This window comes from Bacteroidota bacterium (genome assembly GCA_005882315.1).
Taxonomy (GTDB): domain Bacteria; phylum Bacteroidota; class Bacteroidia; order Chitinophagales; family Chitinophagaceae; genus VBAR01.
In genome coordinates this window covers 1,903,158-2,133,843 of sequence record VBAR01000001.1, presented here as the reverse complement: position 1 = coordinate 2,133,843, position 230,686 = coordinate 1,903,158, and the positions used below count along the sequence as shown (strand labels likewise).

177 protein-coding genes and 2 tRNA genes (2 of these 179 only partly in view) are annotated in these 230,686 nt (G+C 38.4%); 93 read left to right on the top strand and 86 right to left on the bottom strand.

The window, feature by feature from the left end:
* From E6H07_08800 to E6H07_08720, 17 genes are all read right to left on the bottom strand, one after another.
* Positions 1-183 carry the beginning of an NADH-quinone oxidoreductase subunit J gene (locus tag E6H07_08800; protein ID TMI65986.1) on the bottom strand. It extends 321 nt beyond the left edge of the window, so 183 of the gene's 504 nt are visible here — the first part of the coding sequence; the start codon lies at positions 181-183; the stop codon falls past the left edge of the window.
* Positions 184-196: 13 nt separating this feature from the next.
* Positions 197-697: an NADH-quinone oxidoreductase subunit NuoI gene (nuoI, locus tag E6H07_08795; GenBank protein ID TMI66507.1), complete on the bottom strand. Its 501-nt coding sequence runs from the start codon at positions 695-697 to the stop codon at positions 197-199.
* A 205-nt stretch (positions 698-902) separates the two neighbouring features.
* Positions 903-1,952, bottom strand: a complete 1,050-nt coding sequence (gene nuoH / locus E6H07_08790) for an NADH-quinone oxidoreductase subunit NuoH (protein TMI65985.1) — start codon at positions 1,950-1,952, stop codon at positions 903-905.
* Positions 1,953-2,013: 61 nt separating this feature from the next.
* Positions 2,014-2,790, bottom strand: coding sequence for a hypothetical protein (locus E6H07_08785; GenBank protein ID TMI65984.1), 777 nt, complete (start codon positions 2,788-2,790; stop codon positions 2,014-2,016).
* 114 nt (positions 2,791-2,904) lie between these two features.
* Positions 2,905-4,011: a 2Fe-2S iron-sulfur cluster binding domain-containing protein gene (locus tag E6H07_08780; protein ID TMI65983.1), complete on the bottom strand. Its 1,107-nt coding sequence runs from the start codon at positions 4,009-4,011 to the stop codon at positions 2,905-2,907.
* A gap of 1 nt (position 4,012) precedes the next feature.
* Positions 4,013-4,864 carry a hypothetical protein gene (locus tag E6H07_08775; protein ID TMI65982.1) on the bottom strand — a complete coding sequence of 284 codons (852 nt, stop codon included), beginning with the start codon at positions 4,862-4,864 and terminating at the stop codon, positions 4,013-4,015.
* Positions 4,865-4,878: 14 nt separating this feature from the next.
* Positions 4,879-6,228, bottom strand: coding sequence for an NADH-quinone oxidoreductase subunit NuoF (nuoF, locus tag E6H07_08770; protein TMI65981.1), 1,350 nt, complete (start codon positions 6,226-6,228; stop codon positions 4,879-4,881).
* 233 nt (positions 6,229-6,461) lie between these two features.
* A complete protein-coding gene (locus E6H07_08765) occupies positions 6,462-6,887 on the bottom strand; it encodes a nuclear transport factor 2 family protein (GenBank protein TMI65980.1) in 426 nt (141 codons plus the stop codon).
* A gap of 1 nt (position 6,888) precedes the next feature.
* On the bottom strand, positions 6,889-7,386 hold the full coding sequence (locus tag E6H07_08760; GenBank protein ID TMI65979.1) for an NAD(P)H-dependent oxidoreductase subunit E: 498 nt from the start codon (positions 7,384-7,386) through the stop codon (positions 6,889-6,891).
* A gap of 32 nt (positions 7,387-7,418) precedes the next feature.
* Complete coding sequence (locus E6H07_08755; GenBank protein TMI65978.1) at positions 7,419-8,645, bottom strand: NADH-quinone oxidoreductase subunit D; 1,227 nt, start codon at positions 8,643-8,645, stop codon at positions 7,419-7,421.
* 106 nt (positions 8,646-8,751) lie between these two features.
* Positions 8,752-9,258, bottom strand: coding sequence for an NADH-quinone oxidoreductase subunit C (locus E6H07_08750; protein TMI65977.1), 507 nt, complete (start codon positions 9,256-9,258; stop codon positions 8,752-8,754).
* An 11-nt stretch (positions 9,259-9,269) separates the two neighbouring features.
* Positions 9,270-9,854, bottom strand: a complete 585-nt coding sequence (locus E6H07_08745; protein ID TMI65976.1) for an NADH-quinone oxidoreductase subunit B — start codon at positions 9,852-9,854, stop codon at positions 9,270-9,272.
* A gap of 94 nt (positions 9,855-9,948) precedes the next feature.
* Entirely contained in the window at positions 9,949-10,356 is a 408-nt protein-coding gene (locus E6H07_08740) for an NADH-quinone oxidoreductase subunit A (GenBank protein ID TMI65975.1), read from the bottom strand.
* A gap of 152 nt (positions 10,357-10,508) precedes the next feature.
* On the bottom strand, positions 10,509-12,284 hold the full coding sequence (locus tag E6H07_08735) for a tetratricopeptide repeat protein (protein ID TMI65974.1): 1,776 nt from the start codon (positions 12,282-12,284) through the stop codon (positions 10,509-10,511).
* A gap of 148 nt (positions 12,285-12,432) precedes the next feature.
* The gene (locus tag E6H07_08730; protein ID TMI65973.1) at positions 12,433-13,371 is read right to left on the bottom strand and encodes a phosphate ABC transporter substrate-binding protein, PhoT family; all 939 of its coding nucleotides are present in this window, start codon (positions 13,369-13,371) and stop codon (positions 12,433-12,435) included.
* A gap of 7 nt (positions 13,372-13,378) precedes the next feature.
* Positions 13,379-13,621: a hypothetical protein gene (locus tag E6H07_08725; GenBank protein ID TMI65972.1), complete on the bottom strand. Its 243-nt coding sequence runs from the start codon at positions 13,619-13,621 to the stop codon at positions 13,379-13,381.
* 42 nt (positions 13,622-13,663) lie between these two features.
* A complete protein-coding gene (locus E6H07_08720; GenBank protein ID TMI65971.1) occupies positions 13,664-14,476 on the bottom strand; it encodes a hypothetical protein in 813 nt (270 codons plus the stop codon).
* Between the two features lie 168 nt (positions 14,477-14,644).
* Here E6H07_08720 and E6H07_08715 point away from each other — a divergent pair, with 168 nt between their 5' ends.
* The 5 genes from E6H07_08715 (at position 14,645) to E6H07_08695 (ending at position 20,339) form a co-directional block, all read left to right on the top strand.
* Positions 14,645-15,154, top strand: coding sequence for a low molecular weight phosphotyrosine protein phosphatase (locus tag E6H07_08715; protein TMI66506.1), 510 nt, complete (start codon positions 14,645-14,647; stop codon positions 15,152-15,154).
* On the top strand, positions 15,151-16,725 hold the full coding sequence (gene hisS, locus E6H07_08710; protein TMI65970.1) for a histidine--tRNA ligase: 1,575 nt from the start codon (positions 15,151-15,153) through the stop codon (positions 16,723-16,725). Before E6H07_08715 ends, hisS begins: the two co-directional genes overlap by 4 nt.
* Before the next feature lie 10 nt (positions 16,726-16,735).
* Positions 16,736-18,421: a DUF4836 family protein gene (locus E6H07_08705; GenBank protein TMI65969.1), complete on the top strand. Its 1,686-nt coding sequence runs from the start codon at positions 16,736-16,738 to the stop codon at positions 18,419-18,421.
* 67 nt (positions 18,422-18,488) lie between these two features.
* The gene (locus E6H07_08700) at positions 18,489-19,130 is read left to right on the top strand and encodes an ATP-binding cassette domain-containing protein (protein TMI65968.1); all 642 of its coding nucleotides are present in this window, start codon (positions 18,489-18,491) and stop codon (positions 19,128-19,130) included.
* A complete protein-coding gene (locus tag E6H07_08695) occupies positions 19,131-20,339 on the top strand; it encodes an FtsX-like permease family protein (GenBank protein ID TMI65967.1) in 1,209 nt (402 codons plus the stop codon).
* A 56-nt stretch (positions 20,340-20,395) separates the two neighbouring features.
* Here the strand turns inward: E6H07_08695 and E6H07_08690 are convergent, their stop codons facing one another.
* The 5 genes from E6H07_08690 to E6H07_08670 all read right to left on the bottom strand — a co-directional run bounded on the left by E6H07_08690 (position 20,396) and on the right by E6H07_08670 (position 27,568).
* Positions 20,396-20,770 carry a DUF3471 domain-containing protein gene (locus tag E6H07_08690; GenBank protein TMI65966.1) on the bottom strand — a complete coding sequence of 125 codons (375 nt, stop codon included), beginning with the start codon at positions 20,768-20,770 and terminating at the stop codon, positions 20,396-20,398.
* 119 nt (positions 20,771-20,889) lie between these two features.
* Positions 20,890-21,480, bottom strand: a complete 591-nt coding sequence (locus E6H07_08685; GenBank protein ID TMI65965.1) for a hypothetical protein — start codon at positions 21,478-21,480, stop codon at positions 20,890-20,892.
* 25 nt (positions 21,481-21,505) lie between these two features.
* Entirely contained in the window at positions 21,506-23,116 is a 1,611-nt protein-coding gene (locus tag E6H07_08680; GenBank protein TMI65964.1) for a RagB/SusD family nutrient uptake outer membrane protein, read from the bottom strand.
* Between the two features lie 24 nt (positions 23,117-23,140).
* Positions 23,141-26,152, bottom strand: a complete 3,012-nt coding sequence (locus E6H07_08675; protein TMI65963.1) for a TonB-dependent receptor — start codon at positions 26,150-26,152, stop codon at positions 23,141-23,143.
* 222 nt (positions 26,153-26,374) lie between these two features.
* Positions 26,375-27,568 carry an acetyl-CoA C-acyltransferase gene (locus tag E6H07_08670; protein TMI65962.1) on the bottom strand — a complete coding sequence of 398 codons (1,194 nt, stop codon included), beginning with the start codon at positions 27,566-27,568 and terminating at the stop codon, positions 26,375-26,377.
* A gap of 153 nt (positions 27,569-27,721) precedes the next feature.
* Between E6H07_08670 and rlmN the strand changes: the two genes are divergently transcribed.
* Positions 27,722-28,768, top strand: coding sequence for a 23S rRNA (adenine(2503)-C(2))-methyltransferase RlmN (gene rlmN, locus E6H07_08665; GenBank protein TMI65961.1), 1,047 nt, complete (start codon positions 27,722-27,724; stop codon positions 28,766-28,768).
* 114 nt (positions 28,769-28,882) lie between these two features.
* Positions 28,883-29,521, top strand: coding sequence for a hypothetical protein (locus E6H07_08660; protein TMI65960.1), 639 nt, complete (start codon positions 28,883-28,885; stop codon positions 29,519-29,521).
* Positions 29,522-29,594: 73 nt separating this feature from the next.
* Here E6H07_08660 and E6H07_08655 read toward each other — a convergent pair whose 3' ends face one another.
* The 4 genes from E6H07_08655 to E6H07_08640 form a co-directional block, all read right to left on the bottom strand.
* Positions 29,595-37,484, bottom strand: a complete 7,890-nt coding sequence (locus tag E6H07_08655) for a DUF1565 domain-containing protein (GenBank protein ID TMI65959.1) — start codon at positions 37,482-37,484, stop codon at positions 29,595-29,597.
* A gap of 195 nt (positions 37,485-37,679) precedes the next feature.
* Positions 37,680-37,877 (bottom strand): helix-turn-helix transcriptional regulator, encoded by a 198-nt coding sequence (locus E6H07_08650; protein TMI65958.1) that lies wholly within the window; start codon positions 37,875-37,877, stop codon positions 37,680-37,682.
* Between the two features lie 87 nt (positions 37,878-37,964).
* Positions 37,965-38,588: a response regulator transcription factor gene (locus E6H07_08645; GenBank protein TMI65957.1), complete on the bottom strand. Its 624-nt coding sequence runs from the start codon at positions 38,586-38,588 to the stop codon at positions 37,965-37,967.
* 5 nt (positions 38,589-38,593) lie between these two features.
* Positions 38,594-42,055, bottom strand: a complete 3,462-nt coding sequence (locus E6H07_08640; protein TMI65956.1) for a hypothetical protein — start codon at positions 42,053-42,055, stop codon at positions 38,594-38,596.
* Between the two features lie 165 nt (positions 42,056-42,220).
* Here E6H07_08640 and E6H07_08635 point away from each other — a divergent pair, with 165 nt between their 5' ends.
* Complete coding sequence (locus E6H07_08635; protein ID TMI65955.1) at positions 42,221-43,168, top strand: rRNA pseudouridine synthase; 948 nt, start codon at positions 42,221-42,223, stop codon at positions 43,166-43,168.
* Positions 43,169-43,172: 4 nt separating this feature from the next.
* Positions 43,173-43,892, top strand: coding sequence for an RNA pseudouridine synthase (locus tag E6H07_08630; GenBank protein TMI65954.1), 720 nt, complete (start codon positions 43,173-43,175; stop codon positions 43,890-43,892).
* Here E6H07_08630 and E6H07_08625 read toward each other — a convergent pair.
* Complete coding sequence (locus E6H07_08625; protein TMI65953.1) at positions 43,889-45,058, bottom strand: aminotransferase class I/II-fold pyridoxal phosphate-dependent enzyme; 1,170 nt, start codon at positions 45,056-45,058, stop codon at positions 43,889-43,891. The genes E6H07_08630 and E6H07_08625 overlap by 4 nt on opposite strands.
* Before the next feature lie 78 nt (positions 45,059-45,136).
* Here E6H07_08625 and metX point away from each other — a divergent pair, with 78 nt between their 5' ends.
* Positions 45,137-46,147, top strand: a complete 1,011-nt coding sequence (gene metX, locus E6H07_08620; GenBank protein TMI66505.1) for a homoserine O-acetyltransferase — start codon at positions 45,137-45,139, stop codon at positions 46,145-46,147.
* 25 nt (positions 46,148-46,172) lie between these two features.
* Here the strand turns inward: metX and E6H07_08615 are convergent, their stop codons facing one another.
* The 9 genes from E6H07_08615 to hemA form a co-directional block, all read right to left on the bottom strand.
* Positions 46,173-47,063, bottom strand: a complete 891-nt coding sequence (locus tag E6H07_08615) for an aldo/keto reductase (GenBank protein TMI65952.1) — start codon at positions 47,061-47,063, stop codon at positions 46,173-46,175.
* A 23-nt stretch (positions 47,064-47,086) separates the two neighbouring features.
* Entirely contained in the window at positions 47,087-47,512 is a 426-nt protein-coding gene (locus E6H07_08610) for a hypothetical protein (protein TMI65951.1), read from the bottom strand.
* Between the two features lie 5 nt (positions 47,513-47,517).
* On the bottom strand, positions 47,518-48,276 hold the full coding sequence (locus tag E6H07_08605; protein TMI65950.1) for a DUF2490 domain-containing protein: 759 nt from the start codon (positions 48,274-48,276) through the stop codon (positions 47,518-47,520).
* Between the two features lie 13 nt (positions 48,277-48,289).
* Positions 48,290-48,363: transfer RNA gene (locus tag E6H07_08600), tRNA-Cys, on the bottom strand.
* 143 nt (positions 48,364-48,506) lie between these two features.
* Positions 48,507-51,074, bottom strand: coding sequence for a TonB-dependent receptor (locus E6H07_08595; GenBank protein TMI65949.1), 2,568 nt, complete (start codon positions 51,072-51,074; stop codon positions 48,507-48,509).
* A gap of 242 nt (positions 51,075-51,316) precedes the next feature.
* Positions 51,317-52,822 carry an ABC transporter permease gene (locus E6H07_08590; protein ID TMI65948.1) on the bottom strand — a complete coding sequence of 502 codons (1,506 nt, stop codon included), beginning with the start codon at positions 52,820-52,822 and terminating at the stop codon, positions 51,317-51,319.
* Between the two features lies 1 nt (position 52,823).
* Positions 52,824-53,819, bottom strand: coding sequence for a porphobilinogen synthase (hemB, locus tag E6H07_08585; protein ID TMI65947.1), 996 nt, complete (start codon positions 53,817-53,819; stop codon positions 52,824-52,826).
* Positions 53,780-55,363: a hydroxymethylbilane synthase gene (gene hemC, locus E6H07_08580; protein TMI65946.1), complete on the bottom strand. Its 1,584-nt coding sequence runs from the start codon at positions 55,361-55,363 to the stop codon at positions 53,780-53,782. Before hemC ends, hemB begins: the two co-directional genes overlap by 40 nt.
* Positions 55,326-56,549 carry a 5-aminolevulinate synthase gene (gene hemA, locus E6H07_08575; protein ID TMI65945.1) on the bottom strand — a complete coding sequence of 408 codons (1,224 nt, stop codon included), beginning with the start codon at positions 56,547-56,549 and terminating at the stop codon, positions 55,326-55,328. The genes hemC and hemA overlap by 38 nt, the downstream gene beginning before the upstream one ends.
* A gap of 341 nt (positions 56,550-56,890) precedes the next feature.
* Between hemA and E6H07_08570 the strand changes: the two genes are divergently transcribed.
* From E6H07_08570 to E6H07_08560, 3 genes are all read left to right on the top strand, one after another.
* Positions 56,891-59,116, top strand: coding sequence for a HEPN domain-containing protein (locus tag E6H07_08570; protein TMI65944.1), 2,226 nt, complete (start codon positions 56,891-56,893; stop codon positions 59,114-59,116).
* 661 nt (positions 59,117-59,777) lie between these two features.
* Positions 59,778-61,544: a hypothetical protein gene (locus E6H07_08565; GenBank protein TMI65943.1), complete on the top strand. Its 1,767-nt coding sequence runs from the start codon at positions 59,778-59,780 to the stop codon at positions 61,542-61,544.
* 97 nt (positions 61,545-61,641) lie between these two features.
* Entirely contained in the window at positions 61,642-66,615 is a 4,974-nt protein-coding gene (locus tag E6H07_08560) for a helicase (protein TMI65942.1), read from the top strand.
* Positions 66,616-66,873: 258 nt separating this feature from the next.
* Here E6H07_08560 and E6H07_08555 read toward each other — a convergent pair whose 3' ends face one another.
* Both E6H07_08555 and E6H07_08550 read right to left on the bottom strand, forming a co-directional pair.
* Positions 66,874-67,263: a response regulator gene (locus E6H07_08555; protein ID TMI65941.1), complete on the bottom strand. Its 390-nt coding sequence runs from the start codon at positions 67,261-67,263 to the stop codon at positions 66,874-66,876.
* A gap of 184 nt (positions 67,264-67,447) precedes the next feature.
* The gene (locus E6H07_08550) at positions 67,448-68,038 is read right to left on the bottom strand and encodes a hypothetical protein (GenBank protein TMI65940.1); all 591 of its coding nucleotides are present in this window, start codon (positions 68,036-68,038) and stop codon (positions 67,448-67,450) included.
* Between the two features lie 337 nt (positions 68,039-68,375).
* On the opposite strand from E6H07_08550, the gene E6H07_08545 reads away from it, so the two are divergent.
* Together E6H07_08545 and E6H07_08540 are read left to right on the top strand one after the other, a co-directional pair.
* Positions 68,376-68,570, top strand: a complete 195-nt coding sequence (locus E6H07_08545) for a hypothetical protein (protein ID TMI65939.1) — start codon at positions 68,376-68,378, stop codon at positions 68,568-68,570.
* A 55-nt stretch (positions 68,571-68,625) separates the two neighbouring features.
* Positions 68,626-69,309 (top strand): PRC-barrel domain containing protein, encoded by a 684-nt coding sequence (locus E6H07_08540; protein ID TMI65938.1) that lies wholly within the window; start codon positions 68,626-68,628, stop codon positions 69,307-69,309.
* 127 nt (positions 69,310-69,436) lie between these two features.
* Here the strand turns inward: E6H07_08540 and E6H07_08535 are convergent, their stop codons facing one another.
* Positions 69,437-71,245, bottom strand: a complete 1,809-nt coding sequence (locus E6H07_08535; protein TMI65937.1) for a right-handed parallel beta-helix repeat-containing protein — start codon at positions 71,243-71,245, stop codon at positions 69,437-69,439.
* Positions 71,246-71,549: 304 nt separating this feature from the next.
* Positions 71,550-72,110 (bottom strand): GAF domain-containing protein, encoded by a 561-nt coding sequence (locus E6H07_08530; protein ID TMI65936.1) that lies wholly within the window; start codon positions 72,108-72,110, stop codon positions 71,550-71,552.
* Between the two features lie 276 nt (positions 72,111-72,386).
* Here E6H07_08530 and E6H07_08525 point away from each other — a divergent pair, with 276 nt between their 5' ends.
* From E6H07_08525 to E6H07_08510, 4 genes are all read left to right on the top strand, one after another.
* The gene (locus E6H07_08525; protein TMI65935.1) at positions 72,387-72,773 is read left to right on the top strand and encodes a hypothetical protein; all 387 of its coding nucleotides are present in this window, start codon (positions 72,387-72,389) and stop codon (positions 72,771-72,773) included.
* A complete protein-coding gene (locus E6H07_08520; GenBank protein ID TMI65934.1) occupies positions 72,773-73,003 on the top strand; it encodes a type II toxin-antitoxin system HicA family toxin in 231 nt (76 codons plus the stop codon). Before E6H07_08525 ends, E6H07_08520 begins: the two co-directional genes overlap by 1 nt.
* A gap of 342 nt (positions 73,004-73,345) precedes the next feature.
* Positions 73,346-74,122 carry an exodeoxyribonuclease III gene (gene xth / locus E6H07_08515; GenBank protein TMI65933.1) on the top strand — a complete coding sequence of 259 codons (777 nt, stop codon included), beginning with the start codon at positions 73,346-73,348 and terminating at the stop codon, positions 74,120-74,122.
* 91 nt (positions 74,123-74,213) lie between these two features.
* The gene (locus E6H07_08510) at positions 74,214-74,408 is read left to right on the top strand and encodes a hypothetical protein (protein TMI65932.1); all 195 of its coding nucleotides are present in this window, start codon (positions 74,214-74,216) and stop codon (positions 74,406-74,408) included.
* Between the two features lie 52 nt (positions 74,409-74,460).
* Here the strand turns inward: E6H07_08510 and E6H07_08505 are convergent, their stop codons facing one another.
* The 3 genes from E6H07_08505 to E6H07_08495 form a co-directional block, all read right to left on the bottom strand.
* Positions 74,461-74,748: a hypothetical protein gene (locus tag E6H07_08505; protein ID TMI65931.1), complete on the bottom strand. Its 288-nt coding sequence runs from the start codon at positions 74,746-74,748 to the stop codon at positions 74,461-74,463.
* Positions 74,749-75,085: 337 nt separating this feature from the next.
* Positions 75,086-76,051 (bottom strand): YihY/virulence factor BrkB family protein, encoded by a 966-nt coding sequence (locus tag E6H07_08500; protein TMI65930.1) that lies wholly within the window; start codon positions 76,049-76,051, stop codon positions 75,086-75,088.
* A 95-nt stretch (positions 76,052-76,146) separates the two neighbouring features.
* Positions 76,147-76,659, bottom strand: coding sequence for an SRPBCC domain-containing protein (locus tag E6H07_08495; GenBank protein ID TMI65929.1), 513 nt, complete (start codon positions 76,657-76,659; stop codon positions 76,147-76,149).
* 210 nt (positions 76,660-76,869) lie between these two features.
* Here E6H07_08495 and E6H07_08490 point away from each other — a divergent pair, with 210 nt between their 5' ends.
* Positions 76,870-77,058, top strand: coding sequence for a CsbD family protein (locus tag E6H07_08490; GenBank protein TMI65928.1), 189 nt, complete (start codon positions 76,870-76,872; stop codon positions 77,056-77,058).
* Between the two features lie 108 nt (positions 77,059-77,166).
* On the opposite strand, the gene E6H07_08485 is transcribed toward E6H07_08490, so the two are convergent.
* Positions 77,167-77,829 (bottom strand): T9SS type A sorting domain-containing protein, encoded by a 663-nt coding sequence (locus E6H07_08485; GenBank protein TMI65927.1) that lies wholly within the window; start codon positions 77,827-77,829, stop codon positions 77,167-77,169.
* A gap of 252 nt (positions 77,830-78,081) precedes the next feature.
* Here E6H07_08485 and E6H07_08480 point away from each other — a divergent pair, with 252 nt between their 5' ends.
* The 3 genes from E6H07_08480 to E6H07_08470 all read left to right on the top strand — a co-directional run bounded on the left by E6H07_08480 (position 78,082) and on the right by E6H07_08470 (position 81,357).
* Complete coding sequence (locus tag E6H07_08480) at positions 78,082-78,609, top strand: hypothetical protein (GenBank protein TMI65926.1); 528 nt, start codon at positions 78,082-78,084, stop codon at positions 78,607-78,609.
* 149 nt (positions 78,610-78,758) lie between these two features.
* Positions 78,759-80,252, top strand: a complete 1,494-nt coding sequence (locus E6H07_08475) for a DUF3943 domain-containing protein (GenBank protein TMI65925.1) — start codon at positions 78,759-78,761, stop codon at positions 80,250-80,252.
* A gap of 22 nt (positions 80,253-80,274) precedes the next feature.
* Positions 80,275-81,357, top strand: coding sequence for a DNA topoisomerase IB (locus E6H07_08470; GenBank protein TMI65924.1), 1,083 nt, complete (start codon positions 80,275-80,277; stop codon positions 81,355-81,357).
* A gap of 5 nt (positions 81,358-81,362) precedes the next feature.
* Here the strand turns inward: E6H07_08470 and E6H07_08465 are convergent, their stop codons facing one another.
* From E6H07_08465 to E6H07_08455, 3 genes are all read right to left on the bottom strand, one after another.
* Entirely contained in the window at positions 81,363-81,959 is a 597-nt protein-coding gene (locus tag E6H07_08465) for an NAD(P)H-dependent oxidoreductase (GenBank protein ID TMI65923.1), read from the bottom strand.
* A gap of 90 nt (positions 81,960-82,049) precedes the next feature.
* On the bottom strand, positions 82,050-82,454 hold the full coding sequence (locus E6H07_08460) for a hypothetical protein (GenBank protein ID TMI65922.1): 405 nt from the start codon (positions 82,452-82,454) through the stop codon (positions 82,050-82,052).
* A 128-nt stretch (positions 82,455-82,582) separates the two neighbouring features.
* The gene (locus E6H07_08455) at positions 82,583-83,221 is read right to left on the bottom strand and encodes a DUF3455 domain-containing protein (protein TMI65921.1); all 639 of its coding nucleotides are present in this window, start codon (positions 83,219-83,221) and stop codon (positions 82,583-82,585) included.
* 243 nt (positions 83,222-83,464) lie between these two features.
* Here E6H07_08455 and E6H07_08450 point away from each other — a divergent pair, with 243 nt between their 5' ends.
* The 3 genes from E6H07_08450 (at position 83,465) to E6H07_08440 (ending at position 87,809) form a co-directional block, all read left to right on the top strand.
* Entirely contained in the window at positions 83,465-84,478 is a 1,014-nt protein-coding gene (locus E6H07_08450; protein TMI65920.1) for a DUF3500 domain-containing protein, read from the top strand.
* Between the two features lie 97 nt (positions 84,479-84,575).
* Positions 84,576-86,177: a M1 family metallopeptidase gene (locus tag E6H07_08445; GenBank protein TMI65919.1), complete on the top strand. Its 1,602-nt coding sequence runs from the start codon at positions 84,576-84,578 to the stop codon at positions 86,175-86,177.
* Positions 86,178-86,261: 84 nt separating this feature from the next.
* Entirely contained in the window at positions 86,262-87,809 is a 1,548-nt protein-coding gene (locus E6H07_08440) for an ATP-binding protein (GenBank protein TMI65918.1), read from the top strand.
* On the opposite strand, the gene E6H07_08435 is transcribed toward E6H07_08440, so the two are convergent.
* From E6H07_08435 to E6H07_08425, 3 genes are read right to left on the bottom strand one after another with little or no spacing between them, the layout of a single operon-like run.
* Complete coding sequence (locus tag E6H07_08435; protein ID TMI65917.1) at positions 87,810-88,775, bottom strand: class I SAM-dependent methyltransferase; 966 nt, start codon at positions 88,773-88,775, stop codon at positions 87,810-87,812. It lies immediately after the preceding gene.
* Positions 88,765-89,742, bottom strand: coding sequence for a glycosyltransferase (locus E6H07_08430; GenBank protein TMI65916.1), 978 nt, complete (start codon positions 89,740-89,742; stop codon positions 88,765-88,767). Before E6H07_08430 ends, E6H07_08435 begins: the two co-directional genes overlap by 11 nt.
* Positions 89,743-89,758: 16 nt before the next feature.
* Positions 89,759-90,808: a glycosyltransferase family 4 protein gene (locus tag E6H07_08425; GenBank protein ID TMI65915.1), complete on the bottom strand. Its 1,050-nt coding sequence runs from the start codon at positions 90,806-90,808 to the stop codon at positions 89,759-89,761.
* Positions 90,809-90,915: 107 nt separating this feature from the next.
* Between E6H07_08425 and E6H07_08420 the strand changes: the two genes are divergently transcribed.
* Positions 90,916-92,694 carry an ABC transporter ATP-binding protein gene (locus E6H07_08420; GenBank protein TMI65914.1) on the top strand — a complete coding sequence of 593 codons (1,779 nt, stop codon included), beginning with the start codon at positions 90,916-90,918 and terminating at the stop codon, positions 92,692-92,694.
* Between the two features lie 2 nt (positions 92,695-92,696).
* Here the strand turns inward: E6H07_08420 and E6H07_08415 are convergent, their stop codons facing one another.
* From E6H07_08415 to E6H07_08390, 6 genes are all read right to left on the bottom strand, one after another.
* Complete coding sequence (locus E6H07_08415) at positions 92,697-93,137, bottom strand: hypothetical protein (protein ID TMI65913.1); 441 nt, start codon at positions 93,135-93,137, stop codon at positions 92,697-92,699.
* Entirely contained in the window at positions 93,130-93,579 is a 450-nt protein-coding gene (locus E6H07_08410) for a DUF2721 domain-containing protein (protein ID TMI65912.1), read from the bottom strand. Before E6H07_08410 ends, E6H07_08415 begins: the two co-directional genes overlap by 8 nt.
* Before the next feature lie 8 nt (positions 93,580-93,587).
* The gene (locus tag E6H07_08405) at positions 93,588-94,418 is read right to left on the bottom strand and encodes a metal ABC transporter permease (GenBank protein ID TMI65911.1); all 831 of its coding nucleotides are present in this window, start codon (positions 94,416-94,418) and stop codon (positions 93,588-93,590) included.
* 26 nt (positions 94,419-94,444) lie between these two features.
* Entirely contained in the window at positions 94,445-95,347 is a 903-nt protein-coding gene (locus tag E6H07_08400; protein TMI65910.1) for a zinc ABC transporter substrate-binding protein, read from the bottom strand.
* Positions 95,348-95,368: 21 nt separating this feature from the next.
* Positions 95,369-96,514: a hypothetical protein gene (locus E6H07_08395; protein TMI65909.1), complete on the bottom strand. Its 1,146-nt coding sequence runs from the start codon at positions 96,512-96,514 to the stop codon at positions 95,369-95,371.
* Between the two features lie 91 nt (positions 96,515-96,605).
* Positions 96,606-96,950, bottom strand: coding sequence for a hypothetical protein (locus tag E6H07_08390; protein TMI65908.1), 345 nt, complete (start codon positions 96,948-96,950; stop codon positions 96,606-96,608).
* A 170-nt stretch (positions 96,951-97,120) separates the two neighbouring features.
* On the opposite strand from E6H07_08390, the gene E6H07_08385 reads away from it, so the two are divergent.
* Positions 97,121-97,678, top strand: coding sequence for a hypothetical protein (locus tag E6H07_08385; protein TMI65907.1), 558 nt, complete (start codon positions 97,121-97,123; stop codon positions 97,676-97,678).
* A 149-nt stretch (positions 97,679-97,827) separates the two neighbouring features.
* Here the strand turns inward: E6H07_08385 and E6H07_08380 are convergent, their stop codons facing one another.
* A complete protein-coding gene (locus E6H07_08380; GenBank protein ID TMI65906.1) occupies positions 97,828-99,441 on the bottom strand; it encodes a DUF1501 domain-containing protein in 1,614 nt (537 codons plus the stop codon).
* 27 nt (positions 99,442-99,468) lie between these two features.
* Complete coding sequence (locus tag E6H07_08375; GenBank protein TMI65905.1) at positions 99,469-101,151, bottom strand: DUF1800 domain-containing protein; 1,683 nt, start codon at positions 101,149-101,151, stop codon at positions 99,469-99,471.
* Between the two features lie 406 nt (positions 101,152-101,557).
* On the opposite strand from E6H07_08375, the gene E6H07_08370 reads away from it, so the two are divergent.
* The 26 genes from E6H07_08370 to E6H07_08245 all read left to right on the top strand — a co-directional run bounded on the left by E6H07_08370 (position 101,558) and on the right by E6H07_08245 (position 155,800).
* Positions 101,558-102,082, top strand: coding sequence for an ester cyclase (locus E6H07_08370; protein TMI65904.1), 525 nt, complete (start codon positions 101,558-101,560; stop codon positions 102,080-102,082).
* Positions 102,083-102,130: 48 nt separating this feature from the next.
* The gene (locus E6H07_08365) at positions 102,131-103,273 is read left to right on the top strand and encodes a hypothetical protein (GenBank protein TMI65903.1); all 1,143 of its coding nucleotides are present in this window, start codon (positions 102,131-102,133) and stop codon (positions 103,271-103,273) included.
* Positions 103,274-103,305: 32 nt separating this feature from the next.
* Positions 103,306-103,611, top strand: coding sequence for an EthD family reductase (locus E6H07_08360; GenBank protein TMI65902.1), 306 nt, complete (start codon positions 103,306-103,308; stop codon positions 103,609-103,611).
* 21 nt (positions 103,612-103,632) lie between these two features.
* The gene (locus E6H07_08355) at positions 103,633-104,772 is read left to right on the top strand and encodes a hypothetical protein (protein TMI65901.1); all 1,140 of its coding nucleotides are present in this window, start codon (positions 103,633-103,635) and stop codon (positions 104,770-104,772) included.
* Between the two features lies 1 nt (position 104,773).
* The gene (locus E6H07_08350) at positions 104,774-105,835 is read left to right on the top strand and encodes a two-component sensor histidine kinase (GenBank protein ID TMI65900.1); all 1,062 of its coding nucleotides are present in this window, start codon (positions 104,774-104,776) and stop codon (positions 105,833-105,835) included.
* Positions 105,835-107,850 (top strand): two-component sensor histidine kinase, encoded by a 2,016-nt coding sequence (locus E6H07_08345; protein TMI65899.1) that lies wholly within the window; start codon positions 105,835-105,837, stop codon positions 107,848-107,850. The genes E6H07_08350 and E6H07_08345 overlap by 1 nt, the downstream gene beginning before the upstream one ends.
* A gap of 707 nt (positions 107,851-108,557) precedes the next feature.
* Positions 108,558-110,186: a GHKL domain-containing protein gene (locus E6H07_08340; protein TMI66504.1), complete on the top strand. Its 1,629-nt coding sequence runs from the start codon at positions 108,558-108,560 to the stop codon at positions 110,184-110,186.
* Positions 110,187-111,508: 1,322 nt separating this feature from the next.
* Positions 111,509-112,525, top strand: a complete 1,017-nt coding sequence (locus tag E6H07_08335) for a GHKL domain-containing protein (protein TMI66503.1) — start codon at positions 111,509-111,511, stop codon at positions 112,523-112,525.
* Positions 112,526-112,537: 12 nt separating this feature from the next.
* Entirely contained in the window at positions 112,538-114,574 is a 2,037-nt protein-coding gene (locus E6H07_08330) for a tetratricopeptide repeat protein (protein ID TMI65898.1), read from the top strand.
* A 7-nt stretch (positions 114,575-114,581) separates the two neighbouring features.
* On the top strand, positions 114,582-116,630 hold the full coding sequence (locus E6H07_08325; GenBank protein TMI65897.1) for a tetratricopeptide repeat protein: 2,049 nt from the start codon (positions 114,582-114,584) through the stop codon (positions 116,628-116,630).
* A 1,124-nt stretch (positions 116,631-117,754) separates the two neighbouring features.
* Positions 117,755-118,753, top strand: coding sequence for a two-component sensor histidine kinase (locus tag E6H07_08320; protein TMI66502.1), 999 nt, complete (start codon positions 117,755-117,757; stop codon positions 118,751-118,753).
* 2 nt (positions 118,754-118,755) lie between these two features.
* Positions 118,756-120,999, top strand: coding sequence for a tetratricopeptide repeat protein (locus E6H07_08315; GenBank protein TMI65896.1), 2,244 nt, complete (start codon positions 118,756-118,758; stop codon positions 120,997-120,999).
* On the top strand, positions 120,941-123,094 hold the full coding sequence (locus E6H07_08310) for a hypothetical protein (protein ID TMI65895.1): 2,154 nt from the start codon (positions 120,941-120,943) through the stop codon (positions 123,092-123,094). Before E6H07_08315 ends, E6H07_08310 begins: the two co-directional genes overlap by 59 nt.
* A 4-nt stretch (positions 123,095-123,098) precedes the next feature.
* Positions 123,099-128,984, top strand: a complete 5,886-nt coding sequence (locus E6H07_08305; protein TMI65894.1) for a hypothetical protein — start codon at positions 123,099-123,101, stop codon at positions 128,982-128,984.
* Between the two features lie 3 nt (positions 128,985-128,987).
* Positions 128,988-138,752 carry a DUF4440 domain-containing protein gene (locus E6H07_08300; GenBank protein ID TMI65893.1) on the top strand — a complete coding sequence of 3,255 codons (9,765 nt, stop codon included), beginning with the start codon at positions 128,988-128,990 and terminating at the stop codon, positions 138,750-138,752.
* A 787-nt stretch (positions 138,753-139,539) separates the two neighbouring features.
* Complete coding sequence (locus E6H07_08295) at positions 139,540-140,787, top strand: hypothetical protein (GenBank protein ID TMI66501.1); 1,248 nt, start codon at positions 139,540-139,542, stop codon at positions 140,785-140,787.
* 880 nt (positions 140,788-141,667) lie between these two features.
* On the top strand, positions 141,668-143,620 hold the full coding sequence (locus E6H07_08290; GenBank protein ID TMI66500.1) for a GAF domain-containing protein: 1,953 nt from the start codon (positions 141,668-141,670) through the stop codon (positions 143,618-143,620).
* A gap of 782 nt (positions 143,621-144,402) precedes the next feature.
* The gene (locus E6H07_08285) at positions 144,403-145,587 is read left to right on the top strand and encodes a two-component sensor histidine kinase (protein ID TMI66499.1); all 1,185 of its coding nucleotides are present in this window, start codon (positions 144,403-144,405) and stop codon (positions 145,585-145,587) included.
* A 945-nt stretch (positions 145,588-146,532) separates the two neighbouring features.
* On the top strand, positions 146,533-147,567 hold the full coding sequence (locus tag E6H07_08280; GenBank protein TMI66498.1) for a GHKL domain-containing protein: 1,035 nt from the start codon (positions 146,533-146,535) through the stop codon (positions 147,565-147,567).
* A gap of 104 nt (positions 147,568-147,671) precedes the next feature.
* Positions 147,672-147,944 (top strand): DUF4242 domain-containing protein, encoded by a 273-nt coding sequence (locus E6H07_08275; protein ID TMI65892.1) that lies wholly within the window; start codon positions 147,672-147,674, stop codon positions 147,942-147,944.
* Positions 147,945-148,765: 821 nt separating this feature from the next.
* A complete protein-coding gene (locus E6H07_08270; GenBank protein ID TMI66497.1) occupies positions 148,766-150,103 on the top strand; it encodes a histidine kinase in 1,338 nt (445 codons plus the stop codon).
* A 21-nt stretch (positions 150,104-150,124) separates the two neighbouring features.
* Positions 150,125-151,213: a hypothetical protein gene (locus E6H07_08265; GenBank protein TMI65891.1), complete on the top strand. Its 1,089-nt coding sequence runs from the start codon at positions 150,125-150,127 to the stop codon at positions 151,211-151,213.
* Positions 151,214-151,372: 159 nt separating this feature from the next.
* Complete coding sequence (locus tag E6H07_08260; GenBank protein TMI65890.1) at positions 151,373-153,415, top strand: tetratricopeptide repeat protein; 2,043 nt, start codon at positions 151,373-151,375, stop codon at positions 153,413-153,415.
* 53 nt (positions 153,416-153,468) lie between these two features.
* Complete coding sequence (locus tag E6H07_08255; GenBank protein ID TMI65889.1) at positions 153,469-153,843, top strand: response regulator; 375 nt, start codon at positions 153,469-153,471, stop codon at positions 153,841-153,843.
* A complete protein-coding gene (locus tag E6H07_08250; protein TMI65888.1) occupies positions 153,843-154,889 on the top strand; it encodes a response regulator in 1,047 nt (348 codons plus the stop codon). The genes E6H07_08255 and E6H07_08250 overlap by 1 nt, the downstream gene beginning before the upstream one ends.
* 20 nt (positions 154,890-154,909) lie before the next feature.
* A complete protein-coding gene (locus E6H07_08245) occupies positions 154,910-155,800 on the top strand; it encodes a YitT family protein (GenBank protein TMI65887.1) in 891 nt (296 codons plus the stop codon).
* Here E6H07_08245 and E6H07_08240 read toward each other — a convergent pair.
* The 6 genes from E6H07_08240 to ade all read right to left on the bottom strand — a co-directional run bounded on the left by E6H07_08240 (position 155,797) and on the right by ade (position 161,057).
* Positions 155,797-156,534: a response regulator gene (locus tag E6H07_08240; GenBank protein TMI65886.1), complete on the bottom strand. Its 738-nt coding sequence runs from the start codon at positions 156,532-156,534 to the stop codon at positions 155,797-155,799. The genes E6H07_08245 and E6H07_08240 overlap by 4 nt on opposite strands.
* On the bottom strand, positions 156,527-157,567 hold the full coding sequence (locus tag E6H07_08235; GenBank protein ID TMI65885.1) for a GHKL domain-containing protein: 1,041 nt from the start codon (positions 157,565-157,567) through the stop codon (positions 156,527-156,529). The genes E6H07_08240 and E6H07_08235 overlap by 8 nt, the downstream gene beginning before the upstream one ends.
* A gap of 5 nt (positions 157,568-157,572) precedes the next feature.
* Positions 157,573-157,932, bottom strand: coding sequence for a DUF4288 domain-containing protein (locus tag E6H07_08230; GenBank protein ID TMI65884.1), 360 nt, complete (start codon positions 157,930-157,932; stop codon positions 157,573-157,575).
* Positions 157,933-157,963: 31 nt separating this feature from the next.
* Positions 157,964-158,788: a hypothetical protein gene (locus E6H07_08225; protein TMI65883.1), complete on the bottom strand. Its 825-nt coding sequence runs from the start codon at positions 158,786-158,788 to the stop codon at positions 157,964-157,966.
* A gap of 154 nt (positions 158,789-158,942) precedes the next feature.
* Positions 158,943-159,233: a hypothetical protein gene (locus E6H07_08220; protein TMI65882.1), complete on the bottom strand. Its 291-nt coding sequence runs from the start codon at positions 159,231-159,233 to the stop codon at positions 158,943-158,945.
* Between the two features lie 165 nt (positions 159,234-159,398).
* On the bottom strand, positions 159,399-161,057 hold the full coding sequence (ade, locus tag E6H07_08215) for an adenine deaminase (GenBank protein ID TMI65881.1): 1,659 nt from the start codon (positions 161,055-161,057) through the stop codon (positions 159,399-159,401).
* Positions 161,058-161,112: 55 nt separating this feature from the next.
* On the opposite strand from ade, the gene E6H07_08210 reads away from it, so the two are divergent.
* Positions 161,113-164,262 carry a glycosyl hydrolase gene (locus tag E6H07_08210; protein ID TMI65880.1) on the top strand — a complete coding sequence of 1,050 codons (3,150 nt, stop codon included), beginning with the start codon at positions 161,113-161,115 and terminating at the stop codon, positions 164,260-164,262.
* Positions 164,263-164,287: 25 nt separating this feature from the next.
* Here E6H07_08210 and E6H07_08205 read toward each other — a convergent pair whose 3' ends face one another.
* Positions 164,288-165,367, bottom strand: a complete 1,080-nt coding sequence (locus E6H07_08205; GenBank protein TMI65879.1) for a fatty acid desaturase — start codon at positions 165,365-165,367, stop codon at positions 164,288-164,290.
* A gap of 385 nt (positions 165,368-165,752) precedes the next feature.
* Here E6H07_08205 and E6H07_08200 point away from each other — a divergent pair, with 385 nt between their 5' ends.
* Together E6H07_08200 and E6H07_08195 are read left to right on the top strand one after the other, a co-directional pair.
* Positions 165,753-167,840, top strand: coding sequence for a DUF4331 domain-containing protein (locus E6H07_08200; protein TMI65878.1), 2,088 nt, complete (start codon positions 165,753-165,755; stop codon positions 167,838-167,840).
* A 75-nt stretch (positions 167,841-167,915) separates the two neighbouring features.
* On the top strand, positions 167,916-169,139 hold the full coding sequence (locus E6H07_08195; GenBank protein TMI65877.1) for a hypothetical protein: 1,224 nt from the start codon (positions 167,916-167,918) through the stop codon (positions 169,137-169,139).
* A 59-nt stretch (positions 169,140-169,198) separates the two neighbouring features.
* Here the strand turns inward: E6H07_08195 and E6H07_08190 are convergent, their stop codons facing one another.
* The 4 genes from E6H07_08190 to porU all read right to left on the bottom strand — a co-directional run bounded on the left by E6H07_08190 (position 169,199) and on the right by porU (position 175,902).
* Complete coding sequence (locus E6H07_08190; protein TMI65876.1) at positions 169,199-170,647, bottom strand: acetylgalactosaminidase; 1,449 nt, start codon at positions 170,645-170,647, stop codon at positions 169,199-169,201.
* Positions 170,648-170,654: 7 nt separating this feature from the next.
* Positions 170,655-171,134 carry a 2-C-methyl-D-erythritol 2,4-cyclodiphosphate synthase gene (locus tag E6H07_08185; GenBank protein TMI65875.1) on the bottom strand — a complete coding sequence of 160 codons (480 nt, stop codon included), beginning with the start codon at positions 171,132-171,134 and terminating at the stop codon, positions 170,655-170,657.
* Positions 171,135-171,249: 115 nt separating this feature from the next.
* The gene (porV, locus tag E6H07_08180; GenBank protein TMI65874.1) at positions 171,250-172,407 is read right to left on the bottom strand and encodes a type IX secretion system outer membrane channel protein PorV; all 1,158 of its coding nucleotides are present in this window, start codon (positions 172,405-172,407) and stop codon (positions 171,250-171,252) included.
* Between the two features lie 72 nt (positions 172,408-172,479).
* Positions 172,480-175,902, bottom strand: coding sequence for a type IX secretion system sortase PorU (porU, locus tag E6H07_08175; protein ID TMI65873.1), 3,423 nt, complete (start codon positions 175,900-175,902; stop codon positions 172,480-172,482).
* 169 nt (positions 175,903-176,071) lie between these two features.
* On the opposite strand from porU, the gene E6H07_08170 reads away from it, so the two are divergent.
* The 8 genes from E6H07_08170 (at position 176,072) to E6H07_08135 (ending at position 184,291) form a co-directional block, all read left to right on the top strand.
* Complete coding sequence (locus E6H07_08170) at positions 176,072-177,667, top strand: gliding motility lipoprotein GldJ (protein ID TMI65872.1); 1,596 nt, start codon at positions 176,072-176,074, stop codon at positions 177,665-177,667.
* 104 nt (positions 177,668-177,771) lie between these two features.
* Entirely contained in the window at positions 177,772-179,055 is a 1,284-nt protein-coding gene (locus tag E6H07_08165) for a UDP-N-acetylmuramoyl-tripeptide--D-alanyl-D-alanine ligase (GenBank protein TMI65871.1), read from the top strand.
* Between the two features lie 14 nt (positions 179,056-179,069).
* Positions 179,070-179,879: a sulfite exporter TauE/SafE family protein gene (locus E6H07_08160; protein ID TMI65870.1), complete on the top strand. Its 810-nt coding sequence runs from the start codon at positions 179,070-179,072 to the stop codon at positions 179,877-179,879.
* Between the two features lie 49 nt (positions 179,880-179,928).
* The gene (locus E6H07_08155) at positions 179,929-180,498 is read left to right on the top strand and encodes a YeeE/YedE family protein (protein ID TMI65869.1); all 570 of its coding nucleotides are present in this window, start codon (positions 179,929-179,931) and stop codon (positions 180,496-180,498) included.
* Between the two features lie 15 nt (positions 180,499-180,513).
* Complete coding sequence (locus tag E6H07_08150; GenBank protein ID TMI65868.1) at positions 180,514-181,047, top strand: transporter; 534 nt, start codon at positions 180,514-180,516, stop codon at positions 181,045-181,047.
* 10 nt (positions 181,048-181,057) lie between these two features.
* Complete coding sequence (locus E6H07_08145) at positions 181,058-182,050, top strand: c-type cytochrome (protein ID TMI65867.1); 993 nt, start codon at positions 181,058-181,060, stop codon at positions 182,048-182,050.
* 17 nt (positions 182,051-182,067) lie between these two features.
* Positions 182,068-183,867, top strand: coding sequence for a bifunctional metallophosphatase/5'-nucleotidase (locus E6H07_08140; protein TMI65866.1), 1,800 nt, complete (start codon positions 182,068-182,070; stop codon positions 183,865-183,867).
* A gap of 10 nt (positions 183,868-183,877) precedes the next feature.
* Positions 183,878-184,291 carry a hypothetical protein gene (locus E6H07_08135; GenBank protein ID TMI65865.1) on the top strand — a complete coding sequence of 138 codons (414 nt, stop codon included), beginning with the start codon at positions 183,878-183,880 and terminating at the stop codon, positions 184,289-184,291.
* Positions 184,292-184,318: 27 nt separating this feature from the next.
* Here the strand turns inward: E6H07_08135 and E6H07_08130 are convergent, their stop codons facing one another.
* Positions 184,319-185,023, bottom strand: coding sequence for a twin-arginine translocation signal domain-containing protein (locus tag E6H07_08130; GenBank protein TMI65864.1), 705 nt, complete (start codon positions 185,021-185,023; stop codon positions 184,319-184,321).
* Positions 185,024-185,139: 116 nt separating this feature from the next.
* Here E6H07_08130 and E6H07_08125 point away from each other — a divergent pair, with 116 nt between their 5' ends.
* From E6H07_08125 to E6H07_08115, 3 genes are all read left to right on the top strand, one after another.
* Positions 185,140-185,553 carry a hypothetical protein gene (locus E6H07_08125; GenBank protein ID TMI65863.1) on the top strand — a complete coding sequence of 138 codons (414 nt, stop codon included), beginning with the start codon at positions 185,140-185,142 and terminating at the stop codon, positions 185,551-185,553.
* Between the two features lie 79 nt (positions 185,554-185,632).
* Positions 185,633-185,860 carry a hypothetical protein gene (locus E6H07_08120; protein TMI65862.1) on the top strand — a complete coding sequence of 76 codons (228 nt, stop codon included), beginning with the start codon at positions 185,633-185,635 and terminating at the stop codon, positions 185,858-185,860.
* Positions 185,853-186,314: a DUF983 domain-containing protein gene (locus E6H07_08115; protein ID TMI65861.1), complete on the top strand. Its 462-nt coding sequence runs from the start codon at positions 185,853-185,855 to the stop codon at positions 186,312-186,314. Before E6H07_08120 ends, E6H07_08115 begins: the two co-directional genes overlap by 8 nt.
* A 63-nt stretch (positions 186,315-186,377) precedes the next feature.
* On the opposite strand, the gene E6H07_08110 is transcribed toward E6H07_08115, so the two are convergent.
* Complete coding sequence (locus tag E6H07_08110) at positions 186,378-187,649, bottom strand: response regulator (protein TMI65860.1); 1,272 nt, start codon at positions 187,647-187,649, stop codon at positions 186,378-186,380.
* A 12-nt stretch (positions 187,650-187,661) separates the two neighbouring features.
* Positions 187,662-193,739: a response regulator gene (locus E6H07_08105; protein ID TMI66496.1), complete on the bottom strand. Its 6,078-nt coding sequence runs from the start codon at positions 193,737-193,739 to the stop codon at positions 187,662-187,664.
* Positions 193,740-193,935: 196 nt separating this feature from the next.
* Between E6H07_08105 and E6H07_08100 the strand changes: the two genes are divergently transcribed.
* The gene (locus tag E6H07_08100) at positions 193,936-194,364 is read left to right on the top strand and encodes a response regulator (GenBank protein ID TMI65859.1); all 429 of its coding nucleotides are present in this window, start codon (positions 193,936-193,938) and stop codon (positions 194,362-194,364) included.
* A 10-nt stretch (positions 194,365-194,374) separates the two neighbouring features.
* Here the strand turns inward: E6H07_08100 and E6H07_08095 are convergent, their stop codons facing one another.
* Positions 194,375-194,716, bottom strand: coding sequence for a response regulator (locus tag E6H07_08095; GenBank protein ID TMI65858.1), 342 nt, complete (start codon positions 194,714-194,716; stop codon positions 194,375-194,377).
* Between the two features lie 164 nt (positions 194,717-194,880).
* Between E6H07_08095 and E6H07_08090 the strand changes: the two genes are divergently transcribed.
* From E6H07_08090 to E6H07_08080, 3 genes are all read left to right on the top strand, one after another.
* Positions 194,881-196,347: a PAS domain S-box protein gene (locus E6H07_08090; GenBank protein ID TMI65857.1), complete on the top strand. Its 1,467-nt coding sequence runs from the start codon at positions 194,881-194,883 to the stop codon at positions 196,345-196,347.
* 147 nt (positions 196,348-196,494) lie between these two features.
* Positions 196,495-196,585, top strand: a tRNA-Ser gene (locus tag E6H07_08085).
* On the top strand, positions 196,586-196,855 hold the full coding sequence (locus E6H07_08080) for a GIY-YIG nuclease family protein (GenBank protein ID TMI65856.1): 270 nt from the start codon (positions 196,586-196,588) through the stop codon (positions 196,853-196,855). It begins immediately after the preceding tRNA gene.
* 124 nt (positions 196,856-196,979) lie between these two features.
* Here the strand turns inward: E6H07_08080 and E6H07_08075 are convergent, their stop codons facing one another.
* The 3 genes from E6H07_08075 to E6H07_08065 form a co-directional block, all read right to left on the bottom strand.
* The gene (locus E6H07_08075; protein ID TMI65855.1) at positions 196,980-198,020 is read right to left on the bottom strand and encodes a hypothetical protein; all 1,041 of its coding nucleotides are present in this window, start codon (positions 198,018-198,020) and stop codon (positions 196,980-196,982) included.
* A gap of 12 nt (positions 198,021-198,032) precedes the next feature.
* Complete coding sequence (locus E6H07_08070; protein ID TMI65854.1) at positions 198,033-199,388, bottom strand: Gfo/Idh/MocA family oxidoreductase; 1,356 nt, start codon at positions 199,386-199,388, stop codon at positions 198,033-198,035.
* Positions 199,389-199,541: 153 nt separating this feature from the next.
* Complete coding sequence (locus tag E6H07_08065) at positions 199,542-201,083, bottom strand: hypothetical protein (GenBank protein ID TMI65853.1); 1,542 nt, start codon at positions 201,081-201,083, stop codon at positions 199,542-199,544.
* 211 nt (positions 201,084-201,294) lie between these two features.
* Between E6H07_08065 and E6H07_08060 the strand changes: the two genes are divergently transcribed.
* From E6H07_08060 to E6H07_07995, 14 genes are all read left to right on the top strand, one after another.
* Complete coding sequence (locus E6H07_08060; protein ID TMI65852.1) at positions 201,295-202,464, top strand: 2-isopropylmalate synthase; 1,170 nt, start codon at positions 201,295-201,297, stop codon at positions 202,462-202,464.
* A 77-nt stretch (positions 202,465-202,541) separates the two neighbouring features.
* Positions 202,542-203,966: a 3-isopropylmalate dehydratase large subunit gene (gene leuC / locus E6H07_08055; protein ID TMI65851.1), complete on the top strand. Its 1,425-nt coding sequence runs from the start codon at positions 202,542-202,544 to the stop codon at positions 203,964-203,966.
* Positions 203,967-203,969: 3 nt separating this feature from the next.
* Positions 203,970-204,560: a 3-isopropylmalate dehydratase small subunit gene (gene leuD / locus E6H07_08050; protein TMI65850.1), complete on the top strand. Its 591-nt coding sequence runs from the start codon at positions 203,970-203,972 to the stop codon at positions 204,558-204,560.
* Positions 204,561-204,566: 6 nt separating this feature from the next.
* Positions 204,567-205,682 carry a 3-isopropylmalate dehydrogenase gene (gene leuB / locus E6H07_08045; protein ID TMI65849.1) on the top strand — a complete coding sequence of 372 codons (1,116 nt, stop codon included), beginning with the start codon at positions 204,567-204,569 and terminating at the stop codon, positions 205,680-205,682.
* Positions 205,683-205,962: 280 nt separating this feature from the next.
* The gene (gene ilvE, locus E6H07_08040) at positions 205,963-206,892 is read left to right on the top strand and encodes a branched-chain-amino-acid transaminase (GenBank protein ID TMI65848.1); all 930 of its coding nucleotides are present in this window, start codon (positions 205,963-205,965) and stop codon (positions 206,890-206,892) included.
* 119 nt (positions 206,893-207,011) lie between these two features.
* The gene (gene ilvD, locus E6H07_08035) at positions 207,012-208,694 is read left to right on the top strand and encodes a dihydroxy-acid dehydratase (protein ID TMI65847.1); all 1,683 of its coding nucleotides are present in this window, start codon (positions 207,012-207,014) and stop codon (positions 208,692-208,694) included.
* An 8-nt stretch (positions 208,695-208,702) separates the two neighbouring features.
* Positions 208,703-209,194: a damage-inducible protein DinB gene (locus tag E6H07_08030; protein ID TMI65846.1), complete on the top strand. Its 492-nt coding sequence runs from the start codon at positions 208,703-208,705 to the stop codon at positions 209,192-209,194.
* Positions 209,195-209,204: 10 nt separating this feature from the next.
* On the top strand, positions 209,205-210,953 hold the full coding sequence (gene ilvB / locus E6H07_08025; protein TMI65845.1) for a biosynthetic-type acetolactate synthase large subunit: 1,749 nt from the start codon (positions 209,205-209,207) through the stop codon (positions 210,951-210,953).
* A gap of 10 nt (positions 210,954-210,963) precedes the next feature.
* Positions 210,964-211,554, top strand: coding sequence for an acetolactate synthase small subunit (gene ilvN / locus E6H07_08020; protein TMI65844.1), 591 nt, complete (start codon positions 210,964-210,966; stop codon positions 211,552-211,554).
* A gap of 128 nt (positions 211,555-211,682) precedes the next feature.
* A complete protein-coding gene (gene ilvC / locus E6H07_08015; protein TMI65843.1) occupies positions 211,683-213,212 on the top strand; it encodes a ketol-acid reductoisomerase in 1,530 nt (509 codons plus the stop codon).
* A 7-nt stretch (positions 213,213-213,219) separates the two neighbouring features.
* Positions 213,220-214,473, top strand: coding sequence for a threonine ammonia-lyase (ilvA, locus tag E6H07_08010; GenBank protein ID TMI65842.1), 1,254 nt, complete (start codon positions 213,220-213,222; stop codon positions 214,471-214,473).
* Between the two features lie 75 nt (positions 214,474-214,548).
* Complete coding sequence (locus E6H07_08005) at positions 214,549-215,424, top strand: carbon-nitrogen hydrolase (protein ID TMI65841.1); 876 nt, start codon at positions 214,549-214,551, stop codon at positions 215,422-215,424.
* Positions 215,424-216,470, top strand: coding sequence for an agmatine deiminase family protein (locus E6H07_08000; protein TMI65840.1), 1,047 nt, complete (start codon positions 215,424-215,426; stop codon positions 216,468-216,470). Before E6H07_08005 ends, E6H07_08000 begins: the two co-directional genes overlap by 1 nt.
* Before the next feature lie 60 nt (positions 216,471-216,530).
* Entirely contained in the window at positions 216,531-216,998 is a 468-nt protein-coding gene (locus E6H07_07995; protein ID TMI65839.1) for a hypothetical protein, read from the top strand.
* Between the two features lie 19 nt (positions 216,999-217,017).
* Here the strand turns inward: E6H07_07995 and E6H07_07990 are convergent, their stop codons facing one another.
* The 4 genes from E6H07_07990 to E6H07_07975 form a co-directional block, all read right to left on the bottom strand.
* Positions 217,018-217,284, bottom strand: a complete 267-nt coding sequence (locus E6H07_07990; protein ID TMI65838.1) for a DUF3303 domain-containing protein — start codon at positions 217,282-217,284, stop codon at positions 217,018-217,020.
* Between the two features lie 10 nt (positions 217,285-217,294).
* On the bottom strand, positions 217,295-217,558 hold the full coding sequence (locus E6H07_07985; GenBank protein TMI65837.1) for a DUF4342 domain-containing protein: 264 nt from the start codon (positions 217,556-217,558) through the stop codon (positions 217,295-217,297).
* Between the two features lie 181 nt (positions 217,559-217,739).
* Positions 217,740-218,123, bottom strand: coding sequence for a VOC family protein (locus E6H07_07980; protein TMI65836.1), 384 nt, complete (start codon positions 218,121-218,123; stop codon positions 217,740-217,742).
* A 37-nt stretch (positions 218,124-218,160) separates the two neighbouring features.
* A complete protein-coding gene (locus E6H07_07975) occupies positions 218,161-219,411 on the bottom strand; it encodes an MFS transporter (GenBank protein TMI65835.1) in 1,251 nt (416 codons plus the stop codon).
* A 204-nt stretch (positions 219,412-219,615) separates the two neighbouring features.
* Between E6H07_07975 and E6H07_07970 the strand changes: the two genes are divergently transcribed.
* Together E6H07_07970 and E6H07_07965 are read left to right on the top strand one after the other, a co-directional pair.
* Positions 219,616-220,038, top strand: coding sequence for a hypothetical protein (locus E6H07_07970; protein ID TMI65834.1), 423 nt, complete (start codon positions 219,616-219,618; stop codon positions 220,036-220,038).
* Position 220,039: 1 nt separating this feature from the next.
* Entirely contained in the window at positions 220,040-221,164 is a 1,125-nt protein-coding gene (locus tag E6H07_07965) for a hypothetical protein (protein TMI65833.1), read from the top strand.
* Between the two features lie 18 nt (positions 221,165-221,182).
* Here E6H07_07965 and E6H07_07960 read toward each other — a convergent pair whose 3' ends face one another.
* From E6H07_07960 to E6H07_07945, 4 genes are all read right to left on the bottom strand, one after another.
* Positions 221,183-222,043, bottom strand: a complete 861-nt coding sequence (locus E6H07_07960) for an NmrA/HSCARG family protein (protein TMI65832.1) — start codon at positions 222,041-222,043, stop codon at positions 221,183-221,185.
* Between the two features lie 185 nt (positions 222,044-222,228).
* Positions 222,229-223,146, bottom strand: a complete 918-nt coding sequence (locus E6H07_07955) for a pirin family protein (protein TMI65831.1) — start codon at positions 223,144-223,146, stop codon at positions 222,229-222,231.
* A gap of 92 nt (positions 223,147-223,238) precedes the next feature.
* Positions 223,239-223,526, bottom strand: a complete 288-nt coding sequence (locus E6H07_07950) for a GlsB/YeaQ/YmgE family stress response membrane protein (protein TMI65830.1) — start codon at positions 223,524-223,526, stop codon at positions 223,239-223,241.
* A gap of 59 nt (positions 223,527-223,585) precedes the next feature.
* Entirely contained in the window at positions 223,586-224,170 is a 585-nt protein-coding gene (locus tag E6H07_07945) for a CDP-alcohol phosphatidyltransferase family protein (protein ID TMI65829.1), read from the bottom strand.
* 125 nt (positions 224,171-224,295) lie between these two features.
* Between E6H07_07945 and E6H07_07940 the strand changes: the two genes are divergently transcribed.
* Together E6H07_07940 and E6H07_07935 are read left to right on the top strand one after the other, a co-directional pair.
* The gene (locus E6H07_07940) at positions 224,296-224,583 is read left to right on the top strand and encodes a hypothetical protein (protein TMI65828.1); all 288 of its coding nucleotides are present in this window, start codon (positions 224,296-224,298) and stop codon (positions 224,581-224,583) included.
* 177 nt (positions 224,584-224,760) lie between these two features.
* On the top strand, positions 224,761-225,312 hold the full coding sequence (locus E6H07_07935) for a hypothetical protein (protein TMI65827.1): 552 nt from the start codon (positions 224,761-224,763) through the stop codon (positions 225,310-225,312).
* A gap of 266 nt (positions 225,313-225,578) precedes the next feature.
* On the opposite strand, the gene E6H07_07930 is transcribed toward E6H07_07935, so the two are convergent.
* Complete coding sequence (locus tag E6H07_07930; protein TMI65826.1) at positions 225,579-225,779, bottom strand: hypothetical protein; 201 nt, start codon at positions 225,777-225,779, stop codon at positions 225,579-225,581.
* A 237-nt stretch (positions 225,780-226,016) separates the two neighbouring features.
* Between E6H07_07930 and E6H07_07925 the strand changes: the two genes are divergently transcribed.
* The 3 genes from E6H07_07925 (at position 226,017) to E6H07_07915 (ending at position 230,324) form a co-directional block, all read left to right on the top strand.
* Complete coding sequence (locus tag E6H07_07925) at positions 226,017-227,084, top strand: DUF4421 domain-containing protein (protein ID TMI65825.1); 1,068 nt, start codon at positions 226,017-226,019, stop codon at positions 227,082-227,084.
* 146 nt (positions 227,085-227,230) lie between these two features.
* On the top strand, positions 227,231-229,675 hold the full coding sequence (locus E6H07_07920) for a mechanosensitive ion channel (GenBank protein ID TMI65824.1): 2,445 nt from the start codon (positions 227,231-227,233) through the stop codon (positions 229,673-229,675).
* 121 nt (positions 229,676-229,796) lie between these two features.
* Positions 229,797-230,324, top strand: a complete 528-nt coding sequence (locus E6H07_07915) for a GAF domain-containing protein (protein ID TMI65823.1) — start codon at positions 229,797-229,799, stop codon at positions 230,322-230,324.
* On the opposite strand, the gene E6H07_07910 is transcribed toward E6H07_07915, so the two are convergent.
* Positions 230,273-230,686, bottom strand: the end of a protein-coding gene (locus E6H07_07910) for a low temperature requirement protein A (GenBank protein ID TMI65822.1). It continues 798 nt past the right edge of the window; only the last 414 of its 1,212 coding nucleotides appear in the window; the start codon falls outside the window, past its right edge; it ends in the stop codon at positions 230,273-230,275. The two genes, E6H07_07915 and E6H07_07910, sit on opposite strands and share 52 nt — an antisense overlap.

Here is a 230,686-nt window from a genome sequence, read left to right as displayed (position 1 = left end):
AACAATAATATTTACGATCGCCAGGAACTGCGCATTCAATAAAATATAATGACCTGAAATAGCAAAGAATACGAGGATAAGCCAAAGCACACTATATACAGGATTCTTACTGATGACAACCATGATTGCACTGAACAGTGCCATCACCGTAAGAAATCCGAATAATATTTGAATAATTCCCATTTTGTAAAAGCAATTAGTTCTTCTGAACCCTTTCTCCCAACGCCTTTTTAAATTCTTCGGGTTGTTCGATCGGATGCGGAATCAGCAAATCTTCTTTCTTATATATAAATCCTTCGCGGCCGTAGTTTGCCGGCGCAAAAGTCTGTGATAAATAAATCGCATCTTTCGGGCAAGCCTCTTCACACAATCCGCAGAATATACAGCGCAACATATTGATCTCATATTTCGCTGCATATTTTTCTTCACGGTATAAATGCTCCTCACCCGGTAAACGTTCTGCTGCTTCCATCGTAATTGCTTCAGCCGGACAAGCTACAGCACATAAGCCACATGCTGTACAATTCTCACGACCTTCTTCATCCCTGTTCAGCACCTGCAAACCACGAAACACCTGGCTGAAACTGCGTTTCTGCTCAGGATAACTGATCGTAGCTTTTCTCATAAACAGGTGACGCAATGTGACCATCATGCCTTTCAGAATATTCCAGAGATAAATACTCTCCAGCCATGTCATCGGCTTGCGGTCAACCAGTTTAGCTCTTTGTGTTAATTGCATAAAGCTTTTAAAAAGTTCGCAAATATATATTTATGTTACCAACTCTATTACTACTATCATCGCCTGTTGTGTCACTCCCTTGTACATCCCTTAATTCTACTCAACAACTATCAAACATCTTGTTGTATTCATCCGCACATTTGCACATCCGCAAATCAGCTAATCATTTATTCAACCACAACATCACAGCTGCAGTCGCAATCATATTCAACAGCGCCAATGGTATTAATTTCTTCCATCCAAGATTCATTAATTGGTCATACCGGAAACGTGGGATGGTCCAACGGATCCAGATAAACACAAACAGGAAGAAAATGATCTTTGTCATGATGACACTAAAACTGATAAATGTCAGCAGCCAGTTTGGTATATCCCATGCTGCTTCATTCACAAATGGAATATCATATCCCCCGAAATACAAAGTTGATATTACTGCTGCGCTTACAAACATATTGATGTATTCAGCAAACAGGTAAAATCCCAATTTCATTGATGAATATTCCTGGTGATATCCAAAGTTCAATTCGTTCTCTGCTTCCGGCAGATCAAACGGTGTACGGTTACATTCGGCCAATGCACAAACAAAAAATATGATAAAGCCAAGCGGCTGATAAATAATATGCCAGCCATTTGCAATTTGATTATGCACTATCTCACTCATTTTTAATGAGCCCGTCATAAATAAAACAGCGATCAATGCAAGACCCATCGGCAGTTCATAAGAGATCATTTGTGAAGCTCCGCGTATAGCCGCGAGTAGTGAGAATTTATTGTTAGATGCCCATCCACCGATCATAATTCCATATACACCCATGCTTACTACACCAAACACAAACAAAATTCCCATATCAATATCAGTGATCTGCATACTGATATCTCTTCCAAAGAAATTCAATGTACCTCCCCATGGAATTACTGTGCTTGTCACCAATGCAGTTACCATTGCTAATCCCGGGCCGAGTATGAATAAAAATTTATTGGAAGCAAGCGGAATGATCTCTTCCTTGAAAAATAATTTACCACCATCAGCCAATGGCTGAAACAAACCTAATGGACCTGCACGGTTGGGACCAATACGATCCTGCATCCATGCTGCCACTTTTCTTTCAGCCCATGTGGTGTACATAGCAATAAAGAAAGACAAGCCGACTATAACCAGTACAAAGGCTGCTTTCTCTAAAATCAATAACCAATCTAATCCTAACAAAACCATTTTATAGTTTTCTATTTATCTTTTTCAAAAATTTTACTTATCAACACTTAATACTATAACTCTATCTCCACACTTTGACTTTCACTCTACAAACTAAATTTCCGCAATTACTATAATTAGACCTTTCTATTATCCATTTTCTCCAGCTATTAACTTTTGTCATTGTCAAATCCTTACTACCCTTTTCTCTTGCCAGGCTAAAAGCATAAATTTTATTTTCATCTTTTTTGCCATCATTTACTTTCCTGGTATAATAATATTCTTCACTAGTAGCAAACAGTTCAATTCCAAACGCCAATCCCTCCTTTGGAAAAACTAGTTCTTTATTTTCAAGATCTATATCTAACCACCCCTTGCCTTTGGTATTAACTATAATGTTGTCAGTCAAATAATCACCAGTTGGCAACGAATCATTCCCAATTAAAAAAACTCTCAATCTGACCGGAACATCAATTCCTTTACCTGTTTCATCATAAAAAGAAACAGAAATTATTTCTGCCCTTTTGTACTCTCCTTCAGGATAAACAATTCTTGCGGTTGAATTTAATATTTGCCTGAATCCTTGCTTGCAAAAATATCCGCCAATAATTCCAGGATCCTTTTTTGTACCCCACTCTTCCGTTTGACTTTCGCCATTCACAATTATTACCTCTGGCAACTGAATAATTCTTTTTTCAAGTTTAATTACCATTAAACCTGAATATGCTAATACAAGTTCTTTATATCCAATAGCGCTAAGGTAAAGGGTGTCTCCTGTTTTTATTTCCTTAATTCCCTGCACACAAATATTTCCGGCACTATCAGCAACCAGAACTTTATTATTCTTTTTTATAAACACACTTGAATAAGGAATAGGCTTATCATCATCTCCTTTTACTTGCAAACAATTTGACTGACTCAAAGAACTAAAATAGCTTAGCAGAAATAAACTCAGAAATCTGAATTTCATTTTCTATTTTTCTTTTTCAAAAGTTTTACTCGTTGCCGGGCCGGGTATTGCTGATAAATCTAAACCCGGATCATTTACACCACTTATATCATGAATATCCATCAACAGTTTCGGCGCCCTGCCATGCATCACTTTCGCAATTGTTTCTTCTGGTGTTTTTAAACCTACATAATGTCCTTGCGAAATAACTGAATGCCGGTTGATATTGCTTGGCCCTTCAATTACCCATTCGCTTGCTTTTTTCCTGTCGAACCTGCAAGTATTGCATATCCATCCGGGTTTGCCATCATAGCATTGTACTTCACCCCACTCATCTTTTCTTACTGTTACACGAAGCACTTCATCACCACGCATCCATAATTGTACCTTACCCGAGCATTTATCACAATTGCAATGTGCATCTACCGGTTTTGTAAACCATACCCGGTTTTTGAACCGGAATGTTTTATCCGTTAATGCACCAACAGGGCATACATCAATTACATTTCCTATAAAGTCATTATCCAAACTCTTTTCAATATAAGTTGCGATCTCTGCATGATCTCCCCTGTCCAATACGCCGTGTACTCGTTTATCCGTTAACTGATCAGCAACATAAGTACAACGATAGCAAAGAATGCAACGTGTCATATGCAGTTGAATGTATGGGCCCAGGTCATGTTTCTTAAATGTGCGGCGGTTAAATTCAAACCTTGTTCCTTCTGCCCCATGTTCATATCCCAGGTCCTGCAAATGACATTCACCGGCCTGGTCGCATATCGGGCAATCAAGTGGGTGATTGATCAATAAAAATTCGACTACCCCTGCTCTTGCATCCAATACTCTCGGGCTGGTAATATTTTTTACCACCATGCCATCCATTACATTGGTACGGCAACTTGCTACCAGTTTAGGCATCGGCCGCGGATCGGCAGTACTGCCTGCTGCTACTTCCACCAAACAGGTACGGCATTTACCACCACTTCCTTTCAGGCTGGAATAATAACACATCGCCGGGGGAGTAACGTCACCCCCAATTTTGCGTGCAGCCTGGAGTATAGAAGTTCCCGGCTCCACTTCGATGGTGATATTATCAATAGTTACTTTAAATAATTTCGGTGCTTCGGGCATTTTATTTTTTTGTACTGTTCGAATCATTTTTTTTCCGGCTCAGTGAAAATGTTGCGCCAATCGTACCGTATAATTCTGCAAATATAAACGACTGTTTAGCTCTTCCTTCTATTCCTTCTTTATGCAGAACAATATTGGGCATATTTATATAACCGTATTTATTCTCAAATTTTATAATGATATGTTTAAAAAAAGTCGTTTGCATACCGACTTTTGCTGATAAACCAAAACCTGAAACATGAAACTGATCATTGCGTTCATAATCCATCAGGCGAGCATTTGTTTTAGGAAATAAAACTCCGGCGCCGCCACCAATCAACCCCGAAACGATCAGGTGGTTTGATTTAGAATGATACCATTCAAAATATTTTTCTAGCTCTATGTTGAGATAGTTCAATCCATCTGTATGTTCAAAAGTCAGAAAGTCCTCGGTAAGAACTTTATCGCCATTATAATTACCTTCAAAATTCCCACTGCGGGTGATCGTTCCTTCCATATGGACAGTTTGCCCGTTATCCATTACATACTTCATGTGATCATCCCCAAATGAAATAGCAAGATTGTTTTTTATAAAATAGCTGATGCGAAGATTCGTTTGAGGCAGCGTGAGGTTTTGAACCTTCAAATAAGTATCGTATGTAAAAGGAGATTGCTTATCGTGTGCCACTACATCATAAAGCTTGAAATCATAATCGGCGCCTTTGAAGCTGATATTACTTTTGGTATAAGCTGCCCTGTTCCATCCCCATGAAACAGACAGTTGTCCTTTTTTTTTGTCGCTGTAAAAACGATCCTGGGCAAATGAAGTAGTTGCGTAAAACAAAAGAAAAAATATTTTACAGATTTTAATCATTAATTATTTTCTAATCATCCCACAGCCAGTTCCTTTGCATAATTCGCCAAACCATAATTTCTTTTCAGGCATTCTGCAGGATTTTCAACATGCCATTCAAACTCATCCCTGAAATGACGGATAGCTGCTGCTACCGGCCATGCTGCTGCATCACCCAAGGGGCAAATTGTATTCCCTTCTATCTTTCTTTGAATATCCCAAAGCAGATCAATATCACTCATCTTTCCTTTTCCATTATCTATATTCAACAGAATTTTTTCCATCCAACCCGTTCCTTCGCGGCAAGGAGAACATTGCCCGCAACTTTCATGACGATAGAATCTTGCAAGCGTATAAGTATGTTTAACTACACATTGGTTATCATCTAACACAACGAAGCCACCAGATCCCATCATACTGCCTGTTGCGAAACCGCCGTCAGCCAAACTTTCATAGTTCATCATCCTTGCTTCACCTTTTGCTGTTTTCAATAAAAGATTAGCAGGTAAAATAGGAACGGATGAGCCTCCGGGAATACAGGCTTTCAATTTTCTGCCGTTTGCAATACCACCACAGTATTCATCACTGTAAATAAATTCTTCAACAGAGATCGTCATGTCAATTTCATATACACCCTGCTTTTTAATATTACCACAAGCACTTATGAGTTTCGTTCCTGTTGATTTTCCAATACCAATCTTTGCATATTCTTCACCTCCATCATTTATAATTGGAACAACCGCCGCAATTGTTTCTACATTATTCACTACTGTAGGGCAATCCCATAAACCTTTAACCGCAGGGAACGGCGGTTTAATTCTCGGGTTACCTCTTTTGCCTTCCAGCGATTCGAGCAAAGCCGTTTCTTCACCACAGATATAAGCACCGGCGCCACGTTGAACATAGATATCACAATCAAAGCCGCTACCTAAAATATTTTTACCGAGCCATCCATTATTCTTTGCTTCAGCAATTGCTTGTTCGAGTATATCAACGATCCATGAATATTCGCCACGTATATAGATATAAGAACGATTTGAACCGAGTGCATAAGAAGATGTGATCATTCCTTCGATCAACAGATGAGGAATGAATTCCATCAAATACCTATCCTTGAATGTTCCGGGTTCCGATTCATCAGCATTCACAACGAGATAACGTGGCACTCCTTCTGGTTTTGCAAGAAACCCCCATTTCATTCCCGTAGGAAAACCTGCACCACCACGACCACGCAAACCGCTTTTCTTTACCTGGTCAGTTACCTGGTCAGGTGTCATTGACTTTAATGCCTTCTCCACGCTGCGGTAGCCACCTTCACGGCGGTACACATCATAGAGCCTGATGTTCTCAACATGTGCTTTGTCTAATAATAATTTTCTTGCCATATATCTGATCCACCAGCAGGTGGAGAATTATTTGTTCTTACCTTTTTCTTTTCTATACTCAGCCGACCCTATTACTGTTAAAATGCCACCGCCCAGAAACATAACCCACGGAATCATTTCATTCCTGATCGGTTTTGGTTTTTTACTTTCATTATATTGCGCCCAAAATGCGCCAAGTATTAAAAGAACTGCAAGCAAAAAAGATAGTTTATAACCTCTCATTCAGAATTTCTTTATCCTTGTTTTGCACTCTGCCTTGCATATAATTGCCAACCTTTTTTTGTTTTCATCCAAACCTGCATGACTTGCAGAACTAATTTAAACGCATTTCCATTCACTACTCCTTCAGCATTTGTATTCGTTGCCACTGTCGCCCATTTATCACTGATGTTAACTATTCTTACACTATTGTTCTCAATCTTATTATAAACCAGTTTGCCCGACTTAAAGTCATTGAGAATATCATCCTTGCTTTGTATCCATCCATTAGAATGAGCATAGCTGACATTCTTGTGCAAGACTTGTTTTAAAACAGCTTCATCCTTTCCCAACAATGCTTTATCCAGTTGCTGCATTGTTATTTTCAAACCGGCACTGTCAATTTGCGCCGTTGCGATCAAACTTGTAAAGAACAATGCTATTGTAAACAACAATCTCATCTTAATTATTAACGGCCGCCTTCTCCCTGCATTCTTTTATTATCGCATCCACTTTATCTTTAGTCAGGTGTTCCCGATAGTTTTTGCCTAACTGCATCATCGGCGCATAGCCGCAGGCGCCTAAACATTCCACCGTTTTCAAAGTAAACATGCCATCAGCCGATGTTTCACCCGGTTTAATGCCGAGTTTATCATAAATATAATTAATGATCTCATCGCTGCCATTGATCATGCAGGGGCCTGTTTGACAAACTTCAAACATATACTTGCCAACAGGTTTCAGATTATACATGCTATAAAATGTAGCCACTTCATATACTTCTATCGGCTCCATACTTAATATTGAAGCAACATAATCCATCGTTTCAGAACTCAGCCAGCCACCAAATTCCTGCTGCGCTAAATGCAAAACAGGGATCACAGCAGATTTCTGCTTGCCTTCAGGATAAAAATTAATTATCCTCTGTACCTCTTTTAATTTATCGTCAGAAAATTTCATAATATAAATGAAAAACTCAAAATGTAAAATTTTTAAGCGTCTAACTCGCCAGCTATTAAGTTTAATGAACTCATTGTCATAATCGCATCACTCAGCATTTGACCTTTTGTCAATTCTGCGTAGGCTTGATAATAAATAAAACAAGGCCTGCGGAAATGCAAACGATAAGGAGTACGTCCGCCATCACTGATCAAATAAAATCCCAACTCACCATTTCCCGCTTCGATACCATGATAAACTTCACCGGAAGGAATTTCTGTTTCTCCCATTACAATTTTAAAATGATAGATAAGAGCTTCCATCTTTGTGTACACATCTTCTTTCTCCGGCAAATAATACTCAGGAACATCAGCATGATATATTTCTGCTTCTGCACCTTTAAACTCCTGTACTTTCCTGTAAGCTTGTTCAATAATACTTAAGCTCTGCCACATTTCCTGACTGCGTACGAGCCAGCGATCATAATTATCGCCTGTGTTGCCAACCGGAATTACAAAATCAAAATCCTGGTAACTGCAATACGGAGTGTGCACCCGTACATCATAATCAACACCTGCTGCACGCAAGTTCGGGCCGGTGAAACCATAATTCAATGCACGTTCGGCGCTGATAGCACCTGTACCTTGCGTACGTTCCATAAATATCCGGTTGCGCATAAATAAGCTTTCAAACTCACGAAGCACAGCCGGGTATTCAGTTAAAAATTTATCTAATTTTTGAAAAGCGATATCATTGAAGTTTCTTTCGAAACCACCAATGCGTCCGATATTAGTTGTTAATCTTGCACCACATACTTCTTCATAGATCTCATAGATCAGTTCACGATATTGCATCACATAGAGGAACCCCGTGTAAGCACCTGCATCCACACCCACAATAGAGTTACATATCAGATGGTCTGAAATTCTTGAAAGCTCCATGATGATAATGCGGAGATAATCGACCCGCTTAGGAGTTTCAACACCCAAAAGTTTTTCGCAGGTCATATGCCAACCCATGTTATTAATGGGTGATGAGCAATAGTTGAGACGATCTGTAAGAGTTGTTATTTGTGCAAGCGGTCTGCGTTCAGCCAGCTTTTCAAATGCACGATGAATGTAACCTACAGTTTGTTCTGAAGAAACGATCCGTTCTCCATCGAGTTCAAGAATATTTTGAAACACACCATGTGTGGCCGGGTGAGTTGGTCCGAGGTTCAGAGTCGTTGTTGTTTTTTCAATCGAACCTTCCGGTAATCTTATGTGTTCATGTTCTTTCATAAACCCCAAACCCCTAAAGGGGCTTTAGAAATTTCGTTATTAATTAAGTTTTCTCTTCTTTGAATCAATTAAAATCCGCACATCCGCACATTTTCAAATCTGTTAATTATCCTCTTCCAAACATCTCATCATCTTTATCAATTCTTGTTTGGTCTTCCAACGGATATTCCTTTCTTAACGGGAAATAATCCATCTCATCTACATTCAATATTCTTTTCAAATTTGGGTGGCCAACAAAATTCACCCCAAAGAAATCATAGGTCTCTCTCTCCATCCAGTTAGCTGCAGAAAATAAACCTGACGCTGTATAAACATCTGGTGTATTGATATCCGAAAATACTTTAAAACGGATGCGGACATTGTCAACAAGGTTATGTAAATGATAAACTACAGCTAGTTCTTTCCCTGCATTATCAGGATAATGAACGGCACATAAATCAGTCATAAACCGGAATTTCAGTTGCTCATCATCAAACAAAAAATTAAGCACCTTTAGATTTAATTCTTTTGGCGCTTCAAATGTGAGCATACCGTAAGGTTCTTCGAAACCTTTTACCTGTTCACCGAATTTTTCAACAAGTCGTTGCTTGATTATATCGTTTGTCAAAGCCATTTCAGGTTATCTTATTGTATTCCGTAACTTTCTAATAAAGCTTTATACTTCTCTCCATTTCTTCTTCTCAAACTCTCTTTACCTACCAGATCCTGTATTCTCATTACGCCGTCAATAATTGCTTCGGGTCTTGGCGGGCAACCCGGTACATATACATCTACCGGTACTACCTGGTCAATGCCCTGTAATACACTGTATGTATCGAAAATACCACCGCTACTTGCACAAGCACCAACAGCCATTACCCAACGCGGCTCAGCCATTTGCAGGTAAACTTGTTTTACGACGGGTCCCATTTTTTTCGCAATAGTACCCATTACCATCAACAGATCACATTGGCGCGGTGAGAAACCAACTCTCTCACTTCCAAATCTTGCCAAATCATAATGTGAACCCATTGTTGCCATGAATTCGATACCGCAACAGGATGTTGCAAATGGCAGTGGCCAGATAGAATTTTTTCTCGCTAATCCAATCACTTTATCCAGTCTTGTAGCCTGGAAGCCTTCACCCATAAAACCTTCCGGCATATCTGCCATACTGATATCTGCTACCAGCGGTTTGGGATTGATATTATATGATACAGGACGAGACATGGTAATTTAAAATTTTGAATGAAAAATGTAAAATCTAAACCTCATAACACTACCCATTTTACATTTATAATTCGATATTTGATATTCTACATTTCTAATCTTCCCACTTCAATGCGCCTTTCTTTAGGATATAATAGAAGCCGCATAAAAAGAATCCTACAAACATTACAACTGCCCAAAAACCCGGCCATCCTAATCCTTTAAAATTTACCGCATACGGATAAAAGAAGATCACTTCCACATCAAATAACACAAAAAGAATGGCTGTAAGAAAATATTTGATCGCCATTGGCTGACGGGCATCGCCATGTGTCTCTATGCCACTTGCAAAGTTCTCTAATTTATCAGAAGTTTTACGTTTCGGACCGAGTAAATGTGTAACAACCGTGAGGAAAGCAACCAGCCCTACAGCAATCAAAATTTGTATGCCTGCCGGAAGATAGCTTGCGGCATTATCAATCGCAGACGTTTGCGGAATTCCTCCTTGAAGTAGTTTAAACATAGTCCGTTTTAGACAGTAAGCAAAAGTAAGGTTGCAAAGGGAAATTACCTTGAAAATAATCAGTTATGACAGAGATAACACAAGCACATGAAAAAGAAAAATCCCCCGCCAGTAAAAGCGAAGGACTTTCTTAAAAACGAAGAAAACCGAATTTATCTTTTAGAACCGGTGCTGGCACCAGTACTTGTTGATTTAGATGTTGTAGCCGCAGGCTTAGTAGCGGAAGGTTTGTTACCATTAGGAACAGGTCCATTACTACTATTTCCCTGCTTTGGCTGAGTTTGTTTTGCTGGAGTTTTTCTCTCTAAAATACCTTTGATATTCTTCAATTGTGCATTTGCAGTATCAAGCTCCAATCCTTTGCCTAGAACAGCTAGGGCAGCTTCTTTATCCGCTTTTATATTATAGTAATATCCTATCAATGACAAAGCTGAAGTAACCCCAAGATTTTTATGACGCAACTTATCAGTACCAGCAATATCCAATGCTTTTGTAAATCCATTTACCATATTTGTTACATAAGGTTCTACTTTATAGGTTGTATCCAATGTTGCATTCACTTTACCTATCCAGTAATAACCGAGTATGCTATCCGGTGAAAGCTGTGTATAAACCCTAAATACACTATCCGCTTTTGGAAACTGATCAACCTGTGTATATAAGATGCCGATATTGATAAGACTAAGGGGATTGGGATTTTTTCTAAGATTGAAAACAACTAAACGCATATCTGCATCCTGTTTTTTACAACCTCTTTTTTCAAAGTCTTTTGCAGCATCTGTCAAATAATCAATTTTTGACTGTAATACAGTATCGGCTGCAGCTCCCTGCAAATAGATACCAAACAACTCTTCGCAAGGAACACCTGAACCCGCGGCAATTTCTGCTTTGCGTTTATAGTCAGCAGGATTAAAGCCGTCTTTTTCTTTTGCAAAGAATTCGTCATCTGCCGCTTTAGCTTTTGCAAAATCTTTTTTATCCAGGTAGGCATAAGCAAGTATTCTCAATACCCTGGGTTTCACTTTTGCGCCTTGTAATGTACGTACTGATTCAGCTTTACTAACTGCGCAATCATAATCTTTTTTAATATAACAAAGTTGTGCATTCAGATAATCATGCTCCCATTTTTCTTCATTAGGGCGGCTATTCACATATTTATTAAAATAAGTTTCTGCGTTAGGGATATCGCTGCGTACAAAATAGTAGAAAAATAATTCATAATATGCCACGCTGAAATTTGGATCAACGGAAGCAGCTTTATTCAAATTTTCCAATACCAGGTCCCAGTTACGTTGTGTTTCGAACAGCTTTGCTATTCTTACATAAGCGTAAGCAAAATTGGGACTAATCTCCAATGCTTTTCTATATGCTTCAAACGCATCATGTCCGGCTTCACCGGGTCTTGCTTTACGAATAGCATTACCGAGATTTAGAAATATATCTGCGTTTTTAGGGCTGAGTTCCGATGCTGTTCTTAAAATTTGCTCTGCATATTTAAAGTCGCCCTCTTTTACATCAATATGTGCACGACCAATCGCATTCAGAATATCAGGATTATCTTTTCCTTTTTTATCCTTACTCATTGAAAGAGCCAATTCAAATTGCTGACGAGCTTCATTCGGTTTTTTGTCAGTTAACAACGAATGCCCTTTACCAACAAGCAAAAGAGGTGCATTATTACTTGCAGCCAGTCCTTTATCATATACTTCTCTTGCTTTATCATTCTCATCCATGTCAAAATAAGTTTGACCTAACCAGTAACTCGCCTCAATATTATTGGGGTTTTGTGCCAGTAATTTCTGAAATACTCCGACAGCACTCTGCCATCTATCAGCATACAGGTGGCCGAGACCTTCCTGTACTGTTTGTGCTTTTGATACCGACACCAGTGATACTGATGCGAGTATGGCAAACATGGTTTTCTTCATTTTATTTCTCGTTTTTAGGGGTTGTAAATATAAACTTTCTCAGTTTCAATAACCCTGTATTTTCAAAACTGATACCAAATATATTTCTACTCGTTTTGTTTAACAGTTATTATTTAATTTCTCCACTGAACTGTTGAAAAAGAACTCTTTACTCTTCTGTAATTTTTACATTTCTTATCTTAAAATAATCTATCCATGCTGGCACCAGGTAAGCCCGGTGAAAAATCAATTGCCCGATCTGCTGGTCCATAAAATTGGCAAAGCTGTGACCCAATCCGGGATGTCTTTCTTTTACTGTGTAAACAAGTTCCCTTATCATCGGGTAGCGGCGCAGGTAAATATTGCCTTGTGTCGGGTAAATACATCTACCTTTTACATCCGTTCTTTCTAACTGTACCGCTTTTACCTTTTTCAATGCCATCAGGCTTGCAGTATCTTCAGGATTGCCGATCCAGCTTACGCCGATAAAACCAATCGCATCTTTTGTTTGTGCCACATAATCTATTACTCCTTTACTGCTTCGCCCTGCTACTGCTGTCTTTGTCAAAGAATCTCCATTCAATATACTATCGATGATAAAACGTACCGTACTGGTTGCTTTTATACCATCAAAAACAGGGATTAAATTTTTCCTAAATTTCCCTGTGAGTATTTCCCTGATATTATCCATTGAAAGTAATGAATCCGGGTTATCTGGGTGTACAATTACTGATATCGCATCATACGCTGTTACCTTAGTTACCGCATCGATTTTAAACGAGTCGGCGATATAATCTTTTTCATATTCATTGGCACGACGGGTAGCAATGATCATTCTTACGCTGTCCATCAGCAAATCATCCAAACACTCGGCTTCGGGTTTATACGTTACAATGATCTTTGTTTTTCTATGATCGGATTCATACACTTTAACAAGTTCTTCCACAATCGGCTTAAAACTTTCATCACAGCTTACATGAATCGTTCCGCTATCGCCATAATCCGGCATTGATTTCAGCCGTTTTTCATAGTTTGTACAACTGCAGAATAAAAATAGCGGCAACAGAAGCACAACAATAAATAAATTCTTTATACCCGGAATTGCCATAGCCTTATTAATGAAAATAATTTTTCTTAACGCCCCTGTATATCCGCCATGCACCATACAGCAGGCAGATCACCCCAAAAATTTTATCCAGGTCATCCGGTTTAAACCGGCGGTTAATATCCCAATCAAACTGATCCCTGAATAACAAAAATGCGCCGAACAGGACTATGAGAGTACCCATTGCATAATCCATAATACTGCGCATTGATGAAATCTGTTTCCGCTTCCTCTTTTCGTATTCTTCTATCATGTACTAACCAGTTTTTTCAAGGGTGGCAATTTAAGGCATTTTTTATTCTTCCACCCCCATAAATGTGATGGGTAATACATAGCCTACTGCCACATTAATATCATTCTGAATAGCCGGCTCCCATTTCGGCATTTTCTTTATTACACGCCTTACTTCTTTGTCATAATCTTTACCCGGGCTTTCCAGTACAACTATATCGGCGATCGATCCATCTTTACCAACGATGAATTTAATTCTTACAATTTTTTTGTCGCCGATCTCCAATTCTTCCGGTGTCACAAGATTCCTCCGCATGAAAACTGCGAGTGCTTCATAGCCTCCGGGAAACTGTGGGTCTCTTTGATAAATTTTCACTGGTGGAGTATTGTCTTCCTGTGGCGCTGGCTCTTCTTTTCCTTTATCATCCTTTCCCGGATCAGTTATATTTTCACCATTTTCCGGGGTACCGCTGCTTGTTGTATTTGAAACCGCTGCATTATCAACATCACTATTCTCAACTAATGCTTTGTCAACTTTGTTATCGGGACCTATATTAATAACCTGGTAATCGACCTGTGCTACTTTAGATTTTTCAACTGGCTTCAGCTTTTCCGGCTCAGGTAATTTCTCTGGTTCTACTACATATGGTTTCAGCACAAAGCCTTCTTTATCATTTTGATCATTATTACTGGCAGCATTTGAAAATTTTGTATAATTCAAGACAATCAACAGCAGTATAAAGCCAAGTCCTATGCCCATTGCTTTTACTAATCTTTTGTCGTACTCATTTCGCAATGCATAAGCTCCGTATTCTTTATTACGGTTTTCAAAAATGATATCGAGCAGGCTGGCTTTTAAAATCTCATTGTTTGTCATGGCTGGTGTTTTAGTAGTTATAAGATGCTGCCTGTTTCAAATTCCACAATCAAGTCGACAGTCAGCAATACACAGTCAACAGAGTGTTTTCGATTTGAAAGATACTGACTGCCGACTGCAGGCTGCCGACTGCAAACTGCGTACTATATTTGCGCCATGAAAATTCTAATGGTGTGTTTGGGGAATATTTGCCGTAGCCCGTTGGCCGAAGGCATATTGCAGGAAAAGGCTTTTAAAGCAGGTTTGCATTGGAGTGTGGAAAGTGCCGGCACTAATGGCTATCACAATGGTGAAGCACCACATCACCTGTCGCAGAAAGTAGCGTTAAAAAACGGAATTGATATCAGTCGCCAGCGATCAAGAGCTTTCAGTATAAAAGATTTTGAAGTGTATGATAAGATCTATGCAATGGCCGGTGATGTAGTAGAAGAAATGAAACGGATCGCAGGGAGAAAATTCATCGCTTCAAAAGTAGAACTGTTGATGAATGAACTGCATCCCGGAAATGACATGGATGTTCCTGATCCCTGGTATGGACCAGAACCAGGATACCATGAAGTATATAAAATGATCGATGAAGCATGTAGTCGCATTGTAGAAAAATACCTGCTTGCCGGTCAGGCAGGTTCTAAAAGCAATGTTCACTATTCAATGACTAACAGTAACCAGCAACGATGAGTAAACCATCATTACCACAAGGCACAAGAGATTTCGGACCGGATGTTGTTCGTAAGCGGAATTTTATTTTCTCTACTATAAAAAATGTTTTTGAACTCTACGGGTTTCAACCATTAGAAACACCAGCGATGGAAAATATTGAAACATTGATGGGAAAGTATGGTGAAGAAGGTGATAAACTAATTTTTAGAGTCTTGGAATCTGGAAACCCTTTTTCAAAAGATTTTATAGAAGAATATACCGAAGCTTTTAAAAATTTAGCTGACTATTTTAAAAGTAATTCTGAATTTATAATCCATGTAAAAAAGAGCTATCCTGAGTTTGAGAACATAGAGAATCCATTTGAAAATAATCTATGGGATCTAAATCCTAGTTTATTAGCTGATATTTTTAATGCTGCCCTAAAGGATAAAAAAATTGGCAATCAATATTTATCTAAACTAAAAAATGAAATTTCCTTTAAGGCCTTAAAATATGATCTCACTATTCCATTTGCCCGTTATGTCGCCATGAATCACACTAAATTGACTTTTCCTTTCAAACGCTACCAGGTACAACCCGTATGGCGGGCTGATCGACCACAGAAAGGAAGATACCGTGAATTTTACCAGTGTGATGCCGATGTCGTTGGCAGCACTTCATTGATGAATGAAGTTGAACTGGCCTGTATCTATAATGAAGTGTTTACACGATTGGGAATTAAAGGATTTGAATTAAAAATTAATCATAGAAAAATATTAACTGCATTGGCAGAAATTTGTGGTGGCGCTGATAAGATGATGGACATCACCATTGCAATTGATAAATTAGATAAAATAGGGCTTGAAAAAGTAAAAGAAGAATTACAGTCAAAAGGCTTGAACAATGACCAGGTAAGTATTGTTGAAAAATATCTTTCCATCACAGGAAGCAATGAAGATATTATTTCAGGTCTGCAAACATTGATTGGCAATTCAGATCCAGGTAAAAAAGGAATTGATGATATATCTTCTGTTCTTGATAACACTAAAGATCTTGTATCAAACCTGCCTGACCGGCAGGCAGGTATCAAACTTGACCCAACACTTGCAAGAGGCCTTAACTATTACACAGGTATTATCTTCGAAGCAAAGGCTCCGGCAGAAGTAAAGATCGGCAGCATCGGTGGTGGTGGCCGCTATGATGATCTGACCGGTTTGTTCGGGGTTCCCAATATTCCTGGCGTTGGTATTTCATTTGGCGTGGACAGGATCTATGATGTAATGGAAGAACTCGATCTTTTCCCGGCTACTATTTATATAGGAACACAGGTTTTATTTTTCAACCTTGGAAATGAAGAAAGTAAAGCAGCTTTTGCACTCATGCAACAGCTACGCAGCAAAGGTGTGAGTTGCGAGCTTTTTCATGAACAAGTAAAATTTGACAAACAATTTAAATACGCTGAAAAAAAGAATATACCTTTTGTTGTGATACTCGGCAGTAAAGAGCTGGAGGCAAAAAGCTGCTCAGTGAAAAATTTAAGTACCGGTGAGCAATTAAACATTAGCTGGGAAGAATTAACTTCGGATTTCTCTTTTAATAATCATTTATAATAAAACAGTCATGAAACCAACAATTAAAAATCTTTTGATCATCAGCCTAGTTTCTTTTTTTATTGCCAGTTGCGGCAGTAAAAGTGCAGACATTCTGGTACCAGAAGATGCCGCAATGGTATTGCATGTCAATGCAGCATCTCTCAGCTCTAAAATAAGCTGGAATGACATTAAATCATCCGACTGGTTCAAGATGATGAATTCCGGCGAAGCTTCAAGCGATATTCATAGAAAACTGCTGGAAGATCCGGCAGCATCCGGCATTGACCTGAACAGTGATTTTTACATGTTCATAAAACCCTCCGGCAATCATATGTACGTCTGTTTCCAGGGTAAACTGAAAGATGCCAAAGCATTTGAAGAAATGTTGAAGAAATTGGACAAGAATGTAGAAATAAAAAAAGACGGCGACATGAATTATGCTGGTGAGGATGATGATTCGTATATGACATGGAAGTCTGACCGTTTTATTATAGTAGGAAATGCTTCAGGTATGAACCCGGGCATGAACCGGCATTCAGATGAATCAAAAGTTACTCCGGACAGCATATTGAAATATGCGAAAGAAACATATAACCTGAAAAGCAGTAATAGTATTTCTGGTAACTCAAAATTCAAATCGATGATGGCTGAGACCGGGGATATGCATATGTATGTTACAAGTAACTTGACTGGCGGCTCAATGGCAAAGCAACTCAGCATATTCAAAGCCGGAGCGATAATGGAAGGAAATATTTCTACAGTAACCATCAATTTTGATAATGGAAAAATTACTGGCACCTCAAAATCATATTTCAATAAAGAACTACAAGATTTTTACACTAAATACAAAGCCGGTAACCTGAATACGGAAATGCTGAAAAAAATTCCGGGTGATAATGTAACGGCTGCATTGGCGCTGAATTATCCGCCTGAAGGAATAAAAGGATTTCTCAAGTTATTAGGTTTAGATGGAATGGTAGACGGATATCTTAATGATCTCGGTTTTACTATTGACGATTTTGTAGCCGCGAATAAAGGTGATCTGTTGCTCGCTGTTACTGACTTTGGTATGGTAGAAAAAGAAAAGTCAGTTGATTTGGGAGGTGGACAGGTTTACAAACAGAAGTCAAATACACCGGATGCAAAAATTTTATTCGCCACTTCTATTGGCAATAAAGGTTCGTTTGACAAACTGATCGCAGCTGGCACTAAAGCTATGGGTGAACTGGGTAAAATGGGTAACGGTTCCGATGCGCTGAATACCGTTAAATACGAAATCAAAGACAACTGGTTTGTTGCAGGCAATTCACAGGAACAGATCTCAGCATTTGGCACCGGAGCTGGTTCAGATAAAGAATTTATTAATAAAATAAGCGGCCATCCTTTTGGATTTTATATTGATCTGAAAAAAATTATCGGTGGAATGCAAACCTCAAATGATAGAGGAATGATGAATATGTTTGGCGGCGATGGAAAAATATGGGATAATATTATTGCTTACGGTGGTGAAATGAAAGATGGTGTAGGAGAAAGTCATGTTGAAATAAATATGGTTGACAAAAATACCAATAGCCTGAAGCAGCTGAGTAATTTTGCAAGTGGTATTGCAAAACAATTTTCAGGAGCAATGCATATGAGTGAGGACGATTACCCGAAAATGGATTCAGCTGGAGTTGCACCCCCGCCCCCTGTTGAATTGAAACCGAAAAAATAATTTCATATTTAATCAGCAAAGCCACAAGTAATATATAAATACTTGTGGCTTTCTTTATATTTGATACATGCAGTTGCAGATAAATAATTTACTCCCCACTTATTTTGATGAATCGCGGAAGGCAAGCTCCGAAGTTTGGGGAAAAAATTTATCTTTTACAAAAGACGATCTCGTAAAGATCGTTGCACCATCTGGCAGCGGTAAAACATCACTGATCCATTTTTTATACGGGCTTCGTCATGAATACAATGGCAACATCAGCTATGATTCAAATGATCTGAAGAAATTTTCCATAGAAGAAATGGCCCGTTTTAGAAAAGATCATCTCAGCATTGTGTTCCAGGACCTTCGCTTGTTTCCAAAACAAACTGTTTTGGAAAACCTGGAAATAAAAAGACAACTGAACCCTTATCACAAATCCGAAAAAATAAAAGAGATGGCAGAACGGCTGGGTATTGCTGATAAACTGCAATCACCGGGCGGCCAATGCAGCTATGGTGAACAGCAACGTATTGCTATTATCCGTGCATTACTACAGCCATTTGATTTTTTATTGCTGGATGAACCATTTAGTCACCTGGACAATGCCAATTCAGAAAAAGCCATGCAACTGATACTGGAAGAAACAAAGCAACGAAATGCATGTATACTATTTGCAGATCTTGAACGAATCGAGTTTTTCCCTTATACAAAATTGCTGCATCTGTAAATGACACCTTCTTTTAAACATATAAAACCTCTCTTCCTCACCGGAACAAATACAACCAGCCGCTGGTTTTCCTATTTTGGTTTAGGCATTGGTGTATTATTACTGCTTTGTTCTATCCAGATGTATATAAACCTGCAGCAACTACTAAAACAAACCTCTGCAAGAAAAAGCGGTTATGATTTTATCTCTATCCGCAAAGCTGTGAGCAATGAAACGATGGGTAAACCGGAAATGAATATGTTTTCCGTTGAAGAAGCAGAAGAATTAAAGAAACAAAATTTCATTGATGGAGTAGCACCGTTGATAGCAAATGATTTCCGTTTACAACTCAGCGCCGGTAAGTTGCTCAATTTTCAAACTGATTTTTTCATTGAAGCAATCGATAATGATTTTATTGATACTGTACCCGCAAGTTTTAGCTGGCAACAGGGACAGGAAACCGTACCGTTGATCGTTTCTTCTGACTTCCTTGAAATTTATAATGTATTTGCACCGGGTTATGGCTTACCACAGGTATCTGAAGCAACCGTTTCATCTATCACACTTATTATTACCTGTTATGACAGGCAGCAAAACCCTATTGAATTTTACGGGACCATTGTTGCACTGAGCGACCGTATCAATTCCATTCTTGTTCCAAAAACTTTTTTGGAATGGGGTAATACCAACTTTGCCAGCAAGCCTGTTACAAAAGCTTCACGGTTATATCTTAAAACAAAAGATGCCAATAGCCCGGAACTGCTCAATTATCTTGAACAGAAAAATTACCGCCTGAATAAAGACAAAACAAAATTCGGAAGGGTGAAACAGATATTGCAGGGAGTATTTACAGGTCTTGGTTTTTTTGGATTGATGGTAGTAGTACTTGCTTTGATGTTATTTTCATTTTACCTGCAGCTGCTTATTGCAAGAAGTAAAGACAATCTGCAATTGCTGCTAACATTAGGTTACTCACCGGGATGGGTGAGTAAAAATGTAGCCAGACAATTTATACCGGTTTATATAATTGTTGTGCTGGTTGCATTACTTATCACACAACTGCTGCAATGGGGTTTTCATCATTTTGTAATGTATGACAGGCCGGAACTTTCTTCTTTTATTCACTGGGCTTTGCCTGCCACTGCTGCTGTACTTATTCTATTATCTGTTATCACAAATTTTAGAATGGTAAAATCTATTCTGTATAAATTTTACAAACAACCGCAATAAAAAACCGCAGCAACGAAACGTCACTGCGGTCATAATTAATTTATCTATAAGAAGAATTATTTTTTATACCGCCAGAAAATATCTGACAATGATCCTTCTGCCGCCTTTTCGCCTTCCATATCCAGATCATTTACCTGTATCTGTAGCTTTGTTACTTTCTTATCATCATTTCTTTTAAATATAGCTGTGCCGCTATAAGCCACCACATCAAACACATCTCCATCACGACGCTTCAACTCTGAACTTCCTGCGGCCGATGAAGCCGTTAACACTCCATTTTCAAGGGTAATGTTTACTTCGCTAAAAGGAGATCCATCCGGAAATTTATACTTGCCAGTGTATTCTTTTAATGAATCGGCAGGTGAGGGAGTTTGTGCATTTACAAATCCAAATGCACACACTGTAACGACAAGCAGCAGAAATTTTTTCATGGTTTTAAAGTTTTTGAGATATTAAACTTATGAAACGTTTTACTAATGACAAAAGTTACTTCATAAAAAAGCAGGCTATCCAAAAAAGAATAGCCTGCTATGGGTTTTTTAGGGAAATATTATCGCTGGTCTATTACCAATCCCAGTTTATTATAATTAGGGTTAGGCTTTAAACTACCGGTTGAATCCAGTTGAATGCCTAAAAATCTTGCCTGTCCTGCAGTAGCACCTGGATCAAGTATAGCTACATCAATATAACCAAATGAACTATTTGCAGGAATAGTACATAATCCGCTAAGCGCTGTAAAGTGAGTGCCTGCAACCCCGTTTGAAACTGCTAAGGTGGCAGCGACCCTGCTTGGTGTCTGCCCTGTTGCTGTTGCCGGAAATGCTATAGTTGCAATTGGGGTAGAAAAAAGTTTATACCCGATTGTCTGATCAGCGCCTGTTTGATGACCAACTAAGTTCAAACGAATTCTTACTGTTCCGTTTAAACGGCGCAATGTTGAATCAGCTGTTGCAACCGGAATACCATGACGTGCTATTCTTGTAAGGATCGGGTAGGTCTGGCCAGTGGCAACAGAGTTGAGTGGCGTAGCATCTACTTCTACAACTGTCGCACCTTGAAATGTTTTATCGATTTGCTTTATACAGGAAGAAAACACAAGGGCTGCTATTCCTGCAAGTAAGTATATTGAATGTTTCTTCATAATTTGTTTTTTTCTACTTTAAAAATTAATAACCGAAGTTTTGTGACAGGTTTGGATTACCATCTACTTCAGTAGTTGGTATCCTTGGCAATAATTTAAAATCTGTTGCGGGCAAATTTGTAACCGGGTTTGTTTTCACAATTGCGATACCATTTCTTTTTAGATCATAGAAACGATGGCCTTCAAAAGCAAACTCAAGCATGCGTTGTTTCCAGATTTCATCCAGCAGTGCCTGGCCTGTTAATGGAACACCTGGAACAACAAAACCTGTATAACGTGCAGTGCGGATAACATTCAAATCAGCCCATGCACCTGGCTCATCATTACGGCGATATCTTGCTTCAGCACGGTTCAGGTAGAGTTCTGCCCAACGTAATACAACAGTATTATCCCAGTTAGGTCCGCCACTTTTACCTAACCATTTAGTGCATTCAATATAATGCCCGCTTGTATTCGTTCCCCATTCAAATAATCTGTTTCTAATGTCATTACTATATGTTATTACAGGCAATAGCGGTGTGCCAGGCGTACAAGTTGTATTTGCAGAGGTTGATAAACTTGAGTTGAAATTAAAAGGAGTTGGTGTGCAAGCTGGAGCTGCTGTGAGGAATGTTGCTGTAATACCTAATTGACCAATCAAAAAAGCATTCGGCACCAAGTCACCTTGTCCTTGCCTGGTAAGAAAAGCTGCACCCGGCGCAGAAAGAGTGGTATGTGTAGCAGCCAATGATGTATTAACTCCAAGGTTTTCGCCCAATGTTTCATACAATACCTGGAAAATAGCTTCCGGATGATTAGCAGCTCTCCAACCAGCAACATAATTACCTGTAGTTGTCATTGCACCTAATCCACCCGTTAAAGCAATTGCTGCAGTTGCAAAAGAATCAGCCTTTGCCCAATTACCTTCATATAACATTACTCTTGAGCCCAATGCCAATGCAGCATGTTTGCTGGCATAACTTATAGCTTTTGTACTTCCTGTACTACCTCTTCCATTATTAGCTAAAAGGCTAATAGCCTTATATAAATCAGACATTATTTGTGCATAACATTCTGCGTTAGTTGAACGTGCAGGAAAATAAGCTGCAGCATCAGCCGGACTACTAAATCCTTTGAGATTAATAACCACACCACCTTTATCCTGTGCAGGAACAGTAAAGGTTGGGATATAACTATAGTTTTTAACGAGATCAAAAAGATACAATGCTCTTAAAAATTTAAGCTCCCCTTCCCATCTTGTTAGATCGGCTGGTGTAGCTCCTTTTGCTGCTGGTGCGGCATCGAGGATAAGATTAATTTCATTGATGGCGCCATAAGAACCTGTCCATAATGCGGTAGTGATATTTGCACCGCTGGTATTACGGTTTTCATTTACCAATCTTGATGAACGGCCATTGGCGAAAGCCACATCTGCCATTGCCTCAGGAATGGAAAACAGATCGCGGCCATAATGTGATTCTCTTTTTAGAATTGAATAAACAGAATTAATTGCACCCTCGATACCATTCTTATCACCTAATGCAATGGATGCGTCAATTGAATTCCGGGAAGGTATATCTAATTGCTTTTTGCATGCAGGCATTGCTACAGCAGCAATTATTCCCAATATTAATATTCTAGCACTTATTTGTTTCATAATATTTTTTTTCTGTATTAGAGTTTATAATCTAACCTGTAATCCCACTGTTATGTTTTTTGATTGTGGGATAATACCAACATTCGCACCGGTAAACTCCGGATCATATCCAGGCCATTCGGTTTGTGTCCAAAGGTTTAAGCCCTGCACATAAAATTTTACACCATCCAGCTTAAATCTTTTTAATAAATTAGGAGGCAGATCATACCCGATCGTTATTTGTTTCAAGCGTATATAGTCGGTTTTATATAAATAACGGGTACCTGTTGACCAGGCTGCAGAATTATAATCTGTCATATTATTTGCCGGACGTGGAGTTGCAACTACATCGCCGGGTTTTTGCCAGCGGGTTAGATAACCATACAATATGAAGTTACCGGTAGTACCACCGTTACGCATCATTTGCTGAAATTGCTGATCCTGTCTTATCCGTCCATATTCATATTGGAAAAATGCTTCCAACGTAAATCCTTTATAAGAAAAACTATTGTTCCATCCACCAAAATGCGATGGATAAATATCTCCGACAATTTTTCTATCTGCATCACCAGGATTATAAGTAAGGTTCCCGTTTTTATCATACCACATACCTCTACCTGTGGCAGGGTTAACCCCGGCCCATTCTGATGTAAAGAAGGAGCCAATAGGATAACCTACACGAATACTTGCATCCCCGGGCAATGCTTGTAACCCATCATATAATTCCAACAATTTATTAGACTGGAATGCGATATTAAAAGATGTGGTCCATTTAAACTTTCCATCTAAAGGAGTACCTGTCAATAAGATCTCAAGTCCTTTATTTTCTAACGAACCCAAATTTTGCTGAATGGTTGTAAAACCTGTTGTAGCATATAAAGAACGGGCCAAAAGCAGGTCTTTATTCACTTTTTTATAAGCATCAACAGTTAATGAAATACGGTTTTTGAAAAAACCCAGGTCCAATCCAATATTGTTTTCTTCTCTTGTTTCCCATGTCAGGTCAGGATTTCCAAGTTGGCTTGGGAAAAGACCAGAACCACCACCATATAAACGGGTAGCACCATATAATTGGGCATATAAAGTATTACCTATTTGATCATTACCTGCCTGGCCAAATGAGTAGCGTAATTTAAATGTTGAGAAAGCTCTGATTTTTCTAATGAAATCCTCCTGGTCAACATTCCAGGCAACCTGGGCAGATTGAAAAAGACCATACTTGTTATTTTCACCAAAACGGCTTGAACCATCTCTGCGTATGGTATAATTAAATACATACTTGTTTCTGAAAGTATAACCAGCTTTTGCAAATTGAGAAAACGTAGCACTGGCTGTCCACTGTCCGGAAACACCAACAGCCGTTGAGGCTGAACTTAAATATTCAAGCAGGTAAGTAGGAAAGCCCTGCGCATCAGCCTGGAACCATTGGTTTTGATCACGACGGTACTCAATACCAACTAAAGCATTTATATTATGATCTTCTTTGATTCTTTTAGTATAGTTAGCTGTAGTTGTAGTTATAAAATTTGAATTCCAATCAACCTGCTCAGAAAGACGGCCACCCACTGCAAAACCATCACTAACTCTTGGATCCTGGTATCTGTGATCCTGTGTAAGGCGATAGTCAATACCAATAAAAGATCTTATTGTTAAATCAGGAATAGGTTTATAGTTCACAGCAGCGCTTCCGATAAATTGGTTTGTTCTTGTAAAATATTTTACCAGGTCTGCTACTGCTACTATATTATGTGAAAGTGCTCCTGCAATTGATTGTCCGGAGCCGGGCATTCCATAATAACTTCCATCAGGGTTATAAATAGGATTTATAGTTAATATCTGGCCAGCTGAATAAGCAGGGTTTCCAAAACCGGTATTACCTACACTATAAGGAGCCATCTGTGAAAAAGTGCTTATACTTAAAGTATTTTCTATACTAACCTTATCGTTTACTTTAAAATTGAGATTTGACATAATTGCCCCACGCTCAAAATCAACAGGCTTAATGATCGCAGTTTGTCCTGAATAAGAAGCTGAAACACGATAAGTAACATTCTGACCACCTCCACTGACAGAAGCTTCAGCATTAAATATAGTTCCTTGTCCAAATGCCGCATCCTGCCATTCATAAGTTGGTAGACTATCAACTTTTCCTTGTGTTGAGCCAGCAGGCAATCCTAAAACTGCAAGTGTAGCATCTGTTGCTGCTTGTGGTGTACTACCCGAATTGATAAGTGCTTCCCGACGAATAGTATACCATTGCTGTGTATTTAAAACAGGATCAATTTTCAATGGTGAAGCCTTTCCCCAATAAGTATTCAATGTAATTTTCGGTTTCCCTGTTTTACCTCTTTTGGTTGTTACTAAAATAACACCATTAGCTGCTCTTGCACCATAAATTGATGCAGCTGCCGCATCTTTCAATATTTCTATTGATTCAATATCATCAGGGTTTAAAAAATTGAGGGGGTTGTTTTGTGTATTAATAGAACCGGCACCAGTATTTATCTGTATCCCATCCACAACATACAAAGGAGTTGTTCCCGCATTAATTGAACCCACGCCACGGATAATAACACTTATGTTACCTCCAGGTATACCCGTGGCTGCTGATACTGCAACACCTGCTGCTCTTCCCTGCATCGCTTGAGCAAGGTTAGGTATTGGCAGGTTATCTATCTCTGCTGCGCTAATTTTTGAAATAGCAGAAGCAACGTCTTTTTTTCTTACAGTTTGGTAACCAGTTACCACTACTTCCTGAAGTGCTTTTGTCACTGTGATCATCGAAGTGTTGATCGAGGTTTGATTACCTACCACCACTTCTACTGGCTCCATATCCACGAAAGTGAATACAAGAACTTTACCTGTAGCAGGCACAAGCAATGAATAGGTACCATCCGGTTTCGAAGTTGTACCAGTGTTGGTTCCTTTTACTTGAATGGAAACATTGGCGAGCGGATCGCCTTTTTCGTCTGTTACTTTTCCCGTAACAGTCTTTTGAGCAAATAGTGGCTGGGAAAATAGCACTATGCCCACAAGGAGAAGATAAATTTTTCTCATGCAGCTTGGTTTAGTTATTAATAAAAAAAGTAATAAGCCTTGTTCAACCTAATTCGTCCAATAGATAAAGAGGGTTAATCAAAAAGAAGACAAATTTAAATGCTGTTTTGATGCACTAACTTATTTTTAAGAAGAATTTTTCATAGAAAATTTCTGAATTCCTGATAAACAGCAATAAAAAATGATTTTTGTTTTAAAGATGGGGACAAGAAAAGAAAAAAATTAAACAGATTCATACACAACAGCAGCACCTTGTCCAACACCAACACACATAGTGGCGAGGCCATATTTTACATTTTGCTTTTTCATTTCATATAATAATGTAGTTGAAATTCTTACGCCGCTGCAACCTAATGGATGCCCGAGTGCAATGGCTCCGCCATTTACATTCACTTTTTTTTCATCTAAACCCAGTTCTTTAATACAGGCAATGCTTTGCGAAGCAAATGCTTCGTTAAGTTCGATCAATCCAATGTCATGGACTTGTAAACCAGCACGATGCAAAGCCTTTTGTGTTGCTGGCACAGGACCTATACCCATGATAGCAGGCTCCACTCCCGCTGCAGCCATTGATACTATTCTAGCCATCGGCGTCAAGGAATATTTTTTTACAGCATCCTCACTGGCAAGCAACAAAGCTGCCGAACCATCATTGATGCCTGACGAATTACCCGCTGTAACGGTGCCGTCTTTAATAAATGCAGGTTTCAATTTTGCTAATTTTTCCAAAGATGTTTTTCTCGGATGTTCATCAACAGTTACCCAGCTTATCAGATCTTTATTATTTATTTCAACCGCCGCCAGTTCTGCATCAAACTTGTTTGCTTCCTTAGCTGCAAAATATTTTTCCTGTGAGTTAAATGCAAATGCATCCTGCTCTTCTCTTGATATCTCCCATTGTGCTGCCACATTCTCCGCAGTTTCACCCATTGTATATGGATAATACATAGAAGCAAGCCTGTCATTTATAAAACGCCAGCCCATTGTTGTATCAAAAACTTCTGCTTTACGGCTCCAGGCTTCATTTGTTTTCTGCATTACGAACGGTGCCCTTGTCATACTTTCCACACCACCGGCAATATAGATTTCACCATCTCCGCACATAATTGCTCTTGATGCATCCATTATACTTTGCAAACCGGATGCACATAAACGGTTTACCGTAACTCCTGCAACAGAAACTGGCAAGCCTGCAAGCAATGCAGCCATTCTCGCTACATTACGATTGTCTTCACCGCTTTGATTAGCTGCACCTGCAATCACTTCTTCTATTTCATTTATATCTATCGAATTGTTTCTTTCAATCAATACACGAATTACCAATGCCAGCAGATCATCCGGTCTTATGGCCGATAATACGCCTCCATATTTACCTATTGGCGTTCGTGCTGCGTCTATTATAAAAACATTTTTCATTTTGTACTTAGCTTTTGTCCCGATAACTATCGGGATATTATTCAGGTGAGATGAAGTTATTCAGCTTTAATATGTGCAAATAACGGATTTTTCGCTTCTTTATCAGCTAATTTGCTAACCGGCTAATCAGCCTCTCGGCCGTATCTTTGCGCCATGCAAAAAACGAGCATAAAAAATATCAGGCACCTGAGTTTACAAGAAGTGGAGGAGTATTTTGAATCAATTGGTGAAAAAAAATTCAGGGTGAAGCAGGTTTGGGAATGGCTCTGGCAAAAACATGCCCTCAGTTTTGCAGATATGAGCAACCTGAGCAAAGAACTTCGCCAGAAGTTGGCTGAAGAATTTACACTCCCTGCACTAACTATTAAAACAACCCAGGTTTCAGAAGATGGAACTGTAAAGTCAAGTTTTAGAACACATGAAGGTCATTTAATAGAAGGTGTATTAATTCCGACGGAAAAAAGGGCTACTGCCTGTTTGTCATCACAAATCGGATGCTCATTGAGTTGCAAGTTTTGCGCAACCGGGTTTATCGATAAAAAACGCAATCTCACTTTCGATGAAATTTATGACCAGGTGGCAATGATAAATCAGCAAAGTGAAAAAATAATCGGGCACAAACTCACGAATATCGTTTTTATGGGAATGGGTGAGCCGTTGCTGAATTATAGAAATGTGTTGAAGTCAATTGAACGCATTACTGCACCCGACGGGCTGGCTATGAGTCCAAAAAGAATTACGGTATCTACGGCAGGAGTAGCTAAACAAATACGGCAACTGGGAGATGATAATGTAAAATTTAAACTAGCACTGTCGTTGCATGCACCGAATGATAAGAAGCGACATGAGATAATGCCGATCAACGACACCAATAATATCAAATCCCTCATTGATGCATTGAATTATTTTTACAAGAAAACGGAGAACGAAATAACTTTTGAATATATCCTTTTCAAAAATTTCAATGACTCGCTGAAAGATGCAGAAGAGTTGATGAAAATTTACAGGCAGGTACCCGCTGACTTAATTAATATTATTGAATACAACCCGATCGATTTTGCTCGTTACACAAAACCGGATGAAGCAACAACCGAAGCATTTATGAATTTCCTCGAAAAGAACAGGGTGAATGTAAGGTTAAGAAAGAGCCGCGGAAAAGATATCGATGCAGCATGCGGACAGCTTGCCAATAAGAATTAAAATAAGCCTCCAGGTGGGACTTCAGTGTAATTCCCTACTCCTGTTTAATATTATTTAACAACTTCTGCCAGAGGGTTTTCATTCGGGCGGCATCTAATAAAGAAATATTTAGCTATGAAAAAAATAATTGTATCCGTATTTGCTATTGCTTTTGGCGTTGCCGCTGTCCAGGCACAGGAAATCCCTGAACGCAAACACGATGACATGCATCATCACAGTGACTATAAAAAGCATGATGGCAAAGAAATGGCTGATTTGAACCTGACTGAAGATCAAAAAGCAAAGTTCAAAACTCTTAATGAAGAACAGCATAAAAAAATGGCTGATCTCAAAAAACAAGATAACATCACTGTAAAAGAATCAAGAGAAAAGATGGAGACGCTTCGCAAAGATCATCATACAAAAATGCAAGCTATTCTCACTCCTGACCAAAGGAACCTGATTGAAAAGAAAAAAGAAGAACGGAAAGTCAAAATGGCTGAAATGAATAAAGCACGGGGTGAGAGAATGAAAAAAGAATTGAACCTGACAGATGCACAATCAGCGAAGCTTGATGCAAGCAGGAAAAAAATGGGAGAGAAAATGAAGTCTATCCGGGATGACAAATCCTTGACAGAAGAACAAAAGAAAGAAAAGAATAAGGAATTGAAAATGCAGCAAAAAGAAAGTCTGAAATCAATCCTTACTGAAGAACAGTTGAAGAAATTGGAAGAGAACAAGAAACATCGGGGTGGGAAAAAGACAAGTGTTTAATTAAAATATATTTTTAATAAAGTAATGCCCCGGACTTTCCGGGGCATTTTCAGTCTACCTTTTATGCATCAGGTTAATGGGGCCCTATTATTTTTCCTGTACTTATTTCATCACCTATCCTTACACGATAGAAAAGAATATTGTGGTTCATATTGGTGAAGTTTACAATACTTACTCCTCCTTTATTTACCGTCGTTCTTTTTTCTGCCACTAATTGACCAGCTGCATTTAATATCTCAAGTACCGCTGCACCATCTTGTGCCGATTCTATTCTTATTCCGAATGCACCATGATGTGGATTGGGAAATACGGATGTGCTGAGTTTATCGACAAAGGTTTTGTTTTCCTTTACTATTAATTCTGAACTCATTCTTGTCAGCAATGTGTTGTTGATAGAAAGCTGGTAACAAGTCGGAGATGGTCCACCTGTAACCTGGATGTAGTATGTCTTATTAGCAAGGAGATAATATAATTTATTCAATGCTATAGACCCTGATTGTGTATTTATCGAGTTTGTACTATCCAGTGTATATAGATTAATTGTGAAACTGGCAGAAGGATGTGACAAACTCAAAGTGTAGCTGCCAGCAATATTAGCAGTAAACTTATACCAATCAGCAGGGTCAGCAGTTGTCGGAATTCTTGCTGATATAGAACCAAGCGGAATCGCAAAAGCTTTGGTTTTTGAATTGTTCTTATTACCGCCTGTTCCTTCATAAGCATCACTTCCGTTATCACCCACGATAGCAATTGTAGATTTCTCACAACCGAGATTGTCTTTTACCCAAACTGTATAACTACCTGCATTTAATGCATTAAATGTTCCTGATGGCTGATAACTGCCATTATTCAACTTAAATTGGTAACTACTTCCACCTCCAGTTGCAGAAGCAGATATAGATCCAAGATTGGCAATGTCACAACCGCTTACATCAGTAATTGTTGGATTGTTCAGTTTAAGTAAGGAGGACGGTTGAGTAATTGTATAAGTTTTAATAATAATACAACCGCTACCTGAATTTGTAATTGTATCCCTATATGTGCCTGCAGGAAGATTAAATATACCTGCAGTTGTGGCACCCGTGCTCCATTTATGATTTAAGCTTCCATCTCCTCCTGATGCACTAATCACAATTGATCCACTTGCATCGCTTTTGCAAGCAACATTTGTAACAACTGCTGATACAATAACCTCATTATAAGAAGGCACTATAGCCTGCAGAACTTTTGGACAACCTTTGCTATCAGTTACTGTAAGCGTATACTGACCAGATGCAAGATTACTGATATTAAGCTGGGTCGATGTATAACCACCCGGGCCGTTCCACAAGTAACTATAAGATGGCGAGCCGCCGGATACTGATACATTCACTGAACCAGTGTTTGTACCGAAGCAGGTGCTTTGAACATTATTCAATGTAATGTTTAACTGAGTTGGCTGTGTAATTGTTTTTTCAACAAACCCTGTACAGCCATTTGCATCTCTTACAGTAATTGTATAGGCACCTACAGCCAGATTATTGAAAGTATATGGCAAAGCCTGTGGTGCTGAGAAGTTTACGCCATCGATACTGAAGCGGAATGGTGCTGTTGCATTTACATTCGTTACGGTAATGGAACCTGTTGCTGTATTATAGCAAGATGCATTTACAACCGAAGCTGATGGATTAAATGCTTCAGTTGCTGTAACGGTACAACTTGCTGTGACAATACATCCTTTATTATCCGTTACAGTTACTGTATATGTACCGGCAGGCAAGCTGCTGATAGCTTGTGTAGTTGCACCATTACTCCACAAATAAGTATATGGAGCAGTACCGCCATTTGGAACCACAGTTGCAGAGTTTGCACAGGTAGTTGATGTACCTGTAGCAACTGCTGTCAGCAATGTTGGTTGTGTTACTTGATATGATGACTGTGCTGTACATCCTTTCGCATCAGTTACAATAATATTATAAGTTCCTATTCCCAGGCCAGGGATTGATTGCGTAGTACCTCCATTACTCCATGCATAAGTAAATGGTGATGTACCACCGCCTACGGTAACAGTTGCAGTACCATTAGAACCTCCAAAGCAACTTACATTGGTTCCGCTTCCTGTTGCTGTTAATAACGCAGGTTGTGTTACTTGATATGATGACTGTGCAGTACATCCTTTCGCATCTGTCACAATAACACTATAAGTTCCTATTGGCAGCCCAGAGATTGATTGCGTAATACCTCCATTACTCCACGCATAAGCAAATGGTGATGTACCACCGCCTACTGTAACAGTTGCAGTACCATTAGAACCTCCAAAGCAACTTACATTGGTTCCGCTTCCTGTTGCTGTTAATAATGCAGGCTGTGTTACTTCATAGCTTGCTAGTTTGGTGCAACCGTTGCCATCAGTCACTGTAACATTATAAATTCCTGCAGCGAGGTTTGAAATTGAACTGGTCGTTGCCCCATTGCTCCATGAATAAGTATAACCAGGTGTACCACCTCCTGCTGTTACCGATGCTGTACCATTTGTACCATTAAAACAATTTACATTGGTACCGCTTGCTGTTGCTGTTAATACTGGTGGTTCGGTAATAGTAACATTGATAGTTGTTATATCTGTATTCGCATCTAAAATTATATTTGTACCTAATGCATCAGTGATTAATAAATGATAGGTACCCGGACCAAAATTGGCTGGGTCTTCGACATTTGAACTGAATAATGGATCGCCATCTTTTGTCCAGGCAAATACAAACGGCGCCACTCCATTAAATACTGTAACACTTGCCGTACCATTGTTTAGACCATTGCAGGTAACATTTGTAAATCCATCCAAACGTGCCTGTATTGGTTGACCATTACATGAACCTGCTACAGGCTGAAATCCTGTCGCTATATCATTATCCGTTCCATTCGTGAGGTATGGTAAGTAAACATTATCAAGCTCTGTTGAGAATTTACCAACAAGATTTTGAAGAGCTGATGAACCATACCAGTTGCATGAAGCATCTATCGGGTAACCAACTGATCCATTATTAATGCTCATTGAATCACCAGTAAAACTATTTTCATGCACATTCACCGCAATATTAGGCCCGAGATTTCCAAAACCAGTGAAAGCATCACCGGTGCCCGCAGCATTTATGGGATCAAATACTACAAAAGAATACTTAAAGCCGTCTATTTTATTATTCAAAATATTTATGACTGAACCAGTTGGTATAACTGAGCCTGATCCATTGTCTGAATAAAGGGAAATAGCCGGACAAACAGGCAATACATTAGCAGGGTTTCTTGCCTGAAGGTTAGTTCCGCTAAGTGTCAGTTCATTATTTTCTACAGTTGCATTTGTCAGCTTACCTCTTATAACAATTGGACGGATAAATTGTCCTTCCACAGTACTTAAATTACCTGAATAGGTTATTTTATTACCACGTATGATCATGGAAGGATTCAATACAGTATTTGTGAAAGTAGCATTGAAGGTTCCAAGCAAAGTTGTTGTTCCGGGAACTGCTACTGCGGTGACTATATTATTTTCTGCTTTAAATAAACTGGATGCTCCTGCGTTGCCCCCGCCACTACGGGTATAAAAAGAAAATGGCGAAACACCTGCGCTGCCATCCAGCAAATTATTGGAAAACTCAATGATTGAAGACTCAGGTATTGTATTCGAAATATTGAAACCATTAGTCGTATTATATATTTTATTTCCATTTAGCACAGCATTGCCTATCCGGCTTCCGGTAATTACATTCAATGCCCTGTCAATTGTATTTGAAGAAAATGTAATCGCATCAATCACTCCAACATTCCCCATTGCAATTGCGGTGTAGTTTCGTAAAGTTGACCCACCTACTACAAATGCGTTGTTGGTCACGGTAACATTTTTGAGTCGACTGATATTAATTGCTAAACTCTGACCGGCATCATACTTTTCAAACCGGTTATCATTAATTGTAAATCCTGAATTAACCAGTGCAGACACGGCAACTGTATTGGTTCCCTGTCCTTCAAATCTGACTGCAGGGCTTAAAGAATTCATTTTAAGACGATTTTTTGCAAGACTTATATTGCTGTAGTTGGTGCCACTACCCAAGAATACTGCTATTGCCCCTGTTCCCGGATCAAGAACCATTCCTTGTATTGAAATATCATTACTGCCAATTATCAATGTAGCATTACTTACGATTGATTCAGCATTTCTTACGGCATTCAAAACTCTTTTGTCGTTAACATCGTTAGGTGAAAGAAGATAGTTAGTCCCAAGTATTGTAACCGCTTTGCCAATTGTAAGATCAGCGGATAAAACATAAGTTCCTGCATCCATAAAAATGCTATCACCGGCGGATGCTTTTGTAAGTGCTGCAGCTATTGTAAGCAATGGGGCAGATGGGATTCCTGTGTTTGCATCATTACCTACAGCTGTTGTAAATACATCGCCTGTTTGTGATACATCGTTTACATAAAATTTATTTTGTCTTCCGTTACAAACATTTGATAAGGGCTGAAATCCTGTAGCAACACTATTATCTGTACCATTACTCAACCATGGGCTGTAAGTTGCTATACCACTTATTTTAGGAACAACTAATGCTGCATCACCTGAAACATACCAGTTACAGGTGGCAAGCACCGGCTGACCCACTGTGCCATTGTTGATGGATATAGAATCACCCGTAAAACTATTATTGTTGATGTTTACAGTAACTCCTGCAGGTATATTGCCATAGCCAATGAAAACATCATTACCTGCGCCGGGATCAAATGCTGCAAAAGAATGCTTGAATCCGTTTACTTTATTATTAAGAATATTAATAACACTGCCCGGTTGTAAAAATGCGCCTGACCCATTCTCTGTGTATAAAGTAATAGCAGGACAAACCGGTAAATTCACTGTTGGGTTTCTTGGTTGCAGGTTATTGCCGCTTAAAGAGATTTCATTTTTTTCGACCACTGCGTTTTTCAAATTGCCTCTCATCATAATAGGTCGTATAAATTGACCTTCTACAGTACTAAAGTCTCCGTTGTAGGTAATCTTATTATTACGAACGGTTAATGACTGATTTAAAACACTGTTTGCAAAAATTAAATGCATACTGCTAAGCAGGGTTGTAGTACCTGCAATGGCTGTACCCGTAATTATATTTTCTTCTGCTGTGAAAGATGATGAAGATCCTGAAGCATCGCCTGCTTGCCGGGTATATTCTATAAATGGCACAACCCCGCCACTTCCATCCAACGTATTATACCTGAATGCAACTTCAGATGATTCGGCTAATAGGTTACCTGCTGAAAACGCATTGCTGCTATTAATAATTTTATTATAATTCATATTCACAACGGCTAACCGGCTGCCAGCTCCACTTATGGCGGTTGCAGCCTGGTCAAAAGTGTTTTGACCTATATAGACATAGTTAACTACGCCATTCCCACCGATATTAAGTACCGATTGTGTACGTGGAGTTGGCCCTGTAACTACAAAAGAATTATTGGTAATATTTACACTCCCAAACCGGCTGATGTCAAGCGTTTGACCTGCTGATCCGTCTTGTTTTTCAAACCTGTTATCTGTCAGGCCAAATCCCCAGTTGACAATAGCGGAAGGTGCCATGGTAGCCGGACCCGATCCTGCAATAAATATTTGAGTAGCGTTCGAACTGATTCTAAACCGGTTTCTATAAAAGTTATGATTAGCAAAAATATCATTCATCATAGTAATGGCCTGTTTACTTGTTGAATTAAATGTCAATCCTTCAAAACGTAAATCAGAAGCCCCAAGAATCCAGTTGGTATTATCAATTATAGATTCGGAATTTCGTGTGCTGTTAAGCAGTAAAGGATCAGATGTGCTGTTCGGTGATACATGATAGTTTGTACCTATTACCGAAACAGATTTATTGATGGTAAGATCTTGTGCAGTATATGTTCCTGCATCCATATAAATGGTAGCGCCGGGTGATGCTTTTGTAAGTGCTGCACCAAACGTTGCCAGTGGTGATGTTGGTGATGTTCCTGCATTGGCATCATTACCAGTTGTAGTTGTAAATATATCGCCGGTAGTACTGTTATCATTTACATAATAAATATTAGTACTTCCGCCGCATGATTCTGTCCAATGCTGAAACCCTGTAGCAGGACTTAAATCAGTTCCATCAATATACCATGGAGAATAATTTACTCCAGCATTAATCTTAGGAACAATTGAAGAAGCATTAGCAGCACCATACCAATTACAATTGGCTGTAATACTAGCCCCACCTAACCTGTTAATTGCAGAAGACCCTGCACCTGTAAAAGCATTTTGTGTAATGCTTGCATTGAATGCATTAACCCAAATACCAGAAGTAAGGTATGAGCTGAATAAGTTATTCGTTGCAGTTATGCGACCAATAGCTCCAAAATCCAAACCAGCAAAAATCCCAACTGAGAAGCCTGCATTATATGCCGAAATTGTATTATTGGAAAGAATTGCATGTAATGCTGTGCCTTCCACATTTACTGCTATATACTCAGCCTGAATAATATTGCCTTCAATATAAAATGTTTTTGCACCGGGGTTTGTTGCAGCATCAATTCTGACAAACAATCCCTGGTTACCACTTTGCAGTTGACAATTACGTAGACTGCCACTGCTCTGTATGATGATAGGTGTTACACCCACATTATAATCGCCGGTTACAGATAAATCTTTGATGTTAACCTCGCCTATATTTTGTGCTGTTTGTATTACGCCAGACTCACTAAACGCACTGGGACCGGCCGGCGGAGCTACTACAACCGCAGGTTTAAGAATTGAAGTTGCATTTTGACCTGCACCGAATATTGATATTCCTTTTGTAATAGTTACCTGCTCGGTATAAGTACCTGCGTCCACATAAATAATATCATTCGCTGATGCTGTATTCACCGCATATTGTAATGTAGCAAATGGCGCTGCTGCTGTTCCTGCATTGGCATTATTACCAACTGCAGTTGTAAATATATCGCCTGCAGTACTTGCATCGTTTACATAATAGGCATTACCACAGGTGCCTGCGGGTTGAAAACCAGGATTACTGCTATTATCTGTTCCGTTGGTAAGAAAGGGCGAATAAACAACAAACCCGTTGATTTTTGATGCAACAGTTCCTGCATTTGAAGTGCCGAACCAGTTGCAAGTTGCAAGAGGTGTATTACCTCCGCTTCGGTTTATAGCAAACGTACTGGTGCCTGTAATACTATTTGATGTATAGCTGCCATTAAAACTATTTACTAGTAAGCCTTCGCCTGTATAATTATTGACGATATTATTCTGAATAGTAAGTTGTGGCAACGGTCCAAAATCAAGCCCTGCAAAAATGCCAGCATAATAACCCGTTGCCTTGCTGATAATGTTGCTGCGAATAGTAACAGTTAATCCACCACCCTGGCAGTTAATACCTATACCATCGGGCTGAATAGTATTATTTTCAATCAATGCATTTTTTACAGCAGATTCCACCCTGAAAAAAACTCCCTGTCCGCCATTGAGCAATATACAATTCTTAACACTGCCACCGCTTTGAATAATGATATTCTGAGAACCGCTGTTGCTGTTGATGGTTAAATTACTGATGTTCACATCACCGATATTCTGTGTTGTTACAAACAAACCAATCTCGGTAAAAGGACCCGGAGCAGGAACCAGTGTTGAAGCCGGCGGAGTAAAAAATGTCAGATTTTGTCCGGCACCAATAATGGTGATCCCTTTGTTAATAATTACCTGCTCAGCATAGCTGCCCGCATCTACATAAATAATATCATCTGCAGCAGCCAGGTTAACGGCATATTGCAATGATGCAAATGGTGACGCAGCGGTTCCTGCATTTGCATTATTTCCAACTGCAGTAGTGAGCACATCACCAGATGTGCTGTTGTCATTTACATAATAACTGGTTTGAGAAAATGCTGTTTTAATAATAAACAGTAAGACAAGGGTGGTGTAAATCGGTTTCATAACAAAACTTTGTTTTAAAGAATGGTGGCTTGTATCCTTTACAAATAATAAATAAGATGCAACTAATGAGCTTTGATGATGGCTTTAGACAGGTATAAGACGGGAAATAAAAAGGTGAAAACACGGGGTCAGAATATCACGATGTAAATATGAAATGAAATAGTAATGAAAACAATTCCCCGTTCGGGGAATAGATCATAGTAATTTTACTTTTTGTAATGCTTCGATCTTGTTCTGCACTTTCAGTTTCCGATAAACATTTTTCAAATGCATCTTCACTGTTTCGTGACTTACATCGATACGATTGGCGATCTGCTCATAGGTTAATCCCAATGATAATAGATGAATAACTTCTTTTTCACGCCGGGTTAGTAAATACATAACATCCTTCATTGATAAAAACTATCACTGTATCTGATTTTGTAAATATGAAGGAGGCTGCGCTAAAAAACAATTCCCCTTTAGGGGAATAGGGGGTTTCTAAAGCAGTCTGAATTTATTCAGCGCTTCAATTTTATTTTGTACATGGAGCTTCTGGTAAATATTTTTAAGATGTTTTTTAACCGTCTCATGTGTAATGCCAAGCCGTTCTGCAATTTCTTTATATAGCAACCCTTTTGAAAGTAATTCCAGCACTTCTTTTTCCCGGATGCTTAAAGTGGAGCTTTCATCATTCACTACTGGTTTTTGAAAACTGCCGATAACTTTCCTTGCTATAAAAGGGCTCATGGGTGAGCCACCGTTATATAGATCATGTATCGCTTTTACTATTTCATCAGTAGTTACAGGGTCTTTGAGAATATACCCTGATGCACCACATTTCAATGCTTCGAAGATGGTGTCATTATCATCATGAATACTACATACCATAAACTGTGTACGGGGCATTTTATCTTTTAACCGAACGATCAGTTCTGTGCCACGCATACCCGGCAAACTGATATCGCAGATAACAATATCTGGCGGTTTATTCATTAGTTCACTCATTGCTTTTTCAGCACTGATATATGAGCCGATCAAGGCCAACTCATTTTGCCCTTTAATAATTGCTTCCAGCGCATCGCGGAACTGGTCATTATCTTCTACTACTGATACTGTAATCATAAATTTTATTTCAGGGGTATTTCAAATGTAAGTGTAAGGCCATTCTTATTTGCAATAAAAAACATTCCATCCAGTTGTTGTGTCCGTTTACGCATATTCTTCATCCCATTCCCGGTTCCGTTACTATCCTCTATATTCATTCCCTTGCCGTTATCGGCCACAACAATACGCAACTTATCATCACAGCTTATTGTAATATCAATTCTGTCAGCACCGGAATGTTTAATAACATTATGCAAGGCCTCTTTCACCAACAGGTGAATATGCCGCCTGGCATCTCCACTTATTTTTATATCCGGAATTTTTTCAGGTAATGACATATTGAATTCACCGGGATAGTTTTCCATCATCTGCCGGGCTTGTTTTTGTAAATAGGAAATCAAACTACTAAGACTGTCATTCTCCGTATTGAGGCTCCATATTACTTCTTTCATTTTTGCCGACAACTCACCAACCGATTGGTAAATTTTATCTACTTCAGTACCAGCATCGCCATCCTTCATTTTATTCTTTGTCATTTCGGTAAGTAACCGAACCCCTGATAATCCTGCACCAATATCATCATGCATTTCAGAAGAAATTCTTTGTCTCTCCATTTGCACAGCCAATTCTTTTTCAAGTAATGCTTTTTGTTTACGGAACTGATAACGATAGATAAACCGGGCAATTAAAAATATAGCTGCAAGCAGAACTAAACCAGCCAGTGATTTAAACCACCACGTAAGCCACCATGGTGGCAATATGGTGAAATGATAGCTGAAAGGCTCTGTCCAAATTTGCGACCGGCCAATTGCTTTTACCTGTAATTCATAATTCCCGTGCTGCAGGTTTCTATAATCAGTATAACTGATCTGGGAAGGGCTGCTCCAGTTTGCATCTGATCCGATCAGCCGGTAACTATATTGTATTTTATCAGGTGCTGACCAATCAATTGCTGAGAAATGAAATGTGAGGTGGTTCTGATCATATGCAAGTGTAAGATCAACGGGATAGTTTTGAAAAGGGACAATGCTACTGAAAGACATTTTTCTATCGGCACTATCGGGAAGGTTTCTGAAATCATAAAACCGTTCATTGATTTCAATATAGCTTAGTATGCATGAATGAACACTATCCGGATGAAACCCTTTATTCAGATCAAATGAAGGAAGATTTTTACCTGTGCCCCACATAATGCGATTATTGTTATCAACACAAACGCTGTGCAGGTTAAAATCAATTGCTTTCAGTCCATCTTGCGCACCAAAGTTGTAAAAAACATAATCGTTTTTTTTATTTACCAAACTATCCTTACGAAGAGGGCAGAGTGAAAGCCCTTTATTAGTACCAATCCAAAGCTGGTTAGCAGGATCACAAAAAACCGACCACACATTATTATCGGATAATCCCTGTTGCCTGGTATAATAGGTAAAATTTGTTCCATCAAACTTACATACCCCTGAACCCAATGTGCCTAACCAAATGTTTCCCCTATCATCTTCAGCAATCGACATAACATTTTTACTGAATAAACCTTCCTTCTCTGTGTAATTAATAAGAGCAGTTCCGTCAAATTTATATACTCCGGCGCCTTCAGTGCAAAACCAGATATTTCCTTTTTTATCTTCCAGCATAGAATATAGAATGCTGCCCGGCAAGCCTTCTTTGGTAGTATAAAAAGCAAAATCTTTTCCATCATACATAACGATCTTTGCATCTCTTGTACAAAACCAGATATTTCCTTTTTTATCTTCCAGCAGATCATAGATCGACTGCCTTTCGTGACTTGTGCCTAAAGAATAATTTGTGAAATTTTTTCCATCATACTTAATAATACCTGACCCTGTAGTGCCGATCCAGATATTACCCTTTCTGTCCTGTAATAATGATCGCTGTCCTTTTGCAAATAATTTATCCTGTTCTTTATAATAGGTAAATAATCGTCCCCCGGTTGGTGTTGGTTTAGCATCTAGCTTTCCCACATGGCCATCATCAGTACCTAACCAAAGATTTCCATTTTTGTCTTTCAGTATCGGCCTTATCCTGTTATTATCCCAAACCTCTCCGGGAATTTTATAATCAAAACTGGTTGCGTTAAGCCTGTTGACTCCCCCCCCATCAGTACCGAACCAGATATTACCATTTTTATCCTCAGTGATCTTTCTTAATTTATTATTCGACAGACCTTGTTCCAGATCGTACTGTGTAAAATATTTCCCGTCAAATTTATTGAGCCCCCCACCGATGGTACCAAGCCAGATATTACCGCTTTTATCGCTGATCATGGATATGGTGAGATTACTTGAAAGTCCGTCATTTTTTGTAAAATGAGTAAACCTTTTGCCGTCAAATTTATTGATACCATTTAAGGTCCCGAACCAGAGATCACCCTCCTTATCTTCCAATAAGTTGGTGACTAGTTCGGCGGCCAGGCCGTCCTCCTGTGTATAATATGTAAAAAAAGTTCCATCAAACTTAGCAACGCCGTGATAGGTAGGGAACCAGAGATTACCATTCCTGTCCTCCATACATTTAAATACAGTATCGCATGGCAATCCTTCTTTTCTTGTATAATGGGTAAAATTTTTTCCATCGTATTTTGTAGCGCCGCCAATCGTGCAAAACCAAAGATTGCCTTTTTTGTCTTCCGATATTGATAGAACCGAGTTGTTTGGCAATCCTTCTTTCTCTGTGTATTGTATAAAATTTTTCCCATCAAAGCATGTTATTCCACCCTGGGTGCCCAACCAGAGATTGTTATTCCTGTCTTCAAATAGACAGCGAACATCGTTGTTACTTAATCCTTCCTTCACAGTATAATTTGTAATATTGATACCATCATATTTATTTACACCGGAGGCATCCATCCCAAACCAGAGATTGCCCTTTTTATCTTCACATACGTCTAATACATAAGAATAACTCAGGCCCTGGTCAACATCCAGGTATTGAATGCTAGAAGTGGCATTATCCTTAAACCGCATTGGGGCTGCTTTCACAGGATGCGGCTCACTAAAAGGCATTTTTTTGCCGGTAACCGGTATGGGAACTCCTGTTCGTATTATGCCATATGTATTTCGTAAAACAAGAGATTGATCTCCTTCTCCGAGTTTTACTTTCTTTAGTCTTGTTGTATCAACAATCTTAACTTGAAGCTTATCCGGTATCGGGTGCACATTGTCGGGAATAATCGTTTTAATTTCCGGAACTCCTTTAAGGATTGTTGTTTTTAAAATTTTTTCACTAATAATTTCTTTAGCGATCAACGGAAAAGGAATGCCGGTTTTAATCGTATCGCCAAAAGAATTGATCAAGGGTCTTATTGAATCGGTTGTAAGAAGATTGATTTTGTAACCGCTATTTAGATCTAATGCAACAGTAAGGGGTTTCGGGTATAAAGGCGGATTGATCTCTGCTTTTTCATCAGATTTGCCTTTGCACCCCGCAAGCAATAAGAGTATAATAACATGAGACAGGTGGGTCCTCATCAATAACTGTTATTTACCGATCGGTTAAAGGATAAACTTAATGAATATTTCAGAGCATAAGCATATAAATACATTAAATCAACCAGCATTTCTTAATCCTGCTTACTAAACCTGCTTTCAGTATCTTTGCCACTCACCCCTGTTGTAAAACAGTAAATCACTTACATGAAAAAGAAATCATCCCCACATAAACCGGGACAAGCCGGCAAGTTCAACAAGTTTACAAAGAAAAAAAGCAATGCTGCCATTAAAGAAGGCTTTAAGCAGGAAAAAAGAAAATGGAAGAAGGATAGAGAAGAGTTTTTTGATAAAAAAAGGAATGAGTCAAGAGTCGGCAGTCAGCAACCGGCAGCCAAGACTCCAAACTCCGAACTACGAACTCCAAACTCGGATCTCATGCCTCTTAATAAATTCATTGCTCATTGTGGAGTTTGTGCAAGAAGAGATGCTGCTGAAATGGTAAAGTTGGGAAAAGTAAAAGTGAATGGTAAATTAATTACTGAGCCCGGTTTTAAGGTTACACAGAAAGACGAAGTTATTGTAAATGGCAAAAAAGTATTTGTTTCAAAAAACCTGATTTACATCCTTCTCAACAAACCTAAAGATTATATCACTACTACTAATGACCCGCATGAAAGAAAAACGGTGATGGATCTTGTAAGCCGGGCAACAAATGAAAGAGTTTATCCTGTAGGAAGGCTGGATAGGAATACATCCGGTGTTTTGTTATTTACCAATGATGGCGAGTTGGCACAAAAACTTACACATCCCAGTAATGAAATAAAAAAGATCTATGCCGTTACGCTGAATAAACCTTTAGAGAGAAATCATTTTGATGATATACTCAAAGGTGTGATACTGGAAGATGGACTCGCTTCTGTTGATGTATTAGCCTATGCAGATCTAAAAGACAAAACACAGATCGGTGTAGAAATTCATAGCGGCCGCAACCGGATCGTTCGTCGAATATTTGAACATTTGGGTTATGATGTAAGAGGTTTGGATCGTGTAATGTTTGCAGGCTTAACAAAGAAAAATGTAGAACGTGGCAAGTGGAGACATTTGAATGAAAAAGAGATCCGCGATTTGAAATATTTTGGAAAAGGTAAATAGTATAATGAGGATTAGTGACTTCGTAATAGCAGAAACGGAAAACTGGATTGCACTTAACAAACCTTCCGGATTATTATCCATTCCCGACAGGGAAGGAAAAGAAGTCTCATTAAAAAAATTATTGATTGAGAAGTACGGAAGCATTTTTACCGTTCATCGTTTGGATAAAGACACAAGCGGCCTGATCGTTTTTGCAAAAAATGAAACTGCGCACAAGCATTTATCACTGCAATTTGAAAACAGATCGACCACAAAAATTTACCAGGGTATTGTAATCGGTTCACCACAGAATAAAAAAGAAACGATCAATGCTTCAATTATGGAGCACCCGGTAAAAAAAGGAACGATGGTGATAAACCGAAAAGGAAAAGAAGCTATCACTGATTATGAAGTGCTGGAAGATTTTGGCATTTATTCATTATTACAATTTCAAATTCATACCGGTCGCACACACCAGATACGCATCCATATGAAAGATCTTGGCCACCCAATTGCATGTGATGAAGTATATGGTGATGGAAAAACAATTTTACTTTCTTCCTTCAAAAAGAAATTTAATCTCGCCAAAAATGTGGAAGAAGAAAAGCCAATCCTCGGCCGCCTTGGTTTGCATTCGCAAAAACTTTCTTTTACTGATATTGACGGAAAAAAACATGAGTTAGAAGCTGAATTGCCAAAAGACTTCCGGGCATTGTTACAGCAGTTACGCAAATGGAAGCGTTAGCATTTTTCTAATGCCTGCAAAATATCGCTGAGTATATCATCTGCATGTTCCAGTCCAACTGAAATACGAATAAGCCCCGGTGTAATATTTACTTCCTGTCTTTCCGCTTCAGAAAGTTTAGCATGTGTAGTACTTGCCGGATGTGATGCAATACTTCTTGTATCGCCAAGGTTTGCCGTCATTGAAAGCATTTGTAAACTGTTCAGAAATTTTTTTCCACTTTCCAAACCACCTTTTAATTCAAAACAAACCAAACCACCACCATTCTTCATTTGCTTTTTTGCAATAGCATGTTGCGGATGACTTGGAAGAAAAGGGTATTTTAATGATGAAATCTTAGCATGTCCTTCCAGTGTTTTTGCAATATGCAGTGCATTAGATGCATGACGTTCCATTCTTACATCCAGTGTTTCTAAACTTTTACTTAAGAGCCATGCATTAAAAGGAGAAAGTGCAGGACCACTGCTGCGACAGAATAAATAAATATCCTGGATGAGTTCTTTCTTACCAACAATGACACCACCCAATACTCTTCCCTGTCCATCGAGCCATTTAGTTGCTGAATGAACAACAAGGTCTGCACCAAAATCAATTGGAGTTTGACAAACAGGTGTGGCAAAACAGTTATCTACATTCAGTATCAGTTTATGTTTTTTTGCCAGCTTACCCACAAACTCAAGATCAATAATGTCAAGCCCCGGGTTCGTCGGTGTTTCCAGGTAAATCATTTTTGTATTGGGCTTGATCGCTTTTTCCCAATCCTCGGGTTTGGTAGCATTTACATAACTGTACTCAATTCCCCATTTATGTAAATACTTTGTAATAATAGTATGTGTGCTTCCAAAAATTGAACTGCATGATAAAAGATGATCGCCGCTTTTCAGATTGGTCATAAAAGAAGCAAAAACTGCACTCATACCGGATGAGGTTGCATAACCTGCCTCAGCTCCTTCCAATGCCACCATTTTATCTGTAAACTCTTTCACGTTCGGGTTGCTGAAACGGCTGTAAATATTATCATCTGTTTCGTCCGCAAAGGCAGCTCGCATATCTTCAGCGTTGTCAAACTGGAAACTGCTGGTAAGAAACAACGGTGTAGAATGCTCCATTTCATTTGTTGTATCAGTCTGAATGCGGATCGCTTTTGTTATCGGCTTTTGTTCCATATTATTTGTTATTTCTTACCGGAATTTTACAAAACTAACAGATGCAAATCTTATTTTGCATACTGTTTCTTAATAATGATGCAAACCTACAAATACGAAGGAACATTCGTTCTTGAATGTGGTAAAACTTTACCGGAAATCAGCATTGCTTATAATACGTATGGCAAAATGAATGCTGATAAAACTAATGTGGTTTGGGTTTGTCATGCACTTACAGCAAATTCAGATGCAGCAGGCTGGTGGCCGGGTGTAGTTGGTGAAAAAGGTTTTATCAATCCTGATAAGTATTTTATTGTCTGTGCCAATATTATCGGAAGCTGTTATGGAAGCACGGGGCCCACATCAATCAATCCACAAACACAAAAGCCTTATTTCAGTGATTTTCCTTTGATCACTATCCGTGATATGGTGAATGCACATATTCTATTACGTAAAGAACTGGGCATTGAAAAAATTCATCTCGTAATGGGGGGCAGTATGGGTGGTTACCAGGCAATGGAATGGTGTGTGATGGAGCCTAACCATATCGAAAATCTTTTTCTTATTGGAACATCACCTACAGAAAGTGCCTGGGGTATTGCTGTACATACTGCACAACGTCTCGCAATAGAAGCTGATACCACCTGGAAGGATATGAATGCTGAAGCCGGGCAAAAAGGATTGAAAGCTGCAAGGGCAATCGGCATGCTTACCTATCGTAATTATGGAATACTGGTGCAAAAACAAACTGATCCCGATTCAGAGAAGATTGACAATTTCCGGGCATCATCATACATCAATTATCAAGGCGACAAACTGGTGAATCGTTTTAATGCCTATAGTTATTGGTTACTTACAAAAAGTATGGACAGCCATCATATCGGCCGGGGAAGAGGTGGTGATGTAGAAGCTGTTTTAAAAACCATCAAACAAAAAACATTGATTATCGGTATTTCCAGTGATATACTTTGTCCTTTGCATGAACAGGAACATATGGCCGAACATATTCCCAACTCTTCACTTATCCGCATCGATTCTATTTACGGACACGATGGATTTATTGTAGAATCTGAAAAGATCACCCGGCAACTTGCCAGCTGGTTAGAGTAACGATATTTTTCCTGTTTAATTTATTTTACAGTTCACCGCGGGATACTGCATATAACTCATACCAATCTTGCCGGGTAATATTAATAGTAAATGCGGCAACAATATTCCGAATACGCTGTTCATTAGTAGTGCCAATAAGCGGCAGTGCTCCGAGTTTTACCAACCATGCAACAGCAATTGATTCAAAATTGGCGTTATATTTTGCTCCGAAGTCTTCCAATTTTGCTCTTAGCCGCAATGGAACTTTTTCATTACTGTTAGCAATTAACCCTTCTGCTAACGGTGAAGTAGCCATAGGCCTCATATACTTTTGCTTGATATAGTCGATCTGCCCATTATCAAATGCTGCGGTATTAAGTAAATTAAGTTCGATATGATTAGTAACTATTGGAATGCGCAAATACGAGCTAAGGAGCTGGTGCTGCCAAACAGAAAAATTAACCACACCAATATTTTTTATTTTTCCTGATTCTTTAAGTTTTTGCAAAGTGATTGCGGTTTCTTCAAGATTGGAAAGCGGATCAAGCTGGTTAAGCAGGAACACATCCACATAATCTGTTCTCAATTTCCGCAGTGAGTTTTCAAGACTATTTACAATATGCTCTTTAGAAGTATCATAATGTTTTATCCGGATATCCGGGCGACTGGGGTGAGGAATATTAATTCCGCATTTTGTAAAAAGCACAATATCTTCTCTTCTTACAGATCTTTTCTTAAGGATATCACCAAACAATTCTTCACAGGCATAACCACCATACGTATCTGCATGATCAAAAGTATTGATGCCTAATTCGAGGCAGAGGTTTACAATGGCTTCCATTTTAGCTTCGTTGACATCCGCTTTATTCCACCTGTAAAAACCATATACAGCAGGCGACACTTTAGGTCCTGAATCACTGAGATAAATTTTTTCCATATTATTTTTTTAAACGGTGCATTTTATAATTCGACTTTTTCAATCATCACATCCCAATGCGCTATTAACAATTCAAACCGGTGTTGTTCATCTTTCTTTAATTTCTCCGTATCGGGATAGATTTGTTTTTCATACTGCTTGGTAAGATTGGGATCAAAAGCCAATTTTTCATTTTTAAAAACGATGGTCACTTTAAAATCAAACCGTGTGTCTTCACCGCTATGTAATTTAGGCTTCTCTGCTTCCACACTTATAATATCACCTTTATCAATTGCTTTTTTCAATAACGGATAATGATTTACTTTCCAAAGATTGATGAACTCATCAGCAAAGCCCCATTTTACTTTATAATAATTCTCAATGGTGAAATAACTGCTCTTATCCTGTGCTTGCGCATTTTTTACGATCAGGAAGATTGGTATTATTAAAAGAATAATTTTTGATCTCATATTCGTTATTTTAGATTTTGATCAGTTTTTTTCCTCAAGTCAAGATTATGAAAATAAAAAACTCTTGCCACATGATTGCTCCTGTATTTGTTTCCAGCCGCCAGTTGCTGAAATACATTCATATAACCAAACTGTAAGTTATCGTGTTTGTTTACATGATAAGCGAAACCAAGGAAAAAACGGTTCTGGTCAAAATAGTTATATACGATTTCCTTTCCGAAATTGATATGCACTTCGTCGTTGACAACAAAAGAAAGAGATTTAGGTTGAAACTTATTTTTACTTAATGGAACCATAAAAAAGAAATTGTAACGAAGCCTGAAATTAAAATTATAGCCTTCTGCTAATTCATCATCATTTAAGATCTTTCTTCTGAATCTTTCTTCTAACCGGAACCATTGCATAAGCCTGAGTTTAGAATATTTGCTATGCCATTGTATTTGCTGCCAAGGCCGGTGTTCCGGCATTGTTACATTCTTGTGATTATCGGCGGGGTAATGACTTACATAAGCATAGCCTGCAGTAAGTTTAGTATCATCATTTAAATAATAAGTGAGGCCAAATCGTAAAATGCTTTGTGATAAGCCTGAAACAAAATCTTCTTTAGTACGTAAATGCAGGTCAGTCCATGATCCCCATTTATTACTGAACCGGGTTTGATTGAAATAGCCAAACCATGCTTGTTGAACAGTTTCTGTTTGTTTAACCTGTGCTAAAGATCCCGTGCTAACTAATACAAGTGCAAATAAAAAAGAGGATTTCATAATTTATCTCTTGTTGACGCCCCGGTCGGACTCGAACCGACGTAGAAGGATTTGCAGTCCTTTACCTGTCCTCTCGGTCACAGGGCTGATATGTGGGTTAGTAAATAAAATTCTTTTATGTTTTAAAAAGGGCATCCCGAAGAATCGGGACGCCGTCTCTCAACGATTGCTTGCCATATGAAAAATCGATAATGCTTATGCTATTATTTTAAAAAACATTTAAAATCTTTTTAGAAAGAATATCGTAAGGTTACACCATACGTTCTCGGATCTCCAAGCACACCTGCATACTGCCCGGCATTACCACCTGCTACCAGCAATTGTTCATAATAGTTCTTATCAAACAAATTGCGCCCCCATATAAAGGCAGAGAGATTGTTAACAGCCTTGAAACCCAACCTTCCGTTAACAAGAGTGTACCCATCTATATTCAGATAAGCAGATGGAGACGGGCTGGAAGAAAAAGAAGAACGATAATAAACATCTGCTGCTATGAAGAACTTTCCGGCTTTACCTAAAAAAGCAGCCGGGGTTGTAAACTCACCGCCCAATGATCCTGCCCATTTGGATATACCTGGAAGCACACCACCCGAAATATCTTTGAATGCTTTCTGCACTCCGTTTTCTGTTAAACCAGTTTCTTCCAATGGAAGTGGTGCATTTGTAAATTTGATATACTTAGCATCAGTATAAGCCACAGCTCCATAAAAAGAGAAATGATTATTGGCTATGATATTTGCATCAACCTCAAAACCTTTTACATTTACCTTTTCGGCATTGGCGATGTAGCCGCGATTAACGCCCAACTCGGGTGATTGAACATTTGCCTGGTAATTATTAATGTCGGTGTTAAAATATGCAAAGTTCAATGTGAAATTATCAATTGGATTAGTCTTAATACCAAGTTCTATATTTTTTACATCCTCAGGTTTTATTACTGCCAGATCGGTTGCTGCCTGGCCGTTAACAGTTGGCAGGCCGGCCACATTAACACCTACGGGCTTAAAGCTGGTAGAGTAAGTTGCAAAAGCATTAATGCGTTTATTGACCCGATATTGAAATGTAAGTTGATATGTCAGGTTGTTTTCATCAGCATCGGCAGTATAAGCCTGGCTGGTGTAAACTCCATTTTTAAAGCCCTGCAATGCGATCTTTTGAGCAGTTGTTCCGTTATAAGTAGCAGTATCCAACCCACCTGCTGCTACCCGATCGTACACTACATCTTTCTTGTCGTAGTTGAAACGAATACCTGGCAACACATGGAAACCTTTTGCAATTTCCCAATCAACATTCGCGAATGCTGCAGCACTTGTTGAATTGATAGAAGCCTTTGTATAAATACCGTATCCTTCAAAAAGACCTGGTGTTTGCCAAAGGTTGCTTACTGAACTTTGTGAAAAACGCCATTGAGCAGAACCAGATTCTTCAGTACCATTGATCTTAACTTCCTGATCAATGTAGAACAAACCAACGACACCGCTTAAATGAGAAGAAATTTCACCAGCATAACGAACCTCTTGCGACCAGTTCCGGTGTTTAGCCGGGTTTTGCGATTTTGCCAATGCCTGCAAACCAGTAAAGTCCCTGTCGTTTGAAGGATCCCAATTCCAGTAGCGCCATGCTGTAGTAGAAGTTAGTGTACCAGGTCCTATTTTGGTGTCAATATTTAAGGAAACACCTCCCAGGTCATTGCCTGATCTCCAGGGAGTGTCATGATCTATTACTCTGTCAAATGCATTATTACTTGGTAGTTTGTAATTAAGGTCGGTAATTATTGCATTGAATTGACGATACGCTGCCCGCTTTGTCTGCACAACACCTGCAACAACCTGCGCATATCCATCAGGACGCTGGCGGGAATCATCCACGGACAATGTAATAGAAGTTTTATCTGATGGCTTGTATAATAACTGGCCGCGAAAGCCGAGATTGTTAATGTCATTTGTATATTTTCCTGTACGTATATTCTCAATCACTCCGTCCCGTTGTGTGCCGGAGAATGAAAAGCGGGCAGCGAACTTTTTGCTTAAAGCCCCTGTAACAGAAGCCTTAGCCTGGATGTATCCATAGTTACCATAGCCCACTTCAAAGCTGGCACCCGGCTTAAAGTTCGGTTTACGTGTTGTTATATTAATAGCACCTGATGTTGTGTTTTTACCGAACAGTGTTCCCTGCGGGCCACGCAATACTTCAATACGTTCTACATCTATAAAATCAAAAGTTGCTGCGGCCGGACGGGCATAGTAAACGCCATCCACATAGAAACCTACTCCCGGATCAAGACCATCATTTGTAAGACCGAATGGTGAGCCAAGGCCCCTGATATTGATCCCTGTATTGCGGGGATTAGAAGTATAAAGCTGAACAGATGGGACAAACTCTTTCACACGGTTCACATTAAAAGCTCCTGCTTCATCGATCTGCTTACCTCCTATTACTGAAATAGGAATAGGAACATCCTGCAACACCTCACTGCGGCGGCGGGAGGTAATAACAACCGTATCTACCTGGAAGAGTGCTTCCAGAACAATTAATACATTGTTTTTTTCATTGTCCCTGATCACCAGTTCGTTTTTACGGAATCCAACTGACGTAACCACTAATGTAAAAGGAAGCTTGTCAGGAGCAGCAAAAGAAAAATTACCAACAGAATCAGTATTAAGTCCTATCGTGCTATTCTTTACTGTTACGCTGGCAAAGGGAACGCCTTCATTTCTTTCGTTAATAACCCTGCCTTTAAATTGTGCAAATGCCAGTACCGGCACTAAACCTCCTAAAAATAAAATAATCCGCTTCATGAATTTGGTTTTGATTGTAGTCCATTAAAACAGTAGACTAATTAAATAAAAAAATTTAAATTGATTTTTTGTTTATAACTAAACTTTCAGGCAGGCAACATCGTGTAAGATTCTTTCCTAAAAAATTCATAGATAAAATTTTTATTGATTATTTATTTTACAAACATAGGGTGCATTTATTATCCTACCAAATCAGTAGACTATTTTTTATAAAATATTTTCCATTAATTAACAGTCATTAGTTAAAATAAACTCGCAAGGATCTTTATACTCCAGATCACTACTACGCTCCCGAGTAAAATAAATGAAGCTTTGCGGGGAAGTTTACCTGCAAGTCTTGCAGCAATTGGGGCAGCAATAACGCCCCCAATAACTAAAGCAAGTATTACCTGCCAATTCTGCACCCCGATCAAAGTAAAAAATGTAAATGCACTTGCCAGCGTCACAAAAAACTCGGTAAGGCTTACTGAACCTATAACATATTTGGGTGTTCTTCCTTTTGTAATTAATGTAGATGTAACGATCGGACCCCACCCTCCGCCACCGAATGAATCGAGAAATCCACCGGCTCCAGCTAACCAGCTGTATCGTTTGAATTTCTTTTTAATGTTAGGCATGAAAGCATTGGCAAATATTTTTATTCCTAACAACAATGTATAAATTGCCATTGCCGGCCGTAAATACTTAAGATGTGCATCATTAAATTTAACAAGTAACAATGCTCCCAATATTGCACCGATCACCCCAGGTATAACTAATGCTTTAAAAAGTTTCTTGTTTACATTTCCAAATTTGTAATGACTATACCCTGATGCAGCCGTTGTAAACATTTCTGCTGAATGTATACTGGCACTTATTGCTGCCGGACTAACACTCGCCGTTTGTAATATAATAGAGCTCGTCACACCATAACCCATACTTGTAGCACCATCTACCATCTGTGCAAGAAAACCAGCTAACACCATCCAATGAAAATTTTTGTCAAGTGTCTGATACCATTTTACTGTTTCATCTGTCATTGTTCTAAATGGTATATAAGAAAAAATAAAATAACCAATAAGCATAAAACCAAATGCAAGTAATGAGTACGTAGCGATCCGGCGCCAACGAAGCGCATTTTCAGAATTATCATTATCTACTAATACTTGTGTAAGCTTGTTTAGCTTCTTTACTTTATATTCAAAATTACCATTGAGTTTGTTTCTTACTTTATGCAGATTCTCAATTACATTATCAAGCTCGCCGGGTAATGCTTCATGCAAAACTTCTTTTATTCTTTTAGCAGCTGTAGGAGATTTACCATTTGTCGAAATAGCAATTTTTAAATTACCCTTCTGAACGATACTACCGAGGTAAAAATCACAGAGCTCTGGTGTATCGGCAACATTTGCTAAAATCCCTCTCACAGTTGTGAGTATTTTTATTTCTTCGTGTAATTGCCTGTTATCAGTAGCCAATATTACAAGACCCTTATTATCTAAATCCCCCTCTTGAAATTCACGTTGAATAATTTTACAGGATGGATGTTTAAAAACAAGTTTCCTTACTTCATCTTTCACCTGCGGTGCTACGATTGAAATTTTTGCTTCGGGAGAATTTGCAAGTAATGAATGTAGCTTTTCCAGCCCGACATTTCCGGCCCCAACTAATAATAATTCCAGTTGCTCCAGTTTGAGAAAAACCGGGTAGAGCTGATTCTTTTTATCAGTTTCAGAAGAAGGTTTTTGTATGTTACCTTTATTATCCATTCTAATATTCCATTTTAGAGATCCATTCTTTAGCATTTTTAGCCGCATACGAAATTATGATATCAGCTCCTGCTCTTGTCAATGCTGTCCATACTTCCAGATGAGCTGCTTCACGATTCACTAAGCCTTTTTCTGCTAATGCTTCAATGGCTGCGTACTCCCCGCTTACATGATAGGCCGCAAGTGGTTTCAAAGTCTGTTGTTTCAATTTTGCAATTACATCAGTATATAATGCAGCAGGTTTCACCATCAGAATATCCGCCCCTTCTTGTTCATCACGCAATGCGCTTGCAATAGCGTCATTAATATTGAGTGGGGAAAGCTGGTATGTTTTACGATTTTTCAACCCACTTGCATTGGGCGATGAATGACAGGCATCACGGAAGGGTCCGTAAAACTGCGAACTGAATTTAGCAGCATAGCTCATGATACTTACATTGTCAAAATTCATTGCATCAAGTGAAGTCCGGATACCGGCTATTCTGCCATCAGTCATATCGCTCGGGGCAATACAATTGGCACCGGCATTCGCTAACTGTAATGCATAGCGGTTCAGTACATCAACTGTTTTATGGTTTACCAGTCTTGAATGATCATCACTCAAAATTCCGCAATGCCCATGTGAAGTATAACTGCAAAGACAGAGATCTGATGCTATCCAAATATCCTCGCCAAAAAATTCCCTTATGTTTTTAATTACTGATACAGCAAATGAAAAATCAAAATCCTTTTCCACTTTATTTGCAGGGACCGGGAATACTAAAAATTTATTGATCCCTTCTTCAACACAATCTTCAATTGTTTTTAAAACAGTATGCATTGTATCCACCTGCACTCCATTTAATCCAATTACATCTCTTGGCTCATCGATTGCCTCATCAACAAACAACGGCTGAATAAAACTTTTGTGTGAAAGTTTTACAGATGCTGTCAGCTCCCGAATATGTGCATCCGTTCTCAGGCGACGCTGTGTGAGCGGATAGAAGATTTTCTCCATTGTTCAAATGCTTTTATAGTTGGAAATATTACAGGCTCTATACCTTGCTGCTTCAGCAGCTCAGCAGTTTCACCACCGGCGCATAAATGTTTTACTCCCGGTTTTGCAGAGTGCCCGTAAAATTCATATTGCGAATAGCTGCTCCAGAATATTGCATCTGCAACAGCAATTGATTCTTTAATTGCTTCATTATTTTTTGACAAGAGCTTAGAATTACTCACTGCACTGTACCCTTTCTTCCTCCATCTTTCTGCTGCAATTTCGTGAGTTAATATCACAAAATCCAAAATACCAATACCAAGCAAAGGCATGCGTAATGATGGTAATAAAAATTCAAAACCCAATGCATCTGCGCTGGCAGTAACCCAATAACCCTGCTTTGCTAATTCAAACCAGGTTCTTGTTCCGGATGCTAAAATTGTTTTGTGAGCTAAACTCAGTTTATCTTTTCCGCTTATAGCTTTATAATTTGCGAGGAATACTACCGGGTTTTTGATTTTAATATTCTCATTACTCGCCCCGATAGCTACCGGGACATATTCAAAAAAATCTTTCATCACATCAGTTGAAGAAAAAAGGTTTTTTATATCAAGAGATGGTAATGGATCCCATTTTACAAATTCAGTCCCTTCCGCATCCTTCCCGGCAGCGTATAAATATTTACCGTTTTTTGTATCAAGAGTTGTTACTCCGAATTTTTGAATACAGCCAGTTCCATATTTTATGGCTTCTTTTTTTTCAGCAAAACAATTTGCAAGCAATTCCTCATTATTAATTCCCTTTAATACTTCAATCGCTTTTGTATTTGAAGGATTTGCTTCAACCACTATTGCGCCCTGGCAAGGAGCCGGTACGCATTCTATTAATGGCAGCAACATCAACTTTTTGCCAGCTAATAATTTTTTAATAAGTATTGAATCTTCTTCGCTTCTCAATAAACGGTTAATTCCTGCTGTTGCCAGTATCGTCGCATCATATTCACCGCTACTTAGTTTCTTTAATCTTGTTTCTACATTTCCACGGATCGGCTTCGTGATAATATTTATTTCTTTATGTAATTGAGGTAAGGCCTTTTTCAGGAAAACAGTTGCCATCTCTTCTCTTCTTGGCGAACAGGTTCCGATCACAATCGTTTCTCCCTTTCTTATCTTTTCTTCAATATCATTATTAAAGATGGCCACATCTCTTGTATCATCCCTGTCAACCACAGCAAACTTGTTTGTTCCAAAAAAATGTTCGCTGCTCATATCCTTCAATGAATGAACGGCTATATCAGCTTCAGCTTTTGCCAATGCATCAAAAATATCCTGTGTAAAAAAATCACTGCCTTCAACTGTGTGTAATGGAATTTCCTGCAATGCATCTCCCCTGCTACTGCGTGCAATCACTTCCACTTTGAGTTGTGGAAATGCCAATTGTATTTTTTGTTTTACAATATCAATCTGCAACAGCGACAGCCGGGAACTCCTGCCAATCAATCTGATTGTCTCTCCCGCTGGCAGATTATTAACAATATGTTTTCCTTTGTATTGCGGGACGGGCATCCAATGTTTTTTTAAGGCTGTAGGCCAGGTGATTGATATGTTTTGGTAAATGTCTTGCTGTAATAATAATGCGCAGGCATTCCTCGCCGACAGGAACAGTAGGAAAATTAATGGGCTGCAGGTAAATTCCATGCTGCTCCAGTAATTTATTTGCTACTTCCCTGCATCGGGCAGCATCCTTTACGGGTATAATAGTTATATGTGAATTGTTCACTCTGAATTCAATTCCATTATTTGCAAAAGCAATTCTTAACTGAGATACATTTTCAAAAAAATGCTTTCTTATTTCGTCATTCTGTTGGATCAGTTTAATACTTTTATTTGCAGCCGCACAAATAGCTGGCGGCAATGAAGTAGTAAAAATAAATCCACTGCCAAAGCTTCTTATAAAATCAATAAGTGTTACTGACGCAGCAATATATCCGCCAAACACACCGATCGCTTTTGATAATGTTCCATTCACAATATCTATTTCCTGTTGCAGTTCTTCTTGTTCCAATACACCGGCTCCTGTTTCTCCATACAATCCTACACCATGCACTTCATCTATATAAGTAAGTGCATTATATTTTTTTGCCAATGAAATGATCTCCCTGGTCGGAGCAATCGTTCCACTCATCGAGTAAACCGATTCAAAAACGATCAGCTTTGGTTTATCTGCCGGAACCGACTGTAACAACTCCTCCAAATGCTCCACATCATTATGCCTGAAAACTTTCTTTTCGTTCTTGCATCCGCGGATCCCTTCAATAATGGAAGCATGATTTCTTTCATCAGAAAAAAATACAAGACCTGGAATATTTTTTCCCAACGTTTGCAGCGTAGTTACATTGGCCTGGTAAGCACCGTTGAATAGTAAAGCTGCTTCTTTCCTATGCCATGCAGCCAACGTTGTCTCCAATTCTTTATGGTGATTGGTTGTACCTGAAATATTTCTTGTACCTCCGCTACCCGTACCACTGCGATGAGTTACAAATCCCAGCTTTGCGATCACATCTTCATTGGTACTCATGCTGAGATAATCATTGCTGCACCAGTTTACGGCTGCATGTTGTTGACCTTTTTCATCTGTATAATAAAAGTTGGGGAAATGCTGTGCACTTTTATTCACTTCAAGAAAATAGCGGTATGAGCCATTGTCTTTCAGTTGCTGAAGCTTCTCTTTAAAAAATGAATGATAATTCATACTTCTTTAAATCAGTTGGCCATGCCTGGGTTTGATGCACAGCCGTAAAGATAATATATTTCCCTACTGAACAAGTAGACTGATTAAACTATTTTAAGCCGTTTGTCATTCTCCCGTCATCATACTTACATTCGTTATTGGGAAATAATATTTGCTTTAACAGCAGTCCAGCCTTACTTTTGCTTAGTCTACCTGAAAAGTAGGGTATCAATATCAGCTTCACGCAAAGCCGCAAAGAAGGCAAAGACGCAAAGCAAAACACTAAATGGAGTAATCTCTTTGCGTCTTATGTATTAAAACTTGGCGTCTTTGCGTGAAAATTACAAACGAAATCAACGTATATGCAGAGCTTTCGCACCGAGTTGGAAAGCCTTCCCAATAAAAACGGAAAGGCTTTAGTAGAGAAAGATATTGTGGACCTTGATAAAAAGATCCATCTCTTTCGTGAAGGAAAAATGGATGAAGAAAAATTCCGCAGCCTTCGTTTGGCCCGTGGTGTTTACGGGCAGCGTCAACCCGGTGTACAGATGGTGCGTATCAAATTGCCTTATGGTAAAATGACACTGGCACAATGGGAACGAATTTCACATGTATCCGATGAATACTCTACCGGCAACCTGCACTTAACAACAAGACAGGATATACAAATACATTTTGTAAGTCTTGACCGTACGCCTGAAATGTGGGCTGAACTGGAAAAAGACGATGTAACCATCCGTGAAGCATGTGGCAATACGGTAAGAAATATCACAGCATCAGATATGGCAGGTATCGATCCTGAAGAACCATTTGATGTAACGCCGTATGCACATGCCATGTTTGAATATTTCCTGCGCAAACCTGTTTGCCAGGAGATGGGAAGAAAATTTAAAATTGCATTCAGCAGCAGCGAAAAAGATACAGCCCTTGTTTTTATGCATGATCTGGGTGCTATACCAAGAATAAAAATAATAGACGCCAGCCCGGATGACCCCCGCCTGAATGACTCAGTCGGGCAGGCGGTCGGACGGGGTAAAGAACAAAGAGGATTTAAAGTAGTAATAGGTGGTGGTCTTGGAGCACAACCGCATTTAGCCGTTACCACGCATGAGTTTTTAGAAGAAGACCTGTTAATACCCTACTTAGAAAGTGTACTAAGAGTATTTGATCGTCATGGCGAACGTAACAGCCGTCATAAAGCAAGAATAAAATTCCTGATCCAGAAGATCGGCATCGATGCATTCAATGAATTTGTAATTGAAGAACAGAAGGCGTTGACGCATCAGAGGTATAAAGTTGACATTGCAGGTGTCAGTGGTCAGGTGCCAGGTGTCAGGACATCCAACACCCAACACCCTACACCCGACACCACCCACCCGACAACTGACAACTCACACCCGACACCCAACCCATACAAGTTTGAATTATGGAAAGCGACTAATGTTGTAAAACAAAAACAACCCGGCTACTTCGCCGTTTATGTTCGTGTGGCCAATGGAAATATAAGCTCAGTAACCAGCCGCAGCCTGATTGAAAAATTAAAAGATGTGATTGCCGATGATGTTCGGGTGACGATCAACCAGGGATTGCAGTTTCGTTTTATAAAACCCGAACACCTGGAATATGTGTACAGCGTTCTGGAATCAGAAGGATTTGCTGCTGCAGGTTTTGGCTCTGTGGCCGATGTTACCAGTTGTCCCGGTACAGATACCTGTAATTTGGGTATCAGCAACAGTACAGGTGCCGCACTTATATTATCTGAACTGATAGAAGAAGAGTTCCCCGAATATTTATACAATAAAGAAATTGCGATTAAGATAAGCGGCTGTATGAACAGTTGCGGACAACATGGAATGGCCTCTATTGGTTTTCATGGCAGCTCACTGAAAGCAAAGGGACAGGTATTGCCGGCATTGCAGGTACTCGTTGGTGGTGGAGTATTGGGTGCTGGCGAAGGACGAATTGCAGATAAAATATTGAAAGTACCCAGCAGACGTGGCCCTGATGTAGTAAGAACTATTTTGAATGATTATAAAACCAATGCCCCGCAAGGCGAAACATTCTTAACCTACAGTAAGCGCAACGGGGACAGGTATTATTATGATCTATTAAAACCACTGGCAAGTTTAGACAATTTAACACCCGACGATTATATTGATTTTGGACAGCAGGAAAAATTTTCTACTGCTATTGGTGTGGGAGAATGTGCCGGTGTAATGATTGACCTGGTAGCAACCCTGATACTGGAAGCAGAAGAAAAAATTACCAGCAGCGAAGAATTGTTTGCCAACAGCCAATGGGCCGATAGTATTTACCATGCCTACTCTGCGCAGGTGCATACCGCCAAAGCATTATTGCTGCAGCAGGGTGTGCAGTGCAATACACAGCATGGCATACTCAATGATTTTGATAAACATTTTACAGCAAACGCATTGTACACCGAAGCCGCAAGTTTTAAAACACAGGTAATGCGGATGAACGATGCCGAACCTTCTGAAACCTTTGCACTAAATTATTTATTGCAGGCAAAAGCATTTGTTGAGTTTGCAAAAGAATACAGGGAAAGGGCGGTGTTGGCGGAGAAATAAATGCTGAGCCTGACGAAGCATGCATGAGCCTGACGAAGCATGCATGAGCCTGACGAAGCATGAGCCTGACGAAGCATGAGCCTGACGAAGCATGAGCCTGACGAAGCATGAGCCTGACGAAGCATGAGCTTGACGAAGCATAATTAATAATTGAAGCACTCAGATAATGGGTGTTTTTTTATTTATGGACTAAGCTGTATTACTACTATTAAGCTTCCGTTGCGTCGCACCCTTGTACGTCGGTAATTCTACTCAACTTTCCCTATCTTTAATGCAAGGCCAGCCTGATTAGGGTTGGCTTGTTATGTTTAATAGAGAAATTTGAGGTCAAAATTGTGACTTCAACGAACATAATCGTTGAATAGCATCCAAAAATAAAACTGTAGTTACTGGCTGGGAATTGCAAAACATAAGAACACATAGAGATAATTGTGCAACAACCTGCTGCATAATTACTAGTGAGGTCTCAAAAATAAAAAAGCCCGGTAAACCGGGCTTCAATTTCCTGGGTTCGGGTAACCTTGAGAAGCCTCTCAGCCTCTTCAGATTACCGTCCCCCTTACGTGTATCTTTAGCTTTTCAGCAATTTTTCTAATGTAAAGTTGGAGATTTTTTTTGAAATTAAATAAAAAAAATAAAAAAATAAATTTTAAAATATTAAATGCAGCCAGTAAAAATAAATATTGTTCAGCCTTTAACAACTGCTGAACTTTTTTTTGTACAAAAATCAGCTGAATTACTTCACAAAGAAACAATTGATACTTATCGGCTGCGGCTTAATAATCCACGAACTGTGCTTCAAGAATTAATACAAGTTACAAGTCTAATAGAATCAAAAAGTTTAAGGGAAGAATATGGAAAAGTTTTAGCAGACGAAGCTTTGGAAATTGTAAGAAAGGAAGAGATTCTCAATTTTTCAACAATTACAAAAAACCATATATTAAAAATTCTCGCAGAAAAAAATAGCAAGGACATTTTTTATGCAGCAAACATTTTAGTGTTTGAGAATAGAGATTATGCTGAAAAATTATTTGCAAAAATCGGTGATGAAATATCCCGAATAAATGGATTAGGAGCTTTTAGCCCCGCAGAGTTTGACTTATTAAATAAACTCATCGGCTATTTTTATATTGAGTTAAAAGCAAAAGGGTATTCAAAAGCCTATCTCAATAATTTTGTAAGAACTATTTTTACTTTGTCAAAAAACCCTCTTCCTGATTTTAGTTCTGCACTGGCTGCAATTAAGACTTTAATTAACAGGCAAAAGGAAAAATTCACTGTATATCTTGCATTTAAAGTCCCTATTCAGGCCGCTAACCAATTGCAAATTGCGTCCACTGGTTTTTTAAGAATACCTTATGCGGATTTACAGCAGGAAGCAGCACAAATCAACAATACATTTAAGAACTTTGTTACTAAGAACAATAAATATCATTATTATAAGATGGAAGTTGATGCTTTAGATTTCCATAGTGCGGCCTATTTGGTAAAAAGAAAAATGCAAACCGGGCTAGACCTGATTTTTATGGGCCACAGCTCGCAAATGATCAAAGTCTTTACAAGTTGTTTTATAGTTGGCTCGGTCAATCCCAAAAAAGGAAATAGGTATAACCTCGAGTATCAACTTGACGGATATTTTGCCAGCGATCAGACATTATATCTTCAGTTCTTGGATAAAGTTAAAGACCTGGAAAACAAACAGGTTGATGAAATTTCGAAAAGAAAAATAAATGCAGCATTACGATATTTGAGATTGGGCACAGAATCAGAAGAATTGGAAAATAAGCTGCTTAATTACTGGATCGCTATTGAATACCTTTTTTCTGCAGTTGAAGCTGATCAAGATAAGGTGAAAAGGCTTCGGGAATACTATAAAAAAATTCACTCAGTATCCTATGCATCAAAATTATTTAAATATACACATGAAGCAATAAACAGTTTAGGATTAATTGGAAACCTCACATTATATAATGCAACGGATTATTCATATATTATTCAACCTCAAACGTTGGCCGAGCTAAACGGAACGGCAAATACAAATCCGCTTATTGCTTATCGGGTTTATACATTGTCGCAAAGATTCGCCGATATCAATTCGATAAAAAGCGAGTTTTCACGGCATCAAAACAATGTGGAGCGAAACATTGTGAGAATTTATCGGACAAGAAATGAAATTGTACATACGGCTTCATATGAAAATAATATTCTCGACATTACCGCTCACGTAAGATATTATCTTACGTTTATCATTAATGGCTTTATTGATTTTGTAATGAGCAACCCGATTGATGTAAATAAGGATGGAAAAATTTCTATTGATGATTATTTCTCGGTTTTAGCCGTACAATTAGACAGTCTTTTATTAGACGATGTTCTTGACATAAATAAACTTTTGAAATTTAAGAATCCCGTTGAATATTTAACCTAATAATCAAACGAGATACAGACAGATAATTATTCTGCTCAGCTTTTCTTACTTTGCGTGATAACCTTAGACCAAACAAATTAAAAACAATAACTAACGAATGGGCTTTAATAAACTGCTTCAGAAATACCGAAAGATTTCTTTTTCTGAAAGGGACAAAGGCGACCGCTTTGAAAGATTAATGCAGGCCTATCTACTAACAGACCCGCAGTATTCCACGCAGTTCAAAAAAGTATGGTTGTGGAATGAGTTCCCCGGAAGGAATGACCTGGGGGGTGGTGATACAGGCATAGATCTGGTAGCCCTAACCAACACTAATGAATATTGGGCTATACAATGCAAATGCTTTAAGGAATCTGCTACAATTGATAAACCAGCTGTTGATAGTTTCCTTTCCACATCAAGCCGTAAGTTCAAAGGCGAGGGGGATATGAAAACAACAGGATTTTCGCAACGCCTTTGGATTTCTACAACAAATAATTGGGGACCTAATGCTTCCGAAGCAATAAGAAATCAACACCCACCTGTTACTCGTATTAATCTTCATGATTTAAATGAGGCAAGAGTAGATTGGGAGAAATTGGAAGAAGGCATTCATGGTGCAAAAGCCCGAACTGAAAAGAAACAATTATTCCCGCACGTAATACAGGTTAGTGATAAAGTAGTTAATTATTTTAAAGAGAATGAAAGAGGTCGTTTGATAATGGCTTGTGGAACAGGTAAAACAATTACTGCACTAAAGATTGCCGAAAAGCAAACTGAGCAAAAAGGCATTATTTTATTTTTGGTGCCATCAATTGCATTGATTGGACAAACATTAAGGGAATGGACATCTCAGGCTGATGAACCAATTAATCCAATTTGTATCTGTTCAGATCCGGAGATAACAAAAAAGAAAAGCAATAGCGACCAGGATTTAACCAGCACAATTGATCTGGCCTGGCCCGCATCTACTGATGCCGATTATGTACTAAAGCAGTTTCAGCATTATAAGGAAGCCGGAAGCAAAGGAATGACTGTTGTCTTCTCTACATACCAGTCCATTGATGTAATTGCTAAAGCGCAGAAAGCGCTGTTGAAAAATGGCTTTCCGGAGTTCGACCTGATAGTTTGTGATGAGGCTCACCGCACTACAGGCTACACTGAAGCAGGAATGGATGACTCAGCATTTGTAAGGGTGCATGATGGAAATTTTCTGAAATCAAAGAAGCGATTGTATATGACCGCTACACCACGGTTATATAATTTGGAGGCAAAATCACAAGCCGCAAAACAGGATATTCCTCTTTGGTCAATGGATGAAGAAAGACATTTTGGTAAAGAAATACATCGTATCGGATTTGGCGAGGCAGTAGGTAAAGGATTGTTGACAGATTATAAAGTAATCATCCTCACTTTGAATGATAATGATGTACCACCTGCAGTACAACAAATTATTACAAATGGCGAAAAAGAAATAAAAACAGATGATCTTACCAAACTGATTGGAACAGTCAATGCGCTGTCAAAACAATTTTTAGGTAATGAATCTATTAAAGTAGAAGGTGATGAAAGCCCAATGAAGAGAGCAGTTGCTTTTTGTGGCAGCATAGTTAACTCTACTAATATTGCAGCAACATACAATCTTGCTTCAGAAAACTATCTGGATTCATTGCCGGAGGATAAGAAAAATAAAATGGTTTCCGTGCAAGCTCGTCATATGGATGGTACTATGATGGCTCCTGACCGCGACCAAATGCTTGCCTGGTTAAAAGAAGATACTTCTGGCAATGAATGCCGCATTATTACTAATGTAAGGGTATTAAGTGAGGGTGTGGATGTGCCTTCATTAGATGCAGTATTATTTCTATCGGCCCGAAACTCACAGGTGGATGTTGTACAATCTGTCGGTCGGGTAATGCGAAAATCACCCGGCAAAAATTATGGCTACATTGTTATCCCGGTAGTAATACCTTCTGATGTAGAACCCGAAAGGGCCTTGGATGACAATGAACGCTATAAAGTAGTTTGGACAGTACTAAATGCCCTGCGGGCACATGATGATCGCTTCAATGCCACTGTCAATAAAATAGAATTAAATAAAAAACGGCCAGGGCAGATTATCGTTGGTGGAGCTGATACGGGATTTGATGAAAACGGAAATCCCATTGATAAGAGAAAAGATGGTTTTGATAGTACAAATTCAGCAAATGAAATTGGCCGCCAGATAGCATTACAGTTTGAGCAATTGCAGGATGTGGTATTTGCCCGCATGGTGCAAAAAGTGGGTGACAGAAGGTACTGGGAACAATGGGCCAATGATGTGGCCGTGATTGCGGATAGGCAAATAGAGCGCATTAATTTTTTAATAACAGAAAAAAAAGACCAACGCAAAGCTTTTGATAAGTTCCTGGAAGGGTTGCAAAAAAATATTAACCCAAGTATTAACCAGGAACAGGCGGTGGAAATGCTGGCACAGCATATCATTACTCAACCTATTTTTGATGCCTTGTTTGTGGGGTATTCGTTTGTAAAAACAAATGCGGTATCTGTAGCTATGCAGAACATGATTGAATCCCTGGAAAAAGGCAGCAATCTTGCAGAACAGGATGAAACCTTGCAGAGATTCTATGACTCTGTACGCAGCAGGGCGGAGGGTATTGACAATGCTGAAGGTAAACAGCGAATCATTGTTGAATTGTACGATAAATTCTTCAAAACCGCTTTTCCAAAAATGGTGGAAAAACTGGGTATCGTATACACCCCGGTAGAGGTAGTGGATTTTATTGTGCATTCGGTAAATGATATCCTGAAAAAGGAATTTGACCGCAGCATTTCTGATGAAAACATTCACATCCTCGACCCCTTTACGGGAACAGGAACATTCCTGGTGCGTTTGCTGCAAAGTGGTTTGATTGATGTGAAGGACCTGGAACGCAAATACAAGCATGAACTCCACGCTAATGAAATAGTATTGCTGGCCTATTACATTGCCGCCATTAACATTGAAAATGCTTACCACGATGCCACCCCCGATCCCCATGATGGCGTAGGGAAAGAGAACTATACTTCATTTGATGGTATTGTATTAACTGATACTTTTCAACTCAGCGAAACAAGAGAAGGTGAAATTCAATATGAAGAAATGTTGAAGAAAAACTCAGACCGGGTTGAAAGACAAAAGAAAGCACCACTCCGAATAATTATCGGAAATCCACCTTATTCAGTTGGGCAAAAATCAGCTGATGATAATGCTCAAAATCAATCATATCCTAAGTTAGACAAACGTATTGCCGATACATATCAAGCTATAGCAAGTGGTACAGGTAAAAGGGCCCTTTATGACGCTTATATTAAAGCTTTTAGATGGAGTACAGACCGTTTAGATAAGAACGGTGGAATTATTTGCTTTGTTTCAAATAGTTCATGGTTAGATGGTATTTCAACAGCTGGTTTTCGTTTATATCTTGAAAAAGAATTTTCATCCATTTATGTTTTCAATCTACGAGGAAACCAACGTACCAGCGGAGAATTAAGTAGAAAAGAAGGTGGTAAAATATTTGGCAGCGGAAGCCGAACACCTATTTCTATAACGTTGTTGGTAAAAAACCCAAATGTAAAAACCGAAAAAGCAACCATTCAATACCATGACATTGGTGATTATTTAGACCGCGAGCAAAAACTTAAAATTGTAAAAACATATGGAACTTTTGCAAATTCAAAGTTACCATTAACAATATTGAACCCCAATGAACAGGGTGATTGGTTAAGTGAACGAAACGATTTGTTCAAAAATTTCATGCCATTAGGCGAAAGGGATAAGACTTTAGAAAAAGAATTAACCTTTTTTAAACCAGTATTTTCTTTTGGCATTTTTACAGCTCGGGATAGCTGGGTTTGGAATTACAATAAGAATTCCTTGGCTCAAAATGTTCAAACAACAATAGATTTTTACAATGAAGAAAGAGTAAGATTTCGTGAGGCAAAAAAAAATAATCTATCTCTTCTTGCAAAGGATTTTATCTCAATTAACCCTTCCCGAATCAGTTGGGACAACCGCAGGCTAATTGGGGGTGTTGATGGTGATAAAGAAATAACATATGACGAAAGCAATATCCGAAATGGCTTATATCGACCATTTACAAAACAATTAAACTACTTTTCACTTGATTTAAGTCATTCCCTTTACTTACAAAAATCATACTTCCCAAGTCATGATTCATTCAATTTATTAATCTGCACGTCTGCTTCAGTCACCACAAATAGTTTTACAGCGTTGATTTGTGGCGGGTTTGTGGAACTTTCATTTGGCCGGTGCTTTCCTTTGTATTACTATGAAGAAAATAAAGCGACTCAAAAAGGTTTGTTTGATACTAATGAAGATGACAAGTATGTTCGCAGAGATGCCATAAGCGATTTTATTTTAGAAAGAGCCAAAAAGCAATATGGTAAAGCTGTAACCAAGGAAGATATCTTTTATTATGTGTATGGTTTTTTGCACAGCAAGGAATACAGGGAAATCTTTGCCAATGATTTAAAGAAAATGCTACCTCGTTTGCCATTGCTAGAAGATGTAAAAGACTTTTGGAAATTCAGCAAAGCAGGTAGGCAACTAGCAGAGCTTCATTTGAATTATGAAACCGTTGCACCTTTTGCAGATGCAAAAATTACGGGTGATGATGGCAAATTTTATAATGTTGAAAAACTTCGTTTTCCAAAGAAAGATCAAAAAGACACTATCATTTACAATAGCAAGATTACTATTTCAAATATCCCTGCACAGGCTTATGAGTATGTAGTAAACGGTAAGAGTGCTATAGAATGGATAATGGATCGGTACAAAGTTGATACACACAAAGAAAGCGGTATTGTAAACAATCCTAACGACTGGGCAATCGAAACAGGCAAGCCACGATACATTTTAGACTTGCTCTTAAGCATCATTAATGTAAGTGTGCAAACAGTAGATATTGTAAATGCATTACCTAAAGTAGATTTTGGCGCAGACAAACAAGAAAGTAAGGTTGTCAAATTATATCCGAATAGTGAGGAGAACGAAAATTTGAGTACAGCCGCAGAACCTGATACCGAATAAAATTCGCCTTCAATAATATAAGGTTTGTTATGTCAAAGGTATTTTCAAATAAACTATTTAGAAACTACAAAGATAAACTTGTTGCCGAATTACAGCATTTGGATGACTCCGCATTGGTTCGTGATAAAAAGGAAAGCCCTCAGTCCCAGTGCTGGTTCGTGTCCGTAAGTGTGTGCCCCGGGACGTGTCCTCACGCATCGGAACGAATATCATGATGATGATGCGTGGAGCGACATCACGGCGGCAGAAGTTGAAAGATCAATGATTTTTTTTTGAAATGAGTTGATGGAACACTTCTTTAAATTTCTGCAGACTAAAAGGCTTGGTAAGGTATGCATCAGCGCCGCAATCTTTCGCAATGCTTTCAATATTATGATTGGCAGAAAGTATAATAACCGGGATAGATGAGGTATACGGATCGGATTTTATCTGCTGACAGATATCACCTCCATCTATCCCAATCATGCGGAGGTCAAGTAATATCATAGCAGGGTTACGATGGGAAATAATTTCCATAGCGTTTTGTGCATTGGGGGAAATAAGTGGTACATATCCTTCCGCCATCAGCATGTGCTGCATCATGATCAGCATATCTTCATCATCATCCACGACTAAAACTTCGGGTTTGCCGGTAAATTCCTTATACATACTATATAGGTGACAATTATATTGCCATAAAAGACAAACTTTGTTTTTCTTTCCTTAGGGCAATCAAAATAAAGTCAGTCAACAAATAAAAAGAAGTGATGCGTGGAGACCTGCCTACCGGCAGGCAGGTGTGCATCACAGCATCACCCAAAAAATAATTTGTTCTCGTTTTATGCTGCAGTTATCAGCGGGTAAAGCCTTTGATAAGATCAAGCAAACTACCTCCATTTCTTTGCTGTTGTTCCTGCGCCCCACCTGCAAGACTTTTTACGATATCCATAAACCCGTTTCCATTACTTTGACTTCTTCCATTGAATTGATCCAGCAGTCCGCCTGGTCCGCCTCTTTGCGAAGCAACTTCGTTACTTCTGCCACCTGTGATCGACGCCAATAATTTTTCCAGGGAAAAAGTCGAATCATTGGCATCGTTGCTTTTATTGATCAGCGAGCCCAATACATTGGGTATAAGATTGCCCGATAAATTATTGGCCTGGTTGGTTTTCATACTGAATTTATTCATAAGCTTCGACGCAAAATGCCCCATCATCATTGAGACTATCGGGTTACTGAGCAAGCTTTTCTTATTTGGATTGCCGCCAAACATCGATAAAACGTTTTGCACACCGCCGCCGGCAACGACATTACGCAAGCCTGATGCTACAGTATTAGTAGCCTCAGCCACCACGTCATTATTGTATTGGTTAGGAACATCAGGATTATTAATTACAGTTTCTTTTGCTTCTCCCTTTACGAGATCAAATAATTCTTTTAGCATGGTTAATACTATTTAGGTAAATAATGAAGATAGGCTGCTAAAAGTGCGCCGGATTATCTGCATCATTTTCCTCATCCTTAGTTTTCCGGAAATCATTATTCCCGGCGTCTCAACAATGAAATAATTGTTTGAGGTAACCAAAATATAGAAATGTTTAAAGACTGAAATCAAATTTCGCTGATGACTTCATTCCTCATTTTGTGTTTCAAAATTCTTTCCGTCTGCAATTCTGATCAAAAACCGGGTAAAAAGTTTTCCTTATAACATTGATCGATACAGGCATAGTTTATGATTATTGAGTATTGTTAACCTATTGTTTAACCAAAAATTTTTTATCATGGCTGAAATACATGTAAGGGCAAAAAAAAGTAGTTCATCCGCCTGGTTGTGGATATTGATCTCTATAATTGTTGTTGCTGTAGCTGCTTATTTATTAATATGGTATAATCGTGACAATACACAAAATAATGCGAACAGCACACAAAGCCCGGTTTCTTGTATTCAATATCATTCGTTACCAGTTGCGGGATGATCGAATCAAACACGTTGATTAACCACAGAACAATTGTTCTATAAAAAAATTTACTATGACTAAACATAAATATCTGCAGGAACTCGATCATTCAAATTTTGAGATCGTAAACGGTGAACCTGACATTCGCGGATGGGATGTGAGATACGGGAACGGTGAAAAAATCGGATCAGTAGAAGAGTTGATCCTGGATACAAAAGCAAAAAAAATAAGGTATATGGTCGTTGATCTTGATGAAAATGAACTGAGATTGGAACACCGGAAAGTTTTTATTCCTATTGGCTTTGCCGAATTGGATGATCTGCATGATGATGTGCTGATCCCAAATGTATCAGTAGATCAGCTTACCCAGTTACCTGATTATAAAAGGAATGCTTTAACTCCCGAGCTTGAAAGGAGTATTGCATCTGTATTTGGAAGGAAAGTGAGGGTAGAACCCGCAGCAACAATAGAGAGAGGAGAAAGAAAATCGGCCAGATCAATTACAGACGATGATATCGATCCTGATTTTTATAGTCACGATCATTATAAAGACAATCTTTTTAAAAACAGGTCACAGCAAACAAGGCGACCTTCATTACATGAATCAGAATATGATGAGGGCCTTCGTCTCTTGCAAAAGCGAAATGAAAATGAAAAGATTGATACCTCCGATCTTACAGATGCAGAAAGAGAAAAACTATTAAAATACAGAAAGGAATTATATCGCCAGAGAAGATATAAAAATGAATCTGTTTAAAAAGAATTGAATGAAGGGACTCCCTTTCTAAAATTATTTTCCGCACCCTGTTTCCTGTCCCTAAAATAAATGCCGTGATGTGTGTACCCACGCATCACGGCATTATAGATTTAAAAAAACAAGAAGTTTATTTAATATTTACTTTCAGGTCTGTTTTCAAATCAGCATTGGTCATTTTCTGCATATTGATAAACGGCATTGCAGGCAGATCAAAATTGTTTCTTTCGATAAGCACATTTGTACAGGCTGTTAAATTAATAGCAATGATTTCTTTTTCTCCTTTCAAAAGATCGGAATAAACAATTTTATTTCCTGTAAAAACAAGCCGGTCTGTACTTCGTGCAGAAAGCAGGGCCTGGTTCGTCATTTTAAATTCATTATTGATGATGCGGATATTCCGGTGTACCATTTTACCCGGCAGCAGTTCATGATTTTCAGGAGCAATGCAAATTGCACCGCTGCCTGAATTATAACCGCATTCTTCAAATACATTATTTTGGATGGTCATATCCTGTACCGCTCCGGATTCGAACCAACCGGAAGCATCATCAGCAATTAAAACGGGATACATGCCGGTGCGGTAAAATATATTATTTTGAATAACCACTTTCCGGCGGGTAGTAACAAGCAGGCCCCGTGTAGGGGTTCGTTCAAAACGGCTGTTCTGTATAATTACTTCCGGTGTCCATGTAAGGTTTTCAATGCAAAGACCCGCATTCACAAATGAGGGCAGCGTTCCATCCACTTCAATTTCCATTTCCCGCTTGTTAATGAGTTTTGCAGTTTTCAACTTTGCAGTTCCCAACGGCATCAATGTTTTTGGATCAATGATCGCAATACTATCACCTGCAAAAAATGCATCGAAGCCATAAGTCTGGTGATGCATAAAGCGAACAATGATCTTCCCTGAAACAACTGCCGTTATTTTTAAATGGGTGCCGTGCACATTCACAGCATCATCATGCGACCCCGATGTAAAACAACTGTCGATCTTAACCAACCCTCTGCATCCTGAAAAATGAAAACAATCGGCAAAGGAAGCAATGATGCGTCCTGAATTTTCACGGGGTGCAACCACTACTTTCAGCAAAGAAATATTTTCTGAAAACTGGGAAACGATCCCCAGGCCATGCATGAAATGCATTTTTATATCTTCAAGCTGAATGTTTTTACTCCGATGAATAAATGCACCACAGTTATCCCTGTAAGGATCTCTTACAGTAAGCACATCGCCGGGATGAAACTTGTTTTTTGAAAAATCACCTTCGAACCGCACATGAAAAGGACTGAGTTGTATGGCCCTGCTTTCAAGAAAAGGTTTGAATGTACTATAGCGAAGAGTATTGCTCCCGGGCTCAAAAACTATAGTATGATGTGATTTTGTTTTCCAGCCCTCATCATAAAAAACGATCCGGCCATTATCGATCACATATTTTGAATCGGGATGTATTTCCGCTTCAACACTATTATCGGTTACCGATCGAATAGTTAACTCCGACATGGTGGGTCTTTCATAATCGAAACGGATATTTTTGATCTTAATATTGCTGCTGTTGAGAATGGCAAATGAAACCATCTTGCCGTGAAGCATAACCAATGTATTGTTACCATCAAGGGTGATGTTCTTAAAATCTTCAAAAAGGAATGCAATGCTTTTTACTTTTGGCAACTCATCACTTTCGGTTGAATTGGAGACATAGAGTTCCCGCTTTGCTGCTCCTTCCGGCCAGATATCAATTCGACCACCCGGCAATACCAATAAGACATCACCTTTTTCTTTACAGGCATCAATGGTTTTTTGAATTGCTGTACTTGCATTCTCAAAACTGTTTGATCTAACACCATGATCTGAGGCGTATATCACTGCTTGACCAAAAGCAACTGCCAGATTAATGAACTGTGAAAGAAAAATAATAAGAACCCGTTTTAATATCATATCTCACTTAAGATTTGTACAACTCTTTAATTTTACCGGCCGCTGCAATGTAAAACAGTTTTGTTTCTTCAACCTTCAGAATATCTTTTATAATAATTTTGCCTTGCTTGCCAATGAAACCATGGTTTCTATTATTCATCTTTTGCAGCATATCCCCCGCCTTCGTTCGTGCCCGCAAAATAAAAGCCGTGATGCGTATCCCACGCATCACGGCTTTATAGATTTAAAAAACAAGATAGTTATTTTCTTTTCACTCAGGCTAATTTGACGGAGGGCAAAAAAATATTGCAATTATATACCTGTTCTATAAACCAACTATTGTCTCAAAATCTTTCTCTCTTGATTCAATAGCGGTTGCAGTAAGCTCAACTATTTCGTCAATCAATTGCAGATCATGTGGAGTGGGTTTGCGGGGTTCTTTATAATAGATCGCAAAGGTTCCCAATAATTCTTTGTTGGCTCCAAATATGGGAGTCGACCAGCATGAATGCAAACCCTCAACTAATGCCAATGATTTATAATCCTGCCAGAGCGGGTCGGTTGCAATATTCTGTACAATTACCTGTTTGCGAAAGTAAGCAGCTGTACCACAGGAACCAGCGACAGGACCGGCTTTCGCTCCGTTGATCGCATCACAGTAACGATCCGGAAGCGAAGGTGCTGCCCCAGTATATAGCTGGCTTGTTTTCTTATTATATAAAAGTATGGATGTCAGAATATCGTTCTTACTTTCATACCCGATCCACTTCAATATCTCATTAAGTATTATTTTCAGATCTTTTTCAGTAGCTATCATTGCATTCACATCCGATTGCAGCAACTGTAAATTCAGCGATAATAATAAGTCCTGATCAAAATTTTCCATAAAAAAAGGTTTGTAAGGTTAAGGTACTAAAACAATAAACAAAGAAAGCAGATTTGCGAATAAATAAAAAAGATTTGTTCCTGCCCTGGTTCTTGTAAAAATGAAAGCAAGTGGAAATTCCTAAAACTGAGATACTTCATTTAAAGAGAGAGGTTACACATTACTGCATCAGAAGCATTTGAAAAATAAACTCCTGAGCCTGAACTGACAAAAGATTAACGCCGGCCTGCACCGCCGGTTCGTTAATTATCTGTATTTTGCAAAACAATTCTTTTTATGAAGACCCTGAATGTTGAAAGCAAATTCTCCAATGAAAAAGGAAGCATTACTGTAAAAGTACCTGTGCTATCCTTTAAAGAGGACAATGCCAATATTATTTATTGTCCGGCCCTTGATCTGAATGGCTCCGGTAATACAGAATCAGAAGCCCGGGAAAGTTTTGCTATTACAGTCAGTGAGTATTTAAATTACACCACTAATAAGGGAACCTTATGGACTGATTTAAAAAAATTGGGCTGGACGATTAAGAAAGGTAAAAAGAAACCCGCCTCTCCTCCATCCATGAGTGAGTTACTGGAAAACAATGAGGAGTTCAGCCGCATCTTCGACAACTATCCCTATAAAAAATTTGATACCGGCGTTAGCCTTCCTGCTTATGCGTAATGGGCAAGCTTAAAAATATCTCCCTTAAAATATTCCGGCGCTACCTGCAGCATTGTGGGCTTAAGCATATCCGTACCAAAGGCGGACATGAAATATGGAGTGCTAAAAATCTTACAAGGCCTGTTGTATTGCAAACTCATGTTGACCCGATTCCTGAATTCATTGTAAAGAATAATCTCAGGACAATTGGAAAAACAGAGGAACATTTATTAAAATTCCTTGAAGAATAATTCTTTTCACTTCTGCGCCCTGGTTCGTGTATAAAAAATAAAGCCTCGATGTCGCCCCCCGCATCACGGCAGTATAGATTTAAAAGCAAGACAACTATTTTCTTTGCTCCTCGATATCTGTATCATTCTCCTCATTCTTTGTTTTCCGGTAATCATTGTTAAGTTTATTTACAAGGTCTTTCTTATCTTTTTGGTTACGCATCGCAATGAAAATAATTAATGCAATAATCAGCACACTACCAAATACTATTGCGGTGGGACTCATAATTGAAGGTTTGACTAAAGTTACATAATTCCCCACCGGTATGTATGAATGGTACCAGCTTTGCATAATTGCAATACATGAAGATCGCAACCTATAATGTAAACGGAGTTAACGGCCGCCTTACTGTTCTGCTCCGCTGGCTGAAGGAAGCAAAGCCAGACGTGGTTTGCCTGCAGGAACTGAAGTCCCCGGCAGAAAAATTTCCAGAACAGGCTATTCAACAAGCAGGTTATGAAGCAGTATTTCATGGACAAAAAAGCTGGAACGGTGTAGCCATTCTTTCCCGCATAGGAACACCGCAGGAACTAAGGCGTGTATTACCCGGTGATCCCGAAGACAGTCATAGTCGCTATATTGAAGCTGTTGTAAATAAAATAGTAATAGGTTGCCTCTATCTGCCCAATGGTAATCCATGGCCCGGGCCAAAATTTGAGTATAAACTCAAATGGTTTAAACGGCTTTCTGCACATGCAAAAAAACTGCTGGCACATGATGTGCCGGTGGCGCTGGTGGGTGATTTTAATGTAATGCCAACCGAGTTGGATGTGTATAAACCGGAACGCTGGCTGAATGATGCATTGTTCAGGAAAGAAGTTCGTGAGGCATTTAAAAAATTGGTTGACCAGGGCTGGACAGATGCCATCCGTAAATTATATCCAAAGGAAAAAATCTATACATTCTGGGATTATTTCAGGAATGCTTACCAGCGGGATGCAGGTCTCCGGATCGATCATTTTTTATTAAGTCCACATTTAAAACGCCGGCTTATAGCTGCAGGGGTTGACAAACATGTTCGGGGTTGGGAAAAAACAAGTGATCATGCTCCCGTTTGGATAGAACTAAAAGAAAAATAATAATCTGGGAATGCCACAAATTTGTAATTTCTAAAAAAAAGTTGGTATTCGCCTGCCAAAATTCTTATCTTAATAGTGGTAAATGTTTGCTATGTCCCCCGCTACCTATCATGCATTACCGGTCGAAGGCCTTTACAAACTCCTGGAGTCATCTATCAGGGAAATGCTTGTTGCGTATGATACCAACCCTGAAAATAAGATCGCATTAAATTCATTAAAAAAACAAGTGGAACTTCTTCTTCATGTTCTTGAAGAAAAGAAAATGGAAACTGTTACCAGGAATTAAATAGAGTTGTCCGGATTACTCTATCATCTTCACCGTTTCATCTTTGTGTTTATTACTTCAGGTTAAAAATCTTAAATGTTTCTTTTGCTATGATCTTACAATTATCTGCCAGTTCATCCAGTGTGCAGGCCATTATCTGTACATTCACAGGAAGTTCATTTATAGTTTCCATGAAATCAATAGTAAGCATACTGTTGTCATCCATAATAGCACTGCCTTTGAATTGCCGAAAAACATTCACCGCTGCTTCCCGGTCGTTCCCGAGATTAAATTTTCCGAAATTTTCAAAACCTTCAGCTGTTCTTATGTTCAGGACTACATAAAATATATTTTCCTTCATGTCTGAACACTAACAAGCTAAATGCCAGTTATTAACCTGCAAACATTGAAACCTAGACCATAATTCTAAAACAATAGTGAATACTGTAAGATGTCTATAATATCAGGAAGGGATTGTTATTATTGAGAGGAGATTTTCTTTTTCTGTCTTTCCATTTGCGAAACTGATTTCCTATAAGTCTATAGATGGTTTTTAGGTTTAGGTTCATAGTTATAATTTTCGCTTAAGCTGCAAAAAAAATGCCATAGCCCCCAAATCAGGAAGCCTCTTTTCACACAATAATAATAGCAGCAAGTAAAGAGCTGTTGCTTATTGCAATACTTTCTTTACCGGCTAATTAATAATTTTTTATACGTTGTCCATCGGTTTTTGTTTTCTGTTTCTTTGGCACTAAATCCCTTTTATCCCCTTCTTCCTCAGCTTTTTCTATTGCGACTGCATACTCATTCGGCCGGATAGATGATCCTTTATGAAAACTCCATGCCTTGGCAAATTCCGCTCCCAGGTATAAAATAATAGCGGAATAATAAACCCATACCAATAATATTACAAGGGAACCTGCTGCTCCATAGGTACTGCCGATATTCGCTTTTCCTATATAAAATGAAATAGCAAATTTTCCTATCATAAATAAAATACCGGATGCTACCGCCCCGGGCATGATGTCCTTCCATTTCGTTTTTGCATCGGGAAGCACTTTAAAAATAACCGCGAAGAGTGCAGTAATGATAATAAAGGAAATAAGCATATTGAGTATATAAAACAGAACAACGGTAACATCGGGAAAGCTGGCTCTTAACTTATCACTCAAACCTTCAATGATAGTTGATATGGCCAGCGATACTAACAATAGAAATCCAAGACTGACTACAACTGAAAAAGATAAAAAACGATTGCGGAGTAACTTCAACAGTCCTTTGGTTGGTTTAGCTTTTAATCCCCATATAGAATTTATCGAATCCTGTATTTCAGCAAACACTGTCGTTGCGCCAAATAACAATGTTATTATACCGATCACCGCAGCGACGGTTCCTTTACCGCTCAACGAAGCATTTTGAATAATTGTCTGGAGTTGCAAGGCCGCATCATGTCCAACAAATTCCTGCATCTGGCCATAAATTCTTCCTTGCGTCGCTTCTTGCCCAAAGAAAATGCTGCATAAAAAAATAATTACTATCAGCAATGGCCCCAAAGAGAAAACAGTAGTATAAGCAAGTGCTGCGCTATATTTTGGTATTTTATCTTTACCGAAATTTTTAAAAGATTGAACGATCACTCTTCCTATTTCCTTTATTTTTTTCATTGATCTCTCCTAAAAAATATGCATATAAGCAAAGCAGTAAAAGAATTGCCTGTTGTTGCAGAACTCTTTTACTGCTTAACTAATTGACCGGCCTGTTATTTAATATTCTCTTCCAGCTTATCAAAGCATTCATTCCACCCATTTACACAATCATCATGCATTTCTTCTGGTATACCTTCATGAAGAAGTCTCAACTTTGTTACACCATCCGCTTCTTCAAGATCAAAAGTTATCAAAAGCTCATCTGGCCAGTTTCCGGGCATACCATGTTCGGAAGCATTTTTAATATTTCCTTTCGCATCTGAAAAATGGTCTGTAACAACCAGTCTTTTTTCAGGAATTAATTCTTTCACAACTCCTGTTGACCAGTAGTCTTTGCCATCAGGTCCACGCATACAATTCAAATATTTACCACCTACTTTTGCTTCCATCTTACTGGAGGGACAACTAAAATCTTTTGGTCCCCACCATTTTTTGAACTCTTCAGCTACTGTCAGTGCCCGCCATACTTTACTAACAGGCAGATCAAACACACGATGTATAAGGACATCATTTTGTACAGCAGATCCCTGTTGATTTCCACTGTATTTACTTTTTTTTGTTTCCATTTGATTGATTTTAAAAATTAAAAATTGTTACCCTGTCTATAAGACAATTTTGAATCATTTTAATCCCCAAATAGTATGCCCCTCACAGACATTGTTTAATCAGCATTCCGGCAAATAACAAATAGCATTATCATTTTTATCCGCATTCTCTGGCACAGTTTTTAACCTTTTACCATGTTCAAACCTATTTAATCACTAAAAAATATTTTTATGGACAAGATGGAAGTAAAAGGTAAATGGAATGAGTGGAAAGGAAAGTTGAAACAGCAATATGCTACTTTAACGGACGATGATCTTAAATATGAAGAAGGTAAGGAAGATGAAACATGGGGCAGAATACAGAAAAAGACAGGTAAAGCAAAAGATGACTTGGTTAAATGGTTAAAAGGATTGGGGTAATTCTTCTACAGATCATATTTTCCTTTTCTTAAAATCTTATTACGTAATCAGAAATGGTTACGTAATTTTTTTATTCACTTTAGAAATACGCTGTCTCCTGCAAAATTATTATCTCCCAATAATAAATTTTGAAGTGCTTTGCCATCCACTCCCGTAAAAATTTATCCAGTACGTTCCTTTACTTAAAGAAGGAATTACAATTTGTGTAGTGCCTGTAAATCCAGCCATTTCTTTTACAAATACCTGCCGTCCGTCAGGAGAATAAATATTGATACGTTCTACCGGCAAACCAGCGTCTATGTTTATTGTGTTGCCTTCAATTATAGTTGGATAAATCTTTACCGGTGGAATATCGTTTCCTTCCAGCAAAGCAACCCTGAGATTGTAAAATTTACCATCGTTTCTTTCTGCCCGTATGCGATAAAGAAATGATCTTGTATCCAACGTACGATGTTTCAATAAATATTCACCGTTTAATGGAGTAACTTCTCCTGCCGTACGATAATCGATTCCATTTGTACTGTACTCTATAATATAACGCCGGGTATCTTCCTCCTGCAATGCAGACCATTGTATTTCATTCCAGCTATCCATTCTTGTTGCTTTGAAAAAAATTATTCTTGCATCGATACTTGTTTTTATTTCTGTATCGGGCCGTGTCTTATTCTTGTCGGCAATAATATTTTGCTGGCTGTAAGCAGAATTTATAAAGGTGGAAAATCCTGCGAGCAGAAAGGTGGCTTTTACAGTTTGTAAAATCGCTTTCCGCATAGTTGTACGTTTTATTATACTGGTTAAAACAAATACGATGCCCTTACGGTTAGCGTTATAAAAAAGTTATTTCATTATATTTTTAATAAGTAATACTCAGTTGATTAGCTCGTTTATTTTTAACTCTGCTGAATTTAATATGGATGATTAATGTTGCTGTCCTGATTTAGCCTCTCTTATCAACTTAATGCGCTGGCATGGTTGTAGTAGATAAATATTACCGGACTGCCCATTAATATTATTAATTAAAAAATGCTTATGAAACTAAAATCTTTTATTGCAGTGGCAGCAATAGTATTCTTTACTGCCTGCAGTAGTACAAGATACCGTGCAACGGACAACGAGGTTTTAACACCTGTCGAAACTCAAAAAGCTTTTAATAATCAGTACCCCTACAGTACAAATATTATTTGGAGTACTTATGATCCCAGTGTGCTAATTCTTAATGATTGGGAACTTACAGGATGGGATGCAATAGACAGGGATGACTATGAAGTACGGTTTGAAATGGAGGGCAGAAAGCATTATGCCTGGTACGATCGGGATGGTAACTGGATCGGTACAGCCTATGAAGTAAATGATTTCACAACCTTGCCTGCATTTGTAACAAGAACCATTATCAAAGAATATCCAAATTTTACAATTACGAATGTCAATCGGGAAATATACAAGGACGGAACAGCCTACGAGGTCCTATTGAAAAATGCAGATAGCAAGATGGTTCTGCTAATGGACATTAACGGAACTATTCTTAAATATAAATCAAAGCCGTTTCGTTAGAAGTAATAGTAGGTACCCTTAAAAAATAAAGTATTCTATGAAGCATAAGCAATGGTTAGTTACAGGCTAACCATTGCTTTTTTTGTTTCCAAAATTTTCTTGTATCTCCCTCTTTGTTCTATGCCGCTTCTGGCACGTTTGCTGCATAAATGATATACTACCCGGCAACATTAATGTTTATGAAAACTATTTTTACTATTCTTTTCCTGGTAATGCTTTCATTTAGCAGTTTTGCACAGCAAGCTGCCGATACTGTAAAGATTGATAGCGATCTTTACTCCGATACCATAAAATTTTTACCCGATTCTGTAGACAAAAGACCCCGCAATATTTATGGTCACCTGCTAAATGATGATCCTCTTTATAACCGAAAGTATGCCTGGCCGATTCCATTACTAAGGGTAACAACTGCCAATCTTTTTAACTGGGCAACGAGCCGCTATGTTTTTAGATTTGATTGGGCCAGGATAAGCGTTCAAAACTGGAAAGACAACCTGAAGTATGGATGGGAATGGGATAATGATCGCTTTGGAGTTAATTTTATTGGTCATCCTCATACCGGCAGTACTTATTTTAATGTTGCACGCAGTAATGGCTATTCTTTCTGGGCCACTTATCCTTATACAATTGCAGGAAGTTTTATGTGGGAGTATTTTGGTGAGAATACAAGACCATCAAAAAATGATTTAATAAATACACCTATAAGCGGTGCTTTTTTAGGTGAAGTATTATATCGTATTAGTTCCACTATTCTTGATGATCGCAAACGGGGAGCTGAAAGAGTATGGCGTGAAATTTTTGCGGGACTTATCAATCCTACGAGAGCACTGAATCGTTTTACACAAAATAAAATGTGGAGAGTTACAAAGGTTGATGTTTACCAGCAGGAACCCCTGAATATAACACTTAGCATTGGTGCACATCGTGTAAATGAGAATAATAAATTTGGAACAGGTGCATCGAATGCTATTGCAAACCTACAACTGGATTATGGTGATCCTTTTGAATTGAGAAGGCGAAAACCTTTTGACGTTTTCCGGTTGAAATTAGAAGGCCGATATGGAGATGATAAAAAAATTGTTGATAATGTACTGGGTTATGGATTTTTATTTGGAAAAAGTTTTGAGAAAGAAAATTATGGAATGCTTGCAGGCATCTTTCAGCATTTTGATTACTGGAACAATAAAGTTTTTGAGGTAGGTACTCTTGGCTTTGGACCCGGTATTATTTCAAAAATTAAATTCGGGAGGAATTCAACTCTTTATTCAAGTTTACATTTTGCAGGTGTACCTATTGCAGGTAACAGTACAAGAGTTGGTCCCGATACTTCTGAGTTCCGTAATTATCCTTTTGGAGGTGGATGGGAAGGAAAAATAGAAGAACGCTTTGATCTGTCTAAATTGATCAGCATTGGATTTTCCGGTTACTATTACTGGATATTCAATTATGAAGGTTCTCCCGGAAAAAGTCATATCGGTATTTTAAAACCTATGATCAATATCCGGCTGATCAATAATCTCCGTTTGGGATTTGAGCACCATATTTATTATGATAATCGTTTTATCAACGATCTTGGATCATTGAACCTGGAAAGAACAGAACAAAAAATCTATTTGCAGTATTTCTTCGGAGACAGGAATTGAAGAAAAAATAAATATTTTAAAAATGACTAAATCATCATCACTTCCTGCTTTGAGAAAAAGTACTTTAATAAAACTGGGACAGGATCCTGTTGCTACTGCAGAGGCTGTAAAACTTGTATATGTCAACTGTAAAGGTGAAGGCATTACAAGAACAGGTACAAGCAAAGGGTTCAAGTACGTTTACCGAAACAAAACAATAAAAGATAAAAAGATACTTGAGCGAATACGTTCACTTGTCATTCCGCCTGCATGGAAAGATGTATGGATCTGTACACGAGCAGAAGGACATTTACAGGCAACAGGATTGGATGCAAATAACCGGAAACAATACCGCTATCATCCGTTATGGAATGAACTGAGAAATAAAACGAAATTTTATCGTTTACCCTCGTTAGGAAAAATGTTACCTGCCATCCGGAGGCAACTGGAAGCTGACCTGGCATTACCCGGGTTGTCAAAAAATAAAGTGCTTGCTGCTCTTGTAAGCCTTATGGATAAAACAGGCATCCGTATCGGGAATGAATTTTACGAAAAATTATATGGTTCGTTTGGTCTTACTACATTAAAAGATAAACATGCGGATATAAAAGGCAGTACATTAAAATTTAGTTTCCGTGGCAAAAAAGGAGTTGAGCATTGCATCTCGTTAAAGAGTAAAAAACTAGCTAAGATCGTACAACACTGCAGGGATATACCGGGCAAAGAACTTTTCCAGTATATAGATGAAGATGGACAACGGCAATCAATCGATTCAGGAATGGTAAATGAATATATCAGGGAACTGGCGACAGATGATTTTACTGCCAAAGATTTTCGTACCTGGTGCGGCACAGTGGTAGCATTAACTGCGATAAAAGAGAACGGAATAGCTACCGATGAAGGAGGAAAGAAAAAAGTGATCGCAGTGCTGGATAAAGTAGCAGAGCACCTGGGAAACACAAGGACCGTATGCAAAAAATATTATGTTCACCCTTCACTGCTTGAATTATATGAAACAGGAAAACTGGATAAATGGCTATCAAAAAAAGATAGTAAAAACAAGCAAACGAATGGCCTGCAGCCAATAGAAAGAACATTGGTGAACATACTGGAAAGCTTAGAATGACCTGCTCAGACTTTTACAGCATTATATTCTTCGGAAGAAACCGATGTGAGAATCAATTCTTTTAATGCTTTCAATTTTTGCTTAAGGAATTTTTTGGCCGTTTCATCAGTAAGATCTCCATGTGCATCAAATTTTTTATCTGCCTCTGCCAGCAATACTTCTGGTTTATACACAGGTTTCATATCCATATAAAGAAATATTGCATGAAAATCCATTTGCATTCTTACTGTACCCCATAGTCCCGACGTAGCTCCAATCACTGCCACAGGTTTATGCCTCAATGGAGAATCTTCACCTCTTGATGCCCAATCAATAGCATTTTTTAATCCGCCGGGTATTGAATAATTATACTCAGGCGATGAAATAAGGATACCATCTGCTTTTGCAATCATATTACGTAAGTATTCAGCTGCTGGCGGACGTTGGTGTGCAGCAGGCAGATCAAGATCTGCATTATATAAAGGAATATCCTCTATAGAAACAATATCCATTGTAACATCAGCAGGTAATAATTGTGTAGCTGCTTTTAATAATAAACTATTGTAAGATCCTTTTCTCAGGCTGCCAGACAAACCTATAAGACGTATTTGATCGTTATTCATAAAAATGTTTTATAACCAGGATACAAAAACTGTTCCTTTACGAATTGAGCGGTATAAACATTAATATTTAATGGCAAATACTGAAAACGATCAGGCACTTTCTTCCACAGTATGATTGGTAAGGAGCAAAACAGAATTCATTAGTGCTTCTATAGAATGATCAATCATCTGATGAAAAGCAATGATTTGATTAGCCAGCATATCGACATCACCATCCGGAGATGTAACTCTTATAGCACCTTCGATCACCTGTATAGTGAAAATACCGTCAACGAGGTTGTTTTTAAGAATTGCTCTCGGATGCAAACACAGTAAAACCATCGTCACGGTATTTGTTTTGTAAACAGTTATAGCATTCCTGTCATTTCTTTGCCATGCTTCTTCATCTTTTAACTTTCGGATAAATTCAGGAATATTAATAAATATATAGGGGGCATCAATTACCCGGTCACCTTCGGGGCGGTTCAATGTTGCTTCATTTCTTTTGTTTTCCATGATCTTTTTTCAGTTATACAAACAAGAACCATACTACAATATGTCATGAAATTATTCTGAGAAAATAAATATGCTTCAAATACAACGAGCCTTCGACGAAGTTGAAGGCTCGTTTGAAAAATAACCAATCACTTTTTTTCATAAAAAAGATAGGTCGCTGTATAAGGTATGCTTTGCTGTTGTCCAAGGTTTGATTCACTGGGTATTGTTGCAGGCGCCAAACCTCCTGTTGTGCAAACACGTTGTATATATGTTACCTGGTTACCGGCTGAGCTTTGCGCATCAACGGCTTTCAACAACAACCATGGAACAGCTGTTGCATTTATCGTTGCTCCTTTCAGCTTTGCTGCTACTGTCTTCTCACCTTTATACGGGCCTTTTGAAAATTCCCAACTTGGGCCAGCATAATGAATTCCCGTCTGATTCGTATAGTCGGGACGAAGGTATAATGTAGCAGAAGGTGCAATATTTACCCATATAAAAACATTGGGATTTGTAGCACTTCTTCTCACTTCATAGATCTGCACACCGGTTGCATAAGCCTGGTAACCCAGTTTGTTTCCTTCGGGTACTTGCAAACTATCAGGAATAGTTCCGGCACAATTCAATACTGTCGCTTCATTCAGTTCTCTTAGTTCAGTTGCAAACTGTGTTTTGCTGCTATTATTATCAACTGGCTGCTGTTCTTTACTGCAGCTTATGAATACAACTGCAAGAGTAGCTGCCAGCACAAAGCCGCTAGTGATTTTGGTGATCATCTTTTTCATGTTAAGATTTAATTTTTTGCCTACTCTGAAAATGGATTTTCGGCTTACTCCGTTTAATGGTTATAAAACAAATATCTGTCTGCTATTTACCAAATAACATCTCATTTGATTGCTTAGAGATTCTATATGAGTGAAGACTATGATTAGTTGAGGGGTCAATAAGTCAACAGCTTTTCATAAACAGGGATAGTTGTATATTTAAACCTCAACTTTGTTCACCACACCACCTATCAATACATATTTATGAAATCATTTTTGGTGTTACTGTTGCCGGTTTCGCTTATTGCACAAACTGTAAAGGATGATAATACCGGCTCTGCCAAAGCCATCGCCTTTGTAAAATCATTAAACGAACAACAAAAAGCCAAAGCCATTTTCCCTTTTGATGATATGAACCGCTATGCCTGGCATTATGTGCCGGCTACCATGATGGCACGTTCCGGGCTTGCTATAAAAGATATAGACAGTATACAAAAGATGGCTTTCTATGAATTGCTCAAATCTTTTTTAAGCGATGAAGGATATAAAAGAACACAAACCATCATGAGCTTTGAATACCTGCTCAAAGAAATGGAGCCAACGAATCCACATCGTATACCGGAAAATTATTTTGTTTCGGTATATGGCCACCCGGGAATAGACAGTGTATGGGCCTGGAAATTTACCGGCCATCACCTGGCACTCAATTTTACCATTGTAAAAAATAAGCCGGCATTTGCTCCCTTCTTCTTTGGTTCTAATCCTGCTGAGGTAAGGCAAGGGCCGCAAAAAGGTTTGCGTATTTTGAAAGATGAAGAAGACCTTGCTTTTGAGCTGGTGAATTCGATGAATGCTGAACAAAAAAAAACAGCCTTGTTCCAGTTAAAAGCATTTGCCGATATTGTAACCACTACTGCCAAAGAAGTGTCCCCGCTGAAACCGGCGGGTATACTGACGAAGGACCTGAACAACGACCAAAAAAACCTTGTGAATAAGATCATAGTGGCTTATCTCTCTTCCATGTCGCCCCGGCTAGCCAATGCAAGAATGGCCATGGTAAGAACAGAAGATAAAAATGATATCCGTTTTGGTTGGGCCGGCGGATTGATGAAAGGAGAACCTCATTACTACCGGATACAGGGAAAAACATTTCTAATAGAATTTGATAACACACAGAACGACGCCAATCATATTCATATGGTATGGCGTGATTACGATGGCGACTATGGTGAAGATCTGCTGAAAGAACATTATATGAATTCAAATCATCATCATTAAATAGCTGACCGTATTCGTATAGCCTGTCTTTTTGAATTGAAAGAGTTGTCGAAAAACAGAATCTGTTTTGTAACTTGTCCGGCTAAATTCTTTCCTTATGAAGAAAGGAGTTTCCCTCTTCAGTTTACTTGTTTTAGTTTTTACTACACGATCTCAATCCGTTATTGATGTATTGCATTACCGCTATGAACTGGAATTGTCAGATAAAACAGACAGCATTAAAGGTAAAGCAAGCATCACTGTTAAATTTTTAAACCCTACGGATAATCTTTCTTTGGATTTTGTTCTGATCAAAAATGGTAAACAGCATATGCTTACTTATGCTACGACAACTATCGATGAAAAAAAAGTGGTACAAGTAAAGAGCAATGATGAAGAATTACGGTTGCAACTGGCAAAACCTGCTAAAGCAGGCGATATCGAAACATTTATAATCTCCTATAAAGGCATTCCCAACGACGGGCTGATCATTTCAAAAAATAAATATGGGCACCGCACTTTTTTTGCTGACAACTGGCCCGACCGTGCCCATTACTGGATTCCTTGCAAAGATGATCCTGCTGATAAAGCTTCTGTGGAATTTATCATCACAGCACCCGAACACTACCAGGTAGTGGCAAATGGAATACAGGTTGAAGAAACAAATATTACAAAAGGGCTAAAACGAACACACTGGAAAGAAGATGAACCGCTGGCAACAAAAGTAATGACGATTGGTGTGGCTGATTTCGCCGTGAACATGGTAGGCTTTGTAAATAATTGCATCCCTGTTTATAGTTGGGGTTATCCCGAAAATGGAAAAGAAGCCGTGCATGATTTTTCATTGACAAAAGATATTCTTAGTTTTTACATCAATACGATCGGTCCTTATGGTTATAAAAAATTAGCCAACGTGCAATCGAAAACACGGTTCGGTGGTTTGGAAAATGCAAGTGCCATTTTTTATGCTGAAGATAAAATAACAGGTGATGGTAGTAATGAATCTTTGCTGGCACACGAAATAGCCCATCAATGGTTTGGGAATATGGCTACAGAAAAAAGTTTTGCGCATCTGTGGCTCAGCGAAGGGTTTGCTACTTATTTCACTACTTTATTTTTTGAGAATAAATATGGCAAAGCCAAGGCAGCAGCAATGAGAGATGAAGACCGGGAGCAAGTAATTGCTTTTACAGAAAGAAATAATACCCCGGTGGTAAATACAGCTGAAACTGATTTCATGAACTTGCTTAATGAAAACAATTACCAGAAAGGCGGTTGGATATTACATATGCTTCGCCAGCAGTTGGGCGATTCTGTTTTCAAAAAGTCAATACGTAAATATTACGCTGCGTATGCTGGTAAAAATGCTGACACAGAAGATCTGCAAAAAATTATTGAAGAAGTCTCTGGCAAAAATCTAACACAGTTTTTTAAACAATGGCTCTACACACCCGGCATACCGAAATTGGATATAAAATGGAAGTACAACAGTAAAGAAAAAAACATCTCAGTTACTGTAAAGCAATTACAGCAAACACCATTTTCATTTCCTCTTGAAATTGGTTACCAATCGGGTCAAGTTGTGAATGCCCGAAAAATGCTAAACATTTCCAAACAGTCTGAAACATTTAAAATTCCAATGGCACAAAAACCTTCAGAGTTGACGGCCGATCCGGATGTGAACCTGCTCTTTAAAGGAAATATTGCTGAAGAGAAATAATAATTGCAGGATGAATAATCACTAATCAAACAATACCACTTTCAGGTAGTACGCCGTATCTTATTATTCTCCTATCTTCAATTCATGTTAGTTAAGACATTTGGCAGCGCTGTGTACGGAGTGGAAGCGATCACCATCACGGTTGAAGTAAATGCCATGAGTACCAATATCGGGCAGGTGATGGTAGGATTGGCAGATAATGCGGTGAAGGAAAGCATTCAGCGTATTGAAAGTACGATGCGAACAAATGGCTATGCAATGCCGAGAATGAGAACAGTGATCAATCTTGCACCGGCTGATATTAAAAAGAGCGGAACAGCATTTGATCTGCCAATTGCAATCGGCATTTTAGCTGCTGATGAAAAAATTAAAAATCCAGAAGCTATTTCCAGTTATATCATTATGGGTGAGTTAAGTCTTGATGGCGAGATACGTCCGATAAAAGGCGCATTGCCTATCGCTATACAGGCACGCAAAGAAAAATTTAAAGGACTGATCGTTCCCAAAGTAAATGCAAGAGAAGCAGGGATGGTAAATAATCTGAATGTATATGGCGTCGAACATATTCGTGAAGTGATTGATTTTTTTGAAAATGGTGAGCAGGGTTTGGAACCTGTAGTGATCAATACCCGTGAAGAATTTTTACATGCACAAGCCGATTTTGAAATTGATTTTGCTGATGTAAAAGGCCAGGAAAATATCAAACGGGCATTAGAGATCGCCGCAGCAGGTGGGCATAATGCCATACTGATCGGCCCGCCCGGTGCTGGTAAAACAATGCTTGCAAAAAGATTACCAACCATACTTCCTCCACTTAGTTTACAAGAGGCATTGGAAACAACAAAGATCCATTCTGTTGCCGGTAAATTACCGGAGAATGCAACACTCATTTCAAAACGCCCATTCCGTTCACCACATCATACAATTTCTGATGTTGCATTGGTTGGTGGTGGTGGCATACCACAACCGGGGGAAATTTCATTGGCACATAATGGTGTTTTGTTTTTGGATGAGTTGCCAGAGTTTAAAAGAACAGTGCTCGAAGTAATGCGCCAACCGATGGAAGAAAGAAGAGTGACTATTTCAAGAGCAAAAGTGGCGATTGATTTTCCTTCTTCATTTATGCTGATCGCATCCATGAACCCCTGCCCTTGCGGATTTTATAATCACCCCGAAAAAGAATGCAGTTGCCCACCCGGCGCTGTACAGAAATATTTAAATAAAATTTCCGGGCCATTGCTTGATAGAATTGATCTGCATGTGGAAGTAACTCCAGTTGCTTTTCGTGAATTATCTTCTGTAAAAACAAGCGAACACTCCGCCGATATAAGAGCAAGAGTGATGAAAGCAAGAGAAATGCAGGAAGAACGTTATAAAGAAAGTCCCGGCACTTATTGCAATGCACAAATGAGCAGTAAACAATTAAAAGAAATTTGTGTGATAGATAATGTGAGCCAGAATTTATTAAAAGCCGCAATGGAAAAACTCAACCTTTCTGCCAGGGCTTATGATAGAATCCTAAAAGTATCAAGAACGATCGCTGACCTCAATGAAAGTGAAATAATAAAAGCGGAGCATGTAGCTGAAGCCATTCAATACAGAAGCCTTGACAGGGAAGGCTGGGGCGGTTGATCATTTTCTTTGTAAAAAGAAGCAAGCCTGGTCGCCTTCTCCTTTTTTATTAAGTTCAGCAGCCATTTTTTTCCAGTTATTTATTTCAGCATCTGAAAAAACTGAATTGTCTTTATTAACGGCATATGATCTTTCATCATGCAGGCTGATACCGCGACTGTACTGTTCACTTCCCCAAAATTGGAATGCAGTTGAATCATAAATGATTTGCTTTGTCTCAAAGCCATGCTCCTGTGCAAGTATGCGCATACTTTTTACACTATGAAGTATGAGGTGCCGCGGTGCATCCCAATCCACCCAATTAGTTCCGTATTTGCCGGATGCAAAAGATTTATTAAGAGGGATACGAACCAGTAAAAATTTTCCCGGCTTTACCAATTCAGATAACCGCTTGAATATTTTATGCGGTTCATCCATATGCTCAAAGGAATGATTGAGCATTACAAAATCAAACTGGTCATAGGTCAATTTATCAAAAAGGGATTTTCTCAGTAACTGAAGTTTACCATTATCAGAAACAAATTCAGTTTTTAAAAAAGGATCAATTCCCAAAAGATCAGTAAACCCGGCTTTACAGTAATGAGCCAGTATATCACCACTGCCGGAACCTGCATCGAGAATGGCATCATTATATTGTACCTGTGCTTGTTTAAGCCACATTGTATATTCGGGAATTTTATAACCGATCGATAACAGGAAACCCGGAATTTTATTTTTTCCGTACAACAAGTAAGAAGATTTCAGTTTTCTTAAAAAGGTAGTGTCAATATTTTTTTCCGGCTGTGGCTTGAATGAATAATAATTACCCGGGTAATATTTTTCCAGGTCCGCTGGCACTTCGGCGATCTGTAATGATTCACACGCCGGGCATTCGTAATAATCATGCTCCGTCTTCAAACCAAACATCATTTCTTTTACCCGGTGCGAAGGCCGGCTCATATCATAATTACAGATCTTACAAATCATGATGCATCGTTTTACCTGTTTTAATATAATCGGCTGCAATTTTTTTATAACAACGTAGTACCAGCTTTTTTGACCAGGGTGTTTGTTTCAGGATAATATCCGGGATATATTTCTGGCAAGCAATTATTTTTTCTATACGGGCTGGCAGGGTGCCTTTAAAACCTGCATCATAGATCTCCTGCGGATCTTTGATCTTATACCGTTTCAGCATATTCCATATCAAATGAAATACATGCCTGTTTTTTAAATCCAGATCTTGTTCATACTTAGCCAGTAAAAAGAAAAATTCCGGCAATTCTACATTCCTATTCTTATAATATTTATTTGTTTCCTGCGAAGGATCTTTACCAATGTTTACCAAACATGCATCTATATAATGATAACCGGGATGCTTTTTAAAGTAACGCATATAAAAATCAATATCCAATACCCATTTGATCCCTGTATCATACAGAACTGAATTATCTTTCTTGTGCATAGTAGCGGATGGATGTCCGATCACATTCAGGTAAAAAAGGCAGAAAGGTGATTCTGTAAGCCATTGTTTTTTTTCTTCTGAAAGCAGATCTATTTGTTTTTTACCGCTATCCAGCCAAACCTGCGTACAGCCTGAAAAAATAAAATCCTTTCCTGATCGTTTTGCTGCATCTGCAAACTGTTGCAGCGCATCTGCGGTTTCAAACCAATCATCATCATGCATTAGTTTTATCCATTCGCCATTTGCCCGTTGCATTACAGTATTCGTATTTTCAGCAGCAGTTGTAGATGGATTGTTCCTGACATAATCTATCGGAAGTTTATCGACATATGATTTCAGTAACTGTTCAACGCTATCATCTTTACTATTATCATTAATAATTATTTCAAAATCACGATAATTCTGGATGCTGATGGAGTCCAGCAATGTTTTTAATAAATGAGGTCGCTGGTAAGTAGGAATGCAAATAGAAATAAACGGTTTGCTCATCGGGTAAAAATATTATTTATACGGTAGAGTAAAGTTGCAAATATTCACGGGCAGCTTTATCCCAACTGAAACGCGATGCCTGAGCTATTACTTTTGCAGCGCCATTATTATTACTAAAATCATTCATGCCTTTTTCAAATACTGCCTGCATCGTTTCAGCATTGAAGTCATTAAAATAAAAAGCAGCGTCCCCTCCTACTTCTGGCAGACTTGTATGTGTTGAAAGAAAAACAGGTTTACCAAACTGCATAGCTTCCAGCACCGGCAATCCAAAGCCTTCGCCAATACTTGGAAAAACAAATGCCAGGCAATTTTTATAATACCAGAATTTTTCCGAATCGGCTATTGCACCAACCAATTTTACTCTTGATTCAACACCATGTCTTTTAGCTTCAGCCAGTACTTTTTGTGTGTATGAAAAATCATTCAATCCCGCAATCACCAGCTCATGATCATTACCAACCAGCAATGCAGGCAATACATGAAAATTTTTTCTTGAATGCAATTGACCGATCGTAAAAAGAAAAGATCGTTGTGGTTTTACCAGGAGTTCTGAAAAATTCAAATCAGAAGGCATATTACAGCCATTGTAAATTACTGTTCCGGGTTTATTGTCAAGATTTAAATTTTCCTGCGCTTGCTTTTTTGCAAATTCAGAAATAAATGTAAGATGATGAGCCCGGTCTACCCGTTGTTGTATCAGGTGCAGGTATTTCTTTTTAGAAGAAGCAGAATATTCTTCTTCATTCAAAAAATTCAAATCATGAATGGTGAAAATAGTTTTTGTCTTTCGGTTAAAGGGCCGGTACCATGAAATTGTTGTAGCAATATGCCAAACATCAAACTGTGAAGTGCCAAAACGATAGAACTTATCGATGCTCTTTTGTTTTACATATTTTACCTGTGGTCCAAAAAAATTAAACTGTTTTTCCGGCACATAATAAAACAATTCAGTACTGGAAGCCAGAGCTGTGACAAGATGCCTGCCCAGTTGTTCACAAAAATGATATAGTCCATTATATTTATTGCCACCAATACGGTGCAGGTCAACAAGTACTTTTGCCATGTGGTTGATAAATAAAACTGTAAGCCTGCTAAGTTGGCATTTTTTCACGAACTTGCCCGATGTTTGACAGGTAAATAAATCCTCAACAGACCAACGAATAATTTTATATGAAAATACTGACGAAATATCTCAAACCTTATAAAGGACTCGTAGCATTGGTTCTCTTTTTGGCAGCAGTCAATATAGGTTTCTCATTGATCGATCCCATCATATTTGGTAAACTAATAGACCTCGGTTATAAATATCATGATAACAGCGCAGATTATCAGCCTTTTTGGTGGGGGTTTGCAGGACCTGTATTAACACTTCTTGGTGCATCAATAGGTGTGGCTATGGTGAGCCGTATTGCAAAAGCATTCCAGGATTATTTTTTAAATCTTGTTACTCAAAAATTCGGCGCTACCGTTTTTACAGAAGGATTACAACATGCAATGGGTTTACCTTACCAGGATTTTGAAGATCAGCGAAGTGGCGAAACACTCGGTATTCTTCAAAAAGTAAGAATTGATACTGAAAAATTTGTTGCTTCATTTGTAAATGTATTATTCCCGGTGATCATAGGAATTCTTTTCGTTGCCATTTTTGCCTATCGCATTCACTGGTCGCTGCCTTTGATCTATTTCGGCGGTATTTTTTTACTTACCATTATTTCTAACCTGTTGAGTAAAAAAATAAAAACAGTTCAAAAAGTAATTGTAGCAGAAACTACTTCATTGGCTGGTTCTACAACTGAATCATTACGGAATATTGAGTTGGTAAAAAGTCTTGGGCTTACCCGCCAGGAAATTACCCGGCTTAATAAGAACACATTTAAAATACTGGGGTTGGAATTGAAAAAAGTAAAACGACTTAGAAGCATCAGCTTTGTGCAGGGTACTTTTGTAAATACACTTCGCCAGATAATTTTATTTATGCTGATGTGGATGATATTCGGTAAGATCATGCAACCATGGGAACTTGCAACTATGCAGATATTCTCCTTTTTTGTATTTGGTCCTCTACAGGAGATCGGCAATATCATCCTTACCTATCGTGAGGCACAGGCTTCATTGGAGAATTTTGAGAAGCTGATGACAAAAAAACCAGAATCCAAACCCGCCAATCCAAAACACCTGGGAGGAATTGAGTTGTTAGAGTTCAGGAATGTTGGCTTCAAACATCAAACTGCTAATCAAAATGCCATCAATGATATTGATTTCACTGTTAAGCTTGGTGAGACGATTGCATTTGTTGGCCCATCCGGTTCAGGTAAAACAACATTGATGAAATTGCTGGTAGGTTTATATCGTCCGCAATCAGGCAATATTTTTTATAATAGACTTGATGAAAATGAAATTGATTTTGAAGATCTACGCAACCAGATCGGGTTTGTAACACAGGATACACAATTATTTTCTGGTACCATAAAAGAGAACCTGATATTTGTAAACCCTTCTGCAACTGATGATGAGCTAAATGATGTACTGAAAAAAGCCAGTTGCCAGAACCTGTTGCTCCGTGCAGAAAAAGGATTGGAAACAATGATCGGTGAAGGTGGATTGAAATTATCTGGTGGCGAAAAACAAAGATTGTCTATCGCAAGGGCTTTGCTGCGCAAACCTAAGCTACTCATCTTTGATGAAGCAACTTCATCACTGGATTCATTAACGGAAGAAGAGATCACTCACACCATTCGTGATATATCTGCACAAAAAAACCAGATATCTATTTTGATTGCTCACCGGCTTAGTACCATCATGCATGCCGACCGCATTTATGTATTAGAAAAAGGCGATGTGGTTGAAACAGGCACACATGAATCTTTGCTGGAAGAAAAAGGATTGTACTATGCAATGTGGCGTCAGCAGATCGGTGAAAGAAAATTGAGACCGGTTGCTATTGCTTAGCATCAGGGATTCACTTTAACCTTTCTTGATTGAGTAGACATATTTAATCCATGATCTTCATATTCCACCGTTATTGTATAATCGGTTGGCACCGTTACAGATGTTTTATGCTTAAAGCTGAAATTGAAAGAAGTATAAAAATGTGTTTCGTATAGTTGTTCATTAACTAACAAACCATTCAGGTCGTTTACTATTTTTATTTTACCATGATATAAACCGTTATCTGTGATCAGTCCTTCTATCTTAATTGTATCACCACTTGTATATACCTGGTTGTCCAGTGGATTGTCAATCCTTATAACAGGATACGTGGTGTCATTTTCATCTATATGATGGTCATCATCATCACTCCCACCACTTCCTTTTGTTTTGGAGCATGACAATAGCAGTATGAAGACAAATACAATTATAACTGACTCACTAATACTTTTTATGTTAATCATTCTTTTTTTCATCTGTATGCAAAATATCTTTAAAAAAATTTGATTTCTCCAGTTCCTCCACATCGCTCAGTTCCAGTTCAATTGCATTTGTGCTTTTAATTATCTCGACCAAAGAAATAAACAATGAACTTCCAAGGCTTACCAGGCTCAAACCAAAAATAATCCTTGCGGCAGCCTGGTTCTGGCTATAAATAAGGTACATACAAACAACACATAATAAAAAACTAAACACACCAAGCCCTTGCATGTAACGGATCAGGTTAATTCTTGCCCTGAGATTTTTTATTTGTATAACAAGTATCCTGTTTTTCTGGCCCTTGATATACTCATCGTGTAATTTACGTGTAAGGTTGGCCAGTGTAATAAAACGATTCGTATAGGCCAGCAACAAAAGACTGATTGCCGGAAATAATAATGCCGGCGTGTTTAGGCTGATTTCCATACTACAAGTTAATCTATTTTTTTTCTGGTTAACCCTTGTAAAATTTTATAAACAGAAGACAGGATGAAAATACCGCCCAGTACAGCAACTATAGATGAGCCAGCCGGAAAATCGTAATGAAAGGAAAAATTTAACCCAAAGAAACTTGCGAGTATGCTGATCAACGATGCAAGAATAAAAATAGCAATATTTCTTTTTGAAAGCATGATGGCTGAAACAGCCGGAATGATCAGGAATGAAAAAACAGGAATAACTCCATTGATCTTAACAGCATAAACAATAGCCAGGCCAATAGAAATATAAAATAAAAAATTCCATACATTAAATATCCCGATCAGGTGGTTTTCTCCATTTTCAAATGACCGGGTCAGCGAAAAGAACTTTTTGAAAAAAACTAATTGCAGCAGAGCAATGGCCCCGAACACAATACCTATTTCATAAATTTTATTCCACTCTACAGATAAAATATTTCCGAAGAGCACTTCCTGGATATCAGAATCGCCATGTGGCGTTTTAGAAATCAACAGGACCGTGAGTGCCGAAGCAAACGCATACAATATGCCGATAATAGCTTCCTGTTTTAAACGCTTATCGCGAATATTGATAAACGACATCAACAAAGCTCCGGCCAATGTAAAAATAAGCGGAATGGAAGTCATACCAGTACCAATGAATGTTGCAAAGGCAACACCTAAAGAAGATATCTGGCCCAATGCCAGATCTACAAATACAATCCCCCTGCCTACCACATGCACACCTAAGAACGATAATAAAACTCCGGTAATTACAGCTGCGGCAAAAGCCTGCACCATAAATGGCAATTGAAACATTTCAAACATGACTTATGTATTATTTTTTAAAAAAATTATTTTAAAACCGGAGTTAGCTGATTCAGGTTATAGTCAAATAAATCAAAATAGTTTTTAATAGTATCGAATGCGCCCACTGAGGTTGCCAGTGTCAGTTGTTTCACCCCTGTTTGTTTTACTACCACATCTGATGATGAGGTGGTGAAATAGGGTGATGAAATTATCACTTTAATACTATTTGATTTTACTTCGTTGATCACTTTTACCAATTGCGACGGCGGAGGTGGTATTCCGGGTTTTGGTTCCATAAAATCAACGATCTTTAAACCAAACCGGGTTTCAAAATATACCCACTCGTTATGATAAGCGATGATCTTTGAACCTTTATAAGGAGCCATTTTTGCCTGCCATATTTTCATCATCGAATCTATTCTTGCTGAGAAGATTTTTAAATTGGTTTCATACATTGGCTTATTAGATGGATCAACCCTTTCAAGACCGTTAGCAATATTTCTTGCGATCACTTTCCCATTCAGCGGATCAAGCCAGTAATGCGGGTTACCGTAAATATGAATATCACCTTCTGCTTTATTTACTGAAGATGGAACCTGGTATAATGTAACTCCCATGGATGCATCAACATAACCATCGGCGCCTTTTTGGATTTTTGTATTCCGTGAACTTGAAAGCAGTTGCGGTGACCAACCGGTTTCAAGATCAAGACCCACCGTTACAAACAAATCAGCCTTTGTCAAACTAATTATATAGCTAGGTTTGGGATCTACAAAATGCGGATTCTGATATCCTGTTGCAATAGATGAAACCGAAACATTTTTGCCACCTACGAATTCTGCAATACTCTTCATATCGGTAGTGGTGGTAACCACTTTGATAGTTCCGGCATGTAATGTAATACCGCCAGTGATAAGGGTAATTACTAAAATTGATTTTATATTCATTTTATTTAATTAATTGTTTTATTAATACTGATGTGCTCCGTGTGCACCAATTACAAAAATCCAGCGTAACCAGGCCTGGTAAAATCTTTTACCATTATTATCATCAGTAGTCTTGGTTTCAAATTCAATTTTTGAAAACTCTGTTGCATACCAACCGGCCGTAACTGAAACTGCATTTTCTTTAAACATTTTATCATATGGCTTTTGGGAATAATCATATCGCCCCGTCAGGAACCACCGCTTTGCTAATTGATACTGGAGAAACGAATACATGCCAAATGAATTAATGGAAAAATTATTCATAAGATTTGCATGACTGAAATAAAACTCGCTTTGCCAGGTAAGAGAATGATAAGTATTCAACTTTATCGGTTTCCATTTATAAGTAATATCGGCGGCAGCTATATTAGTAACTCTTGCAGAGTCATTAGGTCCTGAAATTCCGGAAAGCCCTAGTTCGAGTGTCGTATTATCATTCAATGTAAAAAAATTCTTCAGATGACTCACATACATCATGCGGTTTCCTGCACTGCGTGTAAAGGCCGGCGATTCTGAATAACCCGATGTAGTTTGGAAAATAAGCTCCTGGTAAAAAGGTTTTGTAGGCAATAACCAGCTTAACGATAGCCCTTCATCTTTCAGCCCTTCCTCGCCAAAATAATTAACGAAAGCATTTGGCATATCAATAAAAGGAAGTGCATGTGGATGCACCGTATTTAATCTTCCAACAGCGCTTCTGAATCTTCCGGCTTTTAATTGCAGCCTGGCAGGCAGTGATAAAGTTGTAAGATATCCTTCTTCTACTTCCACACCATATTTCCCTGTTTCCGGATCTCTGCTGAATGAAAGAAAGAAATCAGCCCTTGCATAAGGATCTACAGCTGCTTGTAATGAAACTTCAGTTTCATTAAGAAAAAAATTAAAGTTTTTTGTTCCCTTACTGATGTATGACCCTCTGAAATCTCCAATCACTCCTATATCAGGATTAAAAGACAAGCTGCTTTGCGGCTGGGGTGTTATAACAGATGGATTCGCCTGCATCTGTTCCTCTATCTGCTTTAGCAATAAAGAGTCCCTCGATGTACTGTCGCTTGAAACCTGGCCCGAGCTGATCTCAGTTATTGTCAATAACAGGAGAGTTGTAAAAAAAATACTTTGTGATCTCATACCCACATAAATTAAAAATCATTCTTACATGATTTCGTAATTAAGAAAATTGAATTAACTCAATCACCCGTTTATACATGCAGGGTGAATATTACAGATATTGTATCGGACAGGCAGGAGGTCCACGAAGAGAAGAATAACCAGGTGTACGTAAAGGAAATGGATCATCATTAAATATGTACTGAGTTGTAAGTGCTAAAACCGGGTGCAAATAAAATGGCTCGCATGCTTCATCAAAAGGTATCAGGAAATTATCTATGCAATTGCAGGTATAACTGAATTCATTCTTTTTCTCATTTTCCTTTCCCGGAACCTTGGAGCCAGCCGTTGATTTATGAATAAGGTTGTGCAGCAGTAATCCTGTCCCTGTTTTCAAAGAAAAAACCACCATTAAAAAAAATGCAGTGCAATACAATATGAAAGGACGATTCCTCATTCTGGCGCAATATAATAAAATTGCAACATAGTTACATATAATTAAATTGTAATTACAATGAGAAATATATCAATTGCTGGATACTAAGGATTTTCTGTACAATTATTTATCTTGTAATAATAAACCTTGTTACTCAAACCCTGTCAAGACAAGTAACTGAAATGAACATTATGAAAAAAAACCTGAATCTGATTTGTTTATTTAGTGCTTTCGTAATGCTCGCCGGTTCCTGTAAGAAAACAGATACACCTGATCCTTGTAACGGAGTAATTGAGTTTAATAAAACAGAATCAGTAGGTACCGGCAATAACGGAACAATAACGATAACAGCACCAATGGGTGATACTATTCAATATCAACTAAACAATGGTGCATTCCAGGCTTCACGATTTTTTACCAATCTTGCTCCCGGCAATTATATCATTACGGTAAAAAACCAGAAAGGCTGTACAGACACTACACAAACTTCTATTTTAAATTATGGCCCGAAATATAATCTTGTAAAACAGCTTATCAATGGTTATTGCGGGCCTTGTCACCTGAATGGAGGAATGGATGGGGGAATGAATTGGGATGCTGACTCAAGGATTGTAGCCAATAAAGACAGAATAAAAGCAAGGGCTGTTGATGGCAATCCTTCATTTATGCCTCAAGGCGGTCAACTTACCACTATCGATAAACAAAAAATTACTGATTGGATAAATGCTGGTGGAAGAACGAGTGATTAACCCCCTGTCCTCCGCCGCGGCGGAGGAACTTTGATCAAATGTGATTTTTAAATTCAACCGCTTAAAAAAGTTAAGCCCCGCTTTTTGCGAGGCTATATTATAAATTAGAGTTTATCTTCTTAAGTCTCCCCTTTAGGGGGACAGGGGGTTTATCTTACCTTCAACATTGGCCTTACTTTCTGAACTATTCCATTCTGGAATCTTGCATAGTATACTCCCGGCGGTAATGTTTCGGAATTAAAATCTACATAATACTGTCCTGCGGCAGGATAATCAACCTCCAATAAAGTCTTAACCATCCGGCCCATTGTGTCTATTACCTGGATCAATGTATGCCCACCTGCAGTACGGAAAGAAATTCTCGTGGTGGCTGTAAACGGATTTGGATCATTTGTAATTATACCTTCAGTACCTAATGAATTGGGCCATGTTGTTGAAGTACTGCCTCCCGAGCAGGTTGCAGAAGCCTTTATCAATGGTAATGATTGTAATTGTGTATTTACATTTGGCGGGAATAAACCGCTTACAACAGTTTTGTCAAGGCAGAACCATTTTTCCAATATGGTTGAATAGATACTGCGGAAATCATATTGCATCGGGATATTATCATTCACTGATGCATTAGCAGGAATATTCGGGTTGTCGCCCAACAATCCCGGATCCACATTTTTACCAAACACAAACATTGGCGCTGCGGCACCATGGTCTGTACCCGTACTTGAATTAGATTTTATTCTTCTTCCAAATTCGCTATAAGTTAATCCCATCACACGGTTGTCAACCTGCAAAAACCGCAGATCATCCTGGAATGCTTTGATCGCATCAGAAACCCGTTGTAATAATGTAGCATGTGAGCCGGTATTATGATCGGCAGCATTTACCTGCACGGAGTGTGTATCAAAACCACCAAAGCTTACCATGTAAATTCTTGTCTTCAGTCCACCTGCTATTAATCTTGCAACAATTCTTAACTGATCGGCAAGACTATTATTGGCTGGATAAGGATTTTGTGCAGTAATTCTATTGGCTGCACCCTGTATTACAGTTGAATATTTTTGTGTTTGTTGTGTTACCAATCTTAAAAAAGCTAACTCCTTACCTGCTGGTGTAGCAGGTACAGGATCCGTTGTATTATTTACAAGATTGTAAAATGTAGTAGGATTAGTAATACTCATTGCCATATTTACAACCGGCCCTTGTGTAGTAAGTGTAGTCGTACTTCCTATTTGTATGGCCAATGGATCAGGCATATTTACATTCGGATATGAACCAGGAAAATCCTGGTATTCATAATCGAGATAACGACCTGCCCAACCGCTAAATACATCCTGTGTGCTATTACTTGCACTCATCCATATATCTGTTGCGCGGAAATGGGAAAAATTGGGTTGCGGATAACCTACTGACTGAATCACTTTCATCAATCCATTATTGAACAGATTTTGTGCACCTGTCATAGCAGGGTGTAAACCTGTTGTGCTTACTCCTGTGAGAGAAAGAATACTACTCTGTGCAATAGCCACATTATTGCGGGCATTGAAATAATTAACATAGTTTGAAATAGGAATTACCATGTTCAATCCATCATTACCACCCGACAATTGCACGATCACCAACACATGATCAGTTTCTGTAGTTGACTGCATCAATGCCTGCACTAATGGTGAACTGGCCGTAAATGCTTTTACAGAATATCCATTAATGACAGCGGGTAATACTGTTGCTGCCGGGATACTGCTTCTTAAAAAATCTCTTCTTTTCATTAATAAAAAGATTAAGATGAGTTGATGTTATGCTAATTGATATTCTGCCAGGTTAAACAAATACTGGAACAACTGACGCAACCTTGTATTGATCACATTAAAATTGGCTGTGGTCGGGCTGGCCTGGTAAGCCATCCATGCATTGGTCCAATAATAATCCCATTGCTGATTGCTCAACAATATTTGTGTCTTTATCTGTTTCTTTGTTTCGTTGGTTACTTCACTTCTATACACCAGCCGAAGAGCCTCATCCAGCAGATCATTTGGATTGCCGGGGTTATAAAATGTAGAAACATAGGGAACAAAGTCAAACCTTACACGAATACCATTTCTCGTAAAACCAGTATTCACCATTGTATCTGTAAACTGGTTTCGTTTTGGCAATGAATCTGCATTGATCCATATTTCATGAAATGAAGGCTCCTGGTAATAAGCAGGTAAGCCCGATACATTTGGTGGATCATGCAGGTTCTGTCCTGTATTCACCATACTGGAATAAAAGAAATTCCACATACCATAATTGGTATCCCAATCAGTAAGCGGGGGGAACTGTGCATTCATTTCGCGTAATGAACCAATGATATGATCGGCCGGTGATTTTATATAACAACCCTGGCTCAGCTTATCAAAGAAATGTTCACTCTTGAATAATGCAGATAGCACTGGCTTGATCTCATAATTGTTGCTCCGGAAAATATCTGCAAGCGGTGTTATCACATTTGCTTCTACTGTAGAGTCGATTGCATAGTAAACAAAGAAGCGATAGAATTTCCTGACAATAAATTTTGCAACTTCCTGCTGCGCAAAGATCATATTCAGCAGATCGGTCAATTCTAATTGTCCTGCTGTGGCTCCTGTTCTGCCGGTTATTACTGTATTATTAAAAAAAGAAGAAAAAGTTTTATTAGCTGCTGAATGCCGGTTTGCATTAAAGAAGGATGTGTATGTTGTTCCGTTTACCTGCCAGCCGGTCAACACCTTTGCTGCTTCCTTTACATCATTTTCTGTATAGGCAGAGCCGGGTCCTTTGCCAACTGTAAAGAGTTCCATCAGTTCCCGTGCATAGTTTTCATCCGGTGCCGTCGCCAGATTCAAATAGCCATTCAGGTAACGAAGCATAGATACATCTTTCGTTATCGTATCAACCAAAGTCTTGAAATTACCCAATGCATATTGCCTGATCAATGCATGTTGTGTATATATCCAGTTGGCATTACCTACATCTGCTGATTCATTTCCAAAATGGTCGACCCAGAAAATGACCAGTTTTTCCCTGATACTCCTGTCCTGGTTTATCATGTTCCCTGTCATCCATTTTTTATAACTGCCCCTGCGCTGACTTTGAACAGTGCCATCACTGTTTAAATCATTTATCCAGGTAGTACCCTGTGCAATATTGCCATCAGGAACAACACCCGGTGTAGTTGAAGTTGCGTATTCCTTTATCGGTGGTGCAGGTTGCGGAGCAGTTGGAGTCAATAATTCATCCACAGCCTGGCTAACAGAACGGGTTCGAAAATAAGTGATATCACTCCTTTTGGCGCCATACATAGTTCGCTTTAGCAGGTGAATTATTTCGCTATCAGTCCAGGGACCGGTATAGGGATTAATGCCACTTGTGACCTGGCGGGATGAAACAGGCTGCGCATTCTGCGTCAAACCTTTCGATTTTTTTTTGCGGTTAGCAGTCAGAAAATCTCTTCTGTCCATAGCTATGGTTTTGGGATTTTTGGGAGAGATGTCTTACAGACCCTAAAGATAGAATTTGGTTTAAGCAATTCATAACATATTTACCCGGAATAAAACCGGCTGAGCCAGTATTTTATACATGTAAAGAGTAAAAAAGTAAGCCCGGCCTGAGACACCTAATTTGTAATTTTAAAATACTGTAATAGTACTGCAAATCAAATTGTTTTGACTAAATTCAGGGCATAATCCCCGTCTCGTAAAAAACCACCGACGTTTCAATCTCTCCCCTCCGATTTGAAAGAATCATGAAAACGAGCTGAACCATTTAGTCCGAACTGGACTGAAGTAAACTATTATTTAAATCTACCACCACGAATATGGAACTACTTGCAGAACAAACAACATAAATAAATACTAAAACAAAAAAATGAAACAAGCCTTAAAACTCACCACCACCGTTCTTTCTTCTTTTGCCGTAATGATCGTATTATTTGCAGGATGTGCAACTACTGAAGAAAAAAAACCAGATCCTTCAGAAGCTAATATCAAAGCGTATTCACATGTATGGGATGAGATCATGAACAAAGGAAAACTGGACATGTTCAATGATTCAAATTTTACAAAAGATGTGGTGATGCATGCCAGCCCAGCGGATATTGTCGGTATTGACAGTTCAAGGGCTTACTACGGAAATTTTCTAACGGGTTTCTCGAATATCAAGTTTACCATCAAAGATATTTTTGGCCAGGGAGATAAACTGGTTAAATACTGGAACTTTAAAGGAACACATACTGGTGTATTTTTTGGCATACCTGCCACCGGAAAACCAGTTAGTATTGACGGTACTACATTAGTAAGGATGTCAAACGGAAAAATCGCTGAAGAAAGAGATTTCTTCGACAACCTTGACTTTATGACGCAATTAGGATTGATGCCTCCTGCAGGACAGTAATGATTTGTTTTTGAAAATCGTTTTAAATAATCCGTCAAAATAAATATCATGAAAGCAAAATCAATCAAAGCAAACTCCATTGCAGAATTTAAAACGGGTTTGGAACAAAGCATGGCAGATGGTTACCAACCAACACTGGCATTTGTATTTATATCTGTTGCACAGGACAGGAATGCTGTTTCTGAATTATTAGATGCCAAGGGAATCAGCATTTTCGGAGCAACTTCATGCGGTGAGTTTACAGATGGAGATATTGGCAAAGGATCAATAGCAGTTCTGTTACTCGATATAAAAAAATCAGACTTCACGATCCTGGTAGAAAAATATGAAAAAAATAGTCTTGCTGCAATTACTTCTGCAATGGGAACAAAAGCACTGGAAGCATTTAAAAATCCTAGTATTATAATTTCATATAGCCAGAAAATTCCCGAAGGATTAATAGAAGCTGAAACTATTATCAGGCAACTCGAAAAAATTGTCGGTAAAAACGCATCAATATGGGGCGGGGCGGCCGGTGATGATGCAAGATTTACTCAAACTTTTGTATTCACTAATAACCAATCAGAAGGAACAGGGATAATGATGCTGGTATTGAATGCCGATAAAATAATAGTAAAGGGATTGGCTGCTTCTGGTTGGAAAGCAATAGGAACAGAGAAGACAATTACAAAAAGTAATGGACAGTGGATTCTAACCATAGACGATCAACCGGCATTGGAAGTGGTGCTGAAATATTTGGGACTTCAATTAACTAAAGAAGAAGCAGAAACCTTTAATCCTGCTTCCACTGTATTTAGTTTGTTAAGAAGCGAAGGTGAGCCTGTGTTACGTTCGAGTGCAGTTTTCAGTTGGGATAACAAATCAATTTTGATGAATGGACAAGTAGAGAAGGGAGATAAGATCAGGTTTACACTACCGCCGGATTTTGAAGTAGTAGAAACTGTAAGTAAGGATGCGGAACGAATAATGAAAACAGAAATACCTGAAGCAGATGCATTGGTCATGTTCTCTTGCATGGGCAGGCTTGGCGCATTTGGTCCGCTGATAGGAGAAGAAATTGAGGGCATAAAGAAAAATTTTAATGCCCCTATGGCCGGGTTCTTTTGTTATGGAGAATTTGGAAAAGCTACAGGAGGCAGCAATGAATTTCATAACATGACCTGTTGCTGGCTTGCATTAAAAGAAAAATAAAAAACGTTTTTAAAATTTATAAATTAAACTATATGATTAAAGCAACAGTATTGTACGGACATCCTACCGACGTTGATGTGTTTGAAAAATATTATGCAGAGACACATACTCCCCTTGCGTTAAGTATGAAAGGAGTTGATAAAATGGAACTAACAAAATTTCTACCAGCTCCCGATGGAGGAAAGCCTGCGTTTTACCGTATGGCAGAATTGTATTTTACAGGCCCAGCTGAAATGCAGCAATCAATGGGTTCACCCGAAGGACAAGCTACTGCTGCAGATCTTGCAAATTTTGCAACAGGCGGAGTAACGATGATAATTGGGGCAGTTGAAAATTAATTTTCGAAAATAAAATATGTGATGAAAGCAAAATCAATAAAAGGAAATTCAACAGAAGAAATTAAGAATGCATTGCAGCAAAGCATGGCCGATGGTTATATCCCCACATTGGCCATTGTATTTATATCCATCAAACAGGATCACAAGGCTATTTGCAAATTGTTAGATGATGCGGGTATTGCTGTTTTCGGCTGTACCACAAATGGAGAGTTTATTGATGAAGAAACAGAAAAAGGTTCTGTAACAATTCTTTTACTCAACATTAATAAAAATTATTTTCAAATTTATTTTGAAGAGTATCCCGAAAAAAATTACAGGGAAATAACAAATGCTGTTGCACGTAAAGCAAAAGAGAAATTTTCAACACCAGCTTTTTTTATTGCCGGTAGTAACATGGAAACGGACGCAGAAGGATTATTGTTCGGTTTTGAAGATGTAGTTGGCAAAGATGTAAATGTGTACGGATGTATGGCAGGGGATGATTTTACTTTTTCTGATCAGTTTGTATTTACCAATGGGCAACAAAGTTCACGGGGGTTGGTATGTATTGCCCTGGATGAAGATAAGATAATGATCAAGGGAGTGGCTACATGTGGTTGGAGAGCGGTAGGCACTGTAAGAACGGTAACCAAAAGTACAGGCAACCATGTTTATACTGTCGATGACACGGCCGTACTTGATATTACTACAAAATATGGCGGTCTTGAAAACGTATCACCGGATAATGAAGGACTACTATTGGAAATAGCCGCCAATTTTCCTTTGCAATTGCAACGGGAAAAGGGAGATCCTGTAATGCGTCCCGGATTGGTTATAGACTGGAGCGACCGTTCTTTTTATTGTAGTGGATCGGTGCCACAGGGATCAAAAGTTCGATTCTCCCTTCCTCCTGATTTTGATGTGATGGATAAAGTAATTAAAGGCGTGGAAAATCTGAAGGCAACACAAATGCCAGAAGCGGATGCGTTGGTGGTTTTCAGTTGCGCCGGAAGAATTCTTTCATTAGGGCCATTGATGTCACAGGAAATTGAAGGCATTAAAAAAGTATGGAATGTGCCAATGCTTGGTATGTTCTCCAATGCAGAACTGGCAAGAGCTACTGGCGGAAATTTAGAGATGCATAATTTGACCACTTGTTGTGTAGCATTAAAAGAAAAATAAAATGAACCAGCATTTACAAAGCATATTAAATGTTATTCAGCAGGGCGAGAACCTGACTGCTGAACAAAAAAATGCTATTACAAAATCATTAAAGGATGCTGATAAAGAATTAGAGATAACTGCATTCAAACTCGACAGAACAGAAAAAGTAAAAAGAACTACTGCCATCTTATTAGAAGAAACCATTGAAGAACTGGAACAGAAAAGAAAAGCCATCGAAGAAACAAATACTGCCTTACAAAAATCACTGGAGGAATTAAAAGCAGCACAGGCTCAATTGATCCAATCAGAAAAAATGGCTTCGCTGGGAGAACTTACAGCAGGCATTGCTCATGAAATACAAAATCCGTTGAATTTCGTCAACAATTTTTCTGATGTAAGTACTGAGCTGGTGGATGAGATGAATGAAGAAATAGATAAAGGAAATTTAGAAGATGCAAAACAAATAGCACAGGATCTAAAACAAAACCTGGAAAAAATAAATCATCATGGCAAACGTGCCGGTGATATTGTAAAAGGGATGCTTCAACACAGCCGCACCAGCAGCGGACAAAAAGAACTTACAGATATTAATGCACTCGCAGATGAATATTTAAGATTAGCCTATCACGGTCTTCGGGCAAAGGATAAAACATTTAATGCTGCTACCAAAACTGATTATGATGAAACGATTGGTTTGATAAAAGTTATTCCACAAGATATTGGCCGTGTTGTGCTCAATCTTATTACAAATGCTTTTTATGCTGTAAATGAAAGGAAGAAACTACAGCCAGATGGATATGAACCTGTTGTTTCAGTAAGCACTAAAAAATTAAAAGATAAATCCGATAGCTATCGGATTGAAGTATCCGTAAAAGATAACGGTACTGGTATCCCTCAAAAAGTTTTAGATAAAATATTTCAACCATTCTTTACAACCAAACCAACAGGACAAGGAACAGGATTGGGCTTATCATTGAGTTATGATATTGTAAAAGCACATGATGGAGAGTTGAAAGTGGAAACGAAAGAAGGCGAGGGAAGCGGATTTATTATACAATTACCCTTTAAACCCATTGGATAATGAAAAAACTGATAGGTCTGTTACTTTTATGGTCTTTCGCACAGCCGGTCTTTGCACAGGACAATCAGAAAGCCATCATCGACAGCTTGAAGCAGGAACTTTCCATAAGCAAGATCGATACAAGTAATGTCCTGTCAATGGTAGAACTGGTTGACCAATATAAGTTCTCTAATGTTGACTCCGCCTTATTATATGCCCAGAAGGCATTGATGCTGTCACGGAAAATACAATTTCATGAAGGGGAATTCAGATCACTTTTGATGATGGGGTATGCACTTTCCCTGGCAAGCAATCATGCAAGAGCCCTCGAACTGGAATTGAAAGCCTTGCGAATTGCGGAGAAATACAATTTTACGATCGGCCGGGGGGAAGTATTTAACAGGCTCGGCGTGATATACAGGAATACTAATGATTTCCCGAGATCATTGTTTTATCATAAACAGGCTAAGCAGATCTTCGACTCATTGCATAATTATTCCATGGCGGTGTCTTCAGAAGTACATCTGGCAAGGGCATATTATTCAATGAATCAACCGGATTCTGCCTTGTATTACAGCCTGATGGCAGATAAAAATATGAAACGTTATGGTGCGGAATTTATGAGTAGCTCCAATTCAATAACACTTGCCCGGATCCAATCAGACAAAGGAAATGTACAGCTTGCGCTCAATTATTATCAACAAGGCCTGTTGGCTGGTTATGCAAGAGACCAATATTTTTTTAATTATAAAGCAAACCTTGAAATCGCTGAGATATATCAACGGGCAGGGCAGCGTGATTCCTGTATCTATTATGCACAAAGGGCACTTGCCGATGCACAAAAAAGCAGCGGCGGCATTCCAATTGCTGAAGTAAGCCTTTTTTTGTCTGCAGTATATGAAAAAAGCAACCTGGCACTTGCACTTCAATACGAGAAAATGGCCCTGGCGGCTATACAAAAAACGAACAGTTTTGGCAACCTGAACAGCATTCAAAACCTGGCAGCATTTGATGAAGAGGAACGACAGTACGAATTGGATGCAACACAGGCTGCATATCAAAATCGTGCAAAGCAATATGGATTGCTGGCTGGTTTAGCTGTGTTCCTTTTGATCGCATTTTTTCTCTACCGCAATAACAGGCAGAAACAAAATGCGAATGCCTTGTTGCGTCATCAAAAAGAAGAGATCAATTCGCAAAAAATTTTAGCTGAAAAAATGCTTTCCGAACTTAAATCCACTCAATCGCAACTTATCCACTCAGAAAAAATGGCAAGCCTTGGTGAACTCACTGCAGGCATTGCGCATGAAATTCAAAACCCGTTAAACTTCGTTAATAATTTTTCGGAGGTAAATAAAGAATTGATTGCAGAGATGAGAGAAGAAATTAAAAAAGGAAATTATGATGAAGTAAATGCGTTGGCTAAAGATGTTGAGGACAATCAGGAGAAAATAAACCACCACGGCAAGAGAGCCGATGCCATTGTAAAAGGAATGCTACAACATAGCCGTAGCAGCAATGGTCAAAAAGAATCAACTGACATCAATGCATTAGCTGATGAATATTTAAGGTTGGCATATCATGGTTTAAAAGCAAAAGACAGGTCATTCAATGCAACGATGAAAACTGATTTTGATGAAAGCATTGGCAACGTCAATATCATTCCGCAGGATATTGGCAGGGTAGTTCTTAATTTAATCAACAATGCATTTTATGCTGTGGATGAAAAAAAGAAACAGAATCAAAATGGATATGAACCAACTGTTTCAGTAAGTACAAAAAAAATAAATGCCCGCCCGGATGACCCGGTCGGACGGGGGAAAGTTGAAATAAGTGTAAAAGATAATGGCGACGGCATTCCACAAAAAGTATTGGATAAAATTTTTCAACCATTCTTTACCACCAAACCAACAGGACAAGGAACTGGTTTAGGTTTATCGTTGAGTTATGATATTGTAAAAGCTCATGGTGGTGAGTTGAAGGTGGAAACGAAATCTGGAGAAGGATCTGATTTTATTATTCAATTACCAGTTTAAATATTGAGCAAATTATTGAAGCTTAAATTAATCATATGCATAGTTTAAGAATATTAACAGGCTTATGTTTCCTGCTTTTAATGTCTGTTAAAGGTTTTGCCCAGCAAAGCAATTATGCGGATTCTATTCTTAACCAACTTAAAATCATAAAAAATGGGGACAGCAGATACAGCATTTACTTTGACAATGCGATCGCATTAATGCGTAAAAATAAAAAGGAAGTATTACTGGAAAACAAACCCATCATCGGTGAGTTGGATCGCCTGCAGGCTGTTTTAGATGAAAGTAAATATTGTAACCTCCTTTCAATCTTTTATCAAAGACAATTTATTTTAGATAGTATGCCCAATGAAGTTTTAATAAGATTTGGCAGAGGTTACATTGAGAAAAATAAAGCTGGTTATTCGGCTCATTGCAAAAATGTGTTTCTTCATATTCTAAGAGAAACGAGAATACCCTACCGTAACAGCAGCCATTTATATGAAGGGATCGAATATTACATCAATCTGGGAAACTATTTCGTTAATAAGAACGACCAGGATGGCGCAGCCACAGTATATAGTGTTTTGGGTGGTTTTTATAATCGCATCGGTCTATCGGAAAAAGCTGAATACTCCCTCTTGAAATCACTAAGTTTTCTTGATGATGACCCTGTAGCTGATTCAGTTTTTGGTTTATTAGGAACATCCGGAAAAACCAACAGGTATATGATCCTGGGGAGTAATATGGTGGATGATAACAGGCCTGAAACAGCTGAAAAATACCTGGGGCTTGCTATAAACCAATTCAACAAATTGAAATTTCCATTACTATTCCCTGATGCACCATATCTTTTTTTACAAATGGCTAAGGTAAAAACGCTTATGAAAAGCGATAGCAGTAAATACTATTATGATAAGGTAGCTGAACTCTTAAGCATATACAAGTTGGGGCCACTTGAACATGCATGGTATTATATAGAAAAGGGAAAAGATTTTTTAAGTAAGGATCAAAATGACTCTGCCTCCTATTACATCGGTAAAGCTAAGCTGCTTAAGAATGATCAAGACCTTGGCCTTACAAGTCCATGGGGAGAGCTAACACCTAATTACTATGCTGCCGATTTAGCCCTGCGACAAAATAATCCCAAACTAGCCATTCAATTATTACAACCCGAGATACAGGAATTAAGAGCAATTACTGCCAAGGTCTCTATTATAAACGAACTGCAGTTACTGGCAAAAGCCTATGCTGCTGCGGGAATGTATAAAGAAGGTTTCAATACGCAACAGGAATTATTTGAAATAAAAGACAGGTTAGCAAAGGAAGCAGGGAATGCAAGATCACTGAGTTTCGATATTGAAAAGAAAATGCAGGACAATGAAAATAATATTGCATTGCTCAAAGCCCGGGATGAGGGTAATAAGAAAATCAAATACTATTTATTTGGTATCACAGCACTGCTGGCACTTTTTGCAATTACGCTGGGGATCGCTATCAGGAATAAGCAAAAATCAAATACCCGTTTAACCACAAAAAATACTGAGGTCATTAATACACTGGAGCAGTTGAAACAAACCCAATCCCAATTGATCCAGTCAGAAAAAATGGCTTCGCTTGGTGAGCTCACAGCAGGTATTGCCCATGAAATACAAAACCCATTGAATTTTGTTAATAATTTTTCTGATGTGAATGAGGAACTACTGACAGAGATGAAAGATGAATTAAGTAAAGGAAGAATTGAGGATGCAATAGCATTGGCAAATGATGTTATAGAAAATCAGAAAAAAATAAATCATCATGGCAAAAGAGCTGATGTTATTGTAAAAGGAATGTTGCAGCACAGCAGAAGCAGCAACGGAGTAAAAGAACCAACTGATATTAATGCGTTGTGTGATGAATATCTCCGGTTAAGTTATCATGGATTAAGGTCAAAAGACAAATCATTCAACGCAACCATTAAAACTGATTTTGATGAAACGATTGGCAACATCAATATCACTCCGCAAGATATAGGAAGGGTTGTTCTGAATTTAATCAACAATGCTTTTTATGTTGTGGATGAAAAAAAGAAACAGCAGCCAAACGGATATGAACCAACTGTTTCAGTAAGTACAAAAAAGAATAATGGTAAAGTTGAAATATGTGTAAAGGATAACGGTATTGGTATTTCACAAAAAGTACTGGACAAAATATTTCAACCTTTCTTCACCACCAAACCCACAGGACAAGGAACAGGTTTGGGCCTATCGTTGAGTTATGATATTGTAAAAGCTCATGGCGGTGAGCTGAAGGTGAAAACGAAAGAAGGTGAAGGAACAGAGTTTATTATTTTATTACCGGAAAAAAGCAACTAATGAAAAAATACACTTGTATATTTTTTATTTTTCTCTCCCTGATCGCCAGATCACAGATTCGCTTTGAACTGTATTATTCGGAAAAGCAGTTAACTGTTATACTTCAACAGGCAAAAACAAACTGGGACAAGATGAATGCCCAGGGAATGTTGGCTAGTTATTACAAGTTGTCTAATAAAGACAGCCTGGCCCTGAGCTATCTCAAAAAGCTGAAATCAGTTGCTGAAGGATCAAAGGATGTAAAACTAAAAGCAAGGGCACTTTGGTGGGATAATTATTATGATAGCGATACAACAAAAGCCAAACGATATATTGATTTTGCCAATAAAAATAATTTAATTGAAGATGAAATTGCCGGGTATGTAGAACTTACCAGGATCAATATTCATATCAAACTTGATGTGGCTGAGCAAAATGCTCTTATGGCCAAAAAACTCTGGAACGAGTGGAAGATAGATTCGATTGGTAAAGACTCTTTGAAACTGGAAATATGGAAACAATTAGCACATGTTTATGTCCATAAGAGAGATGGCATAAAAGTGATCACTTATCTTCTTCCGTTACAAGATTATGCGATGCAGGAAAGAGACCTGTTATTAAAAGAACAAGCTCTTGATGGATTGACAGGTATGTATGATGAATGGACGGGTCAGTCCAAAAGAGCTATTGAGTGGGGAGTCAGGCTCTATGAATTTTATAAAAAACTGAATAACCCTAACAAGCTGCTTATTGGTAATTATGGAATGGCAATGCAATATTGCTATTCTGGTGATACGGTGAAGGCCCGTTATTATTGTAATGAAACCGAAAGACTTCTTGATTCAATCGGGACCTTCACAAGAAATATTATATGGCTCAATCAAGCCAAATACTATGCAAAATTGATTAGCCTGAAGGAATATGTGAGTTTGATTGAAACCAATTTTAACAATCGTTATTTTTTATCCCCGGCAGAGAGAGCCTCTTTAAAATTAGCTCTTTACTCAGATGCAGGAAAGCTTGATTCAGTAAAATATTATCTCGGGATTTATAAAAAACTGGCCGGCGATTCAACGGCTAAGAATGATCAAAATTTCAAATCTCTACAGGCCTCTTACTACTTAGATACGAAGCAGTATAACCTGGCAATACCTGCTTTCAAAGAATTGAAAGAAGAGGCAGAAAAGGAGGGCAGTTTGTCTACTACCCGTTGGCTTTGCAAACTGCTGGCTGACGCCTATGCAGCATCTCATGATTATAAGAATGCCCATGCTTTTCTTGAACAGGCTTATAAGTTAAAAGACAGTCTTGAAAAATTAGGAGGCAAAGAAGAAGTATCGTTAATGGAAATGCAGAAACAAGCGGAGTTACAAACATCCTCTTATAATGAAGAAAAAAAATTACAGGCTGCCGAACAAGCAAGGGTCAGGTTTAAGAACCGTGTGAGTTTGTATGGCTTGCTTGCTGGTGTTGCGATCCTGCTACTAGTTGCAGGATTGTTATGGCGTAACAACAGGCAAAAACAGAAAGCCAAATCGAAAATTGAATCGGCCTACTCAGAGTTAAAAAACACACAGTCACAACTTATTCAATCAGAAAAAATGGCAAGCCTGGGTGAATTGACCGCTGGCATTGCACATGAAATTCAAAATCCTTTAAATTTCGTCAATAATTTTTCTGAGGTAAACAAAGAATTGATTGCAGAGATGAGAGAAGAAATTAAAAAAGGAAATTATGATGAAGTAAATGCGCTGGCTAAAGATGTTGAGGACAATCAGGAGAAAATAAACCACCACGGCAAGAGAGCCGATGCCATTGTAAAAGGAATGCTACAACATAGCCGTAGCAGCAATGGTCAAAAAGAATCAACTGACATCAATGCTTTGTGTGATGAATACTTAAGGCTATCCTATCATGGGCTTCGGGCAAAAGACAAATCATTCAACGCATCGATGAAAACTGATTTTGATGAAACCATTGGCAACATCAATATCATCCCGCAGGATATTGGAAGAGTGATACTCAATTTGATCAACAATGCGTTTTATGCAGTGGATGAAAAGAAGAAATCAGGAATTGAAAATTTCGAACCAACCGTTTCTGTAAGTACAAAAAAGAATAACGGTAAGGTTGAAATCAAAGTAAGTGATAATGGCAATGGGATTCCGCAAAAAGTCTTAGATAAAATTTTTCAACCATTCTTTACCACCAAACCAACAGGACAAGGAACAGGACTAGGATTGTCGTTAAGTTATGATATTATAAAAGCACACGGTGGTGAGTTAAAAGTTGTAACGAAAGAAGGAGAAGGAAGTGAATTTATAATTCTATTATCTCCGGTTAAGGAAGAAGTTAAATAGTTTTTGAAAAATATGAGCATACAATCTCTTAAAAATAAAATTGACGATCTCAATGAGCAGGCATGGAATGTCCGTGTAAGTGATTCACCCCGGGCATTTGAACTAAGCCAGGAATCGGTAAAGCTTGCAAAAAGTATTGATTATACCAGGGGATTGGCAGAAGGCCTTCGCTCCCTTGGTTTTTGTTATGTGCGACTTTTTAAAAATGACGAAGCTTTACCACTTTTGCAGGAATCGCTTTCGTTGTTCGAATCCATCAATGACCTTAAAGGACAAGGAATCGTTCATGAATATTTAGGGATCATTCAACGCAACCGGGGCAATTTAGGCGCTTCATTAGACCTGCAATTAAAAGGACATAGATTTATTCTGCAAAGCGGCTCCCTTGAGATATTATGTACCAGTTGTTACCAGATCGGCGTTACTTATAAGCACCTGGGTAATCATGAAAATGCACTTGATTATCTATTCCAGTGTCTTTCTGTTTCAAAGAGTATCAACTTTACATTGATGGAAGCCTATGCTATAAATATCATCGGCTCCATCTATTTTGATACGGGCGACTATAGCCATGCATTGGAATATTATCAACAAGGACTGGTTACCCGTCGCGATTCCAACGATAAATGGGGAGAAGCAGGAAGCCTCGATAATATCGGGTTCACTTATCATAAACTCAAAAATTATGACCAGGCGATCAGTTATTGCAAGCAAAGTCTTGAGATAAGTAAGAGTACTGATGATAAAAAGGGACAGTCAAATGCACTGCTTCATCTTGCTGAAATATTTAAGGAGTCAGGAGATATGAGCCAGGCCTCGGCATTTTCCAATGAAAGCCTGGAAATAAGAAGAGCGAGAGGTGATAAAAGAGGCGAGGCAGAAGTGTTGTTGTTCCTGGCGGATCTGCATGTTAACGAAATCGAAAAAGATGATCAGATATTTGAATGGTTTTCAAATGCGTTAAGAATTGCAGAAGAAATAAAAGCACAGGACCTTTCCAGCAAAGCTCATTACCATCTATATGAATACCACCAGCGGAAGAAAAATTTTGAAAGATCACTTATACATGTTGAAGCCCACCTGCAAATGGAAAAAGAGCTTCATAAAAATACTATTACTCAAAAAATATTGAACCTTGAGATCTCTCACAAAGCAGAAGAAGCAAAAAAGGAAGCCGATGCGGTGCGTCAGCGAAATGAAGAACTCACTGTCCTGAATAAAGAGATTGAAGAGCAGAAAAAAAAGTTAGAAGAAGCTTTCATAGAATTAAAAGCTACACAGGCACAACTTATCCACTCCGAAAAAATGGCCTCCCTTGGGGAATTAACAGCCGGTATTGCACATGAAATTCAAAACCCATTGAACTTCGTCAATAATTTTTCTGATGTGAATAAAGAATTGGCTGACGAATTAGAACAAGAGATTGATAAAGGAAATTATGTTGATGCAAAAGCAATTGCAAAGGATATCAAAGACAACGAACAAAAAATAAATCATCATGGTAAACGTGCAGGTGAAATTGTAAAAGGAATGCTACAACACAGCAGAAGCAGCAGTGGCGTGAAAGAGCCAACAGATATAAATGCTTTAACAGATGAATATTTAAGATTGGCCTATCATGGTATGCGGGCTAAAGACAAATCATTCAATGCAACAACGAAAACTAATTTTGATGAAAGTATAGGAAACATCAGTATCATTCCGCAGGATATCGGAAGAGTAATTCTCAATTTAATTACCAATGCCTTTTATACAGTTTCAGAAAAGAAAAAACAAAGTGAAAACGGGTTTGAGCCAATTGTTTCAATAAGTACAAAAAAGGAGGTTGGTAAAATTCTTCTGTCAGTAAGGGATAACGGCAACGGTATTCCCCAAAAAGTATTAGGTAAAATATTTCAACCATTCTTTACCACCAAACCAACCGGACAGGGTACCGGGTTAGGGTTAAGTTTGGCTTATGATATTATAAAAGCACATGGCGGCGAAATAAAGGTGAACACGAAAGAAGGAGAAGGATGTGAATTTATTATTCAATTGCGGACTAATTAAAAAAAGCATGAAAATCTTTTTAAAAGTAATTTCACTACTCTTGTTGCCATCATTAATTGCAGGGCAACAGGAAAACCCATATTTGAGTAGTTTGTACAGATCTCTATCCGATGCAACAAGCGATACTGCCCGGATGGAAGTCTGTAGTAAGCTCGGATCATATTACAGTCTTGTGGATCGTGATAGTTCAAATTTTTATCTTGAAAAAGCTTTGCCTATTGCTGTCAGATTAAATCTAAAATTTGACGAAGCCTCTATACTGAACGCAATGGGGGTTATCCTGATGCAGCAGGAAAAGTTTTCAAAGTCATTGGAACTCTATTTGAAAGCATTAAATATTGCAAAGGACCCCACTATTGAAAAAACTATTTGGCATTTGTCGCCGGGACAAAACCCAATGGGTGCACGAATGCTTCTGCTAAGCAACTGCTACGATTTGATCGGATTGCTAAATGCCTATACCGGAAACTGGATTGTTAACACAAAAAACCAATTGAAAAATTATCGGGAAGCCGAAAAATATGCAAAAGCAGCAGGTGACACAGCACAGATTGCGTACATAAACTTTCACATGGGTATTGCTTATATGAATGAAGGAAAATTTGATTCAGCACTCATGCTTATTAAAAAGGCCATATCAACGTTTTCAGATTTGAAAGATCAAACGGGATTAGGTCGTGCAATGAAATATCTGGGCGATAGCTATGAGAAGATGGGAAATTTCGATTTGGCCGCCAATACAATATTTCAGGCGATAGCACTTTTAAAAGAGACAAATGATCATCTACACCTGGGCCTGGGATATATTTCATTAAGTCGTGTATGTACGGATTTGAAAAAAAATGACTCCGCTTTATATTATGCTAAAGAAAGCTTGAAAATTTTTGAAAAGCGCAAAGACCCGGCTTGGAAAAGAGATGCATATAACCTACTTACTTACTGTTTTGATCAGCTGGGCAGAACCGATAGTGCCATCGTGTATTTAAAATTGTCTAAATCATTAAGTGACAGTCTTAGTGTAGAAGAGCGAAAAAATCTTCTTGCCTTTCTGGACGTAGTTGTAGATGAGCAGGCAAAGTTGGAAAAGCTAGAGAAAGAAAAAATAGAAACCCGCGAAAAATTAAGAATATACTTGCTACTGTCAGGTATTGTTGTTTTTATAGTTATTGTTTTTTTGCTCTATCGAAATAACCAGCACAGGAAAAAAACTAATGAAACTTTACGACAGCGAAATGAAAAAATTGAAAATACATTACATCAATTAAGATCTACTCAAACTCAGCTCATCCAATCCGAAAAAATGGCTTCATTAGGAGAGCTAACAGCAGGCATTGCACATGAAATTCAAAACCCGTTAAATTTTGTAAACAATTTTTCAGAAGTAAATTCTGAGCTAATAGCTGAGATGAAAGAGGAGATAGAGAAAGGGAATCTTGACCAGGTAAAAAACATTGCTACAGACATCGGGGAAAATGAGCAAAAAATAAAGCATCATGGCAAAAGAGCCGACGCCATTGTAAAAGGAATGTTGCAACATAGCCGCAGCAGTACAGGTGTAAAAGAACCGGCAGATATCAATGCTTTATCCGATGAATACTTACGCCTTTCCTATCAAGGCCTTCGTGCAAAAAACAAATCGTTTAATGCAACAATGAAAACAGATTTTGATAATAACGTTGGAAAAATAAATATCGTTCCCCAGGAAATTGGAAGAGTGATCCTGAATTTGATCAACAATGCTTTTTATGCAGTTGATGAAAAAAAGAAAGCCCCCCAGCCCCCTAAAGGGGGAGTTGGTTACGAACCTACAGTTACAGTAACTACAAAGAGGATTAATGATAAAGTTTTAATTTCTGTTTCTGATAATGGTAATGGCATTCCCCAAAAAGTATTGGATAAAATATTTCAACCCTTTTTCACTACCAAACCAACAGGGCAAGGAACTGGTTTGGGTTTGTCGTTGAGTTATGATATTGTAAAAGCACATGGTGGGGAAATAAAAGTGGTGACAAAAGAAAATGAAGGAACGGAATTTACAATTATGTTGCTGGTATAGACATGGTGGGGTCCCGATAGCTATCGGGATGAAAGTAGAAACAAAGGAAGGTGAGGGAAGTAGTTTTATTATTTGTTTACCAATTGTATAAATTATACTAAATGAAATTAGTTAAGATCATCTTGTTCGTTTTGTTGCCTGTTTTTTCCATATCACAGGTGAATCCGCTATTTCTTGAGCCTACTAAAAAGCAAGCCGATAGTTTACGAAATGCGCTGAGTCAAAATATAAATGACACCTTACGAATGGCAGCTAACAGGGAGCTTTCACTTTATTATTTCGATTTAAACACTGATAGTTCTATCTATTATATTGAAAAAGATCTGCCACTTGCCAGGAAACTACAATTAAAATTATGGGAAGCAGATGCATTGGATCTATTGGGGCTCATTTCAAGTAACCAGGGGAATTATGTCAAAGCGATGATATCCTTTAATGAGGCTTTTCAAATAGTCGAAAACAAAGAATGCGAAAAAAATATCTGGAATATTTCCAAATTCACTAATAGCGGGATTCCTGAATTTGCGAGATTAAGTATGTTGGGTACTATGCAAAGTGATGTTGCAGGCATATATTCAACTACAGGGAATTATGATAAGCAGCTTAACACAATTCAGGATTGTATTAAAACTGCTACAAGGATAAATGATAATACACTGCTTTCACAGGCCTTCAGGAACCTGGGAGCTCATTTTTTACGGGAGAATAAATTAGATTCAGCTTTGACTTATTTCAAGAAATCCCTTGACTATTCGGATTTAGCCGGGTATAATAAATACCGAAGTAGCAATTATAATAGTATCGGCAAAATTTATTTGAGACAAAATTTATATGAACTGGCGTTGGAAAATTTTTTAAATGCGTTGCGATCGGGGAAAGAACAAAATAATAACTCAAGTATGGGTGAGAGTTATGTGCTAATGTCCCGGTATTATAATAAGACCGGCAAAAATGACTCCGCTCTTTATTATGCCAAATTAGGATTGGCTAAAAACCAAAATACAGGCCAGGTAAGGGGTGTTATTGAATCATATAGTTCTTTGGTAAATATTTATAAGGATCAGAAAAGGCCGGACAGTGCATTGCTCTATTTGGAGCTTGCCAATACTGCGAAAGATTCTTTAATGAGCGTTGAAAAGATCAGGCAACTTTATAATATAGGATTCGATGAACAACTTCGCTTGCAGGAATTAGAAAAAGAAAGTCTGCAAACCAAAAGCAAAATAAGGATCTATTCTTTACTTGGGGGTTTAGGCATATTGTTAATAGCTGCTGTATTATTATTTAGAAACAATCGCCAAAAACAAAGATCAAATAAGGTTTTAGAAGCAACACTTACTAATTTAAGATCTACCCAATCTCAACTTGTCCAATCCGAAAAAATGGCTTCATTGGGTGAATTGACAGCAGGCATTGCCCATGAGATACAAAACCCGCTGAATTTTGTAAACAATTTTTCGGAAGTCAATTCAGAGTTAATAGCTGAAATGAAACAGGAAATTGATAAAGGAAATTTACAGGAAGTAAAATCAATTGCAGATAGTATTGATGATAATGAACAAAAAATCATTAGTCATGGGAAAAGAGCAGATGCTATTGTAAAAGGAATGTTGCAACATAGCCGTACCAGCAACGGCATAAAGGAACCAACAGACATCAACGCTTTAACTGATGAGTATTTGCGTCTCTCCTATCATGGGCTTCGGGCAAAAGACAAATCCTTCAATGCAACAATGAAAACTGATTTTGATAAAAGCATTGGCAACATTAATATCATTCCGCAGGAGATCGGAAGAGTTGTTTTGAATTTGATCAACAATGCATTTTATGTGGTAGATGAAAAAAAGAAACAACATCCGAATGGGTATGAACCAACCGTTTTAGTTAGAACAAAAAAAGTTGGTGATAAAGTTTTGATTAGTGTTAAGGATAACGGTAATGGCATTCCTCAAAAAGTATTAGATAAAATATTTCAACCCTTCTTTACTACTAAACCAACAGGACAAGGAACAGGATTGGGTTTATCATTGAGTTATGATATAGTAAAAGCACATGGTGGGGAATTGAAAGTGGAAACAAAAGAAGGTGAAGGGTCAATATTCACGATTTTATTGAACATATAAAAATGAGAATACGTCTTTTATTATCAGGTTTCATTTTTCTTAGTTTGTTGTCAAACGGGCAAAACCCGGATATTGACAAATTAAGAAAAGAGATCAGTCAACATCCACAGCAAGACGCTTACAGGGTTGATCGGCTTAATAAAATTGCTGACATAGGTAATAATATATTGCCTGATGATGAAAGAATGAAACTGATCGATGAAGCCTTGCTTATTTCACGTTCTATAAAATATAATATTGGCGAAGGTTTTGCTTTAATGAATCTTGCTATAACAGGACGCAACAGGTACACCCGTGAGCAACGGGATAGTTTTCTTTTTAAAGCAGATTCCATTGCAAAAAAGACAGGAGATGAAAGACTGCAGGGATATGTATTGATACGTATCGGCATCAGTAAAAGATTTGGAAATGAAAATGACAAAGCATTATCCAATTTTCTCGAATCGGAGAAATTAGCCATTAACCTCGATGATAAAGAATTACTGGCTAAAAGTCAGGGTGCTATTGCTGAACATTATGAAATTTCGCTAAGTGATCATCTAAAAGCACTTGAATATGCTCTTAAGTCAGTAGATAATGCCGAAAAAGCAAACAGCATAATAAACCTTGCATACAATTATAAAAACCTTGCAGTTATTTATACAAGAATTGGAGATGATGAGAATGCCCTCGCCAGTTATAAAAAAGCAATGGAAGCCACAAAAAAACTTGGCTCAGGTCGTCAATTGGGTAATCTGCACAATAGCATAGGCATTTGGTATGTGACAAATAAAAAATATCCTGAAGCTGTTGAAGAATTAAAACAAGGCCTTGAAGTTGGCAGAAAAAATAATTTCAGTTCTTATGATATGGCTTTTCTTGAAGGCAATCTAAGTACTGCGTATACACATTTGGACAGCTTTGCGCTAGTAGCTCCGCTTGCATTTCGGGCATTGAATGAATTTGAGAAAAGCGAGGATATTGAAGGTATGGCCTGGTGTAATAGCATGCTGGCAGATGTGTTTCTTAAAAAAAACATGCCGGACAGTGCCATATACTACGCCAGCCGTGGTTTGAAGCAGGCAAATGAAACAGGAACTATAGAATATATGAGGGATAACTCGGAATCATTGGCCGATGCTTATGCATTCAAAAAAGATTTTAAAAATGCTTATAAATATCATTTGGATTTTATAAGCTACCGCGATAGTATCCTAAATACGGATGTTAAGAAGAAAGCAGGTTTTTTACAATACAAATATGACCTTGAAAAAAAACAGGCACAGATCACCGTCCTTAACCAGGAAAAAAGAATTCAAAAGATCTTTTTGATAAGTACACTGATCGTATTACTGCTGATCATTGTAAGTGTATTCATGCTGGTAAGAAATATCCGGCACAAACAAGAGGCCAACAAAATACTGCTGAGACAAAAACAACTGATCGAGCAGCAGCGGGATCAAACTAATAAGGCGATGACAGAACTGCAGCAAACACAAAAGCAATTGATACAGTCCGAAAAGATGGCTTCGCTGGGTGAGCTCACTGCCGGCATTGCCCATGAAATTCAAAACCCGTTGAATTTTGTCAACAATTTTTCAGAAGTGAACAAAGAACTGGCAGATGAGCTGGTACAGGAAATTGAAAAAGGTAATCATGCCGATGCAAAAGCAATTGCGAAGGACATTAAGGATAACGTAGAAAAAATAAATCATCATGGAAAAAGAGCAGATGGAATTGTAAAAAACATGTTGCAACATAGCCGAAGCAGTAGCGGTGTAAAAGAGATCACTAATATCAATGCTTTAGCTGATGAGTATTTACGTCTCTCCTATCATGGGCTTCGGGCAAAAGACAAATCCTTCAATGCAACAATGAAAACAGATTTTGATGAAAATATTGGCAACATTAATATCATTCCACAGGATATTGGCAGAGTTATTCTCAATTTGATCAACAATGCCTTTTATGTAGTGGATGAAAAAAAGAAATCTGGAATTGGAGGATATGAGCCAACAGTTTCAGTAAGTACAAAAAAGATGAATGGTAAAGTTGAAATAAGTGTGAAGGATAACGGTAACGGCATCCCTCAAAAAGTATTGGACAAGATATTTCAACCATTCTTTACAACCAAACCAACAGGACAAGGAACTGGTTTGGGTTTATCATTGAGTTATGATATTGTAAAGGCACATGGTGGAGAATTGAATGTTGAAACAAAAGAAGGTGAAGGAAGTGAGTTTATTATTATTCTTCCTTTCTTGTAAAACGGGTAAATTTAAAGTAATGAAACCGCTGTTTATTTTCCTGATGGTTTTCTTAAAAATGATTCCTGCGTTGGCGCAGGAATTTGACCCCGTTGGTATAAAAGCCCGGCTGGAAAATACAACAAATGATACTTTGCGACTGGTTCAGTTTACCTCCTTATCCTTTGCTTATTCAGAGATCAATTCCGACAGTTCATTGTTTTATGCAGAGAGATCAATAAGCCTGGCGAGGAAATTAAAATTCCCTCTTAGTGAGGCGTTAGCAATGAACTATAAAGGCTATGCGTTGCTGAACATGGGTAATTATCCGAGGTCTTTGCAAACGTTTTTATCAGCACTTGAAATTGCTGGTGATGATCAAAATGAAAAAAGTATACCACCGGAAAAATATCGTACTGCTGAAGGGTTGAACATTTTGAATATTTCCCCGGGAAATTATCGATTGCAGATCCTGGCATGGATTCATTTTAACACGGGAGTGTTATATGAAAATGCTAGTAACCCGGAAAAGGAATTGTTTCATTACACACAGGCCCTCCGGTTAGGAGAGCAAATTGGCAATGTAGAAGTTTTGTGTGTTACCAATATGAATTTAGGACGATTCTATCTATCTATTAAAAAACCTGACTCTGCGTTAATATTCGAAAAAAATGCCTATGAAATTTCCCGGCAATTGAATACGCAGGAATATAATGGTAGCGTTTTGCTTAACCTTGGAAGAGCCTACCTCGCAGTTGGAGACAAAGAACAGGGTGTTGGATATATTCGAAAAGCAATTGTGGCTAGTCAAAACCAAAACTATATCCGCGGAGTTATTGCAGCCAATCTATTACTGGCAAGAACCAATATGGGTGAAAACAAAATTGATTCAGGATATCATTTTGCAAAGACTGCTCTTGATGAAGCGGTAAAACTAAATGTGCCTGATCTCATGCTCAGGTGCTATACTACCATGGCTGATTTTTATAAAAAAATAAACAACAGTGACAGTATAGTAAAATACCAGAACCTGATCATTAACATTAAGGATAGCCTTTTCAATTCCAAACAGGTCCAACAATTTCAGAATATTGATTTTGATGAACGTCTTCGCCAGCAGGAAATGGAAGAGGCTAAAAAAGAATATCGCGACAGGTTGACCAGGTATAGCTTGTTCGCAGGACTTGCTATTTTTTTGCTTACCGCAATAATATTATGGAGGAATAACTGGAATAAACAAAAAGCATACAAATTATTAAAAGAACAAAAAAGGGAAACTGACCTTCAAAAAGAAAAACTGGAACTGACCCTTGGTGAGCTAAGATCAACTCAAGCCCAACTGATCCAATCAGAAAAAATGGCTTCCCTGGGTGAACTTACTGCAGGCATTGCTCATGAAATTCAAAACCCCTTGAATTTTGTCAACAATTTTTCAGATGTAAATAAGGAATTGGCTGATGAATTAGAACAAGAGATGGAAAAGGGAAATTATGCAGATGCAAAAGCAATTGCAAAAGATATCAAAGAGAATGAGCAAAAAATAAATCATCACGGTAAAAGAGCTGATGCGATCGTAAAAGGAATGCTACAACACAGCCGTAGCAGTAGCGGGCAAAAGGAACCAACTGATATCAATGCTTTGGCTGATGAGTATTTAAGATTAGCTTATCATGGTCTTCGTGCAAAAGACAAATCATTCAATGCAAACATGAAAACTGATTTTGATGAAAGCATTGACAAGATCAATATTGTTCCGCAAGATATTGGAAGAGTTATACTTAATTTGATCAACAATGCTTTTTATTCAGTAGCTGAAAGAAAGAAAGCCCCACAGCCCCCTAAAGGGGGAGTTGAGTATGAACCTACGGTTTCTGTAACTACAAAGAAAACTGGCGATAAAGTTTTAATTTCTGTTGTCGATAACGGCAATGGCATTCCGCAAAAAATATTGGATAAGATATTTCAACCCTTCTTTACTACCAAGCCAACAGGACAGGGAACGGGATTGGGGTTGTCATTGAGTTATGATATAGTAAAAGCACATAGAGGAGAATTGAACGTGAAAACGAAAGAGGGAGAAGGCACAGAATTTATCATTAGTTTACCAGTCAATTGATAAAATGAAACTGACTAAAAAACTGGAAGCAGAGATAAAAGCGCTGATGGATGACTACTGGGATTCTTATTTCAGGGGTGATCTGAAACATTGGCGCAATTATCTCGTGGATGATTACCGGAATATCGGCGGCACCGAAGAAGAGGTCTGGAATTCCAAAAAGGAGATACTTGATTACACCCGCCGGATCATTGATCAGATGATTGGATCGGCGGAGATAAGGAATAAGAAAACACAGATCATTCCTTATGATCCGTATATCATGGTTCATGAGTTTATTGATTTGTTTATTAAAGTAGAAGGTAAATGGAACTTCTATGGAAAATTCAGGTTGTCATCATTAATTCAAAAGACAGCGAAGGGATGGAAAGTTTTACACCAGCATGGCTCCTACCCGGATTCTCATACCGAACAGGGAGAAGCTTTTGCTTTTGATAACCTGAGAAAGGAGAACACACAACTGCGTGAAGCTGTGAAACGCCGCACTGTTGATTTGGAAAACAAAAACCGTGAACTGGAGATTGAAACAGCTTTGGAAAAAGTCCGGGCTATCGCATTGGGAATGAAAGAGCCGGCTGATATGCCGGAAGTGTGCAAAACAATTTCTCTTCAGTTGCAGTCCTTAGGTGTTAAAGAAATCCGCAATGTGCAAACTGCCATCTTTTACCAGGACAGGGGCACATACATGAATTATGAATATTATGCAAAGCATAAGAAAACATTTATTACTGAGACTGTTTACACCAATCACCGGATAGCTAAAGCCTTCGCATTACAGATGCTGAAAGGAAAAGGGGAAACTTATATTACACATATCAAAAACAAAAAAGTAAAAGAATGGCTTGCTTATCAGAAAACAACCAATGTATTTATTGATAAATACCTGAATACAGCCGCATCGCTTAACTACTACTGGCATTCACTGGGACCAGTTGCACTAGGCATCTCTACTTATTCACCATTAAGTAAAAATGAGCTGGGTTTATTCAAACGTTTCCTGAATGTATTTGAACTGGCTTATACAAGATACCTTGATATTGAACAGGCCCTTGCACAGGCAAAAGAAGCACAGATCGAAGCAGCCCTTGAAAGAGTGAGGAGTCGCAGTATGGCAATGCACAATGCTTCTGAATTACAAGAAGTCATTCACACCGTACATAAAGAACTACTCAGCCTGCAACTTGCGATTTATGGAGGATCATTCATTGTTATAAATCGTGATATTGATAACGAGCTCCGTTGTTGGGGATCAGGAGGCACTGCAGATACTTCAGAGGAAGTGTATATTCCACGCTTTGAAAAACCCTTTATCAAAAATCTTATAAACGGTATAAAAAAAGGTCAGCGTTTTTTTACCGAAGAATACTCGCAGGATCAAAAAAAGGAATTTTTCACTTTCTTATTTAAACATCAACCCTGGGCAAGTCTCGATAGCAATAAGAAAAAGGAAGTTCTTAAAAGCCCGGGAGGATATACAAGGTCTTGTTGCGTGATGCGATACACCAGCATTTTTATTATCAACCAATCAGGAAGAAAATTTACAGAAGCAGAAAATGATATTCTTCAACGCTTTGCAAAAGTCTTTGAACAAACCTATACTCGTTTTCTTGATCTGCAAAAAGCAGAAGCACAGGCAAGAGAAGCAAAGATCGAAGCTGCATTGGAAAGAGTAAGAAGTAGAACAAATGCCATGCATCGAAGCGAAAGCCTTCATGACGTAATTAAAGAAGTGAATGACCAGTTGCAACAATTGGGATTTCGATTTGATGCTGCAGATTTTTTGACTGATTATTCCGATAAAGGTTATAATATATGGATAGCGAATTTTCCGACTCCGGTTTATGTGCCTGCAATCGATCACAGACTTTTTAACCTGTTAAAAGAAGTTACAAAACGGGGCGATAGTTTTTTTACGTTCATATTAACCACTAAAGAAAAAAATATACACTTTAAAAATATTTTTGAAAATACATTAGCGAAAAACGCTCCGGAAGAATTAAAGCAATATATATATAATGCCAAAGGAATGGCAACATCCTGTGCTGTTTTAAAAAACATTACACTTTCCGTTACCAATTTTGCATCTATACCATATACAGATGAGGAAAATGAAATTCTCAAACGTTTCGCTTATGTCTTCGAACAATCATATACCCGTTTTCTTGATCTGAAAAAAGCAGAAGCACAGGCAAGAGAAGCTCAGATTGAAGCTTCATTGGAAAAAGTGCGGGCACAGGCTTTGGGAATGAAAAAACCCGGTGATTTGTTGCACATAGTCGAAGTGGTGTTCTCGGAACTTAATAAACTCGGCTTCACCGAACTGAGGAATACGATGATCCAGATCCATAACGATGCCGCGAAGTCATTTGTGGAGTATGATTATTCTATTTCTTCGGGCCCAACCGTTGACACACTTCCATACAATATTCATCCTGTAACTGAAAATCTTTTAAAACAGATCAGAAGTGGCAACGATGCTTTTGCTGAAATGGTGATCAGTGGAAAGAAATTAAAAGACTATAGGGAACACCTGGTAAGCAGCGGCCAAATTGATGACCCACTTTTAGAAGGTATAGATTCACTCTCTTATTACTTTTACTCTATAGGGCTCGGGTCAATTGGGATATCAACATATAGTCCCATCACAGAAGAAAAAAGAGACCTGTTGAGACGCTTCAGGAATGTATTTGATTTTGCTTACCGCAGGTATGTGGATGTGGCACAGGCAGAAACGCAGGCAAGGGAAGCAAGGATAGAACTGGCATTGGAACGTACCCGTACACAAAGCATGATCATGCAGCATTCGAAAGAATTGGATGATACCTTACGGGTTTTTCATGAACAGGTTTTGCTGCTTGATATTCCTTCAGCATTTTCATTTTTATGGTTGCCTGACGAAAAAAATGATCGCCACATTTTTTGGGCTGCATGGGAAGAAGGTGAAAAGGGCTCAACAGTTTTTAAAAGTAAGGCCATTAATTATCCGCTTGATAGAAATGAACCTGCCACCGCACAATGTCTTATTGATTGGAAAAGCAATGACCCCGTTTATTCATATCATGTTCCACCTGCTGGTGTTAAAAATTATTTTGCTGTATGGCAGGAATTGATCGATGGAGTTGATCACCTGAAACCGGAATATTTCTCCGATGGTTTGCATTATGTAGAAGCTTTCATGAAATATGGTTGCTTTGGTGTAATGGTAGAAAGTGACCTGGCTGAAGATGAAAAAAAGATTCTCAACCGCTTTGCCATTGAATTTGAAAGAACCTATACCCGTTTCCTTGATCTGCAAAAAGCGGAAGCACAGGCAAGAGAAGCACAGATTGAAGCAGGATTGGAAAGAGTAAGAAGCCGTGCAATGGCAATGCAAAATTCAGAAGAATTGAATGCACTCATCGGGACTGTATTTACCGAATTAATAAAACTTGATCTTGTTCTTATAAGATGTGTCATATTTATCTATGAAGGAAACGAAAATGGAGTTCGCTGGTGGATGGCAAATTCTGAAGCCCCTTCGTCGCCGATGAACTGTTTTGTTAAGTATGTTGATCTGCCTGTTTTCAATAGTTATTTAAAAGGATGGCAAGAAAGATCATTGAAATGGCAATATGTTTTGGAGGGTCAGGAAAAATTTATGTCAGATGAATTTGCGTTTAAAGAAACAGAATTGTCACAGTTACCAGATTTTGTGATTGCAGGAATGCGGGTACCTGAAAGAATTTACTTATCCGCGTCTTTCAATAGTTTCGGTTGCCTTACGTTAGCAAGTCTTGAACTGCTATCCGATGAACATATTGATATCCTGATCCGTTTTGCGAAAGTGTTTGATCTTACTTATACCCGTTTTAATGATCTTAAACAAGCAGAAGCACAGGCAAGAGAAGCGCAGATAGAATTAGGTTTAGAAAGAGTAAGAGCAAGAGCCATGGCAATGCAGAAATCCCATGAGCTAAGAGAATTGATAGCAACAGTGTCCAATGAACTGGGCAAGCTCGATATTGTACTCGACAGATGCTTTATTATAATTTATGATCCTCGGTCAAATGATTCAACCTGGTGGATGGCCAATCCTGAAACACCATTGGAACCAGTAGGTTTGTTAGTAAAATATCATGAACATGCGCCTTATTTAGCTCTATTAAAGGCATGGAATGAGCGAATACTTGAATCGCAATACATTCTTGAAGGAGAAACTAAAAAAACATGGGATAAGTTCTTATTCACAGAAACGGGGCTTTCGAAATTGCCTCAAATGGTTAGTGCGAATATGCAAGCCAAAGACAAAGTATATCTTTCCAGCTCATATAACAATTTTGGTTCCCTCACATTAGCAACACTTGAGCCACTATCAAATGAACAATTTGATATCATGCTTCGCTTCGCTAAAGTTTTTGACCTTACCTATACACGTTTTAATGATCTGCAAAAAGCCGAAGCGCAGGCAAGGGAAGCGCAAATAGAAGCTGCATTAGAAAGAGTAAGAAGCAGAACAATGGCAATGCATAAAAGTGAAGAACTGCCAGGGGCTGCGAGTTTGCTTTTTCATCAAATACAAATACTGGGGATGCCGGCTTTCGCTGCTGGTTATTGCATCTGGGAGGAAGAGAAGGAGACCATCACTTTATGGATGAGTAGTGAGGGAGTATTGCAACCGCCTTTTAAAGCCCCTACAACAGAAGATGAGCTGTTTATTCAAATGCGGAAAGGATATGAGGATGGCCGATCATTGCATATAGTGGAAATGGGCGGTGAAGAGCTCGTTGCACATTACCGGTATATGCGTACGTTGCCAGTTGTAGGTGATATTTTCGATTCTATCCTGGAAGCAGGTCACCCGTTGCCTGTTTTTCAGGTTATGCATTATGCATACTTCTCAAAAGGATTTTTATTGATCATCACCTATGAGCCCGTACCGGACGCACATGCTATATTCAAACGTTTCGCGGCCGTATTTGAACAAACCTATACCCGTTTTCTTGATCTGCAAAAAGCCGAAGCACAGGCAGAACAAGCAAGCCTTGACCTGATACAAATACAATTAGAAAAGAAAAGAGCTGAAGATGCATTGACTGAATTGCAGGTTACACAAAAACAACTGATACAAGCAGAAAAAATGGCGAGCCTTGGTGAATTGACTGCCGGTATTGCGCATGAAATTCAAAACCCGTTAAATTTCGTCAATAATTTTTCTGATGTAAGCAAAGAATTATTAGATGAAATGAAAACAGAATTGGATAAAGGCAATATGGAAGATGCTAAAGAGATCGCCAACGACGTGATACAAAACCTGGAAAAAATAAATCACCATGGCAAACGGGCAGATGGCATTGTAAAAGGAATGCTTCAGCACTCAAGAACGGGTAGCGGACAAAAAGAACTAACTGATATTAACTCCTTGTGCGATGAATATTTAAGATTAGCTTATCATGGTTTAAGGGCAAAGGACAAATCCTTTAATGCAAAATTTGAAACGGAACTCGATAACAGCATTGGTAAAGTAAATATTATTCCCCAGGATATCGGAAGAGTGTTAGTGAACCTGATCAATAATGCATTTTATGCGGTGAGTGAAAAGCTAAAACAAAATGGCAACGTCCGCCCGGACGATCCAGTCGGACGGGGGTACGAACCATTTGTTATAGTAACTTCAAAAAAGAACGGTGACAGGATTGTACTAAGTGTGAAGGATAATGGAAACGGTATTCCAGAAAAAGTAGTAGATAAAATATTTCAGCCATTCTTTACCACCAAACCGACAGGACAAGGAACCGGGTTGGGATTATCCCTGAGCTATGATATTGTAAAATCTCATGGAGGAGAATTGCTGGTCGAAACAAAAGAAGGCGAAGGAACAGAGTTTATAATTAGTTTACCGGTTAATCAATAAGAAATGAAACTGACGAAACAATTGGAAGCAGAAATAAGGAAGATATATGAAGCTTTCTGGGAAAGTTATATCAATGGCGACCTGGAAACGTATGCTTCTTTGCTTGATGCAGATTTCAAATTTATCGGATCTACTGAAGCCGAGCCGTTGTTAAATAAAAAAGATTCAATAAAATTCTTAGAAGCAACATCAGAGCAATTGAGAGGAAAAGCTGAATTCAGGAACAGGAACATAAAAATTGAAACAGCCGACGATCTAATTCTTATCACCGAATTATGCGATGGGTATATTCTTATTGGATCAGAATGGAATTTCTATTCCAGGTTCAGGTTATCATCATTGCTTAAAAAGAAGAAAGAGGATTGGAAGTTTATTCATCAGCATGTTTCGATGCCGGATTCAAAAGCAAAGGAAGGTGAATCTTATGGTCTGGAACAAATAAGAACTGAAAATATCCAACTCCGTGACGCAGTAAAACGACGTACAGTAGAATTAGAAAATAAAAACCATGAACTGGAAATTGAAACGGCACTCGAAAGAGTAAGAGCTGTTGCAATGTCAATGCACAAACCGGAAGACTTAGCCGGGGTCGGTGAAACAATATTTACAGAATTGAAATCACTTGGATTTACCGAGCTGCGCAATACAGAGATCATTATCATTAGTGATGAAAAAGAAACGCTGACGAGCTATTATTATTCTGATTATGGTGTTACCGGTGTTGTAGAAGTAGATTATAAAAGTGATCCAAAAGTACAGAGCTGGGTAGATCAATTAAAAAAAGCCAATGATGCTTTTGCTGAAGTTGTCATTAATGAAAAAGAGATAAAAGCATGGAGAAAATATAGGGAAGAAGTTGGTCATGTACCTGATCCGAAACTGAATAAAGCTAAAGAGGTTTACTATTATTCTTATTCGATCGGAATGGGCGGGCTAAGTATTTCAACTTTTAAACCTGCATCCAATGAACAAATCAAAATCCTCGAAAGGTTCAGAAATGTTTTCAATCTCTCCTATCAACGATACATTGATATTGCAAATGCCGAAGCACAGGCAAGAGAAGCTCAAATAGAATTAGGATTGGAAAGAGTTCGTGCAAAAACGATGGCGATGCAAAAACCATCGGAGTTTGTCGATATAATTAATGTAATAGGTGAGCAATTCATTCATCTTGGTTTTGATATTGACTGGGTCAATTTCGGCGCCAATGGATTTGCTATTTCTGAAGGAATCGATATTTGGAATTTTGCGGTGATACCGGGGGCTTCACCAATTGCTGCAAGGGTGTTTATCCCGTATTTTGATCATCCTGTATTTACTACTTCGGCTGCAAGCATTAATGAATTTACAAATGGCGGGAAAGATTTTACTGTAGTGACCCTGGATAAACAAACCAAGGACACCTGGCTGGATCATCTTTTTACCAAAACGATTTTTAAGGATGTACCGGAGGAATATAGAGTTATTCAATATGCAAAAGCCGGTTATACCACTTCTAATATATCATTAAAAGATACCTGGCTTTCTATTGGCAAGTTTGATATAAAAAATTTCACTGATGAACAGCATGCGATCTTAAGAAGGTTTGCAAATGCTTTTGGCCAGGCATACACCCGTTTCCTTGATCTGCAAAAAGCAGAAGTACAGGCAAGGGAAGTACAGATAGAATTAGCATTGGAAAGAGTTCGTGCAAGAACAATGGCTATGCAACGAAGTGATGAATTATCTGAAACTGCTGCTGTTCTTTTCCAGGAATTTAAAAAACTGGGTGAGGAAGATCTTCTTCAAATTACGTTTGGTATTTATAATGAAGCAGCCGGGCTGATGGAATTTCATGTTACAAGCTGGGCAGGCGGTGGTGAACAGGTAAACCGTCCTTTTAATTTAAGTATTGAAGAACCTACTTTACTGAAACCTGTATTTACAGCATGGAAGCAACAAAAAAAATCAATTGTAGTTGATCTTACAGGTAAAAAACTCGAAGGTTGGATAAAATACCGGAATGCTAATACTGGTGTTACTGTTCGCAGTGCGGATACACATGGCCGTCGTGTTATAACTGCTGCTTTTTTTTCCAAAGGACAGGTTTCTATTTCTTCACCTGAACCTAAGTCGCCGGAAATAGTTCAGTTGCTAGAAAGATTTGCAGGTGTATTTGATCTTACCTATACCCGTTTCTTAGATTTAAAAAATGCAGAAGCACAGGCAAGAGAAGCACAAATAGAATTAGGATTGGAAAGAGTTCGTGCAAGAGCAATGGCGATGCAAAACTCCGATGAATTAAAAGAATTGATTGGAACAGTATTTACTGAGTTAACAAAACTGGATTTGGTCCTCACCCGTTGCGTCATCATGATTTATGATGGCCAGGAAAGTAATTCCCGCTGGTGGATGGCCAACTCAGAAGATCCTAATAACCCGGCAGGCTTTTTTATTAAGCGACATGAACATCCGCCAATGGTTGCTTATTTCAAAGCCTGGCATGAAAGAAAACTAAAATACTCTTATGCCCTGCAAGGGAAAATAAAACAAGAGTGGGATGAGTTTTTGTTTAGTGAAACAGAGCTAAAAAACTTACCGGACTTTGTTATAGATGGGATGAAGGCGCCGGATCTTGTTTATTTAAATGCATCCTTTAACAACTTTGGTAACCTGACTCTCGCATCACTTGAACCATTGAGTGATGAGCATTTCGATATCCTGCTTCGCTTTGCGAAAGTTTTTGATCTCACTTATACCCGTTTTAATGATCTGCAAAAAGCAGAAGCGCAGGCAAGAGAAGCACAGATAGAATTAGGATTGGAAAGAGTAAGAGCAAGAGCAATGGCGATGCAAAAATCTGATGAGCTATCTGAATTAGTTGATACTGTTTTTAAAGAATTAACCAAACTTGATTTTGCACTAACATGGTGTATCATTAATATCATTGATGAGAGTTCAATGTCCAATACCGTTTGGGCCGCAAACCCGGATATAAATAAGCCGCCGGAATCTTATCACATGTTGTTTGAAGATTATCCTTTTCACCATGAGATGATGAAAGGTTGGAAAGAAAGGAATACAAAGTCAGTGTATACACTTGAAGGGGATGAAAAACGGATCTATGATGATTATTTATTCAGTGAAACAGAATTTAAGAGAACTCCTGAAGCAGCGCAGGCGGCATCAAGGGCTATGGAAAAATATGTTGTTTCTTTTTCATTCAGCAATTTCGGTGGATTACAAACTGTTGGAGATATTCCATTATCAGATGCAAATCTTGATATACTTAGCCGCTTTGGAAAAGTTTTTGATCTTACCTACACACGTTTCAATGATTTGAAACAGGCAGAAGCACAGGCAAGAGAAGCAAGGATTGAAACTGCTTTGGAAAAAATCAGGAGCAGGTCTTTAGCCATGCATAAAAGTGATGAGCTTAATAATGTAGTCAGTCTTGCGTTTGAGAAATTAAGGGAACTAAATGTAAAGATGGATTCAGCTTGCATCCTGACTTTTAAAGAAGGTTCCAACGATTATACTGCATGGGCTGCCAATCCAGATTTGTTTACTGCTACCTCCGCATTTATTCCATACTTCGAACATCCTATAGTAAGAGCAATACATGAAGCCAGGAATAGATCAGGAGGTTTTATTGATGAAACATGGTCCTTTGAAGATAAAAACTCTCATTGGGAACATCTATTTGCATATTCTGATTGGAAATATATGCCAGATGAACTTAAAAACGCAATTCGTGAATTTGAAGGATGGGGATTTACAGGACCGGTATCAAAAAACTCGGCAACTTTTTTAGTTAGCTATTCAGAAAAAAAATATACTGAACAGGAAAAAGAAATCATAAAACGTTTAGGAAAAGTATTTGATCAGGCCTATATCCGTTTTCTCGATCTTCAAAAAGCAGAAGCACAGGCAAGAGAATCACAGATCCAATTGGCGCTGGAAAGGGTTCGTGCAAGAACAATGGCTATGCAGCATAGTGATGAACTGAAAGAAGCAGCTGCATTATTATTTCAACAAGTAAAATCATTAGGGGCACCTGCTTATAGCTGTGGCTATAATATCTGGGAAGAAAATGAAAAAGAATTTACTTCCTGGATGAGTACTCAGGACGGTAGTATTATTAACGGGGTTCCAAATATCCCGCTGACTGAAGATGCTAATTTCATTCGTTATGTTAGGTCAAAACAAAATGGCGAACAGTTTTTTGTTTTAGAACTGCGTGACGAAAGAATGCAGGAGCATTATGAATATCTTAAAACTATTCCAGCGTTTAAAGCTTTTTTCGAATATGCACTAAGTGTGGGTTTTGATATGCCCGAAACACAAATACATCATGTGGCTAATTTTTCACAAGGCAATTTGCTGTTTATTACATTGGAGCCATGTCCTGAATTTCATGATGTATTCAAACGGTTTGCAGCTGTATTTGAACAGACCTATACAAGATTTCTTGATCTTCAGAAAGCTGAAGCACAAACAAGAGAATCACAAATAGAATTGGCTCTTGAGAGAGTTCGTGCCAGAACAATGGCTATGCAAAGAAGTGATGAACTTCGTGAAGCTGTTCTTGTGATTTATGAACAACTGCAACAGTTGAGTTTTGATTCGAAAGCCTGCAACATTATAATTATTGATAAAGAATCCGACACTGCCCGGTATTGGGTGTCAGGTTTTTCGCAGGAAATATTCCCGGAAAGTTATACGGTGCCATATCTTGATCATCCTTACCAGGATATGCTGTTGAAACCCTGGAAACAAGGTGACAAATATGTGGTATATGAATATACCGGCAAGATGAAACAAAGTTTTGATGAACTCTTTTTTACCCAGACTGAATTCAGAAACGTACCGGAAGATGCAAAAAATGTAATGATTGGATTAGCTTCAGTTACGTTGTCAACAGCATTCATCAGTTATGGTGCATTACAGGCTATAGGACCTGAACCTCTTTCAGAAGAAAAAGCAAATATTCTTAAACGCTTTGCAAAAGTTTTTGAACAGACCTATACAAGATTTCTTGATCTGCAAAAATCAGAAGCACAGGCAAGAGAATCACAAATTCAACTTGCATTAGAAAGAGTTCGTGCCAGAACGATGGCCATGCAAAGAAGTGATGAACTTCCGGAAACATCTTTTTTACTTTTTCAGCAAGTGAAAGAATTGGGTGAGACCACTGTACAAAATTCTATCGGAATCGTTAATGAGGAGGCCGGATTTGTTGAATTATCTACAACAGTTCAGGGTCACCATTTGCCACATACACTAAATGTTCCGATCGATGATCCATATGTGATGGCTAAAGCAGTTGCTGCATGGAAAGCAAACCGTAAATCGCTGAAATTGGAGTTTGCAGGACAGGAATTGAAAGAGTATAATGAACACCGTAATAGTTTTTTTGAAACAAAAGTAAATTTTCCTGAAGACCTGTGGATCGTCAATATCATTTTCTTTTCAAAAGGATGGCTGTCCTTTTCTTCCGATAAAGACATATCCGATGAAACGTTTGACTTGCTAAAAAGATTTGCCGCTGTTTTTGAGCAAACCTATACTCGCTTTAATGATTTAAAACAGGCAGAAGCACAGGCAAGAGAATCACAAATAGAAGCCGCATTGGAAAAAGTAAGAAGCCGCTCCATGGGTATGCAAAAAAGTGAAGAGCTAAAAGAAGTGATCCAGGTTGTATATGATCAGTTCGTTCACTTAAATATCCATGTTGAACATACAGGGTTTGTTATGGATTATAAGACAAGGGATGATTATTATATTTGGATAGCTGACCATCATGGTGCTCCCTCCCGGGTAATCATTCCTTATTTTGATTCTCTGTATTACAATCGTTTTAATGAAGCAAAAGAAAAAGGAGAGAATTTCTTTGCCACCAACCTGAGTTTTGAAGAAAAAAACAGGTTTTATCAAAAGCTTTTTGAGTATGTCCCCGGTTTGCCTGAGCAAGCAAAGGAATTTTATTTTAGTTGTGCTGGGCTTGCAGCTTCGACTGTATTGTTAGAAAATGTTGGCCTGTACATTGAAAATTTTTCGGGTATTCCTTTTTCGGATGAAGAGAATAAAACGCTTATGCGTTTTGGAAAAGTATTCCAACAAACCTATACCCGTTTCCTCGATCTGCAAAGAGCAGAAGCCCAGGCAAGGGAAGGAAAGATAGAAGCGGCATTAGAAAGAGTTCGTTCACGATCTTTAGCTATGCATTCCAGTGGGGAGCTGGGAGAAGTTGTTACCGTTGTATTGAATAATTTGCTGGAGCTAGGTTATATCATTGACCAGGGTGCAGCAGCCCACTTAGCAATATTTTCCGAGGGCACAAAAGATTTTTTTCAATGGTCAGCAGACCCGGCCCTTCCACATCCTGTCAGATCCTTCATTCCTTATACGGATCTACCTATACTAACTGAATTCTGGGATGCCAGGCAAAAAGGGCATGACTTTTTTGCCAAGGTTTATTCTTTTGATGAAAAGAATACCTGGTTCAACTACGCCTTTGAGCATTCAGATCTTAAACATATTCCAGGGGAATTAAAAAAACTCCTCCTGGAAAGTGAAACCTATGCACATTCAGTTGCGATAGAGAAGAACTCCGCAATTATCATAAACAGTATTACAGGCAATCAACTTTCGGAAAATCAAATTGATATTCTAAGACGATTTTCCAAAGTTTTTGAACAAGCCTATACCCGTTTTCTTGATCTTCAAAAAGTAGAAGCACAGGCAAGAGAGGCGCAGATAGAAGCAGGACTGGAAAGGGTTCGTTACAGTGCAATGGCTATGCAGTCAAGTGAAGATGTTGGTTCAGCTACTGCAGTTGTATTTAATGAAATTTCTTTACTGGGTGTTGAAACCCTGCGATGCGGTATTACTATTATTCACCCGGATATGACTGCAGATGTATGGGCAGCTACTGCTACCAGCGAAGGAAAAGAGATGAAAGGAATGGGCAGCATTAATTTTACTGATCATCCATTGTGGGTTGGTTTGTTTGATGCATGGAAGAATAAAGAAGAGAGTTTCACTTATGCATTGAAAGGTGATGATTTAAAATCTTATTATAAAGTATTAACCAACTCGCCTAATTATAATTCATCGTATATACAGAACCAGGAATTTCCTGATCATGTTTTCTATGCATCTTTTTTTGAACAGGGTGCTGTATTTACTTTTTCACTGTTACCCCATAATGATGAAAAACGTAAAGTGCTGAAAAGATTCACGGCGGTATTCTCATTAACCTTCCGCCGCTATCTTGATCTTCAAAAAGCTGAAGCCAATGCAAGAGAAGCACAAATAGAAGCCGGCTTGGAAAGAGTTCGTGCAAGAACAATGGCCATGCATAGTAGTGATGATGTAAGCGTAGCTACTGCAACAATGTTTACCGAACTAGAAAAATTAGGTATTGAAAATTTTCGTGGTGGTATTACAATTATCAAAACAAATCGGACCCAGGAAGTTTGGTCAGTAAATAATTTGACCGAAGCCCGCTTGCCAGACGGGCATGGAAAAACAGTAAAGGCTGTGGGCACATTCAATATTGAAGACCACCCCTTTTGGCAACTTATGTATAAAGAGTGGGAGGATAAAAAAGAATTTTTGTATTATTTTCTTAATGGTAAAGACAAAGAGAACTATGTCAAAATTTTGAGTAGAACACAAAATTATTTGCCACATAATCTTCCGCAATTTCCTGATGTTCATTTCCAGGTATATTTCTTTGGTGAGGGGGCCGTATGGACCAATTCTTTACAACCTCATTCGGAAGAAGCTCAACAGGTAATGAAAAAGTTTACTTCTGTTTTCTCACTTACATTTCGCAGGTACCAGGATCTGAAAAAAGCTGAAGCACAGGCAAGGGAAGCAACCATCGAAGCTTCACTGGAAAGAGTAAGGGCCAAGGCCATGTCTATGCACAATTCGCAGGATCTTTCTGAAACTGTAAATGTATTTTTTAAAGAACTGAAAACACTTAGCATCACCCCACTTCGCTGTGGTGTGGGTGTAGTGGATGAAACAGAACGAACCTCTGCCCTGTCTGCCACTACTGCATCAAAGCAGGGAGACTCCTATGAAATAATAGGAAAACTAAACCTTTCAGGGCATCCTGTACTGGATACTATTTTTGAGCACTGGAAACTGCAGCAGGAATATTATCCTGTATTGAAAGGAGCTGAGATCAAACCTTACTATGAAGCTATGAACCCGCAAGTGCGGATCCCGGATCATCCGGATCATGAAGCGCAGTATGGCAGTTATTTTTATTTTAAAGAAGGATTAGTATTTGCGTGGACCGAAAAAGGCTTGACCGAAGAAGAAATAAAAATATTCCGGAGGTTTACTTCCGTTATATCGCTTACTTACCGCCGCTATATGGAATTGCAAAAATCTGAAACGAATGCAAGAGAAGCGGTCAAACAGGCATCGCTTGACCGTATCCGTGCAGACATTGCATCTATGCGTACAGTTAATGACCTGCAACGGATCACCCCTTTAATATGGGATGAATTGACAATAGTTGGTGTTCCATTTATCCGATGCGGCGTTTTTATCATGGATGAAGAACAAAAGCTAATTCATACTTTTCTTTCAACGCCGGATGGAAAAGCGATCGGTGCATTTCATTTACCATATGATACGCCAGGAAATATCAGGCTTGTATTAAAGAACTGGCAGGATAAAAAAAATTATACCGATCATTGGGATGAAAGCGAGTTTCACCAGTTTGCTGAAATACTTGCACAACAAGGTGCACTTGAATCAGCAGAGAACTATCTCAAAACAATACCACATGGCGGATTCTACCTGCATTTCCTTCCTTTCTTACAAGGAATGTTATATGTAGGTAACACGTCTCAATTAAGTAATGAGGAAATAAAATTAATTCAAGCAGTAGCCGATGCATTTTCTACTGCTTATGCCCGCTATGAAGATTTCAACAAATTAGAAGCGGCAAAAGAACAAATAGAAAATACGCTGACCAATTTGAAACAGACACAGGCACAACTGGTGCAATCAGAAAAAATGGCATCGTTGGGTGAATTGACTGCGGGTATTGCACATGAAATACAGAACCCGTTGAACTTCGTCAATAATTTTTCTGATGTAAGTACTGAACTGGTGGATGAAATGAATGAAGAAATCGCTAAAGGGAATTTGGAAGATGCAAAACAAATAGCAGAAGATCTAAAGCAAAACCTGGAAAAAATAAATCATCATGGTAAACGGGCCGGTGATATTGTAAAAGGAATGCTGCAGCACAGCCGCAGTGGCAGCGGACAAAAAGAAATGACCGATATAAATGCGTTAGCGGATGAATACCTGAGATTAGCTTATCATGGTCTGCGGGCAAAGGATAAAAGCTTCAATGCAAAATTTGAAACAAGTTTTGATCTATCCATTGAAAAGGTAAACGTGATGCCGCAGGATATTGGCCGGGTAGTTTTGAATTTGATCAACAATGCATTTTATGCAGTAAGTGAAAAGAAAAAACAAAATACAAATGGGTTTGAGCCAACTGTTTCAGTAAGCACTAAAAAAGAAAATGGAAAAATTGAAGTGAGTGTAAAAGATAACGGCAACGGCATCCCTCAAAAAGTATTAGATAAAATATTTCAACCCTTCTTTACCACCAAACCAACCGGGCAGGGAACGGGGTTAGGTTTATCATTAAGTTACGATATTGTAAAAGCACATGGTGGTGAATTGAAAGTAGAAACGAAAGAAGGAGATGGAAGTGAATTTATTTTACAGATACCAGCTAATTAAAATGAGAGCTTATTTCAAGATCATATTACTATTATTGTTACCGTTTGCTGTCTTTGCACAGCAAACCATACCAGATAGCCTTCGAAAGATATATAACAGTGCGAAGGATGACTCCATCCTCTATAAAGCGGGGGTCCATCTTTATGATTATTACGAAGAAGTGAACCGGGATAGTGCTTTTTTCTATGCTGATCAGTGTGTACAGATCAGTCACAGAAATAACAAAAAGCTGAATGAAGCCTATTTTCTCAACCGCAAAGCATACCAGGAACTAAACATGGGCCGGTATGCTGAATCACTGCATAACCTGTTAGATGCTTTTACAATAAGTGAAAACAAAGCAAATGACAAATCCTATTGGGACATCGGTACTTTCAGGGTTGAACAAGATAAAAGATTGTATGCTTTATCCTGTACTCACCACATCTATGGAATATTGATGGCACAAACATTAAATAAGGAGGAAGAGATAACTCATTTTAAGGAGGCCACAAGAATTGCAGCCAATATAAAGAGTTGGGCCCGTTCCCTGCTTGGCAGTCTTAATCTCGGCCGGATCTATTTGCAGAAAGGAGATCTTGATTCAGCACTTTATTATGAAAACGAAGCCGAATCTATTGCGAAGAGCATGAACTGGGAAAAATATTTGTCATCCGTTCTTTATTATAGTGCCACTATCTACATAAAAAAAGGCAACACGAACACCGGTCTTGATTGTTTATACAGGGGCATTCGATCTGGTATAGCAGAAAATAATATCGACGGCCTGGCAAGGTGTTATTATGCAATGACAAAATATCATATTTCAAAGGAGAATAAAGACTCCAGCCTTTATTACGCCATCAAAAGTCTGCAGTTAATAAAGCAGCTTGGTGGTGTATCGCAGATCGAGTATCATATAGGTAATGCTTATGAAGAAGTATGTTATGCTTACCAGCTAAGAACCCAGTTTGATAGTGCTTACAAATATTTAGCACTTGCGAAACGGGCCAATGACAGCATCAGCCAGCGCAGAATTAAAAGTCTCGCCGAATTTCAGAAACTTACCCTGAACGAACAGCGGCGTTTGCAGACTATTGAAAACGAGAAAGTAGTTTATCAAAATAAGATCAGAACATATTTTTTGCTGGCAGGCATTGGAGTGTTATTGTTGCTGGCAATAATATTTTACCGCAACAACCGCCAAAAACATAAAGCGAAAGTAAAGATCGAACAGGCTTATGATAATTTAAAAGCAACACAGCAACAACTTATACAATCCGAAAAAATGGCAAGTCTTGGCGAACTAACCGCAGGTATTGCACATGAAATTCAAAATCCTTTGAACTTTGTAAATAATTTTTCCGAAGTGAACACTGAGTTGGTAGACGAATTACAACAAGACTTAAAAGCCGGAAAGATCGATGATGCTCTTGCTATCTCAAATGACATAAAAGAAAACGAACAAAAAATAAATCATCACGGCAAAAGAGCCGATGCAATTGTAAAAGGGATGTTGCAGCATAGCAGAAGCAGCAACGGTGTAAAAGAACCAACCGATATCAATGTCTTGGCTGACGAATATTTAAGATTAGCTTTTCATGGATTAAGGGCAAAAGACAAATCATTCAATGCAACATTGAAAACCGATTACGATGAAAGTATTGGCAACATCAATATCATTCCACAGGATATTGGCAGGGTTGTTTTGAATTTGATCAACAATGCATTTTATGCAGTGGATGAAAAAAAGAAGCAGAATCTAAATGCCCGCCCGGATGATGCGGTCGGACGGGGATACGAGCCGACAGTTTTAGTAAGTACCAAAAAGACCAATGGTAAATTAGAAATAAGAGTAAAAGATAATGGCAATGGCATTCCCCAAAAAGTACTGGATAAAATTTTTCAACCATTCTTTACTACTAAACCAACAGGACAAGGAACAGGTTTGGGTTTGTCGTTAAGCTATGATATTATAAAAGCACATGGCGGGGAGTTGAAAGTGGAAACGAAAGAAGGTGAGGGAAGTCAATTTCTTATTCAGCTGAACATTTAAGAAGGTATTTTCATTAATTTAAATATCCTGAAAACCTTCAAACCAGATATGGTCTGGTCGTTCATACTCTACGAGAATACACAGGATACTCATTTATTGAAATAAAATTTTGCAAATGAGAAAGAGACTAATAGGGCTGGTTATGACCGGCACATTGGGTTGTAATTTGCTCTTTGCCCAGAACACTGTAGTTGACAGTTTGAAAAATAAACTGAGCCGTCATACGCAGCAAGATACTGCGAGGGTGAATCTCCTGAACACCCTTGCAATTGAAATAAGACGTTTTGATCGCAGGCAAATGATCCCCTATACAGAAGAAGCCCTCCGGCTTTCACAAAAACTGAATTATGAAAAAGGAGAAGGCCGGGCCATGTCAAATAAAGCACTCATCGCTTATGACAGCCTGGATTTTAATAATGTGTTTTCAGAATTTGAAAAAGGTCAAAAGATTTTAGAGCGAATTGATGATAAAGAGGGTCTCGCCTTGCTTTTACGATACCGCGGAAGAGCTTACCTGGACGAAGGGCAATACGTAGAAACGCTGGATGATTATTTGAAAGCCATCAAACTGGCTGATGAAACGGGTAACATCAAACTCTCCATCGATGTAAAAAGCAATGTTGGTTATTTGTATAATGTGATCGGAGATGACAACAAAGCTATCCCTTATTATACAGAAGCACTGAATCAATCCATAAAGATCGGGTACCAATCCGGTATGGCAGGCGCCTATAATGCAATGGGAAAAACCTTTAAAACCGAAGGCAAATACACGGAAGCACTGGACGCCTATAAAAAGGGACTTGAGATCGAGATAGAACAGAAGAGACCAGAATCAATTGCTATTGCCTATGGAAATATTGGTGATGTATATGAAAGGATGGGTAACTATCGTGAAGCATTTGATAACATTAACCGGTTCCTGGTTTATTACAGATCGAAATCGAAAATTGAAGACCGGAAATCCTGGGGCGAATGGCTACTTGGAAGAGCTTTTCTGCACTCAGGAGCGGCTGATAGTGGTTTGTATTATGGGAAACATAGTTTACTTCTTGCCAGGCAGGCAAATTACCGGCAATATCTGCGGGAGGTAACTCAACTTATAGCTGAGTCAGCCGCAGAACTAAAAAAATATGATACTGCTTATACTTACCTGTTGCTTTCTTCACATTATAAAGACAGTTTGAATGGAGAAGAAATGTCCCGCAGGACCGCGATGTTGCAGGCTAATAACGATCTTGATAAAAAACAGACTGAGATCGAGCTGCAAAAAGCAAAGATCCGCAAAGAACGGGCATTGCTTGTTATGGTATTAGGGGGTTTTGTTTCTGTGATCCTTATTTCCGTTATTTTACTCCGCAACAACCGTCAAAAGCAAAAAGCAAATCTTTTATTGCAGAAACAAAAGCAGGAGATTGATAAAAAAGCAGCGGAGTTAGCCGAACAAAAAGATAATCTGGAGCAATCTCATCGTAATATGGAATTGCTTGGAGATATTGGCCGAAAGATCACTTCTTCGCTTTCTGTCGAAACTATTATTGGTACTGTATATGATAATGTAAATGCCTTGATGGATGCTTCAGTATTTGGAATAGGCATCTATCATGAAGACACAAAATATATCGATTTCCCTGCCACCTATGAAAATGGTGTGGCATTACCCGCTTATTCAAATTCCATCTATGAAGAAAACCGTTTTGCGAGTTTATGTTTTATCAGCGGTAAGGAAATTGTAATGGCTGATTTGCAAACAGAATATAAGAATTACCTGCAGGATGTGTTAGTGCCCAAACAGGGTCAACAGCCTGTATCACTTATCTATCTTCCGTTAAAAGCAAAAGACAAAATGTTTGGCGTGATCACCGTTCAAAGCTTTCAAAAAAATGCTTATTCAGAATATCATTTATATATGCTGCGTACCATTGCGATTTATGCGGCGATAGCTTTGGAAAATGCAGAGTCGTATAAAAAATTAAATCAAACTGTCGATAGTTTACAGAAAACACAATCCCAGCTCATTCAATCAGAGAAAATGGCTTCATTGGGTGAATTGACGGCTGGCATTGCACATGAAATTCAGAACCCGTTGAATTTTGTCAATAATTTTTCAGAAGTGAATACTGAATTGATTGACGAGTTGCAGGAAGAGACAAATAAAGGCAACCTGGAATTGGTGAGATCCATTGCAAAGGATATTAAAGAGAATGAGCAAAAGATCGTTCACCATGGTAAAAGAGCAGATGCCATTGTAAAAAGTATGCTGCAACACACAAGAAGCAGCAGTGGTAAAAAAGAAGCTACAGATCTTAATATGTTAGCTGATGAGTATTTAAGATTAGCTTATCATGGATTAAGAGCAAAAGACAAATCATTCAACGCAACGATGAAAACCGATTTTGATGAATCGATTGGCAATATCAATATTATTCCACAGGATATTGGGAGGGTTGTTTTGAATTTGATCAACAATGCATTTTATGCAGTGGATGAAAAAAAGAAACAGAATCTAAATGCCTGCCCGGATGATGCGGTCGGACGGGGATACGAGCCGACAGTTTTAGTAAGTACCAAAAAGACCAATGGTAAAGTAGAAATAAGTGTAAAAGATAATGGCAATGGCATTCCCCAAAAAGTACTGGATAAAATTTTTCAACCATTCTTTACTACTAAACCAACAGGACAAGGAACAGGTTTGGGCTTGTCATTAAGTTATGATATTGTAAAAGCACATGGCGGAGAGTTGAAAGTAGAAACAAAACATGTGGCCGGATTGCCTGTTGAAACTTCATCGCAGGCAGGAAGTGAATTTATTATTGTTTTACCTGTTAATTAAATGGAATGAAAAAGATATTTATTTTTTCCTTTTTTTCCTGCACAATGTTCTTATACACTTTTAGCCAAAATTCTCTGGAAGAGATAAAGACTGCAAAAGAGATGCTATTAAAAGCACAACATGATTCAATACGAGGACGATTATATGCTGAATTGGCGATTGGATACAGGTTTTCCCAGATAGATTCCTCGCTTTTTTATTCAGATCAGGCAATAGCACTAGCTGAAAAACATAATTTACCGCATTTTAAAGCTCGAATGCTATCCCTAAAAGGGGCTACCGTCCTGGAAGCAGGTAAATTACCTGAATCTTTGCAGTTTCAATTTGAAGCATTAGAAATAAGTGAAAAAGTAAAAGACACTTCCAATATCGCATTTGCTTTAAACCGGATCGGGAATATTTATATGGAATTGGCGGATTACAAAAAAGCAAATGAATATTATTTCCGGTCAAAAGATTTATTTGAAAAGATAGGTGATATAGGAATGGTCCATAATGAAGTATCAAATATTGGAAACGTCTTTGAGTTAATGCAAATACCCGATTCAGCATTGTATTATCAGCAAATCGTATATAATGCATCTCTTAAAAATAATGACAGAAACCAATATACCCGGCCGGAAATTATGTTCAGGATGGGAAATGCTTTAAAATTAAATGGCAAGCCGGAAATGGCCCTGGAATATTATAAAAAAGGTATTGCTGAAGCTTATATTGACAATGATTTGAGAAATCTCACTATGAATAACCTCTTTATCGCAAAATTGTATCATGAATTGAATATGCCTGATTCCAGCATTAAGTATGCATACAATACGATACAAACCGGCAAAGTTATTTCATTTAGAAAAGGAGTATATGATGCCTCTGTATTATTAAGTGGGCTATTTAAAAATAAAAATCAATATGACAGTGCTTATAAATATTTATCAGCAGCTACTGCAGAAAAGGATAGTTTAACAGGAGCAAAAAGATTCCAGGATTTGCAACGAATAGTATTGGACAAACAGGAGAAACAACGTGAATCTGAAGCTAAAAGCATAGCGATCCAAAACAAACAGAAACAGTATGCATTGTTAGCTGGATTGGGAATATTTTTAATTATTGCCGCCATACTTTATCGTAATAATAAGCAGAAGCAAAAAACAAATAAAGTTTTGGAAACAACGCTGACCAATTTAAAATCAACCCAATCCCAGCTTGTTCAATCAGAAAAAATGGCCTCATTGGGAGAACTCACTGCAGGCATTGCTCATGAAATACAAAATCCACTAAACTTCGTCAATAATTTCTCTGATGTAAATGCAGAATTGGTAGATGAATTACAACAGGAATTAAAAGCGGGAAAGATCGAAAATGCGATCGCAATTTCAAATGATATAAAAGACAACGAACAAAAAATAAATCATCACGGTAAAAGAGCTGATGCCATAGTAAAAGGCATGCTCCAACACAGTCGGAGCAGCAGCGGAACAAAAGAGCCAACAGATATTAATGCTTTAACTGATGAATATTTAAGATTAGCTTATCATGGCCTTCGAGCAAAAGACAAATCGTTCAATGCAGCATTGAAAACTGATTACGATGAAAGTATTGGAAACATCAATATAATTCCGCAGGATATTGGCAGAGTTATTCTCAATTTGATCAACAATGCTTTTTATGTTGTTGATGAAAAAAAGAAGCAGCAACAAACCGAATATGAACCAACTGTATCTGTAAGCACAAAAAAGACAAACGGAAAATCCGACAGCTATCGGATAGAAATAAGTGTAAAAGACAATGGCAACGGAATTCCTCAAAAAGTACTAGATAAAATCTTTCAACCCTTCTTTACTACCAAACCAACAGGACAAGGAACGGGTTTAGGACTATCTTTAAGTTATGATATCGTGAAAGCACATGGTGGTGAATTAAAAGTAGAAACAAAAGAAGGCGAGGGCTCGGAATTTATAATTACACTTTAAAAACGATTTGTTCAGATGAAAATCTTTTTTATCATATCAACTTTTTTGACCGGATTCTTTTTTTCTTCTAATAGCCAAGATCCACGAGTTCTTGATAGCCTCAACCATCTATTGGCAAAGACAGGGCAGGATACGAACCGTGTAAAACTGCTTATGCAAATAGGAAATGAATATTTTTTTACAAGACCTGATACTTCAAGACTGATTTCCGAAAAAGCATTGGCGTTATCGAGGGAGTTACATTACCTAAGAGGAGTAGTTGATAATTTGAATGAACTGGCAGAAGCAATTCGTTTTTTGGGTAATTATCCGCTTGCATTGAAATTAAACTTTGAGGCTTTGCAAATGAACCGGGAAATGAAAGATATTAATGGCGAAGAAAGAACGATGTCATTTATTGGAATTACTTACCTGGAATTTCGCGAATACCGACGGGGACTTGAATACCTGTTATCAGCCAACAAGCTTGATAAAGAAACGCACAATCAACTAATTGAAACTTTTAACCTGACTACTATTGCCAATGCATATGATCTATTGAAAATGCCTGACTCTGCATTATATTATTCAAAACTGGCCTATAAAACTTATACAGGTTTAACTCATGGCCCTTTAAGATCTCTTATACTTACAAGAATGGGAAATGCATATTTGGGCCTAGGAAAAAAAGATTCGGCATTGGCATACTATCAAGTAGCATTAGCAAATTCAATTAAGGTAAATGAAAAGGTGAACGTTAGTAAAATACAGAGAAAGATCGCCGGGCTATTTGAGCTTACCCGGCAATATGATTCAAGCCTTTATTATGCCCGCCAATCATTTAGAAATGGCAAGCAGTTAATACAGCTTTTCGAATTATTGGAGGCAAGTGAATTATTAACAAGGTTATTTTATCAGGGAAAAAATATGGACAGTGCGTTTTATTACCAGGATGTTGCAAAAGCAATGACCGACAGTCTGTACGGACCTCAAAAATTCAAAGAACTTCAATTGTTGATGCTCCAGGAACAGCAACATCAACAGGAGATACAACAGGAGCAGGAGAGGTATAAGAATAAAACAAAGACAGTTGGCTTATGGTCTGCTATTGGGGTGTTTTTTATCATTGCATTTCTACTTTACCGGAACAATCGTCACAAACAAAAAGCCAATGTCCTGCTTGAGTCGCAAAAAGAAAAAATACAAAATACATTGTCTGAATTAAAAGCAACGCAATCTCAACTTATCCAATCTGAAAAAATGGCTTCGCTTGGAGAACTCACAGCCGGTATTGCACATGAAATACAGAACCCATTGAATTTTGTCAATAATTTTTCGGAAGTGAATAAAGAATTACTGAATGAAATGAATGAGGAAATTGGTAAAGGAAATTATGATGAAGTAAAATTAATTGCTAAAGATGTGATAGATAACCAGGAAAAAATTACTCATCACGGCAAACGAGCTGATGCCATAGTAAAAGGAATGTTGCAGCACAGCCGAAGTAGCAGTGGTATAAAAGAGCCAACAGACATCAATACATTAGCTGATGAATACTTACGATTAGCCTATCATGGTCTTCGTGCAAAAGACAAATCATTCAATGCGATAACAAAAACGGATTTTGATCAAACCATTGGCAACTTAAATATCATTCCACAGGATATTGGAAGAGTAATTCTCAATCTTATCACGAATGCTTTTTATGTGGTAACCGAAAAGAAAAAACAAATGAGCCATGGATACGAACCAACCGTTTCAGTAAGTACAAGAAAAGTAAATGGTAAAGTGGAAATAAAAATAGCTGATAACGGCAATGGCATACCTCAAAAGGTTTTAGATAAAGTTTTTCAACCATTTTTTACTACTAAACCTACCGGGCAGGGAACAGGGTTGGGGTTGTCATTGAGTTATGATATCGTGAAAGCACATGGTGGAGAAATAAAAGTGGAAACAAAAGAAGGGGAAGGTAGTGAGTTTATAATAAGTATTCCTGTATAATGTAAAGCAGGATTTGTGCCCTAATCGCCGAAATTTACTAACTTAGTAAAGATTAATGGGTCTCAAAAACAATTCTTGACGATCCTGAAACAAAAATTAATAATATGCCCAAATTTATAATTGAACGGAATGTGCCACAGGCCGGAGCGTTTACTCCAGAAATGCTCAAGGCAATGTCAAAAAAATCGACAGAGGTTCTATGTACCCTCGGGTCAGAGATCCAATGGATACATAGTTATGTTGCGGGAGATAAAATATATTGTATTTATATGGCACCAAGCGAAGAACTGATATTGGAACATGCACGGCTAGGTGGGTTCCCGGCAAACAGCATCACCAAAATTTCTACTGTAATTGATCCAATGACTGCCGAATAGTATGACGTCCCGGTCTGTTAAACAAATTTTCAAGGTGTAATTGGTAAACGATCTTTCCTTTTGCACCTTTTATTTTATATGATATCCAGGTACTGATTTTTTGACCGAACCAATTGCCCTGCTATAATATATACTATGAAGAAATGGAAAACGATGAATTAAAGGAACTAAAAGAAATAAATGTAGCTCTTCGAAAAGAGCTACTGGAGATAAACCGGAAGCTCGTAGTGGAAGCATCTTTGGAAAAGATACGCAGCAGAACAATGACTATGCGTAACAGCGCCGAGCTATCAGAAGCATCAGCAGTTTTGTTTCATGAGCTTAAAGAATTGGGCATAGAAGCAATTCGCTCTGGTGTTGGTATTTTCGATGATGCGAATAATGCAATGGAATTATGGACCACTTCCGTATCAGATAACAAAGAAGTATTAAAAAAATTAGATTACTTCAGTCTTTACATTCACCCCGTATACGAAAACCTGATCTCTTCCAGAAAACAGCAAAAACTATTTGCTCTTACAAAACTTAAAGGAAACCAGGTAAGGCATTACTATCAAAGCATGACCGCTTTTGTTGCTTCGCAGGAACTGAACATTTTTAATGAGGAAGAATTTTTTTATTCTTTCTTTTTTGAACAGGGCACCCTGAATGTTGTAACTATTCAGTCTTTAACAGATGAGGATTGTATTGTTATGGCACAGTTTGCCCGTGCTTTCGGTCTTATCTATACCCGCTTTCTTGATCTTCAAAAAGCTGAGGCGCAGACCATAGAAGCATTGCGTGAAGCTGCGCTGGACAAGATCCGTGCTGAAATAGCTTCCATGCGAACGGCAGAGGACCTCGAACATATTACTCCACTCGTATGGCGAGAACTGATCACACTCAATGTACCCTTTTCAAGATGCGGTATTTTTATAGTGAGGGAAGATGAACAATTGGTACATGCTTATCTTTCTACACCAGAAGGAAAATCGCTGGCAGTTCTTCATTTGGGTTTTCATGACAATGAAACAACAGGCAAACTGATCGAAAACTGGAGAAACAAAACGGTGTTTAAAGAACAATGGGATCGTGAACAATTTCAGAATTGGGTCCAATCAATTTATGCACAGGGTCATCAAACTGTCACTGATCAGTATTCTCAATACGACAGTCTGTTTAGTTCTCTAAATCTGTACTTTATTCCTTTTTCACAGGGAATGCTTTATATAGGTGGCCAGGAGACTTTGGTGGAATCTGAAATTGATCTTGTAAGATCACTGGCTGATACCTTTTCTGTGGCTTATGCCCGTTATGAAGATTTTAAACAATTGGAGGATGCCAAAAACAGGATCGAGTTGACTTTGACCGAGTTGAAAGCTACTCAATCGCAACTGATACAATCGGAGAAAATGGCTTCATTGGGAGAACTCACTGCCGGCATTGCACATGAAATTCAAAACCCGCTAAACTTCGTCAATAACTTTAGTGAAGTAAGTAATGAGTTGATTGATGAAATGAAAGATGAAATAAAAAAAGGGAATTACGACGAAGTAAATGCTATTGCAGATGATATAAAGCAAAATTTAGAAAAAATAAATCATCACGGAAAAAGAGCCGACGCTATTGTAAAAGGAATGTTGCAACATAGTCGCAGCAGTAGTGGAATAAAAGCACCTGCAGATATCAATGCTTTGTGTGATGAATACCTGAGATTAGCTTACCATGGACTGAGGGCAAAAGACAACTCTTTTAATGCAACAATAAAAACTGATTTTGATGCAAGCATCGGCAACATCAATATCATTCCGCAGGATATTGGAAGAGTTATTCTCAATTTGATCAACAATGCTTCTTATGCAGTAGATGAAAAGAAAAAGCAAACCGCTGGCGGATACGAACCAATTGTTTCAGTAAGTACAAGAAAAGTAAATGCCCGCCCGGACGACCCGGTCGGACGGGGTAAAGTGGAGATAAGAATTGCCGATAATGGCAACGGTATTCCACAAAAAGCATTGGATAAAATTTTTCAACCATTCTTTACTACTAAACCAACCGGGCAGGGAACAGGATTGGGTCTATCCTTAAGCTATGATATTGTGAAAGCACATGGAGGGGAAATAAAAGTGAAGACAAGAGAAAATGAAGGAACTGAATTTATTATTATTTTGCCAGAGTAGTCGCTGGGCAGATATCTATTTATGAAACAAGTTTTGATCTTAGTTTTCCTTTTTAGTTCATTAACCCTTTCTTCATTCAGGGTGCCTGCTCCATTTGCTATATCAAAACCAGCAATAGTCAAAGGTTTATTTGATTCTGATGATGTACTGGAGATAAAACTGAAAGGAAAATTCCGCGACCTGCTTAATGACAGGTCTTCTGAAAATCCCAAAAGTTTTCCCTTTTCTCTCTCCTATAAAAATGAAGGCAACAGTGAAATACAAATACCTGTCAAAATAAAAACAAGAGGGCATTTCCGCAGGATGAAAGATAACTGCAACTATCCTCCTCTCCTGCTTCAATTCGCAAAAGATGGCCCGAAGCTTAAGTCTATTTTCAGTGAACAAAAAAAAATAAAATTGGTGATGCCTTGCGTAGATGATAAATATATTATCCGCGAATGGCTGGTATATAAATTATACAACTTGCTTTCACCAAAAAGTTTCAAAGCCCGACTGGTAAAGCTACAAGTGGAAGATGAGAAGAATAAAAAAACGACCGGCCCCTTTTTGGGCATTTTATTGGAAGAAGAAAAACAAATGGCTAAACGTAACCGGTTGACCGATGTTGAAAGAAAGATCAAACCACAACAAACAGAAACTAATTCATTTTTAAAGCTAGCAGTATTTGAATACCTGATTGGCAATACTGACTGGTCCGTCGAATATCTTCAGAACATTAAATTAATTGCCGCCGATTCCATCTCAGTGCCGTTTGCTGTGCCATACGATTTTGACCATGCCGGTATTGTGAATGCCCCATACGCCTATCCTGCCGAACAATTACAGATGAGTTCCGTTAGAGAAAGACGCTACCGTGGTTATTGTATACACGATTTAAAAGTATTTGAACCGGTGCTTGCTGAATTTAACCGTTTAAAAAGCGATATTTATAAGTTATATAGCGGCTGTACCCTACTGGATGAGAAATATACTAAATCAACCATTCGCTATCTTGATGAATTTTACAATACTATCAATAATGCGAAAGCATGGCAAAAAGATTTTGCCTATCCCTGTGATAAAAACGGCACCGGAAACGTTATTATAAAAGGATTGAAAGAAGATTAATTTTGAGTCCTATTTTACTCCCAGATCTGCCTTTCAAAAAAGCAGGTTTGGGCTTATCTTTAACAATGATATTATAAAAAAATATATGACGGTGAGCTTGAGGGGAAAAACAAAGGAAAGGTGCAGAATTCTAAACTTACCCACTACTTAAATCAAATAATGCTGAAACGAAATACCTGTTTAACGATTTGTCTTATTGTGGTAAATTTTCTTGCAGCCCAGCAAGCCAATATTGATAACCTGAAGCAACAGGGTAGCATTACTGCAAATGACACCCTGAGATTAGTAAGTTATCGCAATCTTTCCCGTTTATTTGCAGAAGTAGACCCTGACAGTGCATATCATTATGCCGAGAAGTCCTTACAACTCTCACGGCAGTTGCATTTCAAACTTGACGAAGGAAGTGCATTAAGGGAAATGGGTTATGCTCTTTTGAATAAAGGCAATTACCCCAGATCATTGAAAACTGTTTTATCCGCTATGGCTATTTTGGAAAATCCTAAAAGTGAGGAGAAGGTACTGGTGGGCAAATTCCCCGGTGATGATGAACTTATATATCGTACTGCGAGTCCACATGAACAAAGACTTAGCGAAATTGCTTTCACTCACCAGATATTAGGTGTTTTGTATGCTAATTCAAATAACTATGAGAAAGCATTGGTGCATCACCTGGAGGGTAAACAAAAAGCGGAGGAGTCGGGTAATATCCCACTGCAAAGTATAATCAATATGACAATGGGCAGAGTGTATTTGAATTTGAAAAAACCAGATTCTGCCCTGATCTCCGAATTGCTGGCATATAAGCAAATTATGCAAAAAGGATATACCCGGTATCTCGGAAGTGCATTGCTCAATACGGGGCGAATCTATTTTGCCATGGGAGAAAAAGATTCAGCTATACATTTTTACAGAAGGGCATTAGATGCCAGTAAAAAATATTATTATTTCAGGGGTGTGGCGGCAAGCAACCTGGCGTTGGCTGATATACATAAACAAATGAACCGGCCAGATTCAAATCTTTTTTATATCCGCAATGCCCTGTCTGCAGCTTATGACCTGGATGCTCCTGACTTGTTTTTACGTGCATATACTGCATTGGCTGGTTATTATAAAACAAGTGGCAACAATGATAGTGCTGTAAAATACCAGTCGCTGATCATAAAAATTAATGACAGCCTTTTTAATTCAAAACAAGCACAGGATTTTCAGAATATTGATTTTGATGAAAGACAGCGGCAGCAGGATATTGAAACTGCAAATGGTGCATACCGGAATAAAGTAAGAACAAATATGTTGCTTTTTGGCATTGCAATTTTTTTGCTTATTGCAATCATATTGTGGAGGAATGGTCTGCAACGGAAAAAAGCAAACACATTATTGTCCACCCAAAAGAAAGAGTTGGAAACTACATTAAGTAAGTTACAAGTAACGCAGAAGCAACTGATCCAATCAGAAAAAATGGCTTCGCTTGGAGAACTTACTGCAGGTATTGCACATGAAATTCAAAACCCTTTAAATTTTGTAAATAATTTTTCAGAAGTAAATACGGAATTGATAGATGAAATGAAAGAGCAACTGGCCTTAGATAATAAGCAACAAGCACTAGAGATCGCTAATGACATTAAAGAAAATGAACAAAAAATAAATTACCATGGCAAACGTGCCGACTCAATTGTAAAAGGTATGCTGCAACACAGCCGCAGCAGTACCGGTCAAAAAGAACCCGTAGATATCAATAACCTGGTGGATGAATGCCTGCGGCTGAGTTTTCATGGAATGCGGGCAAAGGATAATTCATTCAATGCAAAATCAGAAACAGATTTTGATACAACCATTACAACCGTAAATGTGGTGTCGCAGGAAATTGGACGGGTAATGCTTAACTTATTTACCAATTCATTTTATTCTGTTTTACAAAAACAAAAAACGGCTTCCGGCGACTTTGAACCAGTTGTTTCGGTTAAAACAAAAATGCATCCCGGGGCAGTACATATTATTGTCCGGGATAATGGTAATGGTATTCCCCAAAGAGTAATTGATAAAATCTTCCAGCCTTTCTTTACCACCAAACCTACCGGTGAAGGCACAGGCCTGGGGCTTAGTATGAGTTATGACATCATTACAAAGGGTCACGGAGGTGAATTGAAGGTGGAAACAAAAGAAGGAGAATTTGCAGAGTTCACCATTATTTTACCCATATAAGCCTTAAATTCATCAATTGAAAATAAGCCAACAATCCACCTAAATAATAACAGATGAAAATTTTAGTAGTAGACGACGAAAAAGATGTGCAGGTGCTTTTTGAACAACGTTTCAGAAAGGAAATGCGGAATGGAGAAATGCAGTTTGTATTTGCATTTTCTGGTGAAGAAGCATTGATGTACCTGAACGAGCACAACCATGAGGCTGTGCTGATACTTTCCGATATTAATATGCCGGGTATGAGTGGTCTCGAACTACTCGGACACATCAAACAAAAATACCAAACCCCTCCTCCACTTGTAATGATGATCACAGCCTATGGTGATGCGGAAAATTATAATACTGCCATGAAACTCGGCGCTGATGATTTTTTAACCAAGCCGGTTGATTTTTCAAACCTGAAAGAAAAATTAAAAGCAATACAGTAATGGCAAAATCCAAGATATTGGTAGTGGATGATGAGGCAGATCTGGAAGTACTCATCAAACAAAAATTTCGTCAGAAAATACGGGAACACCAGTACGAATTCCTGTTTGCCTCCAATGGTAAACATGCCCTTGAGCAACTTGAGTTGAACACTGATGTGGATGTTGTGCTCAGCGATATCAATATGCCTGAAATGGATGGTCTTACTCTCCTTACAAAGATCGGAGAGCAAAATTCTTTGCTGAAAGCAGTAATTGTATCTGCATATGGCGATATGGATAATATCCGTATTGCGATGAACCGTGGCGCATTTGATTTTATCACTAAGCCGGTGAATTTTGAAGACCTGGAACTGACGATGGAGAAAACACTTAAGCATGTGCAGCAACTCCGGGAAACAATGAAGGCTATCAAGGAAAATAATATTCTGAAGATGTACGTGGATGAAACCGTGTTGAACTTTATGGGTAGCCGTGAGTTTGAATCTTCACTCATGGCGAATGAAACAGTGGATGCCACCGTAGCATTTATTGATATCTGCAGTTTTACCACTATTAGTGAGAACGAAACACCCGATAAAGTCGTACAGCTGCTAAATAGCTATTTTGATGTAATGGTAAAAGAGATAATTGCACAAGGCGGGTTCATAGATAAATTTATTGGTGATGCAGTAATGGCGGTTTTCCGTGGCGACTATCATCTTGACCGTGCTGTAGATGCCTGCCTTACTGTAAGAAAAAAAGTGCAGGAACTGCCAGGTATAAATGGAGAAGTTTCTTTTGTACCAAAAGTTTCTATTGGGATCAACAGTGGGGAAATGATTTCTGGCAATATTGGTTCGGCCACATTAAGAAGACTTGACTATACAGTGATTGGCGATACTGTGAATACAGCACAACGTTTACAAACCGCAGCAAAAGAAAACCAGATCATCATAAGTGAAAACTCTTACGAAAAAATAAAAGAATCTTTCAGTTGTAATAAAGTGGGTGAAGTGAATTTAAAGAACAAGGCCAATCCCCTGATCATTTATGAAGTAATGGATTAATAAAAGCCGAGAATAAAAAGATGAATGCAAACGGTATTTTCAAAAAAAAACTGACCACTTCTGAAATTTTACAGGATGCTGCATTTATGATTGCGGGTTCGGTAGTAGCCAGTTTTGCTTTAAAGAGCTTTTTGGTACCTAACAATTTCTTTGATGGTGGCGTAACCGGTATTTCACTACTCGTTCATCATGAATTTCATCTTAACCTGGCCTTGATGATCATAGCCTTTAACTTGCCATTGGTACTTGTCAGTTATTTTTCCGTAGGTAAAAGTTTCGCAGTTAAAATGTTCCTGGCAGTTGTCCTCCTTGGCGTCAGCCTTCAGCTTTTACCTGAATATGCTTTAACCAAAGACAAACTACTTATCTCGATTTTCGGAGGAGTATTCCTGGGCATCGGTATCGGTCTTGTGATGCGGGCAGGTACAGCGTTGGATGGAATTGAAGTGTTGGCTTTATTTACTTTAAAGAGGACATCATTTACTATATCTGAAATTATTCTTGCTATCAATGTTTTAATATTTACCATTGCTGGTATTGGTATTGGTATTGAAAATGCCCTTTATTCAATCCTCACCTATTTCTGCGCCACCCGTTGTATTGATTATGTGGTCGAAGGCTTACAGGCTTACACCGGTGTTACCATTATTTCAGGCAAGAGCGAAGAGATAAAACATGAGCTGGTAAATAATCTTGGAAGGGGGATAACAGTTTACAAAGGCGAAAGAGGTTTTTTACCTGGCAACTTTGAAGTAAGCGCAGATTGTGATATCATCTTTACAGTGATCACCCGTCTTGAACTAAGAAAGCTTAATAATCTTGTGCATGAAGTAGATCCCAAGGCATTTGTATTTGCCAATACCATTAAAGAAGCATCAGGCGGTATACTCAAACGTAGACACAAGCACTAAAAACCCAGAACAGATTTTAACTTCGGATAGCCGGAACGGCTTACTGGTACTTTGGCGCCGGATTTTAATACAGCTACATGATTGTCTTTCTCATAGGGGTCAATTCTTGTGATCTGGGAAATATTAATAATGTAGGACCGGTGTGAACGTACAAATTGGTTAGCATCTAGTACCTGCTCAAAGTGGCCCATAGTTTTGCTTTTTAAAAAATAGCCATCCTTTGTATGCACTTTTACATAATCATCGGCAGCTTCTAAATAAAATACTTCATGAGCCGGAATGATCTTTATTTTACTTCCATCCTTTATAACGATACGCTGGGCCTGCGCTGGAGATAAAGATGCTGTTTCCAACAAATCTTTTGTAGACTCTTTTGTTGAATCAGCCTGCTGAAGCCATTTTGCAATTGCTTTATCAAATCTTTCCTGGTTGAAAGGTTTTAATAAGTAATCTATTGCATGTGCTTCAAAAGCTTTGATGGCATATTCGTCAAACGCCGTTGTAAAAATCACTGCCGGTCGTTCATCAACCAGTTCCAGCATTTCAAAACCATTGATCTTAGGCATTTGTATATCCAGGAAAATCAAATCGGGTTTATGTTGCTGAATAGCTTTTACACCTTCAAAGCCATCACCGCATTCCTGTGACAACTCGAGTTCAGTATGCTTTTGTAAATATTCTTTTACAATGCTGCGTGCCAGCGGCTCATCATCTATTATCACTATTTTATACATGTTGGGGAATTGTTACTGTTGTTGTAAAGATATTTTCTTTTGCAGTTGTTTTTAGCAGGTCATTTCTTGCAAACAAGAGGAATAATCTTCGTTGCACTGATTTTAAACCAAATCCGGTACCCTGCTGCGGTGCCGAGGTTTCAGGATCAAAAGGATTCTGCACTTCTACTATTAGTTTGTTGTCCTCGTTTTTGGCAGAGATAATGATAATCGTTTCTCCCATTGTATCATACAAGCCAAACTTGATCGCATTTTCAACAATTGGCTGCAATAATAATGCAGGCAGTTTTAAATTTTCAGCCGATTCATCCGTATTAACAACTGTTGAAAGCCGGTTTCCAAATCTTACCTTTTCAATATCGAGATATAATTGCAGGTATTGCATTTCTTCTTTCAGATTCACCCATTGCTGTTCTTCTTTTTTTAATGTGCCCCGTAAAAAATCAGACAGTTGCTGAACCATTTTTCTTGCTTCTGCCGGCCTTACCCCAATCAATGCATTAATGGAATTTAAACTGTTGAATAAAAAATGTGGTTGTAATTGCTGTCGCAATTTAAAAAGCTCAGCATCTTTTGCCAGTTTCTCAAGGTCCTGTTTACGTTTACCTCTTTCATCCTGCTCTACACGGTTGTACCAGATCACACTCATCAGGGCAATGCAGCCAATAAACAAAAAGTAAAGGCTGATACGTATTACGACTGAACGATCAAAGAATTCTGAATAACCATGATTATGAATTAAAAGACCTGTGAGCTCCAATCTTGTTAAAATAATAATGATAGCCGTAAGAAAAACACACCAGGCGAAAAGGTGAATAAATCTTTCTTTCTGCGGCATATAATACCTCAGTGTATTTAACAGCAGCAAACTTGCCAGCAATAAATGGATCGTACTGACTAATGCATCTATGATCGCTATTTCAAAACTGCACCCGTACCATATCATTAATGCAGTATGATCTCCGATTATAACCAGCCAGACTATTCCGAAAAAGATCCTGACCCGTGAAGATGATAACGGAGATACTGACATAGTCTTTAAAGGAGTTGCAAAATTTGATGTGATTCGGATTGAAGAATGCTGGCAGCTTTTCGGTTGACCGTTTCAATATAAGCATCGGCATTTCCTCTTTCTTCGATCCTTGAGTAGAGTTCTGCGCCGTCGATCATTTCACCTAATTTATAAAGCTCGGCAACATTTATAAATTTCCATTGCACCAGTTGCCGGTTTGTATTCATAAAAATTTCTTCTTCCCGTACACCGGTTAACTGGGCTTTATGAAAAGCCTCTTCTTTATTGGCAGCTTGTATTAAACGAAGTTGCTCGTCAAATTGTGCATCATCGGAATTAGTTCCCGATAAAATGCGGTAAACAATTTTTGCTAAATACCAATTCATAATGCAGATGGGGTTTTATGTAGATGGTTTATCAGAAATTCCGAATCTCTATTCCGGCAAAAATGCTGGTGCCTTTCAGCAGCAAAACTTTTCCCGGATTAATTGAAATATTTTCCAGTGAACGCTTATCCTCGATGCCTCCGAATATGGCAATGATATCTGATTTCACATCCCAATCGGAAGGCACAACGATCTTTGTTCCGCCGAATATCTGGGTCATATCCAATATTACTTCACCTTTAATATCTGCCTGGCTGAAGTTGAGTTCCGTTCCGCCCATGATATTAGTAACATCCCCCCCTTTAAAATTCTTGGAAAGCACATTTTTCTTTATACCGCCAAAGATGGAAGTAGTATCTAAAATATCTTCACTGGAGTTTTGTGTTTCATCAACAACCTTCGCTTCATCTACTGTGCTGAAACCTGTCGTTTTTTTTTCAGTATTCTTATTTTCGCCCCACCATTGCCGGCGGCGTGGCCTGAATATAAATGCAAGACCAATTATGATTAATGCAGATGGCCATATGAATTTGCGTAGTTCAATATCCGGAACAATATAACCGGCAAGAAATGCGCCGCCGATCAGCATTAAAAAAAACCAGCTGAAATTACGAAACCCACATTTTACGCCACTAAAAAAACCAATCACGATAAGTATCATTGGCCAGGTAAACAGCCAATGTGGTAATGGTACTGCTACTGCTTTTAATAATGCTGCCACTCCAATGATAAGGATTATAAGACCCGTCCAGATATGACCATGGCTGTGATACCGCTGCATCTTAGTTTCCCAACGCTGTCTTCTTTCTTCCCAACGTTGCTCTCTTCTGTCCCATCTTTTATCAAACTCTGACATGCTATTTAATTTAACCCAAAACTAAGTTGTGAGTACTGAACGGTCAATGGCAGATGGGTAATAAAGGGGTTGTTTCCGGTAAATGGTAGTAACCTGTCGGTGAATGGGATATAGGAGTTAAAGATTTGACTCCCCAGATTAGTTTACGAAGAAACTAAGAAAGTGAAGCAGCCATCTCTAAACGGTACTGCTGTTGTTTTTCCTTCATGCAGGTAAACAAAAAACAAGTAATAAAAGGCATATTGATGATCTCGTTCTTGTAACGGATAGCAACCGTACCGCTTACATATGTTTCAGTGGAAGAAGTATCAACAGCTTTTAATTCAACCGGCACTGCAGCATTGCTGTAGCCGATATCAATTCTGCGTTCAGCCAGTTTTTCTACAAGGTCTTCCAGTAGCTCCGGCTTATCAAGTACGGCGGTGATTTGAAGTGGCTTTTTCATAACCTGTGCTATTAGCTTTAATTATTCCCGTTTCATTCCTCTTCTGGTTCTCTTCTCAAACGGTTATTGTACTTATGTACGTATATAAGATGTCTCGATAACCGTTTAGGTTAAAAAAGAAATGTGAAAATTCGCGGCTAAATAGGGAAAGTACGAAGTAGAAGTTCAGAGAAACTCAAACCGGTCACCATCAAACAGGCCTTTATCGCTTAGTTTAAGATGGGGTATAACAAGTAAGGCCATAAAGGAAAGGGTCATAAAAGGAGCAGTAAGCGTAGAACCTAATTCTTCTTTTACCATTTTATCGATGGCTGTATAAGCTTCAGCAACTTTGTAGCCGTCTTCATTACTCATTAAACCTGCAACCGGCAGTCCTAAAACCATTTCCTTTTTATTACTCACTGCGCTTACACCTCCTTGTTTTTCTATCACCAGGTTTACTGCTTTGCAAATACTTTCATCATCAACCCCAACAGCAACAATATTGTGACTGTCGTGAGCAACAGAGGAAGCGATAGCTCCTTTCTTTAAACCAAAATTTTTAATAAATGCTTTTGCTATGGGAGCATTGCTATAGCGATTCACCACCAGAATTTTTAAAATATCATTCCCCGGATTACTTTCAATTAAATCAGTCTTTACAATTACCTCATTTAAAGCTCTTACTAATTTATTCGTGATAAGTTGACCGTCCAAAGCTTCAATAACATTTACCTGTTCTATGTTTTCTTCTTTTCCATATTTATTTACCAAGTATTGAAAATCGGTGACTTCTTTTTTACTACAGGAAAAATTATTTATTATCCCTGACTTCCCGCTTTCAATTTTCGATTTTCCATTTTCAGCAACTAACCGGCCATTAATAAACGTTTTCACCACTTCAAACTTTTCAAGATCCTTTACTATAATAAAATCTGCAGGGTCTCCTTCCTTTAATAAACCAATATTAAGCTTGTAATGTAAAACCGGGTTCACACAAGCAGCACTTAATACTTTATATACATTTATACCCTTCGCTACTGCTCTTGCACAAAGCTGGTTTATGTGACCTAGCACCAAACTATCCGGGTGTTTATCATCGCTGCAAAACATCATTTGATTGGGATACTCATTCAGCAGGTCGATCAATGCGTCAAAGTTTTTTGCAGCGCTTCCTTCACGGATGATGATCTTCATTCCATTTTGCAGTTTATCTAATGCTTCTTCTTTGGTAAAACATTCATGATCGGTCGTTATGCCTGCAGCAATATATTGTTTTGCCAAATCTCCACGCAATCCCGGCGCATGTCCATCTACAGGTTTTAATAAACGATGGGCTGATGCGATCTTCTTCATCACTTCTTCATCTTCATTCAGCACACCCGGAAAATTCATCATTTCACTCAGGTATTTTATTTCATCTCTTTTTAAAAGTTCTTCAACATCATTTGAATCTAATGTAGCTCCCGCGGTTTCAAAAATAGTAGCGGGTACACAACTCGGGGCACCAAAATTGAATTTAAATGGAACTGTTTTCCCATTTTCGATCATAAATTCCACTCCTTCCATTCCGCAGACATTTGCTATTTCGTGTGGATCGCTGACAGTACTTACAGTCCCATGTACCACTGCAAGCCTTGCAAACTCTGAAGGCACCAGCATGGAGCTTTCAATATGAACATGACTGTCGATAAAGCCAGGAAGAATGTAACCAGATGCCAGGAGCCCGGAACCGGGAGTTTCCTTAATAGAAACAATCTTTCCATTTTCAACTGTAACAGTTGCTGGATAGATTCTGTTTTGATGCACATCAACCAAATTGCCATTTATAGAAAAGGAATTCATTACAGCCATTTAGATAAAGGTAAATCCTTAACTTCAATACATTAACACCAATCACATGAGAAAATTAATTGCAACGATTGCTTTTATCAGCATTTCCATTCTTGCTTTTACACAAAACCAAAAAACAGCAACTCCTGCACCAGCTGCTACAACTAATGAAGAAGATCAGCTATTCAAAAATGTAAAATATCGTCTTATCGGACCATTCCGCGGCGGACGAAGTGGGGCGGTTGCAGGCAGCTATAAAAACAAGAATACATTTTATTTCGGTGCTACCGGCGGCGGCGTCTGGAAAACAACAGACGGAGGTAGCAACTGGATGAATGTTTCAGATAAATATTTCGGAAGCACCATAGGTGCTGTAGCCGTTGCGCCAAGTGATGAAACTGTGATCTATGTTGGCGAAGGAGAAAACACCATGCGGGGAAATGTAAGTGAAGGCCTCGGCGGTATGTGGCGTAGTGATGATGGTGGCAAGAGCTGGAAAAATATTGGTTTGAAAGATGGCCGTCATATCATTCGCATTGTTATTCATCCCAAAAATCCTGATATAGTTTGGGTAGCTGTAATGGGTCATTTGTTCGGGCCCAATGATGAACGTGGTGTTTATAAAACAACCGATGGCGGTAAAACATGGAAGAAAACTTTATTCATCAATAATCAAACAGGTTGCAGCGATCTTGTAATGGAACCTGGAAATGCAAATGTTTTTTATGCAGGTATGTGGCGTTTGATCAGAACACCTTATTCTTTAGAAAGCGGTGGCGATGGAAGCGGTTTATGGAAAAGTACGGATGGTGGAGAAACATGGACAAATATTTCAACAAAAAAAGGTTTGCCAAAAGGAACATGGGGTATTGTAGGTGTTGCAGTGGCTCCTTCTAATACTGATAAAATTTATTCCATCCTGGAAAATAAAGATGGTGGTTTATATATGAGTGCTGATGGTGGGGAAACATGGACACTTACCTGCAGTGATAATAATATCCGTCAGCGGGCATGGTATTACACTAAGATTTTTGTTGATCCTAAAAATGAAAACAAGGTTTACTGCCCCAATGTAAATTTTATGCGTAGTACTGATGGTGGCAAAACATTTCAATCAATTAATACACCCCATGGCGATCATCATGATCTCTGGATCGATCCTGAAGATGGAAACCGGATGATCGTTGCTGACGATGGCGGCGCACAGGTTTCATTTGATGGTGCCAATAACTGGAGTACTTATTTAAATCAACCCACCGTACAGGTATACCGTGTAAGTACAGATAATGCGTTTCCTTATCGTGTATTAGCACCGCAACAGGATAATGGTGCTTTTCGTATTCGTAGCAGAACTTATGGAGCAGCTATTACTGCAACAGATATGGAGAATGCCGCCGGAAGTGAAAGTGGTTATATAGTTGCTGACCCGGAAAATCCGGATATTACTTATGGTGGTAATTATATGGGACTCTTACAACGGCTCGATCATCGTTCTGGCGAAAGCCGTGCTATCAATGTATGGCCAATTGATAATATGGGTGCTGGAGCTGATGCAGCTAAATATCGTTTTCAATGGAACTACCCGATCTTCTTCTCTCCCAATAATCCTAAAAAATTATATGCAGCCGGCAATCATTTGTTCGCAACAGAAGATGAAGGAAAGACATGGCAGATGATCTCCCCTGATCTAACTACAAATGATAAAAAGAAACAAGCATCAAGCGGCGGACCAATTACACAGGATAATACTAGTGTTGAATATTATTGTACCATATTTTATGCAACTGAAAGCTGGATGGAAAAAGATCTATTGTGGACTGGCAGCGATGATGGTTTGGTTCATGTAAGTAAAGATGGTGGTAAGAACTGGGAAAATGTAACACCGAAAGATTCTCCGCAGTGGGTTATGTGGAATTGTATAGAAGTGGATCCATTTAAAAAAGGAGCAGCTTACATTGTTGGCACCAGGTATAAGCTGGATGATTTCAAATCCTATATCTATAAAACAGAAGATTACGGTAAAACATGGAAGCTCATCGTAAACGGAATTAATCCTTTGCATTTTTCAAGATGCCTGCGTGCCGACAGAAAAAGAGCTGGCCTTTTGTATGCAGGTACAGAATATGGAATGTATATTTCTTATGATGATGGCGCCAACTGGAAATCATTTCAATTAAATCTTCCTGTAGTTCCTATAACTGATCTTACCATCAAGAATAATGATTTGATCGTTGGTACTCAGGGAAGAAGTATTTATATATTGGATGATCTGACAGTGATACAACAAAAGAATACTGATGTACTAAATAAAAACCTGCATGTGTTTAGCGTAAACCCTGCATACCGTATGCCCGGTGGTGGCCGTCGTGGTGGTGGCGGTGGTCAGGGCGGAGGTACAATAGCGAATGCAGGCATGAACCCTCCAAACGGGGTTGTGTTTAATTATTACATGAAGAATGCAACTGATTCAACAAAGATCTCAATTGATGTTATGGATAAGAATAAAAAGTCTATCAAAACATTTTCTACTTCCTCAAAAGAAAATAAAATTGATGTGTCCAAAGGAATGAACCAATTTGAATGGGATATGAACTACCCTGTTGCAGAAAGAGTGGAAGGCTTGATCTTATGGAATGGATTTATTGGAGGGCCAAAAGCAGCCCCAGGAAATTATTTTGCAAAATTCAAATCGGGTAATGATTCAACAGAAGTTCCGTTCACTATTCTTGCTGATCCTAATTATAAAACAACACAAACAGAGTATGATGAACAGTTTAATCACCTGATCACAATCCGTGATAAATCATCTGAAATAATGAAGGCAATAAAAAATATCCGTGAGGTACGTCAGCAGATGAATGATTTCAGTTCCAGAGTTGGAAAAGATCTGCCAAAAGAAGTAAAACAGCAGATCGATACTGTAAATAAACAAATGACTGCTGTAGAAGATGCACTGCATCAAACTAAAGCAAAGAGCGGACAGGATGTATTAAATTACCCCATCAAGCTCGATGATAAGCTATCCAGTATTTACAACGCTGCGTCAGCAGGACAATCAGGTCTTTCAAAACAAACTAAAGATGCTTATGCAGAGTTAGCTCCTTTGATAGATGAACAACTGAACAAATTGAAAAAAATAATGAGTGAGGATGTTGTAAAATTGAATCAAATGATTCATGAAAAGACATTACCTGTGATCGGGGTGAAGAAAGAATGAAAAAACTAAATAAATAGAAATTTGCTTACGCAGCCGGTTGATGAGTTAGCCGGCTGTGTTCTTTTATCCACTGTGGACTATACTTCTTTGTACGTTCCTTCATTAGTGCAATGGCTTCTTCTTCGCTGGCAAACATATTATTTATGTTCACCAAGTTTTTCGCCAGCTTATCATAGCGTTTTGTCATCAGCCATAAAAAAACATGCAGGTAATGAATACCATCGAAAACGAATACTTTGGTTTTCGCAAACTCATCCTTGTGTTTTAAAAATTCGCCAGGAATATCTGTGTAATGTAATGCAGGGCGCAAATGATGCACTGCATGATAGCCGTCGTTCCAGCAAGTATGATTATATTTTGTATTGATGCAGTTGATCGTATTTTCTTCCGGGTCTTCTGTATGAATAAAAGCATGCTGGGCCCAGTTGCCGAGCATCATTACTATACGGGCAAAAACAAATGGGATGATAAATATCCAGAGAGTTGCCTGCAGGTTTACAAAGCACATACCAATGCAAAACAAGTAAAAAGAAATTTCGCCAAAACTCAGGCGCATGTAAAATTTCTTCCATTTACGATTGAAGAGGTACATAAAGGTATCTCTAAAACCTAAGGTCAAAAACCGGGAAACATATTGTATAAATCCCCAGAGACTATCACGCTGATAACGCAAAGTACTACTGCCATCATCCGGCATATTATTCTCCACATGGTGCATAGCCATATGATGTACAAAATACGTTTCAGGTGTATGACCAAAGAATGGACAAATTGCCCAAACAATCCAGTCATTGATCCACACATATCCTTTTTTAAAAAATTTCCTGTGACTGATACAATGCAGCATTAAGCCAAATCTGCCTTTAAAATATAGTTGTGATACATAGAAATAGGGCAGATAAAGCAACCACCAGTACCAGCCTTGCAATAAAGGAGTATATAATATTACCGCAGCGGGTAGCACTAAAATATGGATGGCCGTTAATAAATGAATAAAAGGTAAATCCCTTGGATCATTAATATACCGGAGCCAGAATTTTTCGTACCAGCTATAAGAGGTTTTTGGAATGTATACCGGATCTGTAATGGTGGTCAGCGATTTCATGAAATACTACTACTATTAATTTTTGCAATGATACGCTTTCTTGAGTTTCCCGGGAATGATTAAAGTCTATGAAATTATATGTTTCCGCTAATTTCTGCGTATTTATTTGTCAAAGCCTATTATTTAACGGGTAAATGTTTGAAATAGTGCCTTTTTATACTCTTCCGTTTTTCTTTGTTTCCCCATTATTTAGTTAAAAAATCTAACCCTAATAAAGTACCGTATATGATAGCAAAGATTTTTTAGCGGTAACAAAATTTAACCCCTTAAGAAACCGAAACAATCCTTCTCCCTTTGAAATAATGGCTGCTTAATCCAGTTTATTCCGGTGTATTAAGCAACTCCACAATTCCGGAATAGTTAATTACTCAAAACAAAATCAGTTATGAAAAGAAAAATTTACGCTTCCATCATGCTGGTTGCAATGCTCATTAGCGTATTTCCTTATGGAGCATTTGCATCAAGCCATCGTGAAGCACCATTAATTTCAAATGATCCGCTTGCGGATAATACAGACCTGTATGCTTTTCGCAGCCCGGACAATCCGAACAAAGTAACCATCATCGCCTGTTATGTTCCCGGGCAATTGCCACAGGGAGGTCCAAATTATTATTCGTTTGGTGAAAACATCCGTTATGAAATTCACATTGATAATAATGTAGCCACTAAAGGTGATGATATTGTTTACCGTTTTACGTTTGACCAGAAGAATGAAGACCCCACAACATTTTTTAATATCCGTTTGGGAAAACAAAACCTGAAAACCACTTATACTTTGGAAAGAAGTGTGAATGGTGGAAAGAAATTCAGCACTATTGTTACAAATGGCGTTGTTCCTCCACCAAATATCGGCCCTCGTTCTATCAGTTCCCCCGTTGGTTTGAATGCGCCTAACTATGAATCGTTGATTCAAAGTGCAATCACAACAGCCAGCAGTGGTGAAAAAGTTTTTTGCGGGACTTCAGATGATCCGTTTTTTGTTGACCTCGGTGGCGCATTTGATTTAGGTGATGCTCCCCGTACGACAGGTACACAATCAATTGATGGTTTGAAATGTCTGAATGTTTCAACCATTGCTTTGCAAATTGATATTTCAACTTTGCAAAAAGATGGTAAGTCAGCAGCACAGGCAGCAAATATCCTGGATCCTAATTATGTAATTGGAGTTTGGGCATCTGCAAGTCGTCAAAAAATAAGAGTATTGAACCCGGATGATTATTATGGAACTGAATCACACCAGGGTCCATGGGTACAGGTATCCAGATTAGGTATGCCATTAACAAACGAAGTTGTGATTCCAATTGGTAAAAAAGATCTGTGGAATGCATTGACTCCTTACCAGGATCTGGAATACCTTAGCACATTCGGAAAATATTTTTACAATCCTGAACTGGGACTGTATATGGATGATGCATTGTTTGGTGGTGCTGTACCAGCTTTGGCTCCATTACGTATTCAGAAAAATTCATTAGGTGCATTTGGTTTTGGCAACACACAAAATGGATTGTATGGATTAAAAGGCAATCCTGCACTTGCAGGTACTGCATTGGATGATGCAATTTTTGGTAATCTTCTTTTACCTGCGGCAAATTCACCGAGGTCTGTTGATCTGTGGCCAATTTTTAATACTGGCGTTCCCAATTTAAAACCTTATCAATTGGCTACTGGTAAAGGTGGTAATCCGTTAGCAGCGGGTAAACCTTTTATCAATAATTTTTTACCCAATGGTGGCGATATGTTGCGTTTAAATATGGCTGTGCCTCCAACACAACGTAATAGTGCGGCTTTCAGTAATCTTGGTATTGTAAATGCAGCAGTACTGGGATTAACTAATCCTGCTTACAATGCGAATACTTCTTTACAAAACATCCCGAACATGGATGGCTTTCCTAACGGAAGAAGATTGGAAGATGATGTAGTTACTATTGAACTTCAGGCGGTAAGTGGTATTGCACTCGCAGCAATTGGTTTGTGGTATGATGATTTTAATGGTAGTAACCCAGTTACGCAAGATCTGCTTGATGTCCTTACTTACAACGCAGGTGTAACTGCAAATGATGCGCCCCTGAGATCACAGTTTCCTTATGTAGCTGCTCCATGGGCAGGTACACATAATTGTGATTGCAATACACCGTCATCACGCAACAATAACACAGGCATTTCTCAGAATGCTGCTATGGCAAAATCAAGCAGCACTTTAGGACTGGCAGCCCCTGAAATGAACCTGGCAGCTTATCCTAATCCAGGCAATGGCAACAGCACTATTAAATACAGTGTTGATGCTCCGTCACAGATAAAAATAACAGTAATGGATATGCAGGGTAAATTGATAAAAGTGTTGTCAGATAAAAAACAAGAAACAGGTGTATATAATGTTCAATGGGATAATGGAAGCCTTACTGCAGGAACATATCTCGTAATTGCATCGAAGAATGGTGTAGTAAAACAAACAATTAAAGTGGTAAAAAATTAAATCCATCCTTTAACAGGTACGCGGCAAAGCGTACCTGTTATTTCCGACAAACATAGAACCAATAAAAATTACGTTATGAAAAAAAGATTTTTACTCGGCGGCCTTTCCTTTTTATTCCTTGCAGGAACTGCTTTTATTGTTTTAACGAAAAACGAAAGCAAAAAGAAACCGGGAACAAAAAGCTACGGTCTGCTACCACGTCCAACCGCCCTGAATCATACACAGGAGTGGCAAATAGTAAATGCTAAAGTCACTACGCTGACCAAAAAGACTGAAATAAACAGTAATGATATAAAATCAATGCTTGCAATCGCAGGTATTTATATGCAGGAGGCAAGGGTAACCGGTAACTACGCTTACTATAATGAAGCGGCGATGCAGCAAATTAGTTCTGTGCTTGAAAAAGATCCTGAAAATTTTGAAGCCCTGAGCTTTAAAACGACGATACTCTTATCAATGCACAAGTTTGAAGAAGCACTTGTAATAGCAGAACAATTAAAACAGAAATTTCCTTATAATGCTTATGTGTATGGCATGCTCATAGATGCGAATGTCGAGTTAGGAAAGTATGAAGCTGCTGTTGAAGCCGCTGATAAAATGATTTCCATTCGACCGGATATCCGTTCTTATTCCCGTATTGCTTATTTAAGAGAAATACATGGTGATATGCCCGGCGCTATTGAAGCAATGAAACTAGCTGTAACCGCCGGCGCCCCCGGTGATGAGAATACAGAATGGTGTCGCATACAAACAGGTAAATTATACGAGCAATGGAGCAAAATGAAAGAGGCAGAAATGCAATATGCTATTGCTTTAAATAACCGTGAAAATTATCCTTACGCCTTAGCAGGTCTTGCAAGAATTGCAACCACAAAAAAAGATTATACAAAAGCATTATCATTATTTCAACAGGCTGATTCAATTATTCCCGATCACACATTCAAAGAAGGTATTGCCGAAATATATAAGTTGACTGGTGAAAAAGAAAAAGCATCGGCTCTAGCATCAGAAATCCTTACTCACATGAAAAAGCTTTCTAAAACGGGTAATGAAGATCATGAAATGGCTCATGCCTATGTAGGGGTGAAAGATTATGACAAAGCCCTGGAATATGCACTGAAAGAATATAACCGTCGGCCCGCCAATATTGAAGCAAATGGAACCGTTGCAAAAGTGTATGTAGAAATGCAAGACTATAAAAATGCATTACCGTTTATTGAAAGAGCTTTAAGCACAAATAATAAAAACCCAGAGTTGCTTTCTTTAGCAGCTTTAATTAAAGAGAGAGTCCGCAAATAACAAAACTAATAGAGTTTTGAAATAACCAATAAAAAGAAGGCCACACAAGTGGCCTTTCTTTATTGTTGTAGTTTTGAATCTGATTTGATTTTTCTTACCACCGTCGTTGCCCCACCATTCAATGTAAGATCCATCGGTTTATTTGTTTTCCATGCACCTCTTGTAAAATCAGGCACATCAACAGATTTTGATTTTGAGGCAACAGATTTCTGGCTTAAATGAAATATAGAACTCCATGATGCTCCATCATACACATTCTGGTCAAGCGGTAAACCATTTCGCAAACAATCGATCAATCGCCAATCCATAATAAAATCCATACCCCCATGTCCGCCTACTTCTTTTGCTATTTCTCCTATGTGTTTTACAATTGGTGGTGAATAAGTATCAACTAATTTTTTCATTTCCTCTTCTTTAATCCAACTATGACCAAATGCGATCCGCTCAGGTCCCGGATATTTTTGGGCCACCCCTTTTGTACCACTTACCAGGTGAATTCTTGAATAAGGACGAAGTGTAGATACATCATGCTGCAGCATGATCGACTTAGCACTATTGGTACGTATCAATGTTGTATTCATATTACCTCGATAAGGTTTATCAACATACTCCTTAAAGAAATCATCCTTCGCAGTCATTTCTTTTGCAAGGTTATTCAAAGTAAAGTCATTTGTACTCATACTTACCAGGTGATCAAACTTATCGCCCCGGTTTATATTCATGCATTGCGAAATTGGACCGAGGCCATGTGTTGGATACAAGTTTCCGTTCTTCCCGATATTTTCTTTTAGCCGCCACATATCTGCGTAAGCTTTCTTATTAAATAACCAATCTCTGCTTAGATCATGTATGTATGCGCCTTCGGCATGAACAATCTCACCAAACATTCCCTGTCTTGCCATATTCAATGTAAGCAGTTCAAAAAAATCATAACAGCAGTTCTCCAGCATCATGCAATGTTTTTTTGTTTTCTCAGATGTTTCTACTACCTCCCAACATTGATCAATTGTTTTACCAACATTTACCTCAGTGGCAGCATGCTTACCATGCTTCATTGCATATACAGCGACAGGTGTATGCAGATGCCAGGGAGTTGGTGTATAAACCAGATCAACATCATTGCTTTCGCATAATGCCTTGTATCCTTCTTCACCGCTATATTCTTTTGCTTTTGGTCTTCCCGCTTTTTCCAGTGTCTTTTGCGATTTCGTTACACGGTCAGGATATTTATCACACAGTGCTGTTATTTCAACTCCATCTATATAACTTAATCTTGATACCGCTTCAGATCCACGCATACCTAAACCAACTACACCGATCCTTACTGTGTCCAGTTTTGGTGCAGCATAGCCGCACATATTAAATGTTTGCTTTTCATTTTCATAGGAGCCAATACTATTAATAATATCTGCCTCATCATTTTTTACATGGGCTAAAGCAGGTAAAGCTGTTATTGCGCCTGCACCTATACCGAGGTTGCGGAGAAATTTTCTGCGATTAGATTTCATATAACAATTAAATTTTTTGTAATAAAACAGTTGCGAAAGCCTGTAGACCTTCTTCTCTTCCCACAAAACCCATTTGCTCTGTCGTAGTCGCTTTTACTGAAACATCTTTTTCCGTTATATCAAGAATTGAAGCGATGATTTTTTTCATTTCGGTTGCATGGGCCTTAATTTTTGGGGCCTCAAGACATACAGAAGAATCAATATTCACAATTCTATATCCTTCATCGGATATTAATGTGAAAGTTCTTCTTAAAAGTATTTTGCTATCAATATTTTTAAACTCCGCTGATGTGTTAGGAAAATGAATACCAATATCTCCCAGCGACAAAGCACCAAGCATTGCATCACAAATAGCATGTAATAATACATCTGCATCGCTATGTCCCAAAGAACCTTTATGATGCGGAATTTTTACGCCGCCAATCCAAAGCTCCCGGCCTTCCACCAACTGATGATAATCGACCCCAAATCCGATGCGGTAAGACATGTATTATTATATTATGCAGCAAATATCAGGAAAGCAGGGATTGAAGAAATGTATTTTGTAAAATAAAAATGTCCCGCCAAAAGCGGGACATTTCAAATATCGAAGTCACTTTGTATTATTCTTTTTTAGCACTGGCATCAAAATCAAACAACACAGAGAAACGCAGCGTGTTGGAAAGTGGGTTGCGGTTTACACCACTTCCTGAAGGGATCAGGTAGCTGAAGTTTAAACCAAATACATTATACACTACACCCAGACCCATTGTGAAATAACGACGGTTACCTTTTGTTTTGTCTTCATGAAAATAACCTGTGCGGAGAGCAAACTGGTTCTTATACCAATATTCAGCTCCGATTGAAAACTGGAATTCTTTCACTTCTTCACTCATGCCACCTGGTGCATCACCAAATGAACTGAACCAGCTACCGATAACGCTTTTACTACGATAATCCTGAAGTGCAGCTGCATCTCCTTCAGCAGGAGGAGTTGGTACAAGTAGTTTATTGAGATCAACACCAAAAGTCAGTTTATTATCTGCATTGAAATTTTTTGTGTAAGTAGTACCTAAACCGAGGTTCGCAGGAATGAAATCTTTTTGAGTTGCATTGCTGGTATAAGAAATTTTAGCCCCCAGGTTGTTCAAAGCAGCGCCAAATGCCCAGCCATCACCTGCTTCATTCTTACCATCAAGGTAATAACCAATATCAGCTGCAACAGAAGTTCCTGTTTGATAAGTAGTACTTCCTACAGTGATATTATTTGCGAGGTTTGAACTGATGAATTTCAATCCAACACCCAAACCTGATTTTTTGGAGAGTTTTCTTGAATAACCGATGTCAAAGCCAAACTCCCTCGGGCGGAAGCTTCCAAATTCATTACCGAGGTTATCTGTAAACTGGATATTACCTAAACTAAAATAACGAAGCGATCCGGTAATTGCGGACTCTTCATCAAATTTGTAATAACCAGAAACTCCGGCAAGATAAACATCGTTTACAAGGTCTTTCAGCCAGGGAGTGTAACTGGCAATCAATCCTCCTTTTGAAGTGTTGAATGCGGTTTTTCCAATGTTCCAGAAAGATGAGCTTGCATCAGGTGAAGTAGCCAGTCCCAAATCACCCATACCACCGGCACGGGCATCAGGGGAAATACGTAAAAAAGGTACAGCGGTTGTAACAACGTTAATTGGCTCTACGGAAGGTTGTGCGGTAGCAATTCCTGAAAACACACATAAGAGCAGAATGACAGTTAGTTTTAAAGCAGTGGTTCTCATTAGTAAATTTTTATGGTTGTAAATATAAAAGTTTTGGTTATTCGACGAACTAAAATATTGAAAATTATTAAACTAAAAAATTACAAGTTTTCCTATCGTTTGTTTTTTATGGTTGTCTGGTGAAGTTATTTTCAACCTGTATAGATAGACTCCCCTACCCACTTTTGTGCCATACTCATCTCTACCGTCCCATTCCACCTCACAAGAACGGGTACCCTCTGTATTTATTGTCTGGCTCAATGACTTAATTATTTTTCCAGTCACAGTAAATACTTCAATCTTTACCTGCAAATTTTGACCCGGCCGGTTATGCTCAAACCAGAATTGTGTCTTTGTGGTAAATGGGTTCGGATAATTCAAAACCCTCGTAAGAACGAGTTCCTCATTATTTTCCACCAAAAACTCCAGGATATATTCCGATGAGTTGTTCAGATTGTCCCACGCTTTTATTTTCAAAGAATGATGACCCTGCTCAAGAAAAGGCAACTGAAACCTTAGCACACCCTGTCCATAATTGTCAAGATCGCTTTCAAAAAAATCATTCAGGATAAAAAAGTTATTATTGTTATTATCCAGTACGGCAACAATATCATGCCCTATCGCTGAACCGGTAGTATTGATACCAGATGAATCTTTCAATTTTACGATCAGCAGCGGGCTTTGATTAGTGATGCTTCCATTCACAAACTTTTCATCGTTAAGCCATGCTTTTATTTCCGGCCCGAAAATATCATTTGAAGTCCCGGTACCGGAGCCACCAATTATAAAATCATTGAAATAACCACCTGCATCTTTAGTGCTGTCATTTGCATAAAAAGTCATTTTACCATTACCAAATTGAAAATTGATGTCCTTAGGCACTTTGAAATTCAGGCTGAATCTGCCTGCGCTGACGGTGTTTTTTCCTTTAAATAAAAAAACATTCTGCGAACTGAATGAAACAGCTGGGCTCGATGGGTCATTTGCTTTTGTAGTTACTTGCTGGGGCTTGTCATAAATGCTGGTATAAACAAAACCATTGAACCCCGCTTGAAGATTTCCCGATAGGTCTGTTATTTCTGCATCTAAGGTTATGTTTTCAGTAGCGCTAAGCGTATCGGTCTGCGTTGTTGCATGCCCGTTTATACTCACTACTTTTACATTTAATTGTGGAAATCCCAACCGCATGGCGGGATCTCCCAGTAAAGTGAACTTACGGTTATTGATGAAATCACCCGACGACTGATATGTAAGGTTCTTCGTTATCATTACTGCCTCCCCCAAAGTTTTGTAATTACCGGTAACATCTGGCAAAAGAGCTGTTGAGAGGTAGTTATTGTTTAGTAAGCGGTTGCTGGAAGAAAATACTAGCCTCGTAGTCGTCATCAAAGCAATGCCCCCGGTATTCGGTCGCAGCAAAATATTTTCTCCGATCGAACTGATCAGGGGATTATCATACGGAGCAAAATCGCAGGTGGCTGTAACGAATAGGGGTAATCGGTATGGATTATTCCATCTGTCAATAATAGTTTGATCGAGTATTACTTCTTCTGCAAGCCGACGAAAACCTCCGTGACCGGAATAGTTCCAGATAAGCGTTCCTGTGTTTGTGGTATTATTGACAGCATCATTTGCCTGCGGGTAAGTATCAATACCAGATCCGTTTTGCTGGAGGTAGGCATCGAGATAAATTTTATTAATGTTCAGTGCAGAATCCGTTGTTGAAACAGTTGTAGAAAAAATTTCTGCATCCTGCAGGTGCAGGTTCTGGTCTTCATCATCGGCAATAATTGTGTAAATATTTCTCCAGGGGCCAAAACTTTTACTGTCATAATAGGCCAGCACCTTTTCAACAAAATTTTTCGCTTCTGTTTCATTTTTTGCTGGCACCCTGCCAATCCCTACATCAAGAAGGTTAGTTACAATTGCTGAATTGATGTCCTCGTTATCATCCAGGAATCCAAAAAAGTCATCGGAAGTATAAGTAGAAAGCGGATCGAGTGAGATCACACTTTCATAAGCGGGTAAAAAGTTTGTATTGCCTGTTATCCTGTTTTTATAATCATACGACGCATCGCCAAAAAGCAAGACATACTTTAGTTTGTTCTGTGGTTGGTTTTGATATTTATCAAAATACATTTTAATAAAATCCCGTACCGAAGTTGGATCGGGGCTACCACTGCCAAATTCATTAAATACCTGTTCTGCTGTAACCACTTTTACCCTGTAATTATTTTTTTGTTGATGGAACTGAGCCAGCCTGTTTGCCTGCGTAAGAAGAGAAGAATATGTAACGATCAAATAATCGGCCGGTGAACTGTTATGCAAATCCTGGTTACTGATCTTTCCAATTGATCCTGGTCTTAAAAATTCAGTTCCGGTAAAACATATGTACTCCCTAAGCCTGTTACAATTGTTTACAAACCTGAATGTGCCATTACTGAAATTGCCTTGCATATTTGCCGGATTCAGTGGATTGGTAATATCCCAAACCTGTAAAGATGTGTTGGTATTTGAAATGCTAAACTCCCCAATATTTCCATTTGCAACAGATAGCCAATCCCGGAAAAGCAATTGATTAATTCCATTCATTGAGAGATTTCTGCGACTGAAGAATTCAAACGAGTTCAACCAACCTTGTGCATTAAAGCTATTTGGTACAAAACTATAGCCAACGAAAATATTGTTTTGCGATACAACAGTAGATGCTGATGCCGTCGCCTGCTGGGCAAACAGATTATATTGCGAACTGCCAACCGGCAATACATTTATCTGTTGCAAAAGCTGGTTATTGAGCTTTACATCAAAGCGGCTGGAGGCTCCTACTGACCGGGCAATGCAATTTGTAACCAATGTGGCTGCACTGTTGTTTAAAATATTGGGAATATTAAAATCAAAATTCCGGCTTAAACTTCTCCCCGGCATATTTGAAAACTCTTCTCCATACCATTCTTTCCCGCTTGCCAGAAAATTCACTGTATCCAGTTCATGATAATACCGGTCATTGAAACTATTAATAGAAATATTTGTTGCTTGACTGTTATTGACGTTTTGAATTCTTTTTCCATTGCCGCCAATTGTGAAAAAGTAAAATGATTTATCCGAGTATATATTTTGCTGATGTTTGAACAGCTTATTTGTAGAATCTTTAAGCCATGAATGCGGTCCGCTTGCATAAAAAAGAAAATAATCTGACCCATTCAGCACGCCGTCTCCCCCGTCGACTAACATGATTGCGTTCTCCTCAAGGTCATCGGATCTGGATATATTATTTGCCTCAGCCAGCATCTCGCCACCGTTGCCGAAAAGCCGGATGGAAGCAGATGAAATATTTTGTGTATTCACCCCCAAAGAACCCAGAAAAACCATGTCGATCTTATAAATTCCTGCTTCTTTCACAGAAAACTCGAACCATTCACCCTGTGATAATACCGAGTTGGACTTATAAACCCTTTGAGCTAAGCTATTTAAGTTAATAAAAGATAAGAAGATATAGAGGATGATTTTGCCTGGCATACCGCTGCAATTTCAACAAATCGTAGGAAAACTCCGGCAGAAAAAAGGTATTTGTTCTATAAACGCTTTTAATCAAAGCCACTATATTCGCACTAGGCTAGGGTTAATTCTTTTCGAGGTGCAATATTTTATTCCGGCCTGCGTTAAATTAATTCCAATTCAGAGGTTTATGCAAAAAACTATCAATTTGAAAAACTTAATCATCCTAATTTCCTGTGCCGCATTGCTGGCATCTTGTAAAGGAAAGGGACTATTCGCCAAGAAAAAAGACAAGTCTGATGTGACTGGCTGGAACTACGATGATAAAAATCGTGGTGGTTACCAGGTAGCAAAAGCAAAAGAACAAAACACCGGTCCCGGCCTTGTGCTGGTACAAGGTGGTACGTTCACCATGGGTCAGACAGAAGAGGACGTAATGGGTAACTGGGATAATATTCCCCGCCGTGTTTCTGTTCCATCATTTTATATGGACAAAACAGAAGTTGCCAACGTTCACTATCGTGAATACCTGTACTGGCTTAATAAAGTTTTTGACCCAACAGCAGACCCCATCAACCAGAAAATATTAGATGCTGCTTTACCCGATACATTAGTATGGAGAAGTGAGCTTTCTTATAATGAGCCTTTGGTTGAATACTATCTCCGTCACCCAAGCTATAATTATTATCCTGTCGTAGGTGTAACCTGGAGACAGGCACATGATTTCTGTTTGTGGAGAAGTGACCGTGTGAACGAAGGTATATTAATGGATAAAGGTTTCATCAATGCCCAGGCACACCTTAACGGTCAAACCGGTGCTGGCAAAGATGGAAACTTTACAACAAAAGCATATCTGCTGGGATACGATCCTCCGCCTCCGGGAAAAACAGCAACTTCTAAGAAAAATAATCCTTTAAAAACAGCATCTGGTCAGCCTAGAACTACCGTAACGTTTGAAGATGGTATCCTGATGCCTGATTACAGGCTGCCAACTGAAGCAGAATGGGAATATGCAGCTTATGGTCTGATCGCAGAAAACCCCCGCCCAAGTACTAAGGAAGGAAAACGTGGTGAGGAGTTAGCAATGAATAAACAAATTTATCCCTGGTCTTCAAAAATGACCGGCCTGCGTGATTCACGTCATGGAAGCTGGCAGGGTACTTTCCTTGCAAACTTCAAACGTGGTAATGGTGACGTAGCTGGTACTGCAGGCGGTTTGAATGACCGTGCATTCTGGACATCAGATGTAAAATCATTTTATCCCAACACTTTTGGTTTGTATAATATGGCTGGTAACGTGAATGAGTGGGTAGCTGACGTATTCCGCCCGATGACTAACCTTGATGCGGATGATGTAGCTACTTATCGTGGTAACCAATACAAGACCTTGAAAGTGGTTGACCCTAATTCAACAGATGCTGCATCGAGATATGAAAAAGACAGTACGGGTCGTGTAGTAATGAGAGATGTTACAGATGCAGAAAGCAAAAACAGGAGAAACTATCAGCGTGGTAATGTTATCAACTATTTGGATGGTGACTCATTATCAACTGCAAGCTATGGTTATGGTAAAACAACTTTGATCAGTGATAAATCAAGAGTATATAAAGGTGGTAGCTGGGCTGACATGCCTTATTGGCTGAGCCCTGGTACTCGCCGTCATCTTGAAGAAGAGCAATCATTAAGTACATTAGGTTTCCGTTGCGCAATGGACCGTTTGGGAAGTGCAGAAGGTAACAAACGCAAAACAGGTAACTGGTACAAAGAAAGAAGGCAGAAAAAATAAACCTTGAATAACAAACAAAACCCCGACATCATCGTCGGGGTTTTTGTTTTATTGTTATCCTGTTCCGATAGCTATCGGAATTATTGAAGGATTACATTTGCAATATGCAGATTGAAGAACTCTATAAAATTTATCAGCAATACCCTTCTGTACAAACGGATACAAGAAAGCTAAAACCAGGTGATATTTTCTTTGCTTTAAAAGGAGATAATTTCAATGGTAATGCTTTTGCAAAACAAGCTTTGGAATCTGGTGCTGTCTATGCAGTGATCGATGAAAAAGAATTTGAGATCCCGGGTAAAACTATTCTAGTTGAAAATGTATTGTTCACCTTACAGGAATTAGCCAAACAGCACAGACAACAATTTACGATCCCATTCATTGGAATAACAGGCAGTAATGGAAAAACAACAACGAAAGAACTGATCCATGCAATTCTTTCATCAACTTATAAAACTTATACAACCGAAGGCAACCTAAATAATCATATTGGCATTCCACTTACTATTTTAAAAGTAAAGAAGGATGCGGAAATGGCTGTAATTGAAATGGGGGCCAACCATTTGAAAGAGATCGAAGGCTATTGCAAATATGCGCTGCCCACACATGGTCTTATTACGAACTGCGGCAAAGCACACCTGGAGGGCTTTGGCAGTGAAGAAAACGTAAGAAAGGGAAAAGGTGAATTGTTTGATCACTTACGAACACTTACTCACGGCCATGCTTTTGTAATGTGGGATTATCAATATTTACGGGAAATGAGTAAGGGTATTAGTGGAATCATAAAATATGGAACTGAAGAAAATGACCATGTGATAGGAAACGTTTTTCAGAATGACCCTTTTCTGCAAGTCAAGATCACACAGGGTCTTGAGAACACAATCATTTCAACTCAATTGATTGGTGAATATAATTTACCTAATGTGCTGGCTGCAGTAACTGTCGGAAAATTCCTTGATGTGCCGGAAGCTAAAATAAAATCAGCTATTGAAAATTATACACCTTCCAATAGCCGATCTCAATTGACTCAAAAAGGAACTAATAAGATCATACTGGATGCTTACAATGCAAATCCCAGCAGTATGAAACTGGCGATCGAAAATTTTGCAAAACTTAATGCCGAAAATAAAATACTTGCGTTGGGCGCCATGGCGGAATTAGGAGTTGAAAGTTTAGAAGAACATAAAGCAATCGTAAAACTTATCGGGCAGTACAAATGGAAAGATGTAATATTGGTTGGTGGTGATTTTTTAAAAATTGATCACCCCTACATAAGTTTTTCAAACAGCAATGAAGCAAAGCAATGGTACATGCAACAACAGTTTGAAAACTCCAGCATACTGGTAAAAGGAAGCAGGAGTATGCAAATGGAAAAACTAATACAATAAGCTGAAATAAATTAATGGAGATCATCGGCTATATAGCAGCAATTCTTATCGGTGTTTCATTAGGCATGATTGGCGGAGGGGGTTCCATCCTCACTGTTCCGGTACTTGTTTATTTATTCAATACAGATCCCGTGCTTGCCACTACCTGGTCTTTGTTTATTGTAGGAGTAACAAGTTTAACCGGTGGCATAAGGGCTTACACAAAAGGAAAAGTAGATTTTAAGTCTGTCTCCGAATTCGGTTTCCCGTCTATCCTTTCCATTTTTATTACCCGGCATTTTTTATTACCAGCAATACCCGATACTGTTTTTACCGTTGGTGATTTCGTAATGACAAAAGGTAGTTTCCTGATGACCATTTTTGGTCTGCTTATGTTTATTGCTGCAATTCTTATGATAAAAAATGAATCTGGTAAAGACAGCATTAACAGCGATCTTCCACATCATCACAATCAACATGAAGTATTATACCTGATCTTATTGGGGTTAGGAGTTGGATTAATAACGGGTTTGCTGGGAGCTGGTGGCGGCTTTCTAATTATCCCTGCATTAGTGCTTATAGTCGGTTTGCCCATGAAAATAGCAATCGGCACCTCGCTGATAATAATTGCAATAAATTCTCTTTTTGGGTTTTTATTTAGTCTTAAACAATTTGAAATGAACTGGAAAATCATTTTACCATTTACGGCAATAGCCATTATTGGCATATTTGCAGGTAGCCGTTTTTCAGAAAAACTTACAGGCGATAAACTCAAAAAAGGTTTTGGCTGGTTTGTTTTGATAATGAGTGTTTTTATTATTATCAAAGAGGTATTTCTGAAATAAGAAATTCACCTGCGGCTTTCTTAATATCTTTAAGTAAATAAATTTTACAATGAGTTTTATTGATTGGATAAAACAACCCTGGCCCTGGTATGTAGCCGGGCCTTTGATCGGGCTTACTGTTCCGCTCTTATTAATTCTTGGCAATAAGACCTTCGGAGTTTCATCCTCACTGCGGCATATATGTGCAGCCTGTGTACCTGCCAATATTCCATTTTTTAAATACGATTGGAAAAAAGAGATCTGGAATTTCTTTTTTGTAGCCGGAATTTTGATTGGCGGAATATTAACTGCACAATTTTTTACGAATCCCGATGCTGTTGCTATTAATCCAAAACTGACAACTGAATTAGCAAGCTATGGTGTAACAAATGCAGGAGGCTTAGTTCCCGCAGATCTATTTAACTGGCCTGCATTACTGAGTTTAAAAGGTATTATCCTAATTGTTGCCGGTGGTTTTCTCGTTGGTTTTGGTACAAGATATGCCGGTGGTTGTACAAGCGGCCATGCCATCATGGGCATCAGCAACCTGCAGATTCCTTCTATTATTGCCACTTGTTCTTTTATGGCGGGTGGATTTATTGTTGCCAACCTGGTGTTGCCTTTAATTTTAAAACTCTGATCTCATTTTGCTATTATGGAAACAAAAGAATTAATACAAGAACCTAAGAAGATAAAAGCAATTGATACGAACACTGATTTTGAAGTTCGTTCAGAACATGCAATGTGTGTCAACAATTCTGAATTGGATAAACCGCTCTGGTCAAATATAAAGTTTAGCATTACAGGAATTTTATTTGGTATCATCCTAGTAAAATCTGAAGTCATTTCCTGGTTCCGAGTACAGGAAATGTTCCGCCTGCAGAGTTTTCATATGTATGGCATTATTGGTTCTGCTATTGCAGTTGGCATGTTGAGTATTTTTTTGATCAAAAAATTTAATATTAAAACGATAGACGGAGAAACGATAAAACTGGAGCCAAAGAAATTTAATAAGGGACAGATATATGGCGGCCTTATGTTTGGCTTTGGTTGGGCATTGACAGGGGCCTGCCCCGGACCTTTGTTTGCACAGATAGGAACCGGTGCTACTGTAATTATTGTTACTTTATTTTTTGCAATACTTGGTACTTGGGTTTATGGAAAATTGAGAAATAAATTACCCCACTAAAAAAAGTGTAATGAAATTTCTTAAAGAAAACTGGCTACCTGTTTTATTAGGATCTATCATCGTGGTGTGGATACTGATGCAGTTTTCATCCCCTGCAAAAAATAATATGATGATGGCATTTGCCGATAGTTCTGCATGGGTTGGACCGGGTAAATACCAAATACCTGATACTGATTCCGGTAAACTAATTGCATACGGAAGAGATTTGATTGAGAACACTTCAAAATATTTAGGACCGAAAGGCTCTGTTTTACAGATCACCAATGGCATGAATTGCCAGAACTGTCATTTGAGTGCAGGTACTATACCCTGGGGAAATAATTATGGCGCTGTATCATCATTGTATCCTCAGTTCAGGCCAAGAAGTGGTGGCTTGGAAACAATTGTAAAAAGAGTTTCTGATTGTATGGAAAGGAGTTTGAATGCACCGAAAGCAGTTGACAGTACTAGCAGGGAAATGCAGGCCATCATTGCTTATATGCATTGGCTAGGCCGAGATGTACCGAAAAAAACAAAACCAAAAGGAAGCGGCATTATGGACATTCCTGTTCTTGACAGGGCTGCTGATCCAAAGAAAGGAATTGTGGTTTATACAAGTAAATGTCAGCGTTGTCATGGTGCAGATGGATCGGGACAAAGAAATACAGAAGGCACAGGTTATACATATCCGCCTCTCTGGGGAAATGATAGTTATAATACTGCTGCGGGTTTATTCAGAATGTCAAGATTTGCCGGTTATGTAAAAAACAATATGCCTTTCGGTGAAGTGAATTATCATGCACCACAGCTAACAGATGAAGAAGCATGGGATGTAGCAGCATTTGTAAACTCACAACCAAGACCCGTGAAAGTTTTTAAAGAAGACTGGCCGGATATTTCAAAAAAACCATTTGACCATCCTTTCGGGCCATTTACAGATGGCTTTAGCGAAGAGCAGCATAAATACGGACCATTCAAGCCGATTAAAAAAGCAAAAGAAGAACAGGCGAAGACAAATAAATAAATTGATCCATTATCATCATGTCAGATAAAATTGAACACTTGCAAGATTGTACCTGTGGCTGCCATTCTGATGAAAAAGAAATTACTGATAGCATAGCAGAAGATTCCAATATTAAAAGCCGTCGCGATTTTTTTAGAAATGCAACTGCTTTGACGGCCGGAGCAATCATCCCTCCTGCCCTTGCAAATGCAACTCCCGGTGATACTTATCGTGAAAATGAAATGCAGAAAAACAAAGCTGTGCAAAATGGAAAAGCACAGTTTTTTTCGTTGCTGCATACAAGTGATATACATGCTCAACTTTATACACATGATGAATTCTTTTTTGAAAATGGAAAACCAGTTTATAAAAAACGCGGAGGTTTTGCTGTATTGAAAACAATGCTCAAAACATTGAAAGCAAAAAATCCTGCTAATACTTTGATCATTGATGGCGGTGATTGTTTCCAGGGTGGTGGCGTAGCTGCATTAACAGAAGGAAAAGGAATTGTTCCGCTGATAAATAATATCGGTTATGATCTGATACTCCCCGGTAACTGGGAAGTAGTATATGGAAAGGAAGTGATGTGGCATGATCTCGGCGGCTATAACTCAGCTAAGATCTGCGCAAATATGTTTCATGATACAACTGATGAATATAAAGGCGAATTGATCTTTCCTCCTTACTGGACAAAGATGATCGCAGGAGTTAAAATTGGATTTATTGGTTATAATGATCCGCTTACTCCGAAACGCCAGTCTCCGGCTTACAGTGTAGGTATTCATTTTACAAAACCCGAGGTAAACGTAACCAAATATGTAAAACTCCTGAAAGAGTATGAACAATGTGCAATGATTTTTTTGGTAACACATATGGGACTTGCACAACAAGTCGATCTTGCAAATAAGATTGAAGTAGCAGGTGTTGATTATATTTTGGGTGCGGATACACATGAACGTATTCGAAAACCTATTGCTGGGAAATATGCAAAAGTTACAGAGCCCGGCGCATTTGGTTCTTTTGTTGCAAAGTTGGATGTCGTAGTTGAAAATGGAAAAGTGAAAGACAGCAATTATCAATTACTTGATGTTGATCCCGAAAAATACAAACCCGATGCAGAGATGGCTGCACTCGTTGAAAAAATAAGAGAACCTTATAAAAAAGAGCTGAATAAAGTAATTGGTAAAACAAAAACCAACCTCGTAAGATATTATGTTATCGAAAACCCGATGGATAATATGCTTACAGATGCACTGATGTGGAAGTTTAAAGATCACGGAGTAGATATTGTACTCAGCAATGGTTTTAGGTTTTGCCCGCCACTGGTTACAAATAAAGTCACCGGCACTGCCGATATCACCAATGATTTTTTATGGAGCATGTTCCCTGTAAACAGTGAAGTGAAAATGGGTGTAGCAAGCGGACAACAAATATGGAACTGGTTAGAAAAAGAATTGCATAATGTATTTTCAAAAGAACCGGCAGATCGTTTTGGTGGTTGGGTCGTTCGCTTCAAAGGAATGGAAATAAATTTTACAACAAAGAATGAGATGGGCAAACGACTAAACTGGATAAAAGTAAATGGTGATCCTATCAATCCTGAAAAAAATTATTCTATTCTTGCCTGCGAAAGAGAAGGCGACCCGTTTGATATGCTCTGTCGGATGGAAAACGTGACAAAGCCGGATAAGCCCGGATTCAATATGCATGATGTAGTACGGGAATATCTTGCAGTTCATTCTCCAGTTGCGCCGGCTGTTGAAGGCCGTGCAACTGCTACCGATGCGCCGGCAACTTTATTATCACAATTAGAAGGATACGACTATGAATTCATTTAAAAAATAAGCCATGAATAAATTCTTATTATCAATTGCATTATTAATTGCAGCGACTAGTTTAAATGCACAGTCAGAAAAGTATAAAATTGTTTTCGATCTGAACGACGGGGATACTGCCACGCACAGCACTGTACTTCGTCAATTCAATAATGTGCTGAAAGCTGCACCCGATGCAGAACTTGAACTCGTCTGTCATGGAAAAGCAGTAAATATGTTTGTGAAAGACAAAGTATATTTTGAAGAGAAAATAAAAGAATTGAAATCAAAAGCAACTGTGAGTTTCAAAGTCTGTGCAAACTCACTGAGGAGATTCAATATTGATAAATCGCAGATAAGTGACCTGGCAGAAATAGTGCCTGTAGCAATTCTTGAATTATCGGCGAAGCAAAAAGAAGGATGGAGTTATATCAAAGCAGGCAATTAAACAATCACCTGCTTTGATGAAAATATTTTATCCGGCGAAAATATATCCGCAACCATGATCCTGTGCCCTGCCCAATGCCCATACACCAGATGGTACAGGTTGAATACCCGGAAGTAATCCACTCATAAAATCTTTTTTCACATCTTCATGTTTCAGGTTCATTGCAGCTGCGGCTGCAGCACTATAAACATTGATTGCTGCAGCACAAACACAGAACATTACCCCACTTGACTGTAACTGATCAACACCAATTAAAAGTTCACCAACACCAGGAATTTTATAGGCCCCTGGTTTGGGTTTCCAGAAAGGATTTCTTGTAGCAGGTTGTTTTGTTTCAGGATCATTTGCTTCAAACATTTTACCCAATTGATATTTCTCCCAAAGTCTGTCTTCCATGGCATACCCGATAGATGAATGACGCAGCACCACAACAACACTACAATCTTTTCCACCAGAATTAGTGGCTTCATTTGTAAGTAAAAAAACCCGTGGCCAGGCAAAGGGATATATCTCATGCGGATGTGGCGAATCAAAAACAATTCGATGTTTACCACTAATTTTTTTAAACATCTCCTCGGGATCATCAAACGGTGGCGATGATATTGAGGGTTCATCAGCAGCAAAACTCTCTATAGATGGGGCGATGCTTGCAATACCAGCCGCAGCACCTGCAGCGAGTGTGCCCAGGAAATTACGGCGGTTGGCAGTTGTCTTAAAGTCTTTGGAGTCCATAAAATAAATTTTGTTTAAGGAATCATTTCAAAAAAGCCACTTAAGCTACGAAAAATTTTAATTCGGGAAATTTTTCCGGAAATAATTCGTAATTTTTTTATCCAAAATATTCAGTTATGAAGTCTCTGTTAGTTGTTGCCACACTGTTAGTCTTATCAATAGACAATTCCGCACAATCAAAACCTTACAATATTGTTTTCGACATCACAACCAGCGACACAGCCACTCATGCACGGGTTATCCGTTGGTCAAAAGGGATCCTTGAATCGCATCCGGATGCAAAAATTGAAATAGTATTTTATGGCCGGGCCCTTGATATGGTAGTAAAGGGTAAATCAGTTGTAAGTGCCGATGTAATTAAACTTGCCACTGAGAAAAAAGTGACTTTCGCCGTTTGCGAACACGCCATGCAGGTTTTTAGCATTGATAAAAGCCAGTTACTCAACGGAGTAACAACTGTTCCAGACGCATTATATGAATTGATAATCCGCCAGCAAGAGGGTTATGGCTACATTAAAGTGGTCAATTAAAATCAAAGAGTAATAACATTCATTTTCGTTTACAGGCACATGATTGTAGGGCAACGTATTCGGTTACCTTTGCAGCATCATGAAATGGTTATTGAATAATAAATTAGTGATAGTTGGAATTATTGTTGGTTCAGTAGCTGGCTTTATTTACTGGAAACAAGTAGGCTGCACAAGTGGCACCTGTATGATCACTTCCAAATGGCATAATAGTACAGGCTATGGAGCTTTAATGGGCGGTTTACTATTCAGTATATTTCAAAAACCTGTGAGAAAAGATAAAGAAACGAAATCAAGCGAGAATGAGTAAAGAACAAAAATCAAGATCTTATATTTCTTCAGTAGTTGGTTGCAGATGCCCGAGATGCAGGGAGGGAAAACTTTTTCAGCTACCACTAAATCTTAAACTGAAGAATGTTTTAAAGATGAACAAAGAGTGCCCGATATGCGGGCAGCCGACCGATATTGAAGTAGGCTTTTATTACGGCACTTCTTTTGTTAGCTACGGTATAACTGTATTTCTCAGCGTTGTTTCATTTATTGTTTGGTTCTTAACGATCGGTATTTCAGCGTATGATAATCGCTTTGTTTATTGGTTGATCTTTAATGCAGTCTTCCTGCTATGCCTGCAGCCCTGGCTTATGCGTTTCTCCCGCAGCCTCTGGATCTCATGGTTTGTAAAATATGATCGCGATTGGAAAATCAATAAAATAGATGAGACCAGTTTGGAAAGAATAGTAAAAGAAGAGATGGGTAATTGGTAAGATTTAAATACTAGTTTGATCTTTTAGAATCCTGTTTTAAACGTTCTTATTTTCCTACGCATATTAAGAACTTGTGTAGCTTGTTTCCGGCAGGCCTATTATAAATTCTGACCCAATACCAATTTTACTCTTAGCAGTAATAAATCCACCATGCTTTTCAATAATTTTTTTACAAATAGATAGACCTACGCCTGTTCCTTCAAATTCATGATAACTATGCAGACGTTTAAATACCCTGAATATGTCCTCGGTATATTTATTATCAAAACCAATTCCGTTATCCTCGACGGTTATCTTATAAAAATTTTTATTAGCGGTATGCTTTATAAAATTTGATAGCTCTCCTGGTTCCATTTTTTCCGATTTAACGTTAACGACCAGGTCCTCTTCTTTCTTTCTGAATTTTATTGCATTACTAAACAGGTTGTAAAATAATTGCTGCATTAATCCGGGTACTACTGAAACAACAGGCAAGTCTTCGCAGAAAATTTTGGCATTATTTTTTTCAACTTCCACTTCGAGTTCTGCCAACGCATTTTTTATTAATTCTTTTAAAGGAATTATTTTAAAATCATTAGAACTCACAGTATGCCTCGAAAAATCAAGCAGGTTGTTGATCAGGTTTTGCATACGTTTGGAAGAGCTGATAATTTTGCCAAAGTATTTTTCACTATCCGGATCAAACTTGTTGTTCCTTAAAATTTTATCGCTAAACACCTGGATCTTCCGTAAAGGTTCCTGCAGATCATGTGAAGCCATATAAGCAAATTGATCAAGTTCCTCATTCATTTGTTTCAGGCTTTCATTGTTAGATAACAGCTGCTCATTTAAAAGCTTTATCCTCACCTCAGAAGCTTTTTTCTCTTCAATTTCTTTTTGTAAAAAATCATTTGCCGCCAATAGTTTTTTTTCCTGGAGCAGGAGTTGCTGATTTTTGGTATACAATTCAACAAAGACAGCAACTTTTGCCCTCAACAATTCCGGGTTGATAGGTTTATAGATATAATCAACCCCTCCCATCCTGTATCCTTTAAAAATAAAGTCCTCATCATAACTATGAGCTGTAATAAAAATAATTGGGATGCTTTTCAGTTTATCTCTTTCATAAATGATCGTAGCTGTTTCATAACCGCTAAGATCAGGCATCCGTACATCCATGAGTATAATGGAAAAATCATGATCACTCAGCAATACTTTAAGTGCCTCCCTGCCCGAGTTGGCTTTGACAATATTGTAACCATCCTTTTCAAGTATTGCTTCTATAGACGTAAGATTATCCGTCCTGTCATCGACAACAAGAATTTTAGCAGCTGATTTTGGTGGTGGACTTTGCATTTATTGATTCAATTATTTGTACATCCATACTCTCATCAGTGATAAAAGTTGATCGACTTTTACAGGTTTAGTTATATAGTCTGAAGCGCCGGCTTCAATACATTTTTCACGGTCGCCTTTCATTGCTTTAGCAGTTACAGCAATAATTGGCAATGTTTTATTCTTGTGTTCCCGACGTATTTTCTGCGTTGTTTCATATCCATCCATTTCCGGCATCATGATATCCATTAATACAATATCAATATCGCTATTTTCATCCAGTATTGCCATTGCTTCCTGCCCGCTTTCTGCGGTTATCGTATGAATATCATAACGCTCAAACGCTGTAGTCAAAGCAAACAAATTTCTTACATCATCATCTACTACAAGCACTTTCTTATGAGCCAATATGTCATTCTTTGAACGCAGATTCTCTATCAGTCTTCTCTTTTCTGGTTGCAGATCTTTATGATCAATATGCAATAACATTACCATTTCTTCCAGCAAAAGATCAAGGCTATTTACGTCTTTCAACAATATTTTATTTGAATACTGTTTCAACTGGCTTCTTTCTTTAGGTAAAAAATCTTTAGCTGAATAGATCAAAACCGGTGTCATCTGCAATTTACTTATTGTACTGATCTCTGTAACAAGATCCAGTCCGCCGATATCCGGAAGCATATAATCAACAATTATACAATCATAATGATTGTTACGTATCAATTGAATTGCCTGCTGCCCGGTTGTAGCAATTTCAATACTAATAATGTCTTCGTTAAGCACTTTTTCTATTTGTGAGGAATCAAGTTCATTATCTTCTATTAACAATACTTTCCGTTCTTTTTTCTCATTGAACTGAACGATATCATTAAAAAGATTATTTAATGCTTCTGTATTGAGTGGCTTAAGCTGAAAACTTCTGGCACCCCGTTGCATAGCAAGTAGCCTGTTTTCTTCACCAGAAATAAGATGAATCGGAATGTGCCTGAAATTGATATCGTTTTTAAACAGGTCAAGTACTCTCCAACCGCTTGCATCTGGCAACTTCACATCAAGAGTTACCGCAGTAGGATTGTATTTATTTACAAGATCGAATACATCACCAAAATGAGTGGCTACAACAACTTTGATATCCAACTCATGTGCTTTTTCGATCATTATCTTTCCAAAACGAACATCATCTTCAATTACCAATACAACTCTGTCATTTGCCTGTATATTATTTCTATCATCACCAACTTCATTGATAATTTCATTCAATGCATCCAGGTCTTTTGTTTCATGTACTTTAATAGTAGGCACTGATTGAATGGCCGCATCAGAAACACCTTCGGCCAATTTATACTCACTCACCTGGAGATTACTTTGTTTTTCTCTTTTTGCTTTTGCAGGATCATAATCAATTGGCAGGAACAAAGTGAATGTACTACCTGAACCGACCTCACTTATCAATTCAATTGAACCACCTAACAGATCTGCAAGTCCGCGGCTGATCGATAATCCAAGACCGGTACCTCCATATTTGCGGCTGGTAGAACCTTCTGCCTGCTGGAATGCCTCAAAGATGATATTCTGTTTGTCTCTTGAAATACCAATACCTGTGTCTTTGATCTCAAATGCAACAACTTTTTGTGCATTCAATAAACCAGGATGATCTTGCTTCCAGTTTTTGTTTGCTTCATAAATATGCAGCTTAACTTCTCCTTTTTCAGTAAACTTAAATGCATTCGACAAAAGATTTTTAAGGATCTGGTTAAGACGTTGAGCATCGGTTTCCATACTTGACGGCAATTTCGGATCAAGATCAATACTAAATCGAAGGTTTTTATTTTCCGAGATGTGCTTAAATGTTGTTTCAACAAAATTGGCAATATCATGGAATTGTAACTTAACAAAATCAGTTGAAATATAACCTGACTCAATTTTAGATAAGTCAAGAATGTCATTGATCAATTGGATCAGGTCATCACCACAACTATGAATTGTTTTTGCATAACTAACTTGTTTCTCATTCAGATTACCATCATGGTTCTCGTATAATTGTTGCGCAAGGATCAACAAAGAGTTTAATGGCGTACGCAACTCATGCGACATATTTGCAAGGAACTCAGATTTGTATTTTGATGTTAATTGCAATTGCTCTGCTTTTTCCTCCAACGACAACCTTGCTTCTTCCACTTCCTTGTTTTTATCTTCAACTTCTTCTTTTTGTTTTACCAGCAAGTGAGCTTTATCCTGCAACTCCTCATTTGTTCTTCTTAATTCATCTGTCAATGATTGTGATTGTACAAGTAAACTTTCAGTTCTTGTATTTGCTTCAATAGTATTTAACACGATACCGATACTTTCTGTCAACTGGCTAAGGAAGTCAAGGTGTGTTTCGCTGAAAGTATCGAAAGAAGCAAGTTCGATAACAGCTTTTATTTCCTTTTCAAATAATACCGGTAGTACAATTACATTTAATGGGGAGGCCTTACCAAGTCCTGAGCTGATCTTTGTATAGCTCTTTGGTACGTTTGTTAAAAGAATTCTTTCTTTTTCCAATGCGCATTGCCCAACTAATCCTTCGCCTAGTGAAAATTCGCCTGATTTTTTTACTTCTTCGCCAAATGCATAAGCTGAGAATAATTTTAGTTTTTGATTTTTAAAACTATCATCTTGCTCAAGGATATAGAACATACCTTTTTGTGCATTTACCACCTGCGCCAACTCTGAAAGAATACGACGTGTTACCGTATTCAGATCTTTTTGCCCCTGCAACATCTGTGTAAACTTTGCAAGGTTTGATTTCAACCAGTCCTGTTCCTGGTTACGCAATGTTGTTTGCTTCAGGTTTGCGATCATCTGGTTGATGGTATCTTTCAATTCTTCCACTTCCCCTTTTGCTTCTACACGGATCATCTGTGTCAAGTCACCTTTTGTTACAGCAGATGCAACATCGGCGATATTACGAACCTGTGTTGTTAGATTTTCTGCAAGCTGGTTTACGTTCTCAGTTAAGTTTTTCCAGATACCTGATGCCCCGGGCACACTTGCTTGCCCACCCAATCTTCCTTCAACACCCACTTCACGGGCAACATTTGTTACCTGGTCAGCAAACACGGCAAGTGTATCGATCATTTCATTGATCGTATCGATCAATTGTGCAACTTCACCACGAGATACAATGGAAAGTTTTTGTTTTAAGTTACCAGTCGCAACTGAGGTTACAACTTTTGCAATACCCCGAACCTGGTTGGTAAGGTTGGAGGCCATCATGTTCACTGAGTCTGTCAAATCTTTCCACGTACCTGCCACACCCTGTACTTCTGCCTGGCCTCCAAGTTTACCTTCGGTACCAACTTCTCTTGCAACACGGGTCACCTCAATAGAAAATGAATTCAACTGATCCACCATCGTGTTGATCGTATTTTTCAAATCGAAAATTTCTCCTTTTACATCGATGGTTACTTTTTTAGTTAAGTCACCAGATGCAACCGCTTTTGTTACTTCGGCGATGTTTCTTACTTGTGATGTAAGGTTACCAGTCATTTGGTTTACTGAGTCAGTCAGGTCTTTCCATGTACCAGCAACACCCGGTACGAATGCTTGACCACCGAGTTTGCCATCGGTTCCAACCTCACGGGCAACACGGGTTACCTCTGACGCGAAGGCACGCAACTGGTCAACCATTGTGTTCAATGTTTCTTTCAATTGTAAGATCTCACCGCGAACGTCAACGGTAATTTTTCTTGACATATCACCATTTGCCACAGCGATCGCAACATCTGCAATATTTCGCACCTGTGCGGTGAGGTTACCTGCCATCTGATTCACTGAGTCTGTCAAATCTTTCCAGGTACCCCCAACGCCAGGCACATTTGCTTGCCCACCGAGTTTCCCGTCTGTACCAACTTCTCTCGCAACACGGGTTACTTCTGAGGCAAAGGCACGGAGCTGTTCCACCATCGTATTGATGGTATTTTTTAATTCAAGGATCTCTCCTTTTACATCCACTTCAATTTTTCTTGATAAGTCTCCATTGGCTACGGCTGTAGTTACTTCGGCAATATTTCTTACTTGTGATGTAAGATTCGAAGCCATTTTATTTACTGAGTCTGTCAAATCTTTCCAAAGACCTTCCACACCGGGTACGTCTGCTTGTCCACCAAGCATACCTTCGGAACCAACCTCACGGGCAACGCGGAATACCTCTGAACCAAATGAATTCAACTGATCCACCATCGTGTTGATCGTATTTTTCAATTCAAGGATCTCGCCTTTTACGTCAACTGTAATCTTTCTTGACAAGTCTCCTTTTGCTACGGCCGTTGTTACTTCGGCAATATTTCTTACCTGTGCAGTAAGATTTGATCCCATTTGATTTACTGAATCTGTTAAGTCTTTCCATGTACCACCTACACCCTGCACTTTTGCTTGTCCTCCCAATTTACCTTCTGTACCAACTTCCAATGCAACACGGGTTACCTCAGATGCGAATGAGTTCAACTGATCCACCATCGTGTTGATCGTATTCTTTAACTCAAGAATTTCACCCGCAACGTTTACTGTAATTTTTTTAGAAAGGTCACCTGTTGCAACCGCAGTCGTTACATCAGCAATATTTCTTACCTGGGCAGTAAGATTGGAGGCCATTTGATTTACTGACTCTGTTAAGTCTTTCCATGTACCACCCACATCCTGCACTTTTGCCTGACCGCCAAGTTTTCCTTCTGTACCAACTTCCAATGCAACACGGGTTACCTCTGATGCAAACGAGTTCAACTGATCCACCATCGTGTTGATCGTATCTTTCAATTCAAGGATCTCCCCTTTTACATCCACTGTAATTTTTCTTGACAAGTCACCTTTCGCAACCGCTGTGGTTACTTCCGCAATATTTCTTACTTGTGCTGTAAGGTTGCCGGCCATTTGGTTTACAGAATCAGTTAAGTCTTTCCATACACCACCAATTCCTTTTACCGTTGCTTGTCCACCGAGTTTTCCTTCACTACCTACCTCTCTTGCCACACGGGTTACCTCAACTGAAAATGAATTCAACTGATCCACCATCGTGTTGATCGTGTTTTTCAATTCAAGAATTTCACCTTTTACATCCACTGTAATTTTTCTTGACAGGTCACCTCTTGCAACCGCCGTTGTAACCTCGGCAATATTTCTTACCTGGCCTGTTAAGTTCGAAGCCATTTGGTTTACTGAATCCGTTAAGTCTTTCCACGTTCCACCAATACCTTTTACTTCAGCTTGACCACCCAATTTTCCTTCAGTACCAACTTCTCTCGCAACACGAGTTACTTCTGATGAGAATGAATTTAACTGGTCAACAAGGTTATTGATCGTATTTTTTAATTCAAGAATTTCGCCCTGCACATCCACCGTGATCTTTTTTCTTAAGTCACCTCTTGCCACCGCAGTTGTTACCTCTGCAATATTTCTTACTTGCGCTGTAAGATTACCAGCCATCTGGTTTACTGAGTCAGTAAGGTCTTTCCATACACCTGCTACCCCTTTTACTTTTGCTTGTCCACCCAATTTTCCTTCTGAACCAACCTCACGGGCAACACGGGTTACCTCCATTGAAAACAAGTTCAACTGTTTTACCATGTCGTTTACCTCTGCAGCAATTTTTGCAAACTCACCCTGTAAAACGTGATCGCCAATTTTCAGCGGCATTTCCTGTGAAAGATTTCCTTTTGCAACAGAACTGATAACGTGAGCTATTTCAATTGTTGGATGAACAAGATCTGATATCAAACTATTGATAGATTCAACACCAGAAGCCCATGAACCCCTGGCATATTTTGGCAATTCCACACGATGATTTAAGTGCCCTTTACTGCCGATGGTATTACGGGCCTTAGTTAATTCATTCATCAGTGCCTCATTAAGCAAGATAATATCATTAAGTGTATCACATATTTTTCCGCTGATGCCTAGCTTATCTGACGGCATGCGAACACTGAAATTTCCTTCTTTTACCTGGATCAATAAACGAAGTAACTCCCTGTTATCGAGTTCTTCTGAATAATCATTGTTCGAACTATAATGACTCTTGCTTGTACTCCCGTTTGATTTATGTTTACCATTACCATTCTTCGATCTGGATGGCATTGGTTCGAGGAGTAAATTGTCAACGGAAGCCGCAGCAGCAGCTTTAACAGGGGGCTTGGTCTTTTTCTTCATATTTAATGTTCTTTAAAAGGGAAAAGAGTGTTCTGCTCTATGCACAAATTTCCTCTGGTTAATACTGTGGAATAGAGGAAAGCCTTATCTTTCGAGTGTAAAGTCACTTTTATCCGAAAAATTTGTGCCACAAAAAGTAGTTATAGACCAAGATACACCTCCCAAATTTATCCTTTTGGGAGAAGACGATACTGACGATCAGGAAATGCTAAAAGAAGTTTTCATTTCTATTGATAAGTCATTCATACTTTTTTTTGTAAACAATGGAGGCGAAATACTATCTGCCCTCGAAAAATTACGTGATGACCAGATGCCTTGCCTGATTGTATTAGATTATAATATGCCGGGACTTAATGGTGCTGATATTTTACGTGAATTGAAGACAAATGAACGATATAAACATATTCCCCGTGTAGTTTGGAGTACTTCTCCATCGGAAAAATTCAAGCAAATTTGTATAGAGCTTGGTGCATTGGATTATGTTATTAAGCCCAACAATGTTCAAGATCTCGAAAAAATAGCCCGTTATATGCTTTCACTTTGCCTGGTTTAAAATCTATTTTTTACCTCAAAGTTTCTTCTAATACTTGTAGAGAAATGGGCTTTTCCAGCACTATTATATTTTCATTTGTGGAAACAAAATCTGATTTATGCAGATGTGCACTGATTAAAATAATCCTCAACCGTGGATTTTTTTCCACGATTTGGGGTACAAATTTCCATCCATTACCATCTGGCAGGTTATTATCCAAAAGCAAAATATCAGGATTAATTTCATCTATAAGAAAAATACCAGCCTGGATATTATAAGCGACAAGAACATCATAATTTCTTTTTCCTAAATATCCTTTCATAATTGTACAGAAGTCAACTTCATCATCAATTATTAGAATTTTTTTTCTCATTTTAGTAAATTACAATGTCTTTTTAATTGCAATTATAAGTCGTGAAATTACGCTTGTATTTATAATTTCAAAAAAGGAACTGTATTTGCTTACTAAAAGTCCGTCTGCATCATTGCAAGTCGTCAACTAAGCCCATGTAAAAAAACAACTTAAATCATCATTAAATGCTAAATGGGAATACGATCCGAATCGCTATCGTAGAAGATGATGAGGACGACTTTTTAATAATCAAGGACTATATCTCCGAGATCGAAGGAAGCAATTTCGTTGTTGACTGGCATAACGATTATGATGCAGCTATTGAAGCAATCAAAAAAAAACAATACAATATTTATTTTGTCGATTATTTTTTATGGGAAAAAACAGGGTTGGACCTACTTGATGAAGTTGAGGCATTAAAATATACTGACCCTATTATATTATTGACTGGTTTAGGTAATAAATCCATAGATATAAAAGCTATGGAAAAGGGGGCTACTGATTACCTTATAAAATCTGATCTGAATACAGAGAAATTAGAACGATGTATTCGATATGCATTGGAGAGAGCTAACTTTCTCAAAGAATTAAAAACAAGAGAAAATAAGTACCGCAATCTTTTTGAACATTCTAAAGACGCTGTTTTTATTGCCGATGATAAGCTCAACTTTATAGAAGTAAATGATGCAGCTATCCAGCTATTAGGGTGTTCCGAAAAAAATCTCAATGGCCGCAACTTATTTGAGTTTATTTCAGAAAATCGTGATACTACACGGGAAATATTGAAAGCTGCATCTGTTGAAGATGCAGAAATTAAAATAGTAAATGAAAAAAAAGAAATAAGGGATTGTCTTTTATCTCTCGATTACCAGGAGCAATCCGAAGGTGAAAGATTAGTGCATGGAATTATACACGACATAACAAAAATCAGGGTAGCTGAAATTGCCAATCTCCAGGCAGAAAAAATGGCAGCCAATGAAAGGCTGACACGGATGCTTGCACATGAGATCAGAAACCCGTTAAATAATATTATTTTGTCTATTGACCAACTATTAGCGGAAGATAAAGATGATTCGCAAATTGGATTTATGGATATTATACATAGAAATTCACTTCGCATAAATCATATTATCTCTGAATTATTAAACATGGCAAAATCCTCAGAGTTATTATTCGAAATGCATTCGCTGGAAGACATTCTTGAAGAAAGCCTTTCGGTTACTTCTGATCGTATCAATCTTAAAAAGATCAATGTAAAAAAGGATTTTCCTTCTACTCCTGTTTTTATAAAAGCTGATAAAGCAAAACTTGCAATTGCATTTACAAATATTATTATTAATGCTATTGAAGCTATGGATACAAATGGCTCGCTTACTACCAGCGTAACGGCTTCAGGGAATAATTATGAAGTGTCAATAAAGGATAACGGACCCGGCATTCCGCAGGATTACGTATCTAAACTATTTGACCCCTTTTTTACATTGAAAAAAAATGGTATGGGACTCGGGCTTACAGCTTCTTATTCAATAATACAATCACACAATGCAAAGATCAGCATGCAAAGCCAGGTAAATAAAGGCACCGAGTTTACAATTAGCTTTGAAAAGCAAAATGAGCATGCATATCAGCTATCGCCACAAAAAGCCAGTTAAAAAGAGATGAAACAGAATGAATGACTGGTAGAACTTTCTCCCTATTTTTGCTGCCCTTTAGGAGACTTGTCCGAGTGGTTGAAGGAGTCCCGACACATCGGGAGAAAGTGTGTATACGGAAAACTGCTCACTAAAGCTTAAATCAAAGGAGACTTGTCCGAGTGGTTGAAGGAGCACGCCTGGAAAGTGTGTATACCTCAAAAGGGTATCAAGGGTTCGAATCCCTTAGTCTCCGCAAATGGAATCTGAAAGATTTTATGTTTATATCCTTCAAAGCCAGAAGGATTTTTCATTTTATGTCGGCCAATGCGACGATTTGGATTCCCGTATGTCAAAACATACCGATGGAATGAGCAAATACACTTCATCAAAAAGACCTTTAAGGTTAGTATATTTTGAAGTTTATAGTTCCCGGAGTGAAGCCTTGAAAAGAGAGAAAGAAATAAAGAAAATGAAAAGCAGAAAATATATAGAACAATTAATACTAAGCTGGAGAAATAAATTTTAACCGAGTGTTTGAAGGAGTCCTCCCGATATATCGGGATCGGGAGAAAGTGTGTATACGGGAAACCGTATCGTCCCGATACACCAGGACGAATCCCTCAGTCTCCGCAAATGAAAGATTATTTGTTTTATTTAACCTTAGAAAAATCCGCAGCAAACTTATTCATATCATCGTTTGCCAAAATACTGCCGGAATGTATAACTACCCTGTAACGAAATGTAACTGACTTTCCGGGCTGCAAAGAAAAATTCAATTCCTCTTTTCCATTGCTGAATATTTTCCGTCCCAGTGGATTTACTGCAAACAAACCATAGCCTCTTGCATGCCAGTAAGCAGGATAGCCAACATTAGAAGGATGATCAAACATGCCTATGGTAATATCCTTTCCGTCTTTTTTTCCTGTCAGCATTACCCATTCTCCTTTGGTGCTCCAGACAGAATCCCCTTTCAATCCATTGCTACTGTAATACATGCCGGTAACATCTGCTGCACCTGATGGAGCAATTGTTGTTACATTTCCTTTATCATCAACAAAGCTGCTTTTTTCTTTGGAAGGCAGTTCCAGTTCTCTTGCAACACGTATTGCAAACATTCCATCTTTTACATCTTTAAAAACTACAGTAGTGTCTGCAGCAGTTAAAGTAGTAATGCGATCAATTATAAAATTATTTTCTTTAACGCTGAAATTGAAAGTCGTTTGTTCTTTCAATAATACTTTAGCATCAGGTCTAACCCAAATTGCAGAAGTAGTAAGTGATGCACCCTTACCATTTGTTTTCTTACTGACAATTTTCTGGTGAATGATAGTTCCGTACAGGTTTCTTTTTTCAGGAGCTATTGCCGTAGAGTTATTCCAGAAATCAAGACCATTCACTGATTCATAATTCAGCCAGATACCGGTATGATGCGGATGATCGGTTCTTTCACCGGCTATCATTTGAAAAGGATAGCTGCGTGTTACCGTTATTCCATCTACTGTATTTACAGGAAACAGTACCGGTTTCCTGCTTGAATCATAATAACAATAAGCTGTCAGCAATTTATTATTAAATAAAATATCAACCTGTTTCTTATCTTTTTTTTCTACAATACTAAAACCTGTTGATGGTTGGGCAATAGCCGCCTTGCTTACTGATAATAAAATCAAAAAGGAAAATAACTTATTCATGATCTGAAGAAATTAATACTTAAAAACTTTTCCATTTGCCATTATTTCCTGTGTTTTCTCATCAAAAGTTACTTTGGCGCCAGTATGAACGGCGGCATTGGTCATGATGGTAGCAATTGAATGGCTATACCCTGCTTCTACCGGTCCATTGGGTTGTTTGCGGCTGCGTATACATTCCATCCAGTTACGAACATGGTTGGATGTAAGTTTATCTCCGCCTGTATTAGCGGATGCACTTACCGGTTCCACTATTGATAAAGTTTGTTCGGTCAATAAATTTGGTTGTACACCCATCTCATCAGCAAACCTTTTTGTTAACCCGCCTCTTGGAGAAACCATATTGGTATTCAAATTTAATTCACCTCCATTGGAGTAATATATTTCCGCAGGTCTTTCATCGCCGTTGTGCATACGGGACTCAAACGTAACCTGGAAACCTGATGCCATATCATTCGAAGGGCCATAATCAAAAACCGCTGTGATAGTATCCCAATTCTTTCTTCCGTCTTTCCACATATAAATACCTCCGTTAGCAACCACACTGCGTGGATGCTGTAAACCGGTAAACCAATGCACCGTATCTATCTGGTGACTCATCCACTGACCGGGCAAGCCTGATGAATAAGGCCAGAACAAACGGAACTCCAAATATTTCCTTGGATCAAATGAATCCTTGGGCCTGTTCATTAAAAAACGTTTCCAGTCAGTGTCTTCTTCTTTTAACAACGGAACTACCGATGGTCTGCGCCAGCGGCCGGGTTGATTGACATCCCATGTTAATTCAACCTTGGTGATAGCACCAAATTTTCCTGATCGTATAAAATCATTGGCTGCATGGTAATTCGCCCCGCTTCTTCTTTGTGAACCTATTTGTACAATTCTGTCTGATGCTTTAATTGCTTTTAATGCTGCACGGTTATCTTCCATTGTTTCGGCGAAAGGTTTCTCACAATAAACATCACAACCTGCTTTTACCGCTTCTATTGCATGCAGCGCATGCTGAAAATCTGCTGTGCTGACGAATACAGCGTCCACTAATTTCTTATCGTACATTTCTTCATTGTTACGGCAGGCAGTAACATCATGTCCCATTTTTTCTTTCCAGACAGCAGCACCGTCTTCTCTTCTTTTTTTCCAGATATCCGATACGGCTACAAGATCAAAATTCAATTCTTTATAATGATTCATAAAACAGGGCATATGTGAACTCCTGTGCCGATCCGAAAACCCAACCACACCGACTCTAACGCGGTCATTAGCACCGATAATTTTATTATAACTCGTAGCGCTGAAAGCTGAAGCTCCCATATAAACACCGGCCGTGGTGATGGCTGTTTTCTTTATAAAATTTCTGCGTGACTGCGACATATGTTTCTATTTTAAATAAAAGTATTTATTAAATCTACTTCATTAGTTAAACTTTCTGCAGGAAAATTTTTTAAGGTCGGAATGGTCTTACAAAAAAAAGACCAGTTCCTTCAATCAGGGCTGGCCTTACAATAAAGTTAAGATGCACTATTTTTATTTCCTCTTCTCATACTTCCTCCTGATTATTTCCATCACCGGCACATTATCAATTTTACTTTCCAGCCAGGATATTACATCGAGATAGGCAAATGCACGGGTTTCAAAACGATTACCTTCATATTTTTTCAGCTTGTCAAGTAATTTTTCAAACTCAGGTTTTAATGCTTTTGCACCAACTTTAAATGACCGACGTAAAAATTTAAACATCTCCTCCTCTACCATACTCAGGTTTTCCATTTTTGCCATAAACCGGTAAACTGATTTGGTGAGATATTCCAATAATTCAAAATTGCCGAGTTCATAATGGGCAATTAAGTGCAATAGTCTTGCATAACATTGCAGATCGGTACGCAAGTCCATTCGCCAGTTGATGATCTTGTTCAGGTAATCAATTGCCTTTTCATTTCTACCGGCACCGAAATACATGCTGGCAACTTTATAATAAAATACCAATACCCGATGACGATCAAGGAAGAGTCCATATTCATCCAGCTTTCCTTCAATATACGGCACCAGTTTCAATCCTTCATTGAATGTTCCGTCGAGAAAATGTAAATTCAGTTTTGCAGTATACAAATACACAAAACAAAGAATGCGGTTATTCTCATTCTTCTGAACCACTTTTCGATGACTGAATTTTTCAAACTGCTCAATTACCTGCGCCAGTTTTTTATGGTTTAATAGATCGAAATGGGCGCCCATCAGGTTATGTACACCTTTTATATAATGTGCTGTTTCTATTTCATCCATTCCCGGAAACTCTTCGAACAGATCAACCCAGCGTTGGGTATGTCGGTAGTATTGTAAAAAATCCTGCCTTAAAAATGCATACCAGCAATAACATTGATATAAATAAAGCCGTTCATAAAATCCTTTTGAAAGATTAGCTCCTGCCGGTAAACTTTTATCCAAAAAATCTTTTACAGCATTTTCATCTCTTGCATTTCTTGCATGGCCGTTTTGTATATACCAACCGTAGAGTTGTAAAGAAAGATTAGATAAACTGTTTATCATTGAAAGCTGGCAGTTCACCTGTGCCGCTTCAGCAGATAATTGACTTGCCCTGTCCTGCATACTACGTGTAATGAAAAGGCCTTCTATCTTTTTCTCAAAAAATAAAACCTGCTGCATGTAAGTAAGCTGGTTATTTTCCTTTGCCTGTTCTTTTACCTTATCTAAAATTTTGAGGCTTTGCAGGTAAAGGCCTTTATTATATAATATACGGGCATGATCCATCTGTTCATGCAGGGTCATGTCAATATTCGATTCATCCCTCAGCAACCGGAGGCTGTTGAGTAGTTGTTTATATAAATGTGCTTTAAGATTAGAGAGCTGCCGCTTTTGGATTGATCTGTGTTTCTTCAGCAATAACTCCTCGTCATACTCCTCCATTTTGTCCAGGGCATCGAACAATTGGACGATCTTCAGGTCACCACCGGCGGAATTTCGCTTCATGTAAAGCTTAAAATTCCGCTTTTCACTCTTTTCGAGTGATCTGATGAGCTGAAAAACAGTATCGGCTGAACGGTTGGGCATCGTAATCAACAATGGCTGGAATCCTTATCCAGCAAGGGTTTAGCTGTTTTAAACAGGGGTTAAACAATGTAATCTCGCCTGATTTAGGTTTTAATACCCCTGATATGGGAGGTACTTTTATACCAGCAGGCTGAATTATTTTAAAATAACTGGCAAGCAACACAAAAATAATTAACAGCCTGCTTTTTTTATCATTAATTATAGGCTGTACATGAGCACTGAAAAGGTATACATTTTCGACACAACACTCCGCGATGGCGAGCAGGTTCCCGGATGTAAATTGAATACTGAAGAAAAAATTGAGCTTGCACTTCAACTGGAAGACCTGGGCGTTGATATTATTGAAGCAGGTTTCCCTATCAGCAGCCCCGGCGATTTTGAAAGTGTAAAGCAGATCGCATCGATCATTAAAAATGCTACGGTTTGTGGTCTCAGCCGCGCCAATCAGAAAGACATTGAAACTGCGGCTGCTGCATTAAAACCAGCAAAACGTCCCCGTATCCATACAGGTATCGGCACTTCCGATTATCATATTAAACTCAAATTCAATTCAACAAGAGAAGAAATTCTTGAAAGAGCTATTCAATGTGTGAAATGGGCTAAAAACTTTGTTGATGATGTTGAGTTTTATGCAGAAGATGCAGGTCGAAGCGATAATGAATATTTAGCAAGAGTAATTGAAGCAGTTATTAAGGCTGGTGCAACTACCGTGAATATTCCGGATACAACCGGTTATTGCTTACCTCATCAATACGCCGAAAAAATTGCTTTCTTAAAAAATAATGTTTCCAATATTGACAGGGCAATTATTAGTTGCCATTGTCATAATGACCTTGGATTGGCTTCTGCTAACTCGATTGCAGGTGCTGCTGCCGGTGCAAGACAAATAGAATGTACGATTAATGGTCTGGGTGAAAGAGCTGGTAATACTTCGCTTGAAGAAGTAGTGATGATCATTAACCAGCACCCGGAACTGAATCTTTATACAGATATTAAAAAACAAATGCTGAATCCAATGAGCCAGTTGGTTTCTGATACCATGCGTATGCCGGTACAGGCCAATAAAGCAATTGTGGGCAGTAATGCATTTTCACATTCATCAGGCATTCACCAGGATGGATTTTTGAAAAATGCGATCAACTATGAGATCATCAGTCCTGAAACAGTTGGCGCCGATTCATCAAAGATCGTACTTACTGCAAGAAGCGGAAGAAGTGCACTGGCTTTCCGTTTTCATAAGCTGGGTTTCCAGTTTAACAGGAATGATGTAGATAAATTGTATTCCGATTTTTTAAATATTGCTGATAGTAAAAAAGAAGTTCGGGACGAAGATTTGCTAATGCTTGCAAAACAACATCAGCCCACAGCGGTTGCTGTTTAAAGTCGCTTTTTTTCTCATGAGCAGTTAGTTTTTGGTCAGCGTGGCGTGTAAAAGCGCCACGCATTTTTAACTTAAGTATGAGTAAAACACTTTTTGATAAGATCTGGGAAAAACATATTGTCAAAAAAATTGACGACGGTCCTTCTGTTTTATACATTGACAGGCATTTTATTCATGAAGTAACAAGTCCGCAGGCTTTTACAGGTTTGAACAATCGTGGCATCAAAGTTTTTCGTCCGAAACAAACTATTGCAACGGCTGATCATAACGTTCCTACACTTAATCAGCATCTACCAATAAAAGAAGAGCTAAGCAGAAAACAGGTTGATGCATTAATAAAAAATTGCGCAGAACATGGAGTTGAATTGTATGGCCTTGGACATCCGTTCCAGGGCATTGTTCATGTAATAGGGCCTGAACTCGGCATTACTCAACCTGGAATGACGATTGTATGCGGCGATAGTCACACTTCAACACATGGAGCATTCGGCGCTATTGCATTTGGCATTGGTACCAGTGAAGTAGAAATGGTTTTGACAACACAATGCTTGCTACAAACCAAACCTAAGCTGATGCGCATAAATGTAGATGGCGAATTAAATAAAGGTGTGGTAAGCAAAGACATTGTTCTTTATATACTTTCAAAAATCTCAGCAAGCGGAGCTACGGGTTATGCTGTTGAGTTTGCCGGTTCTGCTATTAGATGTTTATCCATGGAAGCAAGAATGACCATTTGCAATATGAGTATTGAAATGGGTGCAAGATGTGGTTTGATCGCACCGGATGAAACAACATTCAATTATATCAAAGGCAGAAAATTTGCCCCGCAGGGTGAAGCTTGGGATAAGGCAGTAGCAAACTGGAAACAATTATTCAGTGATGGAGATGCACAATTTGATAACGAGATTTTCCTGAACGCAGAAGATATAGAACCAATGATAACCTACGGCACCAATCCCGGAATGGGTATTAGTGTAAATGATAATATTCCAACTACTGAAACAGTTAATGATACTGATAAAAGTGGTTTGGCAAAATCATTGGCCTACATGGGGCTAAAAGCCGGCGCAGCCATTAAAGGACAGAAAGTAGATTATGTGTTTATCGGCAGTTGCACCAATTCAAGAATTGAAGATCTAAGAATGGTTGCATCGTTTGTAAAAGGGAAAAAGAAAGCAGATGATGTGGAAGTTTGGATAGTACCGGGTAGTAAACAGGTAGAAAAGCAAGCAATTGAAGAAGGAATTGATAAAGTATTTGCAGAAGCTGGTTTCATATTACGTCAACCGGGATGCAGTGCATGCCTCGGCATGAATGAAGATAAAATTCCTGCTGGTAAGTATTGCATTTCTACATCAAACAGAAATTTTGAAGGCAGACAGGGACAGGGGGCAAGAACATTACTGGCAAGTCCGCTTACTGCAGCCGCAGCAGCTATCACCGGAAAAGTTTGTGATGTAAGAGAATTGCTCGTAAACGAAATGGTTGAAGAATTAAACTAAAAAATGTCCAAAAGAATCAACATAATAAAATCAACAGCAGTTCCGCTTAATATAGAAAACGTGGATACTGATCAGATCATTCCAGCTCGTTTTTTAAAAGCAACAAGCCGTGAAGGTTTTGGAAAAAATTTGTTCCGTGACTGGAGATATATTAACGATGATGAAAATCAGCCGAAACAGGATTTTCCTTTAAATGATAAAACTTACAGTGGTAAAATTTTAGTAGCTGGCAAAAATTTCGGTTGCGGTTCTTCAAGAGAACATGCAGCATGGGCTATTAAAGATGCAGGGTTTGATGTAGTGGTGAGCAGTTTTTTCGCTGATATTTTTAAAAACAATTCGCTCAATAACTTTTTATTACCGGTAACAGTTAGTGAAAGCTTCTCACAAAAATTATTTGAAGCAGTTGAAAAAAATCCAGCTACTGAAGTTGAAGTGAACCTGGAAAAACAAACAATCACTGTTGATGGACAGTCAGAATCATTCGATATAAATAGCTATAAAAAAACCTGCCTGCTGAATGGTTATGATGACATTGACTACTTACTAAACAGCAAAGAAGAAATTATTCAATACGAAAACAGCCTAGCATAAACCCCCATGAAAAAGAAAATTGCAATATTAAACGGAGATGGTATCGGTCCAGAAGTGACCAAACAATCCATCCTCATATTAAATTCAATCGCTGAGCGATTTGGACATTCATTTACTTACCAGGAAGCTTTGATCGGTGCTGATGCGATTGACAAAACCGGAACAGCGCTTCCTTCTGAAACAATTGATATTTGCCTCGATAGCGATGCAGTTTTGTTCGGCGCAGTTGGCCATCCGAAATATGATAATGATCCCAATGCAAAAGTGAGACCTGAGCAGGGAATACTTGGAATCAGGAAAGCATTGCAATTGTTTGCTAATATCCGCCCGGTTACTACTTATAAAACTTTACATCACCTTTCTCCTATTAAATCAAAAAATTTAGAAGGAGTTGATTTTATCATCTTCCGCGAGTTGACCGGTGGAATTTATTTTGGTAAGAAACAAACTGCTGAGGATGGCAGCTCGGCAAGTGATGAATGCTTTTACACAAAAGAGGAAATAGAAAGAATAACACACCAGGCATTTCAATATGCTCAAAAGAGAAGGAAGAAACTGACACTAGTTGATAAAGCGAATGTGCTGGATACTTCACGTCTCTGGAGAAAAGTAGTGCAGGAGATTGCTCCTCAGTATAAAGAAGTGACCGTTGATTATATGTTTGTTGATAATGCAGCAATGCAAATTGTCATCAACCCCAAACAGTTTGATGTAATACTTACCGAAAATATGTTTGGCGATATTATTAGCGATGAAGCAAGTGTGCTGGCAGGCTCATTAGGATTATTGCCATCTGCTTCTGTTGGGAATAAAACAGCTTTGTTTGAGCCGATTCATGGTTCGTATCCGCAGGCTGCCGGAAAAGATATTGCCAACCCGCTGGGCTCTGTTCTTTCCGCTGCTATGATGCTGGACCATTTCGGCATGAATGAAGAAGCTGCTCTTATCCGCGAAGCGGTTGAGTGGACTCTCGAAAATAATTTCGTAACTAAAGATATTGACCCGGTTAATTTTTATTTCACTTCTACCATCGGCGAGCTGATAAGTGATTATGTAAGTGGCAAAATTCCCGGTTCTATTAAGAAAGAGAATATCGAATTACGTAAGTCTACGATTATTTAGTGTTGGAATAGGCTTACCGGTAGTTCGTCAAATTGATAAAATAATTGCTTGCCGCAGTTCTTTTTTTAAATCGGCGGGTGTATATTTACAAAACATACATCCTCATGTTGAAGAATACAATAAATAATGTCATTACCAATTCTGCCGCAATAATTATTGTGGTAGTCATTATTATTACTTCAGCAGGAGGTGGTGCATGATATTAAATTAAAAAACTAATTATACGCAACCCGCCTCCAAAAAGGCGGGTTCTTTTTTTTAAGCCTTTAAATAAAACAAAATGGCATCATACTATAATAACGAAACGGTAATTTATCTCAATGGAGATTATGTGAAAGCTGCAGAAGCGAAGATGGATTTCTATAGCCAGTCATTGCATTATGGCTATTCTGTGTTTGAAGGAATTCGTTCTTATAAAACGGCAAGTGGTGAAACAAAAATCTTCAAAGAGGTTGAACATTTTGAAAGGTTAAAGAATTCAGCTGCTGCTTTAAATATGCCTTATCACTGGACCGTAGAAGAACTGATTGATGCTACTTATGAAGTACTGAAAAGAAATAACCTGCAGGATGCTTATATCCGCCCGGTTGTTTATGCACCAACGAATATGAAGTTTGATGTGAATGAAAAATCATTTATTGTTATTGAAGCATGGGAGATGCAGCCCTTTCTTGGTGAAAAATTATTAAGGGTAATGACTTCATCATTTCAGCGTCCGAATCCGAAAGGATTTAAGATACATGCAAAAGCAGCCGGTCATTATGTAAACTCAATACTCGCCAGCCAGGAAGCAAAAGCAAATGGCTTTGATGAAGCATTACTGCTGGATATGAATAATTATGCAGCAGAAGCACCGGGAGCAAATTTGTTTTTTGAGAAAGATGGAAAAATGTTTACGCCTGCTTTAGGAAATATTTTACCCGGCATAACAAGAGCAACGGTTTTGGAAATATGTACTGAATTGAACATTGAAGTAGAAGAAAGATTTTTTACGATTGATGAATTGAAACAGGTCGATGCTGCTTTCTTCTGTGGTACGGCTGCTGAAGTAATTGGGTTTGAAAGTTTGGATGATTATAAATTCCCGTTGAACTGGAATGAAACTGTATCAAGAAGAATTCAACTAGCTTATAAGAGTCTTGTGATTGAGAAAGAATTTGAACCACAGAGTACACAAAGAAAGGAAGCACAGAGTGCACTGAGTGTATAATTATAGTTGATGTCTCTGTGTTCTTTGTGGTTAATAAAGCTGAATAGAGAACAAACAGTACAAGAGTGCGACGCAAGGAACGATGATAGTAGTAACAAAGCTGACAACATAAAATAAAAATGAGCGAACTAAATAAATATTCAAAGGTTTTAACGCAAGATGAAACACAACCTGCTGCTCAAGCTATGTTGTATGGCATTGGGCTAACGGAAGATGATTTGAAAAAAGCACAGGTTGGTATCTGCAGTATGGGTTATGATGGCAATACCTGTAATATGCACCTGAATGATCTGGCGAAAGTGGTAAAGCAAGGTGTGTGGGATAACGATTTGGTTGGTTTGATCTTTAATACGATTGGCATCAGCGATGGAATAAGTAATGGAACTGATGGAATGCGGTATAGTTTGGTGAGTCGCGATTTGATTGCTGATTCGATTGAAGCTGTTGTTGGAGGTTTTTATTACGATGGCATCATTGCGATTCCGGGTTGTGATAAAAATATGCCGGGCTCTATTATAGCAATGGGTCGTTTGAATCGTCCGTCGATTATGTTGTACGGTGGCACAATAGCCCCTGGTCATTATAAAGGACAAGATTTAAATATCATTTCTGCATTTGAAGCATTGGGACAAAAAATTGCAGGCAATTTAAACCCGGAAGATTTTAAACAAATAGTTCAGCATTCATGTCCCGGTGCCGGTGCATGTGGTGGAATGTACACTGCTAACACGATGGCTTGTTCAATTGAGGCGATGGGGATGAGTTTGCCTTATTCATCATCTAATCCGGCACTGAGTGAGGATAAGAAAAAAGAATGCCTGGATGCAGGTAAAGCAATAAGATTATTACTTGAAAAAAATATTCGTCCTTCTGATATCATGACACGCAAGGCATTTGAAAACGCAATTACCGTGATTATGATCCTGGGAGGAAGTACCAATGCTGTTTTGCATTTGATTGCAATGGCAAAAAGTGTGAACATAAATTTAACGCAGGACGATTTTCAAAAAATCAGTGATAAGGTTCCTGTGCTAGCTGATTTCAAACCCTCTGGAAAATATCTTATGCAGGATTTACACCAGCATGGTGGCCTTCCTTCAATAATGAAATATTTATTGTCGAAAGGTTTGCTGCATAGCGATTGTTTGACAGTAACCGGTAAAACGGTAGCAGAAAATTTAGCAGGTGTCCCGAATTTGGATTTTGAGGCTCAGAAAATTATTTATCCAGTAGAACAACCGTTAAAAAAAACGGGGCACCTGCAAATTCTGTATGGCAATCTTGCTGAGAAAGGAAGTGTTGCAAAAATTTCAGGCAAGGAAGGTGAAAAATTTGTGGGGCCAGCAAGAGTATTTGATGGTGAACAAAAATTAATCGCCGGCATACAAAGTGGTTTAGTAAAAGCGGGTGATGTAGTTGTAATAAAAAATGAAGGACCAAGAGGCGCACCGGGTATGCCGGAAATGCTGAAACCAACTTCTGCCATCATTGGTGCAGGATTGGGAAAATCAGTTGCGTTGATTACAGATGGAAGATTCAGTGGAGGCACACATGGTTTTGTGGTTGGCCATATAACACCTGAAGCTCATGAAGGTGGATTGATTGGATTTGTTCATGATGATGATATCATTGAACTCGATGCAACAAAAAACACCATCACTTTGAAAGTAAGTAATGAAGAAATATCAAAACGTAAAGCAAACTGGAAACAACCAGCATTAAAAGTGCGCAGAGGTGTATTGTATAAATATGCAATGTGTGTAAAAGATGCAAGTGAAGGTTGTGTAACAGATGAAGCATAAAGAATAAAATGACAAAGGAATATTTTTTAGAACTGGCTGATTTTAATATTTGGGCAAATAATATTGTTTTGTCGTGGCTGGATAATATTACTGATGAGCAATGGGAAAAACATGTGGTAAGTAGTTTCAACAATATAGGAGAAACAGTATTGCATATTACAAGTGCTGAAACGATATGGCTTGAGCGGTTGAATAAGGTAGAATCACCTGTATGGTTGCAATCAAGTTTTAAGGGAACAAGAAAGGAAATAATTGAGTTATGGAAGAATGCATCCGCAGGATTGAAAAAGTTTACAGATGGCTTTAATGAATCAGTTCTTATGGATAAGTTGGTGTTCAGAAGAATAAATGGCGATAGATATGAGATGCCCCATTACCAGGTCTTTGCTCATATATTCAATCACTCGACTTATCACCGTGGACAATTGGTTACAATGCTGAGACAGGTAGGATATACTAATGTGGGTTCAACAGATATGCTTGGTTTTTATAGAAAATAAAAATATTATTATGGATACTCTTGAATTAACTAAAGAAAAGAAGACAAAAGCAGCCATTGAGAATATTTCCGGAAGTGAAGCTGTGTTAAGGGCTTTTGTTGCCGAAGGTGTTGATATCATCTTTGGTTATCCTGGTGGTGCTATCATGCCTATCTATGATGCATTGTATGATTATAATGACAGGCTGCAACATATTTTGGTGCGCCACGAACAAGGAGCTATACATGCAGCACAGGGTTTTGCAAGAGTGAGCGGAAGAACAGGTGTTGTGTTTGCAACAAGCGGCCCGGGTGCAACGAATCTTGTTACAGGATTAGCTGATGCAATGATTGACTCCACTCCTGTTGTGTGTATAACAGGCCAGGTGTTTGCACATTTGCTGGGTACGGATGCATTCCAGGAAACTGATGTTATAAATATAACTACACCGGTTACCAAATGGAATTACCAGGTAACCGATGCAAAAGAAATTCCTTCCGTGTTGGCAAAAGCATTTTATATCGCCGGTAGTGGTAGACCGGGACCTGTATTGATTGACATTACAAAGAATGCTCAGTTGCAATTATTCGAATATGAAGGTTATAAAAAATGTGATCATATAAGAAGCTACCGTCCGAAGCCGATAGTACGTAAAGAATATATTGAGCAGGCGGCTAAAATGATCAATGAAGCAGAAAGACCGTTCGTAATATTTGGACAAGGCGTTATTCTTGGAAAAGCAGAAAAAGAATTTCAGAAGTTTATTGAGAAAGCGGGTATTCCTGCTGCATGGACGATTTTAGGAATGAGTGCCATACCAACTAATCATCCATTAGCTGTTGGTATGCTGGGCATGCATGGAAACTACGGCCCTAACCTTTTGACAAATGAATGTGATGTATTGATTGCAATTGGTATGCGTTTCGATGATCGTGTCACCGGACGTTTGGATAAATATGCAAAACAGGCAAAAGTTATTCATTTAGATATTGATCCATCTGAAATAGATAAGAATGTAAAAGCAACAGTACCTGTATGGGGCGATTGTAAAGAAACATTACCAATCCTTACAGACCTCGTTCAACAAAAAGTATATCCGCAGTGGTTGCAGAAGTTTACCGATTGTATGAAGAAAGAAGAAGGGAAATGCATCAAAGCAGAAATGAATCCAGATACAGAAATTCTCACGATGGGTGAAGTGATTACGGCTATCAATGAATTAACAAAAGGCGAAGCAGTAATTGTAACCGACGTAGGCCAGCACCAGATGGTAGCATGCCGCTATGCAGAATACAATAAAAGTAAAAGTAATATCACAAGTGGTGGATTAGGCACAATGGGCTTTGCATTGCCTGCAGCTATTGGTGCAAAATATGGTGCACAGGAAAGAACGGTCATTGCAATCATCGGTGATGGTGGTATTCAAATGACGATACAGGAGCTCGGTACAATTATGCAATTCAAGCCCGAAGTAAAAATTATTATTCTTAATAATAAATTTTTGGGAATGGTTCGCCAGTGGCAGGAGCTGTTCCATCAGAATCGCTATTCATTTGTAAATATTGAAAGCCCCGATTTTGTAATGGTCGCAAAAGGTTATGGAATCGAAGGAAAAAGTATTTCTAAAAGAGAAGATGTGAAAACTGTATTGAAAGAAATGCTGGATCATAAAGGAAGCTTTTTGCTGGAAGTGATAGTAGGCAAAGAGAATAATGTGTTCCCAATGGTGCCTCAGGGTCGTGGTGTAGCCGAAGTTGTTTTAGGAAAAGATGAACTTTAAAAATATTATTATGAACAAACAGGAATATACAATAACGGTTTATACAGAAAACCAGATCGGTTTACTGAACCGTATCGCCATTATCTTTTCAAGAAGAAAGATAAATATTGAGAGCCTGAATACTTCTCCTTCTGAAGTAGATAGTGTGCACCGGTTCACTATCGTAATCAATGAAATAGAAGATGTGGTAAGAAAGCTTTGCCGCCAGATCGAAAAACAGGTGGAGGTATTAAAAGCCTATTATAACACCAATGAAGAAATTATCTGGATGGAATTGGCTTTATATAAAGTGCCAACTGAAATCATTGCTGAAGAAGTAAAAGTAGAAAGGTTGTTAAGTCAATTCGGCGCTAAAGCGGTTGTGATAAGAAAAGATTATACAGTATTTGAAGTTAGTGGACAGCGTGAAGAAACCGATGCTTTCATTAAAGTATTAGAACCTTATGGGTTAATAGAATTCGTTCGCAGCGCAAGAGTGGCAATTATTAAAGACAGTGATGGATTCCATAAAAAATTAAAATCATTTGAATACAAAGAACCGGGTGAAACCGTGATTGAGAACGAATTCTTAGACAAGAACCAGGAAGTGTTTAGTATGTAACCCCCTGTCCCCCTAAAGGGGTGACTTAAGTCAATCATACTTTATAAATATGTAAAATTTAAAACAAATCATAATTTTTAAACTGCCCTTACTCCCCTTTAGGGGATGGGGGTCAAAAACAAATAAAGATGGCAAACTATTTTAACTCTTTACCGCTTCGTGAGCAATTAAATCAATTAGGTGTTTGTGAATTTATGAACCGTAGCGAATTTGCTGATGGTGTAAATGTGCTGAAAGGAAAAAAGATCGTAATTGTTGGTTGCGGTGCGCAGGGTTTAAACCAGGGTTTGAATATGAGAGACTCGGGTCTTGATATTGCTTATGCATTACGTAATGAAGCAATTGCTGAAAAAAGAGCATCGTGGAAAAATGCAACGGATAATGGATTTACTGTTGGTGCATATGAAGAATTAATCCCATCGGCTGATTTAGTATTGAACTTAACTCCGGACAAACAGCATACTTCCGTTATCAAAGCGATTATGCCTTTGATGAAAAAAGGTGCAACACTCTCCTACTCTCACGGATTTAATATTGTGGAAGAAGGAACCCAGATAAGAAAAGACATTACTGTAATAATGGTAGCACCTAAATGTCCCGGTACTGAAGTTCGTGAAGAATATAAAAGAGGTTTTGGTGTACCTACATTGATAGCCGTACATCCGGAGAATGATCCCGAAGGAAAAGGACTGGTACAGGCAAAAGCATATGCAGTTGCAACAGGCGGACATCGTGCTGGTGTATTGCGTTCATCATTTGTTGCCGAAGTAAAAAGTGATTTGATGGGTGAGCAAACCATTCTGTGTGGTGTATTGCAAACTGGTTCTATTTTATGTTTTGATAAAATGATAGAGAAAGGTGTTGATGCATCCTATGCTGCCAAACTCATTCAATATGGCTGGGAAACTATTACTGAAGCATTGAAGCATGGTGGTGTTACAGCTATGATGGACCGTTTAAGTAACCCGGCTAAGCTGAAAGCATTTGAATTGTCTACTGAACTGAAAAATATTTTGAGCCCTTTATTTAAAAAACACCAGGATGATATTATGAGTGGTGTATTTTCATCAACAATGATGGAAGACTGGGCCAATGACGATAAAAATTTATTCACATGGCGTAAAGCAACTGGTGAAACAGCATTTGAAAAAACAAAAGTTACTGATGCACCAATTACAGACCAGGAATTTTTTGATAATGGATTACTGATGGTGGCTTTCGTAAGAGCTGGCGTTGAACTTGCATTTGAAACTATGGTAGAAGCAGGCATTAAAGATGAAAGCGCTTATTACGAGTCGCTGCATGAAACTCCTCTTATTGCGAATACAATTGCCCGTAAAAAATTATACGAGATGAACCGTGTAATTTCTGATACAGCTGAATATGGTTGTTATTTATTTGATCATGCTGCAAAGCCATTGCTGAAAGAATTTATGCATACAATCGACAAAGATGTAATTGGCACCAACTTCAATGACGGTAAAGACAATGGTGTAGATAACCGTGAAATCATTGAAGTAAATAAAATCATCCGTAATCACCCGGTAGAGAAAGTGGGTGCTGTACTGAGAGCTGCAATGACAGAAATGAAATCAATCAGCTCTGCTGCAAAAGAAAGTAAGCCTGCTAAAAAAGTAAAAGAACTAGAACCAGCATAACAAAACAATGAGCACATCAACACAAAACATATTACTGGACTTCACAGGGGCTGCTTTACGATTGAAAAAAATTGTGAACAGAACTCCACTGCAATTCAATCATAATCTTTCCAGGAAATATGATTGTAATATTTATTTGAAAAGAGAAGATCTCCAGGTAGTGCGTAGCTACAAACTGCGTGGCGCTTATAATATGATGAGCAGCTTGCCGAAAGAACAATTGCAGAAAGGTGTTGTTTGCGCCAGTGCCGGTAATCATGCGCAGGGTTTTGCATATAGTTGTAAAAAACTAAATACAAAAGGTGTTGTGTTCATGCCAGTGATTACGCCTAATCAAAAAATCAAACAGACGAAAATGTTTGGTGAGGATTTTATCGAAGTGAAATTGGTAGGCGACACGTATGATGATTGTGCTACTGCCGCGAAAAAATATACAGAAGAAAATTACATGACTTTTATCCCTCCTTTTGATGATTATAAAATCATTGAAGGGCAGGGAACAGTAGGTGTTGAAATTCTGGAAGACCAATCTGAAATTGACTTTCTCTTTATACCCGTTGGCGGTGGTGGTTTAAGTTCTGGTGTTGGCTCCTATTTTAAGACCTATTCCCCCAAAACAAAAATTGTTGGACTAGAACCTGAAGGCGCCCCTGCCATGTTCGAAGCTTTAAAGAATGGTTACCCCGTTACACTCGAAAGCATTGACCGGTTTGTTGACGGTGCCGCTGTGAAAAGAGTCGGTGATTTAACTTTTTCTATTTGTAAAGAGGTGCTGGACGATATGCATCTCGTCCCGGAAGGAAAAGTTTGTTCAACGATTTTGAAATTGTATAATGAAGACGCAATCGTTGTTGAACCAGCTGGTGCATTATCAATTGCAGCACTGGATGATTATGCAGATGAAATAAAAGGAAAGAATGTTGTTTGTATTGTAAGCGGCAGCAACAATGATATTGACAGGATGCAGGAGATAAAAGAAAGAAGCCTTCAATACGAAGGCCTCAAACATTATTTTCTTATCAATTTCGCACAACGACCCGGTGCTTTGAAAGAATTTGTAAATAATGTACTTGGTCCTACTGATGATATCACCCGTTTTGAATACATGCAGAAGAATAATAAAGAAGCTGGCCCTGCATTAGTGGGCATTGAATTACAAAGCCGGGAAGATTATGATGCACTATTAAACAACCTGAACAAATACCATATCGGTTATAATGAGTTGAGCAAGGATAATACTTTATTTAGTTACCTTGTTTAGACAAAGTTTAGTACCTCTTTTTTTAGTTACTTTGCTCCGGATTTTACGGAGCATTTTTATTTAAAAAGAAGACCAATGTCAAAAGTAAAAATAGGACTGGTGCAGATGAGCTGCACAAACAATAAAGAGGCGAACCTGCAGAAAGCAATGGAGAAAACGAAAGAAGCTGCTGCCAAAGGTGCACAGATCATCTGCCTGCAGGAGTTATTTACTTCTTTGTACTTCTGTGATGTGGAAGATTATGAGAATTTCAAATTGGCAGAGGCAATTCCGGGCCCTTCAACAGATGCTTTGAGCAAACTCGCAAAAGATCTAAATGTAGTTATCATAGCTTCTTTGTTTGAAAAAAGAACACAGGGTATTTATCACAATACAACAGCAGTACTGGATGCCGACGGTAATTATCTTGGTAAATACCGTAAAATGCATATACCCGATGACCCGGCGTATTATGAAAAATTTTATTTCACTCCCGGCGATTTAGGTTATAAAATTTTTGAAACAAAATATGCAAAATTTGGTGTGCTTATCTGCTGGGATCAGTGGTACCCTGAAGCTGCAAGGATTACTTCGCTAATGGGAGCTGAAATTTTATTTTACCCGACTGCTATTGGCTGGGCTACTTCACAGGATGAAGCAACCAATACTGAACAATACAACGCATGGCAAACCATTCAGCGTAGCCATTCTGTTGCAAATGCTGTGCATGTTGTAAGTGTGAACCGTGTTGGACTTGAACAAAACGGTGCAATGAAATTCTGGGGTGGTTCATTTGTTTCAAATCCATTTGGCAGTTTAATTTATAAAGCATCTCACGACAACGAAGAAGTGGCTGTTGTCGAAATTGATACTGATAAAACCGACAGTTACAGAACACACTGGCCTTTTATGCGTGACCGAAGAATAGATTCTTATCAACCTATTACAAAAAGATTCATAGACGAAGATTAATGACACATTTTACCCCTAAACAACTCGGTTACTATTTTCCTGCTGAATTTGCTGCTCATGATGCCACCTGGTTAAGCTGGCCGCATAAAGAAGCATCATGGCCGGGAAAAATCCATACGATCTTTCCTTTTTACAGCCGGTTTATAAAATACCTGGCGCAAAGTGAGAAAGTAAATATCAATGTGAATGATGAAGCGATGAAAGCCTTTGCAATTAGTTGTTTGCAAAAAGAAGATGTTGATCTTTCACAGGTGAACTTTTTTTTTAACCCAACTAATGATGCATGGTGCCGTGATCATGGCCCTGCATTTTTAATAAATCCAGCAGCAAAAAACCAAAAAGTAATTGTTGACTGGAATTATAATGCATGGGGTGGTAAATATCTTCCCTGCGATCTGGATGATGTGATACCTACAAAAATTGCGAAGCATTATAAAATACCTGTTTATAATCCCGGTATCGTTATGGAAGGTGGCAGTGTGGAGTTTAATGGCAACGGAACTGTTATGACTTCAACTGCCTGTTTATTGAATCCTAACCGCAACCCACACCTCACTCAGAAACAGATTGAAGAGTATCTATGCAATTTTTATGGACAGGAGCAAGTGCTTTGGGTGGATGAAGGCATTATTGGTGATGACACTGATGGGCATATTGATGATACGGTCCGCTTTATAAATGAAGACTCAGTGATCACTGTCATAGAAGAAAATAAGAACGACGAAAACCATGCATTACTAGAAACAAATCTAAAGCAGCTTAAAGCAATGCGTTTGCTGAATGGCAAACAACTGAATATTGTTGAGCTACCTATGCCTGATCATCTTGAATATGATGGTCAACGTCTGCCCTGCAGCTATGCCAATTTTTATATCTGCAACAAATACGTAATTGTCCCGATTTTCAATTGTGCTAAAGATGACAAGGCATTACAGATCATTTCTGACTGTTTCCCCGGAAGAGAGACCATAGGCATTGATTCTACGGAAATTATCTGGGGGCTGGGAAGTTTTCATTGCCTGAGTCAGCAGGAACCGGCAGTATAGTTTTGATTCGAGGGAAGGAAGTCTTAAATTTGCCCAACCTTATTCTATTAACTACAGGCTGTGTCAAAAATTTTTTTCATACTCATTGCTTTTAGTGCAACTATCCTGCTATTTGCCTGTAGCGATCATTTAAAGACTGAAGCCAATGATGATCCGCAGGGATATTCCAATGCACAAGTAATCGGCACCTGGAAAATTACAGCAGTAAGTTCTGACGTATTGAATGACTGGAATAGTGATGGGATAGCTGAAACCGATATTTATGCTGCATGGTCAGCCTGTCAGAAAGATAATCTTTATTCTTTTATGGTTGATAATACCGGAACATTTAAACTGAATTGCACAACTACTGAATCGGGTTCATGGCACGTAATAAATACACAACACTTGCAATTTTATTCTCCTGCTACAGGAATAGAACTGGAAAAATTTATTGCAATGAGCAATATTGAATTCAAAACAACAAGAGACTACACTCTTTCAAACGGCCAGCCGGCAACTGTAACGAAAACATGGACGAGACAGTAATGCACTGCAATAAAAAACGTCACTTCACCAGTCGCTTCTTGACCTCAGCAGAACTGATTACAGGAATTATTTCAAAATCAACAAGGTCATCCCATTTAGCGATCCATTCATGAAGTTGGGTTATTGAAGTGGCTTCCATCACCTGGTAACAAACAGTAACGTCTTCATTTATCCAGCTATTTACATACTCCACTCCTTCCGGCATCATTCTCCCTTTTTCATCAAACCGTTGATATAATTCTTTTACCTTGTCTGCATGAAACCGTTCAATGATCATGTATAGCATGAAGAATTTTTTATTTATTATCCGGCCCTGGTTTCTCTTCTCTTTCTACTGTCAATTTACACTCGCCGATCAATGCGGCAAGTGCTCCAACTGCGGCAAGCACCGGCGCAAATAAAACCCCTACTACTCCGATAGTCAAAGGAAAACTCAACAGTTCTTTTCCCTCTTTATCATGAATACTGATCTTCCTGATATTTCCTTCTTTAACCAATTCTTTCACCTTGTTCAGCAATTCTTCTCCGTTAATACTGAAACTTTCTTTTTTAGTTGTCATGATTATCTGTTTTAAAATTGTTTACTCAAAGTTGGGCTATTATTTTAAATAAAAATGAGACCATTTCTGTGTTGATCTCATTTTTTATGCGGGAAATCATATAAAGTTCAGACTTACATTTTACTTCGTCTCCATTCCCATATTCCGAATGTATATAATGCTTTGTCCTTTGCCTCCTTCATTAATAAGATGAATGAAGGGCTATTCGATTACCCTCTGTATCAAGAAATGTTGCTACAAATCCTGCACCAGGAGTCAGCATGGTTTTATACATCAGTACAACCCCTCCCTCCTCTTCAATTCTTTCCAGTACTAATGACACATCAGGGTTTGCATTTAAATAGACCAGAACTCCTTCAGTATTTGATTTATGTAAATCACTTTTCACCAGGGCGCCACCTACTTTTCCATTGCCATGTTCTGAAGGGAAAAAAGTCATCTGCATTCCCATAATTGTTTGCTCATTCATTTCAATACCGAAAATTCTCTGGTAAAACTGTTTTGCCCGATCCATATTTTCAACTGGTATCTCGAACCAGTTAAGGCAGTTTTCACTGATGTTCATTTTAATAGTTTATATAAAAATTAATCAACCCGTCAGATCAAGCTTTAGCTATGTGTTGTCTTGCTTTCACCATATTACTTACACGATACATCATAATAATATTTGCAATGATCAGGATAACGATCACATATCCCAGCGTATCATAATGCTCTAAAGGGCTTGTTTTCGTTTTCTGAACAACGATCATTCCGCCTATCCCTGCTGCTATACCTCCTGCAATTTGTTGTAATGATGAATTGATACTCATAAATGCACCCCGATCCTGCATTTGTGGTAAAGCAGACACCAATGCCATTGCAGGAACTATGCGGCTCATGATACCTATCATCATCAGTATATTCATCATGATAACTATTCCGAAAGCAACAGGTTTCAGATTTGTGTACACAACTACAACTACTATCATCAGCAAAGCCGCTGCAGTAAATATTTTTACTTTATCTATTTTATCACTCAATCTTCCCACTAATGGCATGATGAAAAGAGATGCGACACCACCAACCATGAAAAGAAGTGGTAATTGCGCATAGGAAAGTCGAAGATTATTTACGGCAAAAGCACTGCCCCATGGCATCATCATAAAGCCACCCAGCGATAATAAGGCGGTTAATAAAAAACCCATTCGGTAATCACGGTTTTTAATGGTATGCCATAAATGCTTGATAGCGGTTTTCTCGGATATTAACTCCAGGTGTTCAGCAACAGGACGCAGTTTCAGCATTACTGTCAACCAGATGATGATAGCTAAACCTACGATCATAAAAAATGGTGATTGCCAACCCCAGTGATTAGCAATGAACAAGCTGATAGGAATGCCCAATACCTGGCTTGCTCCAAAACCCATTTGTATAAAACCCATTGCCCTTCCCCGCTGCTTCAAAGGAAAGATATCAGCTATTATCGCCATTGAAATAGAACCAATGACTCCACCAAACAAACCGGTGATGATCCTTGCTGCTATCAACAAAAAATAAGTGTTGGCTAATCCACAGCATAATGTGCCTAAAATAAACCCGACATAAAAGAACAGTAATAATTTTTTCCGGTCGAACCTGTCCGCAAAACCTGCTGTTAATAAACCGGAAATGCCTGCGCTGAATGCATAAGCTGATACTGCAAAACCAAATTGGCTGGTAGTAAGCGACATTGATTTCATCAGCATATCACCAAGTGGTGACATGACCATAAAATCAAGTACTACCGTAAACTGCGTAAAAGCTAACAACAAAATTACCAGCACCTGGTAACTTGTAAATTTATTTTGAGTAACCGTGTTTGTCGTATCCATTAATTTTTTTAAAAAAAGATGTGAACTTAATTATTTAATGCTCTCATATACATTTTAGTAAATAGGTGGTTTAAGCCTATAAATCTATTAATAAACCAGCAGATAAAAAACTGTGCGGCAATTCAAAATAGAAAACAAGGTTCAAACAAAGTTTATACTAAACGATTATAGTATGGTTCTTGCGTAAGCTATCATAAAAGGACTATGGAAAATAAACGAAATGAAGCAACGCTCAGCCGCCCTGATGGGGATCGTGTAATAGATGCTCCTTATGTTTTTATTAATACCCCGGAGTTTATCCACCAGTTAATGGATGAAGAAGCATGGCAGAAAAACGATCGTAATGCCATTACTGTATATAAAACAAGTAGCATGACGATGGTATTAGTGTGTTTACATGCTAAAGCAGTTTTGAAAGATAATCTTGTTGATGGCATTTTTACTATACAGGTAATTGAAGGTATAATAAAAGTGAGTATTCCTGACGGAAGTGTGGATATGCTGCCCCACCAGGTAATAGCCTTTCATCAACTGGTTGATCATACCATTGAAGCATTAACGGATTGCGTCTTGCTGCTCACCAATAATATTACTATTGAGAAAACCGATCATGTAAAACAAGCTTAGTATGCAAAGATCACTTGAAAAGATTATCAGGGATAAGATCCGTAGTGAAGGACCTTTATCTTTTCATGATTTTATGGAAATGGCTTTGTATTACCCGGAACTCGGATACTATACTTCTGAGACTGAAAAGTTCGGCAAATTCGGGGATTATTACACTGCTCCCCATCTATCCGCTGTCTATGGCAATCTTGTAGCTAAGCAACTGGAAGAAATGTGGCAACTATGCGGGAAAAAAGATTTTACTGTTGTTGAATATGGCGCCGGAACAGGAGCTCTTTGCGTTGATATACTCAGACAGCTAAAAGAAAATAAAGAATTATATGAAGGGCTTAAGTATTGTATTATTGAAAAGAGTAAAATAATGAGGCTGAAAGAACAAAAAGTTTTAACCGAGTCCGGCATTGCAGAAGGAAAAGTTTATTGGTTTGATTCCATCAGTGAAATTCCACCGATTACAGGATGCGTACTGGCGAATGAAGTAATTGATAATTTTTCGGTGCATAAGGTCGTAATGGAGAAAAATGGGTTGATGGAAGTTTTTGTGGATTATGATCAGACTTTTATAGAAGTATTGAAGCCGGCACAAGACAGGTTAACAGATTACTTTGCCCGGCTGGATGTAAGATTGCCGGAAGGATTTCATACCGAGGTCAATTTGGAGGCAATTGAATGGATAAAAGAAGTCTCGGCTTTTTTAGAAAAAGGCTTTGTATTGACTATTGATTATGGGTTCCCTTCTTCCGAACTATACAGGCCCTATCGACGGCTTGGCACAATGATCTGTTATAATAAACATACTGTGAACGATCTTCCTTATGCCGATATCGGACAGCAGGATATTACGACCCATGTCAATTTTTCTGCTCTTGATCTATGGGGAGAAAAGTATGGATTAACCAAGTGCGGTTTTACTAATCAATCACAATTTCTTATTGGTCTTGGCCTGGCCACACAATTAAGAAAAGAAGAAGAAACTAAAATGAATAATTACCAGCTAAAAGAAAGATTGATGATGATGCATACACTACTTATTTCTATGGGCAAAAAAATAAAAGTATTTATTCAGCAAAAAGGATTGTCACGTCCAGCACTTTCCGGTTTTCAATTTTCTGAGCCTCTCATTTAATAGCTCCCTTACTCTTGCTTACTTAAAATTGATCTTTATCCATTCCTCAAGGCTTAGCATACCAGGAAATTCGTTTCTGAGTGCCTGCAAGTCTTTTACAAAACAAGCATCATTGTTATTTATCCAACGAAACATTTTTGTAAGATCCCTGCCCATGACCAATCGTGTAATAAACATAGGGAGTTGTTGAAATTTTATTTCTCTTCCCATTGCTTTTGAAAATGTTGCAGCAAGCTCTTCGCCATCCATTTGTTCTGTAGCAAGATTTATTGTTTTACCTTGGTATTTTTCGGGATTGGAAAATACAGTTGTCGCAATTTTTCCAATATCTTCTGAACTGATAAACTGCTGCACTGTATTTTTCTTTGTCGGCAACACCAGTTTGCCTTTTAATATCCTGCTTTTTACTTGTGGTATTAAAAGGTTTTCGTACAACGAGGATGGACGGAGTATTGTATAATTTATACCTGACGCTTTAATGTGGTTTTCTATTTTATTCTTGCTTTCCCAATGCGGGATACCTGTATTCTGGTCGCAACCGATCACTGAGGAATAAACAAAATACTTTATGTTAGATTCTTTTGAAGCATTAATCAATTCAAACCCTTGTTTGATCTCCTTTTCAATTCCATATTTAAATACGAGATTACAAAAAACACCATCGCAATCCTGCAATTGCTGACGATAAGAAGATATTTCGTTTAAATCTCCTTTTATTATTTCGAGATTTTTGTGAGGATCGAATTTTGCATTTAAAGCATTTCTTACCAGTGCTTTTACAGAAAATCCTTTGTCTAATAAACTTTTTACAGTGGCGCCTCCCTGGTTACCGGTAGCCCCTGTAACAAATATTTTATTTATAGCAGACACCTTAAAGATTTATATCTAAATCTAAACAATTTCGTGCAATTGCAGATTGTTAGTGATAATCAGGAAACTTACCTGATCTCAAACTGTCCTTTATGAATATTTTTTGCAGGTTGTTGTTTTTTTGTAAGATCGGTATCAAACAAAGAAGTTTAAAATTCTTAAGGTCAAAATCCTCAAAATTGATGGCTGCCTTATTATGAAAGTGGCTCCGGCCTTGGAGGCATGCCTGCAGGTTTTGATTTATCTTCCGGTAAAGGAATAAATTCTTTATTATCATTTGGTGGAAGAACGATCCGGCCTTGTTTCCAATCTTCTTTTGCTTGTTCTATTCGTTCCTTACGGGATGAAACAAAATTCCACCAGATAAAACGATCTCCAAGCGGTTCGCCACCGAGCAACATCAGCGTTGTATTTTCTTTTGCCAGTATCAACGGATCAACTCCTTTGCTGAACACAAGCATTTGTCCTTCGTGATAATTGTTACCTGCTACTTCAACAATTCCTTTAACAATATAAAAACCACGTTCAGCATGTTCTTTCGGAAGCCCGAATCTTGCTCCTTGTTGTAGCACAACATGCAAATAAAATAAAGAAGAGTTTGTTCTTACATCATTACTTAATCCATAAGCATTGCCAGCGATCAACCGCATCCACACACCCTTCTCAGTAAAGATTGGAAGTTGCTCCGGCGTATAATTATTAAATGATGGTGCCGACTCTTCATCTTTTTCAGGTAATGCTACCCATGTTTGTATCATTTCCAAATTACCACTTGCCAATGCAGCCGGGTCTTCAAACCGTTCTGAATGTGCAATGCCGCTACCGGCTGTCATCCAATTCACTTCACCCGGACGAATGATCTGCTCTACACCTAAACTATCACGATGTGTAACCTGCCCGCCAAATAGATAGCTTACCGTTGAAAGCCCGATATGCGGATGTGGTAATACATCCAGTGTAGAAGGTTGCGAAGGAATATCTGTAATTGGTCCCGCATGATCCATAAAAATAAAAGGCCCAACCATTCTGCGAAAGCGGAACGGAAGAATGCGTTTAACTTTTACTGATTGACTTATTGCAGCTTCACGGGCATCAATTACAATATCAAGCATGATCGATAAAATGTTTTGAGTAATGTAAAGGTAGTGAGTTGCGGTTCTAACTTACTGTCTCGAACTAAGATGGAAAGATCAATAGGTATGAACTATCGCCGGGTGCCTGATACTGCTCTTCTTATTAAAACAACGATAAATGTGAATACGGCAGAGCCAATTATTGCCCAGATAATCGGGAAAGTTTTCCCACCAATTTTAATTTCTAAAAGCTCAGGTAAACCCAGTTTGCCTGCCAGCCACATACCTATATAAGCCCCGACAAATCCAACTACAATAGATACGAGGCAACCACCAAGATCAAAACCTGCAAGTGACTGTCCTATTCCTCCGCAAATGGCGGCAATTGCAAGAAGTACTAATAATTCAATGAGGGTCATAATTGGTATTTTGTTCAAATTAGCAATTTGAATGCCGTAAAACTAATTAATCTTAGTACTCAGGTTCCTTTTCTTCTCATCACCCAATAAATTCCTTTCACATTAGCTTCCCATTTTTTTATCATCCCTACAAGAATGATCTCTTCCAGTAATTCAAGTCCGGTAATACCAACTGCAGTATAAAACAAAATTAAATCGGGTCCGAAAAAAAAAGAACATAACAGAAAAACACCTTGCATCAGTGCTGCTGTCTTTGCAAGATAAGTGTGAAACGTAGTTAATTTTTTATACCGTATAAATGCATACGAAGCTTGAATAATGAACAGTGCAAGAAGAACAATAAAGAAGATCATTTGCTCTTTGATAAAAGACATTTCAATAACAAATAACCCGATGACGCCAACCAATACTGTAAGATCATCACCGATAGAATCAAGACGGGCACCAAGAATGCTGGTAACTTTATATTTCCGGGCCAGGAAACCATCGATCAGGTCGGTAAAAAAACTTACAGCCAATAACCATTTAAAAGTATCATACCTGCCGGTAAATAACAGAAGGAGCAGAAAAGGTGCAGCCACTATTCGATAGAGCGTAATGCCGTTGATAACGTACCAGGCTTTGTTGTGATTGTTGAGTTTCACAGAATTGAAAATAACTAAACGAAATTAGGATTTTAATTGCCCTCGGAGACTTGAACAGAATTTTTTCAGGAGTCTAATTATAGTTAGATTTAGTAAAACATTTTTATTTAAAAAAGGAGGTTCCCATGTTTGCTGTTGTTCGTCATTATCATTTCAAACCTGAAGATGGTGAAAAAATTGACAAAATTATCCAGGACGGTTTTGTTCCACTTCTAAAAAAGGCAAAGGGATTTGTAAGATATTATTGGCTTGATACCGGCAATGGAGAAGGCGCATCATTAAGTGTATTTAAGGATAAAGCAGGAGCTGATGAATCTATTCATATCGCAGCGGAATTTGTCAAAGCACAAATGTCTACTTTGCTTACTCAGAAACCTGAAGTAATTGAAGGACCCGTAAGGGCTCACGATTAAATTCAAATACTAAGTATTCGAAGCCGTCCTGGCAAATCGGGACGGCTTTACTATTTCATTTGAGCTTGACTCTTCTTATTCCAAACCCAGCCATCTACATTGGTTTAATTCATAATAAACCTTAACAATAAAAATAGCAGGCTCTCTTTAACTTACTCACCAAAACAAATACTCGATATGATCCGGTCAATAATTTTTCTACTCTTATTCTTAGCCCATTTTTTTTCATCGGCCGGACAAGAAGCAAAATCCTCTACTAAACTTTCAAGCTTAATAAAACTTGATCTTGGAGGTCAGGGCTTAGGATTGACTTATGAACCACGGCTATCCGATAAAATTTTATTGGTTATTTCTGGTGGCGTTGGTGGAGGCTATGATATAGCAGAAGGGTTTATGGAAATAAATTATGCATACCCTGCAATGTATTTTTCATTGACCCCAAAATATTATTATAACAGGCAAAGAAGAATTGAGAAAGGGAAAGGAACATTTTTAAATGCAGGCAACTACATTGGTATAAGAGTAAAATATGTAGGAGCTAACGAGATGTACAGAAATAGCATGATGGCAAATCTTCATTGGGGCATGCAAAGAGCACTGGGCCAGCGTTGGACTTTTAATTTTCATGTTGGTGCAGGTTATGCGCAAGACATCGATTATAATTTCGGAACTATTTATCCAGCAGTTGATTTTGCTTTCTCTTATGTTTTCTATAATTCAAAAAAGTGACAGGGATATGCCTATTACCTGGAAGACTCCTCTTTTTTCTTCCTGGTATTAATTTCTTTTTGGATTTCCTTGATCATCATTTTACACCGAATGAGTTCGTTATTATTTTTTTTATCACCGATCAAAGTATAATAGAAAGAGGTTTCTTTGTTTAATAAATCTGCCAGTTCAGAAAAGTTTAAGGTTTGCAAGTTCTGCATCAGCTTTATTTTAGTCCAACTTTATTAGTGCAAACACCATGCAATCTGGTGAATTTGGTGAGCCGGCTATTTTGTTACCGGATTTGGGGAAATAATGCCCGATTTTTGTCTTGACCGGATCTCGGCCTGAAGTGCTTCAATAGAGAGTTTAGAACTTAAATATTTTTCATCACTTGCTCCTTCGACTAACATTTTCGAATATTCTATTGTTTGCTTTGATAGCATATCAACAAGATCAGAGGTTTGTATAGTATGTAATTCCTGCATTGGTAGTTAGATAACAATGCTATTGCTTCAAATGTTCTGCCAGCCCCTGTTAAACCGAAATTAATTTTATTACCGGTAATTTTCATCTAAAGAAATGAATAAATAGAGCCATAAAACTACAGAACCAAAAAACTGAACACTACTTTTTTCAAGCAGACATGAACCTGGGTAAAAAAAGCAAGGTTCCCTTTCCATTCATCATCAAAACATTTAAATTAGAGATAACTTACGATTCATATGCGTGTATTACTGTACGTCCATCTCATTCTTATTTTATTCCTGTACAATTCCCACATTGTATCAGCCCAGGAAAAGATTGACTCTGCAAAATTGAGCAAAAAAAAACCTCCTGACTCTCTTTTTATCGAACGGCTTGACACCTTGTTACATATCCAATCCTGGGTTAGTAGACACCAAATGAATTACCGGCTGATCTATACCGACGATTTTAAATTGGTACTTGCGCCTCATAAGATGAACAGCCTCTCATTCGGTTTTAGTTACCGCTACCTCGACCTGGGACTCAGTTTTACACCGGGCTTTCTGAACCCGGGCAAAAAAGATGAAAAAAAAGGTGAATCGGACATCTTCAGTTTCCGAACCAGTTTAAGCATGTATCGTTTTAATCTAGCTGTGGAATTAAACTCAGTGCACGGATTTTACCTGAAGAATAGCAATGAATTTCAGAGAAGCCTGCCAGATACTCCCTATCTCATTTTTCCTAACCTCAAGGTGAATAATTTTGGTTTGATGCTTCGCTATAATATCAACCCAAAATTCTCCACCGCTGCTTTGACCAGTGGCACACAGGTTCAAAAAAAATCAGCTTATTCCTTCTTGCCAACGCTACAATTCGCCACATTCACATTCCTTGATGCTTCGGCAGATAAAGACCTGCAAAACAAAAGCACTTACAGTACCGATTTCAATTTGCTGTTGCCGGCAGCAGGAACATTGGTCTTATCACCAAAATTCTATGCTTCACTTGTGTTCGGTCCCAGCTTTGGTATCGATATTTTCAAATCCGTTTCGCTAAATGATTCGAGCAAACTTGTATTGTCTAAAGGATCAGGCTTTATAGCCGGCTTTACTTCACAGGCGGCTGTAGGGTTTAACTCAGGCAGATTATTTGCCGGCCTCGAAGGCAGGTATCGAAGTTATGGGCATAAGATTGAAGACGTATCCAGGTTGACCAAACAGTATTTCTATTTCCAGGTCTATGTTGGATGGCGATTGAAAGCGCCAGGCTTTGCAAAAAAAACCCTTGATTGGGTGAATAAAGTCTCGCCGATTGATTTTGATTAGTCAATTGCAAATATCGCAAGATTATTCCCTACCTATTTTTAATTAGACTCATCATTTAATTTGAATCAAGAGATAAACAATTTCTTCGTAATTTTCTTTGTGTATTGCTTTTGTAGCGGTTCCAATCATGAATTAATAAAATTGTAATGGCAAGAAAGTTATTATATACCTCTCTATTTATTCTTGCATCTTCATTTTGCATTATTGGATCGGCCCAACAGGTGACTCCTGTCCAGGATACGATCAAATCACTAGATACGATCATAACAGATACCGTAGCCAAAGAGGTTCTGATCCCGTTAAGACAACGGGTGGCCGATGAGATCAGAAGGAATATTAAGCAACTCAAGGCCGATAGGATCACTAAAAGACAAAATGAGATACTTAATGATATCCTTAAGGTATCACAAAAAGCAAATGATTACTTAGAGAAAGGAATAGATACCGCAGGTATAGCATCTCAACTGGATCATGTGCTCCTATTATATGATGTGGCCGGTGATGGGATTTTTACAAATAAAGGCACTACGCAAACAGAAAGAAACCTTGCTACCTCTTCAACACTTTTAAAGGAGTTGCTTAACAAGACAGAAATTGGAAAGCGGTCACTTGATTCCTATCTTAAAAACCTGGTGGGTTTCCAAAACAATATCGATTCTCTCGCAAGCGACAGTATACTTATTGAATTGCCATCAGATTCTGTCAGCCTCGCTAATTTGATCAGCAGAATAACACTGGTGACCAAAGAAATGAGACCCGCAGATACCCTAATTAAAAAGGCGATCCAAAAGGTACAGCTACTACAAACCAGGATAAATTTTGTTATCATCAAGCTGGAGGATGGTATCGAACAGATCGAAAGTTACAGGGAGCAACTCTCCTCTTCTTTATCAGACCGGGAAACGGTCAATCTATGGAAGCCTGTAGCTTTCAGAAGACCTCTTCGTGAAATCTATTATTTGTCAAAAGAAAAGGCGAGATTGGTTTTTTCTTTTTATTCAAAAAACAATTCAGGCCTAGTAGCATTCCTGTTGTTATTGATTGCAGGCCTATGGCTGTTCATAAGAAATTTGAAGAAAAAACTACATCCAACACAATCGCCAACTGCTGGTCAGGAATGGCTTGTTTTACGTTATCCTTTTTTGTCATCGGCACTTATTATCTTATGCATTTTCCAATTTATCTTCCCAACCCCGCCATTTGTTTTTACTATGTTATTATGGACTATTTCAGTCGTGGCTCTTACATTCATTTTCCGAAAGTTCATTATCAAATACTGGATGACTGCATGGCTGATATTGGTGGGGATGTTTTTCCTGGCAATTATAAACAACTTAACGCTTCAGGCCTCCCGCAGTGAAAGAAATGGAATGGTTTTACTGGCATTAGCAGGAGCGACCTTTGGTCTTGTTTTTTTAATTGGCGGCCGCCAGAAAGAATTAAAAGAAAGGGGGGTACGGATATTTATAGGTTTCTTCATTTTGATGGAACTTATAGCCGCTGTAGCCAACCTTTATGGGAGATATAATTTTTCGAAATCTTTTTTAACCAGTGGCATATTCGGTTTGACCAATGGCATACTATTTTTCTGGGTAATAAGGATGCTCAACGAAATGCTGACCATTGCTGCACGGGTTTACAGAACACAGGATAAAAAAACTTTGTTTATTAATTTTGAAACAGTAGGCAAAAAAGTACCACCTTTTTTTTATTACATGCTTGTGATCGGTTGGTTTATCTTATTTGGACGGAGCTTTTATTTCTTCGGGAAGATCAGCGAGAAGTTCACCGATTTCATGGTAAAAGAAAGAGCGATTGGCGAATCCACATTTACTATCCAAAGTGTTTTTGTGTTTTTCTTGATTCTTTTCCTGTCTGGCATAGTTTCCAGCATTGTTACATTTTTTGCTTCAAGTGACAAGGGTGTTATTAGCAATCGCGAAAAAAAGGCAGGCCTAGGCAGTTGGCTTCTGTTGATACGAATTTCAATAATAACTATTGGTGTGTTGCTGGCATTTACAGCTGCAGGTATACCGATGGACAGGCTGGCAATAATTTTGGGAGCTTTAAGTGTGGGTATCGGTTTTGGTTTGCAGGCATTGGTCAATAACCTGGTGAGCGGATTGATACTCGCCTTTGAAAAACCCATCAATGTGGGAGATGTGGTTGAGTTCGGCGGACAATCCGGAACCATGAAATCTATTGGATTCAGAAGCAGTATAATCACTACCTGGGATGGAGCTGATGTTATTATTCCTAACGGAAATCTTTTAAGCGAGCAAATGATAAACTGGACAAAGGGAAACACCAATCGCCGTGTGGAGATAGTAACAGGATTACCCTATGGCACCAACATTGAAAAAACCAGGAAACTCCTGCTGGATATTTTAGCCGCTGATAAAAGGATCATGCCCAACCCCCAACCATTGGTATTAATAAAGGATTTCAACAGCAGCTCTATTGAGATTAGGATCTTATTCTGGATCGAACACTATGCTACCTGGACACAAATAAAAAGTGATATAATTGAGGCCATCGATGAAGTTCTTAAGAAAGAAGGCATTCAAATTCCATCTCGTAAGAATACTTGATGCAATATTCCGGACACTCCTATCTCTTAAAGTGTAGACATAATTCCCCACAAAAAAAAGCTAGCTTTTAAAAAACTACTCATCAAAATGAAATAATTTTGTACTCTATTATTCTGTATCGATGATTACGACCTTACGAAAAAAATTACATGAGCCTGAGTTAAAAGAAGTACTTGACAATTTCCTTCAGCAAGCTATGATGATGTGTAAAACGAAAGCAGGCACACTTCAATTAATAAACAAGGCAAACAATACACTGGAGATTGCTACTTCATTTGGTCTTTCAGATGAATTCATCAATCATTTTAGAATTGTAGACTGTAATGATGGCTCTATTTGTGGAAGGGCATTAGCAAAGGGGAAGACGATCATTATCCCCGACCTCACTACTGATAAATTTTTTGCAAAGCATTTAAATCTCGCTTTACAGAATAATATCATATCAGTTCAATCGACTCCATTAATATCAAGCAGCAATAAGATCGCGGGTATGATATCTGTTCATTTTATGACACCGAAAAAAATATCGAAAGTTAATATCCCGGCATTTGAATTGTTTTGTACAAAAGCTGCTGACAAGATCGAAGAATTCACAGGCTATTCCTCTCCCCCGGTTAACTTATCAGTTTCACTGATGACCAACCGATAGTAAAGTGAATTCAGGTATAAGATCTCAGCGACAAGTATAATAATAACCCCCAGTAAATAATACAAGCTGTTCACGTTAATAATGATCTGGGCAGAGATAAAAAAAACCAATGCAACAATGAATAATGAGATACGCACCTGTCGTATGATCATGCGGACCTTATCATGAGTTTCCAGCAAGCCCATCATCAGGCTGATACCAATAAAAAAGATCGTCATGGCATAACCAAAAATCTTCAGCAGCGAATGAAGAGAATGATCTGCTGCGAACAACGAAGAGAAACATGCTGCGATCAATCCCAATGATATCAGCGCAGGAATATAAAGCAACTGTAACAAGGTGGCATTCTTAAAACCTTTTTT

Bases quoted from the DNA above. Each gene is read 5' to 3' on its own strand.
- nuoI (TMI66507.1), bottom strand. From the start codon at position 697: ATGACATGGCTGGAGAGTATTTATCTCTGGAATATTCTGAAAGGCATG.
- nuoH (TMI65985.1), bottom strand. From the start codon at position 1,952: ATGGTTTTGTTAGGATTAGATTGGTTATTGATTTTAGAGAAAGCAGCC.
- E6H07_08780 (TMI65983.1), bottom strand. From the start codon at position 4,011: ATGCCCGAAGCACCGAAATTATTTAAAGTAACTATTGATAATATCACC.
- E6H07_08775 (TMI65982.1), bottom strand. From the start codon at position 4,864: ATGATTAAAATCTGTAAAATATTTTTTCTTTTGTTTTACGCAACTACT.
- nuoF (TMI65981.1), bottom strand. From the start codon at position 6,228: ATGGCAAGAAAATTATTATTAGACAAAGCACATGTTGAGAACATCAGG.
- E6H07_08765 (TMI65980.1), bottom strand. From the start codon at position 6,887: ATGAGATTGTTGTTTACAATAGCATTGTTCTTTACAAGTTTGATCGCA.
- E6H07_08760 (TMI65979.1), bottom strand. From the start codon at position 7,386: ATGAAATTTTCTGACGATAAATTAAAAGAGGTACAGAGGATAATTAAT.
- E6H07_08755 (TMI65978.1), bottom strand. From the start codon at position 8,645: ATGAAAGAACATGAACACATAAGATTACCGGAAGGTTCGATTGAAAAA.
- E6H07_08750 (TMI65977.1), bottom strand. From the start codon at position 9,258: ATGGCTTTGACAAACGATATAATCAAGCAACGACTTGTTGAAAAATTC.
- E6H07_08745 (TMI65976.1), bottom strand. From the start codon at position 9,854: ATGTCTCGTCCTGTATCATATAATATCAATCCCAAACCGCTGGTAGCA.
- E6H07_08740 (TMI65975.1), bottom strand. From the start codon at position 10,356: ATGTTTAAACTACTTCAAGGAGGAATTCCGCAAACGTCTGCGATTGAT.
- E6H07_08735 (TMI65974.1), bottom strand. From the start codon at position 12,284: ATGAAGAAAACCATGTTTGCCATACTCGCATCAGTATCACTGGTGTCG.
- E6H07_08730 (TMI65973.1), bottom strand. From the start codon at position 13,371: ATGGCAATTCCGGGTATAAAGAATTTATTTATTGTTGTGCTTCTGTTG.
- E6H07_08725 (TMI65972.1), bottom strand. From the start codon at position 13,621: ATGATAGAAGAATACGAAAAGAGGAAGCGGAAACAGATTTCATCAATG.
- E6H07_08720 (TMI65971.1), bottom strand. From the start codon at position 14,476: ATGACAAACAATGAGATTTTAAAAGCCAGCCTGCTCGATATCATTTTT.
- E6H07_08715 (TMI66506.1), top strand. From the start codon at position 14,645: ATGGTGTGTTTGGGGAATATTTGCCGTAGCCCGTTGGCCGAAGGCATA.
- hisS (TMI65970.1), top strand. From the start codon at position 15,151: ATGAGTAAACCATCATTACCACAAGGCACAAGAGATTTCGGACCGGAT.
- E6H07_08705 (TMI65969.1), top strand. From the start codon at position 16,736: ATGAAACCAACAATTAAAAATCTTTTGATCATCAGCCTAGTTTCTTTT.
- E6H07_08700 (TMI65968.1), top strand. From the start codon at position 18,489: ATGCAGTTGCAGATAAATAATTTACTCCCCACTTATTTTGATGAATCG.
- E6H07_08695 (TMI65967.1), top strand. From the start codon at position 19,131: ATGACACCTTCTTTTAAACATATAAAACCTCTCTTCCTCACCGGAACA.
- E6H07_08690 (TMI65966.1), bottom strand. From the start codon at position 20,770: ATGAAAAAATTTCTGCTGCTTGTCGTTACAGTGTGTGCATTTGGATTT.
- E6H07_08685 (TMI65965.1), bottom strand. From the start codon at position 21,480: ATGAAGAAACATTCAATATACTTACTTGCAGGAATAGCAGCCCTTGTG.
- E6H07_08680 (TMI65964.1), bottom strand. From the start codon at position 23,116: ATGAAACAAATAAGTGCTAGAATATTAATATTGGGAATAATTGCTGCT.
- E6H07_08675 (TMI65963.1), bottom strand. From the start codon at position 26,152: ATGAGAAAAATTTATCTTCTCCTTGTGGGCATAGTGCTATTTTCCCAG.
- E6H07_08670 (TMI65962.1), bottom strand. From the start codon at position 27,568: ATGAAAAATGTTTTTATAATAGACGCAGCACGAACGCCAATAGGTAAA.
- rlmN (TMI65961.1), top strand. From the start codon at position 27,722: ATGCAAAAAACGAGCATAAAAAATATCAGGCACCTGAGTTTACAAGAA.
- E6H07_08660 (TMI65960.1), top strand. From the start codon at position 28,883: ATGAAAAAAATAATTGTATCCGTATTTGCTATTGCTTTTGGCGTTGCC.
- E6H07_08655 (TMI65959.1), bottom strand. From the start codon at position 37,484: ATGAAACCGATTTACACCACCCTTGTCTTACTGTTTATTATTAAAACA.
- E6H07_08650 (TMI65958.1), bottom strand. From the start codon at position 37,877: ATGAAGGATGTTATGTATTTACTAACCCGGCGTGAAAAAGAAGTTATT.
- E6H07_08645 (TMI65957.1), bottom strand. From the start codon at position 38,588: ATGATTACAGTATCAGTAGTAGAAGATAATGACCAGTTCCGCGATGCG.
- E6H07_08640 (TMI65956.1), bottom strand. From the start codon at position 42,055: ATGAGGACCCACCTGTCTCATGTTATTATACTCTTATTGCTTGCGGGG.
- E6H07_08635 (TMI65955.1), top strand. From the start codon at position 42,221: ATGAAAAAGAAATCATCCCCACATAAACCGGGACAAGCCGGCAAGTTC.
- E6H07_08630 (TMI65954.1), top strand. From the start codon at position 43,173: ATGAGGATTAGTGACTTCGTAATAGCAGAAACGGAAAACTGGATTGCA.
- E6H07_08625 (TMI65953.1), bottom strand. From the start codon at position 45,058: ATGGAACAAAAGCCGATAACAAAAGCGATCCGCATTCAGACTGATACA.
- metX (TMI66505.1), top strand. From the start codon at position 45,137: ATGCAAACCTACAAATACGAAGGAACATTCGTTCTTGAATGTGGTAAA.
- E6H07_08615 (TMI65952.1), bottom strand. From the start codon at position 47,063: ATGGAAAAAATTTATCTCAGTGATTCAGGACCTAAAGTGTCGCCTGCT.
- E6H07_08610 (TMI65951.1), bottom strand. From the start codon at position 47,512: ATGAGATCAAAAATTATTCTTTTAATAATACCAATCTTCCTGATCGTA.
- E6H07_08605 (TMI65950.1), bottom strand. From the start codon at position 48,276: ATGAAATCCTCTTTTTTATTTGCACTTGTATTAGTTAGCACGGGATCT.
- E6H07_08595 (TMI65949.1), bottom strand. From the start codon at position 51,074: ATGAAGCGGATTATTTTATTTTTAGGAGGTTTAGTGCCGGTACTGGCA.
- E6H07_08590 (TMI65948.1), bottom strand. From the start codon at position 52,822: ATGGATAATAAAGGTAACATACAAAAACCTTCTTCTGAAACTGATAAA.
- hemB (TMI65947.1), bottom strand. From the start codon at position 53,819: ATGGAGAAAATCTTCTATCCGCTCACACAGCGTCGCCTGAGAACGGAT.
- hemC (TMI65946.1), bottom strand. From the start codon at position 55,363: ATGCCCGTCCCGCAATACAAAGGAAAACATATTGTTAATAATCTGCCA.
- hemA (TMI65945.1), bottom strand. From the start codon at position 56,549: ATGAATTATCATTCATTTTTTAAAGAGAAGCTTCAGCAACTGAAAGAC.
- E6H07_08570 (TMI65944.1), top strand. From the start codon at position 56,891: ATGCAGAGCTTTCGCACCGAGTTGGAAAGCCTTCCCAATAAAAACGGA.
- E6H07_08565 (TMI65943.1), top strand. From the start codon at position 59,778: ATGCAGCCAGTAAAAATAAATATTGTTCAGCCTTTAACAACTGCTGAA.
- E6H07_08560 (TMI65942.1), top strand. From the start codon at position 61,642: ATGGGCTTTAATAAACTGCTTCAGAAATACCGAAAGATTTCTTTTTCT.
- E6H07_08555 (TMI65941.1), bottom strand. From the start codon at position 67,263: ATGTATAAGGAATTTACCGGCAAACCCGAAGTTTTAGTCGTGGATGAT.
- E6H07_08550 (TMI65940.1), bottom strand. From the start codon at position 68,038: ATGCTAAAAGAATTATTTGATCTCGTAAAGGGAGAAGCAAAAGAAACT.
- E6H07_08545 (TMI65939.1), top strand. From the start codon at position 68,376: ATGGCTGAAATACATGTAAGGGCAAAAAAAAGTAGTTCATCCGCCTGG.
- E6H07_08540 (TMI65938.1), top strand. From the start codon at position 68,626: ATGACTAAACATAAATATCTGCAGGAACTCGATCATTCAAATTTTGAG.
- E6H07_08535 (TMI65937.1), bottom strand. From the start codon at position 71,245: ATGATATTAAAACGGGTTCTTATTATTTTTCTTTCACAGTTCATTAAT.
- E6H07_08530 (TMI65936.1), bottom strand. From the start codon at position 72,110: ATGGAAAATTTTGATCAGGACTTATTATTATCGCTGAATTTACAGTTG.
- E6H07_08525 (TMI65935.1), top strand. From the start codon at position 72,387: ATGAAGACCCTGAATGTTGAAAGCAAATTCTCCAATGAAAAAGGAAGC.
- E6H07_08520 (TMI65934.1), top strand. From the start codon at position 72,773: ATGGGCAAGCTTAAAAATATCTCCCTTAAAATATTCCGGCGCTACCTG.
- xth (TMI65933.1), top strand. From the start codon at position 73,346: ATGAAGATCGCAACCTATAATGTAAACGGAGTTAACGGCCGCCTTACT.
- E6H07_08510 (TMI65932.1), top strand. From the start codon at position 74,214: ATGTCCCCCGCTACCTATCATGCATTACCGGTCGAAGGCCTTTACAAA.
- E6H07_08505 (TMI65931.1), bottom strand. From the start codon at position 74,748: ATGAAGGAAAATATATTTTATGTAGTCCTGAACATAAGAACAGCTGAA.
- E6H07_08500 (TMI65930.1), bottom strand. From the start codon at position 76,051: ATGAAAAAAATAAAGGAAATAGGAAGAGTGATCGTTCAATCTTTTAAA.
- E6H07_08495 (TMI65929.1), bottom strand. From the start codon at position 76,659: ATGGAAACAAAAAAAAGTAAATACAGTGGAAATCAACAGGGATCTGCT.
- E6H07_08490 (TMI65928.1), top strand. From the start codon at position 76,870: ATGGACAAGATGGAAGTAAAAGGTAAATGGAATGAGTGGAAAGGAAAG.
- E6H07_08485 (TMI65927.1), bottom strand. From the start codon at position 77,829: ATGCGGAAAGCGATTTTACAAACTGTAAAAGCCACCTTTCTGCTCGCA.
- E6H07_08480 (TMI65926.1), top strand. From the start codon at position 78,082: ATGCTTATGAAACTAAAATCTTTTATTGCAGTGGCAGCAATAGTATTC.
- E6H07_08475 (TMI65925.1), top strand. From the start codon at position 78,759: ATGATATACTACCCGGCAACATTAATGTTTATGAAAACTATTTTTACT.
- E6H07_08470 (TMI65924.1), top strand. From the start codon at position 80,275: ATGACTAAATCATCATCACTTCCTGCTTTGAGAAAAAGTACTTTAATA.
- E6H07_08465 (TMI65923.1), bottom strand. From the start codon at position 81,959: ATGAATAACGATCAAATACGTCTTATAGGTTTGTCTGGCAGCCTGAGA.
- E6H07_08460 (TMI65922.1), bottom strand. From the start codon at position 82,454: ATGGAAAACAAAAGAAATGAAGCAACATTGAACCGCCCCGAAGGTGAC.
- E6H07_08455 (TMI65921.1), bottom strand. From the start codon at position 83,221: ATGAAAAAGATGATCACCAAAATCACTAGCGGCTTTGTGCTGGCAGCT.
- E6H07_08450 (TMI65920.1), top strand. From the start codon at position 83,465: ATGAAATCATTTTTGGTGTTACTGTTGCCGGTTTCGCTTATTGCACAA.
- E6H07_08445 (TMI65919.1), top strand. From the start codon at position 84,576: ATGAAGAAAGGAGTTTCCCTCTTCAGTTTACTTGTTTTAGTTTTTACT.
- E6H07_08440 (TMI65918.1), top strand. From the start codon at position 86,262: ATGTTAGTTAAGACATTTGGCAGCGCTGTGTACGGAGTGGAAGCGATC.
- E6H07_08435 (TMI65917.1), bottom strand. From the start codon at position 88,775: ATGATTTGTAAGATCTGTAATTATGATATGAGCCGGCCTTCGCACCGG.
- E6H07_08430 (TMI65916.1), bottom strand. From the start codon at position 89,742: ATGAGCAAACCGTTTATTTCTATTTGCATTCCTACTTACCAGCGACCT.
- E6H07_08425 (TMI65915.1), bottom strand. From the start codon at position 90,808: ATGGCAAAAGTACTTGTTGACCTGCACCGTATTGGTGGCAATAAATAT.
- E6H07_08420 (TMI65914.1), top strand. From the start codon at position 90,916: ATGAAAATACTGACGAAATATCTCAAACCTTATAAAGGACTCGTAGCA.
- E6H07_08415 (TMI65913.1), bottom strand. From the start codon at position 93,137: ATGATTAACATAAAAAGTATTAGTGAGTCAGTTATAATTGTATTTGTC.
- E6H07_08410 (TMI65912.1), bottom strand. From the start codon at position 93,579: ATGGAAATCAGCCTAAACACGCCGGCATTATTATTTCCGGCAATCAGT.
- E6H07_08405 (TMI65911.1), bottom strand. From the start codon at position 94,418: ATGTTTGAAATGTTTCAATTGCCATTTATGGTGCAGGCTTTTGCCGCA.
- E6H07_08400 (TMI65910.1), bottom strand. From the start codon at position 95,347: ATGAATATAAAATCAATTTTAGTAATTACCCTTATCACTGGCGGTATT.
- E6H07_08395 (TMI65909.1), bottom strand. From the start codon at position 96,514: ATGAGATCACAAAGTATTTTTTTTACAACTCTCCTGTTATTGACAATA.
- E6H07_08390 (TMI65908.1), bottom strand. From the start codon at position 96,950: ATGAGGAATCGTCCTTTCATATTGTATTGCACTGCATTTTTTTTAATG.
- E6H07_08385 (TMI65907.1), top strand. From the start codon at position 97,121: ATGAAAAAAAACCTGAATCTGATTTGTTTATTTAGTGCTTTCGTAATG.
- E6H07_08380 (TMI65906.1), bottom strand. From the start codon at position 99,441: ATGAAAAGAAGAGATTTTTTAAGAAGCAGTATCCCGGCAGCAACAGTA.
- E6H07_08375 (TMI65905.1), bottom strand. From the start codon at position 101,151: ATGGACAGAAGAGATTTTCTGACTGCTAACCGCAAAAAAAAATCGAAA.
- E6H07_08370 (TMI65904.1), top strand. From the start codon at position 101,558: ATGAAACAAGCCTTAAAACTCACCACCACCGTTCTTTCTTCTTTTGCC.
- E6H07_08365 (TMI65903.1), top strand. From the start codon at position 102,131: ATGAAAGCAAAATCAATCAAAGCAAACTCCATTGCAGAATTTAAAACG.
- E6H07_08360 (TMI65902.1), top strand. From the start codon at position 103,306: ATGATTAAAGCAACAGTATTGTACGGACATCCTACCGACGTTGATGTG.
- E6H07_08355 (TMI65901.1), top strand. From the start codon at position 103,633: ATGAAAGCAAAATCAATAAAAGGAAATTCAACAGAAGAAATTAAGAAT.
- E6H07_08350 (TMI65900.1), top strand. From the start codon at position 104,774: ATGAACCAGCATTTACAAAGCATATTAAATGTTATTCAGCAGGGCGAG.
- E6H07_08345 (TMI65899.1), top strand. From the start codon at position 105,835: ATGAAAAAACTGATAGGTCTGTTACTTTTATGGTCTTTCGCACAGCCG.
- E6H07_08340 (TMI66504.1), top strand. From the start codon at position 108,558: ATGATCCTGGGGAGTAATATGGTGGATGATAACAGGCCTGAAACAGCT.
- E6H07_08335 (TMI66503.1), top strand. From the start codon at position 111,509: ATGGAAATGCAGAAACAAGCGGAGTTACAAACATCCTCTTATAATGAA.
- E6H07_08330 (TMI65898.1), top strand. From the start codon at position 112,538: ATGAGCATACAATCTCTTAAAAATAAAATTGACGATCTCAATGAGCAG.
- E6H07_08325 (TMI65897.1), top strand. From the start codon at position 114,582: ATGAAAATCTTTTTAAAAGTAATTTCACTACTCTTGTTGCCATCATTA.
- E6H07_08320 (TMI66502.1), top strand. From the start codon at position 117,755: ATGAGCGTTGAAAAGATCAGGCAACTTTATAATATAGGATTCGATGAA.
- E6H07_08315 (TMI65896.1), top strand. From the start codon at position 118,756: ATGAGAATACGTCTTTTATTATCAGGTTTCATTTTTCTTAGTTTGTTG.
- E6H07_08310 (TMI65895.1), top strand. From the start codon at position 120,941: ATGTTGAAACAAAAGAAGGTGAAGGAAGTGAGTTTATTATTATTCTTC.
- E6H07_08305 (TMI65894.1), top strand. From the start codon at position 123,099: ATGAAACTGACTAAAAAACTGGAAGCAGAGATAAAAGCGCTGATGGAT.
- E6H07_08300 (TMI65893.1), top strand. From the start codon at position 128,988: ATGAAACTGACGAAACAATTGGAAGCAGAAATAAGGAAGATATATGAA.
- E6H07_08295 (TMI66501.1), top strand. From the start codon at position 139,540: ATGACAAAATATCATATTTCAAAGGAGAATAAAGACTCCAGCCTTTAT.
- E6H07_08290 (TMI66500.1), top strand. From the start codon at position 141,668: ATGGGTAACTATCGTGAAGCATTTGATAACATTAACCGGTTCCTGGTT.
- E6H07_08285 (TMI66499.1), top strand. From the start codon at position 144,403: ATGCCTGATTCCAGCATTAAGTATGCATACAATACGATACAAACCGGC.
- E6H07_08280 (TMI66498.1), top strand. From the start codon at position 146,533: ATGACCGACAGTCTGTACGGACCTCAAAAATTCAAAGAACTTCAATTG.
- E6H07_08275 (TMI65892.1), top strand. From the start codon at position 147,672: ATGCCCAAATTTATAATTGAACGGAATGTGCCACAGGCCGGAGCGTTT.
- E6H07_08270 (TMI66497.1), top strand. From the start codon at position 148,766: ATGCGAACGGCAGAGGACCTCGAACATATTACTCCACTCGTATGGCGA.
- E6H07_08265 (TMI65891.1), top strand. From the start codon at position 150,125: ATGAAACAAGTTTTGATCTTAGTTTTCCTTTTTAGTTCATTAACCCTT.
- E6H07_08260 (TMI65890.1), top strand. From the start codon at position 151,373: ATGCTGAAACGAAATACCTGTTTAACGATTTGTCTTATTGTGGTAAAT.
- E6H07_08255 (TMI65889.1), top strand. From the start codon at position 153,469: ATGAAAATTTTAGTAGTAGACGACGAAAAAGATGTGCAGGTGCTTTTT.
- E6H07_08250 (TMI65888.1), top strand. From the start codon at position 153,843: ATGGCAAAATCCAAGATATTGGTAGTGGATGATGAGGCAGATCTGGAA.
- E6H07_08245 (TMI65887.1), top strand. From the start codon at position 154,910: ATGAATGCAAACGGTATTTTCAAAAAAAAACTGACCACTTCTGAAATT.
- E6H07_08240 (TMI65886.1), bottom strand. From the start codon at position 156,534: ATGTATAAAATAGTGATAATAGATGATGAGCCGCTGGCACGCAGCATT.
- E6H07_08235 (TMI65885.1), bottom strand. From the start codon at position 157,567: ATGTCAGTATCTCCGTTATCATCTTCACGGGTCAGGATCTTTTTCGGA.
- E6H07_08230 (TMI65884.1), bottom strand. From the start codon at position 157,932: ATGAATTGGTATTTAGCAAAAATTGTTTACCGCATTTTATCGGGAACT.
- E6H07_08225 (TMI65883.1), bottom strand. From the start codon at position 158,788: ATGTCAGAGTTTGATAAAAGATGGGACAGAAGAGAGCAACGTTGGGAA.
- E6H07_08220 (TMI65882.1), bottom strand. From the start codon at position 159,233: ATGAAAAAGCCACTTCAAATCACCGCCGTACTTGATAAGCCGGAGCTA.
- ade (TMI65881.1), bottom strand. From the start codon at position 161,057: ATGAATTCCTTTTCTATAAATGGCAATTTGGTTGATGTGCATCAAAAC.
- E6H07_08210 (TMI65880.1), top strand. From the start codon at position 161,113: ATGAGAAAATTAATTGCAACGATTGCTTTTATCAGCATTTCCATTCTT.
- E6H07_08205 (TMI65879.1), bottom strand. From the start codon at position 165,367: ATGAAATCGCTGACCACCATTACAGATCCGGTATACATTCCAAAAACC.
- E6H07_08200 (TMI65878.1), top strand. From the start codon at position 165,753: ATGAAAAGAAAAATTTACGCTTCCATCATGCTGGTTGCAATGCTCATT.
- E6H07_08195 (TMI65877.1), top strand. From the start codon at position 167,916: ATGAAAAAAAGATTTTTACTCGGCGGCCTTTCCTTTTTATTCCTTGCA.
- E6H07_08190 (TMI65876.1), bottom strand. From the start codon at position 170,647: ATGAAATCTAATCGCAGAAAATTTCTCCGCAACCTCGGTATAGGTGCA.
- E6H07_08185 (TMI65875.1), bottom strand. From the start codon at position 171,134: ATGTCTTACCGCATCGGATTTGGGGTCGATTATCATCAGTTGGTGGAA.
- porV (TMI65874.1), bottom strand. From the start codon at position 172,407: ATGAGAACCACTGCTTTAAAACTAACTGTCATTCTGCTCTTATGTGTG.
- porU (TMI65873.1), bottom strand. From the start codon at position 175,902: ATGCCAGGCAAAATCATCCTCTATATCTTCTTATCTTTTATTAACTTA.
- E6H07_08170 (TMI65872.1), top strand. From the start codon at position 176,072: ATGCAAAAAACTATCAATTTGAAAAACTTAATCATCCTAATTTCCTGT.
- E6H07_08165 (TMI65871.1), top strand. From the start codon at position 177,772: ATGCAGATTGAAGAACTCTATAAAATTTATCAGCAATACCCTTCTGTA.
- E6H07_08160 (TMI65870.1), top strand. From the start codon at position 179,070: ATGGAGATCATCGGCTATATAGCAGCAATTCTTATCGGTGTTTCATTA.
- E6H07_08155 (TMI65869.1), top strand. From the start codon at position 179,929: ATGAGTTTTATTGATTGGATAAAACAACCCTGGCCCTGGTATGTAGCC.
- E6H07_08150 (TMI65868.1), top strand. From the start codon at position 180,514: ATGGAAACAAAAGAATTAATACAAGAACCTAAGAAGATAAAAGCAATT.
- E6H07_08145 (TMI65867.1), top strand. From the start codon at position 181,058: ATGAAATTTCTTAAAGAAAACTGGCTACCTGTTTTATTAGGATCTATC.
- E6H07_08140 (TMI65866.1), top strand. From the start codon at position 182,068: ATGTCAGATAAAATTGAACACTTGCAAGATTGTACCTGTGGCTGCCAT.
- E6H07_08135 (TMI65865.1), top strand. From the start codon at position 183,878: ATGAATAAATTCTTATTATCAATTGCATTATTAATTGCAGCGACTAGT.
- E6H07_08130 (TMI65864.1), bottom strand. From the start codon at position 185,023: ATGGACTCCAAAGACTTTAAGACAACTGCCAACCGCCGTAATTTCCTG.
- E6H07_08125 (TMI65863.1), top strand. From the start codon at position 185,140: ATGAAGTCTCTGTTAGTTGTTGCCACACTGTTAGTCTTATCAATAGAC.
- E6H07_08120 (TMI65862.1), top strand. From the start codon at position 185,633: ATGAAATGGTTATTGAATAATAAATTAGTGATAGTTGGAATTATTGTT.
- E6H07_08115 (TMI65861.1), top strand. From the start codon at position 185,853: ATGAGTAAAGAACAAAAATCAAGATCTTATATTTCTTCAGTAGTTGGT.
- E6H07_08110 (TMI65860.1), bottom strand. From the start codon at position 187,649: ATGCAAAGTCCACCACCAAAATCAGCTGCTAAAATTCTTGTTGTCGAT.
- E6H07_08105 (TMI66496.1), bottom strand. From the start codon at position 193,739: ATGCCATCCAGATCGAAGAATGGTAATGGTAAACATAAATCAAACGGG.
- E6H07_08095 (TMI65858.1), bottom strand. From the start codon at position 194,716: ATGAGAAAAAAAATTCTAATAATTGATGATGAAGTTGACTTCTGTACA.
- E6H07_08090 (TMI65857.1), top strand. From the start codon at position 194,881: ATGCTAAATGGGAATACGATCCGAATCGCTATCGTAGAAGATGATGAG.
- E6H07_08080 (TMI65856.1), top strand. From the start codon at position 196,586: ATGGAATCTGAAAGATTTTATGTTTATATCCTTCAAAGCCAGAAGGAT.
- E6H07_08075 (TMI65855.1), bottom strand. From the start codon at position 198,020: ATGAATAAGTTATTTTCCTTTTTGATTTTATTATCAGTAAGCAAGGCG.
- E6H07_08070 (TMI65854.1), bottom strand. From the start codon at position 199,388: ATGTCGCAGTCACGCAGAAATTTTATAAAGAAAACAGCCATCACCACG.
- E6H07_08065 (TMI65853.1), bottom strand. From the start codon at position 201,083: ATGCCCAACCGTTCAGCCGATACTGTTTTTCAGCTCATCAGATCACTC.
- E6H07_08060 (TMI65852.1), top strand. From the start codon at position 201,295: ATGAGCACTGAAAAGGTATACATTTTCGACACAACACTCCGCGATGGC.
- leuC (TMI65851.1), top strand. From the start codon at position 202,542: ATGAGTAAAACACTTTTTGATAAGATCTGGGAAAAACATATTGTCAAA.
- leuD (TMI65850.1), top strand. From the start codon at position 203,970: ATGTCCAAAAGAATCAACATAATAAAATCAACAGCAGTTCCGCTTAAT.
- leuB (TMI65849.1), top strand. From the start codon at position 204,567: ATGAAAAAGAAAATTGCAATATTAAACGGAGATGGTATCGGTCCAGAA.
- ilvE (TMI65848.1), top strand. From the start codon at position 205,963: ATGGCATCATACTATAATAACGAAACGGTAATTTATCTCAATGGAGAT.
- ilvD (TMI65847.1), top strand. From the start codon at position 207,012: ATGAGCGAACTAAATAAATATTCAAAGGTTTTAACGCAAGATGAAACA.
- E6H07_08030 (TMI65846.1), top strand. From the start codon at position 208,703: ATGACAAAGGAATATTTTTTAGAACTGGCTGATTTTAATATTTGGGCA.
- ilvB (TMI65845.1), top strand. From the start codon at position 209,205: ATGGATACTCTTGAATTAACTAAAGAAAAGAAGACAAAAGCAGCCATT.
- ilvN (TMI65844.1), top strand. From the start codon at position 210,964: ATGAACAAACAGGAATATACAATAACGGTTTATACAGAAAACCAGATC.
- ilvC (TMI65843.1), top strand. From the start codon at position 211,683: ATGGCAAACTATTTTAACTCTTTACCGCTTCGTGAGCAATTAAATCAA.
- ilvA (TMI65842.1), top strand. From the start codon at position 213,220: ATGAGCACATCAACACAAAACATATTACTGGACTTCACAGGGGCTGCT.
- E6H07_08005 (TMI65841.1), top strand. From the start codon at position 214,549: ATGTCAAAAGTAAAAATAGGACTGGTGCAGATGAGCTGCACAAACAAT.
- E6H07_08000 (TMI65840.1), top strand. From the start codon at position 215,424: ATGACACATTTTACCCCTAAACAACTCGGTTACTATTTTCCTGCTGAA.
- E6H07_07990 (TMI65838.1), bottom strand. From the start codon at position 217,284: ATGCTATACATGATCATTGAACGGTTTCATGCAGACAAGGTAAAAGAA.
- E6H07_07985 (TMI65837.1), bottom strand. From the start codon at position 217,558: ATGACAACTAAAAAAGAAAGTTTCAGTATTAACGGAGAAGAATTGCTG.
- E6H07_07980 (TMI65836.1), bottom strand. From the start codon at position 218,123: ATGAACATCAGTGAAAACTGCCTTAACTGGTTCGAGATACCAGTTGAA.
- E6H07_07975 (TMI65835.1), bottom strand. From the start codon at position 219,411: ATGGATACGACAAACACGGTTACTCAAAATAAATTTACAAGTTACCAG.
- E6H07_07970 (TMI65834.1), top strand. From the start codon at position 219,616: ATGGAAAATAAACGAAATGAAGCAACGCTCAGCCGCCCTGATGGGGAT.
- E6H07_07965 (TMI65833.1), top strand. From the start codon at position 220,040: ATGCAAAGATCACTTGAAAAGATTATCAGGGATAAGATCCGTAGTGAA.
- E6H07_07955 (TMI65831.1), bottom strand. From the start codon at position 223,146: ATGCTTGATATTGTAATTGATGCCCGTGAAGCTGCAATAAGTCAATCA.
- E6H07_07950 (TMI65830.1), bottom strand. From the start codon at position 223,526: ATGACCCTCATTGAATTATTAGTACTTCTTGCAATTGCCGCCATTTGC.
- E6H07_07940 (TMI65828.1), top strand. From the start codon at position 224,296: ATGTTTGCTGTTGTTCGTCATTATCATTTCAAACCTGAAGATGGTGAA.
- E6H07_07935 (TMI65827.1), top strand. From the start codon at position 224,761: ATGATCCGGTCAATAATTTTTCTACTCTTATTCTTAGCCCATTTTTTT.
- E6H07_07930 (TMI65826.1), bottom strand. From the start codon at position 225,779: ATGCAGGAATTACATACTATACAAACCTCTGATCTTGTTGATATGCTA.
- E6H07_07925 (TMI65825.1), top strand. From the start codon at position 226,017: ATGCGTGTATTACTGTACGTCCATCTCATTCTTATTTTATTCCTGTAC.
- E6H07_07920 (TMI65824.1), top strand. From the start codon at position 227,231: ATGGCAAGAAAGTTATTATATACCTCTCTATTTATTCTTGCATCTTCA.
- E6H07_07915 (TMI65823.1), top strand. From the start codon at position 229,797: ATGATTACGACCTTACGAAAAAAATTACATGAGCCTGAGTTAAAAGAA.